General features: G+C 69.1%; 186 protein-coding genes, 1 tRNA gene, 1 rRNA gene, 14 pseudogenes and 1 riboswitch (2 of these 203 only partly in view). Of the genes and pseudogenes, 84 read left to right on the top strand and 118 right to left on the bottom strand.

Annotated elements, in window-relative coordinates:
* From D5R93_RS10345 to D5R93_RS10355, 3 genes and pseudogenes are all read right to left on the bottom strand, one after another.
* Window positions 1-37, bottom strand: the start of a protein-coding gene (locus tag D5R93_RS10345; RefSeq protein ID WP_243106715.1) for a hypothetical protein. The gene continues 929 nt to the left of window position 1, outside the view; 37 of the gene's 966 nt are visible here — the first part of the coding sequence; its start codon is at window positions 35-37; its stop codon lies off the left edge, out of view.
* Window positions 34-768: a thiamine pyrophosphate-binding protein gene (locus D5R93_RS10350; RefSeq protein ID WP_243106716.1), complete on the bottom strand. Its 735-nt coding sequence runs from the start codon at window positions 766-768 to the stop codon at window positions 34-36. Before D5R93_RS10350 ends, D5R93_RS10345 begins: the two co-directional genes overlap by 4 nt.
* Window positions 769-956: 188 nt before the next feature.
* A pseudogene (locus D5R93_RS10355) lies at window positions 957-2,008 on the bottom strand (o-succinylbenzoate synthase).
* Between the two features lie 491 nt (window positions 2,009-2,499).
* Here D5R93_RS10355 and D5R93_RS14560 point away from each other — a divergent pair.
* From D5R93_RS14560 to D5R93_RS10405, 10 genes are all read left to right on the top strand, one after another.
* Window positions 2,500-4,950, top strand: a complete 2,451-nt coding sequence (locus tag D5R93_RS14560; RefSeq protein WP_120205092.1) for a PrsW family intramembrane metalloprotease — start codon at window positions 2,500-2,502, stop codon at window positions 4,948-4,950.
* A gap of 60 nt (window positions 4,951-5,010) precedes the next feature.
* Entirely contained in the window at window positions 5,011-5,193 is a 183-nt protein-coding gene (locus D5R93_RS13620) for a hypothetical protein (RefSeq protein ID WP_205570042.1), read from the top strand.
* Window positions 5,190-5,513 carry a hypothetical protein gene (locus D5R93_RS13625; protein WP_205570043.1) on the top strand — a complete coding sequence of 108 codons (324 nt, stop codon included), beginning with the start codon at window positions 5,190-5,192 and terminating at the stop codon, window positions 5,511-5,513. Before D5R93_RS13620 ends, D5R93_RS13625 begins: the two co-directional genes overlap by 4 nt.
* Window positions 5,514-5,807: 294 nt before the next feature.
* Entirely contained in the window at window positions 5,808-6,050 is a 243-nt protein-coding gene (locus tag D5R93_RS10375) for a hypothetical protein (protein WP_120205097.1), read from the top strand.
* A 204-nt stretch (window positions 6,051-6,254) separates the two neighbouring features.
* Window positions 6,255-6,461, top strand: coding sequence for a hypothetical protein (locus tag D5R93_RS10380; RefSeq protein WP_120205099.1), 207 nt, complete (start codon window positions 6,255-6,257; stop codon window positions 6,459-6,461).
* Between the two features lie 414 nt (window positions 6,462-6,875).
* A complete protein-coding gene (locus D5R93_RS10390; RefSeq protein ID WP_120205104.1) occupies window positions 6,876-7,295 on the top strand; it encodes a hypothetical protein in 420 nt (139 codons plus the stop codon).
* Window positions 7,296-7,376: 81 nt separating this feature from the next.
* Window positions 7,377-7,517, top strand: a complete 141-nt coding sequence (locus D5R93_RS14190) for a hypothetical protein (RefSeq protein WP_243106718.1) — start codon at window positions 7,377-7,379, stop codon at window positions 7,515-7,517.
* 246 nt (window positions 7,518-7,763) lie between these two features.
* Window positions 7,764-8,066 (top strand): enoyl-CoA hydratase-related protein, encoded by a 303-nt coding sequence (locus tag D5R93_RS14195; protein WP_243106719.1) that lies wholly within the window; start codon window positions 7,764-7,766, stop codon window positions 8,064-8,066.
* A gap of 28 nt (window positions 8,067-8,094) precedes the next feature.
* On the top strand, window positions 8,095-8,664 hold the full coding sequence (locus D5R93_RS14200) for an enoyl-CoA hydratase-related protein (protein ID WP_243106720.1): 570 nt from the start codon (window positions 8,095-8,097) through the stop codon (window positions 8,662-8,664).
* A 195-nt stretch (window positions 8,665-8,859) separates the two neighbouring features.
* Window positions 8,860-9,447, top strand: a complete 588-nt coding sequence (locus D5R93_RS10405) for a YagU family protein (RefSeq protein ID WP_120205106.1) — start codon at window positions 8,860-8,862, stop codon at window positions 9,445-9,447.
* 73 nt (window positions 9,448-9,520) lie between these two features.
* Here D5R93_RS10405 and D5R93_RS14565 read toward each other — a convergent pair whose 3' ends face one another.
* The 10 genes from D5R93_RS14565 to D5R93_RS10450 all read right to left on the bottom strand — a co-directional run bounded on the left by D5R93_RS14565 (window position 9,521) and on the right by D5R93_RS10450 (window position 19,551).
* On the bottom strand, window positions 9,521-9,979 hold the full coding sequence (locus D5R93_RS14565; RefSeq protein WP_279221348.1) for an ATP-binding cassette domain-containing protein: 459 nt from the start codon (window positions 9,977-9,979) through the stop codon (window positions 9,521-9,523).
* A gap of 62 nt (window positions 9,980-10,041) precedes the next feature.
* Window positions 10,042-10,443, bottom strand: coding sequence for an ATP-binding cassette domain-containing protein (locus D5R93_RS14570; RefSeq protein WP_279221349.1), 402 nt, complete (start codon window positions 10,441-10,443; stop codon window positions 10,042-10,044).
* A gap of 3 nt (window positions 10,444-10,446) precedes the next feature.
* Entirely contained in the window at window positions 10,447-11,511 is a 1,065-nt protein-coding gene (locus D5R93_RS10415) for an ABC transporter permease (RefSeq protein ID WP_120205109.1), read from the bottom strand.
* On the bottom strand, window positions 11,508-12,692 hold the full coding sequence (locus D5R93_RS10420) for an ABC transporter substrate-binding protein (protein ID WP_119836825.1): 1,185 nt from the start codon (window positions 12,690-12,692) through the stop codon (window positions 11,508-11,510). Before D5R93_RS10420 ends, D5R93_RS10415 begins: the two co-directional genes overlap by 4 nt.
* Window positions 12,693-13,256: 564 nt before the next feature.
* Window positions 13,257-14,234 (bottom strand): 1,4-dihydroxy-2-naphthoate polyprenyltransferase, encoded by a 978-nt coding sequence (locus D5R93_RS10425; protein WP_120206013.1) that lies wholly within the window; start codon window positions 14,232-14,234, stop codon window positions 13,257-13,259.
* A 103-nt stretch (window positions 14,235-14,337) separates the two neighbouring features.
* Complete coding sequence (locus tag D5R93_RS10430; protein ID WP_243106721.1) at window positions 14,338-15,747, bottom strand: AMP-binding protein; 1,410 nt, start codon at window positions 15,745-15,747, stop codon at window positions 14,338-14,340.
* On the bottom strand, window positions 15,678-17,066 hold the full coding sequence (locus tag D5R93_RS10435; RefSeq protein ID WP_162933921.1) for a Fic family protein: 1,389 nt from the start codon (window positions 17,064-17,066) through the stop codon (window positions 15,678-15,680). The genes D5R93_RS10430 and D5R93_RS10435 overlap by 70 nt, the downstream gene beginning before the upstream one ends.
* A gap of 284 nt (window positions 17,067-17,350) precedes the next feature.
* On the bottom strand, window positions 17,351-18,508 hold the full coding sequence (locus tag D5R93_RS14575; protein ID WP_162933922.1) for a polymorphic toxin type 15 domain-containing protein: 1,158 nt from the start codon (window positions 18,506-18,508) through the stop codon (window positions 17,351-17,353).
* 258 nt (window positions 18,509-18,766) lie between these two features.
* Window positions 18,767-19,033, bottom strand: a complete 267-nt coding sequence (locus tag D5R93_RS10445) for a hypothetical protein (RefSeq protein ID WP_162933923.1) — start codon at window positions 19,031-19,033, stop codon at window positions 18,767-18,769.
* The gene (locus D5R93_RS10450; RefSeq protein WP_162933924.1) at window positions 18,973-19,551 is read right to left on the bottom strand and encodes a GAD-like domain-containing protein; all 579 of its coding nucleotides are present in this window, start codon (window positions 19,549-19,551) and stop codon (window positions 18,973-18,975) included. Before D5R93_RS10450 ends, D5R93_RS10445 begins: the two co-directional genes overlap by 61 nt.
* Window positions 19,552-19,831: 280 nt before the next feature.
* Between D5R93_RS10450 and D5R93_RS14210 the strand changes: the two are divergent.
* A pseudogene (locus D5R93_RS14210) lies at window positions 19,832-20,173 on the top strand (PLD nuclease N-terminal domain-containing protein); the annotation flags it as partial.
* A gap of 474 nt (window positions 20,174-20,647) precedes the next feature.
* Here the strand turns inward: D5R93_RS14210 and D5R93_RS10460 are convergent.
* Both D5R93_RS10460 and D5R93_RS10465 read right to left on the bottom strand, forming a co-directional pair.
* Complete coding sequence (locus D5R93_RS10460) at window positions 20,648-21,274, bottom strand: hypothetical protein (RefSeq protein WP_119836944.1); 627 nt, start codon at window positions 21,272-21,274, stop codon at window positions 20,648-20,650.
* An 89-nt stretch (window positions 21,275-21,363) separates the two neighbouring features.
* Window positions 21,364-22,041: a histidine phosphatase family protein gene (locus D5R93_RS10465; protein WP_119836830.1), complete on the bottom strand. Its 678-nt coding sequence runs from the start codon at window positions 22,039-22,041 to the stop codon at window positions 21,364-21,366.
* 130 nt (window positions 22,042-22,171) lie between these two features.
* On the opposite strand from D5R93_RS10465, the gene dapD reads away from it, so the two are divergent.
* Window positions 22,172-23,143 carry a 2,3,4,5-tetrahydropyridine-2,6-dicarboxylate N-succinyltransferase gene (gene dapD, locus D5R93_RS10470; protein WP_120206018.1) on the top strand — a complete coding sequence of 324 codons (972 nt, stop codon included), beginning with the start codon at window positions 22,172-22,174 and terminating at the stop codon, window positions 23,141-23,143.
* Window positions 23,144-23,236: 93 nt separating this feature from the next.
* On the opposite strand, the gene D5R93_RS10475 is transcribed toward dapD, so the two are convergent.
* A complete protein-coding gene (locus D5R93_RS10475; RefSeq protein ID WP_120205123.1) occupies window positions 23,237-24,130 on the bottom strand; it encodes a class I SAM-dependent methyltransferase in 894 nt (297 codons plus the stop codon).
* A gap of 85 nt (window positions 24,131-24,215) precedes the next feature.
* Window positions 24,216-25,664 (bottom strand): citrate synthase, encoded by a 1,449-nt coding sequence (locus tag D5R93_RS10480; RefSeq protein ID WP_120206021.1) that lies wholly within the window; start codon window positions 25,662-25,664, stop codon window positions 24,216-24,218.
* A 565-nt stretch (window positions 25,665-26,229) separates the two neighbouring features.
* On the opposite strand from D5R93_RS10480, the gene D5R93_RS10485 reads away from it, so the two are divergent.
* Together D5R93_RS10485 and D5R93_RS10490 are read left to right on the top strand one after the other, a co-directional pair.
* On the top strand, window positions 26,230-26,979 hold the full coding sequence (locus D5R93_RS10485; RefSeq protein WP_120205126.1) for an ATP-binding protein: 750 nt from the start codon (window positions 26,230-26,232) through the stop codon (window positions 26,977-26,979).
* Window positions 26,976-27,911 carry an ATP-binding protein gene (locus D5R93_RS10490; protein ID WP_162933925.1) on the top strand — a complete coding sequence of 312 codons (936 nt, stop codon included), beginning with the start codon at window positions 26,976-26,978 and terminating at the stop codon, window positions 27,909-27,911. Before D5R93_RS10485 ends, D5R93_RS10490 begins: the two co-directional genes overlap by 4 nt.
* Before the next feature lie 469 nt (window positions 27,912-28,380).
* On the opposite strand, the gene dapC is transcribed toward D5R93_RS10490, so the two are convergent.
* The 4 genes from dapC to typA all read right to left on the bottom strand — a co-directional run bounded on the left by dapC (window position 28,381) and on the right by typA (window position 34,633).
* The gene (gene dapC, locus D5R93_RS10495) at window positions 28,381-29,586 is read right to left on the bottom strand and encodes a succinyldiaminopimelate transaminase (RefSeq protein ID WP_120205131.1); all 1,206 of its coding nucleotides are present in this window, start codon (window positions 29,584-29,586) and stop codon (window positions 28,381-28,383) included.
* A 65-nt stretch (window positions 29,587-29,651) separates the two neighbouring features.
* The gene (gene fdxA, locus D5R93_RS10500; RefSeq protein WP_119836834.1) at window positions 29,652-30,005 is read right to left on the bottom strand and encodes a ferredoxin; all 354 of its coding nucleotides are present in this window, start codon (window positions 30,003-30,005) and stop codon (window positions 29,652-29,654) included.
* A gap of 375 nt (window positions 30,006-30,380) precedes the next feature.
* On the bottom strand, window positions 30,381-32,696 hold the full coding sequence (locus D5R93_RS10505) for a VanW family protein (RefSeq protein WP_120205134.1): 2,316 nt from the start codon (window positions 32,694-32,696) through the stop codon (window positions 30,381-30,383).
* A 14-nt stretch (window positions 32,697-32,710) separates the two neighbouring features.
* A complete protein-coding gene (gene typA / locus D5R93_RS10510) occupies window positions 32,711-34,633 on the bottom strand; it encodes a translational GTPase TypA (RefSeq protein WP_120205137.1) in 1,923 nt (640 codons plus the stop codon).
* A gap of 219 nt (window positions 34,634-34,852) precedes the next feature.
* Between typA and D5R93_RS10515 the strand changes: the two genes are divergently transcribed.
* From D5R93_RS10515 to D5R93_RS10530, 4 genes are all read left to right on the top strand, one after another.
* Window positions 34,853-36,007, top strand: a complete 1,155-nt coding sequence (locus D5R93_RS10515; RefSeq protein WP_119836837.1) for an ImmA/IrrE family metallo-endopeptidase — start codon at window positions 34,853-34,855, stop codon at window positions 36,005-36,007.
* Window positions 36,007-36,495: a DUF4411 family protein gene (locus D5R93_RS10520; RefSeq protein WP_119836948.1), complete on the top strand. Its 489-nt coding sequence runs from the start codon at window positions 36,007-36,009 to the stop codon at window positions 36,493-36,495. The genes D5R93_RS10515 and D5R93_RS10520 overlap by 1 nt, the downstream gene beginning before the upstream one ends.
* Before the next feature lie 729 nt (window positions 36,496-37,224).
* A complete protein-coding gene (locus D5R93_RS14850) occupies window positions 37,225-37,419 on the top strand; it encodes a phospholipase D-like domain-containing protein (protein WP_341466820.1) in 195 nt (64 codons plus the stop codon).
* Window positions 37,420-37,585: 166 nt separating this feature from the next.
* Entirely contained in the window at window positions 37,586-38,587 is a 1,002-nt protein-coding gene (locus D5R93_RS10530) for an ApeA N-terminal domain 1-containing protein (protein WP_162933926.1), read from the top strand.
* 433 nt (window positions 38,588-39,020) lie between these two features.
* Here the strand turns inward: D5R93_RS10530 and D5R93_RS14580 are convergent, their stop codons facing one another.
* The 5 genes from D5R93_RS14580 to D5R93_RS10550 form a co-directional block, all read right to left on the bottom strand.
* Entirely contained in the window at window positions 39,021-39,521 is a 501-nt protein-coding gene (locus D5R93_RS14580; RefSeq protein ID WP_279221430.1) for an ABC transporter substrate-binding protein, read from the bottom strand.
* Window positions 39,415-40,662 (bottom strand): ABC transporter substrate-binding protein, encoded by a 1,248-nt coding sequence (locus tag D5R93_RS14585; protein ID WP_279221350.1) that lies wholly within the window; start codon window positions 40,660-40,662, stop codon window positions 39,415-39,417. Before D5R93_RS14585 ends, D5R93_RS14580 begins: the two co-directional genes overlap by 107 nt.
* Window positions 40,663-40,765: 103 nt before the next feature.
* Window positions 40,766-41,371: an LLM class flavin-dependent oxidoreductase gene (locus D5R93_RS14220; RefSeq protein WP_243106722.1), complete on the bottom strand. Its 606-nt coding sequence runs from the start codon at window positions 41,369-41,371 to the stop codon at window positions 40,766-40,768.
* 67 nt (window positions 41,372-41,438) lie between these two features.
* Window positions 41,439-41,972 carry an MsnO8 family LLM class oxidoreductase gene (locus tag D5R93_RS14225; RefSeq protein WP_243106723.1) on the bottom strand — a complete coding sequence of 178 codons (534 nt, stop codon included), beginning with the start codon at window positions 41,970-41,972 and terminating at the stop codon, window positions 41,439-41,441.
* 70 nt (window positions 41,973-42,042) lie between these two features.
* Window positions 42,043-42,609: a biotin transporter BioY gene (locus D5R93_RS10550; RefSeq protein WP_243106724.1), complete on the bottom strand. Its 567-nt coding sequence runs from the start codon at window positions 42,607-42,609 to the stop codon at window positions 42,043-42,045.
* A 206-nt stretch (window positions 42,610-42,815) separates the two neighbouring features.
* On the opposite strand from D5R93_RS10550, the gene D5R93_RS10555 reads away from it, so the two are divergent.
* Entirely contained in the window at window positions 42,816-43,439 is a 624-nt protein-coding gene (locus D5R93_RS10555) for an NUDIX domain-containing protein (RefSeq protein WP_119836843.1), read from the top strand.
* 136 nt (window positions 43,440-43,575) lie between these two features.
* On the opposite strand, the gene D5R93_RS10560 is transcribed toward D5R93_RS10555, so the two are convergent.
* Window positions 43,576-44,544 (bottom strand): patatin-like phospholipase family protein, encoded by a 969-nt coding sequence (locus D5R93_RS10560; RefSeq protein ID WP_120205144.1) that lies wholly within the window; start codon window positions 44,542-44,544, stop codon window positions 43,576-43,578.
* A 111-nt stretch (window positions 44,545-44,655) separates the two neighbouring features.
* On the opposite strand from D5R93_RS10560, the gene D5R93_RS10565 reads away from it, so the two are divergent.
* A complete protein-coding gene (locus D5R93_RS10565; protein ID WP_119836845.1) occupies window positions 44,656-45,753 on the top strand; it encodes an NADH:flavin oxidoreductase/NADH oxidase in 1,098 nt (365 codons plus the stop codon).
* Between the two features lie 414 nt (window positions 45,754-46,167).
* Here the strand turns inward: D5R93_RS10565 and D5R93_RS13365 are convergent, their stop codons facing one another.
* The 3 genes from D5R93_RS13365 to D5R93_RS10580 all read right to left on the bottom strand — a co-directional run bounded on the left by D5R93_RS13365 (window position 46,168) and on the right by D5R93_RS10580 (window position 50,522).
* The gene (locus tag D5R93_RS13365; protein WP_162933927.1) at window positions 46,168-48,123 is read right to left on the bottom strand and encodes a hypothetical protein; all 1,956 of its coding nucleotides are present in this window, start codon (window positions 48,121-48,123) and stop codon (window positions 46,168-46,170) included.
* 426 nt (window positions 48,124-48,549) lie between these two features.
* A complete protein-coding gene (locus D5R93_RS14230; RefSeq protein ID WP_119836847.1) occupies window positions 48,550-49,122 on the bottom strand; it encodes a YchJ family protein in 573 nt (190 codons plus the stop codon).
* Window positions 49,123-49,124: 2 nt separating this feature from the next.
* Complete coding sequence (locus D5R93_RS10580; RefSeq protein ID WP_120205149.1) at window positions 49,125-50,522, bottom strand: M18 family aminopeptidase; 1,398 nt, start codon at window positions 50,520-50,522, stop codon at window positions 49,125-49,127.
* A 224-nt stretch (window positions 50,523-50,746) separates the two neighbouring features.
* Between D5R93_RS10580 and D5R93_RS10585 the strand changes: the two genes are divergently transcribed.
* Both D5R93_RS10585 and D5R93_RS10590 read left to right on the top strand, forming a co-directional pair.
* Window positions 50,747-51,334 carry an HAD-IA family hydrolase gene (locus D5R93_RS10585; RefSeq protein ID WP_243106725.1) on the top strand — a complete coding sequence of 196 codons (588 nt, stop codon included), beginning with the start codon at window positions 50,747-50,749 and terminating at the stop codon, window positions 51,332-51,334.
* Window positions 51,335-51,626: 292 nt separating this feature from the next.
* On the top strand, window positions 51,627-52,187 hold the full coding sequence (locus tag D5R93_RS10590; RefSeq protein ID WP_205570044.1) for a GtrA family protein: 561 nt from the start codon (window positions 51,627-51,629) through the stop codon (window positions 52,185-52,187).
* A 106-nt stretch (window positions 52,188-52,293) separates the two neighbouring features.
* On the opposite strand, the gene D5R93_RS14235 is transcribed toward D5R93_RS10590, so the two are convergent.
* Both D5R93_RS14235 and D5R93_RS14240 read right to left on the bottom strand, forming a co-directional pair.
* The gene (locus D5R93_RS14235) at window positions 52,294-52,593 is read right to left on the bottom strand and encodes an aminoacyl-tRNA hydrolase (RefSeq protein WP_243106726.1); all 300 of its coding nucleotides are present in this window, start codon (window positions 52,591-52,593) and stop codon (window positions 52,294-52,296) included.
* A gap of 38 nt (window positions 52,594-52,631) precedes the next feature.
* Window positions 52,632-53,105, bottom strand: coding sequence for a hypothetical protein (locus D5R93_RS14240; protein WP_243106727.1), 474 nt, complete (start codon window positions 53,103-53,105; stop codon window positions 52,632-52,634).
* Between the two features lie 220 nt (window positions 53,106-53,325).
* Between D5R93_RS14240 and D5R93_RS10605 the strand changes: the two genes are divergently transcribed.
* Window positions 53,326-54,675 (top strand): M48 family metallopeptidase, encoded by a 1,350-nt coding sequence (locus D5R93_RS10605; protein WP_120205156.1) that lies wholly within the window; start codon window positions 53,326-53,328, stop codon window positions 54,673-54,675.
* Between the two features lie 147 nt (window positions 54,676-54,822).
* Here D5R93_RS10605 and D5R93_RS10610 read toward each other — a convergent pair whose 3' ends face one another.
* The 6 genes from D5R93_RS10610 to D5R93_RS10635 all read right to left on the bottom strand — a co-directional run bounded on the left by D5R93_RS10610 (window position 54,823) and on the right by D5R93_RS10635 (window position 61,507).
* The gene (locus D5R93_RS10610; RefSeq protein WP_243106728.1) at window positions 54,823-56,193 is read right to left on the bottom strand and encodes a PAS domain-containing protein; all 1,371 of its coding nucleotides are present in this window, start codon (window positions 56,191-56,193) and stop codon (window positions 54,823-54,825) included.
* A gap of 250 nt (window positions 56,194-56,443) precedes the next feature.
* Complete coding sequence (gene ribH / locus D5R93_RS10615; protein WP_119836854.1) at window positions 56,444-56,935, bottom strand: 6,7-dimethyl-8-ribityllumazine synthase; 492 nt, start codon at window positions 56,933-56,935, stop codon at window positions 56,444-56,446.
* 44 nt (window positions 56,936-56,979) lie between these two features.
* The gene (gene ribA / locus D5R93_RS10620; RefSeq protein WP_243106729.1) at window positions 56,980-58,467 is read right to left on the bottom strand and encodes a GTP cyclohydrolase II; all 1,488 of its coding nucleotides are present in this window, start codon (window positions 58,465-58,467) and stop codon (window positions 56,980-56,982) included.
* Window positions 58,464-59,111, bottom strand: a complete 648-nt coding sequence (locus D5R93_RS10625; protein WP_120205160.1) for a riboflavin synthase — start codon at window positions 59,109-59,111, stop codon at window positions 58,464-58,466. The genes ribA and D5R93_RS10625 overlap by 4 nt, the downstream gene beginning before the upstream one ends.
* 136 nt (window positions 59,112-59,247) lie before the next feature.
* A complete protein-coding gene (gene ribD, locus D5R93_RS10630; protein WP_205570045.1) occupies window positions 59,248-60,336 on the bottom strand; it encodes a bifunctional diaminohydroxyphosphoribosylaminopyrimidine deaminase/5-amino-6-(5-phosphoribosylamino)uracil reductase RibD in 1,089 nt (362 codons plus the stop codon).
* A gap of 167 nt (window positions 60,337-60,503) precedes the next feature.
* Window positions 60,504-60,633: riboswitch (FMN riboswitch) on the bottom strand.
* A gap of 226 nt (window positions 60,634-60,859) precedes the next feature.
* Window positions 60,860-61,507, bottom strand: a complete 648-nt coding sequence (locus D5R93_RS10635; RefSeq protein WP_119836856.1) for a DUF417 family protein — start codon at window positions 61,505-61,507, stop codon at window positions 60,860-60,862.
* Between the two features lie 508 nt (window positions 61,508-62,015).
* On the opposite strand from D5R93_RS10635, the gene D5R93_RS10640 reads away from it, so the two are divergent.
* From D5R93_RS10640 to D5R93_RS10650, 3 genes are all read left to right on the top strand, one after another.
* Window positions 62,016-63,017 carry a DUF368 domain-containing protein gene (locus D5R93_RS10640; RefSeq protein WP_205570046.1) on the top strand — a complete coding sequence of 334 codons (1,002 nt, stop codon included), beginning with the start codon at window positions 62,016-62,018 and terminating at the stop codon, window positions 63,015-63,017.
* A gap of 152 nt (window positions 63,018-63,169) precedes the next feature.
* Window positions 63,170-63,499 carry a hypothetical protein gene (locus D5R93_RS10645; RefSeq protein WP_120205162.1) on the top strand — a complete coding sequence of 110 codons (330 nt, stop codon included), beginning with the start codon at window positions 63,170-63,172 and terminating at the stop codon, window positions 63,497-63,499.
* A 9-nt stretch (window positions 63,500-63,508) separates the two neighbouring features.
* Window positions 63,509-64,354 (top strand): tetratricopeptide repeat protein, encoded by an 846-nt coding sequence (locus D5R93_RS10650; protein ID WP_119836859.1) that lies wholly within the window; start codon window positions 63,509-63,511, stop codon window positions 64,352-64,354.
* Window positions 64,355-64,517: 163 nt separating this feature from the next.
* Here the strand turns inward: D5R93_RS10650 and D5R93_RS15050 are convergent.
* A pseudogene (locus tag D5R93_RS15050) lies at window positions 64,518-64,847 on the bottom strand (PEP-utilizing enzyme); the annotation flags it as partial.
* Window positions 64,848-65,207: 360 nt separating this feature from the next.
* A complete protein-coding gene (locus D5R93_RS15055) occupies window positions 65,208-65,621 on the bottom strand; it encodes a PEP/pyruvate-binding domain-containing protein (protein ID WP_423243299.1) in 414 nt (137 codons plus the stop codon).
* A 101-nt stretch (window positions 65,622-65,722) separates the two neighbouring features.
* Between D5R93_RS15055 and D5R93_RS10665 the strand changes: the two genes are divergently transcribed.
* Both D5R93_RS10665 and D5R93_RS10670 read left to right on the top strand, forming a co-directional pair.
* Complete coding sequence (locus D5R93_RS10665; RefSeq protein WP_119836861.1) at window positions 65,723-65,944, top strand: type II toxin-antitoxin system VapB family antitoxin; 222 nt, start codon at window positions 65,723-65,725, stop codon at window positions 65,942-65,944.
* Window positions 65,941-66,354 carry a PIN domain-containing protein gene (locus D5R93_RS10670; protein ID WP_120205167.1) on the top strand — a complete coding sequence of 138 codons (414 nt, stop codon included), beginning with the start codon at window positions 65,941-65,943 and terminating at the stop codon, window positions 66,352-66,354. The genes D5R93_RS10665 and D5R93_RS10670 overlap by 4 nt, the downstream gene beginning before the upstream one ends.
* Window positions 66,355-66,379: 25 nt before the next feature.
* On the opposite strand, the gene D5R93_RS10675 is transcribed toward D5R93_RS10670, so the two are convergent.
* On the bottom strand, window positions 66,380-66,979 hold the full coding sequence (locus D5R93_RS10675) for an NAD(P)H-dependent oxidoreductase (RefSeq protein ID WP_119836863.1): 600 nt from the start codon (window positions 66,977-66,979) through the stop codon (window positions 66,380-66,382).
* Between the two features lie 283 nt (window positions 66,980-67,262).
* Between D5R93_RS10675 and D5R93_RS10680 the strand changes: the two genes are divergently transcribed.
* Window positions 67,263-68,045, top strand: coding sequence for an NADPH-dependent F420 reductase (locus D5R93_RS10680; protein ID WP_259390807.1), 783 nt, complete (start codon window positions 67,263-67,265; stop codon window positions 68,043-68,045).
* A gap of 24 nt (window positions 68,046-68,069) precedes the next feature.
* On the opposite strand, the gene D5R93_RS10685 is transcribed toward D5R93_RS10680, so the two are convergent.
* Both D5R93_RS10685 and D5R93_RS10690 read right to left on the bottom strand, forming a co-directional pair.
* Window positions 68,070-68,771, bottom strand: coding sequence for a hypothetical protein (locus D5R93_RS10685; protein ID WP_162933929.1), 702 nt, complete (start codon window positions 68,769-68,771; stop codon window positions 68,070-68,072).
* 506 nt (window positions 68,772-69,277) lie between these two features.
* On the bottom strand, window positions 69,278-70,249 hold the full coding sequence (locus D5R93_RS10690; RefSeq protein ID WP_119836866.1) for a diaminopimelate dehydrogenase: 972 nt from the start codon (window positions 70,247-70,249) through the stop codon (window positions 69,278-69,280).
* Window positions 70,250-70,458: 209 nt separating this feature from the next.
* On the opposite strand from D5R93_RS10690, the gene D5R93_RS14250 reads away from it, so the two are divergent.
* From D5R93_RS14250 to D5R93_RS10710, 3 genes are all read left to right on the top strand, one after another.
* Window positions 70,459-71,142, top strand: coding sequence for a type II toxin-antitoxin system prevent-host-death family antitoxin (locus D5R93_RS14250; protein ID WP_243106731.1), 684 nt, complete (start codon window positions 70,459-70,461; stop codon window positions 71,140-71,142).
* Between the two features lie 76 nt (window positions 71,143-71,218).
* Window positions 71,219-72,424 carry an MFS transporter gene (locus tag D5R93_RS10705; protein ID WP_205570047.1) on the top strand — a complete coding sequence of 402 codons (1,206 nt, stop codon included), beginning with the start codon at window positions 71,219-71,221 and terminating at the stop codon, window positions 72,422-72,424.
* Window positions 72,425-72,624: 200 nt separating this feature from the next.
* On the top strand, window positions 72,625-73,854 hold the full coding sequence (locus tag D5R93_RS10710) for an AAA family ATPase (protein WP_120205172.1): 1,230 nt from the start codon (window positions 72,625-72,627) through the stop codon (window positions 73,852-73,854).
* Here D5R93_RS10710 and D5R93_RS10715 read toward each other — a convergent pair.
* Window positions 73,832-74,335: a winged helix-turn-helix transcriptional regulator gene (locus tag D5R93_RS10715; protein WP_162933930.1), complete on the bottom strand. Its 504-nt coding sequence runs from the start codon at window positions 74,333-74,335 to the stop codon at window positions 73,832-73,834. The two genes, D5R93_RS10710 and D5R93_RS10715, sit on opposite strands and share 23 nt — an antisense overlap.
* A 370-nt stretch (window positions 74,336-74,705) precedes the next feature.
* Here D5R93_RS10715 and D5R93_RS10720 point away from each other — a divergent pair, with 370 nt between their 5' ends.
* Both D5R93_RS10720 and D5R93_RS10725 read left to right on the top strand, forming a co-directional pair.
* Entirely contained in the window at window positions 74,706-75,710 is a 1,005-nt protein-coding gene (locus tag D5R93_RS10720; protein WP_120205178.1) for an NADP-dependent oxidoreductase, read from the top strand.
* The gene (locus D5R93_RS10725; protein WP_119836871.1) at window positions 75,707-76,555 is read left to right on the top strand and encodes an alpha/beta fold hydrolase; all 849 of its coding nucleotides are present in this window, start codon (window positions 75,707-75,709) and stop codon (window positions 76,553-76,555) included. The genes D5R93_RS10720 and D5R93_RS10725 overlap by 4 nt, the downstream gene beginning before the upstream one ends.
* A gap of 163 nt (window positions 76,556-76,718) precedes the next feature.
* Here D5R93_RS10725 and D5R93_RS10730 read toward each other — a convergent pair whose 3' ends face one another.
* A complete protein-coding gene (locus tag D5R93_RS10730) occupies window positions 76,719-77,237 on the bottom strand; it encodes a GNAT family N-acetyltransferase (protein WP_243106732.1) in 519 nt (172 codons plus the stop codon).
* Window positions 77,238-77,499: 262 nt separating this feature from the next.
* On the opposite strand from D5R93_RS10730, the gene D5R93_RS10735 reads away from it, so the two are divergent.
* Both D5R93_RS10735 and D5R93_RS10740 read left to right on the top strand, forming a co-directional pair.
* A complete protein-coding gene (locus D5R93_RS10735) occupies window positions 77,500-78,081 on the top strand; it encodes a DUF4256 domain-containing protein (protein WP_162933931.1) in 582 nt (193 codons plus the stop codon).
* Window positions 78,082-78,215: 134 nt separating this feature from the next.
* The gene (locus D5R93_RS10740) at window positions 78,216-78,671 is read left to right on the top strand and encodes a prevent-host-death protein (RefSeq protein WP_120205182.1); all 456 of its coding nucleotides are present in this window, start codon (window positions 78,216-78,218) and stop codon (window positions 78,669-78,671) included.
* Window positions 78,672-78,953: 282 nt separating this feature from the next.
* Here D5R93_RS10740 and D5R93_RS10745 read toward each other — a convergent pair whose 3' ends face one another.
* Window positions 78,954-80,447, bottom strand: a complete 1,494-nt coding sequence (locus D5R93_RS10745) for an ApeA N-terminal domain 1-containing protein (protein ID WP_243106733.1) — start codon at window positions 80,445-80,447, stop codon at window positions 78,954-78,956.
* A gap of 33 nt (window positions 80,448-80,480) precedes the next feature.
* Window positions 80,481-81,566 carry a redox-regulated ATPase YchF gene (gene ychF, locus D5R93_RS10750; protein ID WP_120205187.1) on the bottom strand — a complete coding sequence of 362 codons (1,086 nt, stop codon included), beginning with the start codon at window positions 81,564-81,566 and terminating at the stop codon, window positions 80,481-80,483.
* Window positions 81,567-81,765: 199 nt separating this feature from the next.
* Here ychF and rmuC point away from each other — a divergent pair, with 199 nt between their 5' ends.
* Window positions 81,766-82,254, top strand: coding sequence for a DNA recombination protein RmuC (gene rmuC / locus D5R93_RS14855; RefSeq protein WP_341466821.1), 489 nt, complete (start codon window positions 81,766-81,768; stop codon window positions 82,252-82,254).
* Window positions 82,136-83,107, top strand: a complete 972-nt coding sequence (locus tag D5R93_RS10755; protein ID WP_341466822.1) for a DNA recombination protein RmuC — start codon at window positions 82,136-82,138, stop codon at window positions 83,105-83,107. The genes rmuC and D5R93_RS10755 overlap by 119 nt, the downstream gene beginning before the upstream one ends.
* Window positions 83,108-83,148: 41 nt before the next feature.
* Here D5R93_RS10755 and D5R93_RS10760 read toward each other — a convergent pair.
* Both D5R93_RS10760 and D5R93_RS10765 read right to left on the bottom strand, forming a co-directional pair.
* A pseudogene (locus D5R93_RS10760) lies at window positions 83,149-84,562 on the bottom strand (amino acid permease).
* Between the two features lie 419 nt (window positions 84,563-84,981).
* Window positions 84,982-86,028: a 4-hydroxy-3-methylbut-2-enyl diphosphate reductase gene (locus tag D5R93_RS10765; RefSeq protein ID WP_120206033.1), complete on the bottom strand. Its 1,047-nt coding sequence runs from the start codon at window positions 86,026-86,028 to the stop codon at window positions 84,982-84,984.
* A 102-nt stretch (window positions 86,029-86,130) separates the two neighbouring features.
* Here D5R93_RS10765 and xseA point away from each other — a divergent pair, with 102 nt between their 5' ends.
* The 3 genes and pseudogenes from xseA to D5R93_RS10780 all read left to right on the top strand — a co-directional run bounded on the left by xseA (window position 86,131) and on the right by D5R93_RS10780 (window position 89,148).
* The gene (xseA, locus tag D5R93_RS10770) at window positions 86,131-87,570 is read left to right on the top strand and encodes an exodeoxyribonuclease VII large subunit (RefSeq protein WP_120205189.1); all 1,440 of its coding nucleotides are present in this window, start codon (window positions 86,131-86,133) and stop codon (window positions 87,568-87,570) included.
* Window positions 87,571-87,747: 177 nt separating this feature from the next.
* Window positions 87,748-88,008 (top strand): exodeoxyribonuclease VII small subunit, encoded by a 261-nt coding sequence (locus D5R93_RS10775; RefSeq protein ID WP_119836955.1) that lies wholly within the window; start codon window positions 87,748-87,750, stop codon window positions 88,006-88,008.
* A gap of 226 nt (window positions 88,009-88,234) precedes the next feature.
* Window positions 88,235-89,148, top strand: a pseudogene (locus D5R93_RS10780) (carbohydrate kinase family protein).
* A 135-nt stretch (window positions 89,149-89,283) separates the two neighbouring features.
* Here D5R93_RS10780 and D5R93_RS10785 read toward each other — a convergent pair.
* The gene (locus D5R93_RS10785; protein ID WP_119836882.1) at window positions 89,284-90,276 is read right to left on the bottom strand and encodes a restriction endonuclease; all 993 of its coding nucleotides are present in this window, start codon (window positions 90,274-90,276) and stop codon (window positions 89,284-89,286) included.
* A gap of 122 nt (window positions 90,277-90,398) precedes the next feature.
* Window positions 90,399-91,178 (bottom strand): isoprenyl transferase, encoded by a 780-nt coding sequence (locus tag D5R93_RS10790; protein WP_119836883.1) that lies wholly within the window; start codon window positions 91,176-91,178, stop codon window positions 90,399-90,401.
* A 331-nt stretch (window positions 91,179-91,509) separates the two neighbouring features.
* On the opposite strand from D5R93_RS10790, the pseudogene trhA reads away from it, so the two are divergent.
* The 3 genes and pseudogenes from trhA (at window position 91,510) to msrA (ending at window position 93,830) form a co-directional block, all read left to right on the top strand.
* A pseudogene (gene trhA, locus D5R93_RS10795) lies at window positions 91,510-92,230 on the top strand (PAQR family membrane homeostasis protein TrhA).
* 263 nt (window positions 92,231-92,493) lie between these two features.
* Window positions 92,494-92,979 carry a GreA/GreB family elongation factor gene (locus D5R93_RS10800; RefSeq protein WP_119836885.1) on the top strand — a complete coding sequence of 162 codons (486 nt, stop codon included), beginning with the start codon at window positions 92,494-92,496 and terminating at the stop codon, window positions 92,977-92,979.
* A 140-nt stretch (window positions 92,980-93,119) separates the two neighbouring features.
* Window positions 93,120-93,830 (top strand): peptide-methionine (S)-S-oxide reductase MsrA, encoded by a 711-nt coding sequence (gene msrA / locus D5R93_RS10805; protein WP_120205192.1) that lies wholly within the window; start codon window positions 93,120-93,122, stop codon window positions 93,828-93,830.
* Between the two features lie 114 nt (window positions 93,831-93,944).
* Here the strand turns inward: msrA and D5R93_RS10810 are convergent, their stop codons facing one another.
* The 4 genes from D5R93_RS10810 to D5R93_RS10820 all read right to left on the bottom strand — a co-directional run bounded on the left by D5R93_RS10810 (window position 93,945) and on the right by D5R93_RS10820 (window position 98,297).
* Entirely contained in the window at window positions 93,945-94,928 is a 984-nt protein-coding gene (locus D5R93_RS10810; RefSeq protein ID WP_243106734.1) for a hypothetical protein, read from the bottom strand.
* 264 nt (window positions 94,929-95,192) lie between these two features.
* Complete coding sequence (locus D5R93_RS10815) at window positions 95,193-96,932, bottom strand: ABC-ATPase domain-containing protein (protein ID WP_243106735.1); 1,740 nt, start codon at window positions 96,930-96,932, stop codon at window positions 95,193-95,195.
* Window positions 96,933-96,940: 8 nt separating this feature from the next.
* Entirely contained in the window at window positions 96,941-97,084 is a 144-nt protein-coding gene (locus D5R93_RS14255) for a hypothetical protein (RefSeq protein ID WP_243106736.1), read from the bottom strand.
* Window positions 97,085-97,364: 280 nt separating this feature from the next.
* On the bottom strand, window positions 97,365-98,297 hold the full coding sequence (locus D5R93_RS10820) for an ArgP/LysG family DNA-binding transcriptional regulator (protein ID WP_243106737.1): 933 nt from the start codon (window positions 98,295-98,297) through the stop codon (window positions 97,365-97,367).
* Between the two features lie 55 nt (window positions 98,298-98,352).
* Here D5R93_RS10820 and D5R93_RS10825 point away from each other — a divergent pair, with 55 nt between their 5' ends.
* Both D5R93_RS10825 and D5R93_RS10830 read left to right on the top strand, forming a co-directional pair.
* A complete protein-coding gene (locus tag D5R93_RS10825; RefSeq protein WP_119836888.1) occupies window positions 98,353-98,955 on the top strand; it encodes a LysE/ArgO family amino acid transporter in 603 nt (200 codons plus the stop codon).
* 453 nt (window positions 98,956-99,408) lie between these two features.
* A complete protein-coding gene (locus D5R93_RS10830) occupies window positions 99,409-100,017 on the top strand; it encodes a DUF1269 domain-containing protein (RefSeq protein WP_120205199.1) in 609 nt (202 codons plus the stop codon).
* Window positions 100,018-100,099: 82 nt separating this feature from the next.
* Here D5R93_RS10830 and D5R93_RS10835 read toward each other — a convergent pair whose 3' ends face one another.
* Complete coding sequence (locus D5R93_RS10835) at window positions 100,100-100,654, bottom strand: NADPH-dependent FMN reductase (protein WP_119836890.1); 555 nt, start codon at window positions 100,652-100,654, stop codon at window positions 100,100-100,102.
* A gap of 217 nt (window positions 100,655-100,871) precedes the next feature.
* A complete protein-coding gene (gene ilvA, locus D5R93_RS10840) occupies window positions 100,872-102,542 on the bottom strand; it encodes a threonine ammonia-lyase, biosynthetic (protein ID WP_310732083.1) in 1,671 nt (556 codons plus the stop codon).
* 394 nt (window positions 102,543-102,936) lie between these two features.
* Here ilvA and D5R93_RS10845 point away from each other — a divergent pair, with 394 nt between their 5' ends.
* From D5R93_RS10845 to D5R93_RS10855, 3 genes are all read left to right on the top strand, one after another.
* Window positions 102,937-104,205, top strand: a complete 1,269-nt coding sequence (locus D5R93_RS10845) for a quaternary amine ABC transporter ATP-binding protein (RefSeq protein ID WP_243106738.1) — start codon at window positions 102,937-102,939, stop codon at window positions 104,203-104,205.
* A complete protein-coding gene (locus D5R93_RS10850; RefSeq protein WP_119836892.1) occupies window positions 104,202-105,050 on the top strand; it encodes an ABC transporter permease in 849 nt (282 codons plus the stop codon). Before D5R93_RS10845 ends, D5R93_RS10850 begins: the two co-directional genes overlap by 4 nt.
* An 89-nt stretch (window positions 105,051-105,139) precedes the next feature.
* Window positions 105,140-106,078: a glycine betaine ABC transporter substrate-binding protein gene (locus D5R93_RS10855; protein ID WP_119836893.1), complete on the top strand. Its 939-nt coding sequence runs from the start codon at window positions 105,140-105,142 to the stop codon at window positions 106,076-106,078.
* A 133-nt stretch (window positions 106,079-106,211) separates the two neighbouring features.
* Here D5R93_RS10855 and D5R93_RS10860 read toward each other — a convergent pair whose 3' ends face one another.
* The 8 genes and pseudogenes from D5R93_RS10860 to D5R93_RS10890 form a co-directional block, all read right to left on the bottom strand.
* Window positions 106,212-107,996, bottom strand: a complete 1,785-nt coding sequence (locus D5R93_RS10860) for an ABC transporter permease subunit (protein WP_243106739.1) — start codon at window positions 107,994-107,996, stop codon at window positions 106,212-106,214.
* 33 nt (window positions 107,997-108,029) lie between these two features.
* Window positions 108,030-109,592: an ABC transporter substrate-binding protein gene (locus tag D5R93_RS10865; RefSeq protein WP_120205201.1), complete on the bottom strand. Its 1,563-nt coding sequence runs from the start codon at window positions 109,590-109,592 to the stop codon at window positions 108,030-108,032.
* On the bottom strand, window positions 109,589-110,530 hold the full coding sequence (locus tag D5R93_RS10870; RefSeq protein ID WP_243106740.1) for an ATP-binding cassette domain-containing protein: 942 nt from the start codon (window positions 110,528-110,530) through the stop codon (window positions 109,589-109,591). The genes D5R93_RS10865 and D5R93_RS10870 overlap by 4 nt, the downstream gene beginning before the upstream one ends.
* 1 nt (window position 110,531) lies before the next feature.
* Window positions 110,532-111,395: an ATP-binding cassette domain-containing protein gene (locus D5R93_RS10875; RefSeq protein WP_120205206.1), complete on the bottom strand. Its 864-nt coding sequence runs from the start codon at window positions 111,393-111,395 to the stop codon at window positions 110,532-110,534.
* A 318-nt stretch (window positions 111,396-111,713) separates the two neighbouring features.
* Window positions 111,714-112,347: pseudogene (locus D5R93_RS15120) on the bottom strand (hypothetical protein).
* 227 nt (window positions 112,348-112,574) lie between these two features.
* A pseudogene (locus D5R93_RS15125) lies at window positions 112,575-113,552 on the bottom strand (dihydroxy-acid dehydratase domain-containing protein); the annotation flags it as partial.
* Between the two features lie 304 nt (window positions 113,553-113,856).
* Complete coding sequence (locus tag D5R93_RS10885; protein ID WP_119836898.1) at window positions 113,857-114,264, bottom strand: FKBP-type peptidyl-prolyl cis-trans isomerase; 408 nt, start codon at window positions 114,262-114,264, stop codon at window positions 113,857-113,859.
* Between the two features lie 200 nt (window positions 114,265-114,464).
* Window positions 114,465-115,502 (bottom strand): Bax inhibitor-1/YccA family protein, encoded by a 1,038-nt coding sequence (locus tag D5R93_RS10890; protein ID WP_120205209.1) that lies wholly within the window; start codon window positions 115,500-115,502, stop codon window positions 114,465-114,467.
* 321 nt (window positions 115,503-115,823) lie between these two features.
* Here D5R93_RS10890 and D5R93_RS10895 point away from each other — a divergent pair, with 321 nt between their 5' ends.
* The 5 genes from D5R93_RS10895 (at window position 115,824) to D5R93_RS10915 (ending at window position 121,451) form a co-directional block, all read left to right on the top strand.
* On the top strand, window positions 115,824-116,474 hold the full coding sequence (locus D5R93_RS10895) for a septum formation family protein (protein ID WP_119836900.1): 651 nt from the start codon (window positions 115,824-115,826) through the stop codon (window positions 116,472-116,474).
* A gap of 378 nt (window positions 116,475-116,852) precedes the next feature.
* Entirely contained in the window at window positions 116,853-117,806 is a 954-nt protein-coding gene (locus tag D5R93_RS10900; protein WP_120206041.1) for an ABC transporter ATP-binding protein, read from the top strand.
* Window positions 117,807-117,885: 79 nt separating this feature from the next.
* A complete protein-coding gene (locus D5R93_RS10905; protein WP_119836902.1) occupies window positions 117,886-118,785 on the top strand; it encodes an ABC transporter permease in 900 nt (299 codons plus the stop codon).
* 204 nt (window positions 118,786-118,989) lie between these two features.
* Window positions 118,990-120,732 (top strand): sensor histidine kinase, encoded by a 1,743-nt coding sequence (locus D5R93_RS10910; protein ID WP_120206044.1) that lies wholly within the window; start codon window positions 118,990-118,992, stop codon window positions 120,730-120,732.
* Window positions 120,714-121,451, top strand: a complete 738-nt coding sequence (locus D5R93_RS10915; RefSeq protein WP_120205211.1) for a response regulator — start codon at window positions 120,714-120,716, stop codon at window positions 121,449-121,451. The genes D5R93_RS10910 and D5R93_RS10915 overlap by 19 nt, the downstream gene beginning before the upstream one ends.
* On the opposite strand, the gene D5R93_RS10920 is transcribed toward D5R93_RS10915, so the two are convergent.
* The 19 genes and pseudogenes from D5R93_RS10920 to D5R93_RS11000 form a co-directional block, all read right to left on the bottom strand.
* The gene (locus tag D5R93_RS10920) at window positions 121,448-121,834 is read right to left on the bottom strand and encodes a hypothetical protein (protein ID WP_120205214.1); all 387 of its coding nucleotides are present in this window, start codon (window positions 121,832-121,834) and stop codon (window positions 121,448-121,450) included. The two genes, D5R93_RS10915 and D5R93_RS10920, sit on opposite strands and share 4 nt — an antisense overlap.
* Window positions 121,806-121,934, bottom strand: a complete 129-nt coding sequence (locus tag D5R93_RS14590; RefSeq protein ID WP_279221352.1) for a hypothetical protein — start codon at window positions 121,932-121,934, stop codon at window positions 121,806-121,808. The genes D5R93_RS10920 and D5R93_RS14590 overlap by 29 nt, the downstream gene beginning before the upstream one ends.
* 9 nt (window positions 121,935-121,943) lie before the next feature.
* A complete protein-coding gene (locus tag D5R93_RS10925; RefSeq protein ID WP_120205217.1) occupies window positions 121,944-122,351 on the bottom strand; it encodes a hypothetical protein in 408 nt (135 codons plus the stop codon).
* Window positions 122,352-122,483: 132 nt separating this feature from the next.
* Window positions 122,484-123,431, bottom strand: coding sequence for a DUF2599 domain-containing protein (locus tag D5R93_RS10930; protein WP_162933933.1), 948 nt, complete (start codon window positions 123,429-123,431; stop codon window positions 122,484-122,486).
* Window positions 123,432-123,505: 74 nt separating this feature from the next.
* Window positions 123,506-124,120: an aminoacyl-tRNA hydrolase gene (gene pth, locus D5R93_RS10935; RefSeq protein WP_120205223.1), complete on the bottom strand. Its 615-nt coding sequence runs from the start codon at window positions 124,118-124,120 to the stop codon at window positions 123,506-123,508.
* Between the two features lie 19 nt (window positions 124,121-124,139).
* A complete protein-coding gene (locus D5R93_RS10940) occupies window positions 124,140-124,724 on the bottom strand; it encodes a 50S ribosomal protein L25/general stress protein Ctc (protein WP_119836960.1) in 585 nt (194 codons plus the stop codon).
* A gap of 322 nt (window positions 124,725-125,046) precedes the next feature.
* The gene (locus D5R93_RS10945) at window positions 125,047-126,048 is read right to left on the bottom strand and encodes a type I 3-dehydroquinate dehydratase (RefSeq protein ID WP_243106741.1); all 1,002 of its coding nucleotides are present in this window, start codon (window positions 126,046-126,048) and stop codon (window positions 125,047-125,049) included.
* Window positions 126,045-127,124 carry a Ppx/GppA phosphatase family protein gene (locus D5R93_RS10950; protein WP_120205225.1) on the bottom strand — a complete coding sequence of 360 codons (1,080 nt, stop codon included), beginning with the start codon at window positions 127,122-127,124 and terminating at the stop codon, window positions 126,045-126,047. The genes D5R93_RS10945 and D5R93_RS10950 overlap by 4 nt, the downstream gene beginning before the upstream one ends.
* Window positions 127,125-127,226: 102 nt before the next feature.
* A complete protein-coding gene (locus tag D5R93_RS10955; RefSeq protein ID WP_119836912.1) occupies window positions 127,227-127,742 on the bottom strand; it encodes a DUF501 domain-containing protein in 516 nt (171 codons plus the stop codon).
* Complete coding sequence (locus D5R93_RS10960; protein WP_162933934.1) at window positions 127,739-128,287, bottom strand: FtsB family cell division protein; 549 nt, start codon at window positions 128,285-128,287, stop codon at window positions 127,739-127,741. The genes D5R93_RS10955 and D5R93_RS10960 overlap by 4 nt, the downstream gene beginning before the upstream one ends.
* A gap of 231 nt (window positions 128,288-128,518) precedes the next feature.
* Window positions 128,519-129,804: pseudogene (gene eno / locus D5R93_RS10965) on the bottom strand (phosphopyruvate hydratase).
* 314 nt (window positions 129,805-130,118) lie between these two features.
* Window positions 130,119-136,523: a non-ribosomal peptide synthetase gene (locus D5R93_RS10970; RefSeq protein WP_279221434.1), complete on the bottom strand. Its 6,405-nt coding sequence runs from the start codon at window positions 136,521-136,523 to the stop codon at window positions 130,119-130,121.
* On the bottom strand, window positions 136,415-138,280 hold the full coding sequence (locus D5R93_RS14270) for a condensation domain-containing protein (RefSeq protein WP_120205230.1): 1,866 nt from the start codon (window positions 138,278-138,280) through the stop codon (window positions 136,415-136,417). Before D5R93_RS14270 ends, D5R93_RS10970 begins: the two co-directional genes overlap by 109 nt.
* Window positions 138,281-138,284: 4 nt before the next feature.
* Window positions 138,285-139,304 (bottom strand): isochorismatase family protein, encoded by a 1,020-nt coding sequence (locus tag D5R93_RS10980; protein ID WP_120205232.1) that lies wholly within the window; start codon window positions 139,302-139,304, stop codon window positions 138,285-138,287.
* Window positions 139,305-139,438: 134 nt separating this feature from the next.
* Window positions 139,439-140,545 (bottom strand): Fe2+-enterobactin ABC transporter substrate-binding protein, encoded by a 1,107-nt coding sequence (gene fepB / locus D5R93_RS10985; RefSeq protein ID WP_120205234.1) that lies wholly within the window; start codon window positions 140,543-140,545, stop codon window positions 139,439-139,441.
* A gap of 87 nt (window positions 140,546-140,632) precedes the next feature.
* Window positions 140,633-141,445, bottom strand: a complete 813-nt coding sequence (locus tag D5R93_RS10990; protein ID WP_120205237.1) for an ABC transporter ATP-binding protein — start codon at window positions 141,443-141,445, stop codon at window positions 140,633-140,635.
* Window positions 141,446-141,615: 170 nt separating this feature from the next.
* A complete protein-coding gene (locus D5R93_RS10995) occupies window positions 141,616-142,266 on the bottom strand; it encodes an iron chelate uptake ABC transporter family permease subunit (protein WP_423243300.1) in 651 nt (216 codons plus the stop codon).
* A gap of 133 nt (window positions 142,267-142,399) precedes the next feature.
* Window positions 142,400-142,651: pseudogene (locus D5R93_RS14860) on the bottom strand (hypothetical protein); the annotation flags it as partial.
* 43 nt (window positions 142,652-142,694) lie between these two features.
* Window positions 142,695-143,687 carry a FecCD family ABC transporter permease gene (locus D5R93_RS11000; RefSeq protein WP_243106743.1) on the bottom strand — a complete coding sequence of 331 codons (993 nt, stop codon included), beginning with the start codon at window positions 143,685-143,687 and terminating at the stop codon, window positions 142,695-142,697.
* A 212-nt stretch (window positions 143,688-143,899) separates the two neighbouring features.
* On the opposite strand from D5R93_RS11000, the gene D5R93_RS13370 reads away from it, so the two are divergent.
* The 4 genes from D5R93_RS13370 to D5R93_RS11020 all read left to right on the top strand — a co-directional run bounded on the left by D5R93_RS13370 (window position 143,900) and on the right by D5R93_RS11020 (window position 149,389).
* Window positions 143,900-147,175: an AMP-binding protein gene (locus D5R93_RS13370; RefSeq protein ID WP_162933936.1), complete on the top strand. Its 3,276-nt coding sequence runs from the start codon at window positions 143,900-143,902 to the stop codon at window positions 147,173-147,175.
* Complete coding sequence (locus tag D5R93_RS11010; RefSeq protein ID WP_120205241.1) at window positions 147,172-148,062, top strand: SDR family oxidoreductase; 891 nt, start codon at window positions 147,172-147,174, stop codon at window positions 148,060-148,062. Before D5R93_RS13370 ends, D5R93_RS11010 begins: the two co-directional genes overlap by 4 nt.
* Complete coding sequence (locus tag D5R93_RS11015; RefSeq protein ID WP_120205244.1) at window positions 148,059-148,448, top strand: hypothetical protein; 390 nt, start codon at window positions 148,059-148,061, stop codon at window positions 148,446-148,448. Before D5R93_RS11010 ends, D5R93_RS11015 begins: the two co-directional genes overlap by 4 nt.
* 98 nt (window positions 148,449-148,546) lie before the next feature.
* On the top strand, window positions 148,547-149,389 hold the full coding sequence (locus tag D5R93_RS11020) for an isochorismate synthase (protein ID WP_120205246.1): 843 nt from the start codon (window positions 148,547-148,549) through the stop codon (window positions 149,387-149,389).
* 149 nt (window positions 149,390-149,538) lie between these two features.
* Here D5R93_RS11020 and D5R93_RS11025 read toward each other — a convergent pair whose 3' ends face one another.
* The 4 genes and pseudogenes from D5R93_RS11025 to D5R93_RS11040 form a co-directional block, all read right to left on the bottom strand.
* Entirely contained in the window at window positions 149,539-153,291 is a 3,753-nt protein-coding gene (locus tag D5R93_RS11025) for a DUF5979 domain-containing protein (RefSeq protein WP_120205249.1), read from the bottom strand.
* Window positions 153,292-153,743: 452 nt separating this feature from the next.
* Window positions 153,744-157,552 (bottom strand): annotated as a pseudogene (gene mfd, locus D5R93_RS11030) (transcription-repair coupling factor).
* A gap of 217 nt (window positions 157,553-157,769) precedes the next feature.
* Window positions 157,770-159,440 carry a NosD domain-containing protein gene (locus D5R93_RS11035; RefSeq protein ID WP_120205251.1) on the bottom strand — a complete coding sequence of 557 codons (1,671 nt, stop codon included), beginning with the start codon at window positions 159,438-159,440 and terminating at the stop codon, window positions 157,770-157,772.
* A gap of 500 nt (window positions 159,441-159,940) precedes the next feature.
* Entirely contained in the window at window positions 159,941-163,378 is a 3,438-nt protein-coding gene (locus tag D5R93_RS11040) for a DUF5979 domain-containing protein (protein WP_162933937.1), read from the bottom strand.
* Window positions 163,379-164,019: 641 nt separating this feature from the next.
* Between D5R93_RS11040 and D5R93_RS11045 the strand changes: the two genes are divergently transcribed.
* On the top strand, window positions 164,020-164,685 hold the full coding sequence (locus D5R93_RS11045; RefSeq protein ID WP_120205255.1) for an SDR family NAD(P)-dependent oxidoreductase: 666 nt from the start codon (window positions 164,020-164,022) through the stop codon (window positions 164,683-164,685).
* Window positions 164,686-164,745: 60 nt separating this feature from the next.
* Here the strand turns inward: D5R93_RS11045 and D5R93_RS11050 are convergent, their stop codons facing one another.
* The 5 genes and pseudogenes from D5R93_RS11050 to D5R93_RS11070 all read right to left on the bottom strand — a co-directional run bounded on the left by D5R93_RS11050 (window position 164,746) and on the right by D5R93_RS11070 (window position 173,000).
* Window positions 164,746-165,723 carry an aldo/keto reductase gene (locus D5R93_RS11050; RefSeq protein ID WP_120205257.1) on the bottom strand — a complete coding sequence of 326 codons (978 nt, stop codon included), beginning with the start codon at window positions 165,721-165,723 and terminating at the stop codon, window positions 164,746-164,748.
* A gap of 307 nt (window positions 165,724-166,030) precedes the next feature.
* On the bottom strand, window positions 166,031-170,380 hold the full coding sequence (locus D5R93_RS11055; RefSeq protein ID WP_120205260.1) for a DUF5979 domain-containing protein: 4,350 nt from the start codon (window positions 170,378-170,380) through the stop codon (window positions 166,031-166,033).
* A 250-nt stretch (window positions 170,381-170,630) separates the two neighbouring features.
* Entirely contained in the window at window positions 170,631-171,614 is a 984-nt protein-coding gene (locus D5R93_RS11060) for a ribose-phosphate diphosphokinase (protein ID WP_119836930.1), read from the bottom strand.
* A gap of 141 nt (window positions 171,615-171,755) precedes the next feature.
* A pseudogene (locus D5R93_RS11065) lies at window positions 171,756-172,696 on the bottom strand (NTP transferase domain-containing protein).
* A gap of 232 nt (window positions 172,697-172,928) precedes the next feature.
* Window positions 172,929-173,000: transfer RNA gene (locus tag D5R93_RS11070), tRNA-Gln, on the bottom strand.
* 168 nt (window positions 173,001-173,168) lie between these two features.
* On the opposite strand from D5R93_RS11070, the gene D5R93_RS11075 reads away from it, so the two are divergent.
* From D5R93_RS11075 to D5R93_RS11085, 3 genes are all read left to right on the top strand, one after another.
* Window positions 173,169-173,873, top strand: coding sequence for a TetR/AcrR family transcriptional regulator (locus D5R93_RS11075; protein WP_119836932.1), 705 nt, complete (start codon window positions 173,169-173,171; stop codon window positions 173,871-173,873).
* 79 nt (window positions 173,874-173,952) lie between these two features.
* Complete coding sequence (locus D5R93_RS11080; RefSeq protein WP_119836933.1) at window positions 173,953-174,723, top strand: YveK family protein; 771 nt, start codon at window positions 173,953-173,955, stop codon at window positions 174,721-174,723.
* Window positions 174,720-175,997, top strand: a complete 1,278-nt coding sequence (locus D5R93_RS11085) for a hypothetical protein (RefSeq protein WP_162933938.1) — start codon at window positions 174,720-174,722, stop codon at window positions 175,995-175,997. Before D5R93_RS11080 ends, D5R93_RS11085 begins: the two co-directional genes overlap by 4 nt.
* On the opposite strand, the gene D5R93_RS11090 is transcribed toward D5R93_RS11085, so the two are convergent.
* Both D5R93_RS11090 and D5R93_RS11095 read right to left on the bottom strand, forming a co-directional pair.
* Window positions 175,994-176,983 (bottom strand): glycosyltransferase family 2 protein, encoded by a 990-nt coding sequence (locus D5R93_RS11090; RefSeq protein WP_120205264.1) that lies wholly within the window; start codon window positions 176,981-176,983, stop codon window positions 175,994-175,996. The genes D5R93_RS11085 and D5R93_RS11090 overlap by 4 nt on opposite strands.
* Entirely contained in the window at window positions 176,980-178,041 is a 1,062-nt protein-coding gene (locus tag D5R93_RS11095; RefSeq protein ID WP_120205267.1) for a glycosyltransferase family 2 protein, read from the bottom strand. Before D5R93_RS11095 ends, D5R93_RS11090 begins: the two co-directional genes overlap by 4 nt.
* A gap of 247 nt (window positions 178,042-178,288) precedes the next feature.
* Here D5R93_RS11095 and D5R93_RS11100 point away from each other — a divergent pair, with 247 nt between their 5' ends.
* Window positions 178,289-179,428 (top strand): glycosyltransferase, encoded by a 1,140-nt coding sequence (locus tag D5R93_RS11100; protein WP_120205269.1) that lies wholly within the window; start codon window positions 178,289-178,291, stop codon window positions 179,426-179,428.
* Window positions 179,429-179,617: 189 nt separating this feature from the next.
* Here D5R93_RS11100 and D5R93_RS11105 read toward each other — a convergent pair whose 3' ends face one another.
* The 7 genes from D5R93_RS11105 to D5R93_RS11125 all read right to left on the bottom strand — a co-directional run bounded on the left by D5R93_RS11105 (window position 179,618) and on the right by D5R93_RS11125 (window position 187,669).
* Window positions 179,618-182,371, bottom strand: a complete 2,754-nt coding sequence (locus tag D5R93_RS11105) for a LamG-like jellyroll fold domain-containing protein (protein ID WP_341466823.1) — start codon at window positions 182,369-182,371, stop codon at window positions 179,618-179,620.
* A gap of 792 nt (window positions 182,372-183,163) precedes the next feature.
* Window positions 183,164-183,871, bottom strand: a complete 708-nt coding sequence (locus D5R93_RS11110) for a hypothetical protein (RefSeq protein ID WP_162933939.1) — start codon at window positions 183,869-183,871, stop codon at window positions 183,164-183,166.
* A 100-nt stretch (window positions 183,872-183,971) separates the two neighbouring features.
* Window positions 183,972-185,087, bottom strand: a complete 1,116-nt coding sequence (locus D5R93_RS11115; RefSeq protein WP_341466824.1) for a hypothetical protein — start codon at window positions 185,085-185,087, stop codon at window positions 183,972-183,974.
* Window positions 185,088-185,107: 20 nt separating this feature from the next.
* The gene (locus D5R93_RS14865) at window positions 185,108-185,461 is read right to left on the bottom strand and encodes a hypothetical protein (protein WP_341466825.1); all 354 of its coding nucleotides are present in this window, start codon (window positions 185,459-185,461) and stop codon (window positions 185,108-185,110) included.
* 269 nt (window positions 185,462-185,730) lie between these two features.
* Complete coding sequence (locus D5R93_RS11120) at window positions 185,731-186,762, bottom strand: hypothetical protein (protein ID WP_162933940.1); 1,032 nt, start codon at window positions 186,760-186,762, stop codon at window positions 185,731-185,733.
* Between the two features lie 29 nt (window positions 186,763-186,791).
* On the bottom strand, window positions 186,792-186,932 hold the full coding sequence (locus D5R93_RS13375) for a hypothetical protein (RefSeq protein WP_162933941.1): 141 nt from the start codon (window positions 186,930-186,932) through the stop codon (window positions 186,792-186,794).
* A complete protein-coding gene (locus D5R93_RS11125; protein WP_162933942.1) occupies window positions 186,920-187,669 on the bottom strand; it encodes a WD40 repeat domain-containing protein in 750 nt (249 codons plus the stop codon). The genes D5R93_RS13375 and D5R93_RS11125 overlap by 13 nt, the downstream gene beginning before the upstream one ends.
* A gap of 456 nt (window positions 187,670-188,125) precedes the next feature.
* Between D5R93_RS11125 and D5R93_RS11130 the strand changes: the two genes are divergently transcribed.
* The 5 genes from D5R93_RS11130 to D5R93_RS11150 all read left to right on the top strand — a co-directional run bounded on the left by D5R93_RS11130 (window position 188,126) and on the right by D5R93_RS11150 (window position 192,416).
* On the top strand, window positions 188,126-189,259 hold the full coding sequence (locus tag D5R93_RS11130; RefSeq protein ID WP_119837179.1) for a DUF1972 domain-containing protein: 1,134 nt from the start codon (window positions 188,126-188,128) through the stop codon (window positions 189,257-189,259).
* A complete protein-coding gene (locus tag D5R93_RS11135; RefSeq protein WP_119837178.1) occupies window positions 189,256-190,410 on the top strand; it encodes a glycosyltransferase family 4 protein in 1,155 nt (384 codons plus the stop codon). The genes D5R93_RS11130 and D5R93_RS11135 overlap by 4 nt, the downstream gene beginning before the upstream one ends.
* A gap of 100 nt (window positions 190,411-190,510) precedes the next feature.
* The gene (locus tag D5R93_RS11140) at window positions 190,511-190,945 is read left to right on the top strand and encodes a GAD-like domain-containing protein (RefSeq protein WP_162933943.1); all 435 of its coding nucleotides are present in this window, start codon (window positions 190,511-190,513) and stop codon (window positions 190,943-190,945) included.
* A gap of 162 nt (window positions 190,946-191,107) precedes the next feature.
* A complete protein-coding gene (locus D5R93_RS11145) occupies window positions 191,108-191,347 on the top strand; it encodes a hypothetical protein (protein ID WP_120205279.1) in 240 nt (79 codons plus the stop codon).
* Window positions 191,307-192,416 (top strand): polymorphic toxin type 15 domain-containing protein, encoded by a 1,110-nt coding sequence (locus D5R93_RS11150; RefSeq protein ID WP_162933944.1) that lies wholly within the window; start codon window positions 191,307-191,309, stop codon window positions 192,414-192,416. Before D5R93_RS11145 ends, D5R93_RS11150 begins: the two co-directional genes overlap by 41 nt.
* 334 nt (window positions 192,417-192,750) lie before the next feature.
* Here D5R93_RS11150 and D5R93_RS11155 read toward each other — a convergent pair whose 3' ends face one another.
* From D5R93_RS11155 to D5R93_RS11165, 3 genes are all read right to left on the bottom strand, one after another.
* Complete coding sequence (locus D5R93_RS11155) at window positions 192,751-193,695, bottom strand: O-fucosyltransferase family protein (RefSeq protein ID WP_119837177.1); 945 nt, start codon at window positions 193,693-193,695, stop codon at window positions 192,751-192,753.
* Between the two features lie 151 nt (window positions 193,696-193,846).
* Window positions 193,847-194,563 carry a CDP-alcohol phosphatidyltransferase family protein gene (locus D5R93_RS11160; protein WP_119837176.1) on the bottom strand — a complete coding sequence of 239 codons (717 nt, stop codon included), beginning with the start codon at window positions 194,561-194,563 and terminating at the stop codon, window positions 193,847-193,849.
* Entirely contained in the window at window positions 194,541-196,112 is a 1,572-nt protein-coding gene (locus tag D5R93_RS11165) for an oligosaccharide flippase family protein (RefSeq protein WP_243106744.1), read from the bottom strand. Before D5R93_RS11165 ends, D5R93_RS11160 begins: the two co-directional genes overlap by 23 nt.
* 505 nt (window positions 196,113-196,617) lie before the next feature.
* On the opposite strand from D5R93_RS11165, the gene D5R93_RS11170 reads away from it, so the two are divergent.
* The 13 genes from D5R93_RS11170 to D5R93_RS11220 all read left to right on the top strand — a co-directional run bounded on the left by D5R93_RS11170 (window position 196,618) and on the right by D5R93_RS11220 (window position 211,112).
* Window positions 196,618-198,105, top strand: a complete 1,488-nt coding sequence (locus tag D5R93_RS11170; protein ID WP_119837175.1) for a sugar transferase — start codon at window positions 196,618-196,620, stop codon at window positions 198,103-198,105.
* Window positions 198,105-198,545: an FAD synthase family protein gene (locus D5R93_RS11175; RefSeq protein ID WP_119837174.1), complete on the top strand. Its 441-nt coding sequence runs from the start codon at window positions 198,105-198,107 to the stop codon at window positions 198,543-198,545. Before D5R93_RS11170 ends, D5R93_RS11175 begins: the two co-directional genes overlap by 1 nt.
* On the top strand, window positions 198,542-198,790 hold the full coding sequence (locus tag D5R93_RS11180) for a hypothetical protein (protein ID WP_120205284.1): 249 nt from the start codon (window positions 198,542-198,544) through the stop codon (window positions 198,788-198,790). The genes D5R93_RS11175 and D5R93_RS11180 overlap by 4 nt, the downstream gene beginning before the upstream one ends.
* A 95-nt stretch (window positions 198,791-198,885) precedes the next feature.
* Window positions 198,886-202,101, top strand: a complete 3,216-nt coding sequence (locus D5R93_RS14280) for an Ig-like domain-containing protein (protein ID WP_120205286.1) — start codon at window positions 198,886-198,888, stop codon at window positions 202,099-202,101.
* Window positions 201,993-203,021 (top strand): hypothetical protein, encoded by a 1,029-nt coding sequence (locus D5R93_RS14285; protein ID WP_243106745.1) that lies wholly within the window; start codon window positions 201,993-201,995, stop codon window positions 203,019-203,021. The genes D5R93_RS14280 and D5R93_RS14285 overlap by 109 nt, the downstream gene beginning before the upstream one ends.
* A complete protein-coding gene (locus D5R93_RS14290) occupies window positions 203,018-203,107 on the top strand; it encodes a hypothetical protein (RefSeq protein ID WP_243106746.1) in 90 nt (29 codons plus the stop codon). The genes D5R93_RS14285 and D5R93_RS14290 overlap by 4 nt, the downstream gene beginning before the upstream one ends.
* Before the next feature lie 80 nt (window positions 203,108-203,187).
* Window positions 203,188-203,496 carry a fibronectin type III domain-containing protein gene (locus D5R93_RS14295; protein ID WP_423243301.1) on the top strand — a complete coding sequence of 103 codons (309 nt, stop codon included), beginning with the start codon at window positions 203,188-203,190 and terminating at the stop codon, window positions 203,494-203,496.
* Window positions 203,493-204,467 (top strand): fibronectin type III domain-containing protein, encoded by a 975-nt coding sequence (locus D5R93_RS14300; RefSeq protein ID WP_120205294.1) that lies wholly within the window; start codon window positions 203,493-203,495, stop codon window positions 204,465-204,467. Before D5R93_RS14295 ends, D5R93_RS14300 begins: the two co-directional genes overlap by 4 nt.
* A gap of 117 nt (window positions 204,468-204,584) precedes the next feature.
* A complete protein-coding gene (locus tag D5R93_RS11205) occupies window positions 204,585-205,550 on the top strand; it encodes an AAA family ATPase (RefSeq protein ID WP_119837172.1) in 966 nt (321 codons plus the stop codon).
* Between the two features lie 317 nt (window positions 205,551-205,867).
* The gene (locus tag D5R93_RS11210; RefSeq protein ID WP_243106749.1) at window positions 205,868-206,830 is read left to right on the top strand and encodes a DUF58 domain-containing protein; all 963 of its coding nucleotides are present in this window, start codon (window positions 205,868-205,870) and stop codon (window positions 206,828-206,830) included.
* Window positions 206,827-208,110 (top strand): hypothetical protein, encoded by a 1,284-nt coding sequence (locus tag D5R93_RS14305; protein WP_243106751.1) that lies wholly within the window; start codon window positions 206,827-206,829, stop codon window positions 208,108-208,110. The genes D5R93_RS11210 and D5R93_RS14305 overlap by 4 nt, the downstream gene beginning before the upstream one ends.
* A complete protein-coding gene (locus D5R93_RS14310) occupies window positions 208,064-209,308 on the top strand; it encodes a transglutaminase-like domain-containing protein (protein WP_243106752.1) in 1,245 nt (414 codons plus the stop codon). The genes D5R93_RS14305 and D5R93_RS14310 overlap by 47 nt, the downstream gene beginning before the upstream one ends.
* Window positions 209,277-211,112 carry an RDD family protein gene (locus D5R93_RS11220; RefSeq protein ID WP_120205299.1) on the top strand — a complete coding sequence of 612 codons (1,836 nt, stop codon included), beginning with the start codon at window positions 209,277-209,279 and terminating at the stop codon, window positions 211,110-211,112. The genes D5R93_RS14310 and D5R93_RS11220 overlap by 32 nt, the downstream gene beginning before the upstream one ends.
* Window positions 211,113-211,265: 153 nt before the next feature.
* Here D5R93_RS11220 and D5R93_RS11225 read toward each other — a convergent pair whose 3' ends face one another.
* The 4 genes from D5R93_RS11225 to D5R93_RS11240 form a co-directional block, all read right to left on the bottom strand.
* Window positions 211,266-212,768: a protein kinase domain-containing protein gene (locus D5R93_RS11225; RefSeq protein WP_119837168.1), complete on the bottom strand. Its 1,503-nt coding sequence runs from the start codon at window positions 212,766-212,768 to the stop codon at window positions 211,266-211,268.
* Window positions 212,768-214,156 (bottom strand): FHA domain-containing protein, encoded by a 1,389-nt coding sequence (locus D5R93_RS11230; protein ID WP_120206049.1) that lies wholly within the window; start codon window positions 214,154-214,156, stop codon window positions 212,768-212,770. Before D5R93_RS11230 ends, D5R93_RS11225 begins: the two co-directional genes overlap by 1 nt.
* 179 nt (window positions 214,157-214,335) lie before the next feature.
* Window positions 214,336-215,205, bottom strand: coding sequence for a hypothetical protein (locus D5R93_RS11235; RefSeq protein ID WP_162933945.1), 870 nt, complete (start codon window positions 215,203-215,205; stop codon window positions 214,336-214,338).
* Window positions 215,206-215,215: 10 nt separating this feature from the next.
* Entirely contained in the window at window positions 215,216-215,851 is a 636-nt protein-coding gene (locus D5R93_RS11240; RefSeq protein ID WP_243106753.1) for an FHA domain-containing protein, read from the bottom strand.
* Between the two features lie 170 nt (window positions 215,852-216,021).
* Here D5R93_RS11240 and D5R93_RS11245 point away from each other — a divergent pair, with 170 nt between their 5' ends.
* Complete coding sequence (locus D5R93_RS11245) at window positions 216,022-216,564, top strand: hypothetical protein (protein ID WP_119837167.1); 543 nt, start codon at window positions 216,022-216,024, stop codon at window positions 216,562-216,564.
* Window positions 216,565-216,687: 123 nt separating this feature from the next.
* On the opposite strand, the pseudogene D5R93_RS14595 reads toward D5R93_RS11245, so the two are convergent.
* From D5R93_RS14595 to metG, 7 genes and pseudogenes are all read right to left on the bottom strand, one after another.
* Window positions 216,688-218,667 (bottom strand): annotated as a pseudogene (locus tag D5R93_RS14595) (ABC-F family ATP-binding cassette domain-containing protein).
* Entirely contained in the window at window positions 218,667-219,644 is a 978-nt protein-coding gene (locus D5R93_RS11255; RefSeq protein WP_120205303.1) for a 4-(cytidine 5'-diphospho)-2-C-methyl-D-erythritol kinase, read from the bottom strand. The pseudogene D5R93_RS14595 and the gene D5R93_RS11255 overlap by 1 nt, the downstream one beginning before the upstream one ends.
* Window positions 219,641-220,549, bottom strand: coding sequence for a 16S rRNA (adenine(1518)-N(6)/adenine(1519)-N(6))-dimethyltransferase RsmA (gene rsmA / locus D5R93_RS11260; protein ID WP_243106754.1), 909 nt, complete (start codon window positions 220,547-220,549; stop codon window positions 219,641-219,643). Before rsmA ends, D5R93_RS11255 begins: the two co-directional genes overlap by 4 nt.
* Before the next feature lie 47 nt (window positions 220,550-220,596).
* Window positions 220,597-221,526 carry a resuscitation-promoting factor gene (locus tag D5R93_RS14315; RefSeq protein ID WP_162933946.1) on the bottom strand — a complete coding sequence of 310 codons (930 nt, stop codon included), beginning with the start codon at window positions 221,524-221,526 and terminating at the stop codon, window positions 220,597-220,599.
* Between the two features lie 92 nt (window positions 221,527-221,618).
* Window positions 221,619-222,596 carry a G5 domain-containing protein gene (locus D5R93_RS11270; RefSeq protein ID WP_120205312.1) on the bottom strand — a complete coding sequence of 326 codons (978 nt, stop codon included), beginning with the start codon at window positions 222,594-222,596 and terminating at the stop codon, window positions 221,619-221,621.
* 289 nt (window positions 222,597-222,885) lie between these two features.
* Window positions 222,886-223,827 carry a TatD family hydrolase gene (locus tag D5R93_RS11275; protein WP_120205315.1) on the bottom strand — a complete coding sequence of 314 codons (942 nt, stop codon included), beginning with the start codon at window positions 223,825-223,827 and terminating at the stop codon, window positions 222,886-222,888.
* A gap of 21 nt (window positions 223,828-223,848) precedes the next feature.
* A pseudogene (metG, locus tag D5R93_RS11280) lies at window positions 223,849-225,699 on the bottom strand (methionine--tRNA ligase).
* A gap of 492 nt (window positions 225,700-226,191) precedes the next feature.
* Between metG and D5R93_RS11285 the strand changes: the two are divergent.
* The gene (locus tag D5R93_RS11285; RefSeq protein WP_119837159.1) at window positions 226,192-227,010 is read left to right on the top strand and encodes a hypothetical protein; all 819 of its coding nucleotides are present in this window, start codon (window positions 226,192-226,194) and stop codon (window positions 227,008-227,010) included.
* Window positions 227,011-227,024: 14 nt separating this feature from the next.
* Here the strand turns inward: D5R93_RS11285 and rsmI are convergent, their stop codons facing one another.
* Window positions 227,025-227,900: a 16S rRNA (cytidine(1402)-2'-O)-methyltransferase gene (gene rsmI, locus D5R93_RS11290; RefSeq protein ID WP_119837180.1), complete on the bottom strand. Its 876-nt coding sequence runs from the start codon at window positions 227,898-227,900 to the stop codon at window positions 227,025-227,027.
* A gap of 169 nt (window positions 227,901-228,069) precedes the next feature.
* Here rsmI and D5R93_RS11295 point away from each other — a divergent pair, with 169 nt between their 5' ends.
* On the top strand, window positions 228,070-230,091 hold the full coding sequence (locus D5R93_RS11295; RefSeq protein WP_119837158.1) for a dolichyl-phosphate-mannose--protein mannosyltransferase: 2,022 nt from the start codon (window positions 228,070-228,072) through the stop codon (window positions 230,089-230,091).
* A gap of 479 nt (window positions 230,092-230,570) precedes the next feature.
* On the opposite strand, the gene rrf is transcribed toward D5R93_RS11295, so the two are convergent.
* A 5S ribosomal RNA gene (gene rrf, locus D5R93_RS11300) occupies window positions 230,571-230,686 on the bottom strand; it runs 1 nt beyond the window's last position.

The raw sequence follows: 230,686 nt of genomic DNA on the forward strand, positions 1-230,686 counted from the left end.
GGACGGCCGCGCGCAGATCCGTGACGGTGCCAGTCATGGGTCGGACGGCGGCGTCGCCAGAGTGCCCGGGCGCAGGGCGGGGAGAGGTAGCGGGACGGTTGGCGGTCTCCACCCCCTGACCAGGGGCGGACGGCTCTCCCGGCTCCTGCTGAGCCGGAGGCACCAGGGGGCCAAGGGCGGGCGGAACCGGGTGTTGACCAGAACCGGGCCGGGGTCGCGGGAGAGTGCGCCCGTGGCAGCGGCGACGGCGCTGCGCACCTGCCCGGCCACGGCGGCCGTCCCCTCCCGTACCCCCAGGTCGGCCGTGAGGTCGGCGGGCAGGTCCACGACGGCACGCACCGCGTCGGCAAAGACCGAGGTCTGCTGCATGGTCTGGTTGGCACCGGTGCCGACCAGCTCGTGGGGACGGTCTGCGCACACCAGGAGGAGCGGGACGCCAGCGGCGTCGGCCTCGCACGCGGCAGGGTGGAGATTAGGCACCGCCGTCCCGGAGGTGGTGACCACGGCCGCCGGGAGCAGGCGCCCCTCCAGGGCGTGGGCGCGCGCCATCCCCAGGGCCATGAACCCGGCACTGCGCTCGTCGAGGACCACGCGCAGCTGCACACGGCCGGCCTCGGCGGCATCGGCCAGCGCCCAGGCCAGAGGGGCATTGCGCGACCCCGGGCACAGCACGGCCTCACGCACCCCCTCAGCCAGGAGCGCGGCCACGACTGCCCGGGCCAGCACCAGCGAGGGCGGCTGCGTACCTGGAGGCGTTGAGAGGGTCACCGGCACAGGATACGGACCGGGTGGCACGCCAGCCGCGAACCCCCTCACGGACGCCCTGTCCGCCTACAGCCTGTCCGCCCGCAGCGACAGGCCGGCCCTGTCCCGTCCGCACCGCCGAGGCCGTGACCTACGTGACACGACCACCTGAGCGACCGCCTGGCAGCCGAGGCCTCCGTGAGGCCCCTGTCTCACAGGGGCAGACCGGCGACGGCGGCAGCAGGGTCACGGGCCTCGCGCTCACGACGTGCCCGCAGCGCCCCCAGAAGGTGGGTCAGGCGCACCTGCCACCGCGCGGTGAGGTCGTCGTGCGCCGCAGCAGCCTGCAGGAGGGTGGTGGAGACGTGGGGGGTGCGCACCGTCAGCACCCCGTCGGTGGCAAGCGTGCTGGGTGCGGCGACGTCGCGGCGCAGCATCCGGACCGTGCCCAGCCCGCAGGCGTGCCCCAGGACCGGCAGGGTCGAGGCCAGGACCGCCCCGGCCCCCACCCCCACAGAGGTGTCCAGCGCGGAGGAGACCACGGCGGGAAGCCCCAGGCGCTCGGCCAGGTCGAGCGAGCGATGGATACCACCCAGGGGGGCGACCTTGAGGACGGCGACGTCGGCGGCCATGCGGCGCGCCACGCGCAGAGGGTCCGCGGACAGGCGGATCGACTCGTCGGCGGCCACGCGCACGTCCACGTCCCGGCGCAAGGCGGCCAGGTCCTCCACGTCTGAGCAGGGCTGCTCCACGTACTCCAGCCCCCCGGCGGCAGCGTCCATGAGCGGCAGGACCGTGCGGGCCGTCTCCAGGTCCCAGGCACCGTTGACGTCAATACGCACCTGCCCGGAGCGCCCGACGGCGTCGCGGACCGCTTCCAGGCGCTCCTGGTCGGCGGCCAGGGCCTGCGGGGAGCCGCTCACCTTGACCTTGGCGGTAGCGGCCCGGAGGCGGTGACCATCTGGTGCGCCTGCCGGGCGCTGACCTCGGGGACGGTGACGTTGACGGGGACCGTCTCCCGGTAGCGCGGCGGGGCGACGTCCCCGCGTGCCTGGGACAGGCCTGCGGCCAGCCAGGGGGCGGAGGCCTCGGCCCCGTGGTCCCAGAAGGGGGACACCTCCCCCCAACCGCCGGGACCGTGGAGGAGCACGCCGTCACGGCGGGTCAGCCCACGGAAGCGGGTCGACAGGGGGATGTCCCACGCGACGGCCCGGTCGATGCCGTCGAGAAGCCCGGTGGGGTCCTGCGCCCGCAGCGCGGCCATATCGATCTCGCCACCGAGTGACGTTGCTGGAGAGGTCACGGACCTAGAATACGAAAAGGTCACAGAAAACACCGCCGACCTGCGCCGGGGAGGTTCCTGGGCGTTGCCAGGGGCGCGCAGGCGGCGCGTGTTGTGACAGCGACCCCGCTCCGTTACAGTTCCGTGATTGCAGCCCCGTACCTGGTACCGACCTGCACCAGGCGGGACAGTAAGCCGACACCTGTGGCCGTGAGAGGACCGTGATGACTGCACCCGGGTACGGTGCCCCGCCGGGCGGACAGGCGCCACAGCCCCCTCCCCCGGCTCCCCCGGGAGCGGTCAGGAGCTACGGCGTGTGGCCCAGCCAGACGGGCACGCCCCCGGCAGGTGGACCTGCGCGCACTCAGGCCTCCAGCGGGCAGGCCCCTCCGGGACGACAGCCTCCGGGGCAGGTGCCTCCCGCCTCTCCCCCACCTCCTCCTGCGCCTCCGTCCGCGCCTGGCCCGGCCCCCGTGCCCGGCGGGGAGCTGGGCCTGGAGTGGTGGGAGGTCCTGGGGGCACGGCTGCGCCGGTGGCGCGGCCTGGCAGTACTGCGCCGCCTCCAGGTGCTGGCCGTGTGGGCGGCGCTGCCGCTGGTCATCGCGGCGGTGGTAGTGGTGCCCTCCCTGCGCTACAGCCTCGGGGCGTGGGCGGGGTGCCTGTGGGTGGTGGTGGCCTGGTTCTGGCTGGCACGCACCAAGTCGGTGCCGTGGCGGCTGGTCTCGGTGGTGTTTGCCGTCTCGGCACCCTGGGCGGGAGTGGTGGCCTGGGTGTCGTCACGGCTGGTGGAGGCCGCCGATGTCTCGATGAGGTCCGTAGAGGCGCAGGTGGTGGCGGCTCCACTGGTCGAGGAGCTGGGCAAGCTGGTGCCGCTGGTGGTCCTGGCCGTGGCGGCGCCGGGACGGGTGCGGCGTCTGCTGGTGTCCGACTGGCTGGTGCTGGGCGTGGCCTGCGGTGCCGGGTTCATGGCGATGGAGGAGGGCGCCAGGCGGCTTGCCTACATGGAGGCCACCGGGCTGGTGTGGACTACGATGGACCGGGCGTTCTGCTCCGTGACCAACAGCTCCGACATGATGGAGTGCATGGGGGCGACGACCTTCGGCCTGTCGCCTTTTTCCGGGGAGTTTCCGGCCGCGCTGTCCTTTGGCGGGCACGCGGTGGTCACCGGCCTGGTGGCGGCGGCCATCGGGGTGGGACGCCACCTGTGGTGGCGCTCCCAGCACCTGGAGGGCACGCCGCGCCAGGCGGCAGCCCTGCGGGCCGTCAGCGTGGTGCTGCCCGTGCTGGCCTGGTGGGTGGCAGTGGTGGACCACGCGGGGCACAACGCCTCTACCGAGAACCTGACCTGGGCCAATACCAAAGGCGAGGCGCCCTCACTCGTGGTCGGGATCACCAGCACGCTCACCGGCGGGGGCGCGGGGCGCGGATGGCTGCTGCTGGCGGTGCTGGTGGCGGCCGCCGTCCTGGACGCGCGCATCCTGTGGGCAGGCGGGTACTCCACCAAGCTCCTGGAGGACGTCGGCGTGTACGACGGCGCCGTGGGCGGGGGCTGGCTGGGCGTGTGGCGGTGGCGGCGGATGGCCGCCCTGCCGCCTACCCGGTGGGGCCGGTGGAGGGCGGACGTGGTGGACGCGCTGCTCCTGCCCCTGGTCGAGGCGCGCCTGGCCTGGCGCGCCCTGGCAGCGGGTAAGGCGCTGGGGCGACACCGGCTGGCGGCCCACACCGTGGTGGGGCTGCGCCAGGCGCGCGAGCTGGCCGCACGCGGGGTCGCTGACAGCGGCCCCGGCCGCTGGTCCGTGGTAGCCCTGGCGCTAGTGGTCTCGGTGGTGGGGGTGGTGGTGCTGGCCGGGGTGCCGTCCCTGGCAGGCGGGCTGCGTGAGTCGCTGACCGCCCCGGGCGGGGTGAGCCTGGCCAGCGTGCTGGACGCGCTGGGCACGTGGTGGGAGTCCCTGTCGCCCCTGGAGCAGGGCCTGCTCATGGTCGCCCTGGGCGCGGCCGTGGTCGCCACCGGCGGGTCCCTGTCACTGGCCTTCACCGCGGGCACCTCCCTGGCCATGCTGGACTCGGCCCACACCGCCGCCGACCTGGCACGCGACCCCAAGGGCACCGTCTCCTCCTACCTGGCCACCCACACCCCCGCCGAGATCGCCGCTGACACCACCCTGTGGCTGGCCACCAAGGCCCTCGGCGGGGCCCTGGGCGCCGCCGGAGGCCTCCTGGCCCGCCACGCAGCCCGGGACCTGGCCGAGCCCCGCCTGTGGCGCAACGCCTCCCTGCTCGACGACCTCCTGCCCGGCCACGGACTCAGACCCGCCTACCCCCACCCCGCACCAGACCCCCGCACCCTGCACCGCGCCCACCACACACACACGCACAGAACACGCAAGCCAGACAGGACCAGCCAGACACACAGCACACCCACAGCCGGGACACGACCCCAGCGAGCCAGACCCCAGCGGCCCAGACCCCAGCCCCAGGACTGGTCCAGCCCCGCCACCCGCCAGGCCTGGTACGACTCCATGAATACCCAGCGCAACCCGCCGAGCACCGAGGCCTACCGCTACCAGCACCGCGTCCTGGGCACCGACGTCGAGCGGGAGCTCGTCGCCGACGACGGGGAGGCCATCATGGCTGACGCCGTCCTGCCCGACGGGACCGCCTACACCGCCTACGACGCCAAGCACACCAGCGGCGGACCGACCTCCATGTACGAGGGACGGCGCCCGCCATTCATCCAGGACAAGCTCATGGGGCGCTTCGACGACGAGATGAGGCGCTACGGTAAGGTCATCACCTCCCGGGGCAACCCCGTGACCCGCCTGGTCGTGGTCACCAACACCCCCCGCGCCCAAGCCTACCTCACCCAGCGCGTCCAGGCCCTCCTGGGACCAGACGCCCCCGTCGAGGTCCGCCTCGTCCCCTGACCTCCGCACAACCAGACCAGCACAACCACCACCCGCAACCAGCAGACAGCGAGGACCACCATGGGAGTTGACCACATGGTCATTACCGTCACGTCCCAGCAGCAGATGATCGACGCCGACACGTTCCTGCGCGAGGCCCAGCGCAAGTGGCCCGGATGCAGGGCATTCAGGTGGGACCCCGCCACCCACATCACCGACGCCGCAGTCAATGTCCGCCCCACCGAGGCCCCCCCTTCTCCGTGATCCACTTCCCCGACAACGGGATGATCTCCATCGACGCCCAGCCCTGGGTGGCCGCCGAGGTCGCCGCCTGGGTACGCTCCCTGCACCCCGACCCCAGCCTCGTCCTGTGGTACACCGACGAGGGCTTCACCGGCCACACCGTCCTGACCCCCGGCATCACCCCCACCCAGATAGACCACCAGTGGGTCGACCACCGCGACCACGACCCCGAGCAGGAGTACCCCACTACTTCCACTAGACACCCACACGCCCCCTGGCAGGCGCGGCGACCCGGCCCCGCGACCTGGACCAGCCCACGGCCCCTGGCCCGGGCGGGGTGAGCCTGGCCAGCACCCTGGACGCGCTGGGCACGACACCACACCGCCGCCCCGCCTCCTCCGCCAGCTCGACATCTAGGACACCACTAGCAGACCAGCACAGAGAGTGAGGACCACCATGGGAGTTGACCACATGGTCGTGGCCATGGACCCGACCCAGCAGATGCTCGACGCCGAGGCCTTCCTGCGCGAGGCCCAGAACAGGTGGCCCGGCTGCCAGGCCGTCGTCGAGGACCCGGCCCGCCTCATCAGCGACGCCACCGCCAACATCTCCCCACCCGACGCCCCCCGTTCCACGTGGCCCACTTTCCCCACAACCGGATGGTCTCCATCGACGCCCAGCCCTGGGTGGCCGCCGAGGTCGCCGCCTGGGTACGCTCCCTGCACCCCGACCCCAGCCTCGTCCTGTGGTACACCGACCAGGGATTCACCGGCCACACCGTCCTGACCCCCGGCATCACCCCCACCCAGATAGACCACCAGTGGGTCGACCACCGCGACCACGACCCCGAGCAGGACTACCCCCACTACTTCCAGTAGACACACCCCACGACCAGCCCAGACAACCCGCAAGCCAGGCCAGCCCCGCGACCTGGACCAGCCCACGGCCCCTGGCCCGGGCGGGGTGAGCCTGGCCAGCGTGCTGGACGCGCTGGGCACGACACCACACCACCACCCCGCCTCCTCCGCCAGCTCGACATCTAGGACACCACTAGCAGACCAGCACAGAGAGTGAGGACCACCATGGGAGTCAACTACATGGTCGTGGCCATGGACCCGACCCAGCAGATGCTCGACGCCGACACGTTCCTGCGCGAGGCCCAGAACAGGTGGCCCGGATGCAGGGCATTCAGGTGGGACCCCACCACCCACATCGCCGACGCCGCAGTCGTCTCCCCACCCGACGCGCCCCCTTCTCCGTCAGGCACTTCCCCGACAACCGGTTCATAACAACCGACGCCCACCCCAGGGCGCCGCCGAGGTCGCCGCCTGGGTACGCTCCCTGCACCCCGACCCCAGCCTCGTCCTGTGGTACACCGACCAGGGATTCACCGGCCACACCGTCCTGACCCCCGGCATCACCCCCACCCAGATAGACCACCAGTGGGTCGACCACCACGACCACGACCCCTACACCGAGTACCCCAGTACGTCTACTAGACACCCACACCCGTCGGCCCGGGGCAACCCCGTGACCCGCCTGGTCGTGGTCACCAACACCCCCGCGCCCAAGCCTACCTCACCCAGCGCGTCCAGGCCCTCCTGGGACCAGACGCCCCCGTCGAGGTCCGCCTCGCCCCCTGACCTCCGCACAACCAGACCAGCACAACCACCACCCGCAACCAGCAGACAGCGAGGACCACCATGGGAGTTGACCACATGGTCATTACCGTCACGTCCCAGCAGCAGATGATCGACGCCGACACGTTCCTGCGCGAGGCCCAGAACAGGTGGCCCGGGTGCCAGGCCGTCGTCGAGGACCCCGCCACCCACATCAGTGACGCCACAGTCGTCTCCCCACCCGACGCGCCCCCCTTCTCCGTGATCCACTTCCCCGACAACGGGATGATCTCCACCGACGCCCACCCCCAGGTCGCCGCCGAGATCGCCGCCTGGATACGCTCCCTGCACCCCGACCCCGACCTCGTCCTGTGGTACACCGACCAGGGATTCACCGGCCACACCGTCCTGACCCCCGGCATCACCCCCACCCAGGTCAACCACCAGTGGGTCGACCACCGCGACCACGACCCCGAGCAGGAGTACCCCCACTACTTCCACTAGACACCCACACGCCCCCTGGCAGGCGCGGCGACCCGGCCCGCTACCCGGACCAGCCCACCACCCTGTCACAGACCCCGACTCATGAGTCCCCTGACCTGGGACAACGGCGGCAACCAGCCCTTCACCACCCACGTCCACCCGAGGAGGTCTTCACCGGCCACCAGGCCGCCAACAGCGCCAGCAGCGGCCACGCCAGGCAGCCTGAAGATGTGCAACAGGTGATCCACGCCCCCAGCACCCATGAGGAGGACACGCCTGGGCAGCGCCACCCCGTCTAGGCTGGGCACATGCCTGACACCCGGAGCAACGGCCCCTCCTACCCGCCCCCACCCGGGTCTCCGCCATCTTCGACCCCACCCGGTGGCGTGACGTACCGGAGGTCACCGGCACCACCAGCCCCACCGGGGGCGGCGCCACAGGCCCAGGCAGCGCACCACCCTGAGCGACGTCACCTACCACCGCGGCTGCGTGCGCGACACCGAGGGCACCTGGCTGCGGGACCTGCCCGTGGTCCGGGTGGCGATCAACCGCCCGGAGGTGCGCAACGCCTTCCGCCCCCGCACCGTTGACGAGTTGTACCGGGTCCTCGACCACGCCCGCACCAGCGGCGACGTGGGCGCGGTGATCCTCACCGGCAACGGGCCGAGCCCGCGCGACGGGGCTGGGCCTTCTCCTCCGGCGGCGACCAGCGAGTCCGCGGACGCGACGGCTACCTCTACGAGCGCCAGGATGACGAGGGCTCCCCACCAGTGCCGTCGGCCACGACCATGATGCCGACGTCGCCGCAGCACGCCAGCGCGTGGACACTGCTCGCGCCGGGCGCCTTCACATCCTGGAGGTCCAGCGCCTCATCCGCACCATGCCCAAGGTGGTCATCGCCGCCGTCCCCGGCTGGGCTGCCGGCGGCGGCCACAGCCTCAACGTGGTGTGCGACCTGTCCCTGGCCTCCCTTGAGCACGCCCGCTTCAAGCAGACCGACGCCGACGTGGGCTCCTTTGACGCCGGCTACGGCTCCGCGCTGCTGGCACGGCAGGTGGGTGACAAGCGCGCCCGGGAGATCTTCTTCCTCGCCCGGACCTACGACGCGGTGACAGCGCAGCGCTGGGGCGTGGTCAACGAGGCTGTCCCTCACGCCGAACTGGAGGAGCGGGCGCTGGAGGTGGCCGCGACGGTGGTGAGCAAGTCCCCCCAGGCGGTGCGGATGCTCAAGCTCGCCTTCAACCTGGCCGACGACGGCATGGCGGGCCAACAGGTCTTCGCCGGGGAGGCCACTCGCCTGGCCTACATGACGCAGGAGGCTGCCGAGGGCCGCGACGCCTTCCTCCAGCGGCGCGCCCCGGACTGGTCACCCTTCCCGTACTACTTCTAACTACCTCCAAGCCTCCTCCGACTATCTTCTGCACGTCACCGCCCCTGCCACCACCCAGGCAGACACCCGCACGCACGCGCCAACTTGGACGCCTGGCGCAGCCGTGGCATCGTTGCGCCGACCACATGGAGGGCCCCGCAGGCACTGTACCCACGACCGCTGCGGTGCCCTCGCCACACCACCCCGGAGGTTCCCATGCCCACCTGGATCACTCGCCTGCTCGGCTCGACCGAGCCCTCCCGCCGTCGTCTCGGCGTGGCCGCGCTGGTCGGCCTCATCGGCGGCACCTTCTCCGCCCTGGTCAAGTTCGGCTGGGAGGTGCCCTTCCCCCCGCGCACCCCCGGCATCCGCTCGGACACGAACCCGCCTCAGGCCATGCTGGAGTGGTTCGGCATGTCACCGGAGACCTCGCACCTGACGGTGACCTTCTCCAACAACGAGCTGCCGATCATGTCCTTCATCGTGCACTTCGGCTTCGCGATCGTCTTCGGCCTGATCTACTGCATCGCGGCCGAGTACTTCCCCAGGATCAAGCTGTGGCAGGGCGCCGTCTTCGGGGTCTTCGTGTACGTGGGTGCGCACGTGGTCGTCATGCCGCTGCTGGGGTGGGCACCCAACCCCTTCCCCTGGATCAGCGGCGCCCAGACCTGGTCGGAACACTTCTCAGAGTTCTTTGGCCACATCGTGTGGATGTGGTCCATCGAGATCGTGCGCCGCGACCTGCGTAACCGCATCACCCGCGAGCCCGACGCGGAGGTCGCCCTGGAGGCCGCCACCCGCTGAGTGAGCCCGCGTGCTTACCGACGAGGGCGCCCGTCCCGACTCCTGCCGGGGCGGGCGCCGTCTGTGGTCCCGGTCAGCGGCCCAGGAGGGAGAGAATATGGCGGCGCAGCCGCTGGAACTCGGGGGCGGACTCGTCGCTCCCCAGCCCCTCGGGCACGCGAATGTCCTCCACCACGTGCGCCGGCCGCTCGGAGAGCACGATGACGCGGTTGGACAGGCGCAGTGCCTCCTCCACGTCGTGGGTGACCAGCACCGCGGTGAAGCCCTGCGAGGCCCACAGGGAGGCGATCTCATCCTGCAGGGTCAGCCGGGTGAGGGCGTCGAGCTTGCCGAAGGGCTCATCCAGCAGGAACAGGCGGGGCCGGTTGACCAGTGCCCGGGCCAGGGCCGCGCGCTGCGCCATACCGCCGGACAGGGTGGTCGGGTAGGCCTCGGCGAAGTCGCGCAGCCCCACCACCTGCAGCGCCGCCTCGACTCGCCGCGGCTCCAGGCGTCCACGGGCCTGTGGTCCCAGGGCGACGTTCTCCCGCACGGTGCGCCAGGGCAGGAGCGTGGCGTCCTGGAAGGCCAGCGCCCGCTCGGGGGCGGTGCCGGTTACGGCCTCCCCGTCAACGACGACGCCCCCTCACTAGGAGTCTCCAGGCCGGACAGGAGCCGCAGGATCGTGGACTTGCCGCAGCCTGACTGTCCCACCAGGGACACGAACTCCCCCGGGGCGATGTCCAGGTCGATGCGGTCCAGCACCGGCAGCTGCGCGGGCCTGGAGTCCTCGGCCTCATGGCGGGCGCGGGCTACCGGGGAGACCATCCGCATCAGTGCCGGGACCCAGCCGTGGTCGATGTCGCGACGCAGCGGGTACCGGTGGCTAACACCGGTCAGGCCCACCCGTGCCCCTCGGGGCGTGGGACCGGCGCCAGCGGGCGCTCCCGCGGAGCCGGCCCGCGTTGATGTGGGGGCTGTAGCGGCAGAAGCAGCAGAGGACGTCGGGGCAGCCATGACTTACCACCTCACCAGGTTCTGCTGCCAGGCCAGCAGCGAGGAGCGCAGTTTGAACAGCAGAATCATCAACGCGCGGCAGAAGATGATGAGCACGGCCAGGCCCACGTACATGCGCGGGTAGTCGGCCCACCCCTTGACCCAGTTGATGTACCAGGCGAGCCCCTGGTCAACACCTACCAGCTCCGCGGTCATCAGCGCCGCCAGGCTCGTGCCCAGGCCGGTGAACAGTCCGGTGAGCATGTCGGGCAGGGCCGCCGGGATGGCGATGCGGCGCACCAGGAAGGACTCGCCGGCGCCCAGGGTACGGGCGACGTCGAAGTAGGAGCGCGGGACCGCCCGCACGCCGGCTCGCGTCATGGTGGCCATAGGGAACCAGGCCCCGAAGGCGACGATGAAGGCGGCCGAGACGTATGTGGTCGGCAGGATGAGCACCGCCAGCGGCAGCAGGGAGGCTGCGGGCACCGGCCCGACCGTCTGCAGAAGCGGGTGCAGCCAGTAGTCGGCCCGCCGCGACCAGCCCATGAGCAGGCCCGTGACGAAGCCGAGCACCGAGCCGACGGCGTAGCCAGTCAGAAACAGCAGGGCAGAGGAGCCCAGGCACCGAGCCAGCAGCGTCCAGTCGCCGAGGAAGGCCTCGATGAGCACCTCCGGGGCGACAAAGTACGGGGGATCGAGCAGTCCGGTCTTGACCGTGGTCAGCTGCCAGAGGGTGAACCAGGCCCCGAAGAACACGATCCAGGGCAGCCGACGGGCAAGCGCCTCAGCAGCGGCTCCCGGGCGCACCACGGCCGCGGCCGTCCACACTGCCAGCACCAGGACCCAGGCGCTGACCAGGACGAGCAGCGCAGCCGTGTCCGCGCTGCGCGCCCCGGCGGCATCGGGTACCAGGACTACCACGGCGGCATACAGGACCCAGACAGCCAGCCCCGTCCCCGCGAGACGGTTCCGGCGGGCAGGCCGGGCGCCGGCCCCGGAGGAGCCGGGAGCCGTGGAGGCAGTCCGCGCCGTCGGGGTGCCGACCGGTGCAGGCACCGCCTCGACGGCGGCCTGCGGACTGGCGGTCATCGGGTGATCCCCAGGTCCGCGTAGACGGTGTCAGCAAGCTCAGCGGCGTCAACATCGGCGTCTATGTAGCCGGTGATCTTGAAGTCCTCGATGCCCGGCTCGATAGCCTCACGGAAGGCCGTCGCCGAGGCGCGCCAGCCGTAAGTCTCCAGCACCTGCTCCACCAGGGACTGGTCGGCGGCCACATAGCTGTTGTCAACCTCGATCCTGGCAATCTCCTTACGGTTCGCCTCGGAGGCGGCCAGGTAGTCCGACCCCTTCAGCCATGCCTCGGTCAGCGCCCTGGCCTCGTCGGGTCGACGGGAGACGAAGTCGCCGTTAAGAGCCACCGCACAGCAGAAGGGCTCCTCGTCGTTAGACTCGATCACGCGGGCGGCGCCGTCGAAGACGGGCAGCAGCGGCGCCGGGTCCGAGCCCATGATGGCGTCGACGTCACCGTTGGTCAGACGGGTGCCCAGGGAGTCCTCATCAATGGTGGTCCAGGTGATGTCTCCGTGCTCGGGGTCGACGTCGATCCCCGCCCTGGCCAGTCCGATCGAGAAGTAGGCGAAGGCGGATGAGGACAGGGACGGGACCCCGATGGTGGCTCCCTTGAGGTCGGCGTAGGAGGAGGCAGGGGAGTCGTTGCCGACCACGAGCTGGAGGCAGCCGGAGTGGAAGCCGGCGGTCAGCTTGGCGTTGATGCCGTTATAGATAGGCTCCAACCAGGAGAAGAAGATGCCGGGAGCGCCGATGTACTTACCGGCGCTGAGGGCGTCCTTGGTGTCCTCGGTGCGCTGGGTGCGGGCCAGGGTGACGTTGAGGCCTGCGTCATCGAAGTAGCCTTGGTGGTAGGCGGCATACAGCGGGGCGGCGCAGATGTCGCCGCCGATGACCAGCGGCAGCTCCTCGGCAGCGCCGATGACGCCCTGGTTGGTACGGCGCAGGGTGAGCCAGGAGCCCACGCCGACGACGGCTGCAGCAGCAAGCCCGCCGACGGCCAGCAGCCGGCGGCGTGACGGACGGGAGCCGCTGTCTCCGGGCTGCACGGCCTCCTCCTCCGCGAGAATGTCGGCAGCGTTGTCGGCGGTCACGTCACCAGAGTCGTCACCAGGGTCAAGGCCGGGAGCGCTGGGGTCGGGCTCCTGGACGGGGCTGTCAGGGGTGTGATCTGATCCGGTAGGGCTGTCAGGGGTGGGCATTGAGAGTCTCCTCAGGACACGGGGGCTGACGCCCAGGGGGCGCCGTTGAGGGGTTGTCGGGTTGGGGGATGCTGCCAGGCGCGGGCGGACGTCGTTACCGCGACCACGCCTCAGCGAGGGCCTTGTCCTCATGCTTGTCCTCATGGTCCGTCGTCCTCGTGGTCCGTCACCGTCATCGCGGCCACCGCGGCATCAAGCGGACCGCGCTACCGAGCGCAAGACGCGGCGTCATGAGCCGGTGCGCACCGGGCAAGGCGTTAACGGGGCTAGGAGAACGGGGCTGAGAAGCAGTCGGGTACCGGCGACGTCACGCGTCACGGACGGGCTTCAGCGCACCTGACAGCAGCAACACAGACACATGCGACACACGACCGAGAGCTCCTGCGCACCGCCAGTGGTCGGAGTCGTCGCGTAGATGGCCGCCATGACGGTGACGTTAGCCCTTCCCGACGGCGGCGCGCAAGCCGACTCCTCCGCGTTCCGCCCAGTGCCACCCCCTCCTGGGCTGAGGCGCGGGCACCTGCACCGAGACCTCGGCAAGGAGGCCCGGCCGACCCGGCACCGTCAGGCCGCCACCAGGACAAGAGCCAGGGCTAGAGTGACGCCGTAGGCCAGCTCGTACAGCCCGGCGTCGCGCAGGGCCGGGACCAGTGCCCGCCCCCTTGCCCCGCCCACCACCGGGCGCAGTGCCCGGGCAGCCATCGCGCCCAGCACGACAGCCAGCACTGTCACGGCCGCGAGCAGCACCCAGACTGACCCACCCGACGTGTCCGCCTCCCCTGACCTGCTCAGGTCGGCGCGCGCCCACAGGACCGCCGCTACCGCCAGCGCCACCGATGCGCACACCATGGCCACAAAGGCGCGGCGGGCGCCCCGCTCCCCCAGACGCACCGCCAGTGTCATCTTCCCGTGCCGCGGGTCGGTGGCGATATCGCGCAGGTTGTTGACCATGAGCAGGGAGCAGGCGATGAGCCCGATCCCGCAGGCGGCCAGCCACACCCACCCGGGCACGCTGCCGCCCTGCACGTAGACGGTCCCCGCAGTGGCGACCAGGCCGAAGAAGACGAAGACAAACACCTCCCCCAGGCCCATGTAGCCGTAGGGCCGCGACCCACCGGTGTAGAACCAGGCGGCCGCCACCGCTGCCGCACCCACACCCAGCAGCCACCACTGGCTCGCCAGCGCCACGAGCACCAGTCCCAGCACGCCAGCCAGGACGAAGCACCCCAGGGCGGCGTACTTCACCGAGCGCGGGTCCACCTGCCCGGAGGCAGTCAGACGGGGCGGCCCAGTCCGCTCGTTGTCGGTGCCGCGCACGCCGTCGGAGTAGTCGTTGGCGAGGTTGGAACCGATCTGGAGGGCCAGGCCCACGCCCGCAGCCAGCAGGCAGCGCGGCGGTGACGCGGTTCCCAGAGCAGCGGCGACACCTGAGCCCAAGACGACGGGGGCCACGGCTGCTGGCAGGGTGCGCAGCCGCACGACCTCCGCCCAGCTCGTCGCGTCACCGGTACCGCCCGCACCACCAGTGCCGTCTGTGCCCATGTTCTCCCCCACGTTCTCCCCACCTCGCGCCCCTGCTGTCCTGGCGCAGCGACCTTAGCACCGGTGGCTCCAGTACCAACACCGGTGCCACTGCCGGGCACACTCAGGAACGGGACAGGAGCAGCTGTACCGCCCGACGGTCCACCTTGCCCGGCCCCCGCAGGGGCAGGGAGTCAAGGACCTCGACACACTTGGGAGCGTGGCTTCCCTCCAGCAGCTCCCGGGCGCAGCGGCGCACTGCGGCTCCGTCCAGGGCCGCCCCCGGCTGGAGGACCACCGCTGCTGCCACCACCGTGCCCCACTCCTGGTCCGGGACACCGACCACGCAGGCCTCGGCGACCCCCTCGATACCTGTCAGGGCGTCCTCCACGTCCCCGGGGTCCACCTTGACACCGCCGGTGTTGATGAGACCGTCCGCCCGGCCCAGCACCACCAGGCGGCCTTCCTCCAGCCGCCCCCGGTCCGGGGTCGCCAGGACCCGTACCGTCCCTGTCCCGCCCTTAGCGGGCAGCTCGCCGGGCAGCGCAGTAGGCAGAAGGTGGAAGCCCGGCCGCAACGTCACCGGCAGCCTGGATCCCGGCCGCCACAGGGGCGTGCCGCCCTCCTGGCGGGCGATACCCTGCCCGGTACCGCCCGCCAGGGAGACATCGTGGTACCGGGTGTCCTGCCCGACGTCACAGGCACCGCCCCCGGGCTCAGCCCCGACGTAACCGCTGGCCAGGACAGGGCCGCGCAGGAGGACCCGGTCCTCGGCGTCGAGAGCCACCTCGACGCCGTCCAAGGGAAGGCCGTCGTAGACGCACCCGCCTGCTGTCTCGCTGGCCCCGTAGGTCGTGACCACGGGGATGCCCGCCGCCCGCGCCCGGGACAGGAGCGCGGTGGAGGCGGCTGCCCCGCCCAGGAGGAGCGCGTCCACCTGGCGCAGTGCCCTGGTGGCCTCCTCGTCCTGGAGAGCACGCACCAGTTGGGTGGGCACCAGGGAGAGGTACACCGGGTCGCGCCCCCTCAGTGCCCGGTGCAGAGTGTCAGCCAGGGCAGGGACGCGGAATCCTGTGGAGGTGTCAACCACGAGGGGGGCTGTCCCGGCTAGCACGGAGCGGACCAGGACCTGCAGGCCCGCTACGTGGTGGGCGGGCAGCGCCAGCAGCCACCTGCCCGCTGCCCCCAGGCGGGCGTGCGTGGCCCGGGCCGAGGCCAGCAGGGAGCGGGCGCTGACAGCCACGAGACGGCCGGTACCGGTGGAGGAGCCGGAGGTACGCAGGACCAGGTCGGTCCCAGCCGGGACCGCGTGCAGGCGGCGGCGCATGTCGGCCTCAGCCTCCACCGGGTCCTCCTGCGGCCCGACGGGCACCAGCACCGGCAGGCGGCTCGCCTGCGGGCGGGTGTCCCGGGTCTCTCCCAGTCCCCGGGACACCAGGCGCTCAGCCAGGAGGGCACGCAGCCTCATGACGTCCTGTGCCCTGGTACCCCCGGTGACCAGGCGGACGGGGAGGGAGCTGGAGGGGTCGTGCACACGGCAAGTCTCCCACTGTGCCGTCTAGGTGGGCCGCAGCGGGACACGGGACAGCGGCCCGACAGGCACGAGCAGCAACAGCCCCGACCGGCCACCCGGCCCAGCCTGCCGACCGTCAGATACCCTCCCTGCCGCCGACTACTCGGCCCGCGGGGGATAAAGGCTGCCATCAGCTCGGTGCGCGGGCGCAGGCCCCGATAGGCTTGCTTGTCTACCAGGCCCATCTGTACCAGGGCGTTGACGTCCCGGGTGACAGTCTTGGAGGTCTTACCCCCGTACGCCTGAGCGAGCTCAGGGGTGAGCACGGCGACTTCTCCCACCGGCGTCCACCGGTCCGGCGGAAGAGCCAGGACCAGGTCACGCATCCGCGTCCTGGCAACCGTGTGCTGCCCGTGGAAGCGCTCGTGGACGTAGGACTGCCACATAATTGTCAGCTGGGCTGACTGAACCGTCCTGATCTGCTCGCGCAGCCCGTCAACAAGCCCCTGGACGGCGTAGTGCACGAACTCCTCCACCGGGTAGCCTTTAGCACGGCTGGTGCGCTCCAGAACCACGTAGTACATGTCGCGGGTCCTGTTGTAGTGGTTTGACAACAGGTGCGCCGCAGGAACAGGCACCCCTGTACGCAGCAGCAGCTCAAACTCCAGAAGACGGGCAATCCTCCCGTTACCGTCGCTGAAAGGGTGGATCCATGTCATGTACAGGTGCGCCAGGACAGCAAGGACAACTGCCTGGGGCTGACGCATGGAGTGGTCGGCTGCCCCCAGGCTGTCAAGCTCACGGTTCATCCACTCACACAGTCTGTCCACCAGGTAGTCGCAGTCCTCCGACGGCGCCCCACGGTACCGGCCCACTACGACGCTGTGGGTACGGAATCGACCAGGATCCAGATCCTCCTTCTGCGGCTGACCGACCATAAGGCGCGCATGCTGCTCCTTGAGCCGCTCCGGGCTCAGCGGCGGAGGAGCGCCGCTCACACACTCCTCAGCGATGTCATTGAACAGGGAGATCAGGTTCTCGATCTCCTGGCGCTGGTAGGCTCGCGACGGCGGCGTGTCATCAGCACCTTCAATGATCGCACGTACCTCCTTCTCGGTCAGGCTGTTGCCCTCGATACTGGTAGTGCCGTGGGCACCGCGCTCCAGGCTCAGGAGACTCAGCTCCCGAGCAACTTCTGGGGGTAGTGCCGAACCTGCCAGGTGCTCACACTTCGACGCCACCTCACCCAGCAGCACCCACGTCTCAGGCCGAAGTCTGTCCGCTCGAAAACTGAAGGTGATCCATGGATGAGTCTTGGTGTAGTGCCTCTCCCCCGTCATGACCACGATTATAGTCCCCTGTTTTGTCCATGAGACTGTCCACCCGTAAGCGCCAGTCTAGCTCCGACTGAGCACCTGTCTCCGCCTACTGGCAGTCAGCCACAGCTGGGCGGCCGGCCAGAAGCGGCTCAGGCGCATGCGCCGTGTCAGGTGGTAGGTCCCGGCTCGGTGTCGCGTACTGGTGAGCTCATCGGGTGAGGCCGGGGTCGGGTCTTAGCGGCCTAGGCCGTGGTTGCGTCGGTGGTTTCTGGTGGGGGTCTGGCGTGGGGTGGGGGGCTCCTGGGTTATTCGGGCGGCTCGGGCCTTGACGTCGGCCAGGACCTCCTCGCGGGTGATCTTGTGGCCCGGCCTGCCCGCCCGGGACGGCCTGGGGCCTGCCTGGGGTGGCTGCTGTGCTGGTGGTGTTCGTACGGCGGTGGTGGGCGGGTGGGGGAAGGAGGCCTCGCGCAGGCTGGCGGTGCGGGCGGGGCCGGTCCCGGCGAGTGCCTCCCGCGCGGCCCGGGGCTGGTTGCCCTGGCGGGCCGCCTGGGCCACTCGGGCCTCGATGTCGGCCAGGACCTCCTCGCGGGTGATCTTGTGGCCCGGCTGGCCCGGCCCGGCCGGGGTGGCGCCCGTCTGGGGCGGCCCCGCTGTGGTGGCGGCCGTCCGTGCGGGGCCTGGCTGGGTGGTGGCGGGGCCGGGCTGGCCTGGCTGGTGGGGCTGCCCGGCCCCGGGCTGGTCCTGACCGGGCTCCTGCCCCGGGGCGCTGGGTGCCAGGGTGGGTGGCCTGCGGCGATGGTGGAGGCGACGTGGGCGGGTGTCCAGGGCGGCCCCCGGGGGCTGGTGGCACTCACCTGCTCGCTGGTTCTGGGTTCCAGGTGCACCTGGCCGTGGCGCAGGTCCTGGGCCAGGTCGGGGGAGTCTGCCAGCACCGCGCGCACCAGCAGGCGCACCCGCGGCCTCCGGTCGGCCGGGACGGCCAGGGCGGCCTGCTCCAGGACCGCGGCCACGGGAGGCTGCTGGCCCCCGATGGAGGAGTTGACCGCCCCGTGGCCCAGGGAGGGCCAGCCCTCGGCGGTGGTGGCGGGGTGGGAGGGGCCGTAGGTGACCTGGTCGGACTCGTGGAGCACCACCAGCGCCCGGTCCACCTCAGCCGTCCTGGTCTCGGCGAGTGACTCCGAGAAGCCATAGGTGCGCTGCAGGTCGTCCACGACCTCCTTCATGAAGTTCTTGCGGGAGTCCCTGGTGGCCTTGGAGGTGGGCTGGCGGCCCTGGGTGCGGTAGGTGCGGATGCCCTCCAGCAGCCTCTCCGCCGACAGCAGGGACAGGGCGCTCAGCTGTCGGTCGAGCTGGCGGGTGAACTCGGAGGCCAGGACCCGGGTGGAGGCATGGTGGCCGGTGTGGAAGAACACCTCCACCGGGACCCGCGAGTGCCAGGCCAGCGGGCTGGCAGGGGCAGCCACCGACCCCTCCCACACCAGCACGCCCTGCCCGCCCGCCCTGGGGTGAACATGTCCCCAGCCACCAGCGAGGCACCAGGACCAGGAGCCCCGCCCCCGTGGCCGGGGCCTGGCCACCACCACCGCTGCGGCCGGGGACCGGCCCACCACCGGTCCCGCCGCCAGGGGCGGTGGGACCAGCAGGCACGGCGGGACCAGCGGCGGGGGCGGGTGGGCGACCGCGCCTGAGCCAGCGGGGCCGTCCCCGCCAGCGCCCGGGCGTCACGACCCCGCCCCCGGGTCGTCGGGGCCACCAGCACCGCCCGGGCCGCCTGCGGCGATGGTGGCGGCTGCCTGTGCGGCGGCGGCGGAGAAGTCCTGCTCCAGGACGTGGTCCTGGGCCTGGGCCAGGAAGGTGAGGTGCGCGGTGGCGTCCTCGATGCCGACCTGGCTGGTGCTGACCCTCCCGGTGAAGCAGTAGGCCGGGGTCAGCCCGTAGACCTGGTCAGCCCCCAGCACCCCCAGGTGCTCGATGGCCCAGTCGGCCACCAGCACACCCGTGTCGTCGTCGTCCAGGTCCTCCTCCTCGGGGAGGCCAGGGTGGTGGCCCCCAGGCGCTCACGCATCACCGGGTCCGACATCCTGGCGGCCCTGCCCGCATGGGGGCGCACCCACCCCATCACCGGGTCCACGGTCAGGGCGGGACCGGAGACCTCCCCCCACAGCTCCATGTCACCCGTAGCGTTGCGGGCCAGGCACCACCACCGCTGGCTGGGGAACGGCACAGGGGTTCCCTCCAGCCAGGCATCGACCACCGGCGCCCACCGGAAGGGATCAGTGAACCACCACCGGCCCTGCCCGAACCCCTCGAACCCGAACCGGCGCCACAGGTGCAGCACCGAGGCCGGAAGCACCCCACCGAAGTAGCCCACGTGCTCCTGGGTCACAGGGTGGCCCACACCCATCGGCGCGTACCCCTCCTCCACCAGGTCGTCCATGTTCGCGTCCACCCACTCCGGCGTGGCGTGCAGCCACCCCTGGTGCCACTCCTCCTTGCTCATCCGCATGACCAGACCGTAACCCCCACCACACCACCACAACCCCCAGGCACGAGACCCGCCCCAGGCACCCTCAGACAGGGGCACCCCCACCACCACGACCTCAGGCAGACACGACAGCCCACCCCCGCCGGACTGGCACCGAGGAGCCCCCAGCCGCCCCGACTTGGGAACGCACAACGGGGCTCTGGCGATGAGGCAGCAGCCATGGAAGCGGTCAGTCACAGGCCACCAGGAACGCCTCACGCTGCCGCCAGAACAAGCCCGCCAACTGGGCTAGGCTGGAGTCATGCGCGCTGCTCTCTTCGTCCTGGCGTTCGCCCTCCAGCTGTACGCCCTGCTGGACTGCGCCCGTACCCCCGAGGAGAACATGCCCGCGCGCATGCCCAAGTTCATGTGGGTGGTCCTCATCATCCTCGTCCCCACAGTCGGCGCCATCGCCTGGATCATCGTCAGCAGGGTCAGCGCTGCCGAGCGGCGCGGCGGATACGTGGAACCGACGGTCTGGTCCTCCCGGGAGGGGACCTCCTTGCGCCGCCCAGAGCGCCCGCGCCCCCTGGCTCCCGACGACGACACCGACTTCCTGCGTGACCTGGAGCAGGATCTGCGTCGCCGTCGGCACCACCCGGACACCCCGGACACCACCACGCAGGGTCGGCGCGTCCCGGGTACCTCTGACACTCAGAGCACCTGGGACGCCTCAGGCCAGGCAGGCACCGGCCGCACTGCTCCAGGCAGCGCGGGGGCCTCGGAACACCCCCAGGACCCGGGCAGGGCACAGGTGCCGGACGGGTCAGCCCCTGCCGACCCTGGCGCTCCCGGGAGCGAGGAGAAGCGCGGCGGCATGGCTGACAGGAAAGGCCAGAAGGAGGGTCAGAACCCACCTGAGGACCCGTCACCCTCAGACCCCGACGGGACGGCGGGGCCGTCAGGCGGCCCCGACAGCGGGAGCGCTCCCTGCAAGCCGTAAGCCCAGTAGTCCCATAAATAAGTCCCGGAAATCCTGTCGGCCGGGAACCGTCAACCCCGCCTTGTCGCCGGGTACCCGGTTCCATGCCTGCACTGTCCTGCGCTGTGCTTACCGTGGCTTACCGTGCTCCAGCGCTCACGGCAGCACCGCAGGAGCGCCGCCCGGCCAGGGGGTGGTGTCGACGTCGTAGCCGTGGGCGGCGGCGTGGACCAGCCAGTCTGCGGGCAGCCAGCTGCGGTCCACCAGCTGGGGGTGGTCGGGCATGTAACGCGTCGCCCAGAGCACCAGGACCAGCTCGGCCCACTGCGCCCGCAGCATCCAGCGGGCCGACCCATGGGCATTGGCCGCAGCCATGACCACCTCGCCGGTGGCGGTGAGCCTGACCTCCTGGACCTCGGCGAAGGGGACCGGCATGACCCCCTCCCCCGTCGCCAGGTAGATGCCGTGGGTGGACACGCTCAGCCGCGCGTCAGCCACGTGCCTCCACCTCTCCACGGCATCAGCCTGGGCGGCCTGCCGACGGCGCTGGTTGAGGTAGGCCTGGCCACCAAGGAAGGCGGCGCTCAGCGCCAACCCCACCGGCCCGCCCGCCAGGAAGAAGCCGCGCGAGGGGTTGTAGGTGGCGTCGCCACGCCGCCACATGAGCATCCTGGCGTCGCAGGTAGCGAGCATGACCTCGTCGGATGCAAGAACGAGTCTCACCGGGTCGATGACCGGGGAGACCGGGTTGGGCCGTCTGCCCCTGCGCACAGCCGTGAGCACAGCGGCGGTGTTCCACCAGACAAAATCCTGCCCGGTCCACTGCCGCCTCGGCAGCGGCTGCGAGCCCCTCCCGGACGGAGGCTGCTGGGTCACACCCGGTCCCGAGGTACCTGGGCAGCCGAGGTACCCGGCGCCATGTCCCGTGCCTGGCGCAGCAGGTCACCCGCAGGCTCCCAGTAGGCCAGTCCCACCAGGGTCGAGTCCTCAAAGGTCAGGGAGGTCACCGAGGCCAGGGAGCACTGCCGCCGTCGAGGGTCGTGGGCCAGGGGACGCCTCTCCAGGAAGAGCCGCAGGGACCACACGGGCAGCTGGTGGGAGACCAGCAGGGCCTCGTGCCCCCGGGCAGCCGCCAGCGCGGAGGCGACCGCCGCACGCATGCGCTCCACGATCTCGACGTAGGGCTCCCCCCAGGAGGGGCGCCACGGATTGACGTAGGAGCGCCACATCCCCGGCTGGGCCAGCACCCAACGGCTGCGACTGACAGCCATGCCCTCAAGGTGGCTGCCCGCCTCGATCAGCCGCGGATCGGTCCCTGCTGCAAGACCGAAGGCCTGGGCAGTAGGGGCACCGGTCTCCTGGGCACGCTCCAGGGGCGAGGTGATGACATGGGTGATGTCGTGGTCCGAGGAGGACAGGACGCTGGCAACCTGACGGGCCATCCGCTGACCGAGGGCGGAGAGGTGGTAGCCGGGCAGGCGCCCGTAGAGGACGCCCTCGGGGTTATAGACCTCGCCGTGGCGCATCAGGTGGATCGTGGTTCGCACCATGGCCCGATTCTCTCACGCCGAGCCAGCAACGCCACCCAGGCCCAGCACGACCGGCGCACCCAGCCACCAGGGTGCCCGGATGGCGGGCCAGTCCCAGCGCCAGGAACCGGGGTCCCGTATCGTGGGCACTATGACGACTCGCAGTGCATGGGGTCTCGGTCTGGCAACCGTGACCGACGACGGCAACACCCTCGACGTGTGGTACCCGCGCCCGGTCCTGGGCACCGAGCCTGAGGGCGGCCACGCCGACCTCCTGGCCACCCTGACCGCCATGGAGCGCCGTGACGAGGCCAGGGGCGTGCACACGACCGTGGTGCGCACCTGGGCCGACCTGGACGACGCCCCATTGACGGTGGCGGGAGCCTACCTGCGACTGCACGTCCTGTCCCACAGGCTGTGCCAGCCCAACACCGTCAACCTTGACGGCGTCTTCTCCACCCTCCCCAACGTGGTGTGGACCTCCGCCGGCCCCTGTCCTGCGGAGGACTTCGAGGAGACCCGCACCCGGCTTCTAGCGGCCCTGGGACGCCCCGCCCAGGTGCTGTCGGTGGACAAGTTCCCCCGGATGACGGACTACGTCCTGCCCTCGGGCGTGCGTATCGGCAACGCGGCGAACGTGCGCCTGGGCGCCTACCTCGCCGAGGGGACGACTGTCATGCACGCGGGCTTCGTCAACTACAACGCGGGCACGCTGGGGCGCTCCATGGTGGAGGGCCGTATCTCCCAGGGGGTCGTCGTCGGTGACGGCTCGGATATCGGTGGCGGCGCCTCGACGATGGGGGTGCTGTCCAGCGGGGGGAGCCAGCAGGTCTCCCTGGGGGAGCGCTGCCTTCTAGGCGCCAACTCCGGGCTCGGTATCCCGCTGGGTGACGACTGCGTGGTCGAGGCCGGCCTGTACCTCACTGCTGGCACCAAGGTCTCCCTCATGCCACAGGGCGGGGTGGTCCCCGGGCAGCACGGCCTGTTCAAGGAGCCACGCGTGGTGACCGCCCGCGAGCTCGCGGGCGCCTCCAACGTCCTGTTCCGGCGCAACTCCCAGTCTGGGGCTGTGGAGGCACTGGCACGCGGCGGCAAGGACATCGAGCTCGGCACCAGTCAGTAGACGGGACCGCAGACGGGACGGCACCGTGGCCGGGTCGACCACCAGCCCCGGCCACGGTGAGGGAGCGCGACGCCCCGCAGCACCCCCGCCCGCTCAGACCTGTGGCTTGTGGGCGACGACGACGATACCCACCATGTCCTTCTCGTAGCGCTTGAAGGTGCGACGCATCCCCAGGATCCTCTGGCGTAGCGGCCTGTCCCGTGCCACGTTGCGCAGGATCCGCAGGACCCCGCCCAGGCCCTCGTCGCGGACGTTACGGCTCATCTTGAGCAGGGCCATCGGCGCCGTACCCACCCAGTCCACCTCCAGGCCTGCCTCCTCCAGCAGCCGCCTCCAGGCGGCAGCAGTCATGGGACGGGCGTTGACATGGATGGCACGAGCCAGGTCCTGGCGCAGCTGGGTGTAGTAGGCCTGGTCAATGTCATCAGGGACGACACCCAGCTCGTGGATGGCGTAGCGGCCTCCGGGCCGCAGCACACGGACAGCCTCGGCCACGATCTCCGCCTTGCCCTTGTCCCCTTGCATGGTGAGCATGGCCTCACCGACGACAACGTCCGCGCTGGCGTCGGCAAGTCCGGTCCGAGCCGCCTCCCCCTGCCGGACGCTACCGCGGCTACCGACCACGGCTGCCACCCGTCGCGCTGCGTCAGGGTCGCGGTCAATGGCGGTATAGGAGGCGGGAGCAGCCTTGATGATCTCGGCGGCGGTGCGCCCCAGCCCAGGCGCAAGCTCGACGACGTCGGCACCACTGAGGCCAGCGTGCTCCAGCATGGCTGCTGACAGCGCTGCACCACCGGGGCGCAGGACACGCTTGCCAGCGCGGGCAAGCACCCAGTGACCGGGAGCGGAGGACACCGGCCGGTCGGCGTAGGGCAGGGGAGGCTCGCTGCCCTGTGCAGGGGCGGAGCCGCTAGGAGCCGGGCTGGCGGTCGGGCGTCCAGGAGTCTCGTCTCCGGGGGTCTCGGGGGCAGGGCGCTGCTGAGTCATATGGATAGTCTAACCTCAGGCAACCGGCTGTCCCAGGCCCTGCCAACCTTTCTGGACCCCGCCGCCCTGAGCGGGAGGGACGCCCTCAGACCCGGGGAACCCGGTCCAGGGCCGCCTCGCCCGCACGGGTGGCCGGGTAGTCACCGTGCGCGTGGCGACGGCGGTGCATGGCCACGTAATGGCGCTCGGTGTAGCCGTCGTAGACCTGGCGGGGGCGGCCGATACGCTTGGTCGGGTCGGCGATCATCTCGCGGTACTGGGCGATCCAGCCAGGCAGCCGCCCCAGGGCGAACAACGGGGTGAACATCTTGGTGGGGAAGCCCATGGCCTGGTAGATGAGCCCTGTGTAGAAGTCCACGTTGGGGTAGAGCCTGCGGGAGACGAAGTAGTCGTCGCGCAAGGCGACCTCCTCTAGCTCCATGGCGATCTCCAACTTCCGGTCCCCGTCGCTGCTGCCCAGCCGGGCCAGGACGTCGTGGGCGGTCTCCTTGACGATGGCCGCACGCGGGTCGTAGTTCTTGTAGACCCGGTGACCAAAACCCATGAGCCGCACGCCGTCCTCCCTGTCCTTGACCTTACGGACAAACTCCGAGGTGGACATGCCCGAGGACTGGATCGTGTCCAGCATGCGCAGCACGGCCTCGTTCGCGCCCCCGTGGAGCGGGCCGGACAGGGCTCCGACCCCCGCTGCCACCGAGGCGTACATGTTGGCGTCGGAGGAGCCCACCAGGCGTACCGTGGAGGTAGAGCAGTTCTGCTCGTGGTCAGCATGGAGGATGAGCAGCATATCCAGCGCTCGCACCACGACCGGGTCGATGTCGTAGGACTGATAGGGCATACCAAAGGTCAGGCGGAGGAAGTCCTCGACGTAGGCGCGCTGGGGGTCCGGGTAGAGCAGGGGCAGGCCGACGGCACGGCGCGCGATGTAACTGATCATGGTGGGTACCTTGGCCAGCAGCAGGACGGTCGCCAGCTCGCGCTCGTAGGGGACGTGCGGGTCAAGGGTGTCCTCGTAGTAGGTGGCCAGGCCTGAGATACCCGCCTGGAGGATAGCCATCGGATGCCCCGAGGAGGGGAAGGAGGTGAAGAAGCTGCGGAAGTCCTCGTGCAGCAGGCGGTGGCGCTTGATACGGCGGTCCATGCGCTCGAAGGCCTCGCGGTCAGGCAGCTCGCCGTAGATGAGCAGGTAGGCGACCTCCAGGAAGGTTGAGGACTTGGCCAGCTCCTCGATCGGGTAGCCACGGTAGCGCAGGATCCCGGCCGCACCGTCGATATAGGTGATCTGCGAGGTACAGGACGCCGTGTTGGTGAAACCAGGGTCTAGGGTCACCATCCCGGTGCCGGCCAGGAGGCGGGAGACACTCAGCCCGTCCGAGCCGTCCGTGGCAGGTACGCGGGGCAGCTCCAGCTCCTGGGAACCGACCGTGAGCAGACCCGAGGTCGTGACAGCACCCTCAGCAGGGCCGCCAGGGGCAGACAACGCGGCTGCCTGACCTTCCGGCTGTGAGGGCGCAGTAGGGGACGTGCTCGTCATGATGCCTCCTCGGTCATCGGCTCCGGGCCGACGGTGTGCCTGGGCCAGCGTGCGCTGCACGATGCGCTGCAAGCAGGCCGGTCTCATGCTCCCCGGGCAGGAGGCCCGGGGTATCGGCCCTACTCTACGGGCTCTCGGGACCTTCCGGCTTCCGTGTCCGCCCCTGGCACGGCTCGGGGCTGGCCCCAGCCTCCTCAGCCCCGACGAGTCAGGTCCGGCTCGCCCTGGAGCCAGTCGGCCCAACCGCTCCCCAGGCCAACAGCACACAGCCGGCCAGGACCGCCCCCGCCCCCGCGCGACAGCCCCCGTAAAGCCCAGCGGCAGCCCCTAGAGGGACGACCCTCGGCAACAGCTCCCGACAACAACCCCCGCAAAACCCCCCAACAACTCAAACAACTCGCCCCACCACCCCACACACCCCATAGAAAACACCAAGCAACCCCAGAGACACAGCCACAAACACCCACAAGAACCCACAACAAGACCACCGGAACACCGCCCCGCCCCCACACAACCCCACCCCGAGTTCTTTACCCCACCCCAAAGAACTCTACAGTTAGGGGCCATGCAGGAGATCGTGCGCAGAGCCCTGGACGCCATCCGGAGCGGCGCCACTGCGGACAGCCAGGAAAGCCAGCACCTGGACCTCAAGGAGGACCCTGCCCGCATCCCTCAGTTCCTAGGCAACCCCGATGCCAAGCGCGTCGAGGTCCTGCTTGACACCGCCATCTGCCTGGCCAACGCTGACGGCGAGTCCTTCATCGTCCTCGGCGTGGCAGACAAGGTCCCCGGTCCACAGGCCCTGACCGGCACCGACGCTGACCCTGCGGACATCGCCCAGAAGATCTTCTCCCGCTCACGGCCGAACCTGACTGTCGAGGCCTGGGCTGAGGTCTACGCGGGAGCCCGACTGGTCATTATCCGCGTCCCGCAGGGGCTGTCGGTCTACGCCCGAAGGAACGGGGCCGCGTCAATCCGTCAGGGGACATCCTGCCTCCCCCTGGGGGAGGACCGTCGCCGTCAGCTGGCCTTCCACCGAGCCAACCCGGACCACACCGCCCTACCCTCCCAGCTGTCGATACCAGATCTTGACCAGGAGGCGCTGACGCGGGGGCGGGTCCTGTTCACCGCGCAGCATCCCGACCGGACTGTCGGCTCCGACCGCGAGCTTCTGACGCTCCTCGGCCTGCTCACCCCCGGGGCACTCTCCTGCGCGCCGCGGAGATCCTCTTCGGCCGCAGGACCCTCAGCCTGCCCCTGGCCCGCCATGTCTACCGCCCATTCCCTGGCGGAGAACCTTCCCAGGAGGAAGTGACCGAGCCGGCGATCCTGGCGATCCAGTCGTTGCTGGCCCGCATCAAGGCTCATTCCGACCCCGAGGCCGACCGGATCGACCTGCCCACGGGACAGGAGCGCCCACTGCCTGACTTTCCCTTCGACGCCGTGGACGAGGTCGTCCTCAACGCCTTTGCCCACAGGGACTGGTCACTGACAACCGCCGTCGTCGTCGACCAGTCGCCCCAGACGCTACGTGTGCACTCCCCCGGCGGCCTGCCCCTGGGAGTTCGCGCCGACCGCCTGCTGCGTACCCCGTCAACACCGCGCAACCCCGTTCTCATGCAGGCTCTGCACCGACTGGGTCTTGTCGAGGAGACATCGCGCGGTTTTGACCGAATGTGGGTCTCGATGCTGACTGCAGGCCGACCGGTCCCAGACATTGACACTGACGACTTCCATGTTGACGTCACCTTCACCGCAACAGGGACCGACTCCCACTTTGTCCGCGCTCTGGCCGTGCTCGTCCCGCTCTTTGCCGAGGGCGTGGTACGCAACGTCAACACGCTTCTCGTCCTGCGCCACCTTCTTGGAGCGACGACGCTTACGAGCGCGACCGCAGGCCACCTGCTCCAGGCAGGACCCGCCGAGTGCCAGGAGATTCTCGACTGGCTGGTCAGCGTCGACCTGCTGGAGCAGAATCCCGGCTCCTCCACCTGGGTGCTCGCAGACCGTTGCAGAAAGGCGCTAGGCAGCGCGCAGGTCGCCGTCCCCCTGCACCAGGACGTGGAGAACTGGATCCTTGACGCTATCAAGCACGCCCCCGTCACCAACCGTCAGGTCGTAGCAGCAACCGGTGCAGCACCAAAGACAGTCACAGACATGCTCCGCCACCTGAGCGTCACGGGAGCAATCGAGAAGGATCCTGACGGCCCTCAGCGAGGTCCGACCGTACGCTGGCGCGCGCGATAGCCGGGCTCGCCCGGGAGCCAGTCGGCCCAACCGCTCCCCAGGCCAACAGCACACAGCCGGCCAGGACCGCCCCCGCCCCCCCCGCGCGACAGCCCCCGTAAAGCCCAGCGGCAGCCCCTAGAGGGACGACCCTCGGCAACAGCTCCCGACAACAACCCCCGCAAAACCCCCAACAACTCAAACAACTCGCCCCACCACCCCACACACCCATAGAAAACACCAAGCAACCCCAGAGACACAGCCACAAACACCCACAAGAACCCACAACAAGACCACCGGAACACCGCCCCGCCCCCACACAACCCCCACCCCGAGTTCTTTACCCCCACCCCAAAGAACTCACCCGGGGTGCCCGCCCCGGCAGGGTGGGGTCTCGTCAGGCCGACCGCAGGAGAAGGAAGGCGGCAGCAAAGACATCCTCTCCACCAAAGTCACAGGAGAATGAGACAGGGCTGCAAGGCCCCGCCCGTCAGGACCGGAAGAGGTCAGCGGCCTGGGACGTGCGAAGGCGGGCGGTGGCCGCAGCTACCCTCTCATCGGTACCGGTCAGTGACATGCGCACACGCCCGACACCAGCCTGCCCGTAGAAGTCACCGGGGGCGACGACGATCCCCAGCTCAGCGAAGGCCCCCACCATGTCATAGGCGCTCATGGACGGCGGCCCGGACAGCCACAGGTACAGCCCGGCCACCGACTGCGGGTCGTTGACGAGCCCCACTGCGTCAGTGGCCTCCAACAGGGTCTCGCGACGTGCCCGGTAGAGCGCCTTCTGGGCCTCCACGTGCACCTCGTCGTCAAGGACGGCCGCCGCAGCAGCCTGGACAGGGGCGGGCACCAGCAGGCCCGCATGCTTGCGGACCTCGGTGACCGCAGAGACGAGCACCGGATCCCCGGCAAGGAAGGCTGCCCGGTAGCCCGCCAGGTTGGACTGCTTGGACAGTGAGTACAGGACCAGCAGCCCGCTGCGCCCCTGCGGCCCGGCAACCTGCGGGTCCAGGAGGCTGGGAACCGCGCTGCTGGCCCAGGGCTCCTCCCAGGCCAGCTCGGCGTAGCACTCGTCGGAGGCGACGACAGCACCCCGCGCCCTGGCCCAGGCCACGACCCGGGCCATCTGCTCCACGCCCAGGACATGGCCGTCGGGGTTGCCAGGGCTGTTGAGCCACACCATGGACACCCGCGCCTGGTTGTCAACGTCCCACGACTCAGGGTCGGCGTCGGTGTCCACAGGCACCGGGACGGCCCCGGCGATGCGGGCTCCCACGTCGTAGGTGGGGTAGGCGGTACGCGGGTGGAGGACGAGGTCGCCCGGGCCCGCTCCCAGCTGGAGGGGCAGGAGCGCCACGGACTCCTTGGAGCCGATGGTGGGCAGGACCTCCTCGCTGGTCAGCCCGGGAACCGCACGACGCCGGGCCATCCAGCGGATAAAGGCCCCACGCAGGCGCGAGGTGCCCACCGCCGTGGGGTAGCCGGGCGCGTCGGCAGCCTGGGCAAGAGCAGCCTGGGCGATCCCGGGAGTCGGGTCCACCGGCGTCCCCACCGCTAGGTCGACGACACCGTCAGGGTGCTCAGCCGCACGCGCTCGGTAGGGATGCAGGCTGTCCCAGGGAAAGTCAGGCAGGGCGAGGGGCCGAGGAAGACGGGCAGGGGCCAGGGGCCCAGCAGAAGCGGGACGCATAGGCGGTATTCTCGCTCACGGGGCCGGGCACGTCACAGGCACCTCGCCGCAGCGCCACCCGCCGGTCAGGCGTAGCCGTTGGCCTGCCTCCACTCCTCGTTCTGCGGCGGCAGAACTGCGATCATAGGGTCATCATAGGGCTGGGGACCCACGGCCTGCGCCCCACCGGGTGAGCCCAGACCCCGTAGCTCAAAGAAGTCGATGTTCGCCCTGGCGTAGTCCTCCCACTCCTCGGGGACGTCGTCCTCGTAGAAGATGGCCTCCGTGGGGCACACCGGCTCGCAGGCACCGCAGTCCACGCACTCGTCGGCATTGATGTAGAGGCTGCGCTCACCCTCATAGATACAGTCCACGGGGCACTCGTCAACGCACGCACGGTCCTTGACGTCGACACAAGGCTGGGCGATGACGTAGGTCATGGCAGCGGCATCCTCTCACCTCGGCGGGATGTGCCGCCCGCAGGGAGCGGCACGCCTGTACGGCACCAGTATCCTCCCCCACCACCGGCCAGCCCAAGACAGGCGGACGTGGCCGTGAGCACTGGGGCCACGAACCCACCGCCCCCAAGGTCGCGCCCCAAGGTCGTGACAGCACGGGCACAGCACAGATGCGGGGACCGCCCCGTCCGGTCGGGCGCACCGTCACCACCCCACCAGCCGGGACCCAGAGCCGTCTCAGTGCTCTCGGTCACGACGTCCATGGCGGTCGCGTAGTCAGAGGTTCGACGTTGGTGCCAAGAAGACAGCACGCTTCTCGTCCTTCTCCGGGTGGTCAGAGGCCTACAGGGGGAGCGCCTAGCTGCACACGACGTTGTTGTCAGGGTAGTAGCTCGTAGTCAGCACGTCCTCAGGCAGGGCCTGCCCGTCATGAGCACGTCGGCGGGTGACGGTGATATCGAACCCCGGGTTGCCCCCGCTGTAGGCCTGGCAACCGGGCCCGGACTGCGTCTCGGTAGTCACCGGACGATAGTTGTAGCGCTCTGAGGAGGTGATAGAGACCTCGTAGTACGCGGTGGACCACAGCCGCACGTGGATCTCCTCCCCGTCCAGCCAGGCCTGGACCATGACACCGTAGGGGGTGGAGTTCGTGAACTTCACGTCCAGCACACCGGTCCATAGCGTCGCCTCCCGGCCTGCCGGGTAGCGGTCGAAGTAGTACTGGTGGGCAGTGTGCTCAGTGTCGTCCATCCCCGCCTCGAAGCCGGCGTTGAACACCGTGGTGGCGACCTGGCTGAGACCGCCGCCCATGGAGTCGGTGTGCTGCCCGTTGGAGATGACGCCCGCGTCGGTGAACCCGTGGTCGTAGTCCACCGGCCCCAGGGCCTCCTCCAGGGAGAAGGTCGCGCCCGGAGGTATCGAGGTGCTGTTGATCTTCTCCGCCCCCGTCTCAAGATTCTGCGTACGAGCGATGTCGGCGGCGCTGTAGGGGGTGGAGTACTCGCCGACAGGCTCGGCTACGCCCCAGTCCTCCTCAGCCAGGGTCACCTCCGGCTCCAGGACGGTCAGGGGCAGCGTCACCATGCGGGAGCCGGAGTCCGGGTCCGACGTCCCCGCTGCGACCAGGTCCGCCAGGAGCGCCTCCGTGTCGACCCCCAGGCCGGAGGAGGCGGGAACGTAGCGGGGAGCGGCGTCCTGCGCACCCTCTGCGGTCCCGTCGATAATCCAGCCGGCGTCAACCGCCGGCGTCTCCACCGGGCCCAGTCCGGCGAGGACGGCCTCACGCACACCTGCCGGATCAAGATCGAGGCTCAGCCTCCCCCCAGAGGTGCCGATGGTGCTGTAGGCAGCGATGGTCTCGGGGCTGATGGCTACGACGGGGGACACCGCCTGCTCCTCCACCTCCGTGCCCTCGACGGTGACAGTGACCTCAGAGGACAGGAGGGGCTCCAATGTCTCCTCCACGAACTGTGTCGCCTCGGCGTCAGTGATGGCAGGGACAGCGGTCCCCTCAGCCAGGGCGATACTGGGCTCCCCCAGCGGCCAGTCCTTGACGAGGGCGTCCACGGAGGCCACGACGTCCAGCCCGGTCCCGGTCTGGGAGCCGGTGGTCACGACCTGTGTCCCCTCAAGGGAGACCGTGGCCGACACGGTGCCGCTGGACAGGGCATCCACCCGGTCTTCCAGGGCACCGTTGAGGACGTCGCGGTCCACCTCAACCACCGCGTCAACCTGTGTCCCGCGGAGCCGACCGACCAGGGTGACAGGGTTAAGGGTCATGCCGGTGACCTGCCCCACAGAGGCCTGCGCGTCCACGCTGACGCCCGAGTCGGCAGGGACCAGCTGGTCCTGCCTCTCGCCCACGGTGACGGTGACCGGCTGCGCCAGCTCCTCGCCAAGGACGGAGGCCACGCGGGTCCTCGCCTCCTCGGCGCTAAGACCCGAGACGTCCACACCCGCCACGGTCGTGGTGCCGTGAAGGTGCTGGGTGGTCCACCATGACAGGCCACCCCAGGCCAGCAGCACTAGCGCTCCGGCTGCCATAAGCGCAGGCAGGCGACGCCGGTACCAGCTCGCAGCCGTCTCCTCCCGGTCTGATTCCTCCTCCCGACCACCTAGGCCCTCCTGCTGTGCTGCGCTCTCAGCCACGTCCTCGTCCAGGTGCCCGTCCGCAGGCACCTGGACCTCAGGCCCTGCCTCACCAGGCACCTCGGCATCGCCGAGCCTTTCCAGCTGCTCCGGCTCTTGCTCCGGCTCTGTCTGCGCCGAGTCGTCCTCCCCCGCAGGCTGTGACAGGTCTGCTGGCTCTACCGGCCCCGCCGACTCCGTTGGCTCAGCGGGGTCCTCCGGCACCGGAGGCTCTCCCCTGCCCGCCGGGGCGATCGAGGGCGGCAACGAGGAGTCAGCGTGCTGGATCCACGCCACCTGGCCAGCCGACCCGTCGCCCTCCTGGGCAGGAGCAGCACCCTCCGCGACCGCCTGCACCTCAGCAAGAGGACCGGCCTCTGCCGGGGTAGCCGTCTCCTGGCTGCCTGCCTCACGTTGCTGCACTCCCTGGTCCGGCAGGGCCTCAGGGGGAGGCAGGACCGCCTGCGAGGCCTCGGGATCCTTCCCGGCCTCCTCCTCGGCAGAGCGACTCGTCACGGCGTCGCGGCCTGGTGCGTCCTGGCTCATCGTCACTGGTCCTCTCAGGCCTGCACCCGACGGCGCCTGGCGTGGTCCCGGGCACGCGCCCGGGAGTCCAGGATCACCTTACGGATACGGACCGCCTCCGGAGTCACCTCCACGCACTCATCCTGCGCAGCCAGCTCCAGAGCCTCCTCCAGGGTCAGGTGCCGCGGAGGGGTGAGCCCCTCAAAGGACTCCGCGGTCGCGGAACGCATGTTGGTCTGCTGCTTCTCCCGCACCACGTTGACCTCCATGTCCTCACCACGCGGATTCTCACCCACGACCTGGCCCTCATAAGTCTCCTGACCAGGCTCGACAAAGAAGGTACCCCGGTCCGCCAGCCGTATCAGGGCGTAGGCGGTCACGACCCCCGCACGGTCAGACACCAGGGAACCTGTGGTGCGGGAGGTGATCTGCCCGGCCCAGGGCTCATAGCCCTGGGCCACGGAGGAGGCGATACCCGTGCCACGCGTCTCGGTCAGGAACTGGCCACGAAAGCCGATGAGACCACGCGCGGGCACCACGAACTCCATGCGGACCCAGCCGGTCCCGTGATTGGTCATGGTCTCCATGCGACCCCTGCGAGCCGCCATCAGCTGGGTGATGGCCCCCAGGTAGTCCTCGGGGACATCAATTGTCATGCGCTCCACCGGCTCATGCGTCCTGCCGCCAACGGTACGAGTCACCACCTGCGGCTTGCCGACCGTCAGCTCAAAGCCCTCCCGACGCATCTGCTCCACCAGGACCGCCAGCGCCAGCTCTCCGCGCCCCTGGACCTCCCACGCGTCGGGACGGTCCGCGGGCAGCACCCGCAGGGAGACGTTGCCCACCAGCTCTCGGTCCAGGCGGTCCTTGACCTGGCGAGCGGTGACCTTGGCCCCCTTGGAGCGCCCCGCCAGCGGAGAGGTATTGATACCGATGGTCACGGAGATCGCAGGATCGTCCACGGTGATGAGCGGCAGGGGGCGCGGGTCCTCAGGGTCCACGAGGGACTCCCCGATAGTGATGTCCTCGATCCCGGCCACTGCCACGATGTCTCCCGCACGAGCCTCCTGCGCGGGGATGCGGTCCAGCCCCTGGGTCACCAGCAGCTCGGAGACGCGCGCCGGGGCGATGGTCCCGTCGTGGCGCGCCCACCCGACCGCCTGGCCCTTGCGGAGCGCCCCGTTCCTGATACGCAGCAGCGCCAGTCGTCCCAGGAACGGGGAGGCATCCAGGTTGGTGACATGGGCCTGGAGAGGGGCGTCCTCGTCGTAGGTGGGGCCGGGGATGCGCTCGATAATGGTGCGGAACAGCGGCTCAAGGTCTGTGCTGGCGGAAAGCCCGCCGTCCTCAGGAGGCTCGGTGTCCGCCCGGCGCTGCCTAGCAGAGGCGTAGAGGACCGGGACGTCGAGGACCGCGTCCAGGTCGATGTCGGGCTGCTCGTCCGCCAGGTCAGAGGCCAGCGACAGGAGCAGGTCGGTGGCCTCGGTGACTACCTCCTGAGCACGGGAGTCAGGGCGGTCCACCTTGTTGACCACGAGAATCACCGGCAGGCTCGCCGCCAAGGCCTTGCGCAGCACGAAGCGCGTCTGAGGCAGGGGTCCCTCGGAAGCGTCCACGAGGAGCAGGACGCCGTCCACCATGGACAGGCCCCGCTCTACCTCACCGCCGAAGTCCGCGTGCCCGGGGGTGTCCACGACGTTGATGGTGACGCCCTGCTCCAGCCCCGCCTGCGACGCAGCAGGCCCCGAGTAGTGGACGGCGGTGTTCTTGGCCAGGATCGTGATGCCCTTCTCACGCTCCAGCTCGCCGGAGTCCATGACCCGCTCCCCCGTCGTCTCCTGCGTGGCCCGTGCCCCGAAGGCGCCAGCCTCCCAGAGCATGGCGTCGACAAGGGTGGTCTTGCCGTGGTCGACGTGGGCGACGATGGCGACGTTACGCAGGTCCTGACGGACACTCATGAATGGGCTCTTCCTTACCTGAGGGAGCCCCCGCACCCGGAGCCAGGGAGGAGCCGGACCACAGGGGTGAGTCAGGGCAAGGCTAGGGGAAGGCGGCACCGTCTGCCACGGCGGTGCCGACACCCCCGGTGTGCACCCCCTCACGGGTCGGGGCTTCACAGGTGTCGGTGGCGTGGAGCAGACTAGTGCGTGAAGAGCGGGGGCGCGGAAGGAGGAGCCATGGCCGTCGTGCGTGTAGACATCGCGCCCGACGTGCTGCGCTGGGCCGTGAGGCGGGCGCGCTGGGACGAGGATACCGTCCGCCATCGCGCACCCAAGCTTGATGAATGGATCGACGGCTCCGTGCGCCCCACTCTCAAGCAGATGGAGAAGCTCGCTGCCGACACCCACACGCCCTTTGGGATGCTGTTCCTGCCTGAGCCGCCTGTCGAGGACGTCCCTGTCCCGGACATGCGGACTCCTCGCGACGCCGGAGTGCGCGAACCGTCGGCCGACCTGCTGGAGACGATCTACCTGTGCCAGAGACGCCAGGACTGGTACCGCGACGAGGCACTGGAGGATGGGGCTGCCCCACTCGGCCTCGTCGGCTCCGCGACGCTGACCACTCCGGTAGACGACGCCGCCGACCGCATTCGTACCGCGCTCCGTCTGGACGAGCGGTCCGTGACCAGCTGGTCTGATGCGATGACGGACCTCATCGAGCGCGCCGAGACCATCGGTGTCCTGGTCATGGTCAACGGGGTCGTCGGCTCGGACACGCACCGCAGACTGGACCCGGAGGAGTTCCGAGGCTTTGCCCTGGCTGACGACGTCGCCCCGCTCGTCTTTGTCAACGGGGCCGACACCAAGGCCGCACAGGTCTTCACCCTCGTCCACGAACTTGCCCACCTGTGGCTAGGGCACAGCGCGCTCTCCGACGCGGATGCTGGTGGTACGCAGGGCGAGAAGCGGGAGGAGCGCTGGTGCAACCAGGTTGCCGCACAGGTGCTCATCCCCCTGGACTCGCTCCGTGAGGGGTGGGCAGGGGACTGTGGCCAGGACGAGCTGAACCGGCTGGCGTCTCACTACAAGGTCAGCACCCTCGTCGTGCTCGCCAGGCTCCGGGACGCTGGATTCCTCACATGGGACGAGTACATGGCCCGGTACGACGCCGAACGCCAACGTGTCATGGGACTTATGCAGGCTGGGCGTGACCGTGGCGGGGGCGGGAACTACTACCACACCCAACTGCGACGCCTCGGGCGTGCTTTCACCCGGGCCGTGGTCTCCTCCACCCTGGAGGGGCGGACGACGTACCGGGACGCCTACCGACTGCTGGGGACTGTCAAGCACTCGACCTTTGAAGGCCTGGCAGAGAAAGTGGGCATAACGTGATGTACCTCGTCGACGCCAACGTCCTCATCGAGGCAAAGAACCGCTATTATGCCTTTGATATCGCGCCCGGCTTCTGGACGTGGCTTGAGCACGCGCATGAACAAGGCACAGTGTTCAGTATCGAAAAAGTCGGTGAGGAACTCCGTCGCGGAGACGACGAGCTTGCCGAGTGGGCGGAGAAGCATCGCATGTTCTTCCACCCAATCGACGACAAAGCAGTGCCGTTCTTCGCCCCGTTGTCCGTATGGGCGCAGTCCCAGAACTTCAAGCAGTCCGCCCTGGACGAGTTCTCCTCAGACGCTGCCGACTACCTCCTCGTCGCCCACGCGGCGGCGTACTCGTGCACGCTAGTGACCCACGAGGTCGCAGGGTCAGGCTCTCTCAAGAAAGTGAAGATTCCTGACGCCTGCCGGGCTCTTGACGTCACGTGGGTGAGCACCTTCGAGATGCTTCGCCGTACCGGCGTCTCTTTCGGGCTGCGCCGATAACGCCAGACGGTTACCCGGAGGGCAGGACCTGTAGGCGCCTGTCCCACAGCTTGGCCGCCTCCTCGTGACAATGTAGGGACACCGGTGCTGCCAGAGTAGGATACCTTGGCTTCTAAGCCCGCTTCGCATTCCGTAGGCCAGGTACCATGACGACTCAGGCCTCCCCGGCACCCACAGCCGCACCGCTCGCGTCCGCCGGGTCCCGACGCCCCGAGCCCGGTCAGGTGGTACAGGTGCGTGGTGCGATCTGGGCGGTCACGGACATCGCCGTTCAGGGACTGCCGCGCAGCCCGGCCGACGACGGCAAGCCCCGCCTCCAGCACGTCGTTGACCTGCAGCCCTTGACGGGGACCGCATGGGTGAGGAGCTCACCGTGGTCTGGGAGCTGGAGGTCGGGCAGCCAGTGGTGCCAGACCGCAGCCTTCCCGAGAGCATTGCGCCGACACCTTTGACGACCCGGACACGCTGGGAGCCTTCGTTAACGCCATACGCTGGGGTGCTGTCACCTCCGCCGACCCCAGAGCCTTCCAGGCACCGTTCCGTTCCGGCGCCACACTGGAGCCCCACCAGCTCGAGCCCCTGCACCGCACGCTGTCTGCCCCGCGCACCAACCTGCTGCTGGCGGATGACGTCGGCCTGGGCAAGACGATCGGGACAGGCCTGGTCATCAAGGAGCTGCTGCTGCGCCACCGGGCCCGCTCGGAGCGGGAGCCCTGACCGACGATATCTTTGCTGACGAGTCACGCGAAATTCCTCAGCGTGGACCGCCGCTCCCTCCTGGTGGGCTCCGCGAAGTGCTCCCACAGTGCCGAGGAACGCAATGTGGAACTCGACCTGTGCGTGGATGACATAACTCTGGCGGCCAGCGTGGAGAAACAGATACGGGAGCTGGAGAACAGCGTCCACGAGCGGATGAGAATATGAAGTCCAGGGACTTGTCTAGGAGGTATCCACATGGTGCAAGGAGGAGAGAGAAAATGATAGAGAACAGGCTTCGTGCGAGCGAAGCGCGGCTATACCATCTTATTGACGGCAACCGGATACGCCGGAAAGGGTCGTCATGCTCCGGAATACAGGAGACGCCATCGAGGTGACGTTCCCGACCTCCGGGACCTGTGAGGCAGTCAACGGCCCGTACGGCCGGTGGTGGTCACCGAACGCCACGTTTGCCGATGATCCTGACCGGACGCGGTACAGTTACTTGCCGCTATCCGGCATGAAGGTCCACGATGACGCTAGCCATGTCGTGCTCGTTGGTTGTCGTGCCGCAGGAGGGGCGCGTCAGACGCACATTGCTGGCAAGGGTGTTTTTGTGGTGGACTATGCCTCGCGCAGAGGGAGGAGCCTCAAGTACGGTCAAGTTAACGGGATGCGAACCACGAGTTCGGCGTACAGAAATTGGGTAGGAAGGTCCTCCATCGAAATCTTTTGCGAGTCTGACAGCTCGGGTCGGCTTCAGTCTGCGACTCTCAGTCTCAAGCAAACCGACAGCATAAAGATATCCGACAGGCTCAACATGTCCGCATGTCATGACTGGCGGGCGGCCCCCGTCCTCGACGGATACGATGTGCGCGAGTCGCTGTCGTTCCAAAGCTTGGTCAAGGAGCCTCGAAAGCGGCGCGACCATCTCGAGGCTCACGTTGGCGCCCTCGACCTTGTTTCCATTGCTGCGTGGAAGAACTTCACCTTCCAGGAGGTCCACGCTAATCGTAAGGAAAACAAGATTAATACTCCCGAAGGCGAACAGTGGACAGAAGTATTTTCACACTTGCTACCACGTGACGATCTCAGCAACTGTCGCAGGCGATTTCTGTTCTCCTGTAACGACATGACCCCAGGAGGCATCGACGAGTGGTTCCGCCTGAGACAGGAGTATGGCCGCGCCCTCGGCTACCTTTTTCGAGCACTGAGATCAGAGCGCACGTGGCCTCCCCAGAGCGCTATCATGAGTAGCACCCCTCTGGAGCAGGTAGGTTACCTAATCGAGGATAACGACAATGGAGGATCGCACCTCAACGACCGTGGGCAACTCAAGTTCAAGGACGCCCTCGGAGTCATTCTTGACAACATGGAGGCTCTTCCATTCAGCTAGGATGAGGTTGAGGACTGGAAAGAGCGGTGCCGCAACGCATATATGGGCGCGAAGCACGCCGGAAGCTACCTGAGTCACGGCTGCCGCCATTGTGACTCCCTCGCAGGAGCATACTTCCTGAACGAGACCATCACCGAGGCTTTCACCGCCAACCTCATTAACAGCCTGCCAGTAATTATCGAACTAGTGAGGCCAAGTATCGAGTACATGCTACTTAATGCCGAGCGTGACAACCTGCACTGGCACGACTGAACGTCCAGCTGCGTCCAGGACACAGCCCTCAGACCGACGAGGCGCAGACGGTGGGACTAAGCGGAGGCGCTGGCAACTCCAGCCGTAGATTATCACTAGGAATCGCGAGTCACCTCCAGAGCGCTTCCGCCGGGAGCAGGCGTCAAGCACAAACGGACATGTAGTCCTCGCGTCCCAGATCCTAGAAAGCTGACACGGCCTCTGCCTGGTCCCACAGCCTCCTAGCCTCGGCCTCGTCATAGGTAAGGACCTCGTTGCCTGGGACGTCAGCCGCCCACCCGACCATGACCGGGCAGGTAAAGTCGCTGGCTGGGGTGCACGCGCCCTCGTAGACGGTCTCGCAGATCTCCTCTCGGTTGATCGCCCGGGACAGCGCGGCGCGGCGCAGGCGCCCCTCCTTGTCCGTGCCCCAGTGCGGCGCGCCGACGTTGATGGCGAGCCCCTGGACCAGGTCACCCGGCAGGGTGACAGCCCGCCCCTCCAGGTCCTCGTCCACGGTGGACAGCCGCGCCTGCGGGACGGCATCAACGACGTCCACGGTACCGGCGAGCAGGTCGCTGTAGGAGGCGTCGTCGTCAGGGTAGATCACGAAGGTCACCCCGTCGTTGGCGACGGCGCGCTCCCCCGAGTAGAGAGGGTTGGGGACCAGGACGACCTCGGAGTGGTGGCTCCACTCGGCCAGGGTGTAGGGGCCGTTGCCAACGGGGGACTCGCCGAAGGCCTCCATGTCCTTGAAGGCGCTGGCAGGTAGGGGTAGAAGGCGGGCAGCCCAGGCGCTGCACGAAGTCAGCGGTCGGCTCGGTCAGGGTGATGGTAAATGTCCGGTCATCGACCTTGGCCAGCCCGGTCAGCTCGGAGTCCTCCTCTGCGGAGAAGCCCTCAATGGGCGCGTAGAGGTGGGAGGCGACATGGTTGTGGGAGGCCTGGGCCCCGTAGTCCCACGCCCTGATAAAGGACTCCGAGGTCACGGCCGTGCCGTCGCCAAAGGCCCAGCCCTCCTTGATCGTCACCGTGAAGTGCTGGTTGTCCTCGGTCTCCACGGACTCGGCCATCTCATTGACCACGGTGCCGTCCTCGCGGTAGCGCACCAGTCCGGAGAAGAGCAGGTCGACGACCCGCCTGCCCCCAGACTCGTTGGTGGTGGAAGGAACTAGCGGGTGCCGGGGCTCGGTACCACGGGCACGCACGACGCCGTCCTCGGCCGAGGTCCTCACGGCCTCATAGACAGGCAGGCCGTTCCACGACCAGGTGACGTCGGAGACCGTCGCGGACCAGCCCCCGGCCCCGCCGTGGTACCACAGGGGGATGGTGGGCAGGTCAGCGAGCAGGAGGGACTGGGCCTGCTCACAAAGGCTGAGAGCCGCAGCGCTGTCGTTTGTGGCAGCCGCCTGGGCCAGCAGGTCGTCGAGCCCGGTGCTGGAGTAGTCGGTGATATTGGCAGCAGCACCCGTACGGTACTGGCTAACCAGGACGCTTGCGATGGAGGGGAAGTCCGCCCTCCAGCTGGAGCGGAAGGCTCCCACGACTGTGCGGTTGTCGACCTCGTCACGCAGCGCGGAGAGGTCGGCGAGGGGCAGCGGCTCCATGGTGATCCCCAGTGCGGAGCCCACCGAGTCGCACACGGCCTCGACCCAGGCCTGGTGCGGGCCGTCAGCGTTGTATGCCAGCGTGAGCACGCCACCATCGGCCTTGCCCTGGCTACCGGCCGCAGCGGAGGTCGGCGCGCCGCCTGGCGAGCCCGACGAGCACCCGGAAGCCAGGAGCACCGCAGCGGCACCGAGGCCCAGGCCTAGGCTGCGGCGGGAGATAGGCGTGTTGCGCATGATCAGGTGCCTCCAGTCACTGTGTGGCGGACAGGATACCGAAACCCGGTACCGCTGCCCCGGCGCCCCCAGGAGGGTCCCCGGCTCCCCAGGGCTGCCTGCCTCAGGCTCCCGCCCCGGTTCCGCTGCTGGGTGGCCCCGGTTCCCCGCCCGCTCCGTCGGCACGGGCGCGTCTCCTCCCGCCAGCGTAGTCCGTCCAGGCCTGGGCCAGAAGAGTGTAGGAGCGTCGGCGCAGCACAGGGTCGTGGACGTGGGTGATGACCAGGAGCTCCTCAAGGTCCCAGCGCACGGCATAGGCGTGCAGGCGGGCGGCGACGTCGTCCGGCTCCCCCACAAAGGACAGAGCCATGGCTGACTCCACGGCCGCCTCCCGCCCCTGCGCGTGCCTGCGCCAGGAGCCCGGGTCCGGGCTGGGCGGATCGAGCGGGCCGGGCCGACCGCCGATAACACGGGCAGCCGCCGCCATTGCCGTGGAGTAGAGCAACTGCGCCTGGTCCATGGTCGGGGCCACGACGACGTTGACTGCCGCCGCCGCACGGGGCCGGTCCTGCGCTCGGGTGGGGGCCTGGGTGTCGAACACCGAGCGGTAGGTGCTCAGCGCCGCCTCCGCCTGGGCAGGAGCGAAGTGAGAGGCCACGGCAAAGGGCAGGCCCAGGCTGCCAGCCACACGGGCGCCGTTGACCGAGGACCCCAGGATCCACGTGGGCACGCGCGTGCCCTCAGCCGGGACGGCACGGACACGACCGCCGTGCTCTCCCCCAGGCTCGCCTTCGGCGTCAGGACCGGCACCTGAGAGCGAGCCGAGAAGGAGGGAGGCGGGACCCGGTCCCACGCCTCCCGGGGACGGAGCCCAGGTATGTGAGAGTCTCCAGGATCTCCTCGACAAAGTCGGGCAGGCTGGCACTACGTCGCCGTAACGCCGCTGCGGTGAGACGATCCGTGCCCGGCGCCCGGCCCAGCCCCAGGCTGACACGGCCGGGGTAGAGAGAGGCAAGGGTCCCCACCTGCTCCGCGACGACGAGAGGAGCGTGGTTGGGCAGCATGATGCCTCCGGAGCACACGCCGAGACGCTGGGTGGCGGCCAGGACCTGCCCCATGAGGACGGTCGTGGCCGAGGACATGTAGGTGGTGGAGCCGTGGTGCTCAGCCAGCCAGTAGCGCTCGTACCCGGCGGTGTCAGCAGCCACGGCGAGGTCACGCATGTCCGCAAGCGCCTGGGAGCGGGTGCGTCCGGCACTGACCGGCACCATGTCCAGCACGGACAGGGCGACGTCACCCTGGTCGCCCCGCCGGGGCGCCTCCCCACTCATACGGGTACCTTAGAGCACACCCGACGGAGCGCACCGCGCTTCAGAGGCTCACGGACAGGTTCAGCCAGGCTCAGCGCCAGATGCTGCGTACAGGCACCAGGCCAGCCACCGCCAGGGACTTCAGCAGGTCGCCGACCACAAAGGGGGCGAGCCCCATACCCACCGTCGCGGCCCAGGAGGCACCGGTCGCCAGCCTCAGCCACAGCAGGCCGGGGACGTAGACGAGGGCGGAGGCCAGCAGCATGGTGGCACCCAGCACCAGGGCACGCCTGGCGACGGAGCCTGCACCCCCCTCGGAGGAGCGCGACCAGCCCAGGGCACCGCGCCCGGCCACGCCAGCAGCCAGCGTGTAGCCCAGGACATAGCCGAAGGACGCGGTCACGCCCGCGCTCCAGCCCGCCAGAACCGGCACGCCAGCGGCGGCAAGGAGCGCCAGCACAAGCGCAGAGGCCATCCCACGCCTGGAGCCGAGCACGGAGCCCACACCGAGCGCAGCGAAGGTACCCAGCGTCACCGGGACGGGGGTGAAGGGCAGGGGAAGGGCCACCTGCCCTAAAAGAGCCAAGGTAGCCGTGCCGACCAGGACAAGGGCGAGCTCGCGTGCCGCGGGTCGGACAAGACCTGCGGCACGGCTCATGGAACGGCCTGAAGAGGTTGTTAGCGTACGGGAAACAGGGGTCCTACTCTTAGTTGTCATACCGCAAACCATAGGGCCTGTGGCAGTGGCGAGGAAAGGGACGGAGGCAGGCTCCACAACGAGCACCGTGCCACTACCCCGCCGCTGCCGCCCTCGTAGCCGACCCGACCGACCAGCGCGCCCACCGCCGACTCTAGACTGAGACCGTGCCAGCCCAGACTCCCCAGACTCCGCCCGCCCTCAGCCTGGTCCCCGCCGCCTACGTACTCCTCCTCAGGCAGGCTCCCGCAGGCCGGGCAGGAGTGAGATCTCCCACAGCAGGGCCCTCGGGGCTCCTCGGCGGGCAGGGCGCACAAGCCTCATGCACCCAGGTCCTCCTACAGCTGCGGCAGCACACCGGCTATATGGACGGGTACTGGGCCTGCGGTGTCGCCGGGCACGTCGAGCCCGGCGAGAGCGTACTGGAGACCGCGGTCCGGGAGGCCAAGGAGGAGGTCGGCGTCGTCGTGGCGCACACGGACCTGGAACCGCTGACCACGGTGCATCGCAGCAACGACGTCGCAGGCCCAGGGCTGGAGCAGCGGGTCGACTTCTTCTTCGCCCTACACCGCTGGGAGGGGCGGCCCCGCGTTCGCGAGCCCGCCAGGACCGCCGCCCTGGACTGGTTTGCCCTAACCTCCCTGCCCCGTGCGGTCCCTGAGCACGAGCGCCACGTCCTGCGCCTGCTGGCCGACGCCCTCGACCGTGGGCAGCGGGTCCCACCGGTGACGACCTTCGGCTTCGATCCCGGCCAGGAGACAGCCCGCTACGGCACCGCCCGACCCCACTGAGCCAGGCAGCAGGCCCAAGCAGCGCCTAACCCGGGGCAGCGCCCAGCATGGGACGGCCTCGCAGTCGCCGGGGATGAGCCCAGGTAGGTCACAGGCGGGGCGGTGGGCAGGTCGGAAAGCCACGGAACTGGGCAGGTCAGGAGGCTAGAAACTCCTCAATGGCAGGCAGTTCTTGGCGCGCCTGGGCCAGCCCCGCCTCAAAGGCGGTCACCACCCGGTGGTAGCGCAGGTCGCCGTTGACCACCGGCATCCGGGCGGGCCGGAACAGGTAGACCCTCCCCTCACGCTGCATCGCCTCCAGGTCTGCGACGGTCTGGTTGTAACGCTGAGGACGCCTGCGGACCCCCTCCGCCGCCGCGGGGTAGCGGCGCAGGAGGGCACGGTAGAGCGCGGACAGGCGCCGCTCAGGCTTGCGGTAGCCCGCCGGGCGGGTCATGACCACCAGCATCTTGTCGTAGCCGTCCGCACGGGCCGCGTCCGTGGCGAAGCCACCGGTGGGTCCCAGCGCCCCGTCGAGGTAGGGCACACCGTCAACGTGGGTCACCGGCATGAGCACCGGCATGGACGAGGAGGCCCGCACCCGGGGCAGAAGGTGCGCCATGGTCGGCATGTCCTCCAGCCCCCAGTAGACCTCCTCACCGGTGTCGCAGCGGAAGGAGCCGAGGCGCACCGTGGAGGAGGTGGAGGCGAAGGTCTCCCAGTCAAAGGGCAGGGGCTCGTCAGGAGCGGAGGTGCGCTCGTAGATGTACTCGGAGTTGAAGTAGCCCTGCCCACGAGCAAAGCTGCCCCAGCCCCCGGCCTGGGGCTGGGTGGTCAGCCCCACAAAGGCCTCCCGAGCCCGCCAGGTGTCACGGGAGACAAAGTTGCACGTGTGCGAGGCCCCGGCAGAGATCCCTCCGACCCAGGGGAAGGACAGGCCGGCCTCCAGCATGACCCGCACCAGCCCTGCGGTATAGGCGCCTCTCATTCCTCCGCCCTCGAAGACCAGGGCGACATCATCAGGTCCGTGCGTGACCGGGGCCGGGACGTGGCCGGGGCTGCTGGCCGACACAGGGCGGGCAGGGGCGGGCGGCAGGGACGGGTGGGTGGGCGTCACGGTGCTCAAGCCTATGGCTCCCTGGCGACATCCAAGGGCTGACAGGGCAGCGAGGTAGCGAGAGCCTTGGAACACCACCAGGCCATTGCCATCACCACGCCGCCGTCATAGCGTGCACGTATGAGAACGCCAAACTTGCTCAGCCCTCTGACCATGCGTGACCTCAGCGCCCGGAACCGCCTGTGGCTGCCCCCGATGTGCATGTACTGCGTGCCGGGGGACGACGGCGCCGTCACGGACTGGCACGTCGTCCACTACGCCAGCCGCGCGGTCGGCGGGTTCGGCACGCTCATTGTGGAGGCTACCGCTGTCACCCCGGAGGGCCGCCTGTCCCCCAACGACCTGGGCCTGTGGGAGGAGAGCCAGGTCGAAGGGCATCACCGTATTGTCGATGCCGTTCACGCAGCGGGCGCCCTGGCCGGTATCCAGCTGGGCCACGGCGGACGCAAGGCGGGTACTCCCCCGATGCGTCCCCGGGAGAAGGGCGCCCGCACCAGCACGATCGAGGGCTGGGAGCTCCTGGCTCCCAGCGCAGTGGCCTACCCGGAGCACGCGGTACCCACCGAGCTTGACGAGACGGGGATCGACCACCTGGTTGAGGCCTTCACCTCGGCGGCCCGCCGGGCGGTGGAGGCCGGGTACGACATCGTTGAGCTGCATGGCGCCCACGGCTACCTCATCCACGAGTTCCTCTCCCCGCTGTCCAACTTCCGTACCGACTCCTACGGCGGCTCGCCCCAGGGGCGGCGCCGCTTCCTGCTGCGAGTGGTCCAGGCCGTGCGCCAGGCCATCGGGGAAGAGAAGGTCCTGGACGTGCGCCTGTCTGCCACTGACTGGGCCGACGGCGGCCTGACCGGACAGGACACTGTCGAACTCGCCCGCCAGCTGGCCGAGGCCGGGGTCGATATCCTGCACGTGTCCACCGGAGGCAACGTACCAGCCCAGGTTCCTGCTGGACCCGGCTTCCAGCTACCCTTTGCCGCCCAGGTGAAGGAAGCGGTCGCAGGAACCAGGACCCAGGTGGTGGGCGTAGGCCTCGTCGAGACAGCCGCCCAGGCGGAGCAGGCCCTGGTGACTGGCCAGGCGGACGCTGTCGCCGTGGGCCGGGCCGCCCTGCGGGACCCCTACCTCCCACTGCGCTGGGCCGCCGACCTCGGAGTCAGGAGCTGGCAGGAGGCGCCCTGGCCTATCCAGTACTGGCGCGGCACCTGGCACTGAGGCGAGCCAGCAGAAGCCCTAGCCTAGAGCAGCACACGGTATAGCGCAGCCCCTGGCTCCCAGTTGTTCCGGGAGCCAGGGGCCACCTACGGGACTCGCCATTCTTTCAACGGCAGCACAACTTTCTTAGGAAAGCCTGCCCCCAGAAAGAAGAGCCGATGCGGGGGAAGCAGTACCCCGATCCTCACGACGACAGCACTCGCAGCGATCAGGTCCAGAGGCCCATCAGACCACGCACCTCGACGGACTAGACCTCGAAGGACCGGGCAAGGTGCCCACAGTGACTGACGACCAACCGTCTCCTGGCTGACCGCGCCGCCGCATCACACACCCCAATAGGAGGAGTTCCCGCTAGGAGGATTCCCTGCCGCCTCTCCCGCACAAGCCTCGACGGGCCGCGCTCATGCGCACTCGTCACGCTTGTCCTTCTTGTCGGAGTCCTTCTTGTCGGAGTCCTTCTTGTCGGAGTCCTTCTTGTCGGAGTCCTTCTTGTCGAGTCCTTCTTGTCGGAGTCCTTCTTGTCGGAGTCCTTCTTGTCGGAGTCCTTCTTGTCGGAGTCCTTCTTGTCGGAGTCCTTCTTGTCGGAGTCCTTCTTGTCGGAGTCCTTCTTGTCGGAGTCCTTCTTGTCGGAGTCCTTCTTGTCGGAGTCCTTCTTGTCGGAGTCCTTCTTGTCGGAGTCCTTCTTGTCGGAGTCCTTCTTGTCGGAGTCCTTCTTGTCGGAGTCCTTCTTGTCGGAGTCCTTCTTGTCGGAGTCCTTCTTGTCGGAGTCCTTCTTGTCGGAGTCCTTCTTGTCGAGTCTTTTTCTTTTTTTTTCTTGTCGGAGTCCTTCTTGTCGGAGTCCTTCTTGTCGGAGTCCTTCTTGTCGGAGTCCTTCTTGTCGGAGTCCTTCTTGTCGGAGTCCTTCTTGTCGGAGTCCTTCTTGTCGGAGTCCTTCTTGTCGGAGTCCTTCTTGTCGGAGTCCTTCTTGTCGGAGTCCTTCTTGTCGGAGTCCTTCTTGTCGGAGTCCTTCTTGTCGGAGTCCTTCTTGTCGGAGTCCTTCCTTGTCGGAGTCCTTCTTGTCGGAGTCCTTCTTGTCGGAGTCCTTCTTGTCGGAGTCCTTCTTGTCGGAGTCCTTCTTGTCGGAGTCCTTCTTGTCGGAGTCCTTCTTGTCGGAGTCCTTCTTGTCGGAGTCCTTCTTGTCGGAGTCCTTCTTGTCGGAGTCCTTCTTGTCGGAGTCCTTCTTGTCGGAGTCCTTCTTGTCGGAGTCCTTCTTGTCGGAGTCCTTCTTGTCGGAGTCCTTCTTGTCGGAGTCCTTCTTGTCGGAGTCCTTCTTGTCGGAGTCCTTCTTGTCGGAGTCCTTCTTGTCGGAGTCCTTCTTGTCGGAGTCCTTCTTGTCGGAGTCCTTCTTGTCGGAGTCCTTCTTGTCGGAGTCCTTCTTGTCGGAGTCCTTCTTGTCGGAGTCCTTCTTGTCGGAGTCCTTCTTGTCGGAGTCCTTCTTGTCGGAGTCCTTCTTGTCGGAGTCCTTCTTGTCGAGTCCTTCTTGTCGGAGTCCTTCTTGTCGGAGTCCTTCTTGTCGGAGTCCTTCTTGTCGGAGTCCTTCTTGTCGGAGTCCTTCTTGTCGGAGTCCTTCTTGTCGAGTCCTTCTTGTCGGAGTCCTTCTTGTCGGAGTCCTTCTTGTCGGAGTCCTTCTTGTCGAGTCCTTCTTGTCGAGTCCTTCTTGTCGGAGTCCTTCTTGTCGGAGTCCTTCTTGTCGGAGTCCTTCTTGTCGGAGTCCTTCTTGTCGGAGTCCTTCTTGTCGGAGTCCTTCTTGTCGGAGTCCTTCTTGTCGGAGTCCTTCTTGTCGGAGTCCTTCTTGTCGGAGTCCTTCTTGTCGGAGTCCTTCTTGTCGGAGTCCTTCTTGTCGGAGTCCTTCTTGTCGGAGTCCTTCTTGTCGGAGTCCTTCTTGTCGGAGTCCTTCTTCTTGTCGGAGTCCTTCTTGTCGGAGTCCTTCTTGTCGGAGTCCTTCTTGTCGGAGTCCTTCTTGTCGGAGTCCTTCTTGTCGGAGTCCTTCTTGTCGGAGTCCTTCTTGTCGGAGTCCTTCTTGTCGGAGTCCTTCTTGTCGGAGTCCTTCTGTCGGAGTCCTTCTTGTCGGAGTCCTTCTTGTCGGAGTCCTTCTTGTCGGAGTCCTTCTTGTCGGAGTCCACGCTGACGCCGCCCGCGCTCAGGACGGCCTCGCTGGACACCTCCGCTGCTTCCGGCGCCGCCGACGCCGCCGACGCGGTCGACGACATACCGGCGAGCAGCAGGGCAGTGCAGAACGCCGTTGCCACCTTCCTGACAGTGCTCCGTCCCATGATCAGTCCTCTCCGTGGCTCCCGCGCCCCCGGGGCAGCACCCCCACGGGCGCGCCACTGATTGTTATCAGGTTGTTAGGTAAGCGTCCCACCCTCCATTACCACGGTCAAGCACCCAGGTTTTCTCAAGGTAGAAAATCTTAGCTATGAAAGGTTTCATTCTCCGGCGGCAGGACGCATCGGTGACACCTTTGACCCGAGGACATTCGCAGACAGGCGCGAGCCGCTGAGGCGAGCGGTGAACGAGAGCAGGACCTTTTATGGGAGATAATGAAGAAGTGTCTGAACTCTTTTCCTTGCCGTTTACCTCTCATAACCTAAAACAGCGCTGAAAGGAATCGCCGTTCTGGTCTCCCGCTCACAGGCCACCTCAGGACCCCGTCACGAGGGCACCCGACCGCCCCGTGGGCCTCCCCCGTCGCAGCAGCCGATGACGGGGAGCCTGCACCGAAGTCAGCAGCGCGGTCAGCCAGCTCGCTTGCCCTTACCGGACCTCACCGTCGTAGTAGACCCACCGGCCGCCGCGACGCACCAGCCGGGAGCGTTCCCGAAGCGTGTCGGCCACGACGCCCCCGCGCCCGTCACCGGTGCGGTAGCGGGCGACAAGCTCGACGACCCCCGTGTCGTCCCTGGGGCCACCGCCTGCTACCTCGCCGATGGTCAGACTGGTCCACTGGGTGCCAGGATGGCAGTAGGGTCCTTCCGGGCGGGTGCGAGGGTGCCAGGTACGGAACAGGTGGTCCTCGTCGCCGACGACGAAGGCCGTGAACCGCGAGCGCACCAGGGCCTCGGCAGTTGCCGCCGCGCCCCCGTCGAGGACCGGCTCGCAGCAGGAACCGTAGACCATGCCCGAGCCACAGGGGCAGTCCTCGGTGCTACGTACCCCCGCCGAACGCACCGCAGACGGCACGGCACCTGCCGACGCCAGGGGCAGGACCACGGCGCCTGGCACTACCCCGCCCGGGGCGTCCTCACCAGGTACGAGGCCGCTACCTCCGTGCCTACCTCGCGGGTCACCCAGCCGACCCCGAGAGCCCCGATCCTGCCTCGTTACCATGCTCACGCCCCCTGCCAGTAGGAGTACAGGGCGCGCGCCAGCCAGGGACCGTCCTTGACCCCGCCCATCTCCCGGGCCGAGTGCATGCTCAGCAGCGGCACACCGACGTCGACTGTGAGCAGGCCCAGCCGGGTCGCGGTGATCGGACCGATCGTCGACCCGCAGGGCACCGCGTTGTGGGACACGAAGACCTGGTGGGGTACGTCGGCAGCCGCGCAGGCACGCTCCCACAGAGCCGAGCCCTGGGCGCCGGTGGCGTAGCGCTGCTGAGCGTTGATCTTCAGCAGGGGACCGCTGTTAACCAGCGGCTGGAGCACGGGGTCGTGCAGCTCGGCACGAGCGGGGTGGACGGCGTGTCCGGCGTCGGCACTGACACAGCTGGACCGGGCCACGAGGGCGTGGAAGGCGTCGCCCTCAGCCCCCATGACCCGGCCCAGGCGTTCCAGCAGCGTCGCCAGGAGCGGACCGTCGGCCCCGGAGGCGGAGGCAGAACCAACCTCCTCGTGGTCGAAGGCCACGAGGACCACCGGTCCCACAGGCTCGGTGCCCGACTCGGCCAGGGCCTCCAGGGCCGCCAGCCCCGCATGGACGCTGGAAAGGTTGTCCAGGCGAGAGGAGGCGAGAAACTCCCCCTCACGACCAAAACGCTGCGGAGGCTGGACGGGGAAGGTCAGGATGTCGTGCCCGGCCAGCTGCGAGCGGTCCAGACCAGCCAGCTCGCACAAGTACTCCTCGACGGCGTCGCGACCCTCCCCGCCGTCAGGGCCGGACAGCGCCCACAGAGGCAGAAGGTGGGTCTGACGGTCCAGGCGGAGAGTCTCGTTGACACTGCGGTCCAGGTGGGGGGCCACGTGGGCGATCCGGGCAACCGGCCCGGTACGTACCAGGTGGCTGGTGCCGTCACGGGTTGTCAGGCGCCCGGCCAGCCCCAGCTCACGGTCCAGCAATGAGGGCAGGAGCGGTCCGCCGTAGACCTCTGCGTTGATAAGCTGCCAGCCGTGACGACTCACGGCAGCAGAGGGCTTGAGCCTCAGGGCCGGGGAGTCCGTATGGGCGCCGACGACACGAAAGCCCTCCTGCGGCCCGCTCCCGGTCCTGCCGCTGTCGCCGGGCAGGACCCAGGCGGCTACCGCCCCGTCCCGCACCACGTAGCCGCGCCGGGGCAGGTCCTCCGGCCAGGGGCGGGCCTCCTCCACGTGGCGGAACCCACGCGCAGCCAGACGTCGGGCGACCTCGGCCGCAGCGTGGTAGGAGGTAGGTGAGGCCAGGACGAAGTCAAACAGGGATGCCGTGTAGGCCTCGTCCGCATGAAGGGTCTCCTGCGCCTGCGGAGGTGGCGGTGAAGGCTGCGAAGATGGTGAGGATGATGAAGAAGCGGGCGCGGCGGCGGGACTGGTCATGGTGACCAGTCTGGCACCACAGGCGTCGGCAGCCTGCCCGCGTGCCCGGGCCAGGTATGGAGACTGACAGGGACAAGAGTGGCATAGAGATCAGTGGTAGAGATAGATGCCATGAGCAGCCTCCCCTCCCGCCCGTCGCCGTCCTTACCCACCGACCCGCCAGCAGGTCCTCCCCTGACCTGCCCCAGGTCCCTGCGGCCACGACCACCAGCGTACGCACCGTCATGCTTGACGCCGACGGCGTCCTGCAGCTGATTGGCACCCCGTGGACGCAGGCGCTGCGCGATGCCGGCGGCACTGAGTTCGCCCACGCGCTGCTGGCTGAGGAAGAGGACGCGCTGTGCGGCAGGGAGAGCCTCACCACGCTCCTGGAGCGCCTGGTTGCACGGCTGGGCCTGGCAGCCACCACTGACAGCCTTCTGGCGCTGTGGTACCGAGCCGTACCCGACCCGTGCGCCTGGCAGCTGGTGGCCGAGCTGCGCAGCGCGGGCTACACCACTGTTCTAGCCACGAACCAGCAGTACGAGCGTCGGCAGTGGATGCGCGAGACCCTGGGCTACCGGGGGCAGGTTGACATTGAGGGCTACTCCTGCACCCTGGGGGTGGCCAAGCCGCAGCCCGAGTACTTCACCCGGCTCCTGGAGGAATCGGGCAGCGAGCCACGACAAGCCCTGTTCGTGGACGACAACACGGACAACATCTCCGCCGCCCAGTCGCTGGGAATCCGCACCGTGCACCACCGTGCCGACTCCGGCGGGCAGGTGCTGCGCCAGGAGGTCGTCGCCGCCCTGGCCAGCAGCTCCCGACACTGACAGCGCAGTAGCTGTATGGGCACGCATGAGCCGCAATGCGGTGCTGAGAGCGCACCGCGACGACGTGCTCAGACCTGCTTCCCCTGGCACCACGCTTCTCCGTCCTGAGGCCCACTGCACCGCGCACCTCCTCCTAAGGGAGGAGACACAAGCGGTATCTTTCTCCTCCTTCAGGGACTTGTCAGCCGCCTGGGCACTGACAAGACTGCTTCCTAGATCCTCCGGCAGGAAGGCCTGAGGCAGCCTGGTCAGGCTAGCGAGAGGGACCAATATGGGAGCAGAAAGGACAACCATGACCACGACGAACCGGGCGACGTCAACGTCCTGGCTCAACGGCTCCGGGCAGCTCCGCCTCCGTACCCCCTCCGCCCCTGCCGCACGCAGCGCTCCGGACCGTTTCCTGGGCCTCGTCTCAGCCATCCACCGCTACCTGCCCAGCCCCCTGCGCAGGCGGGTGCCGGTCTCCTTCATTGGCTACGCCCTCATCAACGGCTCCGGCTTCTTTCTTGACATCGCCTGCCTGTGGTTCCTCTACGAGAGGCTCCACTGGTTCTACCCCCTGGCCGTCACGGTCGGCTACGCAATCGCCGGGACCTACTCTCTTCTGCTTAACCGCTGGCTCAACTTCCAGTCCCACGGGCACCTGGTCGCCCAGGGCACGCGCTACGCCGTGGGACTGGTCAGCCAGTACGTGATCTTCATCCTGGGCCTGTCCTCGTTGCTGCACTGGATGGGCATGGGAGCCGAGCTGGCCCGGGTCCTGTCAGCGTGCTGCGAGGGTGTCTACCTGTACGCCGTGACCCGCCTGTGGGTGTTCCGCGACTCGCCTGAGCCTGAGCCCCTCACCCACTGAGGCACACTGGGGCGTCACTCTCCCCCTACCTACCCTGCCGTCGGCCCGGTCGCATCAGCCTGCGTTCTCCGCTGGCCCGCCATCCCCACCAATCGGGCCAGATAGCTCACCAGAAGGCTCGGGCCGTCTCCGTGGGACCTCCCAGCTCGGTCAGCCCGGCGTCAAGGACGCTAACAGGCCGCAGACCACCAGCCCACTCCTGGGGGCCAGGAAGAAGAACCCGGACCCGGTAGCCGTCGCGCGCCCAGGCCTGTCTCAGTGCCGGGGGCATCTGCGGGCTCTCCCAGGCCAGCTGGGCGGCGTGGGCGCACTGGGCCGCCATCTTGCCCGAGGTCATCTGGTGCATCGGCGTAACCTCAATGGCAACCAAGGCACCGACCGAGGTGGACTCCTCCCCCAGCTGCACCTCCTCAGCAGCCTGGGGACAGCGATGAACCCGCTCAGTTATCGCCGCCGGCTCAGGCGGCAGCCGTACGCCGGTAGGAAAGTGGGTCCCCTCAACCTGAGTCCCGGCCAGGGGCTCGGGGAGGGGCGCACCGGCCCTGGCACAAAGGCGCGAGCAGCCGCCTGCCCCCACCCGGGTGGTCCGTCCTGGGTGACGGTGACACCGGGAAGCTCCTGGACGTCCCGCCACCGCCTGCCGCGCGCCCGGCGCACCAGCTTGCGGATCTGTACACGACGCCAGCGAGCGACCGCCCCGTGCCAGGAACCGCCGGGAGCAGACCCCGGCGCCGCCAGAAGAGCCACGACAGCTCGGGCAACGGCCTCGGCCACGTCCACCTGCCGGGGCGGGACCACCTTGTCGTAGCGCACCGCCACCTGCATGGCCCAGGGAAGGTCCTGCGCCTGACGTTGCGACGCGGCACCCACCAGACCGGGCTCATCCCGACGCCCCCGCGACTCCCGGTGTCCGCTCACACCGCAATCACCGGCTTCAGGATGAGCGGGCTCATCCTGTCGTGGGTGAGGACGGTCAGAGGCAGGCACACCGCGAGTCTAGACCAGGCCGCAGGCGCGGCAGGCTCGGTCGGCGCGGCAGGGCCGGAGACCGGGATCCACCCGCAGACTCAGGAGACGGGGACTAGATCGTTCTTCGGTATGAGCACCCCCTTGCCTCAGTAGCCGTAGATTGACGCCCATGAGTCAACCACCGTCTACCCCGGCTGCTGTCCCTGCCACGCCTGGAAGCAGCCCAGCCTCCCGGGACCCGCAGCGACCCAGGATCTTTAACGGCTCCACCATCCACGGGCTGCGCGGGACCTCCCGGCTGCGCCATCCTGTGGAGATCCCGCTGCTCGTGACGTGCATCCTGCTCGCCGTGGTCATCTACGTCCTGTGGATCGCCCTCATGACCTGGCTGATCCTGGTTCCCGAGCCCACAGGTGCCGGTGCCCAGCTGCGTGACCTCATCCTGGAGGCTCCTGACAGCAGCATCACCCAGCTGCTGCTGGCAGCCCCTGCCCTCCCGCTCATCCTCTGGGTGCTACGTGCGCTCATGTACGCCCAGATGCGTGCGCAGTCCGTCCAGATGAGCCCCACCCAGTTCCCCGAGGGCTACCGGATGGTGGTCGAGGCGGCCCAGCAGTTTGGCCTGCGCCGTGTGCCTGACGCTTATGTGACCTTAGGCAACGGCGTCATCAACGCCTTCGCCTCCGGTCACGGGTTCCGTCGCTTCATCGTGGTCCATTCCGACCTGTTCGAGGTCGGGGGCTCCGCACGCGACCCCGAGGCCCTACGCTTCATCATCTCCCACGAGGTCGGCCACCACGCCGCCGGACACACCTCACTGTGGCGTGTCGTCATCATGAACCTCATGGGCAACATCCCCCTGCTGGGAATGGCACTGTCACGGGCCCAGGAGTACACCGCCGACAACCACGGCTACGCCATCGCCCCCAGGGGAACGGCAGGAGCGATGGGTCTGATCAGCGCAGGCAAGTACCTCGGCGCACAGGTCAACACGCACGCGCTGGCGGACCGGGCCACCCGGGAGAAGGGCCTGTGGCTCCACCTGGTCAACTGGGGCTCGACACACCCGGTCAACACCTGGCGCGCCCACGCCCTGCGGGACCGCAGCCGCCCGGGACGCATCATGATCCGCCCCAGGGAGTCCACCGCCTGGTTCCCGCCCACGCACCCCGCGGGCAGCGACTGGAGCGACATCTGGCCCACCCCGGCCCAGGTCCTGGAGCGCCTGGACTCCACCCGTCCCCTGGTCCCCGCCGAGGAGCAGTTCGGGCGTTATCCCGGCGTCACCTACCAGGTACCCCGCGACCAGCTCCGTTGGGCCAGCCCGGTCCCCGTCCCGGCAGCCCCAGCCGGGTTCCAGCCCTCAGGCTACGGGTTCCACGGGTACTCCGCCCCCGCAGGCACACAGGCCCCGGGAGGCGCTGCGCCCTCGCAGGGCACCACGCCAGCCCCTGGGAGCACCGCCCAGCCCGGTGGGAACCCTGGCAACATCCAGCCTGGCCCGGAGGGCTCCGTCTAACCAGGCGGGGCCTCCCCGGCCACACTGACGACACACGTGGTGGCACGTGTCCAGGGAACGGGCTGGGGCCTGCCTCAATGACAGGGCAGGCCCCAGCCCGTCGCCACTTGCCGCAGCAGCGGACGAGGACTGAGGAAAGAACCGGCGTCAGAGGCTGGCGACCTTGGCCGCTGCCCTGAGCCGTTCCAACTGCGCGGGCAAGCCCAGGGAGTCAGCGGGGGCCGCCGCGCGCTGGCACCGTGCGGCGGCCCCGTCCAGCTCAGCCAGACGCCTCCCCACGGACTCCACCGCCTGCGAGGCGGCGTCGGACAGCGCTGTGGCCTTCGCAGGCAGGTCGGGGTCGCGGGGGGAGGCAGAGCCAGTCCACAGCATGAGGAGCTGGTGCGGAATCGTCATCATGCGGCTCACCTCACCGATGTCGGAGGCTACCTGCTCTGCCAGAGCACGGTGCTCCTGCGCCTGCTGCTCCATCTCGGTCAGCCCTTGCGCCAGGGACTCGATAAGGTCGGGGACGCCCTGGGAGGAGGCCTGGGTGTCCCCCACGCCGTCGATGATCTCCGCAACGAGCATCAAGGTGGTGGTGGCGTGGAGACGGGCCAGCGCGACACGGAAGCGCGTGCGGGCGCTGTTGGTGTCCAACCGGACCAGGGTGTCTGCCAGGCGCTCCACCACAGGACCGACGATCCCCTGCATCTGGACCCACAGGTCGATCAGGTCCGCCAGGGGCCTGACCCTGGGGTCGCTGCGGTCCAGCTCGGAGACAGCGTGCTCTGTCAGCAACGGGTCGTCCAGGGTCTCGCGCAGACCCTGACCTGCCGCCCTCAGCGCGCTCGACAGCTCGACAAGCTCGTCCTGGGCACCCATCCACGAGTCGAGCCCAGAGACCACGGCCGTGACGGCCTCAAGCATCGTACCCAGCTCGCCGTCAGCACCGGGACGCTGCGGAAGACCCGCGGACAGCTCCTCACGGCGCGCCACCTCCGCGGGCAGGGCGGTGTTCTGGAAGTCTTCGTAGGAAGGCATCCCGACCTGCTTCAGGAGGTCACCGATGCGCTGGGCACCCTTCTGGGCAGCGAGACGGCGGCTGTCGCCCTGGGCGAGGGCCTGGTCCTCCACCTGCCTGGCCTCACGGTAGATGGAGCAGGCGGTCTCGAAGAAGTCGGTGCACACCGGACGGGTCCGCACAGACAGGTAGCCGCCGTCGGGAAGCGGGGTCACTGTGGCGAAGACGTCGTACTGGCTGCCGTCTGCCGCGAGGTTGCGCACGTAGCCGGCAAAGGGGTGCCCCTCCTTGAGCGCGTCCCACATCTCCCGGAAGACTCCTCCGGGCATCTCCGGGTGGCGCACGATGTTGTGCGGGGCGCCGGACAGCTCCTCCCGCGTGTACCGCGACAGCTCGATGAACACGTTGTTCGAGTGCCGGATAAGCCCGCGGGAGTCCGTGGTGGAGAAGAACAGCTGGTCCACTCCCACCTCATGGATGGCTCCGGTGGCCTTGACCTTGTGCACGACGCTCACGCTCCTCAGGAGTGGGGCAGCACGACGAGCACGACATGGTCGACCACGACATCGCTGACGCGGAGCATGCCTCAGAGCAGACCCGCAGCTGCCCGCACGTGCCAGCGCAGGACCTGTGTCCCGCGCAGCGTGAAGCGTAGGGCACGAGGCCCTTGCGACAGAAAACGAAAGGATCCTGTTCCGCTAGCCGCGTTCCAGGTTGTCACGAGCCAATAACAGAACTACGCTTACCTATTTTGGTGCCAGCCGCTCAGCCCTGGGCGCCAGCCACGACTCCCGCCATGGTCAGGGCTGCTGAGGCCGCCTCGTAGCCCTTGTCCTCACGTGATCCGGGCAGTCCCGCACGATCCAGGCCCTGCTCCTGCGTGTCACAGGTAAGCACCCCGAAGCCGATCGGCGTGCGCTCGTCGAGAGCCACCCTCGTCAGCCCCTGGACCGCGGCCTGGCAGACGTAGTCGAAGTGAGGGGTACCACCGCGTACCACCACGCCCAGCGCCACCACCGCGTCACTGGCGGCACAGACCGCCTGAGCGGCCACGGGCAGCTCAAAGGTCCCGGGGACCCGCACCACCCGCGCCACGGCACCCGCGTCGGCCACCGCCCGCAGCGCCCCGTTGAGGAGGCCGCCCATGATCGTGTCGTGCCAGCTCGCCGCCACGACCGTCACGACCACGGGCGAGCCGTCATCACGCCTTCCGTGGCTCGCGTCCAGCCTGCCCTCAGGTGCCCCAGATCCTGCCATTGCCGCTCCTTAGTCTCGCTGTCTCCCTAGGTCACGCTTGTCCGTCACCGGTTGTCTGCCGACGACATCGACCCCGCTGCCGACCTGGCGTCGGCCGTCTGCTGCGTCCCTGCCGACGACCGCGCTACCCCACTGTCCTGCCGCCTGGTCGTGCCGCCCGACGATCCCCGGCCCAGGTGGGTCAGGTGGTGGTGCATGCGGTCACGCTTGGTTCGCAGGTAGCGCAGCGACTCGGGGTGGGCTCCCACCTCGATCGGCTCACGTCCCACCACCTCGATCCCCTCGGCCTCCAGGGCTGAGACCTTAGAGGGGTTGTTGGTGAGCAGACGCACACGGGTCAGCCCCAGCGACCGCAGGATATCGGCTGCCGTGCTGTAGGTCCGCGCGTCAACCGGAAGCCCCAGGACCTCGTTAGCCTCAACCGTGTCCGCGCCGTTGTCCTGCTCGTGGTAAGCCCGCATCTTGTTGACCAGGCCGATCCCCCGCCCCTCATGGTCACGCAGGTAGATCACCGCCCCACCCTGCTCCTGGACCATCTCCAGGGCGCGGTCCAGCTGGCGGCCACAGTCACAGCGCCGGGAGCCCATGACGTCTCCGGTCAGGCACTCTGAGTGCACACGCACCAGCGGCACCGAGCCCGGCTCCGTCACGGGTGCGGTCAGGCTGAGATGCTCCGAGGAGCCGGTCCCCCAGGCGACTGCGGTGAAGACGCCGTGCTCTGTCGGCAGCCTGACAGGAGGTGCTGTGAGGGGTGCCCGGCCACCCGGGGCCCGGGCACCCCTCACACCACCCTGCGCCTCCCCGATCCCGCGGGCCGGGGCACCAGCCTCTTCCACGTCCCCGACAGCCCTGCGGTACTCCTGAAGACGGGCGATGGAGACCACGGCTAGGTCGTGCTCGTCCGCGAAGGCGCGCAGCGCCGCAGCACGCATGAGGGAGCCGTCGTCGTTGACGAGCTCGCCGATGGCCGCCACCTCCTCCAGCCCCGCCAGGCGGCACAGGTCCACGGCAGCCTCGGTGTGCCCGGCACGCTCCAGGACGCCGCCGGCCCGCGCGACAAGGGGCAGGACGTGGCCGGGCCTGATGAGGGCCTCCGGCCCCGTCCGGGTGTCCAGCAGGGCACGTACCGTCAGGCACCGGTCGTGGGCACTGATACCGGTAGTCGTACCGGCCCGCGCGTCGCAGCTGACGGTGTAGGCCGTGCCACGAGGGTCCTCACCGTCCTCGACCATGACAGGTAGTCGCATTACCCTGGCCCGCTCAGCGGTCAGCGGGGCGCAGATGAGTCCCGAGGTGTAGCGCACGAGCATGCCCATGGTCTCAGGGGTTGCCCGCTGGGCGGCAAGGACGAGGTCGCCCTCGTTCTCACGGGCCTCGTCGTCTACCACGACGACGGGCCGCCCCTGGGACAGCTGCGACAGTACCCGCTCCATGCTGCTGTCCACAACGCCTGCCATGTCGCCCTCCACGTCACCGAGGTCCTGCCGCTTACTGTGCTCCCCGCCGTGGTCCCGGCTACGCTCCTCGCTCACCGCTGCACCCCCTGCACCTGAAGCATCCGCTGAAGGTACTTGGCCAGGACATCGGTCTCGATGTTGACACGGTCACCGCTCTGGAGCCCGCCCAGCCTGGTGGCCTCCAAGGTCGCCGGCACGAGGCCGACCTCGAACCATGGTTGCTGGGCACCCGCAGGGCTGACAGCAGTCACCGTCAGAGACACACCGTCAACGGCGACGGCTCCCTTCTCCGCCACCTGGTCCTCAATCCGGGCAGGCATGCTCACCCGCAGCCGCGTCCACGCCCCCTGCGGGGCGATCTCCGCCACCGCCCCCGTGGCGTCGACGTGCCCCTGGACCACGTGCCCGTCAAGACGTGCCCCGGCAGGCAGGCACCGCTCCAGGTTGACGACGTCGCCGGGACGCAGTGCCCCCAGGGTGGTACGCACCAGGGTCTCCTCCATCAGGTCGGCGCGAAAGACGTCGGCACGGCCGGTGGCTGACGTCTGGCCGGTGTCGGCCAGGGCGGTCAGGCACGCGCCGTTGACGGCCAGGGACCCCCCGGTCTCCAGGTCGGACGCTAGCCCGTGGGTGTCGATGACAAGACGAGTCACCCCCGCCGTGTGGTCGGGGACGAGGTCCAGGACAGTCCCCTGGCCCGTCACGATTCCTGTGAACACGAGGCTCTCCCTCCTTAGGCTCCTTGCTTGGCTCGTTGATCTCGGCTCGCACGCTGCGGGCCGCACACCGCCCAGCCCGCCCCCTCCTACAGCACGCGCCTGCACAGAGGCTCGACCTGGCACGCTGAAGAAGCGCCTAGGCGGGCACGGACGGGACAGCGGGGGCAGGCGGGACCCGCTCGACCGGGGAGAGCTCCAGGAGCACGTCCTCTCCGAGCCTCACGGGCTCGCGGTCAAGCTCCAGCCTCCGCGCCTGGGTCAGTGTGGTGACGCCGATGTCTGCCACCGAGGCCGCGCCCGCACCCAGGAGCAGCGGCGCCTGGTAGACGACGAGGGAGTCAACCAGGTCCTGAGCGAGGAAGGCCGTGGTCACGCGGGCACCACCCTCCACCAGCAGGTGGCGCACCCCCTGCCCGGCCAGCTGGGCGAGGGCCTCATGAGGGTCGCGGGTCCTCAGGTGGCACCACCGGCCTGAGCGCAGGGCGGCACCAGGAGGCACCTCGGTGGTACCCATGACGACTCTCAGCGGCTGGTCCGGCAGGTCACGCCCCTGGGGGTCCCTGGCGCTTAGTCGAGGATCGTCGGCCAGCAGCGTGCCGGTCCCCACCAGGACGGCGTCGCAGCGGGCGCGCAGCTGGTGGGCGTGGGCGCGGGCCTGGACGCCCGTGATCCACTGGGAGGTGGCGTCGACCGCCGCCGTACGCCCGTCAAGGCTCTGGGCAACCTTGGCCGTGACGAACGGGCGGTCCTGCGCCACCGCGCGCAGCCACCGGTGGTTAAGGCTGGCCGCCTCCCGGGCGAGCAGCCCGCTCACGACACTGAGCCCGCAGCGGCGCAGGGCCTGGGCACCTCCACGGGCCCGTGGAGTGGGGTCCTCGGTGGCGTAGACGACCCGGCGCACCCCCGCCTCCAGGATGGCCTGCGTGCACGGCCCGGTACGGCCGTGGTGGTGGCAGGGCTCAAGAGTGACGACGACAGTGGCACGACTGAGATCGTTACCCGCCCGACGGGCCTGGGCCAGCGCCTCCACCTCGGCATGGGGCGCTCCGGCGCCGCGGTGCCACCCCAGGGCCGCCACACGGCCCTCGGCAAGGACGGCTGCCCCGACCAGGGGGTTCGCACCGCGCTGACCGGTACGGGCGGCGTCCAGGGCGGCCCGCATGGCCTCCTCCTCAGCAGGAGTCCACGCAGCCTGTGAGGAGGACGAGGTCGTCGCTACGTCCATGATCTCCCTTACCGCCGTGACTGGTCCGCGGAAACGGGAGGACACAACGGGGCCGTACGCGCCTGGCACCGGTGCCAGCTGGCACTACGTCAGGCATCCCCTCCAGGCACGCCCACTCAGGACCACCTGTCAGCACCACCTGGCGCCAGGAGGCACAGTCCGACCCCACCATGCTCCTCCCATCCAGACTGTGACTGTCGGTTCTGGAATCTCACCAGATCGGCCGACGTGACTACTCCACGTCGGGTCGCGGACTATGACCGCCGGTACGGAATTGCGCCGTCCCCGGAACATGACGGCCCTAGTATGGCACGAACCCCAACGCCACCAATGTAATATATGCCACGTTGAGGATGCTGACGGAGACTAGGCGTCTGGAAGACCTCTCCGAAGACGGCAACCCGGTCAGCAGGCGCAGCGCACCGGCGCGGGCAGGGAGAAGACACGCTCCTCCCGGCCCGCGCACGTCAGCCAGCCCACCGCCAGACAGGTGCGGCGGCTCAGGGACCGCCCACGACCCAGGTCAGGCAGCGGCCGACTCCTGCTCAGAGGCCTGGCTGTCCTGGACGCCGCGCCGCCTCAGGGTCGCGCGCGCGGACTCGACGAGAAGAACGAAGCCGGCGCCCATCTGGATGCAGTCCTTGATCACCAGCCGCCCCCGTCCCGACAGATAGGGGAACCCGAGGTCGGAGTCCGCCAGGCCCTCAGCAGGGGCCGACACCCAGGTCTCCGGAGTGGTGATAATGAAGGACAAGGTGATGACAGAGAACCCGATGACACCGAGCGCACCGAGCATACCTAGCTCCGGCCGGATCCAGTGCGCCGCGACAAGCAGGCCGATGGCGACAATCGTGACACCGATGAAAATTGAGACCGGGTAGGTTGAGTTGGCCTCGTGCCAGGCCCGGTTGGCCTCGTTAAGGACGCCCTCGGCGTTCATGTGCGGCTTGTAGCCGTCAGGGTCACCGATCATCCAGCGCATGAAGGGGGAGTTGGCGATAAAGGGAATGATTCCGTCAGCCTCGTAGCGGAACCACTTCAGGCCGCCGATCCACACGAAGACGATAACGACGCCGATACGCAGCAGCGTCAGGGACAGGCGCTCCAGGGAGACGAATCGGCGCGCGACCGACTCAATGAGACCGGAGCCGGCGGCAGTACTAGCGGTCATCAGGCAACTCTTTCTGTCGTCGAAATGTCTCACGAAAGACTCAGGGCCGCTCACGGGAACCCGAGCCCGTGAGCGGCCCTCATGGTAGGGCGGGAGAGCATGGAGCGCTAACCTGGGCGAGGTGAGGGCCAACACAGTGCACACCGTTTCTGCCTGCACCTGTTCTTCAGGGCACATTTCCCGTTGACACCTCCGCGAAACATTTCTCTGTCGACCCCGACATTGCGCGTAAAAAGCATCCTCTGCACAAAAGCACACCCTGCCACGACGTCGGTGGAAACATGACCGCGCCAGCGCGCCCCGCGCCCTGGTCGAAACCGCCCTCCCGCCAGCTACCTGCCCCCGCCCCCACCGTGCGGGAGCCAGCAGGCAGACCGCCCAACCAGTAGTACCAACCAGTAGTAACGTAGCGACCCGGGTCCCGACGAGACCGGGGCACCGCCCAGGACCACTAACCCCACAAACCGACCTCCACAAGGAGCCCCCTTGCCCAGCCACCCGCCCAGCCATGCCGCAGCCCCTGAGCCCCCGGCCCGCCCCACCCGCAGCGCCCGACCTCCCTGGTCGGCAACCTCCTGCGCGGAGCCCTCATCGGCACCGCAGAGACTGTCCCCGGGGTCTCCGGGGAACCGTCGCCCTGGTCGTAGGCATCTACTCCGAGCTGATCGGCTCCGCCTCCGAGCTGATCTCCGCCCTGCGGGTGCTGGTGACCGGACCGCAGCGCGGCGCGCGCGCCAGGGCGCACCTGGCGGCAGTCAGCTGGCGGGTGCTGCTGCCGGTAGGCCTGGGAATGGCCGCTGCAGTGGTGCTGGTCGCCGGTCCGATGGCTCACGCCGTCGAGCACCATCCCGAGCAGATGCGTGGCCTGTTCCTGGGTATGGTCCTGGCCTCGGTGGTCGTGCCGGTGCGGATGGTCCTACAGGCACCGGAGAGGTCCCCCCTGGCGGCCGGGTCCCCGGCCCGCCGCTCACAGTGGCGCCACCTCCTGGCAGGTGCCGCAGCAGCGGTGGTGACGTGGCTGCTGGTCTCCATGAGCCCCGCCCAGGCCCAGCCCAGCCCACCGGTCATCGTCCTGGCAGCCGCTGTCGCCGTCTCCGCGCTGGTGCTGCCCGGCCTGTCCGGCTCCTTCCTGCTGCTCACCGTGGGCCTGTATCAGCCCACGCTGCGCGCCGTCGCAGACCGCGACCTGGGCTACCTGGCCCTGTTCGTCGTCGGCGCGGCCCTGGGGCTGGCCCTGGTGGTCAAGGTCCTCCAGTGGCTGCTCACCCACCACCAGACGATGACCCTGTCGGCGCTGGCAGGCCTCATGGTCGGCGGCACCCGGGCACTGTGGCCGTGGCGCGACGAGGCCAACCACCTGCTCAGCCCTGGCAACAACGCCGGGCCGGTGCTTCTCCTGGGGGTTGCGGGGTTCGTCGTGGTCACGCTGGTGGTGATGGCCGACGGCCTCGTTGCCCGCCGCGCCGCACGGGAGCAGGCAGCACGTCTGGCGGCAGCAGAACACTTCTGACCTATCACACCCCACCTCACCCCTGTTGAGATATGTTACGATTCTTAATCGGGGCAGGTGCGCTCTTTCCAGATACGTGTCACATCTACAAGGGTGCTGACGCCACAGATCCTCACCGCAGAGTACGTATCCCAGAGGTCCTCATGCCCGCTATGCCCAGCACCGCACTCCTCGACATGGACCAGGGCGCACTTGAGCGCGTCGGCGCCTCCATGCAGGCCGACATCGACGCTGGCCGCCACTACGGCGGAGCGGTGCTCTACGTCCGCGGCTCCGACCAGCACGACCACCTCACCCCGGCTGGGCTGACCGCCTCCCCACAGGCACTGGCCGCAGTGGGCGGGGCCTCAACCGGCCTGCTCTACGACCCGGACCGCGACCTCACCGTCATCATCCTCACTGCGGGCTTCATCGAGGGCCTGGACCATATGCGTCGGCTCCAGCAGCTCAATGACCTGGCCCTGGCGGCCGTCAACGGCTAAGGACCGCCCATGGGTGAGACTGCCGCGCCCCGGGACGCGGACCACGAGCCAGGCGGCTGCGAGGTCGCGGCCCGCTGGGCGCCGTCCGGCACCGAGGACGCCCGCTCCTGGCTGACCGCGCTCGTGACACGCACCGAGGCGGTTGACGAGGCATCCGACACCGCGTCCCGGCACTTGGCGCTCCAGGAGCTGGTCGCCCAGCTGCGCACCCTCACCAGCCAGGAACGGCACCACCCGCTCATGACGGACGACCAGGTGGTCACCTGCCTGGTCCAGGCCATCCGCCACGCCGTCAGACTCACTGAGCCCGGGCTCGCCGTGGGGCTGGCCGAGGCTGTCACGGTAGTGGCCCAGGATCTGGGACCAAGCCACCCTCACACCCTGACTGCCCGTTTCGCCCTGGCCGACGCCTACCGGGCCGCAGGACACGTGCAGCAGGCAGTTACCCTGAGCGAGCAGGTCGTGGAGGGCAGCGTGCAATTGCTGGGGCCGGATGACCCGAGCACTCTTACGGCGCGCGCCTGCCTGGCCAGCGCCTACCGGGCCGCTGGTCGCACAGGGCTGGCGGTCCGGACGTACGAGGACCTAGCCGTCGACGCGGCCCGGCTTCTCGGCCCCTCCCACCCCGACGCGCTGTCCGCGCGCAACAACCTGGCCCAAGCCTACGAGTCGGCTGGCGATACGCAACGGGCACTCGCCCTGTATGACAACCTGGTCCGTGACGCCGGGCAAGTACTAGGCCCGCAGCATCCCTACCTCGCCGTCTTCCTGCGCAACCGGGAGCGCGCCAGAAACCGCGGCAACACGGAGGACGGGGACGAGGAGACGAGCACGGAAGCGGGCAGAGACGCGTAGAAGGCGGCCTGGAAGGGGGTGTCTCATCCTCTTGACGGGACCACCCTTGCCACCCGGCACCGAGGGGGCAGCCCGTTACCCGGGATCCACCACCTGCACCACCGCCCGAGGCCCCGTCTACGGTGATGTGGGCGCCCTCGGAGATCCTGGTGGTGGCTCCCGCGACCCCGAGCACAGCCGGGATGGCGTACTCGCGAGCCACGGTAGCGGCGTGGGAGAGCCTTCCGCCGCTCTCGGCAACCACTGCGGCGGCGCGAGCGAACAACGGGGTCCACGCCGGGTCGGTGGTCTGGCACACCAGGACGTCGCCAGGCCGCAGATGTGCAAAGCCTGTCGGCCCGGTGACCACCCGGGCCGCGCCCACGGCTGTCCCGGGGCTGGCGGCCACGCCGACCAGCACGGTACCCGCCTCCTCCAGAACCTCACCCTGGCGGCGGCCGAACTCTGCTCGCTGCTGGTTCCAGATCGCATCGGCCCGGGACCGGGCCCCCACTCGGGCACGCAAGAGCCGCTCGGCATCAACATCTCCCCGTGCAGCCAGGCCTCCAGCTCGTCCATCCTCAGGTAGACCACCTGCCAGGGGTCGTCAACCAGACCCGCCTCGCACAGCCGCCGTCCCGTCTCCAGGGCCAGACCCCGGGCCGCCGCGCCGAGCTGCTCGAACTCGACGACAGAGGCCTCCCGCATGACGTGCCCGGCACGGTAGTCGGCCGCGAGCCGGGCAAAGCGGCCTCGCAGGGGCCGGGGCAGCCTGCTGGACACCTCCACGACCAGGCGGTCGTGGGCCGTCTCCCTGTTGACAACGAGGTCCTCGTGCCCGCCGTAATCCTCCTGGCGGCCTCTCACACCCTCCTCATGGGAGGTGGTCCCGGAGCCTGGCCCCAGACCAGCACCCAGGACGGCGTTGTCGACGCCAGGACCGCCTCAGGGGCGGCAGTCGTGATGGGCCGAGCCTGCAGCAGCCACAGACCCCCCTCGCCACCGCCCACTCGATGTCCACAGGGTGGCCCTCGTAGGTCTCCACGCGTCGGGCCAGCGCAGCAACCTGCCTCACCTGGGCGCCGGTGAGGGAGAACCGCTGGCGCTCGCGGGTGCTTGTGTCCCGGGTGCGGGCACCACCCGTGGGAGCCAGGTCGGTGCGAGTGCGCTTGTCCCCTAGTCTGCGCGACACCATGGTCACACTGCTGTGGGGGGCGGCGACAGCCCTACTCTCGAGCGCGCCCGCACACTGACCGGCGAGCGGTCCAACCGCGCCGACCCGCACCACCAAGACGTCATCGCCACCGCAGCCACTGACGACAACGCCCCTCGACGATATAATCGCTCATATATAAGCGAGGAGAGACTAACGACCGAAGGAGAACCGCCGTGGCAGTGACCAGCGTTGACCTCGACCCGCGGCTTATCGAGCGCGCCCGCACACTGACCGGCGAGCGGTCCAACCGCGCCGTCCTCGACCTGGCACTGCGACGGCTCATCGCCTCCAAGCAGAAAGGCGCGATGATCGACGGCATCGCGGAGCTCCACGACCTGCCCGAGGGCCTGGACTCCCCAGTGGTGCGTCCCGGCACGTCCCACGACCGACCGTGACCGACTACCTGGTTGACAGCTCGATCTGGGCACGGCTGGCGACTGGCGACCCAGGCGTCAGCGCCAGGCTGCGCCGCATTGAGCGGACTCCTTCTGACCTTCTCGTCACCTGCCCTCCGCAGGTGCTCGAGTTCTGTCACAGCGCTCGGACCCCTCAGGAGCACACCCGCTACCGCGAGCTCATCTCTCTGGGCTTCCCCCTGGAGCGCGCGCCAGACGAGTCGCTGGCGCTCGACATCCAGGGCGCGCTGTGGAACTCAGGCCTGGTCCGTTGCGCTGGCGCGCTCGACATCCTCATCGCCGCCTACGCCATCGTCAATGACGCGACGGTCCTGACAGCCGACCACGACTTCGACTACATCGCCCAGGTCAGCGACCTGATGCATGAGTACGTCGCGCCAACAGTATGAGTCGATCCCACCGCACCGTGCCCCGCTACTCCCAGCGGGTGGCGCAGGCCTCCAGGTGCTCGGCGTAGCGGGCCAGGTCGGCCTCAACCTGGGGGTTCTTGTAGACGTCGAGGACCGCGAACTCCGGCAGCACGGTGTAGCCGCAGAACCGGTAGGTGGCCGTGATGTCAGCCAGCGCGTCAGCGAGGCTGCGCCCCTGGAACACCGGGTTGGAGTCGTTGTCAAAGGCATCCGCAGGGGCGTTCCAGGTCGAGGAGACCATGAAGGCACGGCCCTGCATGTTCCCCCCGGATCCGTACGGGATACTCGGGTCCTTGCGGGTGCGCCCGTCCCCGGACAGGAGCGTCCCGGCACCAAGGGCGACATTGAAGACCTCGTCCACGTACTTCTTCCAGGTCCACGGGGCAGAGAACCAGTTGACCGGGGTCTGGAGGATCACCAGATCCGCCTCCCGGTGCTTGCGCTCCTCCTCCTGCGGGTCATAGCCCTTGTCAACCACCGTCTCCACCACGTGGCCCCCGCGCTCCTGGAAGAAGCGCCGCGCGACCTCCTGGAGGGAGGCGTTCAGCCCTCCCTCCGACCACCCCGGGTAGCGGTGGTGGGTGTTAATCAGCAGGACCTTCACGATGCGACCTCTCGACAGACAACCCGACGTCGAGGCGGACGCTAGCACACGACCACTCCCGTGCCCTCCAGCCCACACCAGCCTACGGGGGCGGAGGTGCACAGCACCGGACCAGTTCCGTACATGAGCCGCCACGAGATGGCGTGGCGCGCAGGAAACGCACGGGGACAACCGTGCCGACGCTCCGAAGCCGCCCCTTGCAATTCGGAGAGCGCCTCCGTATGGTGCCTGCTACCCGAATAAATGCGGGTGCATCGCGGGCGGCCCCGCGACACGTCATCGCCTGAAGACCTCAGACCAGCCCTCGCAGACAGGAGCAGACATGCGCATCGGAGTCATCGGAACCGGACACATCGGCAGGACCCTCGCCCAGCGGTTCAGCGAGCACGGGCACGAGGTCAAAGCGGCCAACTCCCGCGGCCCTGAGACGATTCCCCCCGAGGTGACCGAGGCAGGAGCACACCCGGTAACCGTCGCTGAGGCGGTTCAAGACGTTGATGTCCTCGTCCTGTCCGTGCCGCTGAGCGCCGTCCCGGCCCTCGCCCCGGTGGTGTCCAGCCTCCCGGAGGCAGCCACACTCATTGACACCTCGAACTACTACCCGCAGCGCGACGGACAGGACCTCCTCCCTCCCAACCAGGTGGAGAGCGAGTGGGTCGCCTCCCAGCTAGGCCGCCCAGTGGTCAAAGCCTGGAACTGCATCGGCTCAGGCTCCCTGGCTCACAAGGGCCTGCCCTCCGGCTCCCCCGGCCGCATCGCCCTTCCCGTGGCGGCAGACCGCCCCCAGGACCGCGAGCGGGCTACAGCCCTCATGGAGGACAGCGGCTTCGACGCCTACGACGCCGGCCCGATCTCGCAGTCGTGGCGCCAGCAGCCAGGCAACCCCTGCTACTGCACCGACCTCACCCTGGGTGAGCTGCCTGCAGCCCTGGAGGCTGCCGACGCCGAGCGCGCTCCCAGGCGCAGGGACCTCGCCGTTGCCGTGATCCGGGAGAGGATGGGCGACCCCAGGACAAACCCCGACCCGGACTGGGCTATCCGGCTGTCCCGTCTCATCTACCAGTAAGACCCCGGCTGCGCGACAGGTGTCTCAGGCGCCCTCATCCGCAGGCAGAGGACCGAGGAGGAGCTGGGCGGCGAAGGCCACGAAGCCGGTAACGACGAGCATCTCGCCGCCGTCCTCGACCAGCATGAGCGTATCAGCGGCCGCCGAGGTAGGGGGAAACAGCGAGTGCAGCAGGTCTACGCCGACCCCGAACAGGGCCAGCAGCACAAGCAGGCACGCCATCACCCGGTAGATCCACCGCGTCAGAGGCGACCCGCGCCTGTAGCCCGCCCACAGGACTACGCCCACCACGACAGCCGCGAGGGCGTAGACGCCCAGCTCCCCGACGTCCTGTGCCCGCTCACCCATCGCAGGGGGAAACATGCTCCGGACATAGGCCCCTGCCCTCTCGTGGCCCTGGAACAGGTCGTCCAGGAAGAAGCCGACAAACACAGGGACCCACAGCAGCAGCGCCCACAGCCGCCTCACAGCCACCACGCAGCACAGCAGGACCACGACCAGGACATACTTCAGGCCCTGAAAGATTTCCGCGTAGCTCTGGTCCACGTTGATATAGAGCATCCGGTTGCCGGGAAACCAGAACGCCGCGGCGACGTGCAGGAGCACGAACCCCACGTCGAAGCAGACCAAGACGCCGCCCAGGGCTGCTGCCACGTGGCTGCCACCCAACTGCCAGGAGAGGAACTTACGAGTCCGGGAGACAGACCTAGTATCGCGTAAAGCCATCTCGCTCCGCCCTCTCCATATTTCCTACGACGCGCTAGGGACGGGAGCTACTCTACCCAGACTCCCAGACCACTGCTATCTGCCCAGAGTGATCGGTCATGACCGTCTGCACCCGGAGCCACCACGTCCAGTCCTGCAAGACCGGGCCGCCGCAGCGAGCCCACGGTCCTGGTGAGGACGGCGTCAGCGTCGGGCCTGACAACGGTCTCACGAATGTCGCTGAAGACCAGGGCAGACCAGTGTGGACAAGGGCTTGTCAAGCCGCTCACCAAGGGCAGCTCCTCAGGCTGGCCCACCAGCAGCGCGCCAAGAGCGAAGGTGTCGGCTTAGACGACCGCGGCTGGACCTGTCTCGGTGGCCGCCCGGGCGCTCAACCGCACCCGCCACAGGTATCACGCAGCTCCCCGCCCGGCCATGGCAGAAGGTCCTGAGTCCTCGGCTACGCGGCCCTGACTACCCGGTGTGCCGCAGCCCAGGTAGCCCGACCGGGGCCGCTCTCACAGGTCTCACAGGTAGTGGGCGCGCAGGTCCTCCGGGGTCCTCGCGGACAGGTCGGCAAGTGTCACGTCGAAGACGGTACGCGCCCCAGCCTCCCCACGCGCTGCCATCCTCGTGGCCGCACGCCCCATGGCGGCGACCACGGAGCCGGTGAACTCCGGGTTCGAGCCCAGCCGGAGGTCAAATCCCACGCTCGCCGCGACTCCCTCAGAGGTGGTGCCGCGACGTACAACGGTGCCGCCGTGGGGGATACCGCTGTGCTCGGCAGCCATCTCCTCGGCGGTGACAAAGGTGACGGTGGTGTCGTAGTCGGCGAAGTAGTTGGGCATCTCCACGATCTCCCGCTCGATACGGGCCAGATCAGCACCGTCTTGGGCCACGACGTAGCAGTCGCGCCGGTGCATGGAGCGGGTCGTCAGCTCTACCTGCCTGCCCGCCCTGACCGCGGCGAGGGTCTCCTCCACCGGCAGGGTGTACTGCCGGGCATCAAGAACCCCGTCGATACGGCGTAGGGCGTCAGAGTGCCCCTGGGAGACGCCGGGACCCCAGAAGGTCGTCGTCGCCCCTTCAGGCAGGACCGCCTCCCCCAGGACACGCAGCATGGAGAACAGGCCGGGGTCCCAGCCGGTGGAGATAAGCGCCAAGTTGCCTGCCTGCCTGGCGGCGGCGTCCACGGAGGCGAAGTACTCAGGGATACGGGCGTGGGTGTCGAAGGAGTCCACCGTGGTGAAAAGGGCTGCCGTTGCTGGCCCCTGCTGGTCCAGGTCGGTGGCGGACCCCCCACAGTTGAGGCATACGTCGACCTTGTCCGCCCAGCGGGGCATGTCGTCGACGTGGGCCACCGGGGCGCCCTGGGTGGGGACAGAGCCCGGGTCGCGCCGGGTAAAGACGACGACCAGCTCCATGTCGTCGTTCCTGGAGACCGCCTGCTCGGCGCCCCGCCCGAGGTTGCCGTACCCGTTGACCGCGACCCTGATCATGCGTCCTCCTGCTGTGCTCTGCGTCCTCTCACGCCTGTGCTCGGCGCGCTGGCGACTCACGATCCTAGGGACGCACAGCTGCCATCGTGTGACAGCCTCATGTGACGTTGCTGCAGCGCACCACCGTGCGGCCCTCAGCCAGGCTCAGAGGCCCCGCACCGCGCGGAACGGGGTCCAGGCACATGTCTGACATACGTAGTACAGGGTGCATGAGCATGATCACCAAGCGTGACCTCAATCAGCACACTGCTGCCGTGCTCGACCGTGTGGACGACGCCCACGACGTCGTCGTGACCGAGCGAGGCAGGCCACGCTGGCGGGTCAGCGCGGTACAGGACCCCGACACCTCCCTGGCACGCCTGGAGCGGGAGGGACGCTACACCCTCCCGCCCCAGACCCGGCACCATGGCCGCAACGCCCTGGCGGTCCGCAGTACACCGAGGAGGAGGCAGAGGCCCTGCTCCGCGAGCTGCGCGGGGACTGCTAACGTGCCTGCGGTCCTCATCTACCTCGACTCCTCGGTGGCACTGCACACGATCCTGGACGTCCCCGGACGTGAGCGGCTGCAGGTGTGGATGAGTACCTGCGGAGCGACCTTTCTCGCCTCCCGGCTGCTACGCACCGAGGTCGTGCGCGTCCTACGGCGCGTTGGCAGGCCGCCCAGCGACGCCGCACCGCTCCTGGACCGTGTCGGCCTGCTTGAGATCACCCGCGAGACCCACACCGTAGCCGAGTCCATCGAGCGGCACGTCAAGACGCTCGACGCCTTGCACCTTGCGACAGCGCCCCTGGTCGGGGAACCGATCACGACGGCCACGCACGACCCGACGATGAAACTCGTCGCCGAGCACCTGGGCCTGCCCGCCATCGACCCCGTCGGGCAGCAGGTGTGACGCGGCGAGTATCGTCCGCACCGTCGTCGACCCGGGCCGCCCCGTGCCCGCGATCACCCGAGAGAGGCCCCGCTCCGTGTACCTGCTGCTGCTCGCCGTCATCTACCTGGCTTTCGTCAGCCTCGGGCTGCCTGACTCCCTGGTGGGGTCCGGCTGGCCTGTCATGCACGGGGACCTCGGCGTCCCGGCCTCCTTCGCCGGAGGTGTCACCATCATTATCTCGATCGGCACGATCGTGTCCTCCCTGTCCTCGGAACGGCTGACCCGGCGCCTTGGCGCAGGCGTGGTGACGGCGGTGAGCGTGGCGGCCACGGCAGCTGCCCTGCTGGGGTTCTCCACCGCTACACAGTTCTGGCAGGTGTGCCTGTGGGCGCTCCCCTACGGCCTGGGAGCGGGCGCCGTGGACGCGGCACTGAACAACTACGTGGCGCTCCACTACAGCGCGCGGCACATGAACTGGCTGCACAGCTTCTGGGGGGTGGGGGCCTCGATCAGCCCGTTCGTCATGAGCCTGGCGCTGTCCACCGAGGCTGGCTGGCCAGCCGCCTACCGCTCCATCGGCCTTCTTCAGGTAGGACTGGCCGTCGTGCTGGCTGCCAGTCTGCCGCTGTGGCGGCGCGTGGCGACGATGGGTCCTGACCAGCCGACGGAGGAGCCCACCGTCAGCAGCAGCACTAACAGCACCGACAGTACCGGCGACCACGTCTCGCTGCTGACAGCGCTGCGCATCCCCGGGGTCCCCTGCGTCCTGCTCGCCTTCTTCGCCTACTGCGCCTTCGAGCAGACGGCCATGCTGTGGGGCGCCACCTTCTTCGTCTCCGACCGCGGCTTCGAGGCCTCCTCGGCCGCGTCCCTCGGCGCCCTGTTCATCCTGGGGCTAACCGCGGGCCGATTCCTGTGCGGCTTCTTCGCCGACCGCGTCGGGGACCGGGCGCTCATCCGCGGGGGCTTCGCGCTGGGAGCCGTGGGGGCCGCAGTGGTAGCGCTGCCGCTGGGACCCGCCTCCTTTGCCGGGTTCGTCCTGGCTGGCGTGGGCGCGGCTCCGGTGTACCCGGCGATCATCCACTCCACCCCGGCGAACTTCGGGCACCGCAGCTCCCAGACGGTCATCGGCATCCAGATGGCTGCGGCCTACACGGGGTCGACGATCATGCCCCCGCTCTTCGGGATAGTCGCCGGCTGGACGGGCCTGTGGCTGCTGCCCGCCTACCTGCTGGCACTGGCCCTGCTGGGCCTGGTCATGAGCGAGAGGCTCAACCGCGTGACACGGCCCCAGGGCTGATGCGTCCGCCCCAGGGTCCCAGTCCGCACCCATCCGTACCCAGGCGACAAGAACGTCATAGGACACCATGGCACCGTGTTGCCTGTGAACTTTTTGTTGCCTGGAGCCTCGATCGTGCCAGCATGACGTGCAGCAACTGCCGCACTACCCGTACACCGATAAACTTATCAGTCGCCCCGCTCCCCGATAAACTTATCACCATGAGGTCTCCGCTCGACTCGCCGTTCAGCCCCGGCTCCGACACGGTGCCCCAGGTGTGGGCCGGCCGCACCTCCCAACTCGGTGACTGGCGTGACGTCCTGCGCCCACGCCGCGTGGCCGGCATCCACGAGCGGGGCCGCACGGTCCTCGGGGAGGCAGGCTCGGGCAAGTCCTCGCTCGTACGCCGGATCGCCCGCGAGGCCCGGGAGACCGGGGACTGGGTGACGCCGCAGCTGCGCATCCCCTCCGGGACGGACCCCCTCAAGCGGGTGGCCTCCGCGCTCCTGGACCTCTCCTCGCAGGCAGGCCTGGCTGCCGCCCGGGAGCGGCGCATCGCCGACCTCCTGAGCAGGGTAGAGACAGTCGCCGCCTCCGGGGTCTCGCTGTCCGTGCGCGCGCAGGACGGTCCGGAGCCCTACACCGCCCTGACCGACCTCCTGGTGGAGATCGGGCGTGCGGCGATCCGGCACCGTGACGTCATGGTGGTCGTCCACGTTGACGAAGTACAGAACATCACTGACGAGCACGCGCGGTCCCAGCTGCTCACCGCCCTGGGGGACGCGCTCACCTACGAGGAGACCGTCAGTGTGCCCGGCGGCTGGCAGGTGGAGCGCGGACTGCCGATGGCTGTCTACCTCACGGGCCTAGCAGAGTTCGCGGACATGGCAGGTGCCCGTACAGGCGCCACCTTCGCGCGCCGATTCCGCACCACCACCCTGGACGCCATTGACGACGACGCCCTCATGGCCGCGCTCCAGCCCTTCGTTACCGAGGGCTGGCCACTGGCCAGCGGGAGAGGCGGCACCGAGAGGGTGTACATGGAGCCCGCCGCGCAGCGCGCCGTCGTCGAGCTGGCTTGCGGGGAGCCCTTCCTCTTCCAGCTCGCCGGGGAGCGCGCCTGGTACGCGGGCACCGACAACCTCATCACCGCTGGCCACGTGCGGGCCGGATGGCGCGACGCCGCCCCTGAGGCCGAGGCGCACGTACGACGCATCCTGGACCGCCTCCCCGAACGTGAGAGGCACTTCATCGAGACCATGGCCGGGCTCACGCCGCAGGAGCGCAGCCTGACCACCATCGCCCGGGCCATGGGCTACCGGCGGACCACCGATGCGGGCCCCACGGCGCAGCGCCTGGACCTCACCCGCGGGATTATCCGGCGTGGCAGGCACTACCGCTTCCACCACCGCGCTATCGAGGCCTACCTCACCTCGCAGTGGCCCTGGTAGGAGCCGGAGCCACCTCTTCGGCAGCCCCTGCGGGAACGTCGGCAGCCCCTGCGGGAACGACGGAGTCCGCGTCGACACGGTGCCCCCGGGAGCAGGACAGCCCCGCCGTAACGGGGCTCCCGCAGCCGAGGTGGACCGGGGTCGACAGGACCTCAGACACCTTAGGAAGATGCCTGAGCCCCCACTGCTGCAGTGCCGCCAGCACGACCACGAGATCACGACCCTTGGCAGTGAGCACGTAGGCTGACCGCGCCCTGCGCCCTGGGTCCCGGTAGGGCGCAACAGCCAGGACACCGTGCTCGACGAGCTTTCTGAGGCGCGCCGACAGAATGGCACGAGGGCACCCCAGGCTCTCCTCCAGGTCGTTGAACCGGCATATGCCCCGGTGAATATCGCGCAGGATGAGCAGGGTCCACTTCTCACCCACAAGCGCCAGGGTACCCGCGATAGGGCACGAGGACTGGGCTCCAGGAGCGGCCACAGGCACCTCCTTAGAACTGACGACGTCCTGGCTGCTGCACGGTAACGAGGGTGGGCGTGGGAGGAGACGCAAGCATGCCAGGCCTCACGGCCCAGCCGTCAGACGCGTCCACGCCCAGCGCACTCCCGGCTGGCGAGGCCCAGGAGCCTGAGTCTGTTTCTGAGACTCAGGGAGGTTAGCACGTAGCAGGTCGTCGTATCACAGCTGTGTCACAGCCTGTTACGAGAGGGGCGCAGGTCGGCGCGCAAGCGGCGTCGCAATTGACAACCCAGGCAGGACTATCTAGGTTCAGTTTACGTACTTAGATATCCAGGCAGCACCCGCCAGGGAGCTCGATCGGCACCCAGCACGGACAGGAGCGCATACAACAATGAAGGCATACGCCCTCACGTCCTACCGCGACGGCGGGACGCTTGAGTGGCTGGACGTGCCCAGGCCGACGGCCGGGGCCGACCAGGTAGTTGTCGAGGTCCGTGCAGCCGGCCTCAACCCGCTGGACCGCATGGTGGCTGCCGGGCAGTTCCGGCAGCTCATCCCCTACCGGCTGCCGCTGGTCCTGGGGCAGGAGCTCGCTGGCGTCGTCACCGAGGTCGGTCCCAAGGTCCACGACGTCGCGGTCGGCGACCGCGTCTTTGCCCGCCCCGACATCAACAGGATCGGCACCTTCACGGAAGCGATCGCGGTTGACGTCGCCGACACCGCCCCTATGCCAGCCGGACTCAGCTTTGCCGAGGCGGCCTCGCTGCCACTGGTCCTGCTCACGGCCGTCCAGGCGTTCACCGAGAAGGCGCAGGTCAGGCCGGGGGACAAGGTCTTCGTCCAAGGCGGCACCGGCGGGCTCGGCTCGGTCGCCGTCCAGGTGGCCAAGCACCTGGGTGCGACGGTGGCGACAACGGTGAGCACCAGCAACGTCGAGCTGGCCCGCAGCCTCGGGGCGGACGTCGTGGTGGACTACCGCACCCAGCGCTACGAGGACCACGTCAAGGACTATGACGTCGTCCTCGACACCCTGGGCAGGGACGAGACCCTGCGCTCCATGAAGGTGCTGAGGTCTGGCGGCACCATGGTCTCGGTTGCCGGGGCACCTGACCCCGAGCTCGCCGCCCAGCTGGGCAGGCCCTTCCTGGGACCGGTTATGTGGCTGATGAGCCGCAGGGCACGACGGGCCGCCAGGGCGCAGGACGCTATGTACAGGTTCCTCTTCATGCGCGCTGACGGCAGCCAGCTGGCCCGGCTCACTCCCGCGATCGAGGCGGGCAGCATCAGGCCGCTGGTGGGCCACACCTTCGAGCTTGGTCAGCTGGAGCAGGCCATGGCCCTGCTAGCCTCCGGGAAGGCCAACCCGGGTAAGATCGTGGTGGAGGCCAAGCCGTGAGCACGCTCAGGCTCTTTGACGGCCCCTACGCTGACGCACCGGTCGAGCATGTCATAACCCCTGCGGGCACGTCCTTCGCCTACCGAGCGGTCGGCTCCGGGCACGCGACACCGCTACTGCTCCTGGTCCACCTAGCCGCCACGCTGGACGGCTGGGACCCGTTGGTGGTTGACCAGTGCGCGCAGGACCGTCCGGTCATCGCGGTGGACTACCCCGGCATGGGTGGCTCCTCGGGAGCCGCGCCGACCACCGTCGCCGGGATGGCGGAGAGCGTCATCACCTTCCTGGACGCAGCCGGACTTGAGCAGGTGGATATCCTCGGACTCTCGCTCGGCGGGTTCGTCACCCAGCAACTGCTGCTGGCCCATCCGCACCGGTTTCGCAGGGCGGTACTGGCTGGCACCGGCCCAGCGGGAGGCAGGGGCATCACCAGGGTGCCGACCCTGACCTTCCAGGCCATGGCGAAGGCCGCCGCGACCCGGAAGGATCCGCGCCACTACCTGTTCTTCCCCCCAGCCGCCTGGGACAGGGCCGACGAGTTCCTGGAGCGCGTCTCCAGGTTCAGGCACCCTGACAGGCCCGCCCGGGTACCGGGCCTCCTGCGTCAGCTCGTGGCCGTCTACCGCTGGGGCCGACAGGCGCCGCAGGACCTGTCCGCGCTCACCCACCCGGCCCTCGTGGTCAATGGCGACCAGGACCTGATGGTGCCTAGCCCTAACACCATCGACCTGGGACACCGACTTCCCGCAGCCAGGCTCGAGGAGCTCTATCCCGGGGCCGGCCACGGCGCCGTCTTCCAGGAGCCTGGGATCTTCTCCTCCCAGGTCAGGGAGTTCCTGGGGTAGCACCCGCTCCTGGCACCTGTCGTCTTGTCCGCGTCTGGTTCCTGCCCACAAGGACGTACGGGACACGTAGATCGGGCAGCAGCACGGCACCGCTCAGCAGCACCCACGGCACCGGGGCCGCAGAGTCGGCCCGGCGGTCACAGCGCTGACATGCCCACAGCGCTCACAGCTCCTTGAAGTACCTGGCCACTGGCCATCGCGTGTAGCCCACCGCCTCGTAGGCAGCGCGCGCCGAGGCGTGGCCCGCGTCCCCGCCAGTCTCCACCATAACCATGTGCATGCCAGCCTCACGGGCACGGCTGTGCGCGCGCTCCATCAGCGTCCGCCCGACCCCCTGGCGCTGGTAAGCGGGATCGACGCAGAGGATGTAGACCTCTCCCATGGAGTCCTCCGGGTGGATACGGGTACATACCCAGCCCGCAGGCTCCCCGCCCACCAGGGCGACGTCACAGGCCTGCGCCTCCTGGTCGAGCACCTGGGCCAGGTCCGAGCGCTGGCGCGCCTCCCAGCCCTGCGGCCAGAAGCTGTCGTACACGAAACGGGGGACGACCCCGGTAGCGATATCCCCGCTCATGGCCTCGAAAACCGGCGCCCAGGCGCGGATTGACAGGTCGAGCAGCTGGTCGCGCATGACGGGGTCGTAGGGGACCACGCGTGCCCCCGAGGCCTTCACACTTCTCACCCCGGAATGCTACCGCACCACGTCGTCGGGTCCTCGTCGGCTCCTCGCAGCCCGGCGAGGTGGAGCGCACCCCGACTTTACAGGTGTCAATGAACGGGTGGGGCAGCGCGAGACTCCACCTACCTCATCCTCCCGGGGACGCGGCCGCTGTGACCCGGCGAGCGTGCCCCGTGCCTGGCGGGACCACAGGGACGGCCCCGCGCCCGCGTCTCTGCCAGCAGGCCGGGGAGGCGGCTAGCCTCAGCAGCATCCACCACATGACATGAGCACGACACAGGGGACAATGAGCTACCTGCCCGCAGACCACGACGAAAGGGACGGCGTGATCGAGACTCTCAGGGCGCGGTTCGAGGCGCACCCGCACCGGCACGCGGGCATCTCCTGGGACGACGTCGCCGTGCGTCTGACCGAGCACCCTGAGACGCTGAGGGCGCTCAGAGGCATGGAAGAGACGGGAGGCGAGCCCGACGTCGTCGGCTACGACGCCAAGGCGGACGCCTTCCTCTTCTACGACTGCGCAGCCGAGACGCCTGCGGGCCGACGCAGCCTGTGCCTCGACGAGGAGGCGCTGCGCTCGCGCAGGAGGAACCCGCCGCAGGGCAGCGCTGTGGGCCAGGCAGCCTCAATGGGCGTCGAGCTCATGGGCGAGACGGAGTACCGCCACCTCCAGAGCCTCGGGGAGTTCGACCTGAAGACCTCATCCTGGCTGGCCACCCCGGCAGACGTGCGCGCCCTGGGCGGGGCACTGTTCGGGGACCGACGCTTCGGCCGGGTCTTCGTCTACCACAACGGCGCTGACTCCTACTACGGGGCGCGCGGCTGGCGCGGTGTCCTGCGGGTATAGCGGGGGTGGCGGCGGGGCACCAAGCGTCCACCTATGCCTGAAGTGATCCAAGCGGACCGGGGTAGAGAGGTGACGACACCAGTATGCTCGCCCGACCCCTGGACTTCCGAATACGTTCCGAACACCATGGAGGCATGACCGGCACGGCAGATGCTCCCACGCGTACCCGGCGCTCCTCGGACCTGAGCAGGTACTCTGCCGAGGCCGAGGACCACCCCGTCGCGGTAACCCGTCGTGACGGTGAGGCGCTGGTTCTCATGTCGCAGCGCGAGGCCGAGGGCCGCGCACGATTGCTGGACCTCGCCGCACGGCTGATCACGGTGGTCCTGGAGGACACGGGCACGCTCGTCGAGCGCATGAGCCGGGCCTTCCCGTGGATGCTCGCACTGTCGCCGACAGACCGCGAGACCTGCGCGCAGGACCTGATCGACGCCGCGCGAGCCTCGTTGTCCACCAACCAGCCGCACCTGGCAGTCTCTGAGCTGACCTCGTGGAAGGAGACCGCCACAGCCGTTGCTGCGGGCCTGGGCCGCACTGACGTGGAGTGGCTGGATGAGGACAGCGGGCTCGAGCCCGTCGAGCGTCCCTGATCGTGGCGGCAGCCAGGAAAAGTGCCGCCCGAATCTGGTACTACGTCGACGGTCGCACGGTCTACCGCGAGCAGGTGCACACGAGTCATCCAAACGAGACGAAGTAGCCATCAAAGGAGCCACACGACGGATCAGCTGCGTCTTCCTACTGGACCCGTAGTGGAACCCGCAGACCGAGGAGCGGCGGCCTACCGCACCCGCCACATCGGCCAGCACAGGTCGGTCACGGTCTGTGGCCAGCCTGAAACGCGCTGTGTTCTGGGCTGCGCTCGAGCCCGGTTCTCATGAGGGAGCCAGGCACCTCCGAGCCCGCTCGGCGGCACCGCGGAGGTCCGGGTGATACTGCACGATCTCCCTCTGGCGCTCAACTGGCAGCCCCAGCTCGTTCAGGACGTTGAGAAGCACGATGACCGTTGTCACATCGACAACAACGACGAGTTCTTCAAGACTGTGCTTCGGCGTGCTGCCCTCGTGTGCGAGGTCGTTACGAGCCTTTACCGCCCTGCCCGCCCAGTGACCGGCATCCGGAACCAGAAGGCCGACAACGCCATGGTCAAGACGCCCAGCAAGCTGTTGAAGCCGGTCCCGAAGCGTCAGGTCGTTACGAAACGCTGACTTAAACCGCTCTCGATACTCCTCTGGCGCCTGCTCAAGAAGCGCCTTACGCACCTCTTTGAACTCCTTGTCCGGGAACGGCCTCTCCCCGACGCCGAGCCTGCGGTGCAGCACCTCGGCAGCACCCACCGCCGCCAGGAGCCTGTTCTCGACAAAGGAAGTCGAGCCGTACCGCATCCCCATAATCATATTGATCGCCGGCAGCAGCCGCTCGCGAACCTCGCACCAACGAGGCAGGATCTCCTCGAAGGGGAGCGAGTCGCAACTGAACAGGATCCGCCGAGCATCGACAGCCTTGGAGTCATGGGCACCGACCGCGAAAGGGGCGTACAGAAGATCGACGCCGCAACGAGACCTTGAGCGACCGCTCAGCGAACCTATCTCACCGTCAGCAGGCTCGAGACGGACCCACAAGACGCCAGCCGCCTGGTGGGTCGCCAGCGCGACCAGGTACTGGACCAGACTCACCTTCTCCAGCACCGACTTCAGTGAGAACGGTGACTCAGGGACGACTCTCATCGACACCGAGTCGCGTATCCGCCCAATCGCCTCGCCCTTGCGCCAGTCCATGAACGGGGCTGTGTACCGGTGCGACAAGCAGAAGGTGGTCCCGTCGTCAACCACGACCGACTTCTCCTCCACCGGACTGACCGAGATACTGCCAGTCCCGTCAAGCCTGTCCCCATCACAGCCCAGGCCCCATTCCAATGCTGAGGTCCCTGCCCAGCTCACCATGTCCTCGACCGACATCTCAGCGGCAGAGAACGCAGCGTCGTCCCAATCACTGGCATGCACCCCGACAAGCGCCGCATCCACGACGATGGCCTGCGTGTCGGGGCTGTCGACGCGAGCAAGAAACGTCCTCCTGCTTCTCAGCGGGCTGCACCCCAGCAGGGTGATCTCCCGGTTACCCGCCGCACCGTGCACAACGTCCCAGGAGTCTCGAACTCCATGATGAACGACCGTCCTACCTGGGGCCGGATGCGACATCACCCGATCCTCGAACGTGCCGATCAGGGACAGCGCCAGGTTGCCATCGCCATCGTAGCGGAGCGTACCTGGCACCCTCTCCTCCGGCTCCTCCGGCAGCCACCAGTAACCCACCCACTCTGAGGATTCAGCGAGCCTGAGAGGACCACCAGACACGACCGGTCTCTCCACGCTACGTCACTCCGTTTCTCGCGCGTCAGCAGCTCACACGTTGAACCGGAACTCCACCACGTCGCCGTCGGCCATGACGTAGTCCTTGCCCTCCATGCGCACCCGCCCGTGGGCGCGGGCCTCAGCCACCGAGCCGTACTCAACCAGCTCGTCATAGGAGACCACCTCGGCCTTGATGAAGCCCCGCTCGAAGTCGGTGTGGATGACGCCAGCCGCCTGGGGTGCCGTAGCTCCCTTGGGGATGGTCCAGGCGCGCGACTCCTTCTCCCCCGCCGTCAGGTAGGTCTGCAGCCCCAGGGTGTCAAACCCCACCCGCGCCAGCTTGTCCAGGCCTGACTCCTCCTGACCGCTCTCACGCAGCAGCTCCGCTGCCTCCTGCGGCTCCAGCTCGACAAGCTCGGCCTCGAACTGGGCGTCCAGGAACACCGCCTCCGCTGGCGCCACCAGCCCGCGCAGCTCGGCCTGGCGCGCCTGGTCGCTCATGCCCTCGTCGTCCATGTTGAAGACGTAGATGAACGGCTTAGTGGTCATGAGCTGGAAGCTGCGCAGCACGTCGCGGTCCAGCCCGGCCGCCTCTGCCCCGGCCGACAGCAGGCTGCCCTCCCCCAGGACCTCCAGGGCGGCCTTGGCGGTCTCCAGCACCACGGCCTCGGTCTTCTTGCCCCGGACCTCCTTCTCCAGGCGCGGGAGAGCCTTCTCCAGAGTCTGGATGTCAGCCAGCACGAGCTCGGTGGCGATAGTCTCGATGTCGCTGGCAGGGTTGACCTGCCCGTCCACGTGGACCACGTCAGGGTCGGCAAATGCACGGGTCACCAGGCAGATCGCGTCGGCCTCACGGATACTGGCCAGGAACTGGTTGCCCAGTCCCTCCCCCTCGCTGGCGCCGCGCACGATCCCGGCGATGTCCACAAAAGAGACGGTGGCGGGCACCACCCGCGCCGAGCCGAACATCTCGGCCAGCCGGTCCAGGCGCGGGTCCGGCAGCGGCACGACCCCGACGTTGGGGTCGATCGTCGCAAACGGGTAGTTCGCGGCCAGGACGGTCGCGCGGGTCAGGGCGTTGAACAGGGTGGACTTGCCCACGTTGGGCAGCCCGACGATTCCAATGGTGAGTGCCACGCCCCGGAGTCTAGGCCAGGCCCCACCCCGAGCCACAAACGACCAGCCCCGCCACGTCTGCACACCTTCAGCCGGACCCGCCCCACTCCACCCCGATCTTTCCTGATCCTCGGCCGGGCCTGGCCTTGTCACGGCACCTACGACGTGCAGCACGGACCAGGACTGAATTCATGTCAGTGACCCGTGGTGCACTATACCCATGACTATCTCTGCCGGGTCCCTCGTGATCCTCCTGCTCCTGGTCTGCGCCACCAGCCTGGCCCTGGGCTACACCCTGGCCGTGGCCCGCATCTCCGTCCGCCGCTCCCAGCACGACCCCAGGCAGGACTCCCGGCACGAGGAGACCGCCCGTCTCCAGGTGGAGGCGGCGTCCTGGCGCGCCCGCGCCGAGGAGCTCTCCGCTCGCGCCAGCCTGGCAGAAGAGCGCGCCGAGCGGGACGGGGCGGTGCTGCGCGCCCTGGCCCCGGTCCGCAGCCAGCTGGAGCAGGTCGGCGCCCGCGTGGAGTCCCTGGAGAAGCAGCGTGCCCAGCAGCACGCCGCCCTGGCCGAGCAGCTGCGGGAGACCGCTCGTGCCGAGCGGGACCTGCAGCGCACCACGACCTCCCTGGAGGGGGCACTGCGCTCCCGGTCCGCCCGCGGGATGTGGGGGAGGTCGAGCTGGCACGCATCCTGGAGGCCTCTGGGATGATGCGGCACGTGGACTTTGCCGAGCAGCGCACCGTAGGCTCGCTGGTCCAGCAGCGCTCAGGCAGGCCTTCCAGCGCCGACGCCCCTCGTCCCCTTCCCACCTGGAAGGCGCGGAGCTCGCCCGGCCCGACGTCGTCATCCACCTGCCGGGCGAGGGGTACCTGGCCCTGGACGCCAAGGTACCCATGGACTCCTACCTGGAGGCCGCCAGGCTAGGAACAGCCACCCAGGAGGAGCAGGACCGCCGCACCGCTCTGCTCACTGCCCATGCCAAGGCCCTGCGCTCCCACGTCGACCAGCTCGCCTCCCGCCGCTACGATCGCGCGCTGGGCAGCTCGCCTGAGATCGTCGTCCTCTTTGTCCCGGCCGAGCCAGTCCTGGCCGCAGCTTTGGAGACGGACACCTCCCTGATGGAGCATGCCCTGGAGCGCGGGGTGGCACTGACCTCCCCCGCCTCGCTGCTCGCCCTACTGCGCACCTGTGCCACTGCATGGGCACGCACCGCCGTCAACGACGACGCCCGGGACCTGCTGGAGCTGGGCCGCACCCTGTACGACCGGCTGAGCACGCTCGCCCGCCACCTGGACGACCTGGGCCGGGCACTGCGTCGTAGCGTCAGCGCGTACAACAAGACCGTGGGGTCCCTGGAGAACCGGCTGCTGGTCACCGCCCGGTCCCTGGAAGTCGTGGGAAGTGAGCCGCACTCGCCGACCCCGATCGGTCCCGACGAGGCCCAGCTCCGCTCCCTGACCGCAGCCGAGCTCTCAGGAGCAGATCAGCAGGAAGAAAGCCAAACGGCAGAAACGTACAGCAGGGAGGTTGAGACCAGAGCAGACAGGGTCGTAGAAGAGTGAAGACCACAGCCTCACCCCCCGCCCATCACTACAAGACCGACTCACCGATCACCGCTGCCCGCCTCGACCCTGACCCCGGATACGTCCACCTGCTCCAGAGGCACCACACGGGACCCGGTTACCAGACGGTGCCCCAGCCAGACCAGGAAGAATACCGGCAGCCCGATGTAGGAGGACAGCACCCGTACCACCTCCCCTGGAAGACCGCCTCATAGTTCTGCCCCAGGACCACCGCCACGCACAGGGTGAAGGCCACAACCGGCCCAGGGGAAACAACGGCGCACGGTAGGGCAGGTCAGCCGGATCGTTACCCTGGAGCACGTAGGCGCGCCGGAACCGCAGGTGGCACACGGCGATCCCCAGCCAGACCATGAACCCGGACAGAGCGGACACGTTGAGCAGCCAGGTGTAGGCCGTGTCCTGCCCCACCACCGCGGTGAGGAATCCTGCGCCACCCACCGCGGCCGTCGCCCCCAGGGCACGCACCGGCACGCCCCGGCGGTTGACATAGGCAAACCAGACAGGCGCCTGTCCCTGCAGGGCCATGGAGTGCAGCATCCGGGTGGAGGCGTACAAGCCCGAGTTGCCCGCGCTGAGCACCGCAGTCAGGATCACCGCGTTCATCACCGCTGCTGCCGCAGCGATCCCGGCCCGGGCAAAGACCAGTGTGAACGGCGAGTAGGACACGTCCTCGGTCCCAGTGCGCAACAAGTTGGGGTCCGTATAGGCCACCAGGGTTCCCACCACCGCGATCGCCCCGATGTAGAACAGCATGATCCGCCAGAACACGGTGCGGATGGCGCGCGGCACGTCACGGCGCGGGTCACGGGCCTCACCGGCTGCCACTCCCACCAGCTCGGTGCCCTGGAAGGAGAAGCCGGCGATCATGAACACCGAGACCACCGCCAACGCTCCCCCGTGAAAGGGCGCGTCCCCCACCGTCCAGTTACTCAGCCCCTCGCTGTGGCCCCCGATGATCCCCACAATCATGGCCACACCGGCCACGAGGAACACGATGACCGTGACCACCTTGACGGCCGCCAGCCAGAACTCCCCCTCGCCGAAGGCTCGTGCCGACAGCGCGTTGAGACCGGTCAGCAGTGCCAGGAACAGCGCCGCCCACACCCAGGAGGGGACACCAGGCAGCCAGTAGGCCATGACGATCCCCGCTGCGACCAGCTCAGCCGCCACCGTGATAGCCCAGTTGAACCAGTAGTTCCACCCCATCGCGAACCCGAAGGAGGGACTGACAAACCGTGTGGCGTAGGTCTGGAAGGAGCCTGCCACCGGGACGTGCGCCGCCATCTCCCCCAGGGACTGCATGAGCAGCAGCACCATGAGCCCTACGGCCGCGTAGGCCAGGACGGCGCCCCCTGGCCCGGCCTGGGACACCGTGGCGCCCGAGGCCACGAACAGTCCCGTACCGATCGCCCCGCCGATGGCGATCATCTGCATGTGGCGGTTGGACAGGCTACGCCTGAGCCCACTGTCGTCAGGCGCAGGAGACTGGCCGGGAGAGCGGGTGCCAGCAGGGGCTTGGCCGGAAGCGGCCGTCACGGCGTCAGGTGTCTTGGCAGCGGACTTGTGTGAGGCGGGCGCCGACGTCCCGGGGCGGTGCGACATCACCCAGACAGTAGCACCTGCGCCAGGGCGCTAGCGCCAGCAGCCGCAGATCTTCGAGAGTCCCAGGGGCACAGGACAGCCCGAGGCCTGGAAGTCGTCTCTGACGACAGGGCCTCCGAGAGGCCCGCAACCCGGGAGACTCTCACCGGCACACCGCGCCCACTAGGCAGAGCACCTACGGGGCACCGTGGTGGTCTACACAGGGGCGGTCATGACCCTGGCACCAGGCAGAGCACCTACGGGGCACCGGCTCAGCAGGTGTGGTCCGCTACCGGCTGACGGCGCCCGTGCAACGGCTGCCCTCCCGTCGCGCCCGCTGCGGCCTTGAGGTCAGCACGCAGGTTCTTCGGCAGGGAGAAGGAGATCTTCTCCGTGGCGGTCCGCACCTCCTGCACGTCGGTGAAGCCAAGCTCGGCCAGGCGGTCGATGACCTCGCGCACCAGGATCTCCGGCACGGAGGCCCCCGATGTCAGGCCCACGGTCTGGACCCCCTCCAGCCACGCCGGGTCGATCTCCGCGGCGTAGTCGACCCGGTGCGAGGCGGCAGCCCCCGCATCCAGAGCCACCTCCTTCAGGCGCACCGAGTTGGAGGAGTTCCCCGAACCCACAACGATCATGAGGTCAACCTGGGGGGCGATCTCCTTGACCGCCGCCTGCCGGTTCTGAGTGGCGTAGCAGATGTCGTCCCCGGGCGGGTCGGTCAGCGCGGGGAACCGCTCCCGCAGGAGACGTACCGTCTCCATGGTCTCGTCCACGCTCAGGGTGGTCTGACTGATCCACACGACCTTCTCCGGGTCGCGGACGGTGACCTGGTCCACCTCGTGGGGACCATTGACCACCTGAATATGGTCGGGCGCCTCCCCCTGGGTCCCCTCGACCTCCTCGTGGCCGGTGTGCCCCACCAGGATGATGTCGTAGTCGCCCTTGGCGAAGCGCACCGCCTGCTTGTGCACCTTGGTCACCAGCGGGCAGGTCGCGTCAATGGTGTCCAGGTTTCGGGCCGCCGCCTGCTCGTGCACCGCCGGGGAGACGCCGTGGGCGGAGAAGACCACGCGCGCGCCCTCAGGCACCTCATCAGTCTCGGAGACGAACACCGCGCCCCTCCGCGACAGGGCCTCTACCACGTACTTGTTGTGGACGATCTCCTTGCGTACGTAGATGGGTGCGCCGTAGTGCTCCAGGGCCTGCTCGACGGCGTCAACCGCCCGGTCCACCCCGGCACAGTAGCCCCGGGGAGCAGCCAGCAGCACCTTCCTGCCCTGCTGCCCGGAGCCGGGCCGAGGCGTCTGAGCAGCCACAGCCGGGTCGTTCGTCCCACGTGTCACGGTCACGTCCCCACTGTGCCACAGGGCCACCCACAGGTGCAGTGACAGACGTGGCACAGTGACGGACGTGGCACAGTGGGGCACGTGACGTCTCACCCTCCTCACCCGCCGTCCAGCGGCCCCACCGCCTCAGGCCCCGCCTCGGCGCCTACTCAGCCTGCCAGCCCCTCCGGCCGGGCCGACTCCCTCAGCCCCTCCGGCCGGGCCGGCCTAGCCACAGGGGCGCGCGAGCTGGCGCCCCGCGCCAACCTCACCACTGCGGACAACCCGTGGCCGCTGCGGCTGCTGTCGTCCAAGATCGAGGAGTACGTCTCCCGCATGACCGAGGTGTGGGTGGAGGGCCAGGTGGTCCAGCTCTCCCGCCGCCCCGGAGCACGGATGGTCTTCCTCACCCTGCGTGACACCGACGCCGACGCCTCCATGTCAGTGTCGATGTACGCCCGCGCTCTGGACGCCGTCCTGGCCCGTAGCGGCGCCCAGCTCTCCGAGGGCGCCCGCGTGGTGGTCCACGCCCGGCCGGTCTTCTGGACCAAGCGTGGTTCCCTGCAGCTCCAGGCCGATGACGTCCGCCCCGTGGGGGTGGGCGACCTCCTGGCACGCATTGAGCAGCTGCGCCGACTCCTGGCCGCCGAGGGCCTTTTTGACGCCGAGCGCAAGCAGCCCCTGCCGTTCCTGCCCCGCCGGGTGGGCCTGGTGTGCGGGCGGGCCGCCAAGGCTAGGGACGACGTCCTGGTCAACTCCCGGCTGCGCTGGCCTGGTCTTCCCTTCGAGGTCCGTGAGGTCGCCGTCCAGGGCAGCCAGGCCGTGCCTGAGGTCACCCGGGCCCTGCGCGAGCTCGATGCTGTAGAGGACGTTGACGTCATCGTCGTCGCCCGCGGCGGCGGGGCTGTGGAGGACCTTCTGCCCTTCTCCGACGAGGGCCTGGTACGTGCCGCCGCCGCCTGCCGTACCCCGTTGGTCTCCGCGATCGGCCACGAGACCGACTGCCCCCTGCTGGACCTCGTGGCCGACTACCGAGCCTCTACCCCCACCGACGCCGCCCGGCGGATCGTACCCGACCTGTCCCAGGAGACTTCCGGCCTGGACTCGGCCCGTGAGCGCCTGCGCTCCCTGATGACCACGCGCCTGGACGCCGAGCAGACCGCCCTGGACCAGCTGCGTGCCCGCCCGGTGCTGGCTGAGCCCACCTCGATCGTCAGCGTCCGCCTGAGCGAGCTGGACCAGGCCCGCGACCGGCTGCGTCGTGCGCTGAGCCACCACCTGTCCCTGGCGGCGGCGGACCTGCGGGCCGAGCACGCCCGCCTGACCGCCCTGTCCCCCCAGGGCGTGCTGGAGCGCGGCTACGCGATCCTGCGCACCCCAGGGGGCACGGTCATCACCGGCGCCGAGGACATCAAGAAGGGCGACCTCATTGAAGGCATCCTCGCACGCGGCCGCATGGTGGCCCAGGTCGTCGGGGCGACCAGGCCAGTCGGCAGCCCCGGGACCACCGGGAGCAATGGCGAGGAGGAGTGAGCCGCGCAGCGAACTGGTCAGATAGGGAAGGCAGACAGCGGGAACTACAGGAACCGGGCTGGCCACCTGCCGTGACGTGCGACAATCGGGGGCGTGAGCACTGAGCCGTCTTCCACGTCACCCTCCCAGACCAGGGGAGCCTCCGACCCGTCGCCGCAGTACGACCAGGCCGACAACCTGTCTGGTGGCACGCCTGATGACCTGCCCAGCGATGTCGCCACCCTGACCTATGAGCAGGCCCGGGAGGAGCTGGTCGCCGTCGTCGGCCGTCTTGAGGCGGGCTCGGTACCGCTGGAGGACTCCCTGGCCCTGTGGGAACGGGGCGAGGCCCTGGCCCAGCGGTGCCAGGCCTGGCTGGACCAGGCTCGCGCCCGGCTGGCCGCCGTGGACAACCGCGCAGCCAGCACACACGAGGGCGTCTCCGAGCCTCCGCAGTGACCTGCGACTCCGAGGCTGCATCGCTGCACCGGCTGCCATGCCGCCAGCCGTCCTGCCAGCCGCGCCCTCACAGCACCAGCCACCAGCCCAAACCGGAGCGGCCAAGACACCCCGTCGGGACGACGATGTCGCTAGGCTGTGCCTACCTGCCCGCCACGACGCACCATCGAACCCCGGTCCAGCACGAAGGAGTCAGCATGACCGCCCCGGCCGCCAAGGAACCGCCCTGTCTATCGGAGAGGCACTGGTCGACGTTGTTATCCACCCCGGGCAGGAGCCCGTGGACATCCCCGGAGGGTCTCCGGCCAACGTCGCCCTGGGACTGGCCCGGTTAGGCCGTGACACCGAGCTGACCTGCTGGATCGGCACCGACGAACGCGGCCAGGCAGTGCGCTCCCACCTGGAGGCTGCTGGCGTCCGTCTGAGCGCAGGGGCTGACGGCGCGGCCCGTACCTCCACGGCCCAGGCCACCATCGGGGAGGACCGGGCCGCCACCTACGTCTTTGACCTGGACTGGAACCCGCCCTATCCCTCCCGCCCGAAGGGGCCGAGCCTCCCCTCCTGGTCCACACCGGGTCGATCGCCGCCGTGCTGGAGCCGGGACGCTCCACCGTGGAGCAAGTGCTGCGCGACTACCGTGCCACCTCCACCATCGCCTACGACCCCAACGCCCGCCCCCAGCTCATGGGCAGCCCCGAGCACGCCCGCACGATCGTCGAGCGCATCGTCGCTCTCGCCGACCTGGTCAAGTGCTCCGACGAGGACATCGCCTGGTTCTACGGCCCCGATGCCGACATGGAGGAGGTGCTGCGCCGCTGGCTGGACCTGGGGGCCGCCGTGGTCGTCGTGACCCGTGGCAAGAAGGGAGCGCTGGCGCTGACTGGCTCCGGTCTGCGTGTGGAGGTACCTGCCGATCCTGACGTCGTCGTCGCTGACACTGTGGGGGCCGGCGACTCCTTCATGGGTGGCCTGGAGGACGCCCTGTGGAGCGAGGACCTGGTGGGGGCCGACCGACGCGAGGCCCTGCGAGCCGTGGACGAGGCTGCGCTGGAGAGGATCGTGCGTCACGCCGCCCGGATCGCCGATATCACGGTCGCGCGTCCCGGCGCCAACCCTCCCACCCGGGCCGAGCTGGGCTGAGGGGCCGCCCCTCACAGCAGAGACGGGGCACGGAGGCGGGAGCGGGCAGCCGTCCTGCGGCCCGGGTGCCCTGCGCTCCCGAGCTCGGCCGGAGCCCGGACTGGACAGACAGCCCTGAGACCAGGGCACCCGGGGCTAGGCGAAGAACTCCTCGTCCACCTCCAGGAGCCGGAGGGTCTCGTAGGGCCTGACCCCGACGCCGTAACACATCATCAGCGAGGCCAGGGCCTCGCCGTCAACCAGCAGGACACGGCTGGTGGCCCGCTGCGCGTGCGTCCACGCCTCCGCTGTCAGACGCCCGGTGGTGACGAACATTCCTTGCACCAGTCCCCGTCGCTGGACCTCTCGGACGAAGGCCTGAACGACGGGACGGCCCGTCGGCATCCCCATGGGGGCAAGACGCTTGGCCTGCAGGTAGATGCGGCTCAGCCCGAGCGGGTCATCGTCGATCACGGCCTCGACACCCCCGTCCTGGGTAAGCTCCAGCAGCGGCCTGCGCCCCTGCACGCCGTACCCCATAGCCTCCAGGAGCGTCAGCAGTGTCGTCCCAAACGCCTCCAGGTCCTGGGCATGAAGCCGCTGGAGCAGCTCGGTCGTCACCGTCTCCCGGAGACGTTCCAGCCCGTCACCAATCTGGTGCACCGCAGCAACCGTGGTCGTGCGTCCACCGGGCTCCTCGACGAGCGGGCGGGCTCGCTCGTGCCTGCCCGCCGAGCGCCGCCTGGTCGCGGCGTAGTCAGCCAGCTCCTCCACCTCCGCCTGGGTGAGGCCGTCAGGAAACTCGGCCAGGATCTGGCGTCCGGTCTCAGTGATGCGGTACTGGCCGCGCGAGGGCCGCTCGACAGCATCGGCGCGAGCCAGGTGGGCCACGGCCAGGGACACGCGTCCGTCACTGGCACTGTGCCCCGACAGTGCCGCAGCAGGCGCCTGAAGGTGACGCGCCAAGTCCTCACCAGTGAGAACCTGGCGCAGGACCCTCAGCTGCTGCACCCTGCCGTCGTTGAGCAGGCGCAGGAGAGGAACCAGAAACTGCTCCCACGTGGGCTGGGCATCCTGCTGTGCCGTATCGGCCGTCTCAGCCTGGATCGCTCGTGTTCCGTCGTCCTCGGGCAGGGCTGCGATGACCATGGCCAGAGTCTAAGGGCGCCCGGAAGCACTGGCAGGCAAGGTCGACGGGCTTACGACACGGGCACGGCCCACCGTGCCATCCCCGTCACGACAGCGCCGGAGCCCGCAGCAGCCCCGCCGCCTCACCGCCCCAGGCGACGCTCCCGTCCGGTGTAGTCGCGCAGGGCGCGCAGGAAGTCGATGCGACGGAAGGCAGGCCAATTCACATCGCAGAAGTAGAACTCGGAGTGTACCGACTGCCACAGCATGAAGCCCGACAGCCGCTGCTCCCCGGAGGTACGGATGAGCAGGTCAGGGTCGGGCAGACCTCTGGTGTAGAGGTGGGCGGTGATGTCCTCCTCGCTCAGTGAGGCGGCCACATCCTCCAGACTGGCCCCCTCCTCAGCCCTCTCCCGCAGCAGGTTCCGCACGGCATCAGCAATCTCCTGGCGCCCCCCGTAGCCGACGGCGATATTGACCTGGACCCGCCTGGCCTCCTGGGCACCACCACCCTGGGACTCGGCATCCACCGCCTCCTGCAGGCGTAACGCCACAGACTCTGGAAGCAGCTCGACAGCGCCTACCAGGCGCAGTGTCCACCGCCCGGTGGCAGCAAGCTCCCTCACGGCCTGGACAATAATGTCCAGAAGAGGGCGGAGCTCAGCCGGGTCACGGGAGAGGTTGTCCGTGGACAACAGCCACAGGGTCACGACGCGCACCCCCGACTGCTCTGCCCAGCCGAGGAACTCCCGGATCTTGTCCGCCCCGCGCTTGTGACCGTGGGCGGTTCCAAAACCCATGGACTTCGCCCACCGGCGGTTGCCGTCAAGAATGACACCCACGTGGTGCGGGACCCGGGTCGGGTCAACCCGCGCGGCCAGACGGCGCTCGTAGAGGTTGTAGACGATGCTGTCGCCTGCCATACCGCTCCTTCCGCGTGGGTGTCCTGGGACCTTCCCAGCAGCCCTCTCACCACCCCCAGAGAGGGCCCGGGGCCTCTCAGCACCCCGGTGCGGAACCTGACGGGTGCTGCCCAGGTCCAACGGTAGCGTGGACCCGCCTCCACGCGCCCCGTCATGGTCCGTGCAGTAACAGGGCACCTGTCAGGAGCCTACCGGGAGGATGTGTCAGGCACCTCGTCGCGCAACTCGCAGCAGGTCCAGGAACCTACGCTAACGTAACCTGCGTACTCGTAGCCTCGCCTGTCGGCACGGACCAGCCCAACCTGCACCCAGGAGATCCAGGAGGACACCCATGGGCGGCCCTGCAGCAAGACAGCCCCGCCGTCGGCCCCTCGCGGCGGAGACACGCGGCACCCTCAATGCCACCGCCTCGCTGCTTATCACGGTCAAGCCCCGTCTACGCGGCTGGATCCACGCCGCCACTGCTCCCCTCGCCCTGGCTGCCTGCACCGCACTGACAGTCCTCGCCCCAGGAGCGACCCTGACCTGGGCCTGCGCCGTCTACCTCACCTGCTCCCTGCTGCTGTTCACCAACTCTGGTATCTACCACATCGGCAGCGGCCACTGGTCACGACGCGTTACCGCAGTCCTGCGCCGTATTGACCACGCCAACATCTACCTGCTGATCGCCGGAACCTACACTCCCCTGTCCGTGGCACTCCTGCCCTCACCAACCGCGGCCCTGGTCCTGGGCATCGTCTGGGTCGGCGCCGTCGTCGGGACAGCCACGAACCTGGTGTGGATGAGCGCCCCCCGCTGGTTTACCACTGCTCTCTACCTGGTGCTGGGTGGGTCGCGGTCTGGTTCCTGCCACAGTTCTGGAGCACCGGAGGCCCGGCGGTCGTGTGGCTGCTCATGGCAGGAGGGACGATCTACACGGTAGGTGCCGTGGTGTACGCACGCAAAAGGCCCAACCCCTTCCCCGGTGGTTCGGGTTCCACGAGATCTTCCACGCCTGCACCGTGGCGGCCTGGGCCTGCCACTACACCGCCTGCCTCCTGGCTGTGCTCTGAGCCGACCGCTCTCTCGGACACGACCACTGCAGGCGGGGATGTACCACTAGTCTCACTTTCTGCGTCCGTGCAGGTCACAGCAGGAAATCCGGAGTCATCCAGTTGCCGTGCACTCGAGTTTCTCAGCGATCTCCCAGATTACGGCGTAGACTCGCCCCTTAAGCCCGCTTGGTCCCCGCCCAGCACGACCGAGCGTCGCTCTCGTCCCCGTGCTGCCGCCAGCGGGAGCGTGATGCCACCACCCGACCACTTCAGGAGGACGTATGTCTGAGCAGACGCAGGGTACCTGGCTCACCCAGGAGGCTTTTGACCGACTGGCCGCCGAGCTGGAGCACCGTAGGACAACAGAGCGCAAGGAGATCGCCCAGCGGGTCGAGGCCGCCCGCCAGGAGGGCGACCTTCGGGAGAATGCCGGTTACCACGCAGCCCGGGAGGAGGCAGGCCTCAACGAGGCCCGCATCATCCAGCTGGAAGAGACCCTGGACAACGCCCAGATCGGCCAGGCCGCCGACGACGGAACCGTCTCCGCGGGCACCATCGTCTCGGCGAGGCTCGCCGGCAAGGACCAGGTCTTCGCCCTGGGAGGCCAGGAGATCACCGCCGACGTTCCCGACGGCGTCAAGGTGTTCTCACCGGACGCCCCGCTGGGGCAGGCACTTATGGGGCACCGCGCTGGCGACACCGTCTCCTACGAGGCGCCCAACGGACGTACGATCTCCGCAGAGATCCTCGACGTCCGAAGGGTATGAGCACCGGACCCGGTGCTGCACCCCGCCCGGGTGCACGGGTGAGCGCCACAGCCAGCCGTGCACCCGGGACTGTGTCGCTGCTGTCACCCTGCTCCTGGTAGCGCACAACCAACTGCGAGTCCAGGGGCTACAGTGTGCCTATGACTCCGGAACCAGCCCGCCCTTCCCGAAGCACCACGCTTCCCGGCCGTGAGTACCCGGTACTGCCCGATCCTGGTAACCACGTAGTACTCGGCACTCCGCTAGACGGCCCTTGGCCTGAGGAGTCCCAGGTCCTCTACCTGGCTGGTGGCTGCTTCTGGGGCGTGGAGCGCTTTCTGTGGCGGCAGGAGGGTGTGGTCTCCACAGCCGTGGGCTATATGGGCGGGACGACTCCCAACGCCACCTACCAGGAGGTGTGCACCGGCGCCACCGGGCACGCAGAGGCCGTCCGGGTCGTCTATGACCCCGCCGTCTGCGGCGAGGGTGGTCAGTCCTTGCTCAAGGTCTTCTGGGAGAACCATGACTCCACCCAGCTCAACCGCCACGGCAACGACATCGGCACCCAGTACCGCTCTGCCGTGTGGACCACGACCCCTGCCCAGCACGCCACGGCCCTGGCACTAAGACAGGCTTTCCAGGGAGAGCTGACCCGCCTGGGCCGGGGCCGGTGCGTCACGACCATCGACCCCGCCGACCAACTGTACGCGGACTTTGGCGGGCCGTTCTACCTGGCGGAGGACTACCACCAGGGCTACCTGCACAAGAACCCTGGCGGATACTGCAACCACGGCCCGCACGGCGTGACCTGCCCGGTGGGCGTCGCTAACCTGCCTGCCCAGGTAGACGTGCTCCCGCCGCAGGCTGTTTAAGGCTGCCTAGACGATACCTCCCTCTGCGCGCAGCCGCACCTCCCGGGCAACAAAAACGTCATAGGGCAACCTGGCACCGTGTTGTCCTATGACGTTTCCGTTGCCGGGGCCTGACTACCATCGCTTAGCCACAGGAACGACCCCGATCCCGGCAAGCCGTTGACACATTTGTCTCCCACCATCACTCCATGCGTGCATCCACGTCCACCGCGCTACCCCCAGCCCCTCAGCACGGATAGCGTCCTCCCGAAGCTTCTCGTTCCAGAGGACATCCTCCGGATCTGCCCCGAAAGAGGTCGAGCGGTACTTGACGCGACCATCGAACTCGCCCGCAGCCTGGATGCCGGGCCAGAAGTAGTCCAGCACGTACCTCTGCCCAGCTGCGTGCACGGTAACCTGCAGCTCAGGCTGGGGCAACATATTCTCCCACACACGCACTCGGGACATAGACTCACCAGGGGACTCGGAGCGGCCATCAGCCAGGTGTACCGCGCACCGGGCGCGTGCCGCCCCGTAAGAGCCTGCGGGAAGACGTTCCAACGCCGCCCTGAGGTTCTTGGGGCCGCACATACCCTGGTTCAGGGCCGCGTCCATAGCAGCGACTCCCGCCATGACCCCATGCCATCGAGCAAGATCAACCAAGGTGTCCGGGAGCACGGCTACCGCCTGGTCGCCCACACGCACTACATCGACCTCCTCACGGGCTAGATGACGACGTAGCAGGGAGGTGTACGCCCGCCCTCGACGCCTGACTATCACGTCGACCCGTCGCGGCGCTGCTCCGACTAGGGGGAGCCCATAAGCAACAACAGCCGAAGCCCCCGACAGGACAAGGTCAGATCCGTACCTGCGCCGGGCCGCAGCGATGAGGAAGCGCTGTCGATCCTGCGGTGCTGCGATCTGCCAGGCTCCGCGCGGGGCGTAGACACCGGAGGCGACACGTATCCAGTCATCGCTGAGGTCCGGCCGAGCGCAGGGGCAGCCGTCCAGGCCAAGGTCACGTCGCAGCAGCGGCACAAGCCGAGCCTCGCCCCGCTCGGGTACCCCGGTAGTCGGCTCGGTCGCAGCCGGTAGACGGCGGTGCTGAGAAGCAGTCATATACGCATGCTGCAACCACCCCGAAGCGAACGCGCAGCGCGGTCCAGGCGCTGTGGAGAGAAGACGCGTTCCGAACACATGTGGAGAGGAGGCATCTTCCCGGACTCGGCTAACGGCCTGCTCTTCTCTCTTCTGCCACTCCGCCACGCCGTGGCTGCAGCCGCACCTCCCGGGCAACAAAAACGTCATAGGACAACCTGGCACCGTGTTGTCCTATGACGTTTCCGTTGCCTGAACCGACCTGCGCACCTGGGACCAGACGGCTCAGGCCAGCTCCAGACCCCGGTAGCGGCTGACGACAGCCGCGACATCCACCATCCGAGGACGTACCAGAAAGGCTGGCCGGTCCCAGGGACCCTGGGCAAAGGCATCCAGGCTCTCGTCGTCCAGCAGCGCCTCCAGGTCCCGGAGGCACTCGTCCAGCGAGGACTCCCCGTCAAAGCGCTGCTCCAGCAGTGCCCGCAGGGCGTAGGCCAGCGCCTCGGCCTGCCCCGGGTCCACGACACCGGCCACATCGGAGATATCGATCTCCTCACGGTCCAGGACCACAGCCCGGGTGCCCAGCGCCCGCGTGCGCGAGGGCCCCCGCCTGGTTCGCGGCGGAGCAGGACGCGGAAGCCGCGCCGTTGGGGCAGGGAAGTCCTCCAGGGCAGTCAGGGCACGAGGCTGGTCGGCCGCCACCTGCCGCGCCTGGTCGGTGGCGTCACGCAGGTGGTAGGAGTCCATAAGCAGGACCCGGTCGGCCACGTCCAGGTAGTCCCCGGACCCACCCATGACCATGACCGTGGAGACCCCGCGCGATCGGGCCAGCGCCCCGATACGGTCCACCAGGGGCGTAATGGGTTCGCGCTCGTCAGCGACAAGCCGACGCATGCGAGAGTCCCGGATCAGCAGGTTGGTGGCAGAGGTGTCCTCGTCCAGCAGCAAGACGCCCGCCCCGGCCTCAAGCGCCTCGACGATGGAGGCTGCCTGGGAGGTGGAGCCCGAGGCGTTGCGCGTGGTGAAGGAGACGGTGTCGCGCCCGCCGGGCAGGTGGGAGATGAACGGGCTGAGGTCCACCCCGGTCACCGCACGGCCGTCGGCGGCACGGACCTTGACCGCGTCGGGAAGAGTAGCCACGAGCTCGCGCCCGTCCCCGGGCACGTGCGGGTAGACTCCACGCTCCACCGCCCCCAGGAGGGTGGACTTACCGTGGTAGCCACCACCGACGACCAGGGTCACCCCGGCCCCGACGACGGCTCCGCGCACCGTCCCGGCGTGCGGCAGCTCGACCGTGGCAGCCAGGGAGTCCGGGGCAGCCAGGGGAACGCCCTCAGCCAGGGGCTCGTCACTGACTCCGGAGCGACGTGGCAGGACGGAGCCGTCGGCCAGGAAAGCCACCCAGCCCTGCTGCCGCACGACCTCCGTCAGGGCGCGGTGGTCCTCCAAGGCGGCAACGTGGGCGAGCAGGCGCTGCGCCCTCTCCCCACTCAGGTCCAGGGCTGTCTCCAGCTCGCGCACCAGGTCGCGCCCCACGATCCGGGAGGCAGCCTGCCCCTGGATGGAACGCCCCTGCGCCGGCAGAGCGATGCGGGCGCGCACCTCAATGGTCCATCCAGCCGCCGCAGAAGAGTCCTCACCACGCGCCATGCCTGAATCCACTGCGTCAGCCCCGGCGTCGGCCCCGAAGCCCCGGCGCAGGACGACGCTGGAGCGTTCCAGGATCTCCTGGCCGGGAGCCGCGATCGACAGGTCGGTACCGCGGAAGCAGGCGTGCAGCTCCCGGGTAAGGAAGTCGCTCACGGCCAGACGCCGGTCGGCAGTGGTCAGCAGCCCCTCGTCCTCAAGCAGGGCCAGCGCAGGCAGGTCCGCTGGCACGTCCACGTGGACCCGCGTGGGTGGAGCGAAGGGATCAGGCTGGACCTTGTCGACGTGGAGGACCCAGCCCCCAGGCGCCTCGTAGCGCCCCACAATGGCCTTGTACGCGGCGTAGGAACGGCCGTCCAGGGCACGGAGGTGGCCCACGAGGTCCGTCAGAAGACCGTCACGCGGCTCATCACGGTCACGGCGACCACCCTGGCGGTCACCCCGGTAATCACGGTAATCACGGTAATCACGGTAATCACGGTAATCACGGTAGCCGCCGTGACCGCGTCCGTCCCGGCGGTCATAGCCACGGCTGTCACGGTATCCCTGACGGGAGCGGCCCCCGTCCCTGCGCTCACTTCTGCCACTTGGCCTGCCCCGGTACCCCTCGCGCTCACTCATACCCGCACCCTACCTGCGCGCCAAACCTGCACCTGCGAGGACATCCTGAGAGGACATGACGCGCACTTGCCCGTACTTGCCGCACATCGTCAGACTTCTGCCCGGCCCAGGTGACCAACGAGCCAGCGCCCCTGCGCAGGTCCAAGTCACCCCATGCGCCAAAGCGAGGCCGAAGATTGCATCACAGTCTCAGGCTGAGGCGTCGAAGGCTCTGTGGACAGCATCAGTGAGACGGTCCAGGAGGGCTGAGCGCAGGCGCCATCGGTACCAGGTCAGCTCGCGTCCCACCGGTACCAGCCCCGGGACAGGCACCAGACCGGGGTTGCGTGCCGCCTGGGACCGAGTCAGGAGTCCCCAGCCCATGCCTGCCAGGAGCGCCTGGGTGTAGGCCTCCGCCCCGGGCACGTTCGGCCCGGGAAGGCCCGGCGGCAGCCCCGATGCCTCTAGCACCAGGTCCTCCAGGTCGTCGACCGCGTCGAAGCGCAGGACAGGAAGCCGTGACAGGCGCGATTCCTCCGACCCGTCCGGAACGCCACAGCCTCCGCCCCTGTCCAGACCCACCCCCTCCAGGAGAGCGGGTACGGCTACCGGGAGATAGGACACCTTGCCCAGGGGCTCGCTGCGGCACCCTGCCACGGGCCCGGAGCCTGCCGAGACGGCCGCCATGACACTGCCGTCTCTCAGGAGCTCGGCTGTGCGCCCCTCGTGAGCAGCTACCAGCCGCAGCCGCACGTCGGACCACCGGGCAGCCTCAGTGAAGACCGCCGGAAACCACGTCGCCAGCGAGTCCTCGTTGACAGCCACAGGCAGCTCGACGGGTCCTTCTCCCCGCCCTCCCGGGTCCCCCGCCTCAGCCTCCAGCCCCAGCTCTGTGGTCATCTCCCCGGCCAGAAGCTGTTGCTGGCGCGCGTAGCGCAGGACTGTCGCACCCGTCTCAGTGACCGTCGACGGCGCACCTCGACGTAGGAGTACCCGACCCAGCCCAGACTCCAGTGCCCGAATGCGCTGGGACACCGCCGAGGTGGACACTCCCAGGCAACTTGCCGCACGGTCGAAGGAACCGGTGTCCGCCACGGCTACGAGGGCCGCCATCTGGTCCGGGTGCATGAAGACGTTCTTCACGATATGAAGACTATCGCGCTTGGCTTCACTTCGTCGAGACTCTAGCGTCGTTCCCATGGATCTCATCTCCCCCGCCCTCACCGGCTTCGGTACCGGTCTGGGCCTCATCGTCGCCATCGGCGCCCAGAACGCCTGGATCCTGCGCCAGGGCGTGCGCCGTGAGCACATCGGCCTGGTTATCACGATCTGCACCGCATCCGACGTGGTCCTCATCCTCGTCGGCACCGGCGCGGTGAACGCGGTGTCCTCCATGGCTCCCTGGGTGCTGGAGGTGCTGCGGTGGGGCGGAGTGGTCTATCTGCTGGGCTTCGCTCTTACCTCCTTCCGCTCCGCCCTCAGGCCCTCCAGCCTCGAGGCCGACACGACCAGGCCCGCCACCTCGGTCGCGGTGACGACGCTGGCACTGACCTGGCTCAATCCTCACGTCTACCTGGACACCGTCCTCATGATGGGCTCGGTGACCAACCAGTTCGGCCCAGCCCGGTGGGTAGCCGCCGCAGGCGGGATCGCGGCCTCGGCGGTGTGGTTCACCGGGCTAGGACTGGGTGCGCGCGCCTTGTCTCGGCCCCTGACCCGGCCCGCGACCTGGCGGGTGCTGGACGTCCTCGTGGGGGTTGTCATGGTCACGGTGGCTGTGCATCTGGTCGCAGCAGGGTAGGGCGCCCCACCCGAGCCCGGGCGCGTCATTCAGGGCTGTCAGGACTACGCGTCATCGTCGGGGCGCCCCATCCGTACCCGGGCGCGGCAGGCATGCAGGTACCTACTGGTCCGGTTGGGTAAGACATACCGATTGGGACCCGCCAGAGAGCCTGCGACGCACAACGCTGCGGCTCGCTCCTACCCGACTTCACTAAAAAGAATTGTCTCAGTTGGAGGCTCCCCGTGAGACCGGCCGGTGACCAGCAGCCCCTCCCGGCCCAGGATAATCAGCCGCATTCCCAGGGCTTGAGAGAATTTTTGTTATCAGGCCGTCATATGCTCCAGGTGAGCCGTGCTGACACCCCGCACGGTGATATCTCGACCCGGCAGAAATCAGGCACTAACGTCAGACCCTGTTAGGCAGCACGCATAGTGTGCTCACGTCTTTGAGGAAGAATCAGGAGCATCAACCATGGCCAGCAACAACGTGATTGCCGTGACCTTCTCGGAGGAGTCAAAGGCCTACCAGGCGTTCAGCGAGCTGCGTCAGGCCTCTGAGCAGGAGAGGATAGGCCTGGTAGGAGCGGCCGTCGTCGAACGCACCGCAGACGGGCAGCTGCGCATCCGGGACCGCAGGGACAACACTGCCGACTACGGGGTCGCCACCGGAAGCCTGATCGGGATGCTGATCGGCGTGCTGGGCGGACCACTGGGCATGCTTCTGGGCTGGGGCGCGGGAGCACTGATCGGCAGCTCGGTCGATATCAGGCGCGCGGACCGCGGCGCTGAGGTCCTTGCGGAGTTCTCCCAGGCGGTTTCCCCGGGCCAGACCGCCCTCCTGGCCGAGGTCAACGAGTTCGCCACCGAGGTCGTGGACTCCATCATGACCCCCCTGGGTGGCACCGTGCACCGCCGCAGTGTCGACGAGGTCCTCACCGAGCTGGAGTCCGCGCACGCGGCGGCCGAGGCGGCCCAGGCGGAGGCCCGCCGGGTGATGCGCGAGGAGAAGCGCACCGAGCGCAAGGAGAAGATCGAGGAGAGGATCAGCGCGCTCAGGTCCCGACTGCGCATCGGAAGCTAGCAGCGGGGCGGCACCACACCCGGTCGGGTCCCACCGGGTGCTGTCCCCGACACGGCCTCGCCCGGGGACAGCACCCTCAGACTCACCGCAGGCAGGCCAGCGCCTCGCTACGTGCGACGACCGCCTGCACCATGGCAGGCACCTCACCGTCGTGGTAGGCGGCCGGGGCAAAGGCCCCGTCAGCGACGTCAGTGTTGAGAGAGAGGTAGACCTGCGGGCTGGCGACAACCCCACCGAACCCGGTGACGATCTGCTTGAGGTGCTCCACGGCACGGATGCCGTTGGAGTAGGAGTAGCCCACCAGCCCCACCCCCTTGTTTGCCAGGGCACGCGGCTCCAGGTAGTCAATAGCGTTCTTCAGGGCTCCCGGGATGGAGTAGTTGTACTCTGGGGCCACGAACACCACCGCGTCAAAGGACTGCATCGCCTGGTTGAAGGCAGCACCAGCCTCGTTCGCGGGAGCGCCCACCATCGGGGGGAGCTCCTCTGCGAAAAGAGGGAGGTCATAGGCGGCGATATCAACCAGCTCGGCCTCAACCCCCTCGACGGCACTGGCCTGGTCCACGACCCACTGGGCAATGGAGGTAGCGATCCGGTTGGGGCGGACAGAGCCGACAACGACGGCGACACGCGTCATAGTGTTCTCCTTGCAGGACAGAAAACGAGGAAAGACAGCGGGGCACCTAGGCCTTCCTGGCGCCCACGAACCGGGACACTTGATCCATGAATTACCTTAGGACCTAATATCCAGACTTGCCAAGGTCTATTCGATGATACCCACCACAGTCACCGGCGTCCCTCTGACGTGCCCTGGCGCAACCCCACGGTCACCCCAGGGTCAGTCGGCAGCCCATTCAGCGTCCCAGGAAGAAACGGGCAGCAGGATCAGCGGTCTCCTCGTTGTAGGTGTATCCCAGGCGGTCCATGTGCTCGGTCAGCTCGGTGTCATCGGGGCCGGCAGCGAAGGCGCACAGGATGCGCCCGTAGTCGGCACCGTCGGTACGGTAGTGGAACAGGGTGATGTTCCAGCGCGTCCCCAGGACCTCCAGGAAGTGCAGCAGCGCCCCGGGGGACTCCGGGAACAGGAAGGAGAAGAGCCTCTCCGCCACCCCCGCCGCCGCGCGGCCCCCGATCATGGAGCGCACGTGGACCTTGGCCAGCTCGTCCTCCGTCAGGTCGATGGCGCTGTAGCCCGCCTCCTCCAGGTCCGCCACGATCTCAGCACGCTCCTGGTAGCCCCCGGTGGTACGCACGCCGACAAAGATCCGTGCAGGCTCGGCCTCGGTACGGCTGGCTGAGAACCGGTAGTTGAACTCGGTGACGGAGCGCCCTCCCAGCACGGCGGCGAACCGGAGGAAGGACCCCTGCTCCTCGGGGATCCTCACCCCGAGGATCGCCTCTCTCTGCTCACCGATCTCGGAGCGCTCAGAGATGTAACGCAGCTGGTGGAAGTTGAGGTTGGCCCCCGACAGGACACAGGCCAGGCGCTGGTCATGCAGGTCGTGGTCGACGGCGTAGCGCTTGAGCCCCGCCAGGGCAATGGCACCGGAGGGCTCGGAGATCGCTCGCACGTCCTCGAAGATGTCACGGACAGCGGCGGAGACCTCGTCGGAGGAGACAGTCACCACGTCGTCCAGCAGCTCAGAGCACAGCCGGTAGGTCTCCTCCCCGACACGTCGCACAGCCACACCCTCGGCAAAAAGTCCCACTCGGGTCAGGGTCACCGGCTGGCCGGCCAGGACGGCTGCGCTCAGGCAGGCCGACTCCTCGTGCTCGACACCGATGACCCTGATCTCAGGCATGAGCTGCTTGACCAGGACGGCGACCCCCGACGCCAGGCCCCCACCGCCTACAGGCACGAAGACGCAGTCCAGGTCGGCGTCCTGCTGGATGAGCTCCAGGCCCACCGTGCCCTGACCCGCGATCACCCGGGGGTCGTCAAAGGGGGCGATGTAGGTCAGGCCCTCCTCCCGTGCCGCCCGCAGCGCCTCAGCCTTGGCAGCGTCAAAGTTGTCCCCCGCCAGCCGGACCTCCCCTCCTAGCGCGCGCACGGCATCAACCTTGATCCTGGGCGTCACCGTGGGCATGACGATAAGCGCCCGCATCCCCAGCAGGGCCGCTGAGCGGGCCACTCCTTGGGCGTGGTTGCCGGCTGAGGCGGTCACCACGCCCCGCAAGCGCTCCTGCTCCCCCAAGGACCTCATGGCGTTGTAGGCACCACGGATCTTGAAGGAGTGGACGGCCTGGAGGTCCTCCCGCTTGACCTGGACCGTGCAGCCCAGACGGGAGGACAGAGCCTCCATGGGCTGGAGGGGAGTGTGCTCGGCCGCCTCGTAGACCGGGGCGCGCAGGATCTCCTTGAGGTAGTCCGACCTGGTCCAGCCGGTGGGGCCAGCAGCACTCGTCGCAGCGGTCCTGGCGGCAGGTTGCACCGCAGCAGGTTCCGTCACGACCGAGCCCGTGGTACCTCGAGGCCCGCTGCCCTGGTCGCGCCCGAGGGCGTCATCAGCCTGTGGGAAACTCACTCGAGCCACCTTAGACGATCAGGGTCAGGGGACGGAAACGAGACTCTGCACCAGGGGCGCACACCTCCCTGTGAGACCCCTGAGATCCTCAGCCAGGGAAACCGCGATGTTATGAAATCGACCACACCCGCCACCTCGTCGCCGACCGGAGCTTTTCCAGGTCCTCACAACAAGAAACCCGGGTCCAGCCACCCAGCCAAGAGAGGCGAGGATGCAGGAATGACGCCAAAACGACGGACAGTCGAGACTGAGCACGCTAGGCTGGGGACCGTCGTGAGCAAGTTGTCGACGGCTCACCACCTCCGCCACGCTGCCGTATAAATTGTGCTGACGTCGTTGGGCGGAGTCATCATCAACGGAAGGGGCCCGTGTGAGCGCACTCAGCGCAGAACACGTGTACAAGGTATTCGGACGATCATCGAGACAGGCGGTTGAGGAGCTCCAGGCCGGGAGCAGCCGTGAGGACGTCGCCCGCCTGGGGACGGCGGCAGTCATTGACGCCAGCTTTGACGTGCGCCAGGGAGAGACCTTCGTGGTCATGGGCCTGTCAGGATCGGGCAAGTCGACCCTGCTGCGCATGCTCAACGGCCTGCTGCCCCTGACCTCGGGGCACATCACCATTGGCGGCCAGGACCTGGCGGACCTGTCGGAGAAGGACCTGCGCACCGTGCGCAGGGAGAAGATCTCCATGGTCTTCCAGCACTTCGCCCTTCTGCCGCACCGCAGCGTGCTGGCCAACGCCGCCTACCCCCTGGAGATTCAGGGCGTGGACAAGCAGGAGCGCGAGGAGAAGGCGCTGCGCGCCCTGGAGCTGACCGGCCTCAAGGGCTGGGAGACCTCCATGCCCTCCGCCCTGTCCGGCGGCATGCAGCAGCGGGTGGGGCTGGCCCGGGCGCTGACCGCCGACACGGACATCCTGCTCATGGACGAGGCCTTCTCCGCGCTGGACCCCCTCATCAGGCGCGACATGCAGGTCCAGCTCCTTGACCTCCAGGCGAGCCTGGGCAAGACGATCGTCTTCATCACCCACGACCTCAACGAGGCCATGTTCCTGGGCGACCGGATCGCCGTCATGCGTGACGGGCGGATCGACCAGATCGGCACCGCCGAGGAGATCCTCTCCGACCCCGCCAACAGCTACGTCGCCCGGTTCGTCTCCGACGTCGACCGCTCCCGGGTGCTCACGGCGGAGTCCCTGGTGGAGAGCCCGCCAGTGGTCATCCGGCCTGGCGACGGCCTCAAGGTGGCGCTGCGGCTGCTCAACGACGCCAAGGTGGAGGGTGCCTACGTGGTGGAGTCCGGCACCAGGCGCCTGCTCGGCTCCGTCTACGCCGAGGAGCTGGCCACCAGCCTGCGGGAGGGGACGGCCCCCAAGGAGGCGTCCAGGAAGGTGTCCGACGGATTCATCCACCCCGACGACTCAGCAGTGCAGCCGGGGACCACGCTCAACGAGATGTTCGCCGCCTCTGTCGAGGCGCGTCTACCGCTGGCCGTCACCAGCGAGGACGGCATCTTCCAGGGGATCGTGCGGCGCGTCGCCATGCTCCAGGCCCTGGCGGGAGGCAGCGAGACCGACGCCGCGCCCGACAGCCCTGAGGAGGTCACCGGGAGCACCGCGGACGACCAGGACGACCCGCAGAAGGACGGAGAGTACGCACGATGAGCTCCAGCCCCTACTTCCGGATCCCCGTCGGCGACTGGGCCGACGCAGCGGTCGACTGGGTCACCACAGCCTGGGAGGCGTTCTTTGACGGTGTCTCCTCACTCATCCAGAGCTGCTTCGACGGCGTCGACTGGCTCCTGGCCGCGCCCCCGTTCTGGCTGGTCATCATCGTCCTGACAGCGCTTGCCTGGGTGGCCCGCGGGTGGCTGGGCGGCCTCAGCGCCGCCGCAGGCTTCCTGGTCATCTACGGCATGGACCAGTGGGAGAACGCCATGGACACCCTCTCCCTGGTGCTGGTGTCCTCCTTCTTCGCTCTCGTCATCGGGATCCCCCTGGGAATCTGGGCCTCCCGGAGCCAGGCCGTGTCCCGCGCCGTCCGCCCCGTGCTGGACTTCCTCCAGACGATGCCCGCCTTCGTCTACCTCATCCCCTTCGTCGTCATCTTCCGCGTGGGGATCGTCCCGGCGGTGGTGGCCACCATCATGTTCGCCATCGCCCCCGGCGTGCGCTTCACCGAGCTGGGCATCCGTCAGGTGGACAAGGAGGTCGTCGAGGCTGGTCAGGCCTTCGGCGCCACCCCCACCCGCATCCTCTACCAGATCCAACTGCCGCTGGCCCGGGCGACGATTATGGGCGGGGTCAACCAGGTCATCATGCTCTCCCTGTCCATGGTCGTCATCGCGGGCATGGTGGGCGCCGGCGGCCTAGGTTCCGACGTCGTCACCGCCCTGCAGCGGGTCAACGTGGGCCTGGGGGTCGAGGCCGGCCTGTCCGTCGTTCTCCTGGCCGTCTACCTGGACCGGGTGACCGCGGCCTTCGGCTCCCGCAGCTGGGGCTCCCGCTGAGGCCGACTCCTGCCCACCACACCCGTGCCGCACCCGCTGCGCCGCTCACCAGCCGCTCCCCTCCCGTCCCTGAACCGAAAGGAAGCACCATGAGTAACCAACTGAGCAACCACCTCACCCCACCCGGCATCTCCCGCCGCCACGCCCTGACCGTGGGTGCCAGCGTGCTGGCCGCCACCGGCCTGGCCGCCTGTGGCTCCTCCGGCGGCTCCGGCTCCTCCGGCGGCTCCGGCGGTTCCTCCGACAAGGCCCTGACCATCGGCGTGCCCGCGGGCTGGGACGAGGGCATCGCCATCTCTAACCTGTTCAAGGTCATCCTCACCGACGAGGGCTACGACGTCACCCTGTCCGACGCCGACGTCGGTGTCGCCTACAGCAGCCTGGCCAACGGCGACTACGACCTCATGCTCGACGCCTGGCTGCCCACCACTCACGAGTCCTACATGGACCAGTACGGTGACAAGGTCGAGGACTTCGGCGCCTGGTACACCAACGCCAAGCTCGCCCTGGCGGTCAACGACTCCGCCCCCATCACCTCTATCGCCGAGCTGGCCGACTCCGCCTCCGACTTCGACAACAGGATCGTGGGCATCGACGCGGGTGCGGGTATCACCACCCAGACCGAGGAGTCGGTCATCCCCACCTACGGCCTGGACACGATGGAGTTCGCCACCTCCTCCACCTCAGCCATGCTGGCCGAGCTCAAGGGCGCCATGAGCAAGGGGGACAACATCGTCGTCACCCTGTGGAGCCCGCACTGGGCCTACAGCGCCTACGAGATCCGCGACCTGGAGGATCCCGAGAACGCCTTCGGCGAGGCCGAGCAGATCCACGCGCTGGGGCGCCAGGGCCTGTCCGACGACATGCCTGACATCGCGACCCTGTTCACGGACTTCACGATCACCGACGAGCAGCTCAGCTCTCTGGAGGATCTCATGCTCAACGAGAACGAGGGCACGGACAACGAGGGGTCAGCCCGCACCTGGCTGGAGGACAACTCCGACTTCCGCGACTCGCTGAGCATCTGAGCGCAGCACGGCATACAACCGGGCCTGGGTGCTGCGCGACAGGGCCACCTGGGCCGGTGCGGCGTGGGGGACTGAGGCCGATCCTACTCGCTTGGTCTCAGCCCCCCAGCCTGTCAGGTCCCCGTAGCCGGGCTCAGCCGTCCCCGACGCCGCGGCGCCGCTCGACGGACATATTCACCCGGGAGGTGGCCACGGCCGTCACCGCGAGCGCCACCAGGGCCGAGGCAGGGGCGGCAACAGCCCACGGCGCCCGCTCGATATAGGGCAGGGCCTCGGCTAGCGCCAGTCCCCAGTCCGGCGTGGGGGCCTGCGCTCCCAGGCCGAGGAAGCCCAGACCGGCCAGCGCCAGGGCGATCCCCGGCAGCCGCAGGGCGGCGTGACGTGCCAGGGGCGGGGCGATGGCAGGCACCACCCGCGTCAGGGTGATCCGCGCCCTTCCCTCCCCCAGCACCGGTGCCAGGGCGACATCGGGCCGCTGACGGACCTCGCGCACGAGCGAGCCGGCGTGTGACGCCAGTGGCGCCCACGCCACGCAGCCCACCGCCACGGCGGCGCCCAGGGCGCTCGGACCTGTCACCGCCGCCACGACCAGTCCCGCCAGGACCGGCGGGGCCGCGTTGGCGACCTCGGTGAAGCCCATGGCGGCACGGGGCACCAGCCCCACCAACATGGCTACCAGGAAGCACGCAAGGCACACGACCAGGGCGGTGGTCGTGGTAGAGACCGCCCCGTGGGCCACGCGAGCCAGGACGTCACGCCCCAGGGCGTCACCTCCCAGCGGCAGGGCCAGGCTGGGTACCTCTAGCCGCTCGTAGCCGGTGGCCAGCGGGTTCCGGCCGATCCCCGCGCAGACCATCCCCATGAGGACCAGCGACCCGAGCACGGCGATGACGCCCGCACTACGCCCCGGACGGCGCACAGGTGGAGGCGCGGGCAGCGGGGTCCCGACGGCTGCTCCCAGCAGCCACCGGCGGACCAGCTCTGCCAGGGCACCGACTCCTACGGCCAGCGCCAGCAGGAGCAGGATCCCCGCCTGGAGGGAGGGGACGTCCTGCGCGGTGGCCGAGCTCAGGAGCGTCCTGCCGATCCCGGGGATCGCGAAGATCTGCTCGGTGGCCACCGCACCCCCGGTCAGCCCGACCACCACCAGACCCACCTGGCCGCACAGGGGCGCCAGGGCGCGACGCAGCACCGCCCGTACCAGGGCGGCGCGGGATATGCCAGTAGTGGTCCAGGTAGCCACCCACCGCTCGTTGAAGGTCGCCGTGACGGCGTCGGCAAGCAGGCCACCCAGGAGACCACCGCCGGGCAGGCCCAGGGTGAGGGCGGGCAGCACCACCTGGGCAGCCCGTCCCCATCCGTAAGGCGGCAGCAGCCCGGCGTAGACCGCCAGCGTCAGTAGGAGCACCGGGGCCAGGAGGTACTCCGGCAGCGAGGTCAGGAGGGCCGCGACGGCCCCGCCCCGGGGACGGGGCTCCCCCCGCAGCCCAGCCCGCATGGCTGGCAGGGTAAGCAGTGTCGCGACAAGGAGGGACACCAGGAGGGCCGCCCCCATGAGGCCCAGAGACACGCTGAAGGCGTCCAGCGTACCGGGAGCGACGTCACCGCCCGACACCCATGACGTACCCAGGTCGCCGCGGAGGACACCGCCCAGCCAGTGGCCGATGCTGCCCAGGGGACCGTCACCCAGACCCAGCCGCTCCCGGATGGCCTCCAGCGCCTCCGGGGTGGGCTCACGCTCGTCAGAGGTTGCCCTCAGGATGGTCAGGGCAGGATCGTTGGCTGACAGCCACGGCAGCATCCCCACCAGGGCCACCAGTCCGCTAAAGGCGAGCACCCGGGAGGCCACGACCACCCCGTCGTAGTGGCGGCGGGCCCTGCGCGGCAGACCCACCACCGTGCCTACCATTCGGGCCATCAGCCCACCTGCTGCCTGACTCACTGCCCGACCTCACTGCCCGACCGCCGTAGAGGCGGTAATCAGCGCCCTGGTGTACGGGTCCCGCTCGGCACCGGTGAGCCCTGCCGCCTCCCCCTGGAGCAGGCGCTCGTTGACCAGGGGGACGGCCGCCCCGGTAGCGAGGATCGCCTCCTCCGCAGCGATGATGGCCTTGCGCCGCTCCTGCCCGGCCTCCAGCGCGGCGGCCTTGTCCAGCGCTGCGTCTACCTTCGTGTCCTTGAGGAAGCACAGCGAGAACGACCCGTCGGAGGAGAAGTCAGACTCCATGTAGGCCACCGGGTCCCCGGAGTCCAGGACCGTTCCTCGTGACAGGAGGAAGGCGTCGAAGGCTCCCGCCAGGGCGTCGGACTCGATCTGCTCGTACTCGCGTACGTCGTTCTTGACCGTGAACCCGGCCTTCTCCAGCTGCTCGGTGACGACGACGAGCACCTCCTCGAGCTCGGGACGGTCGCTGTAGGTACCGATCGTGATGGTGGTCCCCTCGGGAACTTTGCTGGCCTTGGCGGCCCCGGGAACCCGGCCCGCGGCACCGGCGCCCTTGGCCCCGGTGAAGGAGGTGGTGCCCCACGAGCGCAGCTCCTCGGCCCACGTCAGTGCCGGGCCGAACAGACCGGGCGCGACGTCGGCGTAGCCCTCGTAGACGGTGGCGGTGAGCTCGGTGGGCTCAATGGCGTCCCTGACGGCGGCCCTGAGGCCCTTGTCGGTAAAGACGCCCTCGGCAGTGTTGAGGTAGAGCGTGAGGGTCCGCGGCGTGACGATCTCGTGCAGGAGCGACTCGTCAAGGTTGGCGACCTGGGAGAAGGGGACCGCCTCGACCACGTCGGCCTCGCCGGTGCGCAGGGCGGAGCCACGTGCGGTGCCGTCAGGCACGAAGGACACGTCGATGCCTGACGCGGTGGCGGCCTCTCCCCAGTAGTCCTCATAACGCTCCAAGGTGGCGGTAGCCGTCCCGTTGACCTCAGTCAGTCTGAAGGGCCCGGTCCCGTAGCCGATAGGGTCAATGACGCCGTCAGAGGCGTCGGGGTAGGCTCCCTCGGCGAGGATCACCATGCTGGGGCTGGACAAGCGCTGCGGGAGCAGCGGGTCAGGCTCGGCCGTAGTGACGACGACCTCGCTGCCCTCGGCGGTGACGCTCAGCTCGACGTCGTCGAGGATACGGGGAGCCTCAGGGTGGCTGGCCGCAAAGTCGATGCAGGCAGCCGCCTGCTCCGCGGTCAAGGCGCTTCCGTCGTGAAAGGTGACCCCCTCGCGGACAGTGAACCGCCACGTGGTGCCGTTGGTGCGCTCCCAGGAGGAGGCGAGCGCCTCGACCAGCTTGCCCTCGGCGTCGAGATTGACCAGAGTCTCGGCACACGACCACTTGGTCAGCATGAACGCGTCGTCAGAGAAGGGGCTCATACTGGCGCGCGGCGTATTAAACATGGCGAGGCGGACACGGCCGTCGGTGGCCTCGGGCGGGCCACCGCCACAGCCTGCGACCAGGACCGCACCTGCTCCTATGCCTAGCACCGCGATCGCCTGGCGACGGGTGGGGACCGGTGCGGAGGTGTTCATGTCTGTCTCCTTGCAGGTTGCTGAGGCTGGTAGACGCCCTGCGGGGAAGGCAGGCTGGGCACGGCGTCACGCAGGGCACGGGCGGCGGGATGGGACGGGGCAGTCAGAAGGTCACCCATCGGCGCGTCCTCGACGAGAACCCCGCCGTCCATGACGATCCCGCGGCTGCAGATACGGGCGACAGCCGCTAGGTCGTGGGAGACAACAAGCAGGGCTGGGGCGGGACGGGCGCAGTCCAGGGCTGGGGCGGGACGGGCGCAGTCCAGGGCTGGGGCGGGACGGTCTTGCTGCTCTGCTGGTACGTGCTGGGGCTGGGCTGTGGTCTCCTTGTCAGCCAGGTCTGCACCAATCCCCGACAGGAGCTCCAGGACCTGGCGTCTCAGCGCAGGATCGAGCCCTGACACGGGCTCGTCAAGAAGAAGGTGACGAGGGGCTGGCGCCAGGGCACGGGCGATCGCAACACGTTGAGCCTGCCCGCCAGAGAGCTCGTGCGGACGAGAGTGCCACACCTGCCGAGGAAGCTCCAGACGAGTGAGAAGATCCTCGGCAGCAGCCGTGTGCTCCTCCCGGCTCCCGGGGACCCCCAGAGTCCGCATGGGTCTGGTGACCTGCGACACGACCCTGAGCCGGGGGTCAAGGCTGCTGGCAGCGTCCTGGGGGACATACTGGACGACCCGTCGGTAGGAGCGCAGACGACGCGCGCTGCGCCGGAGCACGGGAGTGCCGTCGAGCAGGATCTCCCCGGAGTCCTTCGGACCCGGAACGTCCAGAAGCAGCAGCGCACGAAGCAAGGTGGTCTTCCCGCATCCAGAGCGCCCGAGGAGGGCAGCACTGTGACCGGCAGGAAGATCAAGACTGACACCGTCGAGGACGGGGCGCAAGCCTCCGGAGCCGTCTGGGTAGGAGCGGGCGATATTGCTGACCCTCAGCCCCTCCACGCTAGGACACCTGCCGCACGAGGGTCCGCGGGCGCCCATCGACGTCCTGCGCCTGCGGGAGCCTGACATCGGTGAACGCCGTCAGAGCGGCCGGGAGAGTTTCACGTCTGGCTGCCTCGCACATGGCCTGCGTCACCGGGTGATCAGGGCAGGCGAGGACCTGCCACGTGGCTCCCCTCTCGACGACCTCTCCCTGGGAGAGGACCACGATGTCCTCACAGATCATGGCAGCCGGGAGGTCGTGGGTAATCAGTAGCAGGGCCGGACCGTCGTCCCGACCTGTCACCCGGGCCAGAAGGTCAAGGACCTCGGCACGAGTGACGACATCCAGCGCCGTGGTGGGCTCGTCAGCAATCAGTACGGTCGGGTCACCCGCCAGGGCCAGGGCCAGGCAGGCCCTCTGACGCTGACCTCCTGAGAGACATCCGGGCACTCGTTCCGCAAGCCGCCTCTCCAGGCCAACGGCAGCAAGCAGGTCCGTCACACGCTGAGCCGCCCGGTGGCGGGTACTCTGCGAGGTACGGGCCGCCAGCTCGATCTGACGTCCGACAGGTGTCAGCGGGTGCAGGGCCTTGCTTGGATCCTGGGGGACCAGCGCGACCCGGTCCCGCAGAGGACGGCGCGAGGCAGGCAGCGGCAGGAGGTTGACCGCGGTTGCCGACTCAGGTCCTGTGCCCGTGAGGCTCCCGGTCACCGTCAGGCCTGGCGGCAGCACACCCGCAAGCGCGGCACAGGTCAGCGACTTCCCCGCCCCGGAGGCCCCGACCAGGGCGGTGCGGCTTCCCGGAGACAGGGCGAGGCTGACATCCTTGAGCAGCTGACGCCCTCCCGCGCGGACACTCAACGATTTAAGAAGGGTTGCCATACCTAAGAACCTTAGAGGCGAAAGGGCCGAGGCGCAATCCCGTCACGAAAGAGGCTGGTACCACGCCCACCACGCCAAGGCGCCACGACGGGCGCGCGCACCACACCTCCGGCCGACACCTGGGAGCAACTGTCATAAAGGCACCATAGACCATAATGACAACCGTTCTCAAATCTGGCTGATGGCACCACCGTGCCGCGCCCAGCCCGACAGCCCCTGACGACTGCGTGGCCCCGGAGCGACGACGCCCGTGGGCCACGCGCCCGCGCCCTAGTCGGCCCCCAGCAGGCCCAGGTCCCGCACGGCCCCAGGTCGGCGCTAGTTGCCAGCATCGCGTAGGCGCGCAGGGCGGCAGAGACCTTGCGGGGACGCGGGAGTGGGGGTCCAGGCGGCCGCCCCGCGCGCCTCCTCCTGCGCACGACGACGCTGGATCTCGGCCTCGTCCAGGCGCACCGAGATGGAGCGGGCCGGGATGTCGATGTCGATGACGTCACCGCTGCGAACCAGGCCGATGAGGCCGCCCGCCGCCGCCTCCGGGAGACGTGCCCGATGCTCAGGCCGAGGTCCCCCGGAGAAGCGCCCATCGGTCAGCAACGCGCACTCCTTGCCCAGGTGCATGGACTTGATGTAGGTGGTCGGGTAGAGCATCTCCTGCATGCCCGGCCCCCACGGGGCCCTCATGGGAGATGATCACCACGTCGCCTGCCTTCACCTTGCCGCCGAGGATGCCCTCCACGGCGTCGTCCTGGGACTCGAAGACCACTGCGGGACCAGAGAAGGTGAGGATCGAGGCATCCACCCCGGCGGTCTTGACGATGCAGCCCTTCTCCGCGATGTTCCCAAACAGCACCGCCAGCCCGCCGTCAGCGGAGTAGGCGTGGGCGACGTCGCGGATGGCGCCGTTGTCACGATCAGTGTCCAGCGCCTCCCACCGGGAGGACTGGGAGAACATCTCGGTTGTGCGCACACCCGCGGGGGCGGCCAGGTAGCGGGTGCGGATCGCCTCATCCACCCGGCTCGCCTGCGGATCGCGCCCGCCGCCCTCGCCGGGGCAGCCGATGTCGTACTGGTCGAGCTCGTCGGCCAAGGTGCCACGCAACACGGTACGAGTGGTGGTGTCAAGCAGCCCCCACGGTCCAGCTCCCCAAGGATGCCCATGATGCCGCCGGCCCGGTGGACGTCCTCCATGTGGAAGACGTTGGTGGAGGGAGCCACCTTGCACAGGTGGGGAACCTTGCGGGAAAGCCGGTTGATGTCGGCCATCGTGAAATCGACCTCCGCCTCCTGGGCGGCAGCAAGCAGGTGCAGCACCGTGTTGGTAGAGCCGCCCATAGCAATGTCCAGGCTCATGGCGTTCTCAAAGGCGGCCTTGGTGGCGATCGAGCGCGGCAGGACGGAGGCGTCGTCCTCCTCGTAGTAGGCCTTGGTGATCTGAACGATCTGGCGGCCGGCCTCCTGGAACAGAGCCTTGCGGTCGGCGTGCGTGGCCAGGAGCGATCCGTTGGTCGGCAGCGCCATGCCCAGGGCCTCCGTCAGGCAGTTCATAGAGTTGGCAGTGAACATGCCCGAGCAGGAGCCACAGGTGGGGCAGGCCAGGCGCTCAATGGCGGAGATGGTCTCATCGGGGACCGTGGGGTCACCGGCATCCATCATCGCGTCGATAAGGTCCAGCTTGCGGGTGGTGCCGTCCGCGGCCACCATCTTCCCCGACTCCATGGGCCCGCCGGAGACAAAGATCGTCGGGATGTTCAGGCGCAGGGAGGCCATGAGCATGCCAGGGGTGATCTTGTCACAGTTGGAGATACACACCAGGGCGTCCGCGCAGTGGGCGGAGACCATGTACTCCACTGAGTCAGCGATGAGCTCTCGGCTGGGCAGGGAGTAGAGCATGCCGTCGTGACCCATGGCAATGCCGTCGTCCACGGCGATGGTGTTGAACTCCTTGGCGATACCGCCGGCAGCCTCGATCTGGGAGGCGACCAGACGGCCGACGTCGCGCAGGCCCACGTGCCCGGGGACGAACTGGGTGAAAGAGTTGGCGATCGCGATGATGGGCTTGCCGAAGTCGGAGTCCCTGACGCCGGTCGCGCGCCACAGGGCGCGTGCGCCCGCCATGTTACGGCCGGAGGTTGAGGTGGCGCTGCGGTACTGCGGCATGTTCTCTCCTGTCGGGAGGTCTGTAGGGACGTCACTGGGACGCACTCGGCAGTGGCGGTAGCGAGCAACCCCGTCACCACAGTCGGCGAGGACCCGGTAATGACACCGCGTCCGCCTCCCAGCCTAGTGCTCCCTGCTAGAGCACGCACACGGCCCTGCGCATTCCCGGCCGACCGGACCGAGAGCAGCGTCGGCGCCAGGTCTGCTCAGCCGTCCTCGCGCGTAGGTCAGCCTAGGCACGACTCCTCACCGGGAGCCTCCTGCCAGGCCCGCCGCCCAGACCGAGCGCCCCGCCCACCCGGCGTCACATAACGCCTAGAATCTCCGTGACGAAAACAAGGGTGTCACCACCCCTGATCCCTGCTTGCGGGACGCCACGATCGCCGTAGCCAAGCTCAGAGGGGATCGACAGCAGCACCCGAGATCCGACCCTCTGTCCCACCAGGGCGTCGTCCCAGCCGCGGATTACCATCCCGGTCCCAACCTGGAAGCTCAGCGGCTGGCCACGGTCGTAGGAGCTGTCGAAGACCTTCCCGTCCCAGACCTGGCCCAGGTAGTGGCAGGCGATCGTGTCCCCCGGTTCAACCACCCGGCCGTCCCCGGCGTCGACAACCTGCACCTGGAGGCCCTCGGGTGCCTGCGGGCCGGGGAAGGTCAGGGACGGCCTAGTCCCCTTGGCGCCGCCGACGGAGGGCATGTTCATACTGATCATGGCAGGAGCCTACGCCAGGCGACTGTGGCGTACACCCAGGTCCCGGGCACTGACCAGCCCCACCGGCGGCGCCGGCACGGAGCAGGAGCCTCGGGCGGGGACCAGCAGCCCCCGTCCGGGGCTCAGTGAGGCCCTCAGTGGCTGCACTGAGAGCCTCACTGAGGACCTCCTCCACCGGCGCGCCTGTTCTGGTGCGGGTGTCAGTCGCGGAAGTAGGACAGCAGGCGGAGGAACTCGATGTACATCCACACGATGGTCACCACCAGGCCGAAGGCCCCGGCCCAGGCGTAGCGCTGGGGCAGGCGGTTGTCCACGCCCTGCTGGACAGACTCGAAGTCCACCGCCAGGCAGAAGGCGGCCATGACCACCGCGGCCAGCCCGATGACCACGCCCAGGGGGATCCCCATGACCTCAATGCTGCGCAGCCCCCACTGCCCCGGGGTCACCCCAGTGAGCATGAGCCCCAGGTTGACCAGGCTGAACAGCAGGTAGCCGCCCACGGCCACGAGCAGCACGCGCCGGACGCGGCCCTGGACCCTGAAGCCGGCGAACCGGTAGGCGCACAGCACCACCACGAAGGTCGCCGCGGTGGCCAGCACCGCCTGGGCCACGATGCCCTCGTAGCGGTACTCCATGATCCCGGAGAAGCCCCCCAGCAGCAGGCCCTCGCACACCGCGTAGCCCATGATGAGCGCCGGGGAGGGCACCCGCCTGAAGGAGTTAACCAGCCCCAGCACCAGGCCCCCGACCAGGCCGACAAGCATCAGCATGGTCCCCAGGCCCGTCGTGGCCGGGGTGGTCACCAGGTTCCACGACACCGCCCCGACCACCACGATGACCGCGAACAGGCCCGCGGTACGGATGATGACGTCGTCATAGGTCATCCGCCGCATGTCCGTGCTCGTGGCTGCAGGCGCCCGGTACCGGGCCTCCATGCCGGCCACCTGCTCCGGGCTGACCTGCCCGTAGCCGGGCTGGGTGGTGCCGTAGGAGCCGCCGTGCTGCCCCCAGGCCTGGCCCGGGACCTGACCATAGACCTGCCCGTAGCCCTGGCCGTAGGCCTGCCCGGCCCCGTAGGACCGGTGGGCAGCATAGCCAGCCTGCCCGGAGCCGGTGTAGCCGGGCTGGTAGCCCGGCATCGTGGGGTACCCACCAGGAGTGGTCCCCACGGGCTCGGACTCACGCACGCCCCCACCCGGGGCAAACGCCCGGCTCTGACTGAAGAAGGGATTACTCACTGCTACTCTCCGTCTACTACTCTCCGTTGTACTGGCCAGGCCTGTCCCAGGTACCACCTGGCTGCGGCGACACGGCAGCTGCCACCCAGTGCAGGATCGGCGGGACCGTCCGTGCCTCCACCTGGTCACCACCTGCGTCCACGGACGGACACCAGTCTAGCCCTCACGACCCCACCAGTCCCGGCGGTACGGGCAACCCCTGTCCGAACCGAGGCTTCCCGGTCTCGCTGACAGGGAAATCAAGGTAATCGGGGTATTATGGGCTTCTCGCAGGCTGTCCGCCCCTAGCGCGCCCCGGAACCTTCAGGCAGACTCGCTGTCATGCGATCTCCCAAGCTGTCCGCGCTCCCCGTGGCCGCCGCGCTCCTCCTTGCTCTCAGCGCCTGCCTTGGCAGCCAGGCGGAGCCTGTCGCCCTGACCACGCTCGGTCCTGCTGGCGAGAGCTCCCAGAGCGCCACCCCCAACGGCGGCCCCACTGCCGCACCCAGCGACGAGGCCAGCCCGTCCGAGACCCCCTCCCAGCCATCCGGTCCGGACTCCTCGCTTGCCTTCCTGGACGACCTGGAGGTGGGTGACTGTCTCACCGACACCCCTGACGACGTCATGAGCTCCAGCAACCCTCTTCTCCATGTCACCGACTGCAAGGAGTCCCACTACCTGGAGCTCTACCACACCGGTGAGGCTGCAGAAGAGTCCTACGAGACCTATGACGAGGAGGCCCTGGCCGCCGACGTGGAGACCGCATGTACCTCCCAGTTCTCCGGCTACGCCTCCAGCGACGTCGACGAGACCAGCTTCCGGCTGCTCTATCTCTACCCGAACGAAGTAGCCTGGAACGCCTCCAATGACCGGGGCTTTCTCTGCTTCGCCTTCAGGGTGGACGAGTCTGCCATGACCGGCTCCGTCGCCGAGGGCGGGGGTGCCCCAGCAGAGGCCCCCGAGGGCACTCAGGACTCTGAGGAGACCACCTGACCTCTCCCCGGACCGCTCTCACTGACGCGACAAAAACGTCGGAGGACAACACGATGCCTTGTTGTCCTCCGACGTTTTTGTCGCTTGAGCGGGATACCTGCCGTGTCTCCTCCGCTCTCCTCCGCGCGGAGGAGACACCCTCCCCCGAGAGGGACAGCAGGCTCACCAGGATTCAGCCTCCCGGGCGAGTCAGACGCCTCACCCACGCTCCTAGGCTGGTTCCAGCCAGCGGCCCTCCAGCCCGGTCGCTGACCATCTGCCCGGGCCGCCGGATCCACGGTGGCAGACCTGAGGCGGGGCTCCGCTAACCACGGCTTCCGCCCCTCTCCCGTCTCCACCGCCCCCCTGGCCTGGCTTACCCAGCGAGAGGAGACTGTTGTGATTGAGGCTGTGGAGCTGACAAAGCGGTTTGGTGACAAGACGGCTGTGGACCGGGTGTCCTTCACCGCGGAGCCTGGGACCGTCACGGGCTTCCTGGGGCCCAACGGAGCCGGAAAGTCCACCACGATGCGCATGATCATGGGGCTTGACCGCCCCACCGGTGGCAGTGTGCGGGTCAACGGGCGCGCCTACCGGGACCTGGGCGCCCCGCTGTGCGAGGTCGGCGCCCTGCTGGACGCCAAGGGAATGCACGGCTCGCGCAGCGCCCGGGCGCACCTGACCCAGCTGGCGGTGTCCAACGGCATCCCCACCAAGAGAGTCAACGAGGTACTGGAGATGACCGGGCTGATGAACGTGGCTCGCAAACGGGTCAAGGGCTTCTCCCTGGGCATGGGTCAGCGCCTGGGGATCGCCGCAGCCATGCTGGGCGACCCCGGGGTGCTCGTCCTGGACGAGCCGGTCAACGGGCTGGACCCCGAGGGCGTCAAGTGGGTACGCGAGACCTGTCGTGCCCTAGCCTCCCAGGGACGCACCGTGTTCATCTCCTCCCACCTGATGAGCGAGATGGCCCAGACCGCCGACCAGCTCCTGGTCATCGCCCGGGGACGCATCCTGGCGCGCGGCCCGGTTGACGAGATCATCGCCCAGGCCACCAGCGACGTCGTGCGCGTGGTCTCCCCCCAGGCTGACACCCTGGCCCAGGCCCTGGCCTCCCGGGGTGTGGAGACCTCCAGCCCCAGCCCCGGCACCCTGACCACCACAGCCGCACCAGCACATGTGGTCGGTGACATCGCAGCAGCAGCCAGGGTCACCCTCCACGAGCTGACCACTCAGCACGCCAGCCTGGAGGAGGCCTACCTCACCCTGACTTCTGGCGAGACCGAGTACACCACCGGGCAGGCCACGGGAGGGAGTGCCCCCGCCCGCCAACAAGCACCGGCCACCGTCTAGCGCCGCCCGGCCCGCAAGCCCAGGGCCACACCTGCCGCGCGCCAGTCCCCACCCACTACAGCTTTGCCAAGGAACTACCATGACCACCCCAGCAGCCAGCACAGCACCCACCCGGGCAGCCAACGCCGTGTCCGACGCAGTCCCCGCCCCCAGCACAGCCCCTTCCGCCAGACGCCCCTACCGCAGCCGTGTCACCGGACGCCAGACCTTTGCCCGCGCCGTCTACGCAGAGTGGGCCAAGATCCGCAGCCTGCGCTCTACCTGGATCACCAGCGGCCTCGCCCTCTTCCTGACCGCCTTCTTCGGAGCCGCCATCGCTATCACCTACGCTGCCGAGGAGGCCTACAGCGACGCGATAGACAGCATCACAGGCGGTATCGTCTTCGGCCAGATCGTCATCTCCGTCCAGGCTGCCCTCACCGTCACCGGCGAGTACGCCTCAGGACAGATCCGCTCCTCCCTAGCCGCCGTCCCCCACCGGGGCAGGCTCCTGGCCGCCAAGGCGGTCGTCGTCTCCGCCCTGGCCTTCCTCCTGGGCCTGGTCTCCGTCCTCGTGGCCTGGGGGGCGTCCGCCCCGTTCCTGGGTGAGCACGCCGGGTCCCTCACAGACCCCGAGTACCTGGGATACTTCTGGGGAACCGGTCTGGCCTTCACGGGTATCGCGCTGATGTCCCTGGGTCTGGGCTTCCTCCTGCGCTCCACCGCCGGGACGATCACCGTCGCCGTCGTCCTGCTGTTCATCCTGGACCTCCCCCTGGGCCTGGCCGCAATGCGGTGGGACGTCGCTGCCGAGATCGACGGCCTCCTACCCGGCAACAGCGCCACAGCCGTACAGGACCCCTTCGCCCGGACAGTCGACTGGGCCTCGTCGGGTACCTCGTTCTTCCTGGAGCAGTGGCAGGCTGCCGCCGTCTTCGCCGCCTGGGCGATCGTGCCCGTCATCATCGGCTGGATCGTCCTCTCCCGGCGTGACGCCTAGGTCAGGCACCTAGGTCCTAGGTAGAGACAGGTAGACAACGTGGTCACCACCCAGCCCCTGGCTGGCAGCCCTCACGCGGGCCGGCCCAAGCACCCTGCGATCGGGGAGCGGGTCGGCCCGCTGGCCTACCAGCGCCCACCGCAACACACCTCGCCCCGCTGGCAGGCTCCCGGTTGGCGAGGCCGCGGTGGCACACTGGCCCCGATGCCCGACTCTTCTCCCAGCCTCGACACCGCTCCTGCTCAGGCGGCTCCGGTGGAGGCACGCGACACCACCCGTGACCGTGGCTCTGCGCGACACCTCCTGCGCGGCCTCGCCCGCTCACTGACATCCTGGTACCGCAGTCACCCCACCTGGGTGGACGGCACTATCGCCGTGGCGGTCCTGCTGACCAACATCCTCATGGCCCACCTGGCCCTCCATCAGTACGGGGAGTCGCTGTCCTCCGTCCCGGCCCTGGTCGCACGCTACCCCCTGGCGCTTGCCGCCTGGCTGTGCGGTGCTATGGCCCTGACCCTGCGGCGGCGTCACCCCGTGGTGGCGTGGCTGGCTCTGCTGACTCTGCTGCCCCTGTATGAGCAGCTCCTCCTGTGGGTCCACCGACCGCCTACGACCGAGGAGTTCGGGCTGGCCGCTGTCGTCATCACCATATTCGCCTGGCTAGGCGTACCCATCACCCTGGGAACAGTCGCCGCTCGCAGCCGCCCGCTGACAACCTGGGCCGCCTGGATCACGACAATGGCCGTCTTCTACCTAACAGCGGTCTTCATTGAGGGCTACCCTGCGACCTCGGGGCAGACGCTTCAGGTGATGCTCCAGATGACACTTATCTTTCTCGTCACGGTACTGACGGGGCTGAACCTACGCTCGGCACGCCTACGCGTCACCGAGGTGGAGGTGCGCTCCTCGCGCCTGGCGCTGGCTCGCGAACAGGAGGCCCTGCTGGCTGCCTCCAACGAGCGCAGTCGGATCGCCCGGGAGATGCACGACGTCGTCGCCCACTCCCTGGCTGTCATGATCACCATGGCTGACGGCGCGGCGGCTACCATCGACCGCGACCCGGCTACCGCTAGGAAGGCCCTGGAGACTCTGGCGGAGACCGGGCGCGGGGCACTGGCGGACACCCGCCGCCTGGTCGGCGTGCTGCGGGAGGACCCCGCGCTGACCGGGGTCGGGCAGGACACCGGTAGCCCGCCCGTCTCCGGGGATCAGCCCTCAGACCCTACCGAGGACGCCCCTGAGGTTGGCGGGGCGCCGCCCCCACCCGGCCCTCGCCCTGCCGAAGGAGCCGGAGACACGAAGGGCAACGACCCCGGCCCCTCCCGGAGCGCGGCAGCTAGGTCCCGGGCAGCCCAGACGGGAACCCGGTCATCTCGCTCCCCCGAGGTGCGCGACCTGCCTGTCCCGGAGTTCGCACCTCCGGGGACCGTGGCGGCTGTCGAGCCCAGCGCCCCGATCGCCGACCTGCGCCGGGAGGCTACCGACCACGACTCGGACTCCTCCGCAGGGGCAACCCCGCTGGCTCCGGCCCCGGAGCAGGCGGATATCGCCGGGCTGGTGGAGCGCTTCCGCGCCGCTGGGGTCCCGGTGGACTACACGTGGTCTGGTGAGGCGCTGCCTGAGGACAAGGCCCTCCAGCTGACAGTGTTCCGTATTGCTCAGGAAGCCCTGACCAACATCCTGCGCTACGCTCCTACCTCACCGCGGGTGGCAGTCACCGTCGAGCGTCACACTGGCACGGCTGTCCTCACCGTGGACAACGAGGCGGCTCCCGGAGCCCGCCCGATGCACGGCTCCGGCAAGGGCCTCATCGGCATGCGGGAGCGGGCCGCGGTCTATGGCGGGAGCGTCCAGGCCGGACCGACCGCCACGGGCTGGCGGGTCCGCGCGGTCCTGCGCTGGGACGAGAAGAACGAAGGAACACTGTCATGGCAGATGCCCCTGTGAACGACGCGGCTCCGGCCGACGGTGGCGCCGGTGCGGGTACCCCAGAGGAGCCCGCACCGGTAACCGTCCTCCTGGCTGACGACCAGTCCCTTATGCGTATGGGCTTCCGCATGGTGCTGGACGCTGAGCCAGGTATCCACGTCGTCGGCGAGGCCTCCGACGGGGCCACTGCAGTCGCCCAGGCCCGGGCGCTGGGACCTGACGTCATCCTTATGGACGTGCGCATGCCGGGGATGAACGGTATCGAGGCGACTGAGACGATCGTGCGGGAGCTCCCCGGCACCCGGATCCTGATCCTGACCACCTTCGACCTGGACGAGTACGCCTTTGCCGGGCTACGCGCCGGGGCCTCGGGGTTCCTCCTCAAGGACACGCGTCCGGCGGACCTGGCGGCCGCGATCCGTACGGTGGCCTCCGGCGAGGCCGTGGTCTCCCCCCGGGTCACCAGGAGGATGCTGGAGATGTTTGCCTCCTCGCTGCCGGAGGACCGGGAGAGGGCCTCCATCTCCCAGGACCCGCGCATCACCTCCCTGACCCCCCGGGAGAAGGAGATCCTGCTGCTCATGGCCCGGGGGATGTCCAACGCGGAGATCGCCGACCAGCTGGTGGTGTCTGCCACCACGGTCAAGACCCACGTCGGCAACGTGCTGACCAAGCTGGACGTGCGTGACCGGGTCCAGGCCGTCGTCCTCGCCTACGAGTCGGGGCTTATGGCCTAGGAGCAGGACCCGGCTCCGGCCTCCCACCGGCTGAAGCTGTCATAGCCGTTGCTACGCGGATAGCGGTGGTAGCTGTCAAGGTGCAGCAGCAGGTCGGCCCGCAGCTGCGCCCCCAGGGAGCCTGGGATGAACGCGACAACGACCTGGTCCTGGCGCACCGTACCGGTCAGGATGTCCACCGCCCGGCAGGCGTCCCGCTGGTCGTCAAACATCATGACCACCGCGGTGTCGGAGGTGACCGCACACCGGCACGGCAGGTCCTCCGTGCAGGTCTGCTCCGTGGTCTCCCGCGCGTTCGGCATCAGCTCGGGATTGAACGCCTCCAGCCCCACAGCCCAGTCCGCCAAGCCGTCATCACGCTGCTGCGCTTGGCGGGTCATCATGGCTGCACACCGCAACGCCCCCGTACAACAGGGCCAGGACCGCCACCACGATGACGATCCCCCTGAGCTGGCCCCACAACGCGCCACGTCCTGCCACCATGACCACACCCTACGGACAGCGACGGATAATCCAGGGAAGGTCGTCCAGGGCGTCCGTGGAGCGGTAGTAACTGTCAAAATGCAGCAGCAGGTCGGCGCGCTGCTGCACGCTCAAGGCACCGGGGGTGAACTGGACGGCGAGCCAGTCGTGACGCACCGTACGCGGCAGGGTGTCCGCCGCCCGGCAGGCGTCCCGCTGGTCGTCAAACATCATGACCACCGCGGTGTCGGAGGTGACCGCCCACCGGCACGGCAGGTCCTCCGTGCAGGTCTGCTCCGTCGTCTCCACCGGGTCAGGAAATACCTCGGAGTCATAAGACCCCAGAAATATAGCCCAGTCCGCCGGAATGTCGTCACGACGCTCCACCATAAATGTGAAAGCAACAAAACCCCCGACGAAAATGCCAAGGATTGCCACCAAAACCAGAACGCTCCTGAGTCGCCCCTCCGAGGGTCCCGCAACTAGCATGTCAACACAACATCCCTCATCCCTGAGTCAGCATCCTTCATCGCCCTGAGCATAGACGCACACACGCCACGCCGAGAGAAACTATTCAAGCCCATCCCGCCAGTTACACAGGTGGTCCGGGAAAGTAAGCATCCACAACGGCTTGTTGGCGCGTGCCATCTCAAAGTCCCAGTGAACTCCCGCGCCGAAGACCGGGCGCCCAAAGATAACATGGCAGTCATACTGCTGCCGGATCGTCGGCTTGTCATCAGCCCGAGGCAACTTATCCACTACCTCAGACCACCCCGCAGTCATGAGAATACCGTTCGCCGCTTCAGTCCCAACCCCAGATATTACTGCGGGGCCGTAGTACCAGTATCTCCCCCAGTTAGATAGCACAACTGAAAGCACATCGTCTCCATACCCTCTGGTGCCTGGCCGGTTGTACACCGCCTCCCCGAACAGATCGATGCCCAGCCACGGGTCGGCCACCACGGGGTAGGCGGCTCCGCCAGAGTGGTGCTCGATCACCTGGGTGACCACCACGCCGCCGGAACTGGTCTCCTCGACCTCGTAGCGGGTAGCCAGCTCGGTGCCGTTGACGTCCTTGGCCCACGGTGGGGTCAGGCCCCCGAGGAACTCGCCCTCGGCGGAGGTGAACACCACCCCGCCGTCCTCCTCGGTCACCTCGGCAGTCGCTCCCTCGGGCAGACCCACCTGGAAGGGGAAGCGCTCGGGCGCGTCCGCGGACTCCACCATGAGGGCCACCTGGGCTGAGCCGTCCTCCTTGACCACCGGCACGGAGGTGAACCCCTGCTCGTTGGCGAAGGAGACCACCCCGTCGCCCACCGGCACGGCGGTCTCAGAGGTCTCAGCGTAGGGCAGGGTGACACTGACCTCCTTGCCCTGCTGTGAGGTCAGGTGGATCGGTGTGCTGGGGTCCTCGGAGACCACCGTGTCGGTGACGTCGGTGTCCACCGTCAGCACCTGGCTGGTGCTGGTGCTCGGCGTCACCGCCGCGACGTCCTCCAGAAGGTTCCCTCCGGGCACGGCCGCCAGGGTCTCCCGGACAGTCTCCGGGTCGGTGGCCCCAGACGTGGAGACGCAAAGGCAGAACAAGCGGGCTACATCTCCGGCGCCGCAGCGGGCGCGTGGAGGCGCTGCTGTGTGGCCTCCAGGCCCAGGGCCACCACCTGCTCCACGGCGTCGGCTGCCTGCTCCAGAGTCACCGCCAGGGCCTGCCGCTCCCGGGCAGGGACGTCCTCCAGCACGTAGTCCGCCGGGTCCTGACGCCCCGGAGGGCGCCCGATCCCCACGCGGAGCCGGGCGTAGCCCCGCGTACCCAGGGCGGAGGAGACCGACCTCAGGCCGTTGTGCCCGCCTTCACCGCCGCCGCGCTTGAGCCGCAGGACGTGAGCAGACAGGTCCAGCTCATCGTGGACCACCAGGAGGCGGTCGGTCGCCTCCACACCGTAGTAGTCGGCCAGAGCCTTGACCGGACCGCCGGAGCCGTTCATGAGGGTGCCCGGCTGAGCCAGGACCGCCCGGGGGCCGGGGGCTCCCCCGGGCAGCACCCCCAGACGCACCTCGGCTACCTGGGCGTGGGCGCGGTGGGAGGACAGCCTCGCCCCGGCACGCTCAGCCAGCACCTCCACCACCATGCGTCCCAGGTTGTGGCGGTTGCGGGCGTAACGGGGGCCGGGGTTGCCCAGCCCCACCACCAGCCAGGGGGCACTCATGCCCGGCTCCCCCCGGTACTCACTGTGCAGCCTCGGCCGACGCCGGGGCCGATCCTCTGGAGTCCTCCCTCACGTTGACCACACCGAGCCCGGCGTCCGCAACGGCCTCTACGCCCTCCGGCAGGGACAGGTCGGCCACCGTGATGACTGTCCCGGCCTGAACACCGGTCACATCCACCTCGATCACCTCGGGGATGGCCACCGCAGAGGCGGAGATCACGACGTGGTCCGCCTCAATCATGTGCATGGTGCCAGGCGCGGCGTCCCCGACCACGGTCACTGGGACCTCGACCTCCACCTGCTCGTTGCGGTTGACCAGGAGGAAGTCGACGTGCTGGACACCCGGACGCACGGGGTGGCGCTGGACCTCCTTGGTGAGGACCAGAAGGGGCTCCTCCCCCTCGATCTCCAGCTCCACCAGGGCGTTCTCGTTGGAGCGCAGGGCCATGCGGGTGGCGTGCTCCTCCAGCAGCAGGTGCCGGGGCTGGGCGCCGTGACCGTAGACGACTGCGGGAACCTGACCGGCACGACGGGCCTGCCGGGCAGGCCCCTTGCCCAGCGCGGTGCGCAGCTGTGCCTTGAGAGTGACGGTGTTGTCTGCCATGGGGGTCTCCTCCGTGCTCATCAGGTGGTCCGGCGGGCGCGACGGCGCGCGGCACAACCAGGCACCACCACGTCGATCACGGATGCGCGCGCAGGCGCGTCCCTCGCCGGGGCAACGCGGCGATCCTACGTCACCCCCGGCGCGCTGGTGGGCCGCCAGGCGGTGAGGCCGCCCACGAGGGGCGGCCGGGGTTGCGGCAGGCAGTCGCGGCCCCGCACGCACCACCCCACGCCACCGGAGCGCCGACCCGTCCGGTCCTGTGCCTGGCCGCAGTGTCCTCACCCCCGAGCCACTAACCCGCCCGGACGCAGGAGCAGCAGGCCTACCGGCCGTCCAGGAGGGCCAGGCAGCGGCGCACCTCCGCCAGGGGCAGCTGCCCGGGGGCGGAGGGCTCCGCCCGCCCCTCCTCGTCGGGGACGACGGCGAAGGTCAGGGCGGAGCCGAACACGGCCGCCACCCGGGTCACCGCACCGAGCGCTCCCATAGACATGGCTGCCACAGGCACGGGCAGGCGGGCACGCGCCGTCACGGTCAGCAGGCGGGCCACGTCAACGGCGTCGGTGGGCCACACCGCCACCTTGGCCAGGTCCGCCCCCTGAGCCACCATGCGCTCCAAGACGTTCTCCAGGACCGCCTCCCCAGGGGTAGCGGCGACGTCGTGGAAGGAGGCAACGACGTCAATCCCCGCCGCATGCGCCGCCCGCGCCACACGCTCCAGGCAGCCGCGCTCCAGCTCGACGTCAACCGCCACCGGGCGCAGGGGACCAGGCAGCCCAGCGGCTCCCTCCACAGCCGCCAGGAGCAGGGCCTCGTAGAAGGCGTCATCGACGTTGGCCTGGCCGCCCTCCGCCGCAGTACGGCACGTTAGCAGCACAGGAACACCGGCACCCCCCCGCCTACCAGGAGATCCAGGGGACCCGGGAAGTACAGCTCCCACGGCCTCGACCGCCTCCAGCACCGCCTGGGCGACCCTGGCAGCCTGAGCGGACTCAACCTCCTGCGCGCGCCCACCTGCCCGGCTGGCCCCACAGCCCTGCGCGGCTCCGGCCACCTGATCACGCACTGGCTCCAGCAGGTCTACCCGCAGCTCCAGCACGTCCGCCCCCGCCGCCACCGCGCGGGCAGCCTGCTGGCGGGTACGGGCCAGCGTCGGCCCCGTCAGGGACACGGCAACCGCCGGGCCGCCCTGACCGATCACCGTGGTGCCCCAGTCCAGGACCCGTGGCAGCGGCCTGTCCGGTACCGGGCCTGCTGGCGCACCAGCGCTGTCGGCGCTGCCCAGGCCTGCGGAGCCTACCCCGCCGTCGACACCTGCCTGGCTCACGGCTGCTCCTCCAGGGAGCCTGGCTCCCTGCACCCCGACGCCGTGCACTCCCGGGACGGGGCAGCGGGAGGTACCAGGGACAGGGCGATACCGTCAAGGATGTCGTGGAGGCTGGTGGTCACCGTCTCCAGGGGCCGCCCAGCCGCCGTCGTCTCCTGCGTGACCCTGCCGACCACTTCCGCCCACACCAGCGCCCCCGCGGCGATCACGTCGCGGCGGCCCGGCGCCAGGTAGCCCCACGTCTGCCGCTCCTGCGGGGTGGAGGCCATGATCGCCTCGCAGGAGGCCAGCACGGCCTCCACACCCAGCTCGGCTCCGTCGATCGCGGCGGGGTCAAAGTGTTCCAGGCCCAGGGCGTGGGCCGTCACCGTGGCCACGGTGCCCGCCAGGCCCACCAGACGTGCAGGGGCGGCGAGGTCAACCACCTCTGCGGCCTGGTCCAGCAGCGCACGCACCTCGCCACGGGCGCAAGCCAGGGCCTGGGGGCCAGTCCCTCCGGCAAGGAAGCGCTCGGTGACACGCACGCTGCCGGTGTCCAGGCTGACTGCGCTGCGCGGCTCCCGGTCCCCCAGGACCAGCTCGGTGGAGCCGCCGCCCAGGTCCACCACGAGCCGCTCGGTAGCCCCAGCACCAGCGTCGGCACCAGTGTCGGCACTGTCAGGACCGCCAGCCCCCCCGTCTCCCAGGAGGGAGCCGACAAAGGACAGCCGGGCCTCCTCCTGACCGCTGACCACCTGGGGTTCCACCCCCACCAGGTGGGCCACCCCGGCAGTGAAGTCGTCGCGGTTGCCCGCGTCACGGGTCGCGGAGGTCGCCACGAACCGCCGGGCACCCGGCCCCTCAGGGACCCCCAGCTCGCGACAGTCCTCGGCGTAGTCGGCCACAGCAGCCAGGGTCCGCTCCAGGGCCTGCGGGTCCAGGCGGCCGGTACGGTCCACGCCCTGACCCAGACGGACGATCTGGCTGCGCCTGCGCAACGGCTCCAGGCGCACCCGGCCAAGGTCGTCACGCCAGGCCTGGGCGACAAGCAGGCGAATGGTGTTGGTACCGCAGTCAATAGCGGCGACTCGGGTCATCGGTGGTCTCTCTACATCGATGGAAGCATCAGTGGCGCCAGCGGCGGTGAGGCTAGCGGCGGAGCCAGCAACGGAGGCAGTGACGTCGGTAGCAGGGGGTGGTCAGCACGCACAGGAGGAAGGATCCCACAGAGCACGCTCCCGCAAGAGGTCCAGCACCCGGTCCCCGACCGGGTTGAGTCCCGGCCCCACTGCCAGGGAGTGGGCCACCAGGGCGTGGAGGCACTTGACCCGGGTGGGCATGCCGCCCGCGGAGACGCCGTCGATCTGCGCCACCTGTCCCAGCTCGCGGCGGCGGGCCAGGTAGTCCTCGTGGGCACGAGCGTAGGCAGCGGCCAGCGTCGTGTCCCGCCCCAGCTCGTCATTGAGCTCCTCCATGAGGTGCTCGGCCTCCAGGGTGGAGCATCCCCTGACTGCCGCCGGATGGGTGAGGTAGTAGGTAGTGGGGAAGGGAGTTCCGTCCTCCAGGCGGGGGAGGGTACGGACCACTGTGGGCCGCCCGCACACGCAGCGCGCCGCAATACCAGCCACCCCTCGAGGCGCCCGCCCCAGCTGGTCCGCCAGCACCTCCAGGTCGGCCCGGTCCACAGAAGAGGCCGACTGAGCCTGTCTCCTCACCCGTCCTGCTCCTCACTGCGCTCCTCGCCGTGGCCAGCAGCGCGGGCGGAGTCCTGGAGGGTCGTGTACCAGGGCAGGTCCTGGTCCTCCCGGCCCCCGCCGACCTCCCCCTGGGCGCCGTCCTCGAACTGTTCCGCCCCGACGACCACGTAAGAGGTCTCCCCCGGCATGACGTAGCCCAGGCGCTCACGGACCTGAGCCCGCACGTAGTCCTCGTCCTCCCACAGCTCGAGCTCCTCCTCCAATGCGGTGGAGGTGGCCCGGGCCTCCTCGATCTGGTCCACCACGGCGTCGTACTGAGCCTGCTGGGAGAGGTAGGCCCGCAAAGAGGTGAAGACGACAGCAAAGGCGATGAGACAGACCAGGACCAGGGTGACCACCCGTGGCGGCACTCCCCGCTCAACCACTGCCGCACCGTCGTCGTAGTGTCCTCGCGCCGCCTCCACAGGGGACGACGAGGCGTGCTCCGACGCGCTCGTCCCGGGATGGCCTCCCGAGCCACGGCGGCTCCGGAAGCGGGTAGACACAGGTCGTCTGGGCACCATGGCAGGCATGGTGCCCCAGCACGCCCCTGGTCACGAGAACCCGCCGTGGTGCGTCGCTCACCTGCCAGGCGTGCCAGGCAGGCCGCAGAACTGAGAAACCCGCACCCCAGGAGGCGTTGCGGGGTGTCACGAACTGCACCGACTCCTCATAAACGTACCGAGTCCTCATAGTGGACCGGCATGCCTGTCGTCCTATGAGGACTCGGTACGTTCTGCGCAGGGAGCAGCGGCTCAGGCCTGGAAGCGCGGGAAAGCGCCCGCACCCGCGTAGACGGCGGCGTCGCCCAGGGCCTCCTCAATACGCAGGAGCTGGTTGTACTTGTTGATGCGCTCGCCACGGGCGGGGGCTCCGGTCTTGATCTGGCCGGAGTTGGTGGCCACGGCCAGGTCGGCGATAGTGACGTCCTCGGTCTCGCCGGAGCGGTGGGAGGTCATGGAGCGGAAGCCGGCACGGTGGGCCATCTCCACGGCCTCCAGGGTCTCAGTCAGGGAGCCGATCTGGTTGACCTTGACCAGGAGGGCGTTGGCCGCACCCATGCTGATGCCCTTGGCCAGACGCTCGGGGTTGGTGACGAAGAAGTCGTCCCCGACGAGCTGGACACGGTCGCCGATCTTGTCGGTCAGCGCCTTCCAGTCCTCCCACTCGTCCTCGCTGAGCGGGTCCTCAATGGACACGATCGGGAAGTCCGCCACCAGCTTCTCGTAGTAGTCCACCATGAAGGCGTTGTCACGGGCCTCGCCCTCGAAGCGGTAGGTCCTGGTCTTCTCGTCGAAGAACTCCGTGGAGGCCACGTCCATAGCCAGCGCCACGTCCGCACCCGGCTTGTAGCCCGCCTTAGTAATAGCCTCGACGATGAGCTCCAGGGCCTCACGGTTGGAGTCCAGGTTGGGAGCGAAGCCGCCCTCGTCACCCAGGCCGGTGGACAGGCCACGGTCCTTCACCACGGCCTTGAGGGCGTGGTAGACCTCGGCACCCATGCGCAGGGCCTCGCGGAAGGTGGAGGCGCCGATGGGGGCGATCATGAACTCCTGGATGTCCACGTTGGAGTCAGCGTGGGAGCCGCCGTTGAGGATGTTCATCATGGGCACGGGCAGGACGTGGGCACCCGGGCCGCCCACGTACTGGAAGAGGTCCAGCCCGGCGGCCTCCGCCGAGGCCTGGGCAGCAGCCAGGGAGACCCCAGGATGGCGTTGGCGCCCAGCTTGCCCTTGTTAGGGGTGCCGTCCAGCTCGATCATGAGGTGGTCGAGGCCACGCTGGTCGGCCGCGTCGAAGCCGATGATCTCCGGGGCGATGATCTCGTTGACGTTGGCGACAGCCTTCTCAACCCCCTTGCCCAGGTAACGGCCCTTGTCGCCGTCACGCAGCTCAACAGCCTCGAAGGCGCCGGTGGAGGCACCGGAGGGGACGGCGGCGCGCGCGGAGGAGCCGTCCTCCAGGAGGATCTCGACCTCAAGGGTGGGGTTTCCGCGGGAGTCGAGGATCTCGCGGGCGTGAACGTTCTCGATGAGGGCCACTTGCAGCTCCTTGTTCGTCCTTGTTGGTTTCGACCTGGTTGGTCTCGACCTGGTTGGGCCTGGTTGATCTTGATCCCCTCGGCCCGGTCGGTGCTCACGAGCACCCGCCCAGTCCGGTGGCGACCAGGGTGCAGCCCTAGCCTAGCGGTAGCGCGTGCGGCGCATACCAGCATTGGTCCCCGGTCATGACAGGGTTCACGCCAGGCGCGAAACCAGGGTCGAAACGCCAGTGAGAAATTCTCAGGACGTCGAAGGTCGCCACACCCTCGCCCCACCTGACCACGGCCCCGCCCGGAGACGGCCGACCCCCCGGGCTACGGGCTGACAGCCGAGCGGATGGCACGGTCCAGGACCGGGCCGACAACCCCCAGCGCCCCCGGCTGGGTCATCTCTCGGTGGTTACAGTCGACGTCCACCACCTGCAGTCCTCCGGTGACGTAGGGCTCCCACTCTCCCGGGTCATGCTCAGGACCGATCCCGCCGCGGGCTGCCCGGAGGAAGAGCGCCCGCCCCCGGTAGGCCCGGTGCTGGTACTCCCGCAGGATCCGGGTGGTGTTGCGGTAGGTGGTCACCAGCGCCTCCAGGACGCCGCGCTCCAGCCCGGCCATCGGGGAGGAGCGCTCCTCCAGCGCCCTGACCACGGCAGCGAGGTCCTCCTCGTGTCCGGCCAGGACGTCGTCATCAATCCCGGCCATGGCCAGGAGCGCAGACAGGGCGTCCGCCAGCGGCGGCTCCATAGCGCCGCTAGCCGCCTCCGAGGGGTAGGCGTCCATCAGCGCGAGCACCCCCACCTGGTGGCCCGCCTCCTGCAGAAGCACAGCCATGACGTGAGCGACCATCCCGCCCAGGGACCAGCCCACCAGGTGGTAGGGGCCGCTGGGCTGGACCTGGAGGACCTGGGTGACGTAGTCGCGGGCCATCTCCTCCAGGGAGGTCGGCTGTGAGCCCGGCTCCAGGACGCCACGTGCCTGCAGGCCCCACACCGGCAGTCCGTCCAGGTGGCGGGGCAGGCCGGCGTAGCACCAGGACAGGCCGCCAGCCGGGTGGACGCAGAAGACTCCCCCCAGGTCCGTACCGGGACCCTGCCCGCTGCCAGGCCCGCGGTTGTCCGGAGGACGCAAGGGCAGCAGCACGCCCAGGTCGGTGTCGCCGGGACGCGTCGGGTCATGCTCGTCCAGGTGGGCGGCCAGCAGGGCAGGAGTCGGGTGGGTCATGACCGTGCCGACCCGCAGGGGGCGCCCGGTGGCCTTCCTGAGCGCCGCTACCAGCGAGACCGCCAGCATCGAGTGCCCACCCAGGTCGAAGAAGGAGTCATCGGCGCTGCACCCCTCGATACCCAGAACCCGAGCGACGTGCTCGCACACAAGCCTCTCGGTCCTGGTGGCCGGCGCCCGCCCCTGCGAGCGGGGCAGCCGGGGGACGGGCAGAGCCGCGTCGTCACGCTTGCCGTTGACAGTCAGGGCCAGGCGGTCTAGGACCACCACCGCCGCCGGGGCCATCTGGCCGGGCAGGCGTCGTGCGACCTGGCGGCGCAGCAGTGCCGGGTCCGCGGTCGTCGGATCAGGTCCCGTCAGGTAGAGGACAAGACGCTCGTCGCCCTGGCACACCTGGACCACCCGGGCGTAGGCCAGGCGGACGCCCTCGACCTCGCGCGCCCGGGCCTCGACCTCCCCCAGCTCGACCCGGAAGCCCCGCAGCTGAACCTGCCTGTCAGCACGCCCCCTGAACTCCAGGTCGCCCTGCCTGGTGCGCACGGCCAGGTCGCCGGAGCGGTACATCCGCCCCTGCCTGGCCCAGCCCGAGGAGCCTGGCCCCGCCGCCTCCGCCGGGGCCGCCAGTGCCTCAGCACTCCTGGGCGCACCCAGCAGGCCGCCTACACCCCCGTCGTGCCCGGCACCCTCCAAGACAGCCAGCGCGAAGGGGTCCGGCAGGAACCGCTCGTCGCTCAGCCCGGGCTGGTTGACGTAACCCGAGGCCAGCCCAGCACCACCGACGTGGATCTCCCCGACCACGCCCGCAGGTACCGGGTGGCCGCCCTCGTCCAGGAGGTAGACGGCCAGGTCCTCCAGGGGACGCCCGATCGGACTGTTCCCTGTGGTGGCCTCATCAACCTCCAGGTAGGTCACGTGCACGGTGGTCTCGGTGATCCCGTACATGTTGACCACCCGTGGCGATCCCGGCGGGTGCCGCCGGAACCAGCGCCGTACCACGTCCAGGTCCATCTCCTCACCACCCAGGACCACCACGCGCAGGCCCAGGCCAGACTGGCTGACCTGGCCTAGGCCTGCCTCCTGCGCCACAGCCTCGTCACGCTGCGCGTCAGCCGCGGCCAGCTGGGCGAAGGCTGAGGGAGTCTGGCTCAGGACCGTGACCTCCTCGGCCTCCAGCAGGGCCAGCATCTCCTCGGGGCTGCGGCTGACCTCGTAGGGGACCACCACCAGCCTGCCTCCGGTCAGGAGGCACCCCAGAACCTCCCACACGGAGAAGTCGAAGGCGTAGGAGTGGAAGAACGTCCACACGTCTGCCGCGCCAAGGCCGAGTCGGTGCTCGGTGCTGCGCAGCAGCCTCAGGACATTGTCCTGGGTGACCTCGACCCCCTTGGGGCGGCCGGTGGACCCAGAGGTGAAGATGACGTAGGCGGGGTCGTCGGCGCAGGTCGCGGACGGCGGCGCGACCTGACCGGGGGACCTCCCGAGGAGAGGAGCCTGGCCCGGCAGGCCGGAGCACCCGCCCTCCAGGTCACGGGCGGACAGCACCACCGCCTGCGACCCCAGGGCGCTGCGCAGCCCCGGCGGCAGGGGAGACCCCTCGGCATCGTCGGGCAGGTCGTGGACCAGGACCACGGGCTGGCAGTCCTCCAGGGCTGCAGCCAGCCGGGCCTCAGGGTACTGCGGGTCGAGGGGGACGTAGGCAGCCCCGGTGCGCAGCACCGCAACGATCATCTCGACCTGGAGCCGCCCACGTCTCAGCAGGAGCGCCACCCGGCGTCCCGGTCCCGCCCCGGCCTCAAGCAGGACGTCCCTGACCCGCGCCGACACCCGCTCCAGGGCGGCGTAGGTGAGACGCTGCGCACCGGGCGCATCAGGTACACCCGCACCACGTGCACCGGGCTCGTCAGGTACCGTCAACGCCTCGCGCTCGGCCCACTGCGCCATGGCGGCCTCCAGCGCCTGCCCCAGGCTGGCACGGCGTAACGCGGGACTGGTGGCCTCGGGCATAGCAGTCCTGGCCCCCAGCATCCTGGTCGCCTCCTGGAGCGCCTGCTCCCGGGCCTCCTCCTCCAGCACCCGGTCCCACAGCCGTGAGTGCGGGTCCTCCAGCATCTGGTCCAGCAGCCGAAGGAACCAGCGGGTCAGGGCCTGCGCCGTGGCCGAGTCGATCACGTCGGTGGCGTACTCCAGGCGCACGCAGATGCCCTCACCCATGGTGACCTCCCAGGTCAGGTCAAACTTGGAGGTACCGGTCCCCTCAACACCTACGCTGACCTGAGGTGCCCCGGCACCCGCGTCGAAGGAGAGGCCTCCGGTGTCCTGGGCCACGAGCATGACCTGGAACAGGGGGTGGCGGCTGGAGTCACGGCGCGGGTTGACGGCGCCAACCACCGCGTCGAAAGGCACCTCGGCGTGGTCCAGCATGGTCAGGGTGTCCTCGCGGACCCGCGCCAGGAGCTCGGCGAAGGAGGGATTGCCCTCCGTACTGGTCCGGGTCACCACGGTGTTGGCGAGGAACCCGACCTCCTGCTCACGCCGGGCGTCGGTACGACCCGAGGAGATCGTCCCTATGGGGACGTCATAACCTGCGCCGCACCGGGTCAGCAGGCCCGCGAGCACGCTGTGGAGGACCATGAACGGGCTGGCCTGGTGGGCTCGGGCCAGGCCCTCCACAGCGGCTGAGCGCTCGGCCCCCAGGGACACCCGAACCTGCCCGCCCCGGTGGTCGCGCTGCCGGGGACGGGGCCGGTCCAGGGGCAGCGGGATCTCCTCGGGCAGGCCCCGCAGCCTCTCGGTCCACCAGGACAGGGCCTCAGGCGCTGGGGCAGGTAGGGGCGCCGGCGGTACGGCGACCAGGGGTAGGGGCGTCGGCGTGGGCGGCGAGACGCGCGGGAAGGAGACCGAGGCAGGAGGCGAGGAGGCGGGCCGGGGACCAGGCCCCGAGGCCCGTCGCGCTGCGTCCTGTCCTGGATCCGGGGAGTTCCGGCGGTCCAGGTCCTGGACACGGGCCCGGTAGGCGGCAGCGAGGGTGTCCACCACAGGCCTGAGCGACCAGCCGTCAGCAGCGACGTGGTGGATGACCAGCACCAGGCGCTGCCGGTCGGCGTCCTGGGCGAGGTAGGCGCGCACCGGAGGCTGCGCGGTGACATCAATGGTGGTGTCGAGGCTGCTCACCAGGTCGGGGTCGTGGGGGTCGCGGTCCACCACGACCAGTCTGACGGCCTGGCGTACCGCCGCCTCCTGCCAGGTGGCAACAGTGGGGAGGCCGTCCTCGCCAGCCGGGTAGGAGGTCCGCAGCGCCGTGTAGGTCAGCACGGTGTCCACGACTGCGGCCTCCAGCGCCCGGATGTCTAGGTGCCCGGCGACGTCGAGCACAAGAGGAATGGCGTAGACAGGGGACGGTCCCTGCTCCTGCTCCAGGAACCACAGGCGACGCTGGGCCGCAGTCATCAAGGGCCGGCCTCCTGCCGCAGGGGACGCCGGGACCGGGAGTGCCGGGGCCCCTGGGCTCCCCGCGCCGCCGACAGCCTCACCAGCGGCCTGGGCACCTGTGCCGCCACTGGCCTCCGCTCCCGTGCCGACACCGGGAGAGGATGCCGGGCGGGGACCTGTCCCACCCAGGAGACGAGCCACCTGTTCCACACTGGCGTCCCGGAAAAAGTCCCTCAGGTGCAGGCCCTGGTATCCCGCCTGGGTGAGTCGGCCCAGCACACGGGCTGCGGTCAGAGAGTGGCCTCCCATGGAGAACAGGTCGGTGTGGCTACGCAGGGTGTGGGCAGGCACGTCCAGGACCTCGGCGTAGACGGAGGCCACCACCTGCTGGTCGGGGTCCATCTGCTCCCACGACAGACCCGCACCGACCTCACGCCCGGGGGCAGGCAGACGGCTGCGGTCCACCTTGCCCCGCTCCGTCAGCGGCAGAGCCTCCAGGCACACCAGGGTCGTGGGGACAAAGGAAGGGGGCAGGAGGCCACGCAGGTGGTCGAGCACCCCGGCAGTATCCAGCGGCGCCTGTTCCTGCGTGGGCACGACGTAGCCCACCAGCCTGGCACCGTCACCGTCGTCGCGCACCGTGACCACGGCCTGGCGGATCCCGGGCTGGGTGACGAGGGCTGCCTCGACCTCTGCCACCTCAATGCGTACGCCGCGCAGCGACACCTGGGAGTCAGCACGCCCCATGAAGGTGAGCGCTCCGTCAGGCTCCCGCCGTACCAGGTCGCCGGTGCGATAGCACCGCGAGCCGCCGGCGGCGGTCACGAACCGCGAGCGTGTCAGGTCGTCGTCCCTGAGGTAGCCGCGGGCCACCGAGCTGCCGCACAGATAGAGCTCACCGGTTACCCCTGGCGGCAGGGCGCGGCCCAGGTGGTCCAGCACCCGAGCCTCCTGCCCGGGCAGGCTGCGGCCGATGCTCGGCTCCGGGTGGTCGGCCACCCAGGCGACGGTAGCCTCCACCGTGTTCTCGGTGGGACCATAACCGTTAGCGGCAAAGACGCCGCGACGCGTCTCCTGGCGCAGCCGCTCCCACAGCGAGACGGAGCAGGTGTCACCACCGATGAACAGGCTGGTCACCGCGTGTCCCCGGCCCTCACGGTCCCGGCCGACGGGCAGTCCCACCTCCAGCAGTTGCTCCAGGACAGCCGGGGAGAGGTCGATGACATCAACGGCATGGTCCTGGAGGAACCGGGCATGGGCAACAGGGTCACCAAGCTGCTCCTCGGTAGGCACGTGCAGGCGGTGCCCGTGGAGGAAGGCGACCAGGGGGCTGAGGGCGGAGTCAAAGGCCGGGGAGTACTCGTGGCTGTAGTCCAGCACCACGCTCTCCCGCGTAGTCCCTGCGCCTGACGTGCTCCCCGGCTGTCCTTCCCGCTCCACCTGCCCCGACCACCCGGTCGTGCCCGCAGCGACCAGCTCCCTATCCACGTAGAGCAGGTCGAAGGCCCTGGCATAGCTGGACAGGTTACGGTGCTCAACCACGACTCCCTTGGGGCGTCCGGTCGAGCCGGAGGTGAACAGGATGTAGGCGGCGTCCTCACCCCTGACCGGGCGGTCGAGCTCACCGGGCGCGACCGGCCCCGCTGGCAGGGCCTCCATCTGGGCACGGACGCTGTCGGCGTCGAGAACCAGAGTCTGCGGTGCCCGCGTCCCCGCCCCTCCTGCCTGGCTGAGTGCCTGCCGCAGGGCCGGTCCCTGCCCCAGCACAGAGGTGGTCACCACCACAGCAGGCTCCACGTCCTCGACAACCTGGCTGAGTCGACGGGCAGGCCACTGGGGGTCACAGGGGACAAAGGCGGCCCCGGCCTCCAGGACCGCCGGAGGCGCCAGCACCATCCAGCTGGTCCGGGGCAGGTAGAGCAGGACCCTGTCCCCGGCTCCCACGCCGAGCTCCCTGAGCAGACGGGTCAGGCGGTGGGCCCAGGAGGCCGTTTCCTCATAGGTGAGGAGACGGTCGGGGGCGCAGAGGTGCTCCTGGCTGGAACCAGGGGGCCGGAGCCGGCTACTGGTGGCCAGGCGAGCGCGATCCAGCGCGCCCACCGCCCACACCGGGTCGGTCGCGCTCCGTCCCTGCCCCGCAGCGGGCAGGGACGCCACCTCCTCTGGCTCGGGGGGCAGCGCCTGCAGGTCAGGGGGGTGAGGGAGCCGGTCATGTAAGGCACCTGCGGGCTGAGGACCAGGTCGCGTAGGCGCTCGTGCGTGTCACCAGCCATCTCGGCCCCGGCCCCCTCAGGCGTGCCTGTCCCGTGGGCTGCCCGGCTGAGTCGGCTCACAAGCGTCTCCAGGACCCGGGCGTACCCGGCAAGGACCGACTCGCTCAGGGAGCCTGCCGGGGCCGCCAGACCCATGGGAGCGTCCGGCTGGCCGGGCCGGACGTCGAGAACCAGCCCCTCGGCCGGGCCCTCCCACACCGCCTCACTACGCCCCCGCGCCCTGCCGTAACGTCGTGCCCCGCCGAAGGGGACGATGTTGACAGCGACGTCGCAGAGCGCCTCGGACACTGCCAGCCCCCGGTCGGCACGGATGTCCTCGTGCCGGTAGCGCTGGTGGTCCCGGCAGCGCTGCCAGACCTGCGAGACCTGGGTAAGCAGCTGGCCCACGCTCTGGTCCGGGTCCAGGTCGACCCGCACGGGCAGGACGTTCTGGGTGTGGCACGGGGTCCGCAGGAGCGTCTGGCTGGTCCGGTTCATGACGTGGACACCGACGACCGCCTCGTCACGCCTGTGGACCACCCCGGCCAGGACGGCCAGGGCCGCGACAAGCACCGTGGGGTCGGCACCTGCGAACGGGCCGGGCGCTTCCACCGGGTGGTAGGCCGCCTTGGAGGGGTCCCCGCCCGGCGCCATGGAGACGGCCGGGGCATCGGGGGCCTGCTCCCGCCAGAAGGCACGGTCCTCCTTGGCCTGGGGGCTACGGGCGTAGGCAGCCTGCTGCACGACGGCCTCCAGGTAGGCCTCTACCGCCTCAGGGTCGGCACCTGCGGTGCTGCCGGTGCTCCTGTCGGCCTCGGCACCAGGGGCCGTGCCGACAGCGGCAGCACCGCGGGCCGGGGCGGCAGGGGACCCGGCACCCTGGGAGGAGAGCCGGGACGAGTACTCACGGGCCAGCGTACGCCCGACCAGGGCGAACCCGTAGCCGTCCAGCGCCAGGTGGTGGACCCGCAGGAACCACTGGGCGCTGTCCTGGCCGGTGAGCAGCAGGCAGGCGCGGGACACTACCCCCTGCTCCAGGTCGATCGGCTCCCCCAGGTGCTGGAGCACCCACTGCCGGGCTGCCTCCTGCCCTCCCCGGGGATCCTGCCTGAGGTCGACGAGCCCGGCGCGAACGGGAACGGCGTCGAGCACGACACGTGGCAGGCCCTCCCCTGCGGCGGGTGCCTGCCGCCCGTCCACCTCCCCGACAGCACCCACCGGGACCGTCGGGCGGGAGGCGGCGTCGTCCAGGCTTCCTACCGGGCTTCCTAGGCGGCCCGGGCTGGCCGTACCCGGGTCGCCCTTGACGACCAGGCGTGTGCGCAGGGCCGGAATGTCGTGGAGGACCCTGTCCGCCGCCGCCAGCCACGCCCCGGTGTCAAGGGGACCCTCGATCCTGGTCACCTCTGCGACCCCGTAGACGCTCTCGTCAGCCAGGACGTGCTGGGACAGCCAGATGCCCTGCTGTGCAGGCGTGAGCTCCGTGCCCTCGTTCACCTCCCCGCCCGTGCGCCCAGTGCGGGCGTCGTGCTCGGGACGGCCGGTACCACTGCTGCGGCCGGGACCCTGTTCTGCGGGCACAGCACTACCTCCCACCGTCGGTCCCGCCACGGCGCGCGTGCGGCCTGGAGGGCACGCGCTCGGACGGCCCCTTCTGCGGTGCCGCCATGGTGAACCCGTGGGTGGTCTCCAGGAGGTCCGCCAGGTCGGCGACGGTGCGGCACTGGACCATGTCAGTGAAGTCCACCTCTGCCTCCAGCGTGCTCCAGGCCTCGGTGAGCATCATCATGCGCACGGAGTCCACACCGATCGACGGCAGCTCACTGTCAGGCGTGATGCCGTCAGCCGGGGTGGAGGTGGTCTCCTCCAGCTGTGCTGCCAGCTCCCCCAGGGAGGTGGGGTAGGGCCGGGCCTGCCCGGGCTCCCGGCCCTCCTGCTCCCCCTCCTGATGCTGGGTAGGCCGCTCAGGGCCTCCCGGACCCTCCAGAACCTGGCGCATCCGGGAGAGGTCTGTGACTACGCCGCAGGAGCGCGACACCAGCTCCAGGGCCATGCGGTGCTCGTCGGCGCCGAGGTCCGCTACCGCGTCAGCAACCAGGAAGGGCCTGAGGTCCAGGACGAAGGCCCGCAGCGCCGTGGCGAGGCAGCCGATGTGGGCGTAGACGCCGGTGATGACCAGCTGGTCGCGTCCCAGGGCACCCATCAGCTCGTGGAGGCCGGTCCCCTCAAAGGCGTCGTAGCGCCTCTTGGTCAGCACGGTGTCACGAGGCCCGGGGGCCACCTCGGGCACGATCGCGGCGTGCTCGTCATCTGCGACGCCCTGGCCCCACAGGTCCTGGAGCAGACCCCGCTCCTGGCGGCCCTGGTGCGCAGGCTGGGCGGTGTAGACCACCGGTACCCCCCGAAGACGGGCCAGCCTGACCATCTCCGCCACGCCGTGCAGCAGCCCAGGCAGCGGCTCCTCCCCCGGCACATAGGCCGACAGGAAGTGCTCCTGCATGTCGTGGACCAGGAGCACGGCCCGGTCGGGGTCAGGTTCCCAGGGAGCACGTGAGGGCGGCAGGGGCTGTATCGGGGTCTGGTATCGAATCTCCTGGGGGATCATATCTCGCTCCTCATGTCACAGGGTCTGTCGGGGCTGGGACGGGGCGGGCGAGCAGGTTCCTGTCTGCTGGGCCCCAGGGACCTTCTGAGATCCCCCAGAGCCTTCCGGGCACCTGCCCGCTGCCCTCGCCACGGCTACCCGGAGTAGGACTCGGTGAGGGCGTCGAGCATCTCCTGGGCGGAGTAGTAGTCCAGCCGGAAGGTGGTGGAGGGCATGTAGGAGACCTTGTCGTCGCGCACGGGGGCAGCAGTGGTGTAGGCCTCGTTGCTGTCCATCGTGTCCCTGGTCGCCTGGTCGGCGGCCACGACGACCCAGTTCTCACCGACAAGCCCCTTCTGGACGTTCTCCCCGGACAGCTCGATGATGTCGCCCCGCTCACCCATGGACTCCTCGCCCTGGACGTCGGCGGGGACGGTAGCCATGGTGAAGCCCAGCTCGGTGAGCAGCTGGACCTGGGGAGACTCCTGGGTCAGGACCATGGCGTCCCCGGAGTCGTCACTGGCGACGATGAAGGCCGAGGTGTCGCCCCCGGGCACGGTGATCGACTCCTTGGCCTGTGCCACCTTGCTGTCGAAGTCGGAGACGACCTCCTCGGCCTGCTCCTCCTGACCTGTTGCCTCGCCCAGCAGGGTGGTGACGTCCTGCCAGGAGCGTGTGCCGTAGTCCACGACCAGGACTGGGGCGACGTCACGGAGCTGGTCGATGATGTCCATGGCGGAGTCGCCCCCCGTCTTAGCCACGACAATGAGGTCCGGGGAGTACTGGGCGACGCTCTCCGCCTCGGGAGCGCTGTTCTCGTAGGCGACCTCGACCCCTTGCTCCTGGGCGGCGTCAGACCACTGGAGGAAGAAGCCGTTGGAGTCGCTCAGGCCCTCCTGGTCGGGCGCCGTGGCCCCGGAGGCCACGACCGGGGCGCCCACCGCCAGCAGAGAGCCGGTGAGGGTGACGGAGGTAGAGACGATGGTCTCGGGCTGGGCGTCCAGGGTGAGCTCGGCGTCGGTGTCGTCATCGGTCTGGACGGTGCGCGGCCAGTCGCCGTCCGCACTGGCCGGGTCCACGGCCTGGTCGGTACCTGCGGAGCCGCTAGCCTCGTCAGAGCCTCCTGAGCCGCTGCCGCAGGCGCTGAGGCCCACGGCGAGCAGAACGGCCACCAGGAGGGCCGGGACGACGGGCAGGAGCAGGTCCAGTCCCCGTCTCGGGCGGCGCGTCGCTGGTGAGCTCGCTGGAGAAGAGGTGCTCATGTTTCCTTCCTTTCTTCTTCTCGCCGCCACGCGGCGAGAGGTCTCAGTCAGGCCGCGCGGCTGTCCTCACCACGCGCGGCCGAGGGCCTACGGGCGGGGCCGGCCTCCCCAGGTCGCGGGGACCACCATGGGCATCCCTGCTACCGGGTCCGCCATCACGACGGCGTCCAGACCGAACACCTCCCCCACCATCTGCTCGGTCACGATGTCGCCCGGGCTGCCCGTGGCGTAAACCTGGCCGTCACGCATAACAATCATGTGCGAGGCGCAGCGGGCAGCGTGATTGAGGTCATGGAGCACCGCGACGACGGTGCGCCCCTGCTCCTCGTTGAGCGCACGGCACAGCCGCAGGATCTCCACCTGGTGAGCCAGGTCGAGGAAGGTGGTGGGCTCGTCCAGGAGGACCGTCTCCGTGTCCTGGGCGAGCACGAGGGCGAGCCAGACCCTCTGACGCTGCCCGCCGGAGAGCTGGTCCACGGGCCGCAGCGCCAGGTCCTGGACACCGGTCAGGGTCATGGCCCCATCCACGGCGTCACGGTCAGCCTGCGACCACTGCCGGAACATCCCCTGATGGGGGAAGCGTCCCCGGGCCACCAGGTCGCGCACGCTCATCCGGTCCGGCACCAGCGCGGACTGGGGCAGCAGCCCCACCTTCCTGGCCACGGTCCTGGTGTCCAGACGGTAGATGTCCTCGCCGTCGAGCAGCACGGTCCCGTGGGAGGGCCGGTGCAGGCGCGCCAGGCAGCGCAGCAGCGTGGACTTCCCGCAGGCGTTGGGACCCACGACGGCGGTGAAGCCGCCGACAGGGACCTCCACGTCCAGATCGGCAGAGACCGTGTACCCGTCGTAGGCGATGGTCACCTCCTGCGCACTGAGCCGGGTACTCAGCCAGGTCGTCATCTGTCGTCTCCTCCCCGTCTTACGTGGTCTTATGTGTATTACGTGGTCTTGCGTGGTCCTGCGTGGTCCTGCGTAGTTTCATGTGGCTCCGCGTGGTCCCGCGCGGTTCCACGTACGTCTCCCTGCTGTCCTGTCCCTGCCCCTCGGCGCAGCAGGCCGGGTACAGGTGCTCATCCCCGCCTCCTCCTGGCGGCCACCACCAGGACGCACATGAGGTAGGTGCCTCCGACCGCCCCCGTGGTCACTCCCACCGGCATGGAGGCCAGCAGCCTCTGGCTGACGACGTCGGAGCCCAGGAGCAGGAGCGCCCCCACCGCGCCGGTGACGTAGACCGGGGGGACCTCCGCGCGGGCCGTGAGGCGAGCCAGGTGGGGCGAGACCAGGGCGACGAAGCCGACGGGACCAACGGCCATGGTGACCAGGGCGACAAGCGCCGTCCCCAGAAGCACGAGCCTGGTGCGCAGGCGACCCACCCGCGTCCCCAGCGCCGCAGCCAGGTCGTCACCCAGGGGCAGCATCCGCGCCTGGCGGGCCAGAGGAGCCAGGAGGACCAGCACGGCCAGGACACCGAGGAAGGTCGGAACCGTTACCTGCCACGTGGCTGCCGACAGCGTCCCGGTGGAGGTCCTCAGCGCCCCGAAGGCAGTGTCCTGGTCCACCCGCAGCAGCAGCCAGCGGTTGACGGAGGACAGCATCGAGCTGATGGCGATACCGGCCAGGACCAGACGCATGCCAGCGAACCCTCCCCGTACGGAGAGCAGGAACACCCCCGTGCCCACGCCCAACCCGCCCAGGAGGGAGGCAAGGGACACCGACAGCACCGACAGCGCCGTGCCGGGCAGGACCAGGACGCTGACCAGGATCCCGGTCTGCGCCCCATGGAGAAGCCGATGAGGTCGGGGGAGCCCAGGGGTTCCTGGTCACTACCTGGAACAGCTGCCCGGCCACGCCCAGAGCCGCGCCCGCAACCACGCCCAGGGCGATCCGTGGCAGGCGCCACTGCAGCACGACGACCCGGTCCCCCGGGAGCCTCCTCCGGCCAGGACCTCGCCTATCTGGGAGTAGTCCAGGGGGATGGCTCCTGTCCTCAGGGCCAGGACCGCCGTGACCAGGCACAGGAGCGTCAGGACCGTACCTACCAGCAGGTGTCGGGGGGTCAGCAGCAGCGAGCAGCCCGCCCGCCCGGGAGTCGGCAGCCTCAGCCACCAGTAGCCTGGCACGGAGCGCCCGGAGTCCGGGTAGGCCGCGCTCACAGTCGGGCGTCCTTAAGGCGCAGGACCATGACAAGCAGCACCGGCGAGCCGACGAAGGCCGTCAGCAGCCCCACCTGGATCTCGCCGGGACGGCTGATGACCCGCCCCACGACGTCGGCGGCCAGCACCAGGCAGGGGCCCATCAGGGCACTGAGGACGATGATCCACCCCCGGTGAGGCCCCATGAGCCAGGAGGCAGCCAGCGGCACGATAAGGCCCACGAAGCCGACGGGACCCGCAGCCGCTGTGGCCGCGCCGCACAGCAGCGTCAGGGAGACCAGGCTGAGCGCACGCACCAGCACCACCCTGGTTCCCAGGGCTGCCGCGACGTCGTCACCCAGGGACAGGTTGGTCAGTCCCCGGGAGCACGACAGGGCGATGAGCGTCCCGACGGCCACGACGGCGGCCAGAGCCCCCAGGGGGACGTCGGTGCGCAGCAGCGCGCCCGCGTCCCAGTAGCGGAAGGTGGCGAAGGTGCGAGGGCTGGACAGCAGGAGGGCCTGGATCGCGGCCGAGGCGGCGGCGGAGAAGGCGACCCCCACCAGGAGCAGGCGCACGGGTGAGGCCGCCGCACCGCCGAGGGAGGCCACCAGGTAGACGACGACCGTGGCCGCCAGGGAGCCCGCGGCCGCCAGCCCAAACTGCTCGGGCACCGACGTCGCGCCCGTGAGCCAGGAGCCCAGGACTACGGCGAGAGAGGCCCCCGAGGTCACTCCCAGGAGTCCGGGCTCCGCCAGCGGGTTGCGAGTCACCGCCTGCATGAGCGCGCCGGCCACAGCCAGGGCCGTCCCCACCAGGAGTCCCAGGACGGTACGCCGGGGACGCAGCGTGTTGACGATGACAGAGTCGTAGACGGAGGCGTCAGGATGAGTGAGGTACTCCCAGATCTCACCCAGCGTGAGGGCAGAAGAGCCCACGCTCACCGAGACGAGCGCGCACACGGCGACAAGAACCAGGGCGGTAAGGACCACCGCCAGCCGGAACGGCACGGACCGCGCCTGCCGAGGTCGCCGACCCTGCCGGGTCAGGCGGTCTCGGCTGCGGCGGGCGGTCCGAGGGGGTCGGACGCCAAGCGGCTCGTCCGCGGCTCCTACGGCACCCACCCGCAAGCCGCTCCCTGCTCTGCCCTCGCCCACTCCCAGTTTCACCACCTTCACCATGCGTATTTAGATGAGCTTAACCTAAGGTGTAGGGTGACGTTGTGTCAATCACTTCTTCACCACCGCGTGACATGGAGAGCCCCGGGGAGAGCCCTCGCGTAACCGGGGGTCACAGCCGTCTGGGCCCGGGCTGGACCCCGGTCCCCGCCGATCTCGCCTACCGCTACCGCCAGGACGGCTACTGGACCACAGACCTCCTGGGTGACCTCGCCCGCCCCACCGAGGGCACCCGGGACCGCCTGGCTGTCGTCGACCCCCGTCACCGCTGGACCTACGCGCGCCTGGAGGAGGAGGTCGCCGCGCTGTGCCCCGGGTGGCAGGACCTGGGCCTGCGCCCCGGGGACACGGTGGTGGTCCAGCTGCCTAACTGCGCCGAGTTCGTCGCCGTCCTGCTGTCGCTGTGGCGGGTCGGAGCGGTGCCTGTCATGAGCCTTCCCGCCCACAGGGCCAGCGAGATCACCGACTTCGCCCACCACGCCCGGGCACGCGCCTACGTCAGCTCTGAGCGCAGCGGGGAATTCGACCAGGTGGCGATGGGACGCCGCCTGCGCGCCCAGCTCCCGGGGCTGGTCCACGTCGTCGTCCCCCAGCCGGCCCAGGACACCCCCGGGGCCGGGGAGACGGAGCACGGTACGGACGGCGAGGGCGCCGGGGACGCCGCCGCTACCCTGTCCGACACCGCCTCCCCTGTCACCTACGACGCGCTCAAGAGGCTCACGAACCCCGAGGTAGAAAGGGCGGACCTGGCCGCACCGAACCCCTTCGACGTCGCCCTGCTCCAGCTATCCGGCGGATCGACGGGCACCCCCAAGCTCATCCCCCGCACGCACGCCGACTACCTCTACAGCGTGCGCGCCAGCGTCGAGCTGTGCGGGGTGGATCGTGACACCACCCTGCTGTGCGCACTGCCCTGTGCCCACAACTTCGCCATGAGCTCTGCGGGCATCCTGGGCCAGCTCCTGGCCGGGGGCAGCGTGGTCATGGCTCCCGACCCCTCCGCAGCCACCGCCTTCCGACTCATTGAGCAGGAGAAGGTCACCCACGCGGCCCTGGTGCCACCTATGGTGCTGCTGTGGCTAGCCCGGGCAGCCAGGATCAGCAGGGCCGAGACCTCCAGGTCGCCCGGGTCAGGGCGGCCCGCAGACGGCACCGAAGCGGACGGCGGGAGGCGCGGAGGCCCCCTGGAGACTCTACGCGTCCTGCACGTGGGCGGCTCACGGCTGCCGGAGGAGGTCGCCCGCCGGGTCCGGCCCGAGCTGGGGTGCCGCCTGCAGCAGGTCTTCGGCATGGCCGAGGGCCTGGTCTGCTACACCAGGCTCGACGACCCCGACGACGTCATCGTGTCCACTCAGGGGCGTCCTCTCAGTCCCGCCGACGAGGTCCTCATCGTCGACGACCAGGACCAGCAGGTGCCCGACGGCACAGCGGGGCACCTGCTGACCCGGGGACCGTACACGATCCGCGGCTACTTCCGGGCTGCCGACCACAACCGGACCTCCTTCACCCCCGACGGCTTCTACCGGACCGGGGACGTGGTGGTGCGCGGCCCCGGGGCCAACCTACGTGTCGTAGGCAGGGCGAAGGAGCAGATCAACCGGGGCGGGGAGAAGATCGCCGCCGGGGACCTGGAGAACCACCTGCAGGCCCACCCCGACGTCTTCGAGGCGGCCGTCACCGGGGAGCCGGACCCCGTCCTGGGTGAGCGTATCGTCGCCCACCTCGTGCTCCGCCCTGACGCCGCCTCCCCGTGGCACCGCCAGCCTCCGGCGCAGGTCCTCGCCGAGGTGCGCTCCTTTCTGCACGAGCGCTCGGTGGCCACCTACAAGATGCCGGACAAGGTCCTGCTGGTCACGACGCTGCCGCGCACCGCTGTAGGCAAGACCAGTGTCACCCAGATCCGGGACGGTGGCGCCCAGCCCCCGGCAGCGCGGAGTGGATCCGCTGCCCGGGGCCGCAGGCGAGGGCTGGAGCCGGAGTTCCTGCCTGCGGTCCCGCCCCAGCACCCCGACGCTGTCAGGCGGCTACTACACGACAGTCAGGATCTGGGGCACCTGCTGACCCGGCTGGAGGCGGGCGGAGGCTACCTGGTGGAGGACGGGCCGGAGCCCGGCACCTGCACCGTGACGCTGGCCCGAGCGGTCACCGACCCGCGCGAGACAGCCGTGGCCGTCTTTGACACTATCACCCACATGCACAAGGAGGACCTCTCCCCCTTCGTCCTGGGGCGCCACACCGTGCACGGGGTGCCGGTGCACGCCTCGGCCTTCGTGCTGCCCCGCGGGCTGCGGGCCACAACCTCCCTCCTGGTGGGACGCGACCTCGACCACCACCTGGGCCGGGACCGGGAGGCCTGGGTCGGGGCGCTGCACCGGGCCGAGCCGCTGAGCACCAGGAACGAGGTGGTCAGGGTCGACGGTGCCCGCTCCACCGTGATCAGCCTGCCGGGAGCCCTTCCCCAGCCCTTCATCACGCCCGCCGGCACTCCGGCCCCGCAGGGCCGCACGGTACGAGGCCGCGTCACCTCCTCGGTCCTGAACCTGGACCTGGAGGTGTGGTGCCACCTTCCCGCAGACCAGCACGGTCAGCCGCAGGCGCTCCTTATCGCCTCCGACGGCCAGGTCCTGACCAGCCACGTCCCCCTTCTGCCGTGCCTGGACCGGCTCAACGCCTCGGGCCAGTCGCTGCCGATCGCGGCCGTCCTCTTCTCGCCTGCGGATCCGCGGCGCCGCCCCGAGGTGCTCGGCATGGTCCCGGGACTGGCGGACTGCCTGGCCACCGAGGTTCTGACCTGGGCCGCCGACCAGGCCGACCTGCCCCGCGACCCCGCCCGGCGCGCCGTCTCGGGAGCCTCTCTGGGCGGGCTAGCGGCAGCCGACCTCGTGCGCCGACGCCCCGATCTCGTCTCCAACGCCATCGTCCAGTCAGGTGCCTTCTGGTGGCCGACTGACGCCCGCGGAGAGCCGACAGACGCCCAGCTGCGCCTGTGGCAGGAACACGTCGGACCCAGCCGTCCTCCTGTGCGGGTGTTCCAGGAGGTCGGCACCATGGAGGGGCACCTGCTGGGGTGCAACCGGCGCTTCCGTGACGTCCTGCGGGAGCAGGGCATTGACCTCGTCTACCGGGAGTACGTCGGGGGTCACGACTACGCCTGCTGGCGGGGCGGGATCATCGACGCCCTCCTCCACTTCTTCCCCAGCCAGGACACAGCCAGAGCCGAGGCAGGCAGCCCCCACCCGCCCTCATCCGCTACAGCCCCGTCCGCTGGCCCTGCCCCCGTCGGTGGTCCCGGCAAAGCAGTCAGCGGGGAGCAGGCATGACCAGCACCGGGCTGCCCCAGGCCATCGTGGTAACCGGCGCGTCCGGGGGCATCGGCTCTGCCGTGGCGAGTCTCCTGGCCTCCCGGGCGCAGGAGCACGGCGCAGCCACCGTCATCGGCACCGACCTGAACCCGCCGCACGACCGCTCCTACCGACCCGCAGACGGCCAGGCAGGCCGCCCAGCCACGGTCCTGCCCGCTACGGGCGGCGGGTCCGGTCCCGGGAGGCCAGCGCCTCAGACGGCACCCCAGGAGGAGGGCGTGAGGTGGTGCAGCCTCGACGTCACCGACGCCGTGGGCGTCGAGGCGTTCTTCGAGCAGGTGGCCAGCTCCTACCGGCTGCGCGCCGTCGTCCACGCCGCTGGTGTCCTGGTCCACGGTCCCGCGCTGGACACCCCGGCCGAGCAGGCCGCGCAGGTCATGGCCGTCAACGCCCTGGGAACCGTCAACGTCTGCACGGCGGCAGCGCGCCACATGACCAGCCAGGACCCCGGGGACATCCCCGCCGGGACCCGCAGCCTGGTCACCGTCGCCTCCAACTCGGCGCTGCGTCCCCGCAGCGGCCTGGCCGCCTACAGCGCCTCCAAGGCAGCGGCCTCGCAGTTCACCCGCAGCCTGGGACTTGAGCTCGGTCCTGCCGGCATCAGGTGCAACGTCGTGGCACCGGGCACCACACTGACCCCCATGGTCCGCGCCATGTGGGCAGGGCAGGACCGCCGTGCCCAGACCGTGAGGGGTGCGCCGGAGATCTTCCAACCCGGTATCCCTCTGGGACGTGTCGGTGAGCCTGCCGACGTCGCCCACACAGTAGCGTTCCTGGTCTCGGAGGGGGCACGTCATATCACCCTGGCCGAGCTGGCGGTTGACGGAGGGACGAGCCAACGATGACGATCAGCCTGCCGCAGCCCGCGCGCACGGACGATCTCCCTGAGCCTCTGCCCGAGCCCCTGCCCGACTTCCTCCTCGCTTCGCGGCACTGGGAGATGCACGCCCGGGGAGGGCGACTCCTCCAGCCGGTCCTGGCCCCAGACCCTCGGTCGGCGGCAGCCGAGCTGCTTGGCGTGCTGCGCCACGCAGAGGAGGAGACCGGCCAGGCCCACGTGCTGTGCGGGCTCATCCCCTTCGACCTGTCAGAGCCTGCCCACCTGCGAGTCACCAGCGCGGTGTCCTGGCGCCCCCGCCGCTGGACCACGCCGAGCCCCGCCCCCCAGGAGCCGCCAGGCCTGCCTGGACACGGCGGCCAGGTACCGAGCCCGCCGCAGGACAGCCCCTGACGGCACTGACCAGCTCCCCTGCCACCGGCACTGCCGACACTGCCCTTGCCGGTAGTAGCCTCGTCGGCACCGACGCAGGCCGCACCGACACCGGATTCATGGACAACGTCCGCACAGTCCTGGACCTCCTCGGGCACGAGGGCCTCCAGAAGGTCGTGCTATCCCGGTGGGTCGATGTCGCGCTGCCTGACTACCTCGACCCTGCCCGGCTTGCCTCGTGCCTTGTGGGCCGTCTCATGACGGACAGGCACCGTGACGCGGACGTCTACTGCGCCACTGACGCCCAGGGCCGGACCTGGCTTGGCGCGTCCCCGGAGGTGGTGGCAGACACGCGGGACGGTCTCTTCCTCACCGCCCCCCTGGCCGGGTCGCTGCCGCGCAGTGTCGAGCGCACGCAGGCCGTGGCCCGCCTGACGGGCTCCCCCAAGGAGATGAGAGAGCACGCCCTCGTCGTTGATCAGGTCGCAGCCAGTCTGGGCGATGTCGTGGACGACCTTCAGGTCCCATCCGCCCCCTCCCTGCTGGCTACGGACACGATGTGGCACCTGGGCACCCGGGTCACCGGCCTGCTGAGACCAGGGAGCTCCTGCCTGGACGCGGCCCTGGCTCTCCACCCCACGCCAGCCGTGTGTGGCGTCCCGACTGCTCGGGCCGCAGAGGTCATCCGCTCCCTGGAGGGGCACAGCCGCGAGCTCTACTCCGGGCTGGTCGGCTGGACCGACTCCAGCGGGGACGGGCGGTGGTTACTGGTCATCCGCGGGGCCTGCCTGTCGCGCCAGCACCTGAGGATCCAGGCTGGGGCAGGCATTGTCGAGGGGTCCTCCCCCGAGCGGGAGCACGCAGAGACCGCAGCCAAGCTGTCAACCATGCTCAGTACGCTCAGCCACCTGGACCACCTCAGCGGCGTCCCCGGTTCCTTCAGGCGCGCTGGACAGCCCTAGACAGCCCTAGACAGCCTCAGCACCGCCTGCCTCCTGCTGCACGGTACCGCAGAACCAGTACGGCAGACCCGGCTGGGCTCGCTGGGACCCTGGGTGTCGGGCCCCACCTGAAGAGGTCCCGACACCCAGGCTCAGCTCACCAGCTCAACTCACTGCCTGCGGCGGCGCAGCAGAAGGCTGCCGCCGCCGATCGCCGCCAGGGCAGCGACAGCGGGAAGCAGGATCGCAGCACCGGTCCTGGCCAGCGACCCCGTCACAGAGCTGCCGCCCGGTGACGGGCTCGCACTGGCGGGAACCTCCGAGGACGGTGTCGCGGGGCCGCTTGTGACCACAGCGGAGGGCCCGGTGCTGGGTTCCCCACTGGGCTGCGGTGCCGGGCTCTCGCTTGGCTCCGGTGTCGAGCTCTCGCTAGGCTCCGGTGTCGGCTCGACCTCGCGGGTGTAGGTGTTGGTGAAGGTCATCTCCTCCACAGTGTCCTGGGTGCTGACTGTGACGGCCTGGTCCTCCGCAGGCTCCAGGGCGTAGCCATCGACCGCAGCAGCCTCGGCGTCCTCGGACACGGTGCACTCCGTGCCCACCGGTAGGGCCGGGCTGGTCACCGTCATGCCCGCAGGCACGGTGACCTGGTCGCTGACTACTCCCTCGTCAGCACCGCCCTCGGCATCAGCGGCGTCCTCGGGAAGGGTGCAGGTGTAGGTGAAGAGATAGTCCCTGGGCGCGGCCTGCGCGTCGGGGTCCCCAGCGTCCTCAGAGTCGTCCTCCAGTCCCTCGACGACCTTGGTCACGGAGAAGGAGCCTCGGTGCAGGGTGTAGGTGTTGGTGACCACGACAGCCACCATGCCGCCGTCGGTAACGGTGAGGGAGGCCTCCTCCGTGATGACCGGGTCCCCGTCCAGGACCGTCTGCGTGAGCAGGTCCGTCCCCTCCACGGAGGCATCCTCCTCGCTGATCGTGCAGCGGCCCACTGGTACGTCGGTGACGACGGCGCTGTCGGCGTCGGCGGTCTCCACCGTGCCGGTGGTCGTGGTCCCGTCGGCGCCGGTGCAGGTGTAGGCGAAGGAGAAGCTCTGCGGCGCCCGCGCAGCCCCGTCCCCGTCCACGGTCTTGCTCACCGCGAAGGAGCCCGTCTGGCGGGTGTAGGCGTTACTCAGGGTCAACGCCGTCTCCTGGTCACGAGCCTCCACCGTGACTGCCTGGTCCTCCGGGGCAGTCAGGGTGTACCCGGCCAGGGAGGCCGACGCGAGGTCCTCGCTGACAGTGCACTCGGTGCCCAGCGGCACCTGCGGGCCGGAGACGGACTGCCCGTCCGCCCCGATCGCGAGCATGCCCGTGCTGCCGTCCGTGCAGGTGTAGGTGACGCCGAACTCCTTGGCGGACAGGTCGGCCTCCTCAGCACCGGTGACCTCCTTGGCCACGGAGAAGCCTCCACGGTGCACCGTGTAGTCGTTGGTGGCCTGGACCACTGCGGTGGCCCCGTCGGCGACGTCGAAGGTAACCTCGCCGTCAGTCTCCTCCCCGTCCACGCTCCAGGTGGTAGTGAGGTCCGCTCCGTCCACGGAGGCGTCGGCCTCCCTCACGGTGCAACTGCCCACCGGCACGTCAGTAACCGCGGTGGTGGCGCCGGAGACCAGCTCGACCGTATCCGTGGTCGTGGTTCCGTTGACCCCGGTGCAGGTGTAGGTGAAGACGTAGGTCTGAGAGTCAGCCAGGCCGGCACCGTCACCGGTGACCTCCTTGGAGATCTGGAACCCGCCGGTCAGCGCCGTGTAGGCGTTGACGACGCTGACCTCGGAGGTAGTGTCCTTGGCGATCGTCAACTGGGAGCCCTCGGTGCCGTCAACCGTGATGAGGGTGGAGACGTTGTAGCCGTCACGCTGAGTGGTCTCCTCCGGCTCGCTGACGCTGCAGGTGGTCCCTACCGGCAGGGTGGGGCCACCGACGGCGGAGCCGCCGCCGGTCACCTGAAGTGTGCCGGAGACCTCCTCGCCCTCTGGCGTGTTGCAGGTGTAGCTGATGTCAAAGGTGTCGGCCAGGAAGGGGACGTCCTCAGGGCCGACCTGCTTGGCCACGGAGAAGGTCCCGGTGTGGCGGGTGTAGCTGTTGGTGAAGGCCGCCTCGGTCACCGCCTCCTCAGAGGGGACGACCGTCACGGTCACCGGGTCGGGAGCTGCCAGGTCATAGCCGTCCATGGCTGCGGCGTCCACGTCCTCGGTCACGGTGCACTCCGTGCCCGCAGGGATGGTAGCACCCGCCTCGACAGGGGTCCCGTCACCGGGGACGTTGCTGATGGTTCCCGTGACCTCCCCGCAGGTGTAGGTGTAGGAGTAGGTCCTGGGGGCGGCCGCCTCCAGGCCGGTGACGGTCTTGGTCACGGCCAGGGTGCCCGGCTTGTAGTCTGCGGTGTTGGTCAGGCCCAGCGCCGTGGAGGTCCGGTTGCCCACGGTGAAGGTGTCTGTCACCCGGTTGCCGATCCGCAGCACCGGGTCGCCCCACTGGTAGGCGGAGGCGTCCGGGGAGGCGGTAGCCGGGTCCTCAGTGAGGGTGATCTGGGTCCCTGCGGGGAAGGAGCCCGGGTAGACTGTCACCTTCCCCATGGTCACCGTCAGGGTGGTGGTGCCGGTGAGGCCGTCATCGGCCAGGGTGCCTGGCGGGGTCCAGCCGGTGTACTCGCTGGCGGCCTGGGGCAGGGTGTAGGCCACGTCCACGTCAAAGGTGGTGCCAGCGGCGATCTCGTCGAGGGCCTGACCGTCCAGGTACTTGGTGATCTCGAAGCCGCCGAAGCCATTGGCCAGCTCGACGGCGATCTTGAAGGAGTCGGTGTAGTAGCGCTCGGCACTGGCGGTAACGTCAGCGCCCTCCAGGGTGACGGAGTTGCGGTAGATCACGCCCTCTACGGCCGTTCCGCTGTTGATGCCGCCGGGAGCGTTGACGCTGTAGTTCGTGTCCGGCTCGAAGATGCCGGTGATGGTCATGGTGGCCACGGTGGCGTCGTCGTTGAACTCGACGGTGTAGGTGAAGTCCTCACCCGGCGAGTTGTAGACCCGGCCCGCAGCGTTGACCAGGTTGAGGGAGGTCGCCGACTCCGCGGAGGAGGCCCGGCGGAAGACCCAGCTGTTCAGGTTAGTCACGAAGGTCTGGCCCGGACCGGCCTCCTCAGTGAGGACCACGGTGGACTCAGTGGTCCCGTCAGCGACGAACCCGGGCAGGATCGACTCCAGGTGGGTGGTGCCTATCGTGATGCTCCAGGGCACGGTGGTGGAGGTTGCCGCCAGGGGCGTAGCCACCTTGGAGAAGGTCGCCGGACGGTAGGTGGGCTGCGCCTGCGGCAGGATGCCTCCCGTCCCGGGCAGGTCCACGGCAGTGGTGGTGCCGTTGAGATCCATGTCGGCGGTCTCAGCCTCTACGACCTGGGCGGCGATGAGCAGGGCCTCCCCGGAACCCCGCAGGAGGGAGCCGCCCTGCTCCTTGACGGTCTCGACCTCGTCGTTGAAGGTGCAGGTGATGGTGCGTTCCTCCAGCTGGCAGGAGCCGATGGTGACCTGCTGTCCACCCACCGTCACTGTCATCGGGTTGGTCCTGGGGTACTCGCGGTTCCTGAAGGCGTCCCCTAGGTCGATGCTGAAGTAGTCCCCGCTGCTGACATCGGTATCGCCCGCATCCCAGGTGAAGGCCAGCTTGGCGACGTCGCCCACCCGCAGGAAGCCCGACTGGACGATGCCGTTGGCGTCAGACTTGTCCAGGGAGGTGACAGTGACGTCGATGTCAGGGTTCTGGGCCGCACGCGCCGGAGTGGTCAGGGCGGTGAGCATGGTGAGCAGGAGAGCCAGCACCGCCAGGGAGGCCGTGACGCCCCGAACCACCGTACGGTGGCGGAAGGCGGGCCGGAAGGACGAGATCCTCATGGTGCTCCAATCTGGGACGGGCTGGGGCCTGGTCAAGGTCGGCAGGAAGGCCGCGCGCGGTCGTCAGACTCGTGCGGACAGAACCGGGCGCTCATCTAATCACACCGTTCTAAATCCCAGAGCAGCATCGTGGCAAACCGCTACTATCACCATCCTCCAACCAGGCCGCATCCATGTTGTCACCTTCCCACCTCCCCGGGCGCTCGCGAGCCGCTGGGACGGGCGCAGGCGTCGTCGACCTCGCGACCAGAAGCCAAAACTACCGCCGCCATACAACCGTGATTGTCATCGTAATGCAGCTTTGGGCGGGAGGTGAGCCGTGCTCCGATGCCGGATACCGAGCCGAGGCGAGCCGGACACGGACCCTCCGGCGGCACCCAGGACCAGGATCGACTCCAGCCCCATGCCACCATCGGGCCGCAGAGACAGCCAGGTCCAGCCGCCCCTCCCGCTCAACGGCGCCGGTACCGGGTGGCCTCCACCTCGTAGGAGTCGTCACCCTCAACGACGGCGTGCAGCAGCACCTCTGCCCAGGACAGCAGCTCCTCCCCACCGACCGCGCTCGATCCCATGCGGGCCGAGGCTCCCGGGGCAGGAACGACAATCGTGCGCGTGGCAGGCTTGACAACGGTGCCCGGGTAGAGGCGGGCCACCCGCGTGCGCCCGGAGTCGTTGAGGTTGACCGGGGCAAACCGTACCGACTTTCCCTGGGCGACGATCTCGGTGACCCCGAGCCGGGCAGCCAGGGCACGCAGCCGGGCCAGCGCCGCCAGGAGCCGCGTGGGCTCGGGCACCGGCCCGTAGCGGTCGGTCAGCTCCTCGACGACCTCCTCCACCTCGGCGGCGGAGCGGGCGGCGGCGAACTTGGTGTAGGCCTCCAGCCGCAGCCGCTCATGGGGGATGTAGTCCTCCGGGACCGTCGCGTCCACAGGTAGCTCCACCCGCAGCTCAGTCTCCTCGGTCTCCTCGGCGTCCCCGCCGACGTCGGCGGAACCCGGGACAGGACCGCTCCCAGTCCGGGTACCCAGGGACTTCTTGTGGGCGGACACGGCATCAGCAACCATACGCACGTACAGGTCAAAGCCCACTCCGGCGACGTGCCCGGACTGCTCCCCTCCCAGGAGGTTGCCCGCACCCCGGATCTCCAGGTCCTTCATGGCCACCTGCATCCCCGCCCCCAGGTCAGTGTTGGAGGCGATGGTGCGTAGCCGCTCCAGGGCGGTCTCGGTCAGGGGCTTGTCGGAAGGGTAGAGGAAGTAGGCGTAGGCCCTCTCCCGGCCCCGGCCCACCCGCCCACGCAGCTGGTGGAGCTGGGACAGGCCCATGCGGTCAGCACGGTCCACGATGAGCGTGTTGGCGTTGGTGACATCCAGACCGGTCTCGACGATGGTGGTGCACACCAGCACGTCGATCTCCTTACGCCAGAAGGAGTCGATAACGCGCTCCAGGCGCTGCTCCCCCATCTGGCCGTGAGCGGTGGCAACGCGCGCCTCAGGAACGAGCTCTGCCAGCCGGGCGGCGGTGGCGTCAATGTCCTCTACCCGGTTGTGGACGAAGAACACCTGGCCGTCGCGCAGGAGCTCACGACGGATCGCGGCGCTGACCTGCCTGGTCTCGTAACGGCCCACGTAGGTGAGGATGGGGTGGCGGTCCTCCGGCGGCGTGGCCAGGGTAGACATCTCCCGCAGGCCGGTGACGGCCATCTCCAGGGTGCGCGGGATGGGCGTGGCGGACATGGACAGCACGTCGACGTCAGTGCGCAACGCCTTGAGGGTCTCCTTGTGCTCCACACCGAAGCGCTGCTCCTCGTCGATGATGACCAGGCCCAGGTCCTTGAAGCGCACCTGGCCGGTGATGAGACGGTGGGTGCCGATCACCACGTCGACCGAGCCCGAGGCCAGGCCCTCCAGCACCTTCTTGGAGTCGTCCGCGTCCTGGAAACGGGAGAGCTGGCTGACCGTGACCGGGAAGCCCGCGTAGCGCTCGGTGAAGGTCTCCGCGTGCTGGCTGACCAGAAGAGTGGTCGGGACCAGGACGGCCACCTGCTTGCCGTCCTGGACGGCCTTGAAGGCGGCGCGCACGGCGATCTCGGTCTTGCCGTAGCCCACGTCGCCGCACACGAGGCGGTCCATGGGCTGGGTCCTCTCCATATCCGCCTTGACGTCCTCGATAGCAGCCAGCTGGTCGGGGGTCTCGGTGTAGGCGAAGGCCTCCTCCAGCTCGGCCTGCCAGGGGGTGTCAGGGGAGAAGGCGTGACCCGTCGTGGCCGAGCGGGCGGCGTAGAGGCGCACCAGCTCACCGGCGATCTCACGCACCGCCCTGCGGGCACGCGACTTGGTCCTCTGCCAGTCCGCACCCCCCATCTTGTTGAGCGCCGGGCTGTCCCCGCCCACGTACTTGGTGACCTGGTCCAGGGCGTCGGTGGGTACCAGGAGGCGGTCACCGGGCTGTCCACGGCGGGTGGAGGCGTACTCGATGACGAGGTACTCCCGGCTGGCTGCGGTCTTGCCTGCCCTGCCGGCGCCCACGCCTCGGCGGGTCAGCTCGACAAAGCGCCCCACGCCGTGCTGAGCGTGGACCACCAGGTCCCCGGGGTGCAGGGACAGGGGGTCCACGCTGCGCCGTGCACGCCGCGCGGGCAGGGTACGTCGCTGGCTCACGGTGGCAGGTGCCCGCCCGGTCAGGTCGGACTCAGCCACGAGGGCCAGGCGCGGCCCTTGGCCAGGAAGCCGTGCCCGGCGCTGGCCTGGGTGACCCTCACGACGCCGTCGCCGATACCGTCCTCGCCCGTGTTTCCCCATCCCAGCTCCTCAGGCTGGGTGAGGTGGGTGACGATACGGGCGGGAACGTCGCCGTCGGCCAGCAGCTGGGCCATGCGGCGCCCCGGCCCCGGGCCGTCAGTCGCCACCACGACGCTCCAGCCCTGCCTGGCCATCTCGCCGAGGTCCTTGACCGCCGCGCCCAGTTCTCCCCGGTAGGAGCGGGGGTCAGCCAGCGCCAGCTGCTCGTCGTCGGGACCCGACGGCAAGGAGGTAAGCGCCCACCACCCCAGGTTGGACTCCAGGGCCAGGGCACGGGCCTCACCCAGGCGGGCGAAGGCCGCAGCGGACAGGTCCACCGGTACGGTGCCACCAGAGGCGGCCGAGGTCCAGGCGGCGGCCAGGAACTCGCTGGTGGTGGCCACCAGGTCCTCTGCCCGCTTACGGATCCGCTCAGGCTCCAGCAGGACGATCAGCCGGTCCCCCACCAGCTCCAGCAGGGGGACCATCCGGTCCACCAGAACCGGGGCCAGCGACTCCATGCCCTCCACCGCGATCCCCTGAGCGATCTTGTCCAGCATGTCGGCGGCCCCGGGCACGGAGCCGAGCAGGTCGTGGGCGCGCTGACGCACCTGAGGGGTCAGGACAAGCTCGCGGCAGGCCGTGGCGGTCACCGAGGGCAGCGCCTCGATGGTGCGCTGGTCGGCCACAGCGAAGGAGGAGACCTCCTCGACCTCGTCGCCGAAGAAGTCCACGCGCACCGGGCGGGGCTCCGTAGGCGGGAACAGGTCCAGGATTCCGCCGCGCACCGCGTATTGGCCACGGGCCTCCACCATGTCTACGCGGGTGTAGGCAGCCGCCTCCAGGCGCGTGGCCACGTCTTCCAGGCTAGTGGTCAGCCCAGGTGCCAGGCGTACCGGCTCTAGCTCGCCCAGGCCGGCGATCACGGGAGCCAGGAGCGCGCGCACCGGGACCACCAGGACCCGGACGGGGCCGCACGCGCTGTGCCCGGCCGCCCCAGCGGTCGCGGCAGACTGGGCGTCCTCGGGATGGGCTAGACGACGCAGGACGGCCAGGCGACGGGCCACGGTGTCCGAGCGAGGGGAGAGCCGCTCGTGGGGCAGCGTCTCCCAGGCGGGGAAGACAGCGACGTCGTCGTCGGGCAGGTAGCTGCGCAGGGCGGCGGCCACTTCGTCAGCCTCACGCCCGGTGGCGGTCACCACGAGCAGGGGGGTGCCGCTGGCTGGGTAGGTGGCGTCAGCCGGGCCAGGTTCCGGGTACGTGTGGGCAGAGTCCGCGCCAGCGGATCCTGCGGGCAGCGGCTGCCCGACCGCTGCGGCCACGCCGTCCTCCCCCAGCGCCATAGCGGCCAGGACGGCGGGGCGGGCGCCGGGAGCCACGACGACGCTGCGGTCGGTGCGGGTCGGCAAGCCCGCCTGGCGCACGGTGCGGCCGATGAGGGGGTCGTCGAGCAGCGGGGGCAGGAGGGCAGTCAGGCGCACGGCCGCGAGTCTAGGGGCTGGGGGACGGCGGCGTCACGAGCACCTGGCGGAGGGCACTCCCTCTCAAGGGATCCTCACGCCAGCTCCGCACCGCAGACAGAGGCCTGCACTGTCCCTGCGCTCTCCATCCTCGGCCCAGACGACGGGGCAGGCCGCCGCTGGCGCTCAGACCGGATGACATGGAGGCGGACCACCGCAGGGCCGGAGCCCGGCGGTGTCAGCCGACCTGGACGGATCCCACGGAGGTGTCGCCGGTGATCGAGGCCGTCCCGACCCCGGGCAGGGAGCCGGTGTGGGTGGCGACCAGCTCAGGGGCATCCACACCGACGACCTGGTTGCCGCTGACGTTGAGGTTGGTGATGCTGCCGATGAGGGCCTGCTTCTGGTCAGGGCCCGCCGACACCTCAGCACCCACGTAGACAACGGGGACTCCCGCGTCGCCAGGGGTCAGGACGTTGCCGGTAACCGCCACCTGGTCCAGCGCGCCACGCCCACCGTTGTAGGTCACGGCGGAGCCGTCCACGGGGCTAGGAATAGAGCCACTGGCCATGTATGAGGCCGCAGAGCCGTCAGCTGAGCGCCCGTCCCAGATCGACTCGATGCCGATGAGCGCCTTCGTGGCGCGGCCTGTCACGGTGTTGCCGGTAAAGGTGGTGCCGCTGGAGTCGGGGCCGACGTAGAGCACCCACGCAGGAGCCGAGTCCCCCGAGAGGGTGACGGTGTTGTCGCTGAAGGTGTTGCTCCTGCTGCCCTGGTAGGCCTGGAGGAGGCCCTGGCCGGTGGCCCGGTCGGAGGAGATGGTGTTACCGTGAACAGTGTTGCCTTCGGAGCCGTAGGCCAGGTGCACCGCCGAGGAACGACTGTTGGTCAGGGTGTTGGACTCCACCCGGTTATTCGAGCAGTTGTTCTGCATAGAGATGGAGCGCATGGTGGTGCTCACGGAGTTGTGGGATACGACGCTGTCAGTGACACCCGACAGCCCGATGCCGTAGTACCCCCCGACGATGGTGTTGCCCGAGATTGTCAGGCCCGAGTTGTCGTACCGGTTGGGGCTCACGGTGCCGTCTGTGACGTAGCGCTCCCAGATGGGGCTGGCACTGCCGACGAAGCGGGTATCGGGGTCGTCAACCGCGGTGGTGACCAGCAGCGAGTAGGCCACCCCCTTTGTGTCCGTCGTTCCCTCGACATTGTCGATCCTGTTGTCGGTGATGCGCACCCCGGTCATCGGGCCCGAGCCCGCGGCGAGCTGGATGCCTCGGAAGGTCACACCGGTCATGGTGATACCGCTGATGGTGGAGTCGCTCAGGGCGTCGCCCTGGACACCGATGGTGTACGGGGAGTCGCCCAGGTCCAGGGTCATGCCTGTCACGGTAGTTCCGCTCGACCCGGCCGCCAGGCTGATGGCGCTGCCAGGCTCAGCCTGCGTGGCCCCCGCGATACTCACGTCGAGGGTGGCACCGGCGCCGTCGAGGAAGGGCACCTCGTCGGGAATCCGCAGGGATGCGGTGAGGGGGTAGGCCTGGGTGGGGCTCAGACGCACCCCTGTGCCCCGTTCAGCCGCCTTGGCTACCGCGTCGGTGAGCACCTGCGTGGCGTCCCCGCTCACGTCGAAGGCCAGGAGAGGGACGACGTCAGTGAAGACCGCCCCGTAAGCCCGTCCACCGATGGTCGCAGTGGCATCGGCCCCCTGGGTGCGGTCCTGCTGGAAGTGGATGTGGGAGGTGCCGTCGGAGACGACGATGTGCGCAGCAGTGGCACCCGTGTCGCGAGCCTCCTGGAGGGAGGAGACGACCTGGACCTGCCCACTGGCCTGGGCCTCGGTAAGGGACTGGGCGGCCAGGTACTCCTCCAGGGAGGAAGAGGCTGGGACATCAGAGGTCTGCGGCACCTCAGGGAGGACGGGACGGCAGAGCTCTCAGGGGAGGCTGTGGGTGTGGCCTGCTCGGGGCTGCTGGGGCCTGCGTGGGCTCGGCAGGGACGCCCAGGGGGATCTCCTCCGTGCTCTCCTGCGCCCCGGTCGCATACGCCGCAGCCGCAGTGGGACTGGGCTGAGCAGCCAGGGTGCGCTCAGGGGCCTGGGGGAGCCGAGCTGACAGGCACCCAGCACAAGGGTCAGCACCCCCGCGGCGACTACCGCCAGGAGCCGGAGGAGCCTGTGCTCGTGGCGGATCTGGAGGCGGCGTTCGTGGTGCTGCTGGTCATAACGGAGGGAGAGGATCTGTGCACGGCGCGATGTTACAGACAAGCCACAACTCGCCCCAGCTCGGCTTGCCGCAGTCCTACGACACGGGAGGGGAGGGTCCTGCGCCATGGTGAACATGGCCCAGGACCCCTCCCCCGTGATCAGTGCCCGGCACTTCTAGGAGCCACCGCGCACTGGTGTGCAGCTCAGGCCTTGCGGCGGCGCACCAGGACAACACCACCGATGATGGCGGCCAGGGCTATGACAAGCGGTACCAGGACGCTCGCCCCTGTCCGGGCCAGGGACGGGCCCTGGTCCACCGCCGCGCCCGAGGAGGTCGGCTCCGGCGCGCCTGAGCCACCCGGCTGCGGGGACTCAGACCCTGACGGCCCCGGCGAGGGGTCCGTCGTGGGTGTCGTCCCACCCGGCTGCGGGGACTCAGACCCTGACGGCCCCGGCGAGGGCGTCGGGTCCTCAGACGGCGTCGGGCTCGGCGAGGGCGTCGGGTCCTCAGACGGCGGAATCTCGGTGTAGGTGTTGGTGAACGACAGGGTCGTGGGGTCCTGGCCGTCGTCGGCAGCCTCGATAGTCAGCTGCTGCGCCTGCGGGACGGCAACGTCGTAGCCCTCAACCTGGGCCGAGGAGGCCCTCTCTGTCACCGTGCACTCGGCGCCCACAGGCAGCTGGAGACCGGACTCGGTGGCAGAGCCGTCACCCGCGACCGTCAGCTCACCAGTCACCTCGCCCTCAGCCTGGGAGCTGCAGGTGTAGTCGAAGACGAAGGACTTCTTGCTGATGTCCTCAGAACCGTCGCCCTCCACCGTCTTGGACACGTTGAAGGTGCCACGCTCCAGGGTGTAGGTGTTGGTGGCGGACACGGCAACGGCGGTGTCCTCACCGCCAGTGACGTCGAAGGTCGCCTCCCCACCGTCGACGTCCTGGCCGTTGACAGCCAGCCGGGTGGTCAGCGAGGCCCCCTCTACCGGGGCCTCCTTCTCACTGACCGTGCACGATCCGCTCACCACCTCAGAGACCTCCACAGTCTCGCCGGCCTTGACCGTCACCTCCACCGACTCCCCAGCCTCACCGGTTACCTCATCGGTACAGGTGTAGGTAAAGGTGAACTCTTCAGGAGCCAGGGAGGCACCGTCACCCTCCACCGTCTTGGAGATGGTGAAGCCACCCTTAAGACGCGTGTAGGTGTTGGTCACCGTCACCGAGGGCGTGGAGCCCTGGACCACGCTCACCGTGGTGTCGGAGTAGGCCGTGGCCACCGCGTAGCCCTCCCGGGCGGCAGAGTTGGCATCCTCCTTCAGGGTGCACGTGGTCCCCGTGGGCAGGCTCGGCCCACTGGTCGGCGTCCCGTCCATCGCGACGTCCAGGGTGCCCGAGGCGGAGTCGGCGTCGTCACAGGTGTAGGACACCTTCACCGAGTCGGAGGACGTCGGAGAGTAGTCACCCTTGACATCCTTGACTACCGAGAACGAGCCCGTCTCCCGCGTGTAGGTGTTGGTCACCGTGACGGCAACGACCTTGTCCTTGGTGATGGTCACCGTCTCCGGGGAGAACGAGGTGACGACCGAGTAGCCCTCCCGGGCCGCGGAGTCGGCATCCTCCTCCAGGGTGCACGTGGCCCCGGCAGGAAGCTGGGGCGACTCCACCTCGGTGCCGTCACCGGGGACGCTCAACGTCCCCTGCGTACCGTCCTCACAGGTGTAGCTGATGGCGAAGGAGGTCTGATCCGTACCCTCGGGCCCTCCCTCGACGATCTTGGCCACCGAGAACGAGCCCGTCTCCCGCGTGTAGGTGTTGGTGAAGGACGCCGTGACGGCAGGCTCCTCCTCGGTGGACTCCGAGATTGTCACCGTCTGCGGCTCAGAGGCAACCAGCACGTAGCCGTCTACCTGGGCGTCGTCAACGTCCTCACTGACCTCACAGGTCGTACCCGCCTCAAAGGTCTGGTCAACCTGCGCAGGCTGACCATCACCCGTGGCAGTCACGCTACCCGTCTGGCCGTCAGAGCAGGTGTAGGAGAAGCTGAACTCCCTCTGCGCGCCGCCCTCGGCCTCCTCCAGCCCAGAGACCTCCTTGACAACCTGGAAGGTACCCGAGGCCGTAACAACCTCGGCCACGTTGTTCAAGGTGACCCGAGTGGATGTCTGGTCAGCAATAGTCAGCCTGTTGGTCTCGGTCTGACCGACGGTGAAGACCGGCTCGCCCCAGGTGAAGCCCTCGGGAGCGGGGGACGCCTTGGAGGTGTCCTCCGACAGGGTGATGACAGTGCCCTGGGGGAAGGTTGCCGGGTAGGTGTTGGTCCGCCCGATGCTCACCGGCATGGTGGTGGTCCCGCTCACCCCGTCGTCACTCAGCGTGCCGGGAGCCTGCCAGCCCTCATACGAGCTGGCCGGGCCAGGAAGGGTGTACTCGACTGTCACCGGCAGGGTCGTGCTGGCCACATCAACAGCGTCCACACCAGAACCGGACAGCGTCTTGAGGATCTCAAACCCGCCAAAGCCGGCCTCCATCTCCACGATCACCTTGAAGGAGTCGGTGTAGCTGCGCGTGAACTCGCCCTGTGCCCCGGAGTCGTTGAGGGAGGCCGAGTTGCCGTACTGCACCCCGGCGATGGCCGTACCCGACTGGGAGGTAAAGGTCACCGGGTAGGAGATCTTGTAGTTGGTCTGGGCGGCGAAGGGCCCAGTGACTGTGATAGTGGCGACCTGGCCCTCAATGGACACCGCCATGTCGAAGTCACCGTACGTCGTGCTCAGGTCCGTACCCGCCGCGTTAGTAACGTTGACACCCGGCAGGCTGGGCTCGGCGGCGCTGTTGCGCACCATGAAGAACCACCGGCTCATATCGGGGTTGAAGGCCATCCCGGCGCCGAGGGTGTCAGTGACGGTAATGGTCTGACGGGTGGTGCCATCAGCCTCGATGGGGCTATCGCCCCCGGCAAGCTGTTCCTTGATGTAGTCCGAGCCGAAGTTGACCTCCCAGATCATAGAGGAGGATGACGAGGCGATAACCGAGGACATCTTCGTGAACTTGAAGGGGGTGTAGACCACCTCCGGGACTCCCGAGATGCCCCCGGTGCCGGGCAGGTCCACGCTCACCGTCTGACTTCCGTTGACCGTCATGTCCACCTCCTCCGCGGTGGTGGTCTGCGTGACGAGGAGCAGCGCCTCTCCTGAGCCCCTGAAGTTCGTGAACCCTGCGTTCTTGAGGTCAGTGACGCTATCAGAGAAGGTGCACTCAATCTCCTTCTCAGTCAGGGAGCACGAGCCGATCTCGGTCTGCGTGCCGTTGTAGGGCAGGGTCATTGGTACCGTCTTGGGGCTCTCCAGGTTCCTGAAGTAGTTGCCCAGGTTGACGGAGAAGGAGTCCCCCGGGTTCACAGTGGTTCCGGTAGCGTCCCAGGAGTAGGTCAGCTTGGCCACGTCCTGCGTCGTCAGCGCGCCTGCGGAGTCGTTGCCGTTACGGTCAGACTTGGTCAAGGTGAGATCCTTGACCTCGATCCCTTGGTTGACATCGGCGTGGGCAGGCAGGGGCGACAGAAGGCCAAGGAACAGGGCCAGGAGCGCCAGACAGGCGACCCTCAGCCGCAAACCGGGCGCAGATGCCCCACGGCCACTAAAGACCAGCATAGACAGATCCTCTTCGCTAGGGGATGGGATGGTCAACTCTGCAAGCAGACTACACAGCGTACAGGCCCAGAACTCCTCCGAACCTCCTGACGGCCACTCATCCCAGTCCACCCCCAAAAAAGTTACCCAGCCGCTACCTCAACGAGAAAGTTGAGACATTCCCGAAAGCTTTGAAACCGTTTCGACACATTAGTGGATATCTCTCAACTCTCTCCTCCCAGCCCATAGAGACGTTCTCACCTGAAAGGTGCGCGCCACCAGCCAGCCCACGGGCCACCACACAGCCCTCCCCCAGCGCCCACCCGCCCGCGTCAGGACGGAGACAGCAGCCCGCCGTCTCGCAGCCCTTCGGGCAGCACCTGCCCACCGGGGAGCTGCCCGCTGGAACGCAGCACCGAACGGCCTTGACCGACTGAAGCCCGCCCCGTCGCTCGCTCGCCAGACAGAACCGCGCACCGCGACCGGGACCGGAAAGCCTCGCGCTGTGCTTCGCGCGCCAAAGACCATCAGGGAGGTACCGGCAGTGACTCCCAGTCTGCCGAACGCCCGCATAGGCTGTCCGCACCAGCTGTCTGCACACCAGCGGCGGACCAGCAGTGACCTAGAACCGTCAAAGCACCAGCAACCGGGAGGACACCGCCATGACCACCATTGCCATCATCGGAGGCGGCCCGGGGCTGGGCCACGCCGTTGCCCGCCACTTCGGCCGCGAGGGCTTCGACGTCGCCCTTGTCTCCCGCAGCCGCAGCCACCTGGACGAGCGGGTCGCCGCCCTGGGCGCCGAGGGCGTTGCCGCCCGTGGCTACAGCGCCGACGGCCGTGACCGCGCTGCCCTGACCCAGGCGCTGGCCGACGCTGCCAGCGATCTTGGCCCCATTGAGGTGCTCCAGTGGAGCCCCGTGCCCGCGCGCGAGTTCATGAAGCCCGTCCTGGAGACTACCGCCGCGGACCTCGTGGGACCCGTCGAGATGTCCATCTACGGGCCTGTCAGTGCGGTGGGCCAGGTGCTGCCGGGTATGCGCGAGCTCGGACGCGGCACGATCCTGCTCGTCAACGGAGGCTCCGCCGTACGCCCGGGCTCCCGGGTCACGGGCACCTCGGTGGCCTTTGCCGGGGAGAGCGCCTACGGCCAGCTCCTCCACGACGCACTCGCCCCCGAGGGGATCCACGTGGCCCAGCTCATCATCCCTCGCGGGATCGGGGGCGGCGAGCCCTCCCACGAGCCGGACGCCCTAGCCCAGCGGCTCTGGGAGCTGCACACCGAGCGGGGCGAGTTCCGCACCTTCGCCGCTCCCATGGACCTGTAGACGAGCCTGCGGGGCACAGGCCCGTCGGGGAGGCTGGTGGCGGCCAGCGCGACGTTCGGCTCAGGCCCCGTGCGGAATGAGGCCGACGAGCTCGTGGGCCTGGTAGGGCTCCTCCAGGTAGGCCACATCCTCCTCGCTGAGCTGCAGCTCTAGGGCGCGCACGGCGTCATCGACCCGGCTCGGCTTTGAGCAGCCGACCACCGGCGCGGCCACGCCCCTGGCCCTGTGCCAGGCCAGGGCGACGTCGGCCATGGGCACCTCGCGGCGCTGCGCCACCTCGGCCACCCGGGTGACGATCGGCATGTCCATCTCGCGCCCGCGGTCGTACTTGCTGCGCATGACAGCATCCGTGGTGGAGCGCACCGAGTCGGAGTCCCAGGTCGGGCGGGTCAGGTGGCCGGAGGCCAGCGGGCTGTACGGGGTGAGCGACATCCCGTACTGGCGGCACACGGGGATGAGCTCGCGCTCGTCCTCCCGGTAGAGCAGGTTGTAGTGGTTCTGCATACTGGAGAACCGGGTCCACCCGTTGGCGTCGGCCACCACCTGCATGGTGTGAAGCTGGTAGCCGTACATGGCCGAGGCACCCAGCGCCCTCACACGGCCGTCGGCAACAAGCCGGTGGAGAGCCTCCATAGCCTCCTCAACGGGGGTGTCATAGTCGAAGCGGTGGATGATGTAAAGGTCGAGGTAGTCAGTGCCCAGGCGCTCCAGGGTGCCGGTGATCTCACGCTCGATGGCCTCGCGCGAGAGGTGCCCCTCGTTGAAGTAGACCTTGGAGGCCAGCACCACGTCCTCACGGGCGACGCCGAGGTTGCGCAGCGACTGCCCGATGAAGGTCTCACTGGTACCCCGGGCGTAGACGTTCGCGGTGTCGATAAAATTAACACCGAGTTCCAGCGCCCGGGCGATGACCTCCTGGGTGGCGGGCTGGTCGATGACCCACTGGTGGGTGTCGGGGAAAACCTCCCCGAAACTCATGCCGCCGATGCACAGCCTGGGGATGGTGATGTCCGTGGCGCCGAGGGCCGTGTACTCCATGTCTGGGTCTCCTTTAACCACTTTAACCGTACGTCCTGCCGGTACCTGCTGCCCGTGGACACACCTAAGGCTCCCAGCGCGGACGGCGCCGCGCAAGACCCCATGCTGGCCCTGCAAGGCCCCCTATGCGAGGCCCCCTGTGCCGACTGCAACAGCGCGAGACGTGGCAGCACAAAGACGGGAAGGGGCCGCTCACCAGTGACAGGTGAGCGGCCCCTTCATGTGGGGTTCAGAACTATTGCCAGAGTATCTGGGTCACGGTTCTGTGCCCGCGAGTGCTCGCGCAGGCGCCCTTACAGGACAGGCATCACAACCGGCGACGGCGCAGGAGCGCGACCCCTCCGGCGATCGCTGCCAGGGCGATGGCAATCGGCAGCAGGATCGTGACACCGGTCCTGGCCAGGGACCCCGTGGAAGGGGCTGTTGAGGCGGTCTTGGGGGGAGCCGAGCCGGTAGCTGCGCCACCCGCCGCTGTTGAGGGGCTCGGGCTGGACGAGGCTGACGAGCCGTCCTGGCCAGCCAACGCCTCCGAGGGAGTGGTCGTGGCCGGTGGGGCAGCCGACTCCTCACTGGCACCAGCCGAAGGACTCGGCTCACCCGCAGGCCCCTCAGAGGCCTCACTCGGAGTGGTCGTGGTCACCGGGGCAGCCGACTCCTCACTCGCACCAGCCGAAGGACTCGGCTCACCCGCAGGCCCCTCAGAGGCCTCACTCGGAGTGGTCGTGGTCACCGGGGCAGCCGACTCCTCACTCGCACCAGCCGAAGGACTCGGCTCACCCGCAGGCCCCTCAGAGGCCTCACTCGGAGTGGTCGTGGTCACCGGGGCAGCCGACTCCTCACTCGCACCAGCCGAAGGACTCGGCTCACCCGCAGGCCCCTCGCTGGGGCTTGGACTGGGTTCCGGCTCCGGCTCCGCCTGCTTGGTGTAGGCGTTGGTCACGTTGATCACACCAGGCGTGTCCTTGGAATCCACGGTCACCTTCTGGGCCTCCGGCTCATCCAGGTCGTAGCCCTCAATCGCCGCGGCGTCGGTGTCCTCGGAGACCGTGCACTCGCTGCCCAGGACCACGTCGGCCTCGGCGTCCACAGCCTGGCCGTCAGCCTTGGCCACCAGCGTGCCCTCAGTACCATCGTCACAGATGTAGGAGAAGGAGAACTCCTTGCCCTCCAGACCCTCAGCCTCGTCAGCACCGGTGGCAGCCTTGGACACCGTAAAGCTACCGGTCTGAGGGGTGTAGGTGTTGGTGAAGGACGTAGCCGCCACCTGGTCCTGCTCCGTGATCGATACCGTCTGGTCCTCAGGCACGGTCAGGTCGTAGCCCTCAATCTGGGCGGAACCAGCGTTCTCGGTAACGGTGCACTCAGTGCCCACCGCGAAGCTCTGCTCGGCCTGGACCACCTGGCCGTCGGCCTTGGCGCTCAGCGTGCCCTGCGAGCCGTCGGTGCAGGTATAGGAGAAGGAGAACTCCCGCTCACCCAGCCCGGTGCCCTCGACGAGCCCCTCGGTGGTCTTGGCCACCGAGAAGGTACCCCGGTGTGCGGTGTAGGTGTTAGTGACCTCCACCGCGACAGCAGAGCCCTCGGTTACTGTGACTGTGGCCTGGTCGGCCTGGGCCTCAGCAGCCTGGCCGTCCACGGTCATGGCTGTAGTCAGGTCGGCCCCGCTCACCGAGGCGTCACGCTCGGTGACGACGCACTCACCCACGGGTACGTCCACGTGCGCGGACTCCCCAGCCCTGACAACCACCTCACCGGAGGGGTCCGAGCCGTCATCCGTGGTGCAGGTGTAGCCGAAGACGAACTGCTCCGGCGCCCCAGCAGAGGCGTCGCCGTCCACCGTCTTGGCGACCTCGAAGCCACCAGTCTGCTGGGTGTAGGTATTGGTGACGACAACCGCACGGGTAACGTCCTTAGCGATGGTCAGGGACGAGCCCTGCTCACCGTCCACGGTCGTACTGGTGGCCAGGGCGTAGCCAGCCCGGGAGGCGTCCTCCTCATTCACGACGCACTGGGTCCCCACCGGCAGGCTCGGACCGTTGACAGTGCCGCCGCCAGCGACACCGAGCGTGTCCGAGCTCGTGGAGCCGTCAGGCAGCGTGCACTCATAGGCCACGGAGTAGGTGGCGCCCCCGAAGTCCCCGTCACCGGCAACCTCCTTGGTCACGGAGAAGGTTCCCGTGTCCTGGGTGTAGGTGTTGGTCGCGGTCACGGCAGTGTCCTCGCCCGTGACGATAGTCACCTTCCCCCCAGAGAGCTCGGTGTCCACCGAGTAGCCCTGCCTGGCGGCAGAACCCTCTTGCTCGGCCACCTCACAGACGGCGCCTGCAGGCAGCACGGGAGAAGACACCGCGGTCCCGTCACCGGGAACCTCCAGCGTGCCGCTCTCACCCGTGGAGCAGGTGTAGTCGAAGACGAAGGTGTCACCGGAGAAGTCACCGTCACCAGCCACAGACTTGGCCACGGAGAAGGTGCCCTCGTCCTTGGTGTAGGTATTGACCGCAGTCACGGCCACAGGTGCGTCCTGAGAGATGGTCACCGTGGAGTCGGACAGCTGGGAGTCCACGGAGTAGCCCTCCTTGGCGGCCACCCCCGCGTCCTCGGTGATCTCACAGGTAGCACCCTCAGCGATCTCGGGGCTGCTGACCGCACGGCCGGTGCCGTAGGCCTCCAGAGTTCCCTCGGTACCGTCGGTGCAGGTGTAGCTGAAGGAGAACTTGTCCAGGGCGAAGTCACCCTCCCCGGCCACCGTCTTAGCCACCGTGAAGGTACCTGTGCGAGGCACGTAGGTGTTGGTGAACTCGGCCTGGGCCACGGCGTCGGAACCTGCGGCGATGCGCAGACGCTGGGACAGAGGGGCCTCCAGGTTGTAGCCGCTCACCCCAACACCCTCGGTGGACTCCGTGATGGTGCAGGTAGTGCCGACCTCGAAGGACGTGCCGGTCTCACGCACCGGGGTGCCGTCCCCCCTGGCCACCAGGGTGCCCTCCTGTCCGTCGGAGCAGGTGTAGGTGAAGGTGTAGTCCTTGTCCGCGACTCCGGGGGCGCCCGAGGCGGTCTTGACGACCTCAAAGGTGGACGGCTCGGCCCTGACCATATTGGTCAGCTCAGCACCGAGGACCTGCTGGTTGGCGATCGTCAGAGTACTGGTCGGAATGCCGCCCACCACGAACAGGCTCTCGCCCCAGCTGTAGCCCTCGGGCAGGGGGACGGAGGGCTCAGCCTCGGTCAGGGTAACCACGGTCCCGGCAGGGAAGGTCACCGGCGGGTTCGGACCGACAAAGACGTTCTTGCGCCCCGTGATGACCTCGTAGGAGGCGGTGCCACTGGCCTGGTCAGCGTTGAGGGTCCCCGGAGGCTCCCACTCCGGGTAGGTCGCCCGGGTCGTGCCCTCCGGCAGCTGGTAGCTGAGGTTGACCGTGAAGGTAGAGCCCGCAGGCACCTGGTCGGAGGCCGGGCCGGTCACGTACTTGTCCAGGGAGAAGGTGCCGTACCCCAGCCGCATGTTGACGGTCAGAGAGAAAGAGTCCAGGAAGGACTTGGTGGCGTCGCGCTCAAAACTGGTGCCGTCGATGGACACGTAGTTCTCATAGATAAACCCGGGGACAGCCAGGCCGTCCTCGGTCGTGGCTCTGGTGTCATAGATCAGCTGGTAGTTGCTCTGGGGGGCAAAGGGGCCGGTCAGCACGATCCGGGCGCTCTGACCCGAGTCGGTCTCCTGGCCGTAGACCACCTTGAGGCTGAACTCCCCCAGCACGGTGACCCGCGAGCTCTCTGCACCGTTGGCCAAGACCACCTGAGCCGTCTGCGGGTTCGACTCTGTGGCAGAGTTGCGCCGAGTGAGTCGCCACGAGGTCAGGTTCCCATCAGGGAAGGACTGACCGGGCCCCAGGAGGTCGGTGAGCTCGATCTCGTGGACGGTCTGACCGTCAAAGGTCACGTCCACCCCGTTAGCGGCGTACTCCTCTTGAAGTCTCTCAGTACCGAAGCCAATGACCCATGTCACACCAGTTGACCTCTCGGACATGGCGGTAGCCCCCTTGCTCAGGGCGTCGGGAACGTAGCGTATCTGCTGCGCGGTGATACCGCCCTGCCCGGGCAGGTCCACCATGACGGTCTGCGAGCCGTTGACGGTGAAGGGAAGCTCCTCCTCCGTGGTGGACTTGACAGCCACCCCCTGGATCTTGCCGGACCCGGACAGGAGGTTGTAGCCCTGGCGGATGAGAAGCGGCAGCACCTCGTTAAAGGTGCAGGTCATATTGGTCTCCGCGATGACGCAGGTACCGACCTCCGTCTCCACACCGTCAACAAAGTGGGTGAAGGCGCGCGTCTGGGGCACCCGGAACCTGAGCTCCTCAGGCAGGTCGATGGAGAAGGAGTCCCCGTCCCTGAGATCGGCGTTGCTAGCGTCCCAGTCAAAGGTTATGAGCGCAATCGAGCTGCCTGCGTCCAGGTTTCCTGACTGCGGGTTCTCCGAGGCATCCGTCTTGGCCAGCCTCAAGTTGGAGATCGTGATGCCGGTATTGACGTCAGCATGGGCGGGCGCGGGAGCCAGGACCGGCACCACCATGGTCACCACCATGGCCAGCAGGGCCAGACAGGCGCCAGCACGGCCAGCCCCCCGTCGGGGCGCAGCCGCACGGACGGCAATGGATTTCATAGATGAGACCTTTTCGAGATCAAAATGCCTGCACCATGCAGAGCAACGGACGACCCAGAGTATTAATGCCTGTCCCGAAGCCGCAACCTCTCAGCACTAAAAAGGAGGTACTTTTACGGAACCGATACTTACCCAGGCCTGCGCCCCTGCAATCCGCTTACAGGCCCACTAAGAGAACCTATAAGCCCGCACCCCGAGGCACTGTCAGAAACTGCAAAACATCTACGGAACCGGAAGGGGAGCCGAGGACTCACGCCCCCATGGCGTCAAAGAGGGAGGTGATACTGCCGTCATCGAACACGGCCTTGACCGCGCGAGCCAGTAGCGGGGCGATCGGCAGGATCGTCAGCTGGTCGAACTGCTTACCCACGGGGATCGGCAGCGTGTCGGTAACGATGACCTCGCGGGCGCCGCAGGAGGACAGGCGGTCTACCGCGGGCCCGGAGAGCACGCCGTGGGTGGCCGCCACGATGACGTCCTTGGCCCCGGAGCCCAGCAGGACCTGGACCGCCTTGGCAATCGTGCCCCCGGTGTCGATCATGTCGTCAACCAGGACGCAGGAGCGACCCTCCACGTCACCGACCACCCGGTTGGCTACGGACTCGTTGGGACGCGTGACGTCACGCGTCTTGTGGACAAAAGCCAGGGGGGTCCCGCCCAGGGCGCTGGCCCAGCGCTCGGCCACACGGATACGCCCCGCGTCCGGGGAGACCACCGTGGCGTTAGCGGGGACCACCCGGGTCCGCACGTAGTCCACCAGGACCGGCTGCGCCCACAGGTGGTCCCAGGGACCGTCAAAGAACCCCTGCTCCTGGGAGGTGTGCAGGTCCACGCTCATGAGGCGGTCCGCGCCCGCTGTCTGGTACAGGTCTGCCACCAGACGGGCTGAGATAGGCTCGCGCCCCAGGTGCTTCTTGTCCTGGCGGGCGTAGGGGAAGAAGGGCGCCACCACGGTAATACGCTTGGCTGAGGCTCGCTTGAGGGCGTCAACCATGATGAGCTGCTCCATGAGCCAGTCGTTGACACGGTCACCGTGAGACTGCAGCACGAAGGCGTCGCATCCCCGCACCGACTCATTGAAGCGGACGTAGGTCTCTCCGTTGGCGAAGTCGTAGGCCGTGGAGGACAGGACCTCCGTCCCCAACTCAGCAGCAACCCCCTGGGCCAGCTCGGGGTGAGCCCTCCCGGAGACAATGACCAGCCGCTTCTCGCCGGTGGTGATGATGCCTGTCATGACATGGATCCCTTCTCGCCGCCGCCGCGGCTGTGGTGCGTGGCCGTACCTGTAGTGCTGCGGCAGCCGTGCCGTGGCACGCGCTGCCACCGGTGTCGGCAGGAACCCCGAGCAGGCGCCCACCAGGCTCCCGGTCTGGTCTCAGCGCTCACCACCGGTGTCATCGGCACCCAGGTGGCTGAAAGGAGGCACGACGGCCCGGGCGGTATCTCGACGTCCTCCAAGATCGCGTAGGCCCCGACGCGCACGCCCTGCCCCAGCCGGGTCCTCCCCCGCAGCAGGACACCAGGCTCCAGGAGGACGTCCTGAGCCAGCTCCACGGTGACGTCCACCCAGGCCGACGCCGGGTCCACCACCCCCACTCCCTGGGCCATCCAGCCAGACAGGACACGACGGTTGAGCTCAGCACCGAGCTCAGCCAGCTGGGCGCGGTCGTTGCACCCCTGCACCAACCAGTGGTCATCGACCACGAGGGCGCTGGTAGGGTGCCCGGCCCGGTGGGCATGGGCGACGACGTCGGTGAGATAGACCTCTCCCTGGTCGTTGTCGGTTCCTAGTGTCGCCAGAGCCTGCCTCAGGTGCTCGGCGTCGAAGACGTAGACGCCGGCGTTGACCTCCCTGACCGCCCGCTGGGCCTGGGTGGCGTCACGCTCCTCGACGATCGCGCCGACCGCACCGTCCGGCTCACGCAGGACACGCCCGTAGCCACCGGGGTCCTCCAGCTCGGTGGTCAGCACGGTGACAGCATCGCCACGCTCGGCGTGCTGGGCCACAAGCGCCTCCAGCGTGGCGGTGTCGAGCAGCGGGACGTCCCCGCTGGTGACGACGACCCCTCCGGTGAGGTCCTCGGGCAGTGCCGCCAGCCCGCAGGCCACGGCGCGTCCGGTGCCGGGGACCTCGTCCTGGTCCACCGCGAGGGCCTGCGGCGCTACCTGAGCCAGGTGGGCGACGACGGCGTCACGCTCGTGACGCACGACGACAGCCAGGTACTGCGGATCCAGGCCCCTGGCAGCGGTCACTGCATGGTCCAGGAGGGTACGGCCGCCGATGGCGTGGAGCACCTTGGGCGTAGCCGAGCGCATGCGGGTTCCTTTGCCAGCGGCCATGACGATGACGGCGGCGGGAGCGGTAGAAGCCACGTGTCCTCTCCTCGGTGGTGCCCGGCACCCGGAAACCCGGTGCACCGGACAGATGACTGGCTGGCAACGCGCCTGTGACGTGCCCCTTGATTACTTGTGCGTACCTGGGACGCCCAGGGCACACCGCCGAGCGCCTTCCGCGCCCGACGGGCCTGGGCAGCCACATAGTACGTCGCTCCGCCCCCAGGACTCGAACCCGGGCCTCAAGGCTCCAAAGGCCTGCGTGCTGCCGCTACACCAGGGCGGAACGCCGCCTCTGGGGAGGCGCGCGGGCATAGTGTCTCACGGAGGCACCAGGATGTGGGCGGAGCCGCAGAGGTGTCGTCACTGCCGCTGTCACGGCGCCCCGACGGCAGGCTTCCTGAGCTCTTGGAGACGGCATGAAGACACGGAGACAGCACGGCATGATGGAGCCATGTCCGTCAGAAACGGCAAGCGTTCCCGCCGGATGAGCGCCTCCGAGCGTCGTGAGCAGCTCATCGACGTCGCTCGGGGCCTCTTCGCGGAGAAGGGATTCGAGGCCACCAGCATCGAGGAGGTCGCGGCACGGGCACAGGTGTCCAAACCTGTGGTGTATGAGCACTTCGGGGGGAAGGAGGGCCTGTACGCCACCATCGTCGACCGGGAGCTGGCCGCGATCTCCGCGACGATTACCGAGGCTCTCGGCTCCGCACGGTCCGCGTCCGTCATCACCGAGCGGGCGGCCCTAGCCCTGCTGACCTACATCGAGAGCTCCTCGGACGGCTTCCAGATCCTGTCCGCCGGCTCGGGCAGGGCCGCAGGCTCCTACTCCACCCTGCTGGCCGACGTCGCCGTCCAGGTCTCCGGGATCCTGGCCTCCCGGTTCTGCGCCCATGGGCTCGACCCACGCACCGCCCCCCTGTACGCCCAGATGCTGGTGGGAATGGTCGCGACCCCGTCACAGTGGTGGTTGAGAAACCGCACAATGAACACGGAGCAGGTCACGATGAGCAAGGAGGAGGTCGCCGCCCACGTGGTCAACCTGGCCTGGAACGGCCTGAGCGGGCTGGAACCAGACCCCGTGCTCCGGGCCGACGACGTCCCCGCCCACGGCACCGACGACGCCGACAGCACCGACGACGTGACAACGGCGTCATAACGTCCCGGGCGGACTGACCTCGCACGCGCTAGTCTGGTTGCTCCTGCCCACCAGCGGAGCCACCACCGGAACGGAGCCCATGGACCCGGAAACTGTCGTCGCCGCCCTGCGCAAGAACATCGTCCTTGTCGCCCTGCACGTCGTCCTGGGCGCCGTGCTGGGCCTTGTGCTGGGCCTGCTGACTCCCCCGGTGTACACCTCGACCGCGAGCGCGAACGTGGGCACCGAGCAGCCAGACTCCTCCCAGACCAACGACAGCGTCCTCAACTACATGAAGAACATCATGCCTACCCTCGTGGAGATGGGGACCTCAGAGGCTGCTCTGTCCCAGGTTGCCGAGGCCACAGGGCTCAGCGAGGACGAGGTGCGCCGCTCCGTGACTATCTCCACCAAGACGGAGACGATCATCATTGAGGTCCAGGCCTCCCACTCCGACCCCGGCCAGGCCCAGGCCATCGCCGAGGCCGAGATCGCGGCACTGGACTCCGCCGCCCGGGACCTGTCTGAGAGGAGCCAGAACAGCGACCTGACTCTCACGCTGGCCGTCCTGGACGCGGCCTCGCTGCCCTCCACCCCCTCCAGCCTGCCCACCTCGCGCACGATGATGGTCGGCGCCGTCGTGGGCCTGGCAGCCGGTGCGGGGATGGCGCTGCTGCTCTACGTCCTTCAGCGCAGGGACCCTGAGGCCCACACCGTCGCCCCCCTGGTCCTCCTGGGGCGCCCCAAGGACGCAGAGAAGGGCGGCAGGAATACCGGGGGCGCTGGGGACAGTGAGACTACTGGGGGCTCGGCCCGCACCGGGACGGGCACCTACCCTGGTGGACCCACCAGGCAGCCGCGAGCCGGATGACTCCCGTTACCGGGCGCGTGCGTCTGCAGAGCAGGAGCGTCCTGGTCCTGGCAGCCCTCCTCATGGTGCTGGTCGGAGTCCGCCGCGAGCTGGTCGGGTCCATGGCCACGGCGGACTGTGTGGCACTGGCAGCGCTGCCCATGACGTGGCCCACAGTACGACGCCAGCGCCTGTTCTCCCCTCTTCTCGTGACAGCGGTTCTGGCCGCCCTCACCGGGCTGGCTCTGTCATGGCTCGCAGACCCGGACTTCAGCGTCATGGCCTCCGCCCAGCGCAACATCATCCTGAGTCTTCTCGGCGTGCCCGCCTCAGCGGCCGCCTTCGTCTGGGCGGCGCAGCACCTGGGCACCCGTGGTGCTGCCCTGGCCCTGAGTAGCGGCATGGTACTGGACTCCATGCGTCTGCTGGGCAGCTCCCCCAACCCGTGGAAGTTCGGTGTCGGTGCGGCGGTGAGCCTGGTGGTCCTGGTCGCTGCGGACCGGTACGGGCGCCTGGTCCAGCTGGCCGCCCTGGCCGCCCTGGCCGCTACCTTCCTAGTCTCCGACGCACGCTCAAGCCTGGCCTTCCTGGCTATCACCGCAGGGATCGTGTGCTGGCAGGCGGTCGCTGCCTGGATGCGGTGGCAGCCTGCTCAGCCTCGGCGCCTGGCACTGACCCAGGTCCTAGCCCTGGCCGCCGTCGGTGCCACTGCCGTCCTGGGGGTCCTGCTCGCCTCCTCCACCGGCTCCCTGGGCGAGGACGCCCAGGAACGTACCGTGGCCCAGGCCTCCGGGCCCGCAGGCTTCCTCCTGGCCGCCCGTCCCGAGCTCGGAGGCTCCTGGGCACTCTTCCTCAGCCGCCCCTGGGGCTACGGCGCCGGGGTCATGCCCCGCTACGAGGATGTCCGCGTGGCCAAGGAGGGCATGGCGGCCCTGGGGTACGACCCCGCCAACGGATACGTAGAGAACTTCATGTTCGGCAACGGCTTCGAGCTCCACTCCGGTCTGGCCGACGTCTGGATCGCGGGCTCCCTGCCGGGAGCGGCGCTGGTACTGACTGTCCTGTGGCTCACCCTCCTTGCCATGGTGCGGGACCTGGGCAGCCTGCGTGTGACCCCCTGGTTGTGTGTCGCCAGCCTCGTCGTCGTCCAGAACGTGCTTGTCGGGCCCTGGGCGGTGCTGCCTGCCTACCTGCCCCTGGTCCTGGGAAGCGCCATGGTGCAGGCACCTCTGGGCGGGAGCGGGACTGGCACGCCTTCCCGGCACCCTGACTCTGCGCTCCTGGTCCGCTCCTAGGAGCGGCCGTACTCCTCATGGGTCCTGCGACCAAGGCTGGCACCGACCATTCCCTGACCCCGCGCCACCAGCCGGGCACCTTTGGCAGCATGCTGCAGCTGCCCCGGCAGGAGCCCGACGGCCATCCGCAGGCCACCAGCACCGACCCGCAGGGCGCCACCGAGCAGGGCGCGTCCGCGAATACCCGCGTGCAGTCCCGTCCCGGCGCGGGCAAGCGCCACACGGACCCCCGTCGCGGCGTGAGAGCGCTGGCGACGCAGGATCCACTGGTGGTCCAGCCGCGATGCCGGGACATGGTCGCGCACACGAGCCTCGTCGCACCAGCGGATGACACCACCACAGTCGGTGAGCTGGCGGGTGAAGAGCGTGTCCTCTCCCCCGGTTGCCCCGAAGGCCTCGTCAAAGACGAGGCCTTCCTCCCTCACGAACCTGAGGTCCAGCAGCAGGCAGTTGGAGGCCGCCACCGGCCTGACCGTCCCTGTGGGCCAGGTCCTACGGACAAAGAACTCTCCCGCGACGACCCAGGCGTCAGGCTCGACCTCGTAGTCAGGGACTACCGGCCCGGCAACTGCCTGGCAGCCTGTGGAGGCACGCAGCCCCAGCAGGGACTCCAGCCAGGACGGCTCGGGGGTCTCGTCGTCGTCGATGAACACCAGAAGGTCGCTGTCCTTCGCCTCCTCCAGTGCCCGGTTGCGCACCGCAGCCACTCCGGGTCTGGGCTCCACGACATAACGGGTCGATCCGGGACGGTCCCCCGGGGTGGGGACGGCCTCCATGAGCGCCTCCACGGCGCCACGGGCCGAGCCTGCCGGGTCGTTGTCCACGACGAGCACCTCGGCACGCGAGACGTACCTGGGCACCACGTCACCGAGCTGGGCTCTGACCGCGGCTACAGCACGCGCCACCTCCCGTGGACGACGGAAGGTCGGGACAGCCACGGTCAGTACGGCTGCCAGCTGGGGTGTGCCCACCGCTGCGCCGTTCATCGCCTCCCTCCTGTACGGCTGCCACCCACGTGTCGTGCGAGCCGGCGTCCAGGGCGCCCGTACTCGCGCACCCGCACGTCACAGGCGCCTACCACCATTCCCAGGCCGCCACGGGAGGAGACCTCGTAACGGGCCTGGGCGCTCAGGTCGCCCCGTAGCCGGGCTCCTGCGCCGCGCACGAAGTCCGCTCCCGCCTTGGCCGCGCCCTTGGCGGCATAGGCGACTCGCAGGGGGAGTCTCACGCGCCCTGCAGTGTCTACGCGTACCCGCACCCAGGAGGAGCCAGAGCGGAAGGCACGACGAAGCACCCAGGCCCGGGTGGCCCGCTGCCGGGGAACCTTCTTACTGACCACCGCCCCGGTGGCAAACCGGATCACGCCCCCGGCCCGGGTCAGCTGCCGAGTGAACAGGGAGTCCTCGCCCCCCGTCAACCCGTACCTGGGGTCAAAGCGCAATCCCAGGCGCCGCACGACTGCCAGGTCGAGCAGGAGGTTACCTGTGTCGGCGCTGCCCACCTGGGCGCCGTCCTCAGCCTGCCAGGAGTCAAAGGCCCCCGAGGCCTCCACCCACGGCGGGGGAGGCTCAGCAAAGTCAGCCGGAGTCGGCCCGGTCACCGCAGCGCACCGCGTCGTCCTCCACTGTGCCACCAGGGCAGCCAGCCAGCCTGGTTCGGGGGTCTCGTCGTCGTCGATGAACACCAGGAGATCGTCGTCGCGGGCCTCGTCCAGGGCACGGTTGCGCCCGGCGACGATACCTGGCTCAGGCTCGTGGACATAGGTCAGCCCAATCTGCAGACCACCGACGTCCACCCGGCCTGTCGCAGCAGCTGCGGAGCCGGAGACGGCACCGGTCCCGAAGTCCGTGAACCCGCACCCGTCTAGCGCTGCCACCACAACCGGCCGCGCCCCGGCCTGCGGGTCGTTGTCGACGACAAGCACCCGGGGGCGCGCCCAGTGTGCCACGCTGGCCGCCTGGTCCACCAGCAGGGGCAGGACTGCCCGCAGGTAGGAGTTGCGCCTGTAGGTGAGCATCGCAATGGTCAGCACCGGCTCCACCATGCCTGTTCCTCCTGGTCCCTCCCGGCTCCCCGGCTTCTCCTGCCAGTAGCAGCCATGACACGCGCCCAGTACCTGCACCAGCGGGAGACCCGCCTGCCGCTCCCTGCGGGGAGCCTGGGCACCACCTGCCAACGGTACTATCGTCGTCCACGCTGGTCCCGCCCCTGCCGCGTCCGCACCGGGCGTCGCCAGCTCTCACCGCGCCTCAGGTCGGCCTGTGCTACATACTCTCCGGAAGGCTCACGACATGACTGCCCGGCTCACCCCCCATGACGACCACGGCCGCCCGGTACCGGGCACAGGCACGACCGGCAGCCCCCCGCCGTCGCGCGAGCCGCAGCCGACGGAGCCGACAGAAGGGACCTGGAGCCAGCCTCTCTGCTCCGAGTCAGGGTCCCGGCTGCTGTCGCGTACGGCGATCATCGTCGTCAGCTACGATTCCGCCTCTCTCCTGAGCCGCAACCTCGCCCAGGTCGCCCAGGCTGCACCGGAGGCCGCCGTGGTGGTGGTGGACAACTACTCCGGTCCTCAGGCACGCGCCGACGTCCTAGGCCTGGCAGAGGAGCACGGCTGGTCCACGGTACTGCCAACGACCAACCTCGGGTTCGGCGCAGGCATGAACCTGGGAGCCGCACAGGCCCTCAGCCAGGGTGCTGAGGTGCTTGTGCTGCTCAACCCGGATGCTGTCATCGACCGCGCCAACCTTGTCAGGCTGGTGACCAGAGCAGCCGGAAACCCGAGCGCCCTGGTGGCCCCGGTTCTCACCGACTCTGGCGGACGCACCGTCTCCGACGGCGCCGTCGTGTGCCTGGCGGACGGCTCGATGCGCTCGCGCCGCTCTCAGAAGCCCATACCACCCGGAGGGACTCACCCCTGGCTGTCCGGCGCCTGCCTGGCCCTGTCTGGTGAGCTGTTCGAGGCGGTCGGGGGTTTTGACGCCCGCTACTTCCTGTACTGGGAGGATGTTGACTTCTCCTCACGCATCCTGGCATCCGGAGGAAGCCTGGTGCTGGCCCGTGACGCGACAGCAATCCACGACGAGGGCGGCACGCACGCCCAGGGGCACAGTGCACGCGCCAAGTCGGACACCTACTACTACTACAACATACGCAACCGGCTGCTCTACGCCGGGCTACACCTGGACCGTTCTCATCAGCGGCGCTGGGCGGTGACCTCTCTGGCCGCTGCTCGTGAGACCGTGCTTCGCGGTGGTAGGCGCCAACTGCTGGACTCGCGCCAGCCGCTGCGCACCGCAGTCACAGCGACTCGCGACGGCCTGACGCTGCTGCGCCAGGTGCGCCGCGGCCTGCTTCCTGACCCTACAGAGCCCGTCGTGCGGTCTGGCCCCCGAGCCGCACCAACGGACAAGGACGCCACCCAACGGTAGCGGCCTGAGATAGGTGGGCTGGGCACCCACAGGCTACCCGGCGGTCTCCCGGCGCTCGGTAGCAGCCAGTGCCTACCGACGGCCAGCTCCGCAGGACGCGATCTGCCCCCGGGCTATCAGGACCCGGGGGCAGATCGGCACCGTCAGACTAGTCGGCACCGTCCCAGCAGGCAGTACCGTCAGGTGCCGTCAGTGCTGGGTGACGGTGAGGCTGTCAACCGCTAGGGTGACGGTCTCCGGACCGGCCGACCCGGACATGTAGGTGGTGATCCCCACGGTCCCGGCCTCGTTGAGGGTCTTCTCAGTGTCCACGACATCGACTCCCCAGTCCTGCGGCTCGGCGTCCCCGGCCCAGAACCTGGCCTGCAGCGTCGTGGACTCCTCACCGGAGACGACCAGGCGCAGGTGCAGGTCCTGACCCGCTGTGTAGGGCTCGTCCAGGACGATCGTCCCCAGGGCGGTCTCCAGCCCACCAACCACCTTAGCCACCGTGACAACTGGAGCCCCGGCAGAGCCCACACGCATCGTGGCCTGGTAGCGGCCAGCGTCATTGGCCCGGGCAACGTAGGAGACAAAGGCCCCGTTGCCACCGGGAGCAGAGTCCAGGGAGAAGTCCAGCACCGTCTCGGTCGAGGTGGAGTCGATCTCCTGGGAGCTCACTGAGGAGGACGACCGGGCACCCTCCATGGAGATACGGCCCTGGGACTCCTCGGTGGAGAACGACGGAGCGTTCCATGTGACCTTCCACGGGCCGCCGGTCGGGGCACTGCCCCAGCCACGGGCGGTGGTGCGGTCGAAGTCGTCCGCCAGGAGCACGTCTCCCACCGCCGGAGCATCGGCGTCCGGCTCGTCCTGCGCTACCTCCTTGCCGCTGCCCAGGGTGTAGTGCGCAGCAACCTGGCTGGGACCCAGCGGGACACCGTAGACGGCAACCTCGTCAATGTCCCCCTCAATGTAGTGAGTCGAGGGCGCGCCGCTGACACCTTCCAAGGTATCCCCACCGACCCTCCAGAAACCGGTGTAGCTCTGACCAGTCGTCATAGTGGACTCAAACGCCTCAAGCCGACCGTCAACGTGCAAGGTGGCACCAGCGGTGGGACTCAAGGAGGCGACAACATGGTGCCACTGCCCGTCGTTGTAGCTGGTGGAGGTGGTGACCGTGCTGGGTGTCCCCGGGTTGAGCATGAAGCTCAGCGTCCCGTCATTACGCATGTAGACCACCCGGTCAAAGCTGGCGGAGCTTCCTGTGGCGGAGGACCCGAAGCCCACGACTGCACCACCGCTGGAGGAGGTGGTACGCACCCACGCCTCGACTGAGAAAGCCGTCGGCGCCACCGACGAGGTAGCGGTAGAGGCACTGCTCTGGGAGTTACGGTCAGAGGTGAAGGACAGGGCAGAGCCCGAGTCCAGGACGGACTCCGCGCCCCAGCTGTAGCGCGAGCCGCTCAGCCGCAGGTCACGCTCAGCAACAAGGTCCTGGGCGGAGGTGCCGCTGTCCTCGTCCAAGGGCCAGTAGTGGGCCGCGCCGTCAGTCAGGACACGAGCCCCGTAGTCAGACAGGGCCTCTCCCTCCGCAGCAGTCACTGTTACCCAGTCCGAGTGGGTCCAGGCCCCCCAGGGGTCAGTCACCACCACCCGGTAGCGATGGGTACTGCCCGGCTCGACGACATCGGTCGCGCTGAGGCTAGGCAGCTCCCAGTAGCCAGCCGTCACCGTCTGGGTCGAGATCGGCTCGGAGTCCCGGGTATCCCGGTAGACGGAGTAGGTGAGGGTCTTGTCGTCACGGTCCCAGTTACCGGGGAAGGAGACGGTGACCACCCCGGCGCGCGAGGAGCTGGCCGTCACCTTGTAGGCGCCTCCCTTGTTCATAGGCCCCTGCTGGTTGGGGGCGATGTCGCGACGGGCGAAGCGGACCAGCCCCTGCTGGGCGGTGCCGTTGACCGAGAGGAACTCCCCGCCGTAGACCACGTACTCGTCGTTGCCCTCCACCGTCCACGTCGCCTGGTTGGTGCGGGTGATGGTCCCAGGCTTGAACTCCGGGTAGAAGTTCAGGTTGGTGGCCGCCGGCTGGCCCGGATAGCTGTGGTAGCCACGGGCGTAGCTGGTCTCGACGGTACCTGTGGCGTAGTTGGTGTAGGCCACGGCGTTGTGGAAGCGCCGCTGCTCGGGGAAGCCCCCAATATTACGGCAGTCGTGGGCGTGGCTGGAGACGTAGACAACGTCGGAGGTTGGGAACAGGTCGTAGGAGTCGCCGTGGCAGTCGGCCATGACGTCCAGGTCACCGGTCTCCCAGCTCGCCCGGAACATGCCCTCGAAGGACCCCGTCATGGAGTAGGCCACCCCGTAGAGCCCCTGCTCGTCAGCCTCCAGGTCCATGACCGAGGCGTTGATTCCCGCGCTACGCACGACCGAGCTAATGTTGTTCCGACGCAGGCTCCCGTCGTTCTCCAGGACCGCAACGCCGAACCCAGGCTTGTCGGAGCCCTCGACGGAGGTGAAGGCGCCGCCGATAGCCACTGCGCTGGAGTCAGGAGCGGTGACGATGGTCCGCACGTAGAGGTTGTCCACCTGGGCGGAGAAGTTGGTGAGCCTCTGGGTGGCCAGGTCCACCGCCGCCACACGCTGACGAGCCGAGGAGTTCACCTGCGTGAACGCACCACCCACGTACAGCGTCGACCCGTCAGCAGACACCTCCACCGCCTTGACCGACCCGTTCGCCGAGGCACCCACCGGCACCCGCCGCCCGCTCACAGCGTCCACCGCCCCCACACGCCACGTCGTCTCACCATTAAGAGACGTAAAGTCACCACCCAGGTAGATCACCGACCCGTCCGCCGACACGTCCACCGAGTTCACCGCCCCGTTAGTCACCGGAGCCCACTCCAGCAGCTCACCCGTGGCAATGTCATAGGCCAGCACGTTGCCACGAGCAGACTCACCCACCCCGCAGCAGCACCCGCAGGCCGCGCCGACGAGAAGCTCCCCACCGCATACACCGTGCCACCCACAACCACCTGGTCCCACACCACACCATCAACCTGCACCGTCGGCAACGCATCCGCCGACACCGTGGTGGGATCCCCTCCAATGGCTGCAGGCTCAGCAGGGTCGGACACGTCGGACACCTCGTCCGCGACGGCGGACGAGACCGGGGCGACAAGGGCAGTAACGCCAAGGCACAAGGCAGAGGCGGCAGCGGCAAGGCTGCGCACCGGACGGGGGACGCTCACACGTTCTCCATTCACGCTGTTCATGGGCACAGAAGAAAGGGAAACGCCACGTTGGGGACGTAGCGCCTGGAGCGGCTTGGAGGGAGCCGCAGAGGAAGCGTACAACGACAAAGCCGCGCGCGTCGTCTTGGTGGTTATCACCACTTCTCCCCAGGGCTGCCCGCTGTGTCCCCAGGTCCCGGGAACCTTGCTGGCTCTGGTGGCACTAGCCCGGTCCCGTCACGCCGCACGCTGCCGCATCCACCAGGATCGCCACCAGGATGGCGCCTGCCAGTGCGCAAGGCCGTCGCGCCTCTTGACACCTCCGGCTCCCCGGCGAGCCGCGCAGCGCGGAGTCGCCTCACCCAGAACCCGCCGCACGCACACGTCACCCCGCGACCACGGCGGACAGAACCGACGGTCGCGGGTGACACGCCCTCAGGTCCTGGACTCCGCCCGGATACTCCCTGGGAGACTCCGTGAGGACGGACTGAGAGGACGACGAGAGGACGACCAGCGCAGCTGCTCAGCCAGAAGCGGCCCCCTCAAAGACCGCCGCAGGATAGTCAGCTCCCAGGTCAACAACGACCTGGAGGCTGTCGAGGCCTTCCGCCGGGACAGAGAAGGCCCGCTCAATAACAAGCGTCTCACCCGGGGCCAGCGATGCCGGGACCTCGTCAGAGGCCAGTCCCACCTCCCCGGCAGGTGCCGCCCCAGAACCGTAGGTGAGGGTTGTCACCATTCCTGCCAGAGAGAGAGCAGAGTCTGAGGTATTTGTCACCTTGACAGGAACCACGACTCCGGGACCGCCGATCTCACCGGGGCCAGCCTCCAGCTCTGTGGCACTGATGGGGTCGATCGAGACCGTTGCCACGTCCTCAACCGTCACCGCCTCGTCGGTCGTGACCGCATCCAGCTGGTCAGCAGACAGGTCCCCAGCGGCAACCGCCTCCTCATCCACCCCGGACCTCCCGGGAGTGACGGCCTCCTCCTCGGGCGCCGCCGAGTCTGGGGTCCCCACCGGGGACGGGGTCTCCTCAGCAGCGGGCGACGCCTCCGAGGAGGCCCCCGAGCTGCTAGCCCCCTCGGAAGCCTGCGCCGCCACAGAGGAGGACGGGGAGGCCGAGGCCGAGTCCCGACCCTCATCCTGGGAGCAGGCCGTCAGGAGGAAGGCAGGGACTGCGGCAAGAAGCAGGAGGGCGGGCACTCGGGCTGGTTCGCGGTATGTTGACACGGGTGGCAGCGTACGGTGTCGTAGCCAGGACGTCACACCGCACGGGTCACGATCAGGACTCCCTCTCCGGTGACTGCCCAGCCCGCTCTGTGCGCCGCCGTCAACGCCGACCACCGCGCCCACGCCCTGCCTCGTCATCCTCATCGTCATCGTCACCCTCATCCTCATCCTCATCGTCGCCCTGATCATTGTCCCGGCCGTCCTTGCCGTCGTCCTCATCATTCCCGTCGTCTCCGTCATCCGCAGCAGCGTCATCCCCGTCGACGCCACCCGCGCCCGCATCACCGTGCACAGCGAAGCGGACCAGCCCCTGCTGGGCGGTGCCGTTGACCGAGAGGAACTCCCCACCGTAGACGACGTAGTCGTCGTTGCCCTCCACCGTCCACGTCGCCTGGTTGGTCCCCGTGTACGAACCGATCTGGAACTGGGGCAGGAACCCGTCCAGAAGCGTCGTCGCCGGGTTCCCCTCGTAGCTTACGTACCCGGGTACCCGGTTCCTCTGCACGGTCCCCGAAGGGGACGCAGCATAGGCGACAGCATGCCGGTAGTCGTTGTCCAGGTCCGCGAACCCGCCGATGTTCGAGCAGTCGTGGGTGTGGCCGGCCACATAGACCACGTCCCCAGCCGGGTAGACATCGTAGGAGTCGCCGTGGCAGTCGGCCATGAGGGTGATCTCGCCGGTGTCCCAGTCGGCACGAAGCATCCCCTCGAACTCGCCCTCCCTGGAGTAGGAAACGGCGTAGAGACCCTGGGCATCCGCCTCCAGGCTCATGATCCCCGACCTGTCGCCTGAGTTGCTGACCACCGAGCTGATCTGGTTACGACGCAGCGTCCCGTCCGTCTCCAGGACGGCCATGCCCTCACCGGGGCGGCTCGACCCGTTGACCTTGGTGAAGGAGCCCCCGATGGCCACCGACTGCCCGTCGGAGGACACCGCCACGGCTCGCACCCCGTAGTTACTGACTTTGGGGGCAAAGTCGGTGAGGGACTGCGTCACCAGGTCCACCGCGGCTACTCGCTGACGGGCCGAGGAGTTGACCTGGGTAAAGTCGCCACCGATGTACAAGGTGGCCCCGTCGGGCGAGACCGCAAGATCCCTGACGGTCGCATTGGCGGACGCCGCCACCGGCCTGCGGGCGGCAGTACCAGCCTCTACCGCTCCGACACGCCAGGTAGTCTCCCCGTTGAGCGAGGTAAAGGAGCCTCCCAGGTACACGGTCGACCCGTCGGCGGAGGCTACGACAGCGTTGACAGCCCGTTGAGTGTCGGCGCCCAGTCCAGCAGCTCTCCCGTGGTGATGTCGTAGGCCAGGGCGTTGGCACGCGGGACCTCTTCCTGACCCTCGGGGGAGCCAGCCGGACGCGCCGCGTCAAAGCTCCCCACGGCGTAGACGGTGCTACCCACCACCTCCTGGTCCCACACCACACCGTTGACCTGAACGGTCGGAAGGGACTCGGGCGAGGCCACAGCCGCCGCAGCGTCGGCAGCAGGCGCGGGAGCCGCAGGGACCATGAGGAAGACCGCCAGGAGGGAGGCGGTCGCGGCCGCGAGAAGACCGCGAGCAAGACTACGGGCACGGTGGCATCTCATCAGGGCTACTCCGATCAGGCACGAAAAAGGAGGCAGCGGTGCAGCCTGACCCTGACTGCGGAAGGCTGCCCGTTCACGAGTACACGGCCACAGGCCGCCGCCCAGCAGATTAGTACATCTGTAACTCTTAGATAACACTCATCGGCAGAAAACTATCCGCCAGCAGGTGAGTTACCACACAAGAGCAGTGCTCTACAGTGCCTTCACTTCCCCTACCACACTTCAGACCCAGTGAGGTCACCCAGCAGGATATTGCTCGGTCAACTTCTTTAGAATCCGCCTCTCTTTCCGTTCTCACGCCAACCACCCCGAATCTGGTCACGGTTGGCAGGAGCCTCAGCGTCCTCACCGTCAGCACCTGCACCAGCCGGCTCCTCCTCAAGTCCGTCCCCCGCCGGCTCACCCACCTGCTCCCCGGCAGGGGCGCCCTCGTCCACGTCCGCCGCCGCTCCGCCCTCTGGGTCAGCAGCAGTGAGACGTACCCACTCCGAGCGCGTCCAGGCCCCCCACCGGTCCCACACGACGACGACGTAGCTGTGAGTACTACCAGGGTCGACCTCGTCAGCCACCTCCACGGTCGAGACCTGCCAGAAGGAGGAAGCCACCTGCTGGTTCCACACCGGCTCTAGAGCGAGGAAGTCCTCAAGGCTGCGAGCGGCGTCGGCATCCCGGTAGACGGCGTAGGTGAGGGTCTGGTCGTCACGGTCCCAGTTCGTGGAGAAGGACAGGTCGACCCGACCCGCCTGCTCAGAGGACGCCGTCAACGGATAGGCGCCTCCCTTGTCCACAGGTCCCTCCTGGTTGGGGGCGATGTCGCGACGGGCGAAGCGGACCAGCCCCTGCTGGGCGGTGCCGTTGACCGAGAGGAACTCCCCGCCGTAGACCACGTACTCGTCGTTGCCCTCCACCGTCCACGTCGCCTGGTTGGTCCCCGTGTACGAACCGATCTGAAAAGAGGGGTAGAAGTGCAGGTTGGTGGCCGCAGGCTGGCCTGAGTAGTCGTAGTAGTTGCTGTCAGTAGTAGGCAGGGTCTCCCCGGTGGCGTAGTTGGTAAAGGCCGGGGCGTGCCAGTACTGGTTCGGTGCCGCGTCCGGGAAGCCCCCAATGTTGGAGCAGTCGTGGGCGTGGCTGGCCACGTAGACCACGTCCCCAGCCGGGTAGACGTCGTAGGAGTCGCCGTGGCAGTCGGCCATGACGTCCAGGTCGCCGGTCTCCCAGCTCGCCCGGAACATGCCCTCGAAGGACCCGGTCCGGGAGAACGTGACCCCGTAGAAGCCACGGTCGTCCCCGGCAAGCGCCATGACGGCGCTCCTGCTCCCTCCGGCGGCAATCACCCGGCCAGCGCCCGGCTGACGAGCAGTACCGTCAGCGTCCAGCAGCACCAGTCCCGGCGACCATGTCCCGTCCACGGTAGTAAAGGACCCCCGACGACCACGGAGTCCCCGCCCGGGGAGACGCTCAGAGCACGCACCACATAGTCCTGGACAGCCGGGAGAAGTTGGTGAGCCTCTGGGTGGCCAGGTCCACCGCCGCCACACGCTGACGAGCCGAGGAGTTCACCTGCGTGAACGCACCACCCACGTACAGCGTCGACCCGTCAGCAGACACCTCCACCGCCTTGACCGACCCGTTCGCCGAGGCACCCACCGGCACCCGCCGCCCGCTCACAGCGTCCACCGCCCCCACACGCCACGTCGTCTCACCATTAAGAGACGTAAAGTCACCACCCAGGTAGATCACCGACCCGTCCGCCGACACGTCCACCGAGTTCACCGCCCCGTTAGTCACCGGAGCCCACTCCAGCAGCTCACCCGTGGCAATGTCATAGGCCAGCACGTTGCCACGAGCAGACTCACCCACCCCCGCAGCAGCACCCGCAGGCCGCGCCGACGAGAAGCTCCCCACCGCATACACCGTGCCACCCACAACCACCTGGTCCCACACCACACCATCAACCTGCACCGTCGGCAACGCATCCGCCGACACCGTGGCAGGCAGTCCGTCGGCACCCACCCCGGGCACCTCCGGATCCGCCCCGTCCTGAGGGTCCTCCTGCAGATCCTGCGCCGGGCCCCCCTCACCTGCCTGAGCCCCGTCCTCCTGGTCCTGCGGTGCCCCGGGAACAGGCCACGCACCCGGACCTGCATCCTGTGCAGGCGCCGCGTAAGTGGGTACAGCGGGTATAATGCAGGAGAGAAGCAGCGCCATCAGCACCACCATCAGCGCAGTAGCAGCGGTCGCAGACAAGGCCCGGGGTGAGGGGGTAGGGGGCACGGCTTCTCCGATCATGCTCGAGGAGGCGGGAAAGACCTGGAACAGGTCGGCACGCCGACAGGCCCTCCCCCAGCGCCTTGCGGCAGAGGGCCAGAGCGCGCCCGGGAACATTCTGAAACGTCAGCCTGTGACACAGGACCCGGCGTTCGGCCCGTACAGGATGGCAGGAGCACCCGGGGGATAGCAAACATGCTGACGGCTCTCCACAGCAGGGACACCAGGGCCGGAGATCTCGGTCCGCGGAGACCACCACGCCATCGGTAGGCTGACCGGGTCCTCGCCCTCGCCCGCCCGTGAAAGGCCACCGTGACCACGACATCCCACGCGCCCTCCCACCCCTGCGCCCACCGGAGCCACCGCGCAGCCGATCCGAACCGACTTCGTATCGCCATGCTGGGGACGCGCGGCGTCCCGGCGCGCTACGGCGGCTTCGAGACCGCCGTTGAGGAGGTTGGCGCACGCCTGGCAGAGCGAGGGCACCAGGTCCTCGTCTACTGTCGCAACCCCGAGCCCTCCACACCTCTGCCTCCGCTCTACCTGGGGATGCGCCTGGTTGAGCTCCCGGCCGTCAGAAGCCGCAGCCTGGAGACGCTGAGCCATACGGCCCTGTCAGCTGTCCACCTGCTACGACGCACCCGTCCGGACGCGGCCTTCGTCTTCAACTCCGCCAACGCCCCCTTCCTGCCGGCGCTACGAGCCGCCCGTGTCCCCGTGGCCACCCATGTCGACGGCCTGGAGTGGCAGCGAGGTAAGTGGGGCACCGCAGGCAGGCGCTACTACCGGGCTGCCGAGGCTGCTGCTGTCCGCTTCTCGGACGCCCTCATCGCTGATGCCCAGGGCATCGCCGACTACTACGCCCAGGAGTTCGCGGCACCCACCGACCTCATCTCCTACGGCGCTCCCGTGGTCAGGACGGACACCTCCCGCCTGGCGGAGCTCGGCCTGTCCCCCGGCTCCTTCCACCTGGTTGTCGCCCGCTTCGAGGTAGAGAACCATGTCGACCTCATTGTGGAGGGCTACGTGCGCTCTGCCGCCAGGCTGCCGCTCGTAGTCGTAGGCTCCGCCCCCTACGCCGATGCCTATACCGCCCGGATCAGGTCCCTGGCGGACTCACGGGTCCGCCTGCTGGGTAGCGTCTGGGACCAGGAACTGCTCGACGCCCTCTACTGCGGCGCACTGCTCTACCTCCACGGGCACTCCGTGGGCGGCACCAATCCCTCGCTGCTACGGGCTATCGGCGCCGCAGCGGCCGTAGACGCCTTCGACGTCGGCTTCAACCGGGAGGTCCTGGGAGACACCGGCCGTTACTGGCGCAGTCCCGAGGACGTCAGTGCTCTGGTTGCCTCCGCCGAGTCCGATCCCGGCGCCCAGGCTGATCGCGGTCAGGCCGCCCAGCGCCGCGCCCGCCTCTACGACTGGGACCATGTCGCCACCCTCTACGAGTCCCTGGCCCGCCGCCTGGCGGTGGGCGGCCCCGTGGCCAGGCGCCCCTCGGGTCGACGCACCGGAAGGACAAGCCTGTGAGCACGATCCTGGTCGCCCACCCCTCTCCGGACCTGTACGGCTCTGACCTCCAGCTTGTCGAGACAGTCCGTGGCCTCCTCGGTGCCGGGCACACGGTCAAGGTGGCTCTTCCCACCGACGGCCCTCTGCGCCCTGTCCTGCGCGCAGCCGGGGCACAGGTCGCCGTCACGCCCTTCACGGTGCTTCGCAAGGCCCTGCTCACGGCAGGGGGACTGACCTCGCTGGGACTTCACGCCGCGGGCGAGACCAGCCGCCTTCGCCGACTGGCACGCGCCAGCGGAGCCGACCTGGTCCTGACCAACACGGTGACGCTCCCGTGGTGGCCGCTGGCCGGACGTGCCGCAGGCCTACCGGTCCTGGCCCACGTCCACGAGGCGGAGAGCACCCAGCACCGGCTCATCCGCTCCGGTCTCAACGCCCCGCTCCTCGCGGCCTCCAGGATCGTGGTCAACTCCTCAGCGGCCCAGGAGACGCTCCTGTCGGTCCTGCCCCGGCTGGCCTCCCGGACCACCGTGGTGCACAACGGCGTGGCGGGCCCGCCCTCGCCCCCGGCACCGCTGCGTCGTCGCGGAGCCGACTCACCACTCCACGTTGTCATGGTGGGGCGGCTGTCTCCCCGCAAGGGCGTGGACGTGGTCCTGGAGGCGGTGGCCCTGCTGCGTCGCGGCAGCATGGACGCCTCCCTGACCGTGTGCGGTTCCGTCTTTCCCGGGTACGAGTGGTACGAGGAGGAACTGCGTCGGCGGGCTGCGCAGCAGGACCTGGCCGGGCACGTCCGCTTTCTCGGCTACGTCCACCCCACGTGGCCAGTGCTGGAGACGGCCGACGTAGTGGCCGTCCCCTCCCGGGCGGAGCCCTTTGGCAACACGGCGGTGGAGGCCATGCACGCGGGACGGCCGCTGGTGGCCTCCCGGGTACAGGGCCTGGCAGAGGTCGTCACTGACGGCGAGACCGGCCTCCTGGTCCCGCCCGAGGAACCGGCTGCGCTGGCTCAGGCCCTGGGCGACCTAGCGGCCCACCCCGGCAAGGCCGCCCGGCTGGCACAGCAAGCTGTCCAGGACGCCGCAGCACGCTTCTCTGTCGAGGGCTACCGCGCCACCATGGTCGACATCGTCGCCGAGACCCTGGCCGACAGGGATGCTCCCGCGTAGTTTGTCAGGCGACCGCAGAGCAACCAGAAAAGAAGGGCGTGTGGGTGAGTCTAGGGGTTGTGGTGGTGGTGTGGTGGGGGTTACGGTTTGGTTTATGCGGATGAGTGAGCAGGAGTGGCACCAGGCGTGGCTGCACGCCACGCCTGAGTGGGTGGACGCGAACATGGACGACCTGGTGGAGGAGGGGTACGCGCCGATGGGTGTGGGTGCCCCCGTCACCGCCGAGCACGTGGGCTACTTCCAGGGTGTGCTGCCCGCCTCGGTGCTTCACCTGTGGGAGAGGTTCGGGTTCGACGGGTTCGGGCAGGGCCGGTGGTGGTTCACTGATCCGTTCCTGTGGGCGCCGGTGGTCGATGCCTGGCTGGAGGGCACCCCTGTGCCGTTCCCCAGCCAGCGGTGGTGGTGCCTGGCCCGCAACGCGACGGGGGACATGAGGCTGTGGGGGAGGTCTCCGGACCCGCCCTGGAGGTCACCCCCGCCCTGGGGCTGGTCTACCCCTACGCGGGCCACGCCCGGGACATGGCCGACCCGGTGATGCGTGAGCGCCTGGGCGCCACCACCCTGGCCTCCCCGAGGAGGAGGACCTGGACGACGACGACACGGGTGTGCTGGTGGCCGACTGGGCCATAGACAACCTGGGGGTGCTGGGGGCGGGCAGGTCTACGGGCTGACCCCGGCCTACTGCCTCACCGGGAGGGTGAGCACCAGCCAGGTGGGTGTCGAGGACGCGGTAGCCCACCTGGTCTTCCTGGCCCAGGCCCAGGACCACGTCCTGGAGCAGGACTTCTCCGCCGCCGCCGCACAGGCAGCCGCCACCATCGCCGCAGGCGGCCCGGGCACCGGCGGCAGCGGCAGCGACGGGACAGGTGGCGGCCCGGGCGGGGATGGTGGCCCCGGTGACGGCGGCGGTCCCGCCCCGGGTGGGGTGGGGTCGTGACGCCCAGGCGCTGGCGGGCCGGCCCCGCTGGCTCAGGCGCGGGCGCCCCACCGCCCCCGCCGCTGGTCCCGCCGCCCCTGGCGGTGTGCCCGGTGGTGGGCCGGTCCCCGGCCACAGCGGTGGTGGTCAGGCCCCCGGCCACGGGGGCGCGGCTTCCGCTTCCGCCCTGGTGGCCTCTGACATGTTCACTCCCGGCAGGGCGGGTGGCCAGGGGGTGCTGGTGTGGGAGGGGGCTGCTGCGGCGCCTGACAGTCCGCTGGCCTGGCACTCGCGGGTGCCTGTGGAGGTGTTCTTCCACACCGGCCACCACGACTCCACCCGGGTCCTGGCACCCGAGTTCACCCGCCAGCTCGACCGCCAGTTCTCGGCCCTGTCCCTGCTGTCGGCGGAGCGCCTGCTGGAGGGCATCCGCGCCTACCGCGACCAGGGCCGCCAGCCCACCTCCAAGGCAACCAGGAAAAGACGCAAGAAGTTCATGAAGGAGGTCGTGGGCGACCTGCAGCGTGTGCACCGGCTCTCCCGGGAGGACGCGCGGGCCGCGACGCGGGAGGTGGACCGGGCGCTGGTGGTCCTCCACGAGCCCGACCAGCTCCTGGCCGGGCCAGGCGGCCCCGCCACCACCGGGCCGCAGCCCGGCTACCCCTCCCTGGGCCACGGGCAGGTCAACTCCTCCATCGGGGGCCAGAACAAGCCCATGGTGGCGGTCCTGGAGCAGGCCGCCCTGGCCGTCCCACCCGACCAGAGGCCGCGGGTGCGCCTGCTGGTGCGCGCCGTCCTCACCGGCTCCCCCGACCTGGCCCAGGACCTGCGTGCCGGCCAGGCGCACCTGGAGCCGCGCACCCAGGCCCAGGTGAGCGCCACCAGCCCCCGGGGGCCGCCGTGGACCCCCACCCACGTCGCCTCCACCATCGCCACCGGCCACACCCCTGGCACCCACCACCAGCGCAGGACCAGGGACCCGGCCAGGCACCGCCATCCCAGCCACCGCAGCCCGCCCCGGGCCAGCCGGGCCACAAGATCAGCCCCGAGGAGGTTCTGGCTGACATCGAGGCCCGCGTCCAGCAGATGAGCCAGGACACCCGCGCCCAGCAGCCCTCCCAGCCCGGGCCGCACGGGAGGCACCCGCCGGGACCGGCCCCTCCCGCACCACCCGCCTGCGCGAGGCCTCCTTCCCCCACCCGCCCACCACCGCCGTACGAACACCACCAGCACAGCAGCCACCCCAGGCAGGACCCGCCACGGGCCAGCCGTCCCGGCCGCTGACCCGCGAGGAGGTCCTGGCCAGGATCACCGCAGCCGCCCAGCAGCCCACCCAGCCCCCACCCCACGCCAGACCCCCACCAGAAAACACCGACGCAACCGAGGCCTAGGCCGCTAAAACCCACCCGCACACACCCGCGCACCTAGATCGCCGTCTGGGAGTCCGCTCTCCGTGCGGGCCTCAGCGGGTCCACCGCACCTCCCAGGCTCAGGTCCACCTGTCCTTCCAGGGGCTGTCCGGGGCGCTCGAAGGGGACCAGGCCGTCGCACAGGAGCACCGCCATCTCGACAAAACTGGAGTGCGCGGCCCCGACAAGGTGCTGTGCGCTGGCGAGCAGGTAGAGGTCCGCCACCGCGGAGCGCACACCCTGGGTCGTGTTGTAGCCGCCCTTTCCCTCCAGGGCCAGGCACCCGTCGAACTCCTCCATGAGCCTGTCCTGCCCCTCCCTGGTGTCACAGGACAGGAAGAAGGCCGCCTCCGGGTGCTCGGAGCGGATCTGGTGCATCCGCTGCACGAACCACTCCAAGGGCGAGGAGCACAGGGTACGGGTGTGAGACACGCGGTGAGTACGTACCTGGACCCCGACGTAGGGACGTCCCCGAAGGTGGGTGTCGTAAAAGGAACGCACCACCTCAGCCACAGGATCGACCGGCGTGAGCTCGCGCAGGTAGTACCCCCAGGGCCGTGGGACGGAAGCACCGCCCCATCCGGCCGCGCGGGCCGCGTCATCTGCCTGACCCTGCCAGCCGGGATCCTCCCACGTCACCGGCAGGCCGTGGGACCGGATCTGCCACAGGTGCTCGCGTCGTAGTTCGGGTCCCAGAAGGACGTCTGAAGGCGGCCGGAACGGGGCGCGGACAGCCAGCACCGCTGAGACCAGGCGAGGAACCCTCCGCCCTGCCCTGAACACCCACAGGTCCTCCATACGTGGTCCGAAGGACTTCCCGGTGCTCCACACGTAGTACAGGTCGCGCTCTTCTGCCTCAGCCAGGGCCTGGGCCGACAACAGGGCACGGACACGGTTGCCCAGCCCGTCAAGGCGGCCGGTGCGGACCAGAAGCGCCTGGCGACCAGTCAAAAGCGGCATAGTACCTCCTGGCTCCCTGCCTGCCGGGGCGAGAGCAGCCCCTGTGCCGAGTACGCCCGGTGCACTCGGTGCACCCAGCGGGAGCGGCCCCGCCCGGGCGCGCAGTCCAGGTTCTCCCGCATGAAGTCACTCACCCGATGTCACCCACCGGCTACAGCCGTCTCATTTCAAGGTACCACTTGGGCAGGGCCAGAAGGACGTAGGCGCCATACCCCACAAGCATCAGGCCGTAGACCCAGACAAAGACCACGGGTGTGAACCGGGTCGCCAGGACCAGGCACAAGAGCCCGTAGTCAGTAGGTACTGACAGCACAGACTTGAGCATGCCAGCTCGTCCCTCATCGCGGGCCAGAGGCGTCCCCCCGTGGTAGCGCAGCTGGTAGGTGAGGATGTAGCTGAAGAAGTGGACGTTTTGGACCGCCCCGAAAGCTAGGGGCACGAGCAGCAGCGTGTCGGGCAGCCCGGAGAACCGGTAGAGGCCTACCGCAACCGCTCCGTGGATAGTCGCAAGCTTGACCGCGTCAGCGACGTGGTCAAGCCACTCACCCGCCTTGGAGCCCCCGTGGCGCAGGCGGGCCAGCTGGCCGTCTGCGGAGTCCAGGGCGTAGCCGAGCATGAGCAGCAGGGAGGTGGCCACTGCCGCCACCACTGTGGGCCGCCACAGGGCGATCAGCAGTATCCCTGCGGCCGTACACAGGCCGGACAGACAGGTAACCTGGTCCGGCGTCATTCCCAGACGGTGGGCGATAGCCGCCAGGACTCGCCCGACTGGGCGGTTGACAAGCCGGGAGTACAGGGGTGCCCCCGCTCTGGACTTCTGCGCAGCAGACAGAGCGCGAATATTGTCAGCGACGCTCGTCGTGGTCATGGTGGCTCTCCTCGGATGGTGACACTACAGGCTGGTCCCCGACAGGGTCAGGAACAGCACCGGGCTCCTTGGGATCATGCTCACCCACATCATCACCCGCAGCCCTGGAGGCGCCTACGACGTGGGGGCCGTCCAAGGCACCGTCGGAGCCGGACCAGCCTGCCCGTCGACGGCGAAGGTCGCGACGCACCCACCAGGCGTAGGGAAGGATCTGGCACAGGACCACCGAGACGAGGGAGCCGACGATAGGACCTGCCGCACCCATCGGTGTGATGAGCAGCCAGGACAGGGCAAGGTTGACAGGGACAAGCACCAGGACCGGCCCTACCTGGAACTGGAGGCCCCGAGGGTCAGTCATGTACATGCCCAGGGGCTGCTTGGCCGCCTCGACGGCGACATAGAGGACATAGGCACCCACAAGCACCACCGGCAGCGCGATCTCGCCGTCCGACAGGACCCGGGCGGCCCAGGGGGTAGCGCCGGCCAGCAGCAGGGCGGCCAGCAGGCCCGCCCCTGCGAAGGCGGCCGCGGGCCTGAAGGGGCTCTCGGTGCGCCGGTCCGCTCGTGCCCTGGCGAACAGCGGCCACATAGCCACACCAGTGACCATGACCGTCTGGGTCAAGAGGTTGAACAAGGTCGCAGCCAGGTTGTACTGGGCCAGGGCGTCAGGAGCCCCCAGGTGGGACAGGAGGAGGCGGTCGGTCTGGAAGGCGAGCGGGATCACCAGGGACTGCACCAGCTGAGGCCCCGCCGTACCGCGGATGCTGACACCCCTGACGCTGCGCACACGGGGCACGTCACGCACCGCCTCGCGCAGCAGCGGACTGGTAGCACGCCAGGCCACGACGACGCAGATGACCGAGACCAGGACGTTGGCGAGGTAGGAGTAGACCGACACCGCGTTGCCTGCTCCGGTACGAGTCACCACCGCCGCCAGCAGCATACAGGTCATGGCAGGCGAGACCACGCCCTGGCTGATGACCTGGGTCGCCGAGCGGCCCAGGCCGATGACGACACGCTGCCCCACGGACAGCGGAAGGGCCGCCGCGTAGACCAGGAGGCAGAGGGTCGCCGTCCTACCGCCTCCCTCCATGAGCCGCGCCCCCAGGAGGGAAGGCCACAGCCCCAGGAGACCGACAACCACGCCCGCTGTGGCAATCACCAGGGCCGAGCACAGCAGGACCCGGATCGCGGTGGTGATGGTACGTCGTACCAGCGAGTCCCGGGCAGGGTCCGCCGAGCCCGCCACGGCGTTGAGGATCACCGCCCCGATCCCCAGGTCAGTGAAGGGCATGAGGTTGGGGAACGTAGCCAGCAGACCGTACTGGGCATAGGCATCGGTACCAAAGTGCCCGATGATGAGACGGGTGTTGACCAGACCGAACAGTCCCGAGACACCCATCACTACCACCTTGGCCACAGCAGTGCGGCCGACGGAGGACCAGGTGCCGCGCCCCGCAGGACGCCCGCCCCGCGAAGGCACACCCCGGTCAGCAGCCGCCTCCCGCCCGCCCGGCCCCGCAGCTGCGACGGCGCCAGGGAACCTCATCCTCATGCTCCTCAGCTCATCCTCCTCGGCTCGTAGTCACTGGCGCAGCACGCTCCGTCCCGGGCGGCCGACCACCGGGTAGATGATTGCCCAGCCGAGGCTCTGACGCGAGCCGAGATCTCCACGCGGACCTTCCGCCCACAGGCCGACAAGATCCGGGACAAAGATCAGCCTAAGGGCATTTTCTTTATCAACCCGTGATTTTCTCAACGTGATGCCGCGGCGCTTGGAGGGCGCACGCAAAACGGCTCAGTCTCAGCGTTCCGAAGGATCCTGAACACTTCCTGAGCACTCCCTCCCCGCATGGTGCAAACGGGGCTGCCGTTGCGGAGCCGAGACTTCGTGTAGCATTTTAATATCCGACAATCTTGAGAACGCCGCTGCGATCTTTGCCACTTGCCACATAATCCGCCACAGATATCAGTAGCATTCATGAAATCACGGGGACGACAGGCTCCCCAGCCGACCCGCCTCTGCCCCTACACAGACCCTCACGGAGCCCGCCTTGACCACCTCCTCCTTGACGCTGCCGCTGCCGGAGCAGCGCCAGCCACCCTCGTCGGGGCATGACACCGCCGCCATTCCTGCGCCGCGCAGCCCCTGGGCCCGCGTACGCGCGGACCTGATGACCTGGCTAGTCCTCAACGACCTGTTTGCCGTCGCCCTGCCCGCCTGGGTCGTCGCGGGTGTCCGACGCCCCGAGGCAGCACTAGCCGTCGCCCTGACCGGGCTGCTCATGATCGTCACCGCCTGGCTCCTAGGCGCCCTGGGGATGGACACGATCGAGCAGGGCAGCCCGTCAACGGGCCACCTCTTCACAGCAGGGCTGGCAACTGTCCCTGCAGCCGCCCTCCTGGCAGGCATGCCGGTCGCGGAACTGCTGGCGGGCACCTCCTCGACCGCGACTCCCACCGAGACAGCCGTGTTCATGGGACTCGCGGTCCAGGTTATCCTGGCCATGGCCGGGCGTCAGGTCGAGTCCGCGTGGTTGCGCCGACGCCGCCTGGAGGGCTACGGCCTGCGCCGTACCCTCGTCATCATGGGCCCCGGGGCACAGCCGATGCTCACCCACCTGCGCAGGCACCCGATGGACGGGTTCCTCATCGTGGGCTACCTGTCCTCCGGCCAGGAGGCCTCGGCACACTCAGCGACACCGGTCCGCAGCGCCCAGCACATCGCCTCGGTGGTCCGGGCCGAGCAGATCGACGTGGTCATGACGGTCGGATCGGTCCTGCCTGAGGACCTGGTCACGGTCATGCGCGGCCTGGAGTCCACCCAGACCCGCCTCATCGTGGCCCCCGGCCTGCAGGACGTCGTCCCGGGGCGCATGAGCAGCCTGTCCATCACCAACGGCTGGACCGGAGTCATCGCCGTGAGGACGCGTCGTACACGCGCGCTGGGCAAGTCGCTGTTCGACCGGCTGGTGGGCTCCCTGCTGCTTCTGGCAGCCTCGCCCCTGCTGCTGGTGACCGCCCTCGCCGTACGCCTGGACTCCGCCGGCCCGGCGTTCTACGCCCAGGAGCGCGTGGGCCGGGAGGGCGTCCCCTTCACCATGTGGAAGTTCCGCTCCATGTACTCCGACGCCGACCAGCGTCGCGACTTCGTGGTCAGCACGGGCGGTGACGCAGGCAACGAGGTCATGTTCAAGGACAGGCAGGACCCGCGTATCACCCGTGTGGGACGGACTATTCGGCGCCTGTCTATCGACGAGCTGCCCCAGCTGCTCAACGTGGTGCGCGGTGAGATGAGCCTGGTGGGACCCCGTCCCGCACTCCCCCACGAGGTCGAGCAGTACGATGCTGAGGCGCGCCGACGGCTCCTGGTCAAGCCTGGCATGACCGGGCTGTGGCAGGTCTCCGGGCGCTCTGACCTGTCCTGGGCCTCCACCGTGGCACTGGACAGGCACTACGTCGACAACCGTGGCGGGGCGCTGGACGCGAGGATCCTCGCTGGCACGCTGCGCGCCGTCATCGGCGGGAAGGGAGCCTACTGATGCGCGTGGGATACGTCCCCGGCGGGTTCGACATGCTGCACGTGGGGCACCTCAACATCCTGAAGGAGGCTGCCCAGCGCTGCGACCGCCTCATCGCGGGCGTGGCCACCGACGAGTCGCTGGAACGGATGAAGGGACGGCCTCCCATCGTGCCCCTGACGGAACGGATGGCCATGGTCGCCGCGATGCGCATGGTCGACGCCGTGGTCGCCGACTACGACCAGGACAAGCGCCTAGCCTGGCACCGCACCCCCTTCACCATCCTGTTCAAGGGGACGGACTGGCAGGGCACGGACAAGGGCCTACGCCTTGAGGAGGAGATGGCGGAGGTCGGCGCCCGCGTCGTCTACCTGCCCTACACCCCCACCACCTCCTCAACGATGCTGCGGCGCACTCTGCTCCAGGAGGTCGCCTCCCACAGCCACCAAGGGGTTCAGTGAGCTCAGCAGACCCGGTTCCCGACCCCGTTCCCCCTGCCCCCGAGAGCCCCGGCCCCGCCACCAGCGACCTCACGGCCCGCAGCAGCCGCAGGGCAGCGGGCAGTCCCCGAGCCCGGCTCGGACGGCTGGGGCCGCACCTGCCCACCCCCGCCGCCTACCCGGACCGCGTCGTCTCCGTGGCCTCCCTGGCACAACCCGACGGCTGGCCCACTGGCTCCTGGCGCGCCAGCGGCTGTCCGCCCTGACAGCGCTGCTGTGCGTCACCGTCCTGGTCGCGGCTGCCTGGCTGCACGAGGGCCTAGCCCAGGCAGACCTGCGCCTGCACGACGGAGGAGTCTGGGTGACCTCCGCCTCCGATCACCTGGTAGCCCGCCTCAACTACCCGTCACGGGAGGTGGACGGGGCGATCCGCACCACCTCAGCCTCCTTCGATGTCACCCAGGACGCCGCAGACGTCCTGGTACCCAATACCGCCGACAGCTCAGTCGCCGCCGTGGACGTGGCCCAGGTCACTCTCTCTGAGCACACCCAGCTCTCCCAGTCGGACGCCGTCCTCCAGGGAGGCGACCGGGTGGTCGCCGTCAACAGTGCCGAGGGCACCATCCGGGCCACCACGGTTGACGCGGTCGGGTCCCTGGCGGCAGTGTCCCCGCTCATCAGCAGCATGCCTGCCGTCACCGCAGTCGCGGGCCAGGACGGGTCGATCCACGCGGTCTCGGCCACGACCGGTTCCTTGGTCTCCCTGCCGGCCACCGCCGACGGCTGGGAGACGGCTGCCGCCACCTCCCTCTCCCTCACCCCCGGGACCGACCTGGCGGTCACGGCGGTCGGGGACCAGCCCGTGGTCCTGGAAAGGGGCACCGGCGTCCTCCACCTGCCCGAGGGAGGCACCACGGACCTGGGCCAGCCCGGACTGACCCTGCAGCAGGCCGGGCCGTCGGCGGACTCGGTCCTGGTCGCCTCCCGGACCGCCCTGATCTCCGTGCCCCTAGACGGGGGCGAGGTGACCGAGATACCTGCCAGCTCCAGTTCCTCCGACCAGGACAGCGAGGACGCCCCGGCCGGCACGCCGCCAGAGGGCGTCGCCGCCCAGCCGGTACGCCTGGGACGCTGCGTCTACGCCGCCTGGTCCGGGTCAGGCCAGTTCGTCCGGGAGTGCTCAGGGATCACCGGCGGAAACGAGACCCTCCACGATGAGTCCCTGGCCACGTCCTCCGCCCCGGTGTTCCGGGTCAACCGCGACGCCATCGTGCTCAACGACCTGGAGACCGGCACCGTGTGGCTTCCGGACGAGGAGCTGGTCCTGCTTGACGACTGGACCGACGTCACGGCCCAGACCGACGACTCCTCCGACGTCCAGGACGACTCCGCCGACACCTCCGAGGCCCAGTCCCCCCCGGAACGCACCGAGGAGAACCACGCGCCCGAGGCCAGTGACGACACCTTCGGGGCCAGACCCGGGCGCTCCACGCTGCTACCTGTCCTCGCCAACGACTCCGACCCTGACGGAGACGTCCTCACCGCTACGCCGCTGGACGCCGGGGGGACCGTCACAGCCGCACCCGCCCAGGGCGGGCTCGCCCTGACCATCGAGGTGCCCTCCGATGCCACCGGCACCTACTCCGTCCCCTACACGGCTGACGACGGGCGGGGAATGAGCGACTCCGCCGTGGCTACGGTGGAGGTCCACGGGCCAGAGGTCAACGAGGCACCCGAGCAGACCACCGTCCCTAGCCTGACCGTCACGGAAGGAGCCGCTGGCTCCCTGGGCGTCCTGGGCAGCTGGATCGACCCCGACGGGGACGACCTCTACCTTGTCTCCGCCCACGGCGAGGGCCTGGACGTCAGGGCCTCCAGCGAGGGCACCGTCACCGTGAGGGAGATGGGCGTCGGCGCGGGGACCAGGGAGATGACCGTCGTGGTCTCCGACGGCCAGGAGACCAGCACCGGGACCGTGTCCGTGGACGTCAGGACCACAGAGACGACCCCTCCTGTGACTAGTGCCGACCACGTGCGTGTCGTAGCCGGCTCGCGGGTCGTGGTCTCCCCGCTGGACAATGACACCTCCCCCTCCGGCACGCCGCTGCACCTGGCCGACGTCCAGGACGCGCCGACCGGTACCGAGGTCTCGGTGGACCAGCAGGCAGGCGTGTTTACCTTCGCCACCGACTCCTCCCAGACCTCCGACCAGGACCAGACCCTCTACCTGACCTACGACGTCATGGACGGGGCAGGCACCTCCCAGGGAATCGTACGCATCGACGTCGTAGCCCGGGCCGAGGCGACCGTGCCCCGCAGGTGGAGGACGACACCGCGCTCCTGGCTGACTCAGGCACGACAACCCTCGACCCGCTGTCCAACGACTTTGACCCTCCGGAGGCATCCTGGTGCTGCAGTCCGTGAGCGCCCTGCCGACTCCGGAGTCACGGTCACAGTCGTGGAGCACTCCCTGCTGCAGTTCTCCGCTGCGGGTCCGGTTCCTCCCAGTACGTCTGTGGAGTACACCGTCACCAACGGGACGGCCACCACTACCGGGACCGTCTCAGTCATTCCCGTCGCCTCAACCGACCCACAGCCTCCTGTGGTCGGGGATGACACCGCGGTCGTGCGCGCCGGAGACGTGGTCAGCATCCCTGTCTTGGACAACGACTCCTCGCCCTCAGGTCTGGCCCTGTCCGTCTCCTCCGAGCTCGGCCTGGCAGGGCAGGACCTGGGAACAGCCTGGGTCAGTCAGGACACGGTGCGCTTCCGTGCTGACGAGCAGGCGGGGCGGACCACTCTGTCCTACACGACAACCGACGCCCACGGCCAGGCGACCCCGGGCGCCGTCACCATTGAGGTCCGCCCCCGTGACGACGACACGAACTCAGCTCCCTCGCCACGAGGACTGGAGGCCCGTACGGTCTCCACGTCCCCGGCAGCCGTCACCGTTCCCCTGGACGGCATCGACCCCGACGGTGACTCCGTGAGCCTGGTCGGCCTGGACCAGGCGCCGTCCCTGGGAACGGTGGACGTGTCCTCCACGTGGCTGACCTACACCCCCCTGGAGGACGCGACCGGGACGGACACCTTCACCTACGTCGTCGAGGACCGCCTCGGCGCCCAGGCCACAGCCACGGTCCGCGTCGGGGTCGCTGCTGCCACCGAGACCAACACCGCCCCTGTCGCTACTGACGACCTGGTTATCGCCCAGCCCGGGAGGACTGTGGCCGTCGACGTCCTGTCCAACGACCTGGACGCTGACGGTGACGTCCTCTCCCTGGAGGGAACCCCCACCCCTCCGACCCTGCTCTCGGGGTGTCCACCCGTGGCGGTCGGCTCGTCGCCGACCTGCCTCAGGAGGAGGCGATCTACTCTGTCACCTACACGGTGTCCGACGCTCGGGGTGGCCTGGACACGGGCACCGTCACGGTCCAGGTCTCCCCGCAGGCGCCTCTGGCCAGCCCGGTGGGGGTTGACGACTACGTCACCGTCGACCAGGTGGACGCCCAGGGAGTGGTCACCGTCCCGGTGCTCGACAACGACCTCGACGCCGACGGCTCTCCCTGGGACCTGACCCTGAGCACTGACGAGCCTGACGTCCAGGTCAGCGAGGACTCAATCACCCTGACCGTAGGCGAGGAGCCTCGACTGGTGCTCTACACCGTCACCGACGCCGACGGGCTCACCGGCAACGCGGTCGTCGTGGTGCCGTCACGCTCCGCCCTGCGCCCCCGCCTGGACGCCGCCTCGGTGCCAGTCCACGTCCCGGCCGGCACACCTACCGACATACCCCTGTCCTCCCACGTCCTGACACGCGCAGGCACCTCCGCAGTGGTTACTGACCCCTCCACGGTCCACACCGGCGCCGGGACCCAGGAGGCGACCCTGGTAGACAACGGCGGCGTGCTGCGACTCACCCCGGACGACGGCTTCACCGGTCGAACCTCGGTCACCCTGACCGTCGCCGACGGAACCAGCCCCGAGGCACTGAGCGCGACCCTCACCCTGCCGGTCACCGTGGACGCCACGAGCAACACCCCTCCCGTGCTCACCCCGACGGAGGTCACCGCGGCCCCCGGCGAGGAGCCGGTGGCCGTGGACCTCACGAGCATGACGACGGACCCCGACGAGACGGACACACTTAGCTTCTCCGTGGGCAGCGCGCCCCCGGGCTTCGAGGTGTCGCTGAGCGGCTCCGTCCTGTCAGTCAGCGCTGTGGCCGGGACAGCCGAGGGTACGGCAGGCAGCGTGGAGGTCACCGTCTCCGACGGCGTCAACGACCCCGTGACCAGCACGCTGCCCCTGCGTGTCGGGGGCTCGACACGCCCTCTGATGACGACCGTGCCCGCCTCCCTCGACTCCGACGGCTCTCCCGTGAGCGTGGACGTCGCCACCTTGGTGACGAACCCGTTCCCGGACGAGCCCGTCACGCTCAGCGGCACCCCCCAGGTGGACTCGGGCAGGGCAGCGTCTCCGTCTCCGGGACCACTGTGACCATCTCCCCGGCCACAGGCTTCCACGGCCGCCTGAGCGTCTCCTACCGTGTCACTGACGCCACTGGCTCCCGGACCGTGAGGTAAGCGGGACCGTCCTCGTCACGGTAGCCGCCGCACCCGAGGCACCGACCGCGGTACGTGCCGAGGCCACCGGTGCCACCGCCATGACGGTGCACTGGTCCCGGGCGCGGACAACGGCTCCCCGGTCACCGGCTACACGCTCACCGAGGTGGGTGGGGCCGGGCAGTGGAGCTGCTCGGGTCCCCTGCCAGGCCACCGGGCTGACACCGGGCAGGAGCTACTCCTTCCAGGTGGTGGCCACCAGCGCCGTCGGTGACTCCGCGCCCTCCTCGCCCTCGCCCCGGAGGTCTTCAGCGTCGCTGCTGACGTCCCGGCCGCCCCGTGCTGTCGGCGGGCAGGGGGAGCTGACGGTGTCCTGGAGCGCCGTGGCGCCGATCGAGGGGCCACCATGAGCTACGAGGTGCGCCTGAGCGACGGTACTACCCACACCACACAGGCAACGTCCCTAACCCTGCGGGCGCCGTCAGTCTCGGCGGGCACCGCCTACACGGCGACGGTGCGCGCCGTCCCCTCCACGGGCGAGCCCTCGGCCTACTCCAGCCCCTCTGCTTCAGCCACGCCCTACGGCGCCCCGGGCGCCCCAGGGACGCCCCAGGTCAGGGCCAGCGGCAGCTCACTGACAGTCTCATGGAGCCCCGCAGCCGCCAACGGCAGTCCCGTGCGCTACACCGTCCGGTACTCCGGTCCTGACGGCAGCGGCAGCAAGGACGTCGGCTCCTCGACCTCCTACACCGTGAACGCCACCTCGGGCACCTGGTCCTTCACCGTCGTGGCCAGCAACGACGCGGGATCCACCGCCTCCTCGTCCACCGAGTACACCCACAGGACCGAGCCCCTGGCTCCCTCCGCCCCCTCCGCGCAGGCCACCGGCTCCAACGGCCGGATTCAGGTCAGCGCCTCGGCACGCGCCGGCAACGGCTGGGGGGCCTCCGACCTGACCGTCCAGTACTCGGTCGACCAGGTCACCTGGACCTCCAGCACCACCATCTCAGGCCTGACAGACGGACGCGGCTACACCGTCTACGCCAGGGTCGTCAGCAGCGACCAGCGGACCTCCTCAGTGGTCTCCGGGGCCTCTGTAACCCCGTACGGCCCGCCCGGTAGGCCCGCCATCAGCTGCTCCCCGGGCCGCAGCGACCAGGTGGAGTGCACCTGGAGCGCAGGTGCCTCCGGCGGCCTGCCCAACACCTACCAGCGCAGGTGGCGGGCCGACGATGACGACGACTGGGAGGGTCCGGTCTCCCTGGGATCGGGCGAGCGCTTCAGCTTCGCCGCTGACGACGACGACGCGCAGGCCTGCGTACGCGCCCGCAACAGCGCGGGCCAGTACTCGGACTGGGCCTGCGACGAGGTAGACATGTAGGACGCGTGCTGTGCCGTGACCTAGCAGCAGGCAGCCCCACGGCCCGGGCCTGCCTGCTGCCGCCCCGCCCGTCCCTGCCCGAGGAAAGCCTGCAGGAAGTCATGAGGAGGACTGTCTATGCCCCTGAGTCAGGAGAACGCGACCTGGTTCGCCGAGGCCTTCTCCACGATCGTCAGCAACGTCGGGCAGGCCCTCCTCGGCAAGGAGGAGGTCATACGCCTGGCGCTGACGGCCATGCTCGCTGAGGGGCACCTCCTGCTGGAGGACGCCCCCGGAACCGGTAAGACAGCACTGGCACGCGCCCTGGCGGCCTCCGTGCAGGGCACGAGCTCGCGTATCCAGTTCACCCCGGACCTGCTGCCCAGCGACATCACCGGCGTGACGGTCTTTGACCAGGCCAACAGCTCCTGGCAGTTCCACCCCGGCCCTGTCTTCTCCTCGATCGTCCTGGCCGACGAGATCAACCGGGCCAGTCCCAAGACCCAGTCCGCGCTGCTGGAGGTCATGGAGGAGTCCACGGTGACCGTGGACGGCACCCGCCATGAGGTCGGACGGCCCTTTATGGTGATCGCCACCCAGAACCCCGTGGAGCAGGCAGGCACCTACCGGCTGCCCGAGGCCCAGTTGGACCGCTTCCTGCTCAAGACCTCCGTCGGCTACCCGGCCCGGGAGGCACTGACCCAGATTCTGGCAGGCTCAGCCAGACCTGACCGCTCCCGGGACCTGGCACCGGTCGTGGCCTCCTCCGTCGTGGCCTCCATGGCGGACCTAGCGGCAGCCAACCACGTGGAGGGGTCAGTCCTGGACTACATCAGCGCCCTGGTCGAGGCCACGCGCCAGGCTGAGGAGACCCGTATGGGCGTGTCCACCCGAGGCGCCATCAGCATGACGCGTGCAGCACGGGTGTGGGCGGCAGCCCAGGGCCGCACCTTCGTCCTGCCCGACGACGTCAAGGACCTGGCCCACGTCGTGTGGGACCACCGCCTGGTCATGGACCCCGACGCGGAGTTCACTGGCGCCACCGCTGCGGGAGTCCTCACCTCGGTGCTGTCGTCAGTGCCCGCACCCACGCGACGCTCGTGACAGCGGCCCCCTCTCCCGGACCCGGCAGCCCTGCTGGCACCACACCCTCCTCCGTCCCGACCAGTAGGCCCCAGGACCCCAGACCGCGCCTGCCTGTCACGTCTGTCCTGAGGACACCGGCCCGTCACCTCTCCAGACTCCTGGGTGTCCTCAGCCCAGTCGGCTGGGCGTGCCTGGCAGTGCTGGCCTGCTGCCTTCTTCTAGGAGCCCACCCGGGCTGGCAGGAGGCCTGGGGGGCCGCAGCCGTCCTGGGCGCAGTCGTCCTGAGCGCCGGGCTGTGGCTGCTCCCCCGCGGGAGCCACAGCGTCACACACTCCTTGCTGGACCCCTATGTCACGGTCGGCGACTATGCCCTCGTGCGCGTGACCGTGACCAGCACACGCTCCCGCCCTCTCCTGCCCACCCGTATGGAGATGCCCGTGGGCGCGGGCAGAGCCGTGTTCGTGGTCCCCGTCCTGCCTCCGGGAGGCAGCCACGACAGGGGATTCGTCCTTCCGACCCGGAGTCGTGGAGTCGTGGTCGTGGGACCGGTGGTATCGGTGGCCCGCGACCCGGTGGGCCTGCTCCACCTGGAGCGCACCCGCACCACAGCCCAGACGGTCCACATCCACCCTCGCACGCTGCGTCTGGGAGCGGTCCTGCACGGGACGCTGCGAGACATTGAGGGTGCGGTCACTCAGGACCTGTCCAGCTCCGACGTCTCCTTCCACGCTCTGCGCGACTACGTCGCCGGAGACGACCGGCGCCACGTCCACTGGCCTACCACGGCGAGGACCGGCCGCCTCATGGTGCGACAGTTCGAGGAGACCCGCAGGTCCAGCCTCCTGGTCCTGCTGTCAGTCCGGGCGCAGGACTACGCGGGCGAGGAGGACTTTGAGACGGCGGTGTCAGTGGCCTGCTCCCTGGCGGTCGACGGCCTCAGGGACGGCAGGCAGGTCCGTCTACTCACTCAGGACACCTCCCTGCCCACAGCCTCGCCGCTGCGGCTGCTGGACGCCTCCTGCCTCCTGGAGACGCACGAGGCGACGGGAACTTGTGACGACCTGGCCAGGCATGGCTACGCCACCTCCCCCGAAGCCTCTGTCGTGGTTCTAGTCACTGGTCAGGAGACCTCACGGGCCGTCCTGGCCGCAGCCCGCTCCCTGGTCCCTCCCTCGGTGTCCATGCTGGCGCTGCGCACCGGGCAGCGCCAGCTGTCCAGGCTGCACGCAGGAGACCTTCCAGTAGTGGACCTCGACCGGCTCGAGCAGCTCCCCACTGCGCTGAGGAAGGCGGCATGAGCCCGCTACTCGCCCCGCGTGACACGACGCGCGAGGAGGAGACGACGCCTTCCGCACGCAGGCTCCCCCTGCTACCGGCCCCCTCCTCCTCACGGCGACCTCTGCCCAACCGCCGCTTCCAGGACCTCCAGACAGGGCCCGAGCCCCCCGGGCGCGCGACAGCCGTGCTGGAGGTGCTGCTGGCCACCGCGCTCCTGGCAGTGGGTTCCCTTCCCTTCCTGCCCGTCTTCGGCGGGGCCTCGGGCTACCTGGCTGCCCTGTACGGACTCGGAGCAGGGACCGCCACCGTCCTGGCCTGCTCCGCCCTGCGACTCACGGCGCTGCCGACCATGGCAGCCCTGGCGGTCGTCCACGTCGTCGTGGCCCCGTGGCTGCTGCCCGACGTCGGCACCGGGCGCGAGGCGGTCCTCAACGTCGTGACGGCAAGCGTGACCGTGTGGCGAGACTCCCTGAGCCTGCCGCTGCCCCTGGGCTCCTTCACAGCAATGACCGTCCTGCCCTGGCTGACCTGTCTGAGCCTCTCCGGGCTGTCAACCCGTCTGCTCCTGTCCGGCCGCGACGTCCTCGCAGGACCGGTCGCCATGGTGGTACCGCTGGTCGCGATCGCCTGGGGCGGGCACTCCCCGGTCGCCCCCAGGCTGCTGGGTCCCGCCCTGGCAGCCGGGCTTCTCCTGCTGTGGTCAGCAGCCTCCCTGAGACGCCGCCGCCTGCGCGTGGAAGAGGCCCTCAGCGACACCACCGGCTCCGGCCGTCCCGACGGCGCCCCCTCCGCCTCGGCCCCCGTGGCCATGTCCAGGGCCACCCGCCGCGGGGCGGCCCTGGCGGTGACGACAACCGTGAGCGCCCTCAGCCTGGTCCTTGTCGTCAACCCCGTGGCCCCTACGGCACGGACGGTCCTGCGCGATGTCCTCGAACCTCCCCTGAGCCTCAGCGAGTACGCCACCCCCCTGTCCCTGGTGCGCAGCATCGAGACAGACCTGGCAGACACCGAGCTCCTGACCCTGTCAGGAGCCCCGGAGGGCGTCCGTGTGCGTATCGCCGCCCTCGACTCCTACGACGGCCTGGCAGCCCGTATCGGGAGAGCCCTGGGGAGCGTCGCGCTTTCAGCGCGTGGGCGCTCGGACCTCCCTCAGCGGCTCGGCACCGACACCCTACCCGGCACCGACCTCCCCGGGAGGGACCCAGGAGGTCACCCTGTCAGTTCGGGGATACTCCTTCCCCTGGGTTCCCACGGTGTCAGCCACGGAGCAGATCGAGGTCTCCGGCCCCCGCCAGGCTGAGCTCAGCGAGAGCCTGTACTACGACGCCTTCTCCGCCACCGGGGTGCTCACGGCCGGATTGGTCGAGGGCGACGTCCTGGCCGAGACGGTCCGCCCCTACGCCCCGCCATCCGAGAGCCAGATGAGCACGGACTCCCTGGCGCAGGTCTCCCTGGGACCGGTGGAGCAGGTCCCCTCCTCGGTCGTGGCGCTCGCGGCGGAGATCGTCGGCACCGCGTCCGACCCGCTGACCCAGGTGCGCGCCCTCCAGCAGCGACTGCGCACCAGCTACTACTCTGACGGATCCCAGAGCCCCTCCTCCCCCGGGCACGGCGCGGCACGGATCGCCTCCATGGTGGAGGCGGAGTCCCTGGTAGGTGACGACGAGCAGTACTCCGTCCTCATGATGCTCCTGTGCCGGTCCCTGGGAATTCCTGCCCGGGTCGTCATGGGATTCAACCCGTCCACGGACGGGGACGCCACGACGGTCACCGGGGCCGACATCAGCGCCTGGGTCGAGGTCCCCTTCGAGTCCCTGGGCTGGGTCGCCGTCGACGTCACCCCCGACCGCGACCAGGTCCCCCAGCAGCAGACGACGCAGAAGGTCTCCAACCCTGAGCCCCAGGTCCTCCAGCCCCCGCTGCCGGAGGAGGACCCCGCCGAGCTTCCCCCGTCCTACGAGGACCCTGACAACGACGGCTCGGAGGAGGAGCAGGACCCAGGACTGCCACGGGGTCTCCTCCTCGCGGCTGCCTCTGTCCTGGGGCTGGTAGCAGCGGCGGGAGCCGTCCTGGGATGGAAGGTCCTACGTCGGCTCAGACGCCGACGCCGGAGCGGCGTGGGCTCGGCCCTGGGCTCCTGGGAAGAGCTGGTGGACCGGGCGCGCGACCTGGGGAGCGCTCCTTCCTGGGGCGCGACCCGCCGGGAGACGGCCTACGAGCTCGACCCCCACTTTCCCCAGGCTGACCTGCCGACATTCGCCAACGCCGTGGACACCCAGGTGTTCGGCCCAGGCGATCCGACGTCGTACGCTCTAGGGGAGCTGTGGAGCTCCTGCGACGCGATCATCCGTGCTATGGGTGCGGACCGCTCGCGGCTGGGCAGGCTCCAGGCTCGGCTGTCCCTGCGGTCGCTCGTGCACCCGGCCGGACGGACTCCTCGTCGACGTCCCTCAGGAGGTACCGATCATGACGACGAGCTCTCTGCCTTCCCGAGGTAGCCCGGACGACCCGCCCCTGCTGGCGCGCCCTGCCCCTGCGCGCGCACGTCTGGCGGCTGGAGCCATCGACGTGGCTGTCGACCTCAGCGCCGTGGTCCTGCTCAGCGTCCTGCTCCACCTGGCCGCGGGAAGGTCGCTTCCACTCAGCAGTATAGTGGCACTCGTCATAGTCATTGCGGCGCGCGGTCTTCTGCTAGCCCGTACCGGCTGGTCCCTGGGAGGCCGGGTCATGAGGGTACGTCTGGTTGACGCCAGGACCATGGCCCCCTCGCCCCTGGGCGTGTTCATTTACACCGACCTGACGGTCGTGGTCACCGCCGCGACCCTGGGTCTTGGCGTGATATTTCTCATTCGCTCAGTGAACGAGGACCCACAGCACCGTGGCTGGCACGACCGCATCTCAGGCCTGACAGCACTGTCCGTGCCCCGTACCCAAGCACAGCCAGCACCCGCGGATACCGACCAGCATACTGGCCACAGCGTGACGCCCCAGGCGGGCAGCGTGACGCCCCAGGCGGGCACAGAGCCGGGAGAACTAGCGGGGCAGGGAGCACCGTCGGAGGCAGCCTCCGACCGCCCCCTCTACCAGGCGCCCACACACCCGGGGGCGTCAGCCACTGCCAGGGCTGCCGCGTCCCCACCCAGCACGCTCACGACCACCCCCCATCTGCGGGCCGTCTCAGCCCCCGCGCGCCCGTCGGAGGCTGCGGCGGCTGGCACCGTTAGAGACCACCCCTCCAGGGCTCTATCGGACGCACCCGCCAGCACAGGCGCGCCCACTGCGAACGACGTACCATCTTCGCCGATGGAAGAACCACCGCACAGGGCACAGTCCCGGTCGAACCAGTCACCAACCGCCTCAGCCACCAGCTCTCACAGTCCTTCTGCCGACCCCGGCGTAGAGCCGGCCAGCGGGGTGCACGCCGCGTACCAGCCGCGGAGGGAACCCAGCTTCCCCACGGGAGACCCTAGAGACCAAGCCACCCATGCCGCACAGCTCTCCAGCACCTCGGACACGACCAGGGCCGTGCCCGCCGACGGGCGCACGGCCCAGGCACTCATCGACTCAGTCCCCTGGTCCTCGGTCCCAACCGTGCTCGACTCCACCACGATGGACAGCCTTCCCGACACGGTCCGCACCGCTATCGCGGAGAGCCCGGCCGCCCCGGAGCACTCCTCCTCGGGGACCTCAGCGGGCTCAGCGATCAACCTTCTCGACCCCCAGGGGGTCCCGTCCCCCGCCGGTGCCGCGCCAGCCGCGCCCGTCTCCAGCGGGCAGTCCCCTGCCCCGGCTTCCCGGACGACGCAACAGCCCGTCGCACCTCCCACCATTGAGGTACCAGAACTGCGGGCCGCGCACCCGCCCGCGCCCGTCTCAGGCACCGCCTCGACGCCGCCCCAGGCCGCGCCCGGGGCGCCAGCCACGACCTCGCACGGCACACGTCACCACGGATCACTCAGCCCCTCACTGTCAGTACGCCTCGTCCCGCAGCTAGGTGGCGAGCCACTTGTCGTCGAGGAACCGACCGTCATCGGCCGTGACCCCGACAATATCTCTTCCTACCCCGGCGCAGAGCGCATCGCGCTGACGGACCCCACACGGTCGGTCTCCAAGACGCACGCCGCGATCTTTCCCCTGCTGGACGGTGTGTGGGTGACTGATCTGCATTCCACCAACGGCACCAAGGTGGAACGCAGGGACGGGTCCACCGTCCAGGCAGTTCCCGACGTAGCCCTGGCTGCGCACGAGGGAGAGACCGTGTTCTTCGGGCGCATCGGCTTCCGCGTCGAAGTCGCCAGCTAGACCGGCGCACAACACCGCGGAGCAGCGGAAGAGCAGCAGAGGCGTCGTAGGACAGCACAAGGCCCTGTTGTCGTCCTACGACGTCTCTGCTGCCTGGACCCGGCGCCCTGCAGTCCCGTCGGTCCAAGGTGCCTGTACTCTGGCAGCAGCACCTCAGGAGACGACACAGGCGGTAACGGCCGGGGACGCCTTTCCGTCCTGCCGCAGACTGGAGACCTCCACGCACGTCTGCCCGGGACGTGCCTCCACCACCACCGAGGTGTCCCTGGTGGACTCCACAGCGGTGTCCTCGTCCGGGACGATCTCCCGGACGAGGTAGCCACCACCCCATTCCTCGTACGGCGGGTCCCAGGAGAAGGTGACTGTGCCGTCTTTGTTGGCGGTTCCGCTCACGTCGGCAGGCGAGGGGACACCACTGCCCAGCGGGTCGGCGGCCCCAGCAGGCGGCGCTATCGTCTCGAAGGAGGCTGACTGCCCGCGGTTCTCCCGGTCCCGGGCGACCAGGACCACACCGACGACAACGGCGACAAGAACCACGGCCAGGACCAGCCCCACGACCGCGCGCAGCCTGCTCTCACGAGAGCGGCCGACAGGGCTGCCCGCCTCCCGGCGTCTCGCCGCGTGGGTCTGCCCGCCGACAGTCCCCGAGACGGCGCCGGGCTGTGCGACGTCGTCGGGATCCACCCGGACCGTCAGCCCGTCGCTCGTCCTGTGGACCTGGCTGAAGACCCCCATGTTGGTGGCTTCGTCGTCCTCCTCGGGACGGGGAGGACGTGCGGTCGCGGCATCGGCCTCCTGAAACAGGTCGACAGTCGTCACCGGCAGGTCAAGCTCGGCCTGGACCTGCTGGAGAGCACGCGCAAGGGCCAGGGCTGTGGGGTAACGGGCCTGCGGGCTCTTGTCCATCGCGACGGACAGGACCCGGTGCAGGGAAGGCGGGGCGTCCTGGCGCCCCAGGGGAGGCAACGGGTCCTTGACGATGCGCCGGGACAGCTCATAGACGTCGGGCACACCGCCGACCTCAAAGGGGCTGTGCCCGGTCAGCATGGCAAAGGTTGTCGCGCCGAGGGAGTAGACGTCAGAGGCGGGACTTGCCGACCTGATCCCGACCAGCTGCTCCGGTGGTGCCCAGGGCACACTCATCCCTCTGAGCTCCTCAGTCCCCCCCGGGCCGCTCATCACGGAGATCCCGAAGTCCGAGAGCACCGGACGCCGGTAGGTGGTGAACAGGATATTAGCGGGCTTGATATCACGGTGGACGATCCCGGCGCGGTGCGCGGTCTCCACCGCGCCCGCGACCTGGATAGCGGTTGACAGCGTCTCAGCGACGTTCAGGGCACCCTGACGCAGGATAGCCCCCAGCGTCGGAGGAGGGCAGTACTCCATCACCAGGAAGGGATGACCGTCGGCTGACACACCAGCACCGTAGATCGACAGGATAGCCGGGTGGGAGGAGACCCGGGCCATGAGGTTGGCCTCGGACTCGAAGCGGCTGGCGCTCCTGTCCGCCACGTCGGCGTTCATGACCTTGACGGCCACCTCACGACGCGGCATCTGCTGCTCAAAGAGGTAGACCGTCGAGTACCCCCCGGAGCCGAGGACACCTAGGTAGGTGAAGCCGGCAATAACGGGAGGCGTCGTCTCCTGGCCCAGCATCAGGGCAGGTTCGCAAAGGTGAGGACCTGCCCGTCGCCGACATCAAGCACGTCACCGCTGCGCAGCAGCACCGGGGCGGAGGAGGACAGGCGTACCGGGGCCTCCCCCTCTCTGACAAGGACAGTGCCGTTGCAGTTGCCCAGGTCCTGGGCGAGCACGCTCCAGGCATCGAGGTCAATGAGGACGTGGTTTCGCGAGACCAGCTGGTTGGGGCTGGGAACTGTCAGCACGCGTACCGGGACGTCACTGCTGGTGGGGACGTCTGCCGGCGCTGGGCTACGCCCCACCAGGACAGGACGGTCCAGGTCGATCGACTCCCCGGAGGAGGTGGTGAGGCGTCCCAGAGGTGGGCAGGCCACCGACTTGGCCGGACGGTTGAGGTCCGCGCCGCACTGCCTGCAGGTCGTGTAGTTCGTCGGGTTGGGGTGCCCGTTGCCGCACACGGCCGACAGCACCACACGTACTGAGGCCGACTCCGGCTCCGGGGCTGGTGCGGGCTCCGGGGCCGCAACCACCGGGGCCGCGGCACCCGGTCCGTGCACGTCGCCCCCCACCAGGGAGATCAGCTCACCGACCAGGTCCTCGGGCAGGCCCGAGACGGTGTGGCCGTCGTGGTCACCGAAGGGTCTCGCCCTGGCGACCCGGGGGGCCGCCTCCCCCTGGGACACGGAGCCTGCTGAGAGGGGCTCTTCTCTCCCTGACTCGGCCCAGGTGCTGGAACGAGGCTGCGGCATAGGCTCGTCCTGGCCGACCAGCTCATCGCGCAGCCGGTGCGAGAGGTCTTCGGGAATGCTGGAGACCGTGCTCCCGTCATGGTCCCCGGCATGCTCCCCGGCAGCAGCGTCGGCCGGGGAGCCGACGCTGCTGTGCTCCTCGGAGCCACCCTCGAAGTCAGCCCCGGGCTCGCCCTCGAAGTCAGCCCCGGGCTCGCCCTCGAAGCCACCGGTGGGGCCACCGTCAGGGCCAGTGTCGGAGTCACCGCCTGAGGCAGCAGGAGCAGCAGCAGAGCCGTCAAGAGCGCCACCAGCACCGTGGTCCACACCGCCATCGGCGACCTCATCAAGACCGCTGCCAGCACCGTCGTCAGAACGGTCGTCACCACGGTCGTCACCACGGTCGTCACCGCGGTCGTCACCGCGGTCGTCAACGTCACCGTCGGGGCCACCGGCCTGCTCCTCACCCTGACCGTCACCAGCGCCAGGCAAGTCCGCGGCGACACGAGCCGCAGACAGAAGAGCCGCGTCCGGGGGAGTCGCCGCCGTCGCGGGAGCCTCCTCAGACACGGCAGGTGAGACACCAGGCCGGACCCAGCCCAGCCTGCCGTCCTCACCCTCTGCGGGCAGAGCATCCGAGTCACCAGGGGTCTGCGACCTGACCAGGCGTCGCATCGCACCGGTCCACTCCCCGGTCCAGGTCTCAGCCCACGTCCGCGGTCCGTTCTGGACCGGGACGCTGCTGCCGGTGCCGTGCTCCACATCATGGCCAGGACCGTGGTCACGATCATGAACGGAGCGGCGGGCAGGATCATAGCCTGCGTCGCGATCAGCACCCTGCGCTGCTGAGTCGGCTACATCCGCTGAGTTCGCCGACTCCCCCGGCCCCCCTGAGTCCGAGTCCGCCAAGCTAGTACCGGTCTGCCTCTGGGCAGGCACCTCCGCCGTACCGCCGCTACCGAGGGAGGGGACGGGCGCCTGTGTCGCCCGACCAGCCTCTCCCCCTGTCCCAGGTGTCTCCTGGGCCGTACCGGTGTCCTGCTCGTCCTGCGGGGCAGCGCCCAGACCGTCGGGAGCCAGGGCCGCACCGGCACTGCGGCTACCGAGGTCGACAGGCCGGCCGGAGGACCGGGAGGAGGACTGGTCGGAGACAGCCCTGGGCCTGCGCCGGAGCCGGTCAGCGGGGGCTCGCTCAGGGTCGGCGTCGTCGTCCTGCTCCCCGGCACCGGAAGCTGCCTGCCCCGGCTCGCCGCCAGAGCCATCCGGCCCACGGTCACCGTCACCGCCAAGCGCAAGAGCCCCGCAACCACCACAGCGTCAGCAGCCGGGCGGTAGACGGAGCCGGACCGCTCAGGCGAGCGCGCCACCACCGACCTCGGGGAGGCATAAGCCGTCTCCAGCCAGGTGGTGACGCTGGAGGCGTCGAGGGCCTGGCCGTCAACCTCCAGCCGGGCAGAGCCCCGCAGCGCCACGTGCATCATGTCATCCGGCGCAGAGACCGCGAGCGCAAAGTCAGGAATCGAGCCCAGGCGCCCCCCCATGCCGATGACAAGCTCGTCCAGGGCCTGGGTCAGCGACGCCTCCTCGCTGCGCAGCAACCGCCACAGACGCTCCGTGAGGTCCTGAGGCACCGTGGGGGACAGGAGCATCACCGCGCGAGCTGTAGCGACGCCCGTCCACGATCCCTCAGCCCACCATGCAAGCCTATCCGTACTATCAGTCATATCTTTCTCCTCAGCGGACGACGCACACTCCGTCACCCAAGTATGCCTGGCGACCACGTCGCACGTACTCCTCTTGTCCAGGAGATAGACGGTGAGCACCCTGCGAGTCCTCCACGTAGGTGCCGTTGGTGGACCCAAGGTCCGTCATGAGGACGCCGTCGGCACCAGGACGGACCAGGAGGTGGGTCTTTGACACCGAGTCGTCGCCGCGCAGAACCGCCACGAGCCGCGCCTGCGGGTGGGACTCGAGTGGCACGGGCTGGCGCCCCAGCACCAGCGGACCGCTCACCGCGACGGCCTCCCCGTCAAGGAGCAGCGTGCACAGGCTGGTCGAGACTGCTCGCGAGGAGATAAGGACCGTGCCGGCCATGCGGTCAAACCACGACCTGCCTCCGCCCCGTAGTGCAGTTAGCCACAGGACCAGCACGGCGACTCCGCCGGTGGGAACAGCAGCCAGCAGGACAAAGCCCGTATACGCCGCTGCGGCCCAGCCCGGAACCGCGCCCTGGGAGGCGATCCGACGACGGCGGGTCCCGGTCACCAGTCCCCCAGGGGAGGCGCCTGTCAACCCCGTCATGAGAGTCATCACAGCCATAAGAGCCACAGTGGCGCCAAGAGCGAATAAGATGCCATGGTGCACAGTCACCGCAAAGACTGTGAGAAGCAGCCCCGTATCTACGAGCGCTCGGACAGCCCGCCTGCCCGTCGAGGCTGGCACCATCGTCACGTGCGGCCCTCGGTCTCCCATAAGACAGCCATCGTAGACATCTAGGCGACTACATTGTGTCGGACCACAGGTCTCGGAAGGAGCACGACGTGCAGATCGCTGTCACGCCTGATCCCCAGTACTGGGTGATCATCCCGCCTTTCCCGCCCCCGGGATGGGCGCGGGAGGAGGCGAGGCACCGCAGCGCCTACCTGGGCGTCACCGGGCCGCAGTGGCGCTCGGAGCTGGAGTCGCTGCTGGAGGAGCTCCAGGCCATGGAGCGTCAGGGGCGTTTTGCCCGTCTCATGCACATAGACGACGTCGCCAAGCCCCCCTTCATGGTCGACCTCAGCCTGGAGATTGCCAGGGACGACGGGTCCAAGGAGGGACGCCGCACCACCCAGCGCACGATCATCGCCCAGATGCTGCCGCAGGCCGAGCCGGTCCGGCTTCGCCCAGGTCACGACATGGCGGGGTTCTCAGCCTTTGGGGACGGCACAGGCCCCACGCAGGGAGCGCTGGTGCTCCGGCTGGCAGGCCTGCCGACGGTTCCGGTAGACCTGGTGATGCGGCTGTGGGGCGCCAGCGTGGACACCATCGAACCCCACCTTGACGACCTCGTCGAGCTGGCCCGCCAGGTCGCGCCCGTCTAGTCCTGTCTGTGCCTCGCCGCCACCCTGGTCACCCTGCCGACTCTGTGTCTCAGCACAGTCTGTGTCTCAGCAGGAGCTGCCCTCCACCTCCCACAGTCTCCCGCACCAGCCGGGTCTCGCTGCTCACTCCTCCCCCTCCAGGGCCTGCGCCGTCTCCAGCCACTCCTCCTCCAGGGCGGCCCGCTCCTCCTCCGCCTGGGTCAGCTGCCTGCCCAGCTCGGCCAGCTCCTTCCCGCAGGAGGCGTCGTAGGCAAGCTCAGCCATCCGCGCACCTAGCCGCTCGACGTCAGCGGCCGTCGCCTCCAGCCTGCGCTCGACGCGGGCCAACCTCTTGCTCATCTCACGACGGCGGGCACCGCTGAGAACCTCCTTGCCAGGTGCCTCCGAGTCTCCCGAGCCACCCGCGTCACCTCCCCCGGGGCGCTAGCCCGACCGCCACCGTCACGGGGTCGCCCGCCTGCCCACGAGAAGCCTTACGCGAGCCGTCCTGGGTCCCGGCAGCCTGGCGACGCAGCTCCAGGTACTGCTCTACCCCTCCGGGAAGGCTACGCAGCGACCCGTCCCCAGGAGGGCTACCTGGTGGTCAGTCACACGCTCCAGAAGGTAGCGGTCGTGGGAGACAACGACCAGAGTGCCCGGGAAGGAGTCGAGAACGTCCTCCACAGCAGTCAGGGTGTCGGTGTCCAGGTCATTGGTGGGCTCGTCCAGCAGGAGCACGTTGGGCTCGGCCATGAGGAGCCGGAGCAGCTGAAGCCGCCTACGCTCCCCACCGCTGAGGTCACGCACCCGGGTCCAAGCACGTCGCCGCGTAAAGCCCAGGCGCTCAACGAGCTGGGAGGCGGACAGCTCCCTGCCTGAGCCCCCGCTGCCTGGGACCACTACTCGTTCACCAACGGAGGCCGCCGCCTCCACCACCGTCATGTCAGCCAGGGCGTCAAGCTCGTGGGTAGACTGCGACAGTACTGCGACCTGGACGGTCTTGCCACGCTCGACGCTACCCTGGTCCGGCTGCTGAACGCCCTCCAGCAGCCGCAGCAGCGTCGTTTTCCCGGCACCGTTGGCCCCGACGACGCCGACCCGCTCACCGGGCGCCAGGCGCCACGTCACCTGGTGCAGGACACGGTTCCTGTCATCAGGCTCCCCCGCTCCGAGTGCCCCCTCCTGGGCCTGGGTAGCTGAGGCTGACACTCTCCAGGTTGACGACCTTCCTGCCCAGCCTGGCCGAGGCCATGGCCGTCAGCTGCACGGAGTCTCGGGCGGCGGCTCGTCAGCGATGAGGGCCTCGGCAGCCTCCGTGCGGAAACGAGGCTTGGAGGTGCGGGCCGGCGCCCCGCGGCGCAGCCAGGCCAGCTCCTTGCGCAGCAGGCTCCTTCGCCGGGCGGCGGCGGCAGCAGCCTGCTGCTCCCGTTGCGCACGTGCCAGGACGTAGGCGCCGTACCCTCCGTCATAGGTCTGAATATGCCCGGGGACCTGCACTCTGTCTCCCACCGGGTCGCTACCGGGAACGACGTCCCAGATGCTGGTGCACACCGCGTCCAGGAACCAACGGTCGTGGGTGACGACCACCAGGCCCCCACGGTGCCTGCCCCCGGGGGCAAAGCGGTTGCCAAGGTGACGGGCCAGCCAGCTGACCCCCTCCACGTCGAGGTGATTGGTCGGCTCGTCCAGGATGACGACATCAGCCTGAGAGGCCAGCACGGCGGCCAGGGCGACACGACGCCGCTGCCCTCCTGAGAGCCTGTCCACCTCCATGTCCAGGTCCAGACCCGCCAGCAGCCCCGCGTGGATATCGCGCGCTGAGGGCCGTGAGGCCCACTCGTAGTCCGGTGCGCTGCCGTGGACCGCCTGGCGCACTGTCGTGCCTGGCGCCAGGGAGTCCGCCTGGCTGAGCATGACCAGCTCCACGTCCCCGGCCCGGGTCACGCGTCCCGCCTCAGGCTCACGCCTGCCGGCCAGGACCGCCAGGAGCGTGGACTTGCCCGCACCGTTAGGCCCCAGGACACCGACGCGCGTGCCGTCGTCCACCCCCAGCGTGACCGACTCCAGCAGCCGTCGTCCCCCGACGGAGATCTCCAGCTCCTCGGTGCCCAGCAGGTGCGCCATCAGCCCACCACCCGTGCGCCGGCCACCGGGGCGTCGGTACGCAGCACCCGCGAGCACAGGCCGGAGGCGCGCAGCGCACGGTGGACCCGCTGCGCAGCACCGGCGTCACGAACGAGCGCCGCCACTGTCGGTCCCGCCCCGGAGACGACGGCACGTAGGGCACCGGCTTCCTGGGCCACCCTGATCACCTCAGCGAGCTCGGGGCGCAGGTCTACCACGGCGTCCTGGAGGTCGTTGTGCATGGTAGCCGCCAGGGCGACAGGATCCCCGCTGCGCAGCGCCGCGGTGAGAGGACCGGGAACCTCCTCGGCTACAGGGCGGGTACCGGCAGCAGCGCTCAGCTCGTCGAAGCGCGCGAAGACCGCTGGGGTGGACAGGCCCTCCTGCTGGAGGCCAAGCACCCACTGGAAGGTGCCACGGGTCATCACAGGGGCCACCGTATCGCCTCGACCACGACCGATCGCCGTCGCCCCGATGAGCGGGAAGGGGACGTCCGCGCCGAGGCGGGCTGCCAGAGCCGTCAGCTCGGAGACGTCCAGGCCCGTGCCCCACAACGCGTTGCAGGCCACCAGCGCCGCCGCCGCGTCCGCCGAGCCTCCAGCCATACCTCCGGCCACAGGGACCCGCTTGCGCAGCAGGAGGTCAACCCCCTCAGTCACCCCCGTCGCCTCGGCCAGGAGGTCAGCGGCCCGCACAGCCAGGTTAGAGTGGTCAGTAGGAACCGTGGCGTCAGGCTCCTCCAGGACCAGGCTCACCCTTCCGTGGGCCTGCCTCGACTGGCGCCGGGCGGTGACCGTCTCGATCAGGCGCACCGCCTGGAAGACAGTCACCAGCGGGTGGTAGCCGTCCTTCCCGGGCGCTCCCACAGACAGGAACAAGTTGACCTTTCCCGGCGCCTCCACCCGTACAGAGGTGGCAGAGCCCGAGCGGACGGGACAGGACCCCGTCGGACCGGAGACAGGACGCAGGTGGCTCATGGACGCTCCTCACCGACACGGCGCAGCTGCTCGGCCACGGCAGCAAAGGCCGTCACGTCAAGCCGCTCACCACGGTCTCCAGGGGCGATACCGGCAGATCGAAGAGCCGACTCGGCACCGGCGGCGCTGCCCGCCAGGGGAGCCAGCGCCTGCCTCAGCGTCTTGCGACGCTGCGCAAAAGCAGCATCGATGACGGCGAAGACCTCCTCGCGGGAGGCACAGGTACCCGGAGGCTCCCGTCGTCGCAAGTGGACCAGCGCGGAGTCGACACGGGGAACCGGCCAAAAGACGCCTCGAGCCACGGCTCCTGCACGACGGACCGAGGCATACCAGGCGGCCTTGGCGCTCGGGGCGCCGTAGGTGCGCGACCCTGGGAGGGCGGCGAGGCGGTCAGCAACCTCCGCCTGGACCATGACTGTCAGCGTCTCCAGACTCGGCAGACATGCCAGGGCGGTGAGCAGGACGGGAACCGCCACGTTGTAAGGCAGGTTGGCCACCATCCGGCTCGGCAGGAGGCCTCCCAGCTGTTCTGGCCCGCTCAGGGTCAGCGCATCCATCGTCACGACCTCCAACTTGTGGGACGCCCATGGCATGTGGCTGTCCACAGTCTGCGGCAGCGCCCCAGCCAGCACAGGGTCAACCTCAACGGCGATCACCTGCGCACCCGCCTCCAGAAGAGCCAGGGTCAAGGACCCCAGTCCCGGTCCTACCTCAAGAACCACCTCCCCCTCCCGCACGTCGGCAGTACGCACGATGCGGCGCACGGTACCGGCGTCGTGGACGAAGTTCTGCCCCAGGGCCTTGGCGGGACGGACCCCCAGGTCGCGGCACAGGCTGCGGACCTGCGACGGCCCGAGGAGCCCCTCCGCGTGCTGACCGGATTGCTGGCTGACACGCCGCTTCACGTGCGCCGTCTCCTGGCAACCCCTCCCGAGCCCTGGCACGCTCGTGGTCAGAGCAGTCCCAGCTGAGCGGCGCAGTGGGGCCACTGGCCCCACCCGGCCGCCGCCTGGAGCCGCTTGGCAACAGCAGTCTGCTCGGCAGCGGAGGCCTCTGAGGGCAGGCCGGAGCCGCCATAGGCCTGCCATGTGCTCAACGAGAACTGGTACATCCCGTAGTAGCCGTTGCCGGTGTTTGTCGTCGGGTCACCCCCGGACTCGCACTGTGCCAGCGCCGCCCAGACGTCGTCAGAGCCTGCGTCCGGGGAACCAGACGACCCGGGGAGGCCTCCTCCCCGGAGTCGGAGTCCTGCGAGCCCCCTCCTGCGTGCTGCTGGTGTCTGAGGGCTGCTCCTGGGGCGCCTCGCTCTCCTGCCCGGAGGGCGGCTCCTGCGACGAGGCCCCTCCGAGGCGGACGCGGTGGGCTCGGCTGCCTGCTGCGCGCCGGTGCCGACCTGGACCACCTCATCGACCTTCTCCGAGACCACCACCGAGGACACCGCCTGGCGCGAGACCTCCTCACCGTCAACAGTCGTCACCTGGTAGACCGTACGCACCACCCCGTCAGCACCCTCGGTCACCACCCGCCTCTCACCCTCAGGCAGGTCACCCGTCTCCTGCTCCACGGTCCCGTGGGCCTCAGTAACCTCCTCCGTCACCGTCGACACCTCAGCACCAGACCCCTCCACGACGACGCCCTCTCCCTGGGCGGTGGTGGGGTGAGCCTCTCCACCCAGCGCCGCCACCGAGGTGTCCTGCCCTGACGACCCGTCGGAGGCCGCCCGTACGGCAGCATAGGCGCCGCCGGACAGAGCCAGGGCCAGGGCGGCCGCAGCAGCACCCGCACGCAGCCGGGCGGAACGCCGACTCGCCGCCGAGCCCACGGCTGCGTCCGGGCCGTCAGGACTGTCGTTCTCGGACGTGCTCTTCAGGTGACGACCCACGAGGCCCTCCCTCATTCTCGTTGGCGGTGGAGCTCACCGTAGTTGACCGGCCCCGGAGGAGCAACCCGTGGAGCCCGGGCGCAGCACCCCCGTCAGTACCAGCCGACGGACTCCGAGTGCGCCCAGGCGGAGCAGGGCGTGCCGTATCGGCCAGAGATGTATCCGAGCCCCCAGGTGATCTGAGTCACCGGGTTGGTCTGCCAGTCGGAGCCCGTCTCCGCCATCTTGGAACCCGGAAGGGCCTGCGGGATGCCGTAGGCACCCGAGGAGGGGTTCTGAGCCTGGTAGTTCCAGCTGGACTCGCGGTTCCACAGGCTGACCAGGCAGGAGAACTCCGCGTCGTCCCAGCCATAGCCAGCCATCATCGACTTGGCGACCGCCTGGGCACTGGCCGGGTCGGTCCCTGCGCCCGCAGCCACCTGCACGTCCCCGGCCTCTCCGTCCCCGTTGGAGGAGGAGTCACTGGAAGAGGAGTCCGCAGCCGAGTCAGCGGGCTCGGCTGGCTGCTGCGCGCCGGTGCCGACCTGGACCACCTCATCGACCTTCTCCGAGACCACCACCGAGGACACCGCCTGGCGCGAGACCTCCTCACCGTCAACAGTCGTCACCTGGTAGACCGTACGCACCACCCCGTCAGCACCCTCGGTCACCACCCGCCTCTCACCCTCAGGCAGGTCACCCGTCTCCTGCTCCACGGTCCCGTGGGCCTCAGTAGCCTCCTCCGTCACCGTCGACACCTCAGCACCAGACCCCTCCACGACAGTGGCCTGACCGCCCCCCTGCTCCGCGGGCGTCGGCGCCTCCGCACCCAGGGCACCGAAGGCGCCGTCGGAAGAGGTGCCCTCCTCACCCTGGGAGGAGACAGCCGCGTACGCGCCACCGGAGACGGCGATCGACAGGGCGGCGGCCACGCCGCCGGCGCGGAAGAGCATGGGAGCGAAGGGGGTGCTCGCAGGACCCTCGGCACGCCGCCTGCCGCGCCCGCTGTCGGGAGTCAGGCCTCTGGAGGCCAGGGCACCGAGCTCCACCAGGGTGGTGTTCAGAGAGCTTGTCTGACAGTGACGACCCACGATATGACTTCCTTTGCTCGACGAACTCGGGCCACGGTAGCGGACAAACAGCGGAAACGACAATGTATCTGCTCACATCCCGCCTCCCGCTCACGTGCGACAGAAACGGTGCAGGTCTCAACTGGCCCAGCCCTGAAACGCGGCTGGCAGGACACTGACAGCGCTGCTGATAGCACACCGACAGCGCCTACGGAACGGGGGAGGCGGCTGAGGCTGGTAGCAGCGTCGGTACCGACGTCCCAGACGCAGGCGCGGGGCACCGAAGGCATTGACAGAAGGAATCTGCGACTCAGCCCACCGCCTCCGGCCACGTGCCGTAGACGAGCCGGGTCGTGTCCTGGAGGCGCTGGCAGGTGCGCTGCTCGTCGCCGCCCCGCAGCTCGGCCAGACAGCGCACCGTGGCACCTATGAGGTAGGAGGCGTTGGGACGACCACGCCACTGCCGGGGCGGGAGGTAGGGCGCATCGGTCTCCACCAGCAGCAGCTCCGCCGGGACAGTGGCCAACGCCTCACGCAGCCACCCATTGGAGGGATAGGTCACCGGACCCGCGACCGAGACGTACCACCCGTTGTCCGCACAGGCTGCCGCCAGCGGTGTCCCACCGGAGAAGCAGTGGAAGACCGTACGTCGGGGAGGCCCGTCGGCCAGGAGGAGTGACACGCAGTCCTCGTGCGCATCACGGTCATGAACCTGCAGCGGGAGGTCGAGGTCCTTGGCTAAGGCGACGTGGGCACGAAAGGCCTCCTTCTGGGCCTGCGCTCCTCGCGGACCGGTGCGGAAGTAGTCCAGACCGGTCTCCCCGATCGCCACCACGAGGTCTCGGTGGTCACGCACAACCCGCTCCAGCCGGGCCAGGACGTCGTCCAGCGGCTCGTCGTGGTGCACGCTGGTACGCGGCTCCAGGCCGTCAGGGCCGACCTCGCGCACGCCCGCGTGGGCCACGGCCTCATTGGGGTGGACAGCAAGCGCCACCCGTACACCCGCCAGGTCCCGAGCCAGGGACAGCGAGGACTCCCAGGACGGCACCTCACAGGCCGAGGTGATGATCCTGGTCACCCCGACCGCCCGCGCCCTGTCCACCAGCTCGTCAGCACGCAACGGCTCAGAACCACCAGGCACACTCGCGTCCGAGGGCACGGGCAGGTGGGCGTGGTTGTCCGTAACCGGCAGGGCCAGGGGCTCGACAGCGTCAGCGGGCGGCCACGACCGATCTGCTCTCCTGGGGCTCACAGGCTGCTCCCATCTCCCTGCTCAGGCACCGGCACCGTCAGTCTCGGGATGCACCAGGGCAGCGTATCGCGCCAGCTCCTCCTCCACGACGGCCTCGTCCAGCTTGGTGAACACAGGTGCCGGCCTGGCAACCTCCGCCCCCACGACGACCGGGTGGCGCCCCCATGTCGGCGCGCCGGTGTAGTCGCCGGTGATCACCGGGTAGCCCTGGCGCCCGGCAAAGGCCTCCGGCAGGATCTCCGGGTCCAGCTCGTCGACCTCCTCGGCATGAGGCATAGGCGCCACCGTCCCCTCACCGCCCAGGATCCTGTCAATGTCGTTGGCCGCGTGGGGAAGGAAGGGCGAGAGCATGAGGTTGAGGTCGGCCACGACCTGGGCCAGCGTGTGGAGCACGGTGGCCAGCCGGTCTCGGGTCTCCTCGTCCTCCCCCTGAGCTTGAAGGGCTGGGTGTCAGCCACATACTTGTTTGCCTCGCCCACCAGGCGCATCGCCTCTGCCAGAGCCGCCTTCTGGCGGTGCCGGGCGATGAGGTCACCCACCGTAGCGAAGCCGGCCTCGACGGAGTCAAGGAGGGCACGGTCTACGTCCTGGAGCCTTCCTGGAGCCGGGACGGCCCCGAAGCGCTTGTGGATCATGGAGGCGGTGCGGTTGACCAGGTTGCCCCAGCCTGCTACCAGCTCCCCGTTGGTACGGCGCACGAACTCCGCCCAGGTGAAGTCGGCGTCGGCGGTCTCCGGTCCGGCGGCACAGATGAAGTAGCGCAGGGCGTCAGCCTGGTACCTCTGGAGGAAGTCACGTACGTAGATGACGATACCGTGGCTGGAGGAGAACTTCCTTCCCTCCATGGTGAGGAACTCGCTGGAGACCACCTCAGTGGGCAGGTTCAGGGTTCCCAGGTCCCGGCTGCTCCTCCACGCTCTCCCTCGCCGTCGTAGCCCAGGAGCTCGGCCGGCCAGATCTGGGAGTGGAAGACGATGTTGTCCTTACCCATGAAGTAGTAGGACAGGGCGGCCGGGTCGTTCCACCAGGCCCGCCAGGCCTGGGGTCCCCGCTACGCCGGGCCCACTCGACGGAGGCCGACAGGTAGCCGATGACGGCGTCGAACCACACGTAGAGACGCTTGGTAGGCTGGTCCTCCCAGCCCGGGACAGGAATCCCCCAGTCGATGTCGCGTGTCATGGCCCGGGGGCGCACGTCGTCGAGAAGGTTCTGGGAGAACCGGATGACGTTGGGCCTCCAGGTCCCCGAGGCCGCACGCTCCTCCAGCCAGGCCCCCAGGGAGGAGGCCAGGGCGGGCAGGTCCAGGAACCAGTGGGTGGACTCCACGAACTCGGGCACTTCTCCGTTGATCCGAGAGCGCGGGCTGATCAGGTCGGTGGGGTCCAGCTGGTTGCCGCAGGAGTCGCACTGGTCGCCCCTGGCCCGGGAAGAGCCGCAGATGGGGCAGATTCCCTCAATGTAGCGGTCTGGCAGGGTACGCCCCGTGGAGGGGGATATGGCCGAGCGGGTAGCCTTTTGGACCATGTAGCCGTTGTCCCGCACCGTTCGGAACATGTCCTGCACCACCCGGTAGTGGTTACCTGCTGTGGTACGGGTGAACAGGTCGTAGGACAGGCCCAGGGCTACCAGGTCCTCGACAATGAGGCGGTTGTTGCGGTCCGCCAGCTCACGGGCGCTGACTCCCTCCTCGTCGGCGGCGACGAGGATGGGGGTGCCGTGCTCGTCCGTACCCGACACCATGAGCACGTCGTGGCCCGCCATGCGCATGTACCGGGAAAAGACGTCAGAGGGGACTCCAAAGCCGGCGACGTGGCCGATGTGGCGCGGGCCGTTGGCGTAGGGCCAGGCGACTGCGGACAGGATGTGGGTCATGGGGCCACCTTATCTGCTCACACTGGGCTCGACCGCCGCTGACGAACTCACTGTGGACGACGTAGACAGCACCGCGGACGACAACCACGGACACTGGACACTGTAGGACACAGAAGGACAGGCGCGAGGGTCTGACGCTATGGTGGCCCCGGTCGGGCCGTGCGCACCGACGCCCAGCGCCGGTGTCTGCGCTGTCACCAGCGCCACCAGCCCTGCGTCGGCAGTGCCCAAGTCCGTCCCAGGAGTCCACGCAGCATCACGAAGGCCAGTCATGACTCAGTTCCCAGGATCCCAGCCGCCAGGCCCTCGCCCTATCCGGCTGGCCACGCCCCTGGTGCAGGCACCGGCCAGCCCGCTCCCGCCAGCAGCCCCGGCGCGGTTCCTGGCTACGGCGGCTACGGCCCCACCCCACGGGCCAGCCCTCCCCTATGCGGCCACCTCCCCGGGACCCGCCTCGGGCTGTCACCTGTACCACCTGGATCGGGAGGCGGCGTGCCCTCCAGGTCACTGCGGGGGCCGGTGCTCCTGCTGGTGGCAGGGATTGTCCTGCTCCTGGGTGCCGGGGTCTTCCTCTACGCCAGCCTGCGTCCCGTCGCCAGCGCGACGTCACTCAGCCAGTTCAGCACAGGCTACGAGATGCAGGCCGAGCTGGAGAACGACACCACCTACGGCCTGTACTACGACGACTCCGGATCCACCCCAGACTGCCAGGTGGCCTCACCGCAGGACGACGACGTCAGTGTCAACACGAACATCACCGGCACTGTCACCGTCAACAACCACACCCTGTTCGCGACCTTCGTCACCAATGAGGCTGGTGACTACACCATCACCTGCACCAGCAGCACCGACCAGGACGTCTATATCGGCCTGGCGGCAAGCGTGAGCGGCATCTTCGGGTTCGTCGGGGGCATCCTGGTCGCACCGCTGACCGGCACGGCTGGCCTCGCCATGGTCGTTGTCGGCCTGATCTGGCTCACCAGACGCCGCCGCGCCCGAGGCTCCCAGCCCCCGGCGCCTACCTCTGCGGCAGCCGCCTCGCCAGTACCTGGTCGCCCCGGGGCCTACGGAGGCACGCAGGCGCCCAATACCGGCTACACACCGTACACAGCACCCGGGCAGGGCTACAGTCCTCCCCCAGGAACCAGCCACGACCACACTGCGCCGACCTCACCATCCGTGTCACCGGCCACGGGCGCGCAGCAGCCTCCTGCCGAGGCGGCGCCAGCATCCTCGCCTCCGCCCCAGGGCCCTGGCTACCCCAGCGGGTACCAGGGCGGATACGGACAAGGAGGGTGGCCCCGGGGCTGACTGGCCCAGCACGCTCAGCGACCCCGGCAGGCCAGGGCGGCGCGGTAGACCTCGTTGGGACGCAGGCCGACTTCCCTGGCGACCTGGGCTGCCGCTTCCTTGAGCCGCATGCCGTCCTCAGCCAGGGCAAGAGCCTCGCGAGCCGCCGCCCGGGTGTCAGCCACTGGGGGCCGGGCGCCAGCGACCACCAGAACAACCTCCCCCCGGACACCGTCAGTGGCGAGCCGGGCGAGATCGCCCAGGTCTGCCCGAAGCACCTCCTCGAACGTCTTGGTCATCTCCCGGCACAGGGCGGCGGGTCGGTCCGCACCGAGGACCTCGGCCATGACCTGCAACGTGGTACCGACCCGCCGAGGCGACTCAAAGAAGACCATAGTGCGTGTCTGCCCTGCAAGGTCGTGCAGTACCCTACGCCGCTCGCTGTCCTTGCGAGGCAGAAAGCCCTCGAAGCAGAAGCGGTCGGTTGGAAGTCCCGACAGCACCAGAGCGGTAAGTACCGCAGAGGGGCCGGGAATCACGGTAACCGGGACACCTGCCTGCGCTGCCGCCACGACAAGACGGTATCCCGGGTCCGAGATCGCGGGCATGCCCGCGTCCGAGACCACGACGACGCTGCGTCCCTCCTGGGCCGCAGCGACAAGGTCGGCAGCGCGAGCACTCTCGTTGTGCTCGTAGAGGGAGACCACCCGTCCTCGAGGAACCACGTCCAGCCGCCGCACCAGGCTCGTCAGGCGCCGCGTGTCCTCCGCAGCGAGAAGGTCCGCGCTCTCCAGGTGGCTGCGCAGGCGCAGGGAGGCGTCGTCCGCGTGACCGATCGGGGTCGCGGCCAAGGTGATGGTTCCCGGCCGCGGTCCGGAGGCTGTCTGGGTACCAGGCCCGCCGCCCGGCATCGCGGTACCCTCTCGCCTCCGCTCGGGAACCGGGGCCGACTGGAAGGAGCCAACGGACTCGGCGAGATCCGCCTGGTCCCCCTGGGGTGCCCGGGCACTGGAAACGCTGCCAGCGGAGAAGGTGCTGTCATCCACGGGGCCAGTATGACCGTCCCCCTAGACTCGCGACGTGACCACTGCAAGTACGTCGTCCCCCGACAAGGCTGCCGACGCACAGGCAGGAACGGCTGGAGCCGACCTGCAGGACACGGCCAGCCCAGCCCAGCCCAACCGCGCGGAGGACGGGCAGCGCGCCGAGGACGACCTGCGCGCCGCACTGGGGCTTGACCCCGCGGGGTCGCAGGCTCCCCGGGCCGTCCGCGTCCGCGGCTGGGTGGCGACCGGGGCAGCCGGGATCATTGCCACCCTGCTCAGGCTCCTCGGACTGGCTCATCCCAGCACCCTCATGTTTGACGAGACCTACTACGTCAAGGACGCCTACGCCTTGTGGACCGTGGGCTACGAAGCACAGTGGGCAGAAGGGTCGGACGAGCTGTTCGCAGCGGGAGACTTCTCCGGGATGTCGACGGAGCCCAGCTTCGTCGTCCACCCCCAGCTCGGCAAGTGGCTGATCGGTCTGGGCATGCAGGCTCTTGGGCCTGAGTCCCCGGTGGGCTGGAGGATCGTCCCCGCGATCGCTGGCGTCCTGACCGTGGTACTCCTAGCCCGCCTGACGTTCCGGCTGACCGGCTCCCCGGTCCTGACAGGACTGGCAGGGCTGCTGCTAGCCATTGACGGGGTCGCCCTCACCGAGTCCAGGATCGGGCTCCTGGACGTCTTCGTAGGCCTGTTCGCGACCCTGACGATGTACTGCCTGGTGCGCGACCGCCAGTGGTCCCGGGCCAGGCTGGCCCGGGACCTTGCTGGCACAGGCGCTGGCCATCTCGCTCCTCGCGCACACGTACGTCCCTGGCTGTGGGCCACAGGAGCAGCCTTGGGACTGACCTGCTCCATCAAGTGGTCCGGCCTGTACCTGCTGGCGGTTGTAGGGGTCATGGTCGTGGTGTGGGACACCCAGGCCTTGAAGAAGGTGCAGGCAAAGGCGTGGTTCCTGGAGGGGACACTCTCCCGCGGGATCGGTGACTTCATCCGGCTTGTCCCCACGACCGCCCTGGTCTACCTTCTCATGTGGTGGTCGTGGTTCACGCACGACGGCGCCTACAAGCACGGCTGGGCCGCTCAGCAGCGGGCAGCAGTGGGGGAATCGGCACGGTCCTGGCTACCTGACGCCCTCAACGACCTGGTGGAGTACCACCTGTCCATGTACACCTTCCACGTGGGTCTGGACTCCGAGCACCCCTACCAGTCCCGTCCCGCAGGATGGCTGCTGCAACTGCGACCGACTTCATTCTACTGGGCCGGCGAGGAGGAGCTGGCAGGCCAGGACTGCGGATCGCAGCAGTGCGTCCAGGCCATCACCTCCATCGGTAACATCCCGGTGTGGTGGGCTGCCTGCGTCGCGCTGGTCGCCGTGGTTCTCCTGGCGACCGTCGGCCGTGACTGGCGCGCCTGGGTGCCACTCGCTGGCTACCTGGGCCTGTACGTGCCGTGGTTCCAGTACCCTGACCGCACCATCTTTACCTTCTACACGGTCGCGTTCGTGCCTTTTGTCGTGCTGGTTCTGGTTCTAGGGCTGGGCATGGCCTCAGGCCTGCTTCCACCGCTGCCCGGGACACCGCCTGGCGACGAAGGAGGATGGGTGCTGTCCGTCAGGCGGATGCGGCGGTGGCTCGGCGGCCGGGTTCGACGGTCCCCTGGCGCTTACCGGGTCGACGCCGACGATGTCCTCGCAGAGGACCGCACAGGACCTGGTGACGTGGTCAGTCCCAGCAGCGACGCAGCAGTGACCGGTGCTGAACTGACCGGTGCTGAAAGCAGCAGCGACACAACTAGTTGCGAGGGCCGACGTGGCCTGGCGGCGGTGTGTTCTAGCTCCGAGGAGATGTCAGTGAGCAGGCAAAGGCCGTTGCCTGTCGTCCAGCGATGGACGGGTGTGCCTGCCGAGAGGGTACGCCGTGGTGGTGTGGTCCTGGTTGGTGTAGTGACGGTAGCGGCTGTGGCCTTCGCAGTGGGTTGGTGGTGTGTGTGGACTGGGACGACGGTGTCCTACGAGGTGTGGCGGTGGCACATGCTGCTGGGGTCGTGGATCTGAGGGGGACCCGCAGGGGGCGCGTGCGGGGGCGTGTCGCCGCCGAGGGGGGTGCTCCGGCTCGCGGTCCGTGTGGTGGCACGGGCGGGCCGCCCCCCCTTCCTTGCCCCTTTTTTTTTGCGGGGCGGAGGGGTGCGTGCCTCGTGGGGGCCAGCTCCTGGACGACAACGAGGAGAGAGGGGAGGCAGCGGGTGGGGTGGGGGCCTCGTGCGGGTGGTTCTCCCGCCCGCGGCGGTGGCCGCACAGGGGCCTGCACGTGACTACCCGCGGGGGCGGCCTGGCCGGCCCCTGGTGCCAGGCCCGACCGCGTGCTCCTGGCCCCTTGCGGCTCACGGCCGCGCCCTCGTCAACCGCGTCACCGACAGGGGCGGCCGGGCCGGGGGGTGGCCGGGGTGGTGTCGGCGCCCCCGCGCCTCCGCCCCCTTTTTTTCTTTTGCTCCCCCACCCCCGCCCCCCGGGGGGGCGGGGTGGGGGTGGTGTGTGCTCGGTGGTGTCCTGCTCTCCCGTCCCCTGGCGGGGACAGTACCATCGGCGCTGGCAGGCTTAGCTTCCGGGTTCGGGATGGGACCGGGCGTGGCCCTGCCGCTGTGACCACCGA

Source organism: Actinomyces lilanjuaniae (genome assembly GCF_003606385.1).
Classification (GTDB): Bacteria; Actinomycetota; Actinomycetes; order Actinomycetales; family Actinomycetaceae; genus Actinomyces; species Actinomyces lilanjuaniae.

Bases quoted from the DNA above. Each gene is read 5' to 3' on its own strand.
- D5R93_RS11165 (WP_243106744.1), bottom strand. From the start codon at position 196,112: ATGAGGTTCCCTGGCGCCGTCGCAGCTGCGGGGCCGGGCGGGCGGGAG.
- D5R93_RS11060 (WP_119836930.1), bottom strand. From the start codon at position 171,614: ATGACAGGCATCATCACCACCGGCGAGAAGCGGCTGGTCATTGTCTCC.
- rmuC (WP_341466821.1), top strand. From the start codon at position 81,766: ATGACTATCTCTGCCGGGTCCCTCGTGATCCTCCTGCTCCTGGTCTGC.
- D5R93_RS10515 (WP_119836837.1), top strand. From the start codon at position 34,853: ATGGCCGTCGTGCGTGTAGACATCGCGCCCGACGTGCTGCGCTGGGCC.
- D5R93_RS10415 (WP_120205109.1), bottom strand. From the start codon at position 11,511: ATGACCGCCAGTCCGCAGGCCGCCGTCGAGGCGGTGCCTGCACCGGTC.
- rsmI (WP_119837180.1), bottom strand. From the start codon at position 227,900: ATGCCGGGCGGCGGGCCTGGTACCCAGACAGCCTCCGGACCGCGGCCG.
- D5R93_RS11095 (WP_120205267.1), bottom strand. From the start codon at position 178,041: ATGGTGGAGCCGGTGCTGACCATTGCGATGCTCACCTACAGGCGCAAC.
- D5R93_RS11015 (WP_120205244.1), top strand. From the start codon at position 148,059: ATGACGATCAGCCTGCCGCAGCCCGCGCGCACGGACGATCTCCCTGAG.
- D5R93_RS11010 (WP_120205241.1), top strand. From the start codon at position 147,172: ATGACCAGCACCGGGCTGCCCCAGGCCATCGTGGTAACCGGCGCGTCC.
- D5R93_RS11075 (WP_119836932.1), top strand. From the start codon at position 173,169: ATGTCCGTCAGAAACGGCAAGCGTTCCCGCCGGATGAGCGCCTCCGAG.
- dapC (WP_120205131.1), bottom strand. From the start codon at position 29,586: ATGCGTCCCGCTTCTGCTGGGCCCCTGGCCCCTGCCCGTCTTCCTCGG.
- D5R93_RS11125 (WP_162933942.1), bottom strand. From the start codon at position 187,669: ATGGCGCTGCTTCTCTCCTGCATTATACCCGCTGTACCCACTTACGCG.
- msrA (WP_120205192.1), top strand. From the start codon at position 93,120: ATGACTCCGGAACCAGCCCGCCCTTCCCGAAGCACCACGCTTCCCGGC.
- D5R93_RS10640 (WP_205570046.1), top strand. From the start codon at position 62,016: ATGCCGCAGCCCCTGAGCCCCCGGCCCGCCCCACCCGCAGCGCCCGAC.
- D5R93_RS10405 (WP_120205106.1), top strand. From the start codon at position 8,860: ATGCCCACCTGGATCACTCGCCTGCTCGGCTCGACCGAGCCCTCCCGC.
- D5R93_RS10950 (WP_120205225.1), bottom strand. From the start codon at position 127,124: ATGACCCGAGTCGCCGCTATTGACTGCGGTACCAACACCATTCGCCTG.
- D5R93_RS10505 (WP_120205134.1), bottom strand. From the start codon at position 32,696: ATGAGCCAGGACGCACCAGGCCGCGACGCCGTGACGAGTCGCTCTGCC.
- D5R93_RS10800 (WP_119836885.1), top strand. From the start codon at position 92,494: ATGTCTGAGCAGACGCAGGGTACCTGGCTCACCCAGGAGGCTTTTGAC.
- D5R93_RS10865 (WP_120205201.1), bottom strand. From the start codon at position 109,592: ATGAACACCTCCGCACCGGTCCCCACCCGTCGCCAGGCGATCGCGGTG.
- D5R93_RS10990 (WP_120205237.1), bottom strand. From the start codon at position 141,445: ATGACGACCTGGCTGAGTACCCGGCTCAGTGCGCAGGAGGTGACCATC.
- D5R93_RS10790 (WP_119836883.1), bottom strand. From the start codon at position 91,178: ATGGCAGGCGACAGCATCGTCTACAACCTCTACGAGCGCCGTCTGGCC.
- fdxA (WP_119836834.1), bottom strand. From the start codon at position 30,005: ATGACCTACGTCATCGCCCAGCCTTGTGTCGACGTCAAGGACCGTGCG.
- D5R93_RS10895 (WP_119836900.1), top strand. From the start codon at position 115,824: ATGCGATCTCCCAAGCTGTCCGCGCTCCCCGTGGCCGCCGCGCTCCTC.
- D5R93_RS10380 (WP_120205099.1), top strand. From the start codon at position 6,255: ATGGGAGTCAACTACATGGTCGTGGCCATGGACCCGACCCAGCAGATG.
- D5R93_RS10735 (WP_162933931.1), top strand. From the start codon at position 77,500: ATGAGCACGACACAGGGGACAATGAGCTACCTGCCCGCAGACCACGAC.
- pth (WP_120205223.1), bottom strand. From the start codon at position 124,120: ATGAGTGCCCCCTGGCTGGTGGTGGGGCTGGGCAACCCCGGCCCCCGT.
- D5R93_RS10980 (WP_120205232.1), bottom strand. From the start codon at position 139,304: ATGATCCCCCAGGAGATTCGATACCAGACCCCGATACAGCCCCTGCCG.
- D5R93_RS11235 (WP_162933945.1), bottom strand. From the start codon at position 215,205: ATGACTGATAGTACGGATAGGCTTGCATGGTGGGCTGAGGGATCGTGG.
- D5R93_RS11175 (WP_119837174.1), top strand. From the start codon at position 198,105: ATGCGCGTGGGATACGTCCCCGGCGGGTTCGACATGCTGCACGTGGGG.
- D5R93_RS11255 (WP_120205303.1), bottom strand. From the start codon at position 219,644: ATGAGCCACCTGCGTCCTGTCTCCGGTCCGACGGGGTCCTGTCCCGTC.
- D5R93_RS10485 (WP_120205126.1), top strand. From the start codon at position 26,230: ATGCAGGAGATCGTGCGCAGAGCCCTGGACGCCATCCGGAGCGGCGCC.
- D5R93_RS10835 (WP_119836890.1), bottom strand. From the start codon at position 100,654: ATGACGCGTGTCGCCGTCGTTGTCGGCTCTGTCCGCCCCAACCGGATC.
- D5R93_RS10910 (WP_120206044.1), top strand. From the start codon at position 118,990: ATGCCCGACTCTTCTCCCAGCCTCGACACCGCTCCTGCTCAGGCGGCT.
- D5R93_RS10435 (WP_162933921.1), bottom strand. From the start codon at position 17,066: ATGACGGGGGAGAGGCACTACACCAAGACTCATCCATGGATCACCTTC.
- D5R93_RS10480 (WP_120206021.1), bottom strand. From the start codon at position 25,664: ATGACGAGCACGTCCCCTACTGCGCCCTCACAGCCGGAAGGTCAGGCA.
- D5R93_RS10605 (WP_120205156.1), top strand. From the start codon at position 53,326: ATGAGTCAACCACCGTCTACCCCGGCTGCTGTCCCTGCCACGCCTGGA.
- D5R93_RS11045 (WP_120205255.1), top strand. From the start codon at position 164,020: ATGACCACCATTGCCATCATCGGAGGCGGCCCGGGGCTGGGCCACGCC.
- D5R93_RS10960 (WP_162933934.1), bottom strand. From the start codon at position 128,287: ATGGTGCCCAGACGACCTGTGTCTACCCGCTTCCGGAGCCGCCGTGGC.
- D5R93_RS10875 (WP_120205206.1), bottom strand. From the start codon at position 111,395: ATGGCAACCCTTCTTAAATCGTTGAGTGTCCGCGCGGGAGGGCGTCAG.
- D5R93_RS11220 (WP_120205299.1), top strand. From the start codon at position 209,277: ATGACGACGAGCTCTCTGCCTTCCCGAGGTAGCCCGGACGACCCGCCC.
- D5R93_RS14225 (WP_243106723.1), bottom strand. From the start codon at position 41,972: ATGAGTGGGGAGGCGCCCCGGCGGGGCGACCAGGGTGACGTCGCCCTG.
- D5R93_RS10585 (WP_243106725.1), top strand. From the start codon at position 50,747: ATGCTTGACGCCGACGGCGTCCTGCAGCTGATTGGCACCCCGTGGACG.
- D5R93_RS11055 (WP_120205260.1), bottom strand. From the start codon at position 170,380: ATGAAATCCATTGCCGTCCGTGCGGCTGCGCCCCGACGGGGGGCTGGC.
- D5R93_RS11020 (WP_120205246.1), top strand. From the start codon at position 148,547: ATGGACAACGTCCGCACAGTCCTGGACCTCCTCGGGCACGAGGGCCTC.
- D5R93_RS11230 (WP_120206049.1), bottom strand. From the start codon at position 214,156: ATGCGACGCCTGGTCAGGTCGCAGACCCCTGGTGACTCGGATGCTCTG.
- D5R93_RS11130 (WP_119837179.1), top strand. From the start codon at position 188,126: ATGCTGGGGACGCGCGGCGTCCCGGCGCGCTACGGCGGCTTCGAGACC.
- D5R93_RS11155 (WP_119837177.1), bottom strand. From the start codon at position 193,695: ATGCCGCTTTTGACTGGTCGCCAGGCGCTTCTGGTCCGCACCGGCCGC.
- D5R93_RS11160 (WP_119837176.1), bottom strand. From the start codon at position 194,563: ATGACCACGACGAGCGTCGCTGACAATATTCGCGCTCTGTCTGCTGCG.
- D5R93_RS14570 (WP_279221349.1), bottom strand. From the start codon at position 10,443: ATGGCTGCCCCGACGTCCTCTGCTGCTTCTGCCGCTACAGCCCCCACA.
- D5R93_RS10830 (WP_120205199.1), top strand. From the start codon at position 99,409: ATGGCCAGCAACAACGTGATTGCCGTGACCTTCTCGGAGGAGTCAAAG.
- D5R93_RS14250 (WP_243106731.1), top strand. From the start codon at position 70,459: ATGAGCATGATCACCAAGCGTGACCTCAATCAGCACACTGCTGCCGTG.
- ribD (WP_205570045.1), bottom strand. From the start codon at position 60,336: ATGGACGTAGCGACGACCTCGTCCTCCTCACAGGCTGCGTGGACTCCT.
- D5R93_RS11080 (WP_119836933.1), top strand. From the start codon at position 173,953: ATGGACCCGGAAACTGTCGTCGCCGCCCTGCGCAAGAACATCGTCCTT.
- D5R93_RS10785 (WP_119836882.1), bottom strand. From the start codon at position 90,276: ATGGTCATCGCAGCCCTGCCCGAGGACGACGGAACACGAGCGATCCAG.
- D5R93_RS11090 (WP_120205264.1), bottom strand. From the start codon at position 176,983: ATGAACGGCGCAGCGGTGGGCACACCCCAGCTGGCAGCCGTACTGACC.
- D5R93_RS11100 (WP_120205269.1), top strand. From the start codon at position 178,289: ATGACTGCCCGGCTCACCCCCCATGACGACCACGGCCGCCCGGTACCG.
- D5R93_RS10855 (WP_119836893.1), top strand. From the start codon at position 105,140: ATGAGTAACCAACTGAGCAACCACCTCACCCCACCCGGCATCTCCCGC.
- D5R93_RS10720 (WP_120205178.1), top strand. From the start codon at position 74,706: ATGAAGGCATACGCCCTCACGTCCTACCGCGACGGCGGGACGCTTGAG.
- D5R93_RS10465 (WP_119836830.1), bottom strand. From the start codon at position 22,041: ATGGTGCGAACCACGATCCACCTGATGCGCCACGGCGAGGTCTATAAC.
- D5R93_RS10850 (WP_119836892.1), top strand. From the start codon at position 104,202: ATGAGCTCCAGCCCCTACTTCCGGATCCCCGTCGGCGACTGGGCCGAC.
- D5R93_RS10450 (WP_162933924.1), bottom strand. From the start codon at position 19,551: ATGCGGATGAGCAAGGAGGAGTGGCACCAGGGGTGGCTGCACGCCACG.
- D5R93_RS14230 (WP_119836847.1), bottom strand. From the start codon at position 49,122: ATGGTAACGAGGCAGGATCGGGGCTCTCGGGGTCGGCTGGGTGACCCG.
- D5R93_RS10580 (WP_120205149.1), bottom strand. From the start codon at position 50,522: ATGACCAGTCCCGCCGCCGCGCCCGCTTCTTCATCATCCTCACCATCT.
- D5R93_RS14585 (WP_279221350.1), bottom strand. From the start codon at position 40,662: ATGCGCAACACGCCTATCTCCCGCCGCAGCCTAGGCCTGGGCCTCGGT.
- D5R93_RS10885 (WP_119836898.1), bottom strand. From the start codon at position 114,264: ATGATCAGTATGAACATGCCCTCCGTCGGCGGCGCCAAGGGGACTAGG.
- D5R93_RS11205 (WP_119837172.1), top strand. From the start codon at position 204,585: ATGCCCCTGAGTCAGGAGAACGCGACCTGGTTCGCCGAGGCCTTCTCC.
- D5R93_RS14305 (WP_243106751.1), top strand. From the start codon at position 206,827: ATGAGCCCGCTACTCGCCCCGCGTGACACGACGCGCGAGGAGGAGACG.
- D5R93_RS10635 (WP_119836856.1), bottom strand. From the start codon at position 61,507: ATGACCGCTAGTACTGCCGCCGGCTCCGGTCTCATTGAGTCGGTCGCG.
- D5R93_RS10905 (WP_119836902.1), top strand. From the start codon at position 117,886: ATGACCACCCCAGCAGCCAGCACAGCACCCACCCGGGCAGCCAACGCC.
- D5R93_RS10690 (WP_119836866.1), bottom strand. From the start codon at position 70,249: ATGATCAGGGTCGCGGTCAACGGGTACGGCAACCTCGGGCGGGGCGCC.
- D5R93_RS10685 (WP_162933929.1), bottom strand. From the start codon at position 68,771: ATGGCTTTACGCGATACTAGGTCTGTCTCCCGGACTCGTAAGTTCCTC.
- D5R93_RS10825 (WP_119836888.1), top strand. From the start codon at position 98,353: ATGGATCTCATCTCCCCCGCCCTCACCGGCTTCGGTACCGGTCTGGGC.
- D5R93_RS14295 (WP_423243301.1), top strand. From the start codon at position 203,188: ATGACGGTGCACTGGTCCCGGGCGCGGACAACGGCTCCCCGGTCACCG.
- D5R93_RS10420 (WP_119836825.1), bottom strand. From the start codon at position 12,692: ATGCCCACCCCTGACAGCCCTACCGGATCAGATCACACCCCTGACAGC.
- D5R93_RS10590 (WP_205570044.1), top strand. From the start codon at position 51,627: ATGACCACGACGAACCGGGCGACGTCAACGTCCTGGCTCAACGGCTCC.
- D5R93_RS11120 (WP_162933940.1), bottom strand. From the start codon at position 186,762: ATGGCGCTTGCCGGGGACGACCGTGGCTTCTACGGGGTCACGTTCTCC.
- D5R93_RS10520 (WP_119836948.1), top strand. From the start codon at position 36,007: ATGTACCTCGTCGACGCCAACGTCCTCATCGAGGCAAAGAACCGCTAT.
- D5R93_RS11085 (WP_162933938.1), top strand. From the start codon at position 174,720: ATGACTCCCGTTACCGGGCGCGTGCGTCTGCAGAGCAGGAGCGTCCTG.
- D5R93_RS10565 (WP_119836845.1), top strand. From the start codon at position 44,656: ATGAGAACGCCAAACTTGCTCAGCCCTCTGACCATGCGTGACCTCAGC.
- fepB (WP_120205234.1), bottom strand. From the start codon at position 140,545: ATGAGCACCTCTTCTCCAGCGAGCTCACCAGCGACGCGCCGCCCGAGA.
- D5R93_RS10915 (WP_120205211.1), top strand. From the start codon at position 120,714: ATGGCAGATGCCCCTGTGAACGACGCGGCTCCGGCCGACGGTGGCGCC.
- D5R93_RS10860 (WP_243106739.1), bottom strand. From the start codon at position 107,996: ATGGCCCGAATGGTAGGCACGGTGGTGGGTCTGCCGCGCAGGGCCCGC.
- D5R93_RS11025 (WP_120205249.1), bottom strand. From the start codon at position 153,291: ATGAGGATCTCGTCCTTCCGGCCCGCCTTCCGCCACCGTACGGTGGTT.
- typA (WP_120205137.1), bottom strand. From the start codon at position 34,633: ATGAGTGTCCGTCAGGACCTGCGTAACGTCGCCATCGTCGCCCACGTC.
- D5R93_RS10550 (WP_243106724.1), bottom strand. From the start codon at position 42,609: ATGAGCCGTGCCGCAGGTCTTGTCCGACCCGCGGCACGCGAGCTCGCC.
- ribH (WP_119836854.1), bottom strand. From the start codon at position 56,935: ATGGCAGGATCTGGGGCACCTGAGGGCAGGCTGGACGCGAGCCACGGA.
- D5R93_RS10390 (WP_120205104.1), top strand. From the start codon at position 6,876: ATGGGAGTTGACCACATGGTCATTACCGTCACGTCCCAGCAGCAGATG.
- D5R93_RS10940 (WP_119836960.1), bottom strand. From the start codon at position 124,724: ATGGCAGACAACACCGTCACTCTCAAGGCACAGCTGCGCACCGCGCTG.
- D5R93_RS14300 (WP_120205294.1), top strand. From the start codon at position 203,493: ATGAGCTACGAGGTGCGCCTGAGCGACGGTACTACCCACACCACACAG.
- D5R93_RS14190 (WP_243106718.1), top strand. From the start codon at position 7,377: ATGAGTCCCCTGACCTGGGACAACGGCGGCAACCAGCCCTTCACCACC.
- D5R93_RS10650 (WP_119836859.1), top strand. From the start codon at position 63,509: ATGGGTGAGACTGCCGCGCCCCGGGACGCGGACCACGAGCCAGGCGGC.
- D5R93_RS14590 (WP_279221352.1), bottom strand. From the start codon at position 121,934: ATGGTGGCAGGACGTGGCGCGTTGTGGGGCCAGCTCAGGGGGATCGTC.
- D5R93_RS11040 (WP_162933937.1), bottom strand. From the start codon at position 163,378: ATGCTGGTCTTTAGTGGCCGTGGGGCATCTGCGCCCGGTTTGCGGCTG.
- D5R93_RS14865 (WP_341466825.1), bottom strand. From the start codon at position 185,461: ATGAGATGCCACCGTGCCCGTAGTCTTGCTCGCGGTCTTCTCGCGGCC.
- D5R93_RS10810 (WP_243106734.1), bottom strand. From the start codon at position 94,928: ATGACTGCTTCTCAGCACCGCCGTCTACCGGCTGCGACCGAGCCGACT.
- D5R93_RS10645 (WP_120205162.1), top strand. From the start codon at position 63,170: ATGCCCAGCACCGCACTCCTCGACATGGACCAGGGCGCACTTGAGCGC.
- D5R93_RS10740 (WP_120205182.1), top strand. From the start codon at position 78,216: ATGACCGGCACGGCAGATGCTCCCACGCGTACCCGGCGCTCCTCGGAC.
- D5R93_RS11050 (WP_120205257.1), bottom strand. From the start codon at position 165,723: ATGGAGTACACGGCCCTCGGCGCCACGGACATCACCATCCCCAGGCTG.
- D5R93_RS13620 (WP_205570042.1), top strand. From the start codon at position 5,011: ATGGGAGTTGACCACATGGTCATTACCGTCACGTCCCAGCAGCAGATG.
- D5R93_RS11140 (WP_162933943.1), top strand. From the start codon at position 190,511: ATGAGTGAGCAGGAGTGGCACCAGGCGTGGCTGCACGCCACGCCTGAG.
- D5R93_RS10920 (WP_120205214.1), bottom strand. From the start codon at position 121,834: ATGATGACCCGCCAAGCGCAGCAGCGTGATGACGGCTTGGCGGACTGG.
- D5R93_RS11225 (WP_119837168.1), bottom strand. From the start codon at position 212,768: ATGCTGGGCCAGGAGACGACGCCTCCCGTTATTGCCGGCTTCACCTAC.
- D5R93_RS10475 (WP_120205123.1), bottom strand. From the start codon at position 24,130: ATGACTCAGCAGCGCCCTGCCCCCGAGACCCCCGGAGACGAGACTCCT.
- dapD (WP_120206018.1), top strand. From the start codon at position 22,172: ATGACGACTCGCAGTGCATGGGGTCTCGGTCTGGCAACCGTGACCGAC.
- D5R93_RS10425 (WP_120206013.1), bottom strand. From the start codon at position 14,234: ATGGGCACAGACGGCACTGGTGGTGCGGGCGGTACCGGTGACGCGACG.
- D5R93_RS10710 (WP_120205172.1), top strand. From the start codon at position 72,625: ATGAGGTCTCCGCTCGACTCGCCGTTCAGCCCCGGCTCCGACACGGTG.